At 70.9% G+C, this 230,686-nt stretch carries 192 protein-coding genes, 1 pseudogene and 1 riboswitch (2 of these 194 running past the window's edge); of the genes and pseudogenes, 86 read left to right on the top strand and 107 right to left on the bottom strand.

Annotated elements, in window-relative coordinates; all coding sequences use genetic code 11:
* The 4 genes from msrB to EJC51_RS36135 all read right to left on the bottom strand — a co-directional run.
* Window positions 1-15, bottom strand: the start of a protein-coding gene (msrB, locus tag EJC51_RS36150; RefSeq protein ID WP_126274893.1) for a peptide-methionine (R)-S-oxide reductase MsrB. The gene continues 393 nt to the left of window position 1, outside the view; 15 of the gene's 408 nt are visible here — the first part of the coding sequence; its start codon is at window positions 13-15; the stop codon falls past the left edge of the window.
* Between the two features lie 13 nt (window positions 16-28).
* Window positions 29-1,417, bottom strand: a complete 1,389-nt coding sequence (gene murC / locus EJC51_RS36145; RefSeq protein WP_126274892.1) for a UDP-N-acetylmuramate--L-alanine ligase — start codon at window positions 1,415-1,417, stop codon at window positions 29-31.
* 108 nt (window positions 1,418-1,525) lie between these two features.
* Window positions 1,526-1,981, bottom strand: coding sequence for an indole-3-glycerol phosphate synthase (locus EJC51_RS36140; protein WP_126277265.1), 456 nt, complete (start codon window positions 1,979-1,981; stop codon window positions 1,526-1,528).
* 151 nt (window positions 1,982-2,132) lie between these two features.
* Entirely contained in the window at window positions 2,133-3,002 is an 870-nt protein-coding gene (locus EJC51_RS36135; RefSeq protein WP_126274891.1) for a pyrimidine reductase family protein, read from the bottom strand.
* 37 nt (window positions 3,003-3,039) lie between these two features.
* On the opposite strand from EJC51_RS36135, the gene zapE reads away from it, so the two are divergent.
* The 8 genes from zapE to EJC51_RS36095 all read left to right on the top strand — a co-directional run bounded on the left by zapE (window position 3,040) and on the right by EJC51_RS36095 (window position 11,190).
* Complete coding sequence (zapE, locus tag EJC51_RS36130) at window positions 3,040-4,185, top strand: cell division protein ZapE (RefSeq protein ID WP_126274890.1); 1,146 nt, start codon at window positions 3,040-3,042, stop codon at window positions 4,183-4,185.
* A gap of 491 nt (window positions 4,186-4,676) precedes the next feature.
* Complete coding sequence (locus tag EJC51_RS36125; protein ID WP_059195600.1) at window positions 4,677-5,255, top strand: carbonic anhydrase; 579 nt, start codon at window positions 4,677-4,679, stop codon at window positions 5,253-5,255.
* Window positions 5,256-5,260: 5 nt separating this feature from the next.
* Window positions 5,261-6,718, top strand: a complete 1,458-nt coding sequence (locus EJC51_RS36120; RefSeq protein WP_126274889.1) for a SulP family inorganic anion transporter — start codon at window positions 5,261-5,263, stop codon at window positions 6,716-6,718.
* Window positions 6,719-6,850: 132 nt separating this feature from the next.
* The gene (locus EJC51_RS36115) at window positions 6,851-7,639 is read left to right on the top strand and encodes a slipin family protein (protein ID WP_126274888.1); all 789 of its coding nucleotides are present in this window, start codon (window positions 6,851-6,853) and stop codon (window positions 7,637-7,639) included.
* Window positions 7,640-7,730: 91 nt separating this feature from the next.
* The gene (locus tag EJC51_RS36110) at window positions 7,731-9,098 is read left to right on the top strand and encodes a PhoX family protein (protein ID WP_126274887.1); all 1,368 of its coding nucleotides are present in this window, start codon (window positions 7,731-7,733) and stop codon (window positions 9,096-9,098) included.
* A 110-nt stretch (window positions 9,099-9,208) separates the two neighbouring features.
* On the top strand, window positions 9,209-10,087 hold the full coding sequence (locus tag EJC51_RS36105) for a PPK2 family polyphosphate kinase (RefSeq protein ID WP_126274886.1): 879 nt from the start codon (window positions 9,209-9,211) through the stop codon (window positions 10,085-10,087).
* A gap of 71 nt (window positions 10,088-10,158) precedes the next feature.
* Window positions 10,159-11,001 carry a polysaccharide deacetylase family protein gene (locus EJC51_RS36100; RefSeq protein WP_126274885.1) on the top strand — a complete coding sequence of 281 codons (843 nt, stop codon included), beginning with the start codon at window positions 10,159-10,161 and terminating at the stop codon, window positions 10,999-11,001.
* A 9-nt stretch (window positions 11,002-11,010) separates the two neighbouring features.
* On the top strand, window positions 11,011-11,190 hold the full coding sequence (locus EJC51_RS36095) for a hypothetical protein (protein ID WP_079312584.1): 180 nt from the start codon (window positions 11,011-11,013) through the stop codon (window positions 11,188-11,190).
* Here EJC51_RS36095 and EJC51_RS48930 read toward each other — a convergent pair.
* Both EJC51_RS48930 and EJC51_RS48925 read right to left on the bottom strand, forming a co-directional pair.
* Window positions 11,182-11,853 carry an ABC transporter gene (locus tag EJC51_RS48930; RefSeq protein ID WP_244362985.1) on the bottom strand — a complete coding sequence of 224 codons (672 nt, stop codon included), beginning with the start codon at window positions 11,851-11,853 and terminating at the stop codon, window positions 11,182-11,184. The two genes, EJC51_RS36095 and EJC51_RS48930, sit on opposite strands and share 9 nt — an antisense overlap.
* Window positions 11,850-12,720 (bottom strand): annotated as a pseudogene (locus EJC51_RS48925) (ABC transporter ATP-binding protein). Before EJC51_RS48925 ends, EJC51_RS48930 begins: the two are co-directional and overlap by 4 nt.
* Before the next feature lie 30 nt (window positions 12,721-12,750).
* On the opposite strand from EJC51_RS48925, the gene EJC51_RS36085 reads away from it, so the two are divergent.
* A complete protein-coding gene (locus EJC51_RS36085; protein WP_126274884.1) occupies window positions 12,751-13,455 on the top strand; it encodes a peptidyl-tRNA hydrolase in 705 nt (234 codons plus the stop codon).
* A 7-nt stretch (window positions 13,456-13,462) separates the two neighbouring features.
* On the opposite strand, the gene EJC51_RS36080 is transcribed toward EJC51_RS36085, so the two are convergent.
* The 6 genes from EJC51_RS36080 to EJC51_RS47930 form a co-directional block, all read right to left on the bottom strand.
* Entirely contained in the window at window positions 13,463-14,719 is a 1,257-nt protein-coding gene (locus EJC51_RS36080) for an ABC transporter permease (protein WP_126274883.1), read from the bottom strand.
* Window positions 14,716-15,477 carry an ABC transporter ATP-binding protein gene (locus EJC51_RS36075; protein WP_126274882.1) on the bottom strand — a complete coding sequence of 254 codons (762 nt, stop codon included), beginning with the start codon at window positions 15,475-15,477 and terminating at the stop codon, window positions 14,716-14,718. The genes EJC51_RS36080 and EJC51_RS36075 overlap by 4 nt, the downstream gene beginning before the upstream one ends.
* Window positions 15,474-16,751 carry a peptidoglycan-binding domain-containing protein gene (locus tag EJC51_RS36070; RefSeq protein WP_126274881.1) on the bottom strand — a complete coding sequence of 426 codons (1,278 nt, stop codon included), beginning with the start codon at window positions 16,749-16,751 and terminating at the stop codon, window positions 15,474-15,476. The genes EJC51_RS36075 and EJC51_RS36070 overlap by 4 nt, the downstream gene beginning before the upstream one ends.
* 70 nt (window positions 16,752-16,821) lie before the next feature.
* Complete coding sequence (locus tag EJC51_RS36065) at window positions 16,822-17,766, bottom strand: hypothetical protein (protein ID WP_126274880.1); 945 nt, start codon at window positions 17,764-17,766, stop codon at window positions 16,822-16,824.
* Between the two features lie 44 nt (window positions 17,767-17,810).
* A complete protein-coding gene (locus EJC51_RS36060; RefSeq protein WP_126274879.1) occupies window positions 17,811-18,344 on the bottom strand; it encodes a hypothetical protein in 534 nt (177 codons plus the stop codon).
* Window positions 18,345-18,439: 95 nt separating this feature from the next.
* Window positions 18,440-18,589, bottom strand: coding sequence for a hypothetical protein (locus tag EJC51_RS47930; protein WP_165951268.1), 150 nt, complete (start codon window positions 18,587-18,589; stop codon window positions 18,440-18,442).
* Between the two features lie 165 nt (window positions 18,590-18,754).
* On the opposite strand from EJC51_RS47930, the gene EJC51_RS36055 reads away from it, so the two are divergent.
* The 6 genes from EJC51_RS36055 (at window position 18,755) to EJC51_RS36030 (ending at window position 28,124) form a co-directional block, all read left to right on the top strand.
* Window positions 18,755-22,783, top strand: a complete 4,029-nt coding sequence (locus EJC51_RS36055; RefSeq protein WP_126274878.1) for a golvesin C-terminal-like domain-containing protein — start codon at window positions 18,755-18,757, stop codon at window positions 22,781-22,783.
* 4 nt (window positions 22,784-22,787) lie between these two features.
* Window positions 22,788-23,255 (top strand): hypothetical protein, encoded by a 468-nt coding sequence (locus EJC51_RS36050; RefSeq protein WP_126274877.1) that lies wholly within the window; start codon window positions 22,788-22,790, stop codon window positions 23,253-23,255.
* 116 nt (window positions 23,256-23,371) lie between these two features.
* Window positions 23,372-24,679: an MbnB/TglH/ChrH family RiPP precursor modification enzyme gene (locus EJC51_RS36045; RefSeq protein ID WP_126274876.1), complete on the top strand. Its 1,308-nt coding sequence runs from the start codon at window positions 23,372-23,374 to the stop codon at window positions 24,677-24,679.
* A gap of 93 nt (window positions 24,680-24,772) precedes the next feature.
* Window positions 24,773-25,552: a DUF4142 domain-containing protein gene (locus tag EJC51_RS36040; RefSeq protein ID WP_126274875.1), complete on the top strand. Its 780-nt coding sequence runs from the start codon at window positions 24,773-24,775 to the stop codon at window positions 25,550-25,552.
* Between the two features lie 95 nt (window positions 25,553-25,647).
* Window positions 25,648-26,448, top strand: a complete 801-nt coding sequence (locus tag EJC51_RS36035; protein ID WP_126274874.1) for a TIGR04222 domain-containing membrane protein — start codon at window positions 25,648-25,650, stop codon at window positions 26,446-26,448.
* A gap of 98 nt (window positions 26,449-26,546) precedes the next feature.
* Window positions 26,547-28,124 (top strand): alpha/beta hydrolase, encoded by a 1,578-nt coding sequence (locus tag EJC51_RS36030; RefSeq protein WP_126274873.1) that lies wholly within the window; start codon window positions 26,547-26,549, stop codon window positions 28,122-28,124.
* Here EJC51_RS36030 and hemQ read toward each other — a convergent pair whose 3' ends face one another.
* Both hemQ and hemG read right to left on the bottom strand, forming a co-directional pair.
* A complete protein-coding gene (gene hemQ / locus EJC51_RS36025; RefSeq protein WP_126274872.1) occupies window positions 28,125-28,856 on the bottom strand; it encodes a hydrogen peroxide-dependent heme synthase in 732 nt (243 codons plus the stop codon).
* Window positions 28,857-28,861: 5 nt separating this feature from the next.
* Complete coding sequence (hemG, locus tag EJC51_RS36020) at window positions 28,862-30,313, bottom strand: protoporphyrinogen oxidase (RefSeq protein WP_126274871.1); 1,452 nt, start codon at window positions 30,311-30,313, stop codon at window positions 28,862-28,864.
* A gap of 192 nt (window positions 30,314-30,505) precedes the next feature.
* On the opposite strand from hemG, the gene EJC51_RS36015 reads away from it, so the two are divergent.
* Window positions 30,506-31,492 carry a DUF4349 domain-containing protein gene (locus EJC51_RS36015; RefSeq protein WP_126274870.1) on the top strand — a complete coding sequence of 329 codons (987 nt, stop codon included), beginning with the start codon at window positions 30,506-30,508 and terminating at the stop codon, window positions 31,490-31,492.
* Between the two features lie 27 nt (window positions 31,493-31,519).
* Window positions 31,520-32,905, top strand: a complete 1,386-nt coding sequence (locus EJC51_RS36010; protein ID WP_126274869.1) for an FAD-dependent oxidoreductase — start codon at window positions 31,520-31,522, stop codon at window positions 32,903-32,905.
* A 3-nt stretch (window positions 32,906-32,908) separates the two neighbouring features.
* Here the strand turns inward: EJC51_RS36010 and EJC51_RS36005 are convergent, their stop codons facing one another.
* The gene (locus tag EJC51_RS36005) at window positions 32,909-33,232 is read right to left on the bottom strand and encodes a hypothetical protein (RefSeq protein WP_059195619.1); all 324 of its coding nucleotides are present in this window, start codon (window positions 33,230-33,232) and stop codon (window positions 32,909-32,911) included.
* Between the two features lie 125 nt (window positions 33,233-33,357).
* Here EJC51_RS36005 and EJC51_RS36000 point away from each other — a divergent pair, with 125 nt between their 5' ends.
* Entirely contained in the window at window positions 33,358-34,176 is an 819-nt protein-coding gene (locus EJC51_RS36000) for a rhomboid family intramembrane serine protease (RefSeq protein ID WP_126274868.1), read from the top strand.
* Window position 34,177: 1 nt separating this feature from the next.
* Here EJC51_RS36000 and hemE read toward each other — a convergent pair whose 3' ends face one another.
* Entirely contained in the window at window positions 34,178-35,233 is a 1,056-nt protein-coding gene (hemE, locus tag EJC51_RS35995) for a uroporphyrinogen decarboxylase (RefSeq protein ID WP_126274867.1), read from the bottom strand.
* A gap of 171 nt (window positions 35,234-35,404) precedes the next feature.
* On the opposite strand from hemE, the gene EJC51_RS35990 reads away from it, so the two are divergent.
* The 3 genes from EJC51_RS35990 (at window position 35,405) to EJC51_RS35980 (ending at window position 38,346) form a co-directional block, all read left to right on the top strand.
* Entirely contained in the window at window positions 35,405-36,031 is a 627-nt protein-coding gene (locus tag EJC51_RS35990) for a DUF3000 domain-containing protein (protein ID WP_165951275.1), read from the top strand.
* 237 nt (window positions 36,032-36,268) lie between these two features.
* Complete coding sequence (locus EJC51_RS35985; protein ID WP_059195623.1) at window positions 36,269-36,931, top strand: response regulator transcription factor; 663 nt, start codon at window positions 36,269-36,271, stop codon at window positions 36,929-36,931.
* Between the two features lie 122 nt (window positions 36,932-37,053).
* Window positions 37,054-38,346, top strand: a complete 1,293-nt coding sequence (locus tag EJC51_RS35980; RefSeq protein ID WP_126274865.1) for a ribonuclease D — start codon at window positions 37,054-37,056, stop codon at window positions 38,344-38,346.
* 81 nt (window positions 38,347-38,427) lie between these two features.
* On the opposite strand, the gene EJC51_RS35975 is transcribed toward EJC51_RS35980, so the two are convergent.
* From EJC51_RS35975 to EJC51_RS35965, 3 genes are read right to left on the bottom strand one after another with little or no spacing between them, the layout of a single operon-like run.
* Window positions 38,428-39,258 (bottom strand): carbohydrate ABC transporter permease, encoded by an 831-nt coding sequence (locus EJC51_RS35975; RefSeq protein WP_126274864.1) that lies wholly within the window; start codon window positions 39,256-39,258, stop codon window positions 38,428-38,430.
* Window positions 39,255-40,202 (bottom strand): carbohydrate ABC transporter permease, encoded by a 948-nt coding sequence (locus EJC51_RS35970; protein ID WP_126274863.1) that lies wholly within the window; start codon window positions 40,200-40,202, stop codon window positions 39,255-39,257. The genes EJC51_RS35975 and EJC51_RS35970 overlap by 4 nt, the downstream gene beginning before the upstream one ends.
* Entirely contained in the window at window positions 40,202-41,515 is a 1,314-nt protein-coding gene (locus EJC51_RS35965; RefSeq protein ID WP_126274862.1) for an ABC transporter substrate-binding protein, read from the bottom strand. Before EJC51_RS35965 ends, EJC51_RS35970 begins: the two co-directional genes overlap by 1 nt.
* Window positions 41,516-41,700: 185 nt before the next feature.
* On the opposite strand from EJC51_RS35965, the gene EJC51_RS35960 reads away from it, so the two are divergent.
* The 4 genes from EJC51_RS35960 (at window position 41,701) to EJC51_RS35945 (ending at window position 48,675) form a co-directional block, all read left to right on the top strand.
* Window positions 41,701-44,070 carry a glycoside hydrolase family 2 protein gene (locus EJC51_RS35960; protein WP_126274861.1) on the top strand — a complete coding sequence of 790 codons (2,370 nt, stop codon included), beginning with the start codon at window positions 41,701-41,703 and terminating at the stop codon, window positions 44,068-44,070.
* A complete protein-coding gene (locus EJC51_RS35955; protein ID WP_126274860.1) occupies window positions 44,067-45,104 on the top strand; it encodes a LacI family DNA-binding transcriptional regulator in 1,038 nt (345 codons plus the stop codon). Before EJC51_RS35960 ends, EJC51_RS35955 begins: the two co-directional genes overlap by 4 nt.
* 221 nt (window positions 45,105-45,325) lie before the next feature.
* Window positions 45,326-46,552 (top strand): thiolase family protein, encoded by a 1,227-nt coding sequence (locus tag EJC51_RS35950; RefSeq protein WP_126274859.1) that lies wholly within the window; start codon window positions 45,326-45,328, stop codon window positions 46,550-46,552.
* The gene (locus tag EJC51_RS35945; RefSeq protein WP_126274858.1) at window positions 46,549-48,675 is read left to right on the top strand and encodes a 3-hydroxyacyl-CoA dehydrogenase NAD-binding domain-containing protein; all 2,127 of its coding nucleotides are present in this window, start codon (window positions 46,549-46,551) and stop codon (window positions 48,673-48,675) included. Before EJC51_RS35950 ends, EJC51_RS35945 begins: the two co-directional genes overlap by 4 nt.
* Before the next feature lie 111 nt (window positions 48,676-48,786).
* Here EJC51_RS35945 and EJC51_RS35940 read toward each other — a convergent pair whose 3' ends face one another.
* Together EJC51_RS35940 and EJC51_RS35935 are read right to left on the bottom strand one after the other, a co-directional pair.
* On the bottom strand, window positions 48,787-49,197 hold the full coding sequence (locus tag EJC51_RS35940; protein ID WP_126274857.1) for a hypothetical protein: 411 nt from the start codon (window positions 49,195-49,197) through the stop codon (window positions 48,787-48,789).
* 15 nt (window positions 49,198-49,212) lie between these two features.
* Entirely contained in the window at window positions 49,213-50,232 is a 1,020-nt protein-coding gene (locus EJC51_RS35935; protein ID WP_126274856.1) for a PLL family lectin, read from the bottom strand.
* Window positions 50,233-50,405: 173 nt separating this feature from the next.
* Here EJC51_RS35935 and EJC51_RS35930 point away from each other — a divergent pair, with 173 nt between their 5' ends.
* Genes EJC51_RS35930 through EJC51_RS35920 form a run of 3 tightly spaced genes read left to right on the top strand, consistent with a single transcriptional unit; the run spans window position 50,406 to window position 52,750 of the window.
* A complete protein-coding gene (locus tag EJC51_RS35930; RefSeq protein WP_279631445.1) occupies window positions 50,406-51,416 on the top strand; it encodes an NAD(P)-dependent oxidoreductase in 1,011 nt (336 codons plus the stop codon).
* 12 nt (window positions 51,417-51,428) lie between these two features.
* Window positions 51,429-51,800 carry a PIN domain-containing protein gene (locus tag EJC51_RS35925; protein ID WP_126274854.1) on the top strand — a complete coding sequence of 124 codons (372 nt, stop codon included), beginning with the start codon at window positions 51,429-51,431 and terminating at the stop codon, window positions 51,798-51,800.
* A gap of 53 nt (window positions 51,801-51,853) precedes the next feature.
* Window positions 51,854-52,750: an alpha/beta fold hydrolase gene (locus EJC51_RS35920; RefSeq protein ID WP_126274853.1), complete on the top strand. Its 897-nt coding sequence runs from the start codon at window positions 51,854-51,856 to the stop codon at window positions 52,748-52,750.
* A 12-nt stretch (window positions 52,751-52,762) separates the two neighbouring features.
* On the opposite strand, the gene fxsT is transcribed toward EJC51_RS35920, so the two are convergent.
* The 10 genes from fxsT to ngcE all read right to left on the bottom strand — a co-directional run bounded on the left by fxsT (window position 52,763) and on the right by ngcE (window position 68,974).
* On the bottom strand, window positions 52,763-56,698 hold the full coding sequence (fxsT, locus tag EJC51_RS35915; protein WP_126274852.1) for an FxSxx-COOH system tetratricopeptide repeat protein: 3,936 nt from the start codon (window positions 56,696-56,698) through the stop codon (window positions 52,763-52,765).
* A gap of 161 nt (window positions 56,699-56,859) precedes the next feature.
* Window positions 56,860-58,383, bottom strand: coding sequence for an amino acid permease (locus EJC51_RS35910; RefSeq protein ID WP_126274851.1), 1,524 nt, complete (start codon window positions 58,381-58,383; stop codon window positions 56,860-56,862).
* A gap of 138 nt (window positions 58,384-58,521) precedes the next feature.
* On the bottom strand, window positions 58,522-60,444 hold the full coding sequence (dxs, locus tag EJC51_RS35905; RefSeq protein ID WP_126274850.1) for a 1-deoxy-D-xylulose-5-phosphate synthase: 1,923 nt from the start codon (window positions 60,442-60,444) through the stop codon (window positions 58,522-58,524).
* 180 nt (window positions 60,445-60,624) lie between these two features.
* A complete protein-coding gene (locus EJC51_RS35900; RefSeq protein ID WP_126274849.1) occupies window positions 60,625-61,947 on the bottom strand; it encodes a sugar ABC transporter permease in 1,323 nt (440 codons plus the stop codon).
* Complete coding sequence (locus EJC51_RS35895; protein ID WP_126274848.1) at window positions 61,944-62,735, bottom strand: ATP-binding cassette domain-containing protein; 792 nt, start codon at window positions 62,733-62,735, stop codon at window positions 61,944-61,946. The genes EJC51_RS35900 and EJC51_RS35895 overlap by 4 nt, the downstream gene beginning before the upstream one ends.
* 242 nt (window positions 62,736-62,977) lie before the next feature.
* Complete coding sequence (locus EJC51_RS35890; protein WP_126277264.1) at window positions 62,978-64,069, bottom strand: sugar ABC transporter substrate-binding protein; 1,092 nt, start codon at window positions 64,067-64,069, stop codon at window positions 62,978-62,980.
* Between the two features lie 133 nt (window positions 64,070-64,202).
* The gene (locus tag EJC51_RS35885; RefSeq protein WP_097274654.1) at window positions 64,203-65,402 is read right to left on the bottom strand and encodes an ROK family transcriptional regulator; all 1,200 of its coding nucleotides are present in this window, start codon (window positions 65,400-65,402) and stop codon (window positions 64,203-64,205) included.
* Window positions 65,403-65,585: 183 nt separating this feature from the next.
* The gene (locus EJC51_RS35880) at window positions 65,586-66,509 is read right to left on the bottom strand and encodes a carbohydrate ABC transporter permease (protein ID WP_126274847.1); all 924 of its coding nucleotides are present in this window, start codon (window positions 66,507-66,509) and stop codon (window positions 65,586-65,588) included.
* Window positions 66,510-66,526: 17 nt separating this feature from the next.
* Complete coding sequence (locus tag EJC51_RS35875; protein WP_126274846.1) at window positions 66,527-67,462, bottom strand: carbohydrate ABC transporter permease; 936 nt, start codon at window positions 67,460-67,462, stop codon at window positions 66,527-66,529.
* A gap of 66 nt (window positions 67,463-67,528) precedes the next feature.
* Window positions 67,529-68,974: an N-acetylglucosamine/diacetylchitobiose ABC transporter substrate-binding protein gene (ngcE, locus tag EJC51_RS35870; protein WP_126274845.1), complete on the bottom strand. Its 1,446-nt coding sequence runs from the start codon at window positions 68,972-68,974 to the stop codon at window positions 67,529-67,531.
* A gap of 370 nt (window positions 68,975-69,344) precedes the next feature.
* On the opposite strand from ngcE, the gene EJC51_RS35865 reads away from it, so the two are divergent.
* The 5 genes from EJC51_RS35865 (at window position 69,345) to EJC51_RS35845 (ending at window position 79,179) form a co-directional block, all read left to right on the top strand.
* Window positions 69,345-73,094 carry a GH92 family glycosyl hydrolase gene (locus EJC51_RS35865; RefSeq protein WP_126274844.1) on the top strand — a complete coding sequence of 1,250 codons (3,750 nt, stop codon included), beginning with the start codon at window positions 69,345-69,347 and terminating at the stop codon, window positions 73,092-73,094.
* 20 nt (window positions 73,095-73,114) lie between these two features.
* Window positions 73,115-75,061, top strand: a complete 1,947-nt coding sequence (locus EJC51_RS35860) for an alpha-glucuronidase (RefSeq protein WP_126274843.1) — start codon at window positions 73,115-73,117, stop codon at window positions 75,059-75,061.
* A gap of 89 nt (window positions 75,062-75,150) precedes the next feature.
* A complete protein-coding gene (locus EJC51_RS35855) occupies window positions 75,151-76,557 on the top strand; it encodes a hypothetical protein (RefSeq protein ID WP_126274842.1) in 1,407 nt (468 codons plus the stop codon).
* Window positions 76,558-76,615: 58 nt separating this feature from the next.
* On the top strand, window positions 76,616-77,851 hold the full coding sequence (locus tag EJC51_RS35850) for an AAA family ATPase (RefSeq protein WP_126274841.1): 1,236 nt from the start codon (window positions 76,616-76,618) through the stop codon (window positions 77,849-77,851).
* 122 nt (window positions 77,852-77,973) lie between these two features.
* A complete protein-coding gene (locus EJC51_RS35845) occupies window positions 77,974-79,179 on the top strand; it encodes a vWA domain-containing protein (protein ID WP_126277263.1) in 1,206 nt (401 codons plus the stop codon).
* On the opposite strand, the gene EJC51_RS35840 is transcribed toward EJC51_RS35845, so the two are convergent.
* The 6 genes from EJC51_RS35840 to EJC51_RS35815 are packed head-to-tail and all read right to left on the bottom strand — an operon-like array spanning window position 79,172 to window position 86,923.
* Entirely contained in the window at window positions 79,172-81,175 is a 2,004-nt protein-coding gene (locus EJC51_RS35840; protein WP_126274840.1) for a beta-galactosidase, read from the bottom strand. The two genes, EJC51_RS35845 and EJC51_RS35840, sit on opposite strands and share 8 nt — an antisense overlap.
* A complete protein-coding gene (locus EJC51_RS35835; protein ID WP_126274839.1) occupies window positions 81,172-81,855 on the bottom strand; it encodes a hypothetical protein in 684 nt (227 codons plus the stop codon). The genes EJC51_RS35840 and EJC51_RS35835 overlap by 4 nt, the downstream gene beginning before the upstream one ends.
* Window positions 81,856-81,874: 19 nt before the next feature.
* A complete protein-coding gene (locus EJC51_RS35830) occupies window positions 81,875-83,386 on the bottom strand; it encodes a GH39 family glycosyl hydrolase (protein ID WP_126274838.1) in 1,512 nt (503 codons plus the stop codon).
* Entirely contained in the window at window positions 83,383-85,038 is a 1,656-nt protein-coding gene (locus EJC51_RS35825) for an ABC transporter substrate-binding protein (RefSeq protein ID WP_126274837.1), read from the bottom strand. The genes EJC51_RS35830 and EJC51_RS35825 overlap by 4 nt, the downstream gene beginning before the upstream one ends.
* A 35-nt stretch (window positions 85,039-85,073) precedes the next feature.
* On the bottom strand, window positions 85,074-85,946 hold the full coding sequence (locus EJC51_RS35820) for a carbohydrate ABC transporter permease (protein WP_126274836.1): 873 nt from the start codon (window positions 85,944-85,946) through the stop codon (window positions 85,074-85,076).
* The gene (locus tag EJC51_RS35815) at window positions 85,940-86,923 is read right to left on the bottom strand and encodes an ABC transporter permease (RefSeq protein WP_126274835.1); all 984 of its coding nucleotides are present in this window, start codon (window positions 86,921-86,923) and stop codon (window positions 85,940-85,942) included. Before EJC51_RS35815 ends, EJC51_RS35820 begins: the two co-directional genes overlap by 7 nt.
* Before the next feature lie 227 nt (window positions 86,924-87,150).
* Between EJC51_RS35815 and EJC51_RS35810 the strand changes: the two genes are divergently transcribed.
* Complete coding sequence (locus EJC51_RS35810) at window positions 87,151-88,149, top strand: acetylxylan esterase (RefSeq protein ID WP_126274834.1); 999 nt, start codon at window positions 87,151-87,153, stop codon at window positions 88,147-88,149.
* On the opposite strand, the gene EJC51_RS35805 is transcribed toward EJC51_RS35810, so the two are convergent.
* The 7 genes from EJC51_RS35805 to acnA form a co-directional block, all read right to left on the bottom strand.
* The gene (locus EJC51_RS35805) at window positions 88,130-91,378 is read right to left on the bottom strand and encodes a GH92 family glycosyl hydrolase (protein WP_126274833.1); all 3,249 of its coding nucleotides are present in this window, start codon (window positions 91,376-91,378) and stop codon (window positions 88,130-88,132) included. The two genes, EJC51_RS35810 and EJC51_RS35805, sit on opposite strands and share 20 nt — an antisense overlap.
* Before the next feature lie 385 nt (window positions 91,379-91,763).
* Window positions 91,764-92,312: a TetR/AcrR family transcriptional regulator gene (locus EJC51_RS35800; protein WP_341870690.1), complete on the bottom strand. Its 549-nt coding sequence runs from the start codon at window positions 92,310-92,312 to the stop codon at window positions 91,764-91,766.
* An 824-nt stretch (window positions 92,313-93,136) separates the two neighbouring features.
* Window positions 93,137-93,649 (bottom strand): hypothetical protein, encoded by a 513-nt coding sequence (locus EJC51_RS35795; protein WP_207924825.1) that lies wholly within the window; start codon window positions 93,647-93,649, stop codon window positions 93,137-93,139.
* A gap of 125 nt (window positions 93,650-93,774) precedes the next feature.
* Entirely contained in the window at window positions 93,775-94,863 is a 1,089-nt protein-coding gene (locus EJC51_RS35790) for a lytic polysaccharide monooxygenase auxiliary activity family 9 protein (protein ID WP_126274832.1), read from the bottom strand.
* 248 nt (window positions 94,864-95,111) lie between these two features.
* Window positions 95,112-95,702, bottom strand: a complete 591-nt coding sequence (locus EJC51_RS35785; RefSeq protein WP_126274831.1) for an HD domain-containing protein — start codon at window positions 95,700-95,702, stop codon at window positions 95,112-95,114.
* A gap of 94 nt (window positions 95,703-95,796) precedes the next feature.
* Entirely contained in the window at window positions 95,797-97,293 is a 1,497-nt protein-coding gene (locus EJC51_RS35780; RefSeq protein ID WP_126274830.1) for a sensor histidine kinase, read from the bottom strand.
* A 175-nt stretch (window positions 97,294-97,468) separates the two neighbouring features.
* Window positions 97,469-100,186 carry an aconitate hydratase AcnA gene (gene acnA, locus EJC51_RS35775; RefSeq protein WP_126274829.1) on the bottom strand — a complete coding sequence of 906 codons (2,718 nt, stop codon included), beginning with the start codon at window positions 100,184-100,186 and terminating at the stop codon, window positions 97,469-97,471.
* Between the two features lie 267 nt (window positions 100,187-100,453).
* Between acnA and EJC51_RS35770 the strand changes: the two genes are divergently transcribed.
* The 11 genes from EJC51_RS35770 (at window position 100,454) to EJC51_RS35720 (ending at window position 112,189) form a co-directional block, all read left to right on the top strand.
* Complete coding sequence (locus tag EJC51_RS35770; protein ID WP_126274828.1) at window positions 100,454-101,062, top strand: hypothetical protein; 609 nt, start codon at window positions 100,454-100,456, stop codon at window positions 101,060-101,062.
* 41 nt (window positions 101,063-101,103) lie between these two features.
* Window positions 101,104-101,304 (top strand): DUF4236 domain-containing protein, encoded by a 201-nt coding sequence (locus EJC51_RS35765; protein ID WP_097269922.1) that lies wholly within the window; start codon window positions 101,104-101,106, stop codon window positions 101,302-101,304.
* 64 nt (window positions 101,305-101,368) lie between these two features.
* Window positions 101,369-102,898 (top strand): helix-turn-helix domain-containing protein, encoded by a 1,530-nt coding sequence (locus tag EJC51_RS35760; protein WP_126274827.1) that lies wholly within the window; start codon window positions 101,369-101,371, stop codon window positions 102,896-102,898.
* Window positions 102,899-103,211: 313 nt separating this feature from the next.
* Entirely contained in the window at window positions 103,212-105,665 is a 2,454-nt protein-coding gene (locus tag EJC51_RS35755; RefSeq protein WP_166682935.1) for a cutinase family protein, read from the top strand.
* 145 nt (window positions 105,666-105,810) lie between these two features.
* Window positions 105,811-106,974 carry an NAD(P)/FAD-dependent oxidoreductase gene (locus EJC51_RS35750; RefSeq protein WP_126274825.1) on the top strand — a complete coding sequence of 388 codons (1,164 nt, stop codon included), beginning with the start codon at window positions 105,811-105,813 and terminating at the stop codon, window positions 106,972-106,974.
* Window positions 106,971-107,270, top strand: coding sequence for a (2Fe-2S)-binding protein (locus EJC51_RS35745; RefSeq protein WP_126274824.1), 300 nt, complete (start codon window positions 106,971-106,973; stop codon window positions 107,268-107,270). The genes EJC51_RS35750 and EJC51_RS35745 overlap by 4 nt, the downstream gene beginning before the upstream one ends.
* Complete coding sequence (locus EJC51_RS35740; protein WP_126274823.1) at window positions 107,260-108,681, top strand: NAD(P)/FAD-dependent oxidoreductase; 1,422 nt, start codon at window positions 107,260-107,262, stop codon at window positions 108,679-108,681. Before EJC51_RS35745 ends, EJC51_RS35740 begins: the two co-directional genes overlap by 11 nt.
* A 51-nt stretch (window positions 108,682-108,732) precedes the next feature.
* Window positions 108,733-109,632: a dihydrodipicolinate synthase family protein gene (locus tag EJC51_RS35735; RefSeq protein WP_126274822.1), complete on the top strand. Its 900-nt coding sequence runs from the start codon at window positions 108,733-108,735 to the stop codon at window positions 109,630-109,632.
* 29 nt (window positions 109,633-109,661) lie between these two features.
* Window positions 109,662-110,663 (top strand): proline racemase family protein, encoded by a 1,002-nt coding sequence (locus EJC51_RS35730; RefSeq protein ID WP_126274821.1) that lies wholly within the window; start codon window positions 109,662-109,664, stop codon window positions 110,661-110,663.
* A gap of 96 nt (window positions 110,664-110,759) precedes the next feature.
* The gene (locus EJC51_RS35725; protein WP_126274820.1) at window positions 110,760-111,503 is read left to right on the top strand and encodes a GntR family transcriptional regulator; all 744 of its coding nucleotides are present in this window, start codon (window positions 110,760-110,762) and stop codon (window positions 111,501-111,503) included.
* A 50-nt stretch (window positions 111,504-111,553) separates the two neighbouring features.
* Entirely contained in the window at window positions 111,554-112,189 is a 636-nt protein-coding gene (locus EJC51_RS35720) for a TetR/AcrR family transcriptional regulator (protein ID WP_126274819.1), read from the top strand.
* A gap of 73 nt (window positions 112,190-112,262) precedes the next feature.
* On the opposite strand, the gene EJC51_RS35715 is transcribed toward EJC51_RS35720, so the two are convergent.
* Window positions 112,263-114,476 (bottom strand): MMPL family transporter, encoded by a 2,214-nt coding sequence (locus EJC51_RS35715; protein ID WP_126274818.1) that lies wholly within the window; start codon window positions 114,474-114,476, stop codon window positions 112,263-112,265.
* Between the two features lie 100 nt (window positions 114,477-114,576).
* Between EJC51_RS35715 and EJC51_RS49260 the strand changes: the two genes are divergently transcribed.
* Entirely contained in the window at window positions 114,577-115,158 is a 582-nt protein-coding gene (locus tag EJC51_RS49260) for a TetR/AcrR family transcriptional regulator (RefSeq protein ID WP_126274817.1), read from the top strand.
* Between the two features lie 63 nt (window positions 115,159-115,221).
* Here the strand turns inward: EJC51_RS49260 and EJC51_RS35705 are convergent, their stop codons facing one another.
* Window positions 115,222-115,641: a DUF6299 family protein gene (locus tag EJC51_RS35705; RefSeq protein WP_126274816.1), complete on the bottom strand. Its 420-nt coding sequence runs from the start codon at window positions 115,639-115,641 to the stop codon at window positions 115,222-115,224.
* A 255-nt stretch (window positions 115,642-115,896) separates the two neighbouring features.
* On the opposite strand from EJC51_RS35705, the gene EJC51_RS35700 reads away from it, so the two are divergent.
* Window positions 115,897-116,082 carry a DUF5999 family protein gene (locus tag EJC51_RS35700; protein ID WP_126274815.1) on the top strand — a complete coding sequence of 62 codons (186 nt, stop codon included), beginning with the start codon at window positions 115,897-115,899 and terminating at the stop codon, window positions 116,080-116,082.
* A 4-nt stretch (window positions 116,083-116,086) separates the two neighbouring features.
* Here EJC51_RS35700 and EJC51_RS35695 read toward each other — a convergent pair whose 3' ends face one another.
* Complete coding sequence (locus EJC51_RS35695) at window positions 116,087-116,485, bottom strand: RidA family protein (protein WP_126274814.1); 399 nt, start codon at window positions 116,483-116,485, stop codon at window positions 116,087-116,089.
* Window positions 116,482-117,612 carry an acyl-CoA dehydrogenase family protein gene (locus EJC51_RS35690; protein WP_126274813.1) on the bottom strand — a complete coding sequence of 377 codons (1,131 nt, stop codon included), beginning with the start codon at window positions 117,610-117,612 and terminating at the stop codon, window positions 116,482-116,484. The genes EJC51_RS35695 and EJC51_RS35690 overlap by 4 nt, the downstream gene beginning before the upstream one ends.
* 160 nt (window positions 117,613-117,772) lie before the next feature.
* Here EJC51_RS35690 and EJC51_RS35685 point away from each other — a divergent pair, with 160 nt between their 5' ends.
* Both EJC51_RS35685 and EJC51_RS35680 read left to right on the top strand, forming a co-directional pair.
* A complete protein-coding gene (locus EJC51_RS35685) occupies window positions 117,773-119,365 on the top strand; it encodes an AMP-binding protein (protein ID WP_126277261.1) in 1,593 nt (530 codons plus the stop codon).
* 15 nt (window positions 119,366-119,380) lie between these two features.
* Window positions 119,381-120,193, top strand: a complete 813-nt coding sequence (locus EJC51_RS35680; protein WP_126274812.1) for a PaaX family transcriptional regulator — start codon at window positions 119,381-119,383, stop codon at window positions 120,191-120,193.
* 23 nt (window positions 120,194-120,216) lie between these two features.
* Here the strand turns inward: EJC51_RS35680 and EJC51_RS35675 are convergent, their stop codons facing one another.
* Window positions 120,217-122,574: a bifunctional salicylyl-CoA 5-hydroxylase/oxidoreductase gene (locus EJC51_RS35675; RefSeq protein WP_126274811.1), complete on the bottom strand. Its 2,358-nt coding sequence runs from the start codon at window positions 122,572-122,574 to the stop codon at window positions 120,217-120,219.
* Window positions 122,559-123,386, bottom strand: coding sequence for an enoyl-CoA hydratase family protein (locus EJC51_RS35670; protein WP_126274810.1), 828 nt, complete (start codon window positions 123,384-123,386; stop codon window positions 122,559-122,561). The genes EJC51_RS35675 and EJC51_RS35670 overlap by 16 nt, the downstream gene beginning before the upstream one ends.
* A gap of 306 nt (window positions 123,387-123,692) precedes the next feature.
* On the opposite strand from EJC51_RS35670, the gene EJC51_RS35665 reads away from it, so the two are divergent.
* The gene (locus EJC51_RS35665; RefSeq protein WP_126274809.1) at window positions 123,693-124,145 is read left to right on the top strand and encodes an ATP-binding protein; all 453 of its coding nucleotides are present in this window, start codon (window positions 123,693-123,695) and stop codon (window positions 124,143-124,145) included.
* Here EJC51_RS35665 and EJC51_RS35660 read toward each other — a convergent pair.
* The 3 genes from EJC51_RS35660 to EJC51_RS35650 form a co-directional block, all read right to left on the bottom strand.
* A complete protein-coding gene (locus tag EJC51_RS35660) occupies window positions 124,105-125,541 on the bottom strand; it encodes an amino acid permease (RefSeq protein ID WP_126274808.1) in 1,437 nt (478 codons plus the stop codon). The genes EJC51_RS35665 and EJC51_RS35660 overlap by 41 nt on opposite strands.
* Window positions 125,542-125,669: 128 nt before the next feature.
* On the bottom strand, window positions 125,670-126,677 hold the full coding sequence (argF, locus tag EJC51_RS35655) for an ornithine carbamoyltransferase (protein ID WP_126274807.1): 1,008 nt from the start codon (window positions 126,675-126,677) through the stop codon (window positions 125,670-125,672).
* Window positions 126,678-126,738: 61 nt separating this feature from the next.
* Window positions 126,739-127,962, bottom strand: coding sequence for an arginine deiminase (locus EJC51_RS35650; RefSeq protein ID WP_126274806.1), 1,224 nt, complete (start codon window positions 127,960-127,962; stop codon window positions 126,739-126,741).
* 119 nt (window positions 127,963-128,081) lie between these two features.
* Between EJC51_RS35650 and EJC51_RS35645 the strand changes: the two genes are divergently transcribed.
* On the top strand, window positions 128,082-129,254 hold the full coding sequence (locus EJC51_RS35645; protein ID WP_126274805.1) for an SPFH domain-containing protein: 1,173 nt from the start codon (window positions 128,082-128,084) through the stop codon (window positions 129,252-129,254).
* Window positions 129,251-130,141: an NAD(+)/NADH kinase gene (locus EJC51_RS35640; RefSeq protein WP_126274804.1), complete on the top strand. Its 891-nt coding sequence runs from the start codon at window positions 129,251-129,253 to the stop codon at window positions 130,139-130,141. Before EJC51_RS35645 ends, EJC51_RS35640 begins: the two co-directional genes overlap by 4 nt.
* Window positions 130,142-130,166: 25 nt before the next feature.
* Here EJC51_RS35640 and EJC51_RS35635 read toward each other — a convergent pair whose 3' ends face one another.
* Window positions 130,167-132,713, bottom strand: coding sequence for a polynucleotide kinase-phosphatase (locus tag EJC51_RS35635; RefSeq protein WP_126274803.1), 2,547 nt, complete (start codon window positions 132,711-132,713; stop codon window positions 130,167-130,169).
* The gene (locus EJC51_RS35630; protein WP_126274802.1) at window positions 132,710-134,173 is read right to left on the bottom strand and encodes a 3' terminal RNA ribose 2'-O-methyltransferase Hen1; all 1,464 of its coding nucleotides are present in this window, start codon (window positions 134,171-134,173) and stop codon (window positions 132,710-132,712) included. The genes EJC51_RS35635 and EJC51_RS35630 overlap by 4 nt, the downstream gene beginning before the upstream one ends.
* 95 nt (window positions 134,174-134,268) lie before the next feature.
* On the opposite strand from EJC51_RS35630, the gene EJC51_RS35625 reads away from it, so the two are divergent.
* Window positions 134,269-135,069: an SAM-dependent methyltransferase gene (locus tag EJC51_RS35625; RefSeq protein WP_126274801.1), complete on the top strand. Its 801-nt coding sequence runs from the start codon at window positions 134,269-134,271 to the stop codon at window positions 135,067-135,069.
* 51 nt (window positions 135,070-135,120) lie between these two features.
* On the opposite strand, the gene EJC51_RS35620 is transcribed toward EJC51_RS35625, so the two are convergent.
* On the bottom strand, window positions 135,121-136,044 hold the full coding sequence (locus tag EJC51_RS35620; protein ID WP_126274800.1) for an LLM class F420-dependent oxidoreductase: 924 nt from the start codon (window positions 136,042-136,044) through the stop codon (window positions 135,121-135,123).
* 236 nt (window positions 136,045-136,280) lie between these two features.
* On the opposite strand from EJC51_RS35620, the gene EJC51_RS47925 reads away from it, so the two are divergent.
* Window positions 136,281-136,445 carry a hypothetical protein gene (locus EJC51_RS47925; protein WP_165951269.1) on the top strand — a complete coding sequence of 55 codons (165 nt, stop codon included), beginning with the start codon at window positions 136,281-136,283 and terminating at the stop codon, window positions 136,443-136,445.
* 108 nt (window positions 136,446-136,553) lie between these two features.
* Here EJC51_RS47925 and EJC51_RS35615 read toward each other — a convergent pair whose 3' ends face one another.
* From EJC51_RS35615 to EJC51_RS35600, 4 genes are all read right to left on the bottom strand, one after another.
* Window positions 136,554-137,024 carry a DUF6099 family protein gene (locus EJC51_RS35615; RefSeq protein WP_126274799.1) on the bottom strand — a complete coding sequence of 157 codons (471 nt, stop codon included), beginning with the start codon at window positions 137,022-137,024 and terminating at the stop codon, window positions 136,554-136,556.
* Window positions 137,025-137,243: 219 nt separating this feature from the next.
* Window positions 137,244-137,570 carry a nucleotide pyrophosphohydrolase gene (locus tag EJC51_RS35610; protein ID WP_126274798.1) on the bottom strand — a complete coding sequence of 109 codons (327 nt, stop codon included), beginning with the start codon at window positions 137,568-137,570 and terminating at the stop codon, window positions 137,244-137,246.
* On the bottom strand, window positions 137,567-138,817 hold the full coding sequence (locus EJC51_RS35605; RefSeq protein ID WP_166682934.1) for an AAA family ATPase: 1,251 nt from the start codon (window positions 138,815-138,817) through the stop codon (window positions 137,567-137,569). Before EJC51_RS35605 ends, EJC51_RS35610 begins: the two co-directional genes overlap by 4 nt.
* A gap of 205 nt (window positions 138,818-139,022) precedes the next feature.
* Window positions 139,023-139,412: a cell division protein SepF gene (locus EJC51_RS35600; RefSeq protein ID WP_207924828.1), complete on the bottom strand. Its 390-nt coding sequence runs from the start codon at window positions 139,410-139,412 to the stop codon at window positions 139,023-139,025.
* A gap of 230 nt (window positions 139,413-139,642) precedes the next feature.
* Here EJC51_RS35600 and EJC51_RS35595 point away from each other — a divergent pair, with 230 nt between their 5' ends.
* Window positions 139,643-143,695 (top strand): bifunctional nitrate reductase/sulfite reductase flavoprotein subunit alpha, encoded by a 4,053-nt coding sequence (locus EJC51_RS35595; RefSeq protein ID WP_244362981.1) that lies wholly within the window; start codon window positions 139,643-139,645, stop codon window positions 143,693-143,695.
* A gap of 82 nt (window positions 143,696-143,777) precedes the next feature.
* Window positions 143,778-145,511 (top strand): hypothetical protein, encoded by a 1,734-nt coding sequence (locus EJC51_RS35590; protein WP_425276817.1) that lies wholly within the window; start codon window positions 143,778-143,780, stop codon window positions 145,509-145,511.
* Here the strand turns inward: EJC51_RS35590 and EJC51_RS35585 are convergent.
* Window positions 145,492-146,007 carry a YceI family protein gene (locus EJC51_RS35585; RefSeq protein ID WP_126274795.1) on the bottom strand — a complete coding sequence of 172 codons (516 nt, stop codon included), beginning with the start codon at window positions 146,005-146,007 and terminating at the stop codon, window positions 145,492-145,494. The genes EJC51_RS35590 and EJC51_RS35585 overlap by 20 nt on opposite strands.
* 95 nt (window positions 146,008-146,102) lie before the next feature.
* On the opposite strand from EJC51_RS35585, the gene EJC51_RS35580 reads away from it, so the two are divergent.
* The 6 genes from EJC51_RS35580 to EJC51_RS35555 all read left to right on the top strand — a co-directional run bounded on the left by EJC51_RS35580 (window position 146,103) and on the right by EJC51_RS35555 (window position 154,805).
* The gene (locus EJC51_RS35580; RefSeq protein WP_126274794.1) at window positions 146,103-146,582 is read left to right on the top strand and encodes a MarR family winged helix-turn-helix transcriptional regulator; all 480 of its coding nucleotides are present in this window, start codon (window positions 146,103-146,105) and stop codon (window positions 146,580-146,582) included.
* Window positions 146,583-146,699: 117 nt separating this feature from the next.
* The gene (locus tag EJC51_RS35575; RefSeq protein ID WP_126274793.1) at window positions 146,700-149,771 is read left to right on the top strand and encodes an FAD-binding and (Fe-S)-binding domain-containing protein; all 3,072 of its coding nucleotides are present in this window, start codon (window positions 146,700-146,702) and stop codon (window positions 149,769-149,771) included.
* Between the two features lie 151 nt (window positions 149,772-149,922).
* A complete protein-coding gene (locus EJC51_RS35570) occupies window positions 149,923-150,360 on the top strand; it encodes a Fur family transcriptional regulator (protein ID WP_079309225.1) in 438 nt (145 codons plus the stop codon).
* A gap of 74 nt (window positions 150,361-150,434) precedes the next feature.
* Window positions 150,435-152,627, top strand: coding sequence for a catalase/peroxidase HPI (gene katG, locus EJC51_RS35565; protein ID WP_126274792.1), 2,193 nt, complete (start codon window positions 150,435-150,437; stop codon window positions 152,625-152,627).
* Window positions 152,628-152,741: 114 nt separating this feature from the next.
* Complete coding sequence (locus EJC51_RS35560; protein WP_126274791.1) at window positions 152,742-153,197, top strand: MarR family winged helix-turn-helix transcriptional regulator; 456 nt, start codon at window positions 152,742-152,744, stop codon at window positions 153,195-153,197.
* A gap of 33 nt (window positions 153,198-153,230) precedes the next feature.
* Complete coding sequence (locus EJC51_RS35555) at window positions 153,231-154,805, top strand: MFS transporter (protein ID WP_126274790.1); 1,575 nt, start codon at window positions 153,231-153,233, stop codon at window positions 154,803-154,805.
* 128 nt (window positions 154,806-154,933) lie between these two features.
* Here the strand turns inward: EJC51_RS35555 and EJC51_RS35550 are convergent, their stop codons facing one another.
* The 4 genes from EJC51_RS35550 to EJC51_RS47920 all read right to left on the bottom strand — a co-directional run bounded on the left by EJC51_RS35550 (window position 154,934) and on the right by EJC51_RS47920 (window position 157,655).
* The gene (locus EJC51_RS35550) at window positions 154,934-155,893 is read right to left on the bottom strand and encodes a D-2-hydroxyacid dehydrogenase family protein (protein WP_208870762.1); all 960 of its coding nucleotides are present in this window, start codon (window positions 155,891-155,893) and stop codon (window positions 154,934-154,936) included.
* A gap of 62 nt (window positions 155,894-155,955) precedes the next feature.
* Window positions 155,956-156,525, bottom strand: coding sequence for a TerD family protein (locus EJC51_RS35545; RefSeq protein WP_126274789.1), 570 nt, complete (start codon window positions 156,523-156,525; stop codon window positions 155,956-155,958).
* A gap of 154 nt (window positions 156,526-156,679) precedes the next feature.
* A complete protein-coding gene (locus EJC51_RS35540) occupies window positions 156,680-157,438 on the bottom strand; it encodes a flavodoxin family protein (RefSeq protein WP_126274788.1) in 759 nt (252 codons plus the stop codon).
* 55 nt (window positions 157,439-157,493) lie between these two features.
* Complete coding sequence (locus EJC51_RS47920) at window positions 157,494-157,655, bottom strand: hypothetical protein (RefSeq protein WP_166682933.1); 162 nt, start codon at window positions 157,653-157,655, stop codon at window positions 157,494-157,496.
* A 30-nt stretch (window positions 157,656-157,685) separates the two neighbouring features.
* Between EJC51_RS47920 and EJC51_RS35535 the strand changes: the two genes are divergently transcribed.
* The 4 genes from EJC51_RS35535 to EJC51_RS35520 are packed head-to-tail and all read left to right on the top strand — an operon-like array spanning window position 157,686 to window position 162,375.
* A complete protein-coding gene (locus EJC51_RS35535) occupies window positions 157,686-158,519 on the top strand; it encodes an alpha/beta fold hydrolase (RefSeq protein ID WP_126274787.1) in 834 nt (277 codons plus the stop codon).
* A 39-nt stretch (window positions 158,520-158,558) separates the two neighbouring features.
* Window positions 158,559-159,464 (top strand): alpha/beta fold hydrolase, encoded by a 906-nt coding sequence (locus tag EJC51_RS35530; protein WP_126274786.1) that lies wholly within the window; start codon window positions 158,559-158,561, stop codon window positions 159,462-159,464.
* Window positions 159,461-161,047, top strand: coding sequence for an FAD-dependent oxidoreductase (locus tag EJC51_RS35525; protein WP_126274785.1), 1,587 nt, complete (start codon window positions 159,461-159,463; stop codon window positions 161,045-161,047). Before EJC51_RS35530 ends, EJC51_RS35525 begins: the two co-directional genes overlap by 4 nt.
* Window positions 161,044-162,375, top strand: coding sequence for an amidohydrolase family protein (locus EJC51_RS35520; protein ID WP_126274784.1), 1,332 nt, complete (start codon window positions 161,044-161,046; stop codon window positions 162,373-162,375). The genes EJC51_RS35525 and EJC51_RS35520 overlap by 4 nt, the downstream gene beginning before the upstream one ends.
* A gap of 198 nt (window positions 162,376-162,573) precedes the next feature.
* Here the strand turns inward: EJC51_RS35520 and EJC51_RS35515 are convergent, their stop codons facing one another.
* A complete protein-coding gene (locus tag EJC51_RS35515) occupies window positions 162,574-163,902 on the bottom strand; it encodes a class I SAM-dependent RNA methyltransferase (RefSeq protein WP_126274783.1) in 1,329 nt (442 codons plus the stop codon).
* 62 nt (window positions 163,903-163,964) lie between these two features.
* Complete coding sequence (locus tag EJC51_RS35510; RefSeq protein WP_126274782.1) at window positions 163,965-166,013, bottom strand: APC family permease; 2,049 nt, start codon at window positions 166,011-166,013, stop codon at window positions 163,965-163,967.
* A gap of 391 nt (window positions 166,014-166,404) precedes the next feature.
* On the opposite strand from EJC51_RS35510, the gene EJC51_RS35505 reads away from it, so the two are divergent.
* Together EJC51_RS35505 and EJC51_RS35500 are read left to right on the top strand one after the other, a co-directional pair.
* Entirely contained in the window at window positions 166,405-167,076 is a 672-nt protein-coding gene (locus tag EJC51_RS35505; protein ID WP_059198617.1) for a potassium channel family protein, read from the top strand.
* Window positions 167,076-167,750, top strand: a complete 675-nt coding sequence (locus tag EJC51_RS35500) for a potassium channel family protein (protein WP_059198616.1) — start codon at window positions 167,076-167,078, stop codon at window positions 167,748-167,750. The genes EJC51_RS35505 and EJC51_RS35500 overlap by 1 nt, the downstream gene beginning before the upstream one ends.
* 104 nt (window positions 167,751-167,854) lie before the next feature.
* Here the strand turns inward: EJC51_RS35500 and EJC51_RS35495 are convergent, their stop codons facing one another.
* From EJC51_RS35495 to EJC51_RS35455, 9 genes are all read right to left on the bottom strand, one after another.
* Window positions 167,855-168,613, bottom strand: a complete 759-nt coding sequence (locus EJC51_RS35495) for a DUF3159 domain-containing protein (RefSeq protein WP_059198615.1) — start codon at window positions 168,611-168,613, stop codon at window positions 167,855-167,857.
* 3 nt (window positions 168,614-168,616) lie between these two features.
* The gene (locus EJC51_RS35490; protein ID WP_059198614.1) at window positions 168,617-169,015 is read right to left on the bottom strand and encodes an OB-fold nucleic acid binding domain-containing protein; all 399 of its coding nucleotides are present in this window, start codon (window positions 169,013-169,015) and stop codon (window positions 168,617-168,619) included.
* Between the two features lie 132 nt (window positions 169,016-169,147).
* Window positions 169,148-169,834: a response regulator gene (locus EJC51_RS35485; RefSeq protein WP_126274781.1), complete on the bottom strand. Its 687-nt coding sequence runs from the start codon at window positions 169,832-169,834 to the stop codon at window positions 169,148-169,150.
* A complete protein-coding gene (locus EJC51_RS35480; RefSeq protein WP_126274780.1) occupies window positions 169,831-172,374 on the bottom strand; it encodes a sensor histidine kinase in 2,544 nt (847 codons plus the stop codon). The genes EJC51_RS35485 and EJC51_RS35480 overlap by 4 nt, the downstream gene beginning before the upstream one ends.
* A gap of 131 nt (window positions 172,375-172,505) precedes the next feature.
* Window positions 172,506-173,198 carry an ABC transporter ATP-binding protein gene (locus EJC51_RS35475; protein ID WP_126274779.1) on the bottom strand — a complete coding sequence of 231 codons (693 nt, stop codon included), beginning with the start codon at window positions 173,196-173,198 and terminating at the stop codon, window positions 172,506-172,508.
* An 81-nt stretch (window positions 173,199-173,279) separates the two neighbouring features.
* The gene (locus EJC51_RS35470) at window positions 173,280-174,446 is read right to left on the bottom strand and encodes an alginate lyase family protein (protein WP_126274778.1); all 1,167 of its coding nucleotides are present in this window, start codon (window positions 174,444-174,446) and stop codon (window positions 173,280-173,282) included.
* A gap of 169 nt (window positions 174,447-174,615) precedes the next feature.
* Window positions 174,616-175,377 (bottom strand): DUF3710 domain-containing protein, encoded by a 762-nt coding sequence (locus EJC51_RS35465; protein WP_059198609.1) that lies wholly within the window; start codon window positions 175,375-175,377, stop codon window positions 174,616-174,618.
* Between the two features lies 1 nt (window position 175,378).
* A complete protein-coding gene (gene dut / locus EJC51_RS35460; RefSeq protein WP_097269828.1) occupies window positions 175,379-175,930 on the bottom strand; it encodes a dUTP diphosphatase in 552 nt (183 codons plus the stop codon).
* Window positions 175,927-176,511, bottom strand: coding sequence for a PaaI family thioesterase (locus EJC51_RS35455; RefSeq protein ID WP_126274777.1), 585 nt, complete (start codon window positions 176,509-176,511; stop codon window positions 175,927-175,929). The genes dut and EJC51_RS35455 overlap by 4 nt, the downstream gene beginning before the upstream one ends.
* A gap of 58 nt (window positions 176,512-176,569) precedes the next feature.
* Between EJC51_RS35455 and EJC51_RS35450 the strand changes: the two genes are divergently transcribed.
* Window positions 176,570-177,031, top strand: coding sequence for a DUF3093 domain-containing protein (locus EJC51_RS35450; protein WP_059198606.1), 462 nt, complete (start codon window positions 176,570-176,572; stop codon window positions 177,029-177,031).
* Window positions 177,032-177,087: 56 nt separating this feature from the next.
* Here EJC51_RS35450 and EJC51_RS35445 read toward each other — a convergent pair whose 3' ends face one another.
* The 4 genes from EJC51_RS35445 to EJC51_RS35430 all read right to left on the bottom strand — a co-directional run bounded on the left by EJC51_RS35445 (window position 177,088) and on the right by EJC51_RS35430 (window position 180,702).
* Entirely contained in the window at window positions 177,088-178,044 is a 957-nt protein-coding gene (locus EJC51_RS35445; protein WP_126274776.1) for a hypothetical protein, read from the bottom strand.
* A 13-nt stretch (window positions 178,045-178,057) separates the two neighbouring features.
* A complete protein-coding gene (locus EJC51_RS35440; RefSeq protein ID WP_005481602.1) occupies window positions 178,058-178,354 on the bottom strand; it encodes a DUF4193 domain-containing protein in 297 nt (98 codons plus the stop codon).
* A gap of 393 nt (window positions 178,355-178,747) precedes the next feature.
* Window positions 178,748-180,040, bottom strand: coding sequence for a sensor histidine kinase (locus EJC51_RS35435; protein ID WP_126274775.1), 1,293 nt, complete (start codon window positions 180,038-180,040; stop codon window positions 178,748-178,750).
* An 8-nt stretch (window positions 180,041-180,048) separates the two neighbouring features.
* The gene (locus EJC51_RS35430; RefSeq protein WP_007385219.1) at window positions 180,049-180,702 is read right to left on the bottom strand and encodes a response regulator transcription factor; all 654 of its coding nucleotides are present in this window, start codon (window positions 180,700-180,702) and stop codon (window positions 180,049-180,051) included.
* Window positions 180,703-181,128: 426 nt separating this feature from the next.
* Between EJC51_RS35430 and EJC51_RS47915 the strand changes: the two genes are divergently transcribed.
* Window positions 181,129-181,293, top strand: coding sequence for a hypothetical protein (locus tag EJC51_RS47915; protein ID WP_165951272.1), 165 nt, complete (start codon window positions 181,129-181,131; stop codon window positions 181,291-181,293).
* A 97-nt stretch (window positions 181,294-181,390) separates the two neighbouring features.
* On the opposite strand, the gene EJC51_RS35425 is transcribed toward EJC51_RS47915, so the two are convergent.
* Both EJC51_RS35425 and EJC51_RS35420 read right to left on the bottom strand, forming a co-directional pair.
* Window positions 181,391-182,209 (bottom strand): inositol monophosphatase family protein, encoded by an 819-nt coding sequence (locus EJC51_RS35425; protein ID WP_126274774.1) that lies wholly within the window; start codon window positions 182,207-182,209, stop codon window positions 181,391-181,393.
* 8 nt (window positions 182,210-182,217) lie between these two features.
* A complete protein-coding gene (locus tag EJC51_RS35420; protein WP_126274773.1) occupies window positions 182,218-183,345 on the bottom strand; it encodes a ferrochelatase in 1,128 nt (375 codons plus the stop codon).
* Between the two features lie 199 nt (window positions 183,346-183,544).
* On the opposite strand from EJC51_RS35420, the gene EJC51_RS35415 reads away from it, so the two are divergent.
* A complete protein-coding gene (locus EJC51_RS35415) occupies window positions 183,545-184,789 on the top strand; it encodes an MFS transporter (protein ID WP_126274772.1) in 1,245 nt (414 codons plus the stop codon).
* Complete coding sequence (locus EJC51_RS35410) at window positions 184,749-186,068, top strand: D-arabinono-1,4-lactone oxidase (RefSeq protein ID WP_126274771.1); 1,320 nt, start codon at window positions 184,749-184,751, stop codon at window positions 186,066-186,068. Before EJC51_RS35415 ends, EJC51_RS35410 begins: the two co-directional genes overlap by 41 nt.
* On the opposite strand, the gene EJC51_RS47910 is transcribed toward EJC51_RS35410, so the two are convergent.
* Window positions 185,992-186,786 (bottom strand): RodZ family helix-turn-helix domain-containing protein, encoded by a 795-nt coding sequence (locus EJC51_RS47910; RefSeq protein ID WP_166682932.1) that lies wholly within the window; start codon window positions 186,784-186,786, stop codon window positions 185,992-185,994. The genes EJC51_RS35410 and EJC51_RS47910 overlap by 77 nt on opposite strands.
* A gap of 472 nt (window positions 186,787-187,258) precedes the next feature.
* Between EJC51_RS47910 and sepH the strand changes: the two genes are divergently transcribed.
* A complete protein-coding gene (gene sepH / locus EJC51_RS35395) occupies window positions 187,259-188,305 on the top strand; it encodes a septation protein SepH (protein ID WP_097269810.1) in 1,047 nt (348 codons plus the stop codon).
* 67 nt (window positions 188,306-188,372) lie between these two features.
* Here sepH and EJC51_RS35390 read toward each other — a convergent pair whose 3' ends face one another.
* The gene (locus EJC51_RS35390) at window positions 188,373-189,224 is read right to left on the bottom strand and encodes a sulfurtransferase (RefSeq protein ID WP_126274770.1); all 852 of its coding nucleotides are present in this window, start codon (window positions 189,222-189,224) and stop codon (window positions 188,373-188,375) included.
* A gap of 295 nt (window positions 189,225-189,519) precedes the next feature.
* On the opposite strand from EJC51_RS35390, the gene EJC51_RS35385 reads away from it, so the two are divergent.
* Window positions 189,520-190,296: a VOC family protein gene (locus tag EJC51_RS35385; protein ID WP_126274769.1), complete on the top strand. Its 777-nt coding sequence runs from the start codon at window positions 189,520-189,522 to the stop codon at window positions 190,294-190,296.
* A gap of 47 nt (window positions 190,297-190,343) precedes the next feature.
* Complete coding sequence (locus EJC51_RS35380; RefSeq protein WP_126274768.1) at window positions 190,344-190,841, top strand: DUF4352 domain-containing protein; 498 nt, start codon at window positions 190,344-190,346, stop codon at window positions 190,839-190,841.
* On the opposite strand, the gene EJC51_RS35375 is transcribed toward EJC51_RS35380, so the two are convergent.
* From EJC51_RS35375 to EJC51_RS35360, 4 genes are all read right to left on the bottom strand, one after another.
* Entirely contained in the window at window positions 190,828-191,475 is a 648-nt protein-coding gene (locus EJC51_RS35375; protein ID WP_126274767.1) for a thymidine kinase, read from the bottom strand. The genes EJC51_RS35380 and EJC51_RS35375 overlap by 14 nt on opposite strands.
* A gap of 70 nt (window positions 191,476-191,545) precedes the next feature.
* Window positions 191,546-192,742, bottom strand: a complete 1,197-nt coding sequence (locus EJC51_RS35370) for an alkaline phosphatase family protein (RefSeq protein WP_208870761.1) — start codon at window positions 192,740-192,742, stop codon at window positions 191,546-191,548.
* Window positions 192,742-193,338 (bottom strand): DUF5998 family protein, encoded by a 597-nt coding sequence (locus EJC51_RS35365; protein ID WP_097269799.1) that lies wholly within the window; start codon window positions 193,336-193,338, stop codon window positions 192,742-192,744. The genes EJC51_RS35370 and EJC51_RS35365 overlap by 1 nt, the downstream gene beginning before the upstream one ends.
* Before the next feature lie 43 nt (window positions 193,339-193,381).
* Window positions 193,382-196,192, bottom strand: coding sequence for a bifunctional acetate--CoA ligase family protein/GNAT family N-acetyltransferase (locus tag EJC51_RS35360; protein WP_126274765.1), 2,811 nt, complete (start codon window positions 196,190-196,192; stop codon window positions 193,382-193,384).
* A gap of 199 nt (window positions 196,193-196,391) precedes the next feature.
* On the opposite strand from EJC51_RS35360, the gene EJC51_RS35350 reads away from it, so the two are divergent.
* The gene (locus EJC51_RS35350; protein ID WP_059198592.1) at window positions 196,392-196,673 is read left to right on the top strand and encodes an HPr family phosphocarrier protein; all 282 of its coding nucleotides are present in this window, start codon (window positions 196,392-196,394) and stop codon (window positions 196,671-196,673) included.
* 147 nt (window positions 196,674-196,820) lie between these two features.
* Here the strand turns inward: EJC51_RS35350 and EJC51_RS35345 are convergent, their stop codons facing one another.
* The 4 genes from EJC51_RS35345 to EJC51_RS35330 all read right to left on the bottom strand — a co-directional run bounded on the left by EJC51_RS35345 (window position 196,821) and on the right by EJC51_RS35330 (window position 201,687).
* On the bottom strand, window positions 196,821-197,516 hold the full coding sequence (locus EJC51_RS35345; protein ID WP_126274764.1) for a GntR family transcriptional regulator: 696 nt from the start codon (window positions 197,514-197,516) through the stop codon (window positions 196,821-196,823).
* A gap of 247 nt (window positions 197,517-197,763) precedes the next feature.
* Window positions 197,764-198,528: a M23 family metallopeptidase gene (locus tag EJC51_RS35340; RefSeq protein WP_126274763.1), complete on the bottom strand. Its 765-nt coding sequence runs from the start codon at window positions 198,526-198,528 to the stop codon at window positions 197,764-197,766.
* 12 nt (window positions 198,529-198,540) lie between these two features.
* Window positions 198,541-198,704, bottom strand: a riboswitch (cyclic di-AMP (ydaO/yuaA leader).
* A 203-nt stretch (window positions 198,705-198,907) separates the two neighbouring features.
* Window positions 198,908-200,296 carry a M16 family metallopeptidase gene (locus tag EJC51_RS35335; RefSeq protein ID WP_126274762.1) on the bottom strand — a complete coding sequence of 463 codons (1,389 nt, stop codon included), beginning with the start codon at window positions 200,294-200,296 and terminating at the stop codon, window positions 198,908-198,910.
* Window positions 200,293-201,687 carry a M16 family metallopeptidase gene (locus tag EJC51_RS35330; RefSeq protein WP_126274761.1) on the bottom strand — a complete coding sequence of 465 codons (1,395 nt, stop codon included), beginning with the start codon at window positions 201,685-201,687 and terminating at the stop codon, window positions 200,293-200,295. The genes EJC51_RS35335 and EJC51_RS35330 overlap by 4 nt, the downstream gene beginning before the upstream one ends.
* Window positions 201,688-202,004: 317 nt before the next feature.
* Here EJC51_RS35330 and EJC51_RS35325 point away from each other — a divergent pair, with 317 nt between their 5' ends.
* The gene (locus EJC51_RS35325) at window positions 202,005-204,461 is read left to right on the top strand and encodes a DNA gyrase/topoisomerase IV subunit A (RefSeq protein WP_126274760.1); all 2,457 of its coding nucleotides are present in this window, start codon (window positions 202,005-202,007) and stop codon (window positions 204,459-204,461) included.
* Here the strand turns inward: EJC51_RS35325 and EJC51_RS35320 are convergent.
* Window positions 204,458-205,528 carry a CobW family GTP-binding protein gene (locus EJC51_RS35320; RefSeq protein ID WP_244362979.1) on the bottom strand — a complete coding sequence of 357 codons (1,071 nt, stop codon included), beginning with the start codon at window positions 205,526-205,528 and terminating at the stop codon, window positions 204,458-204,460. The two genes, EJC51_RS35325 and EJC51_RS35320, sit on opposite strands and share 4 nt — an antisense overlap.
* Before the next feature lie 391 nt (window positions 205,529-205,919).
* Here EJC51_RS35320 and EJC51_RS35315 point away from each other — a divergent pair, with 391 nt between their 5' ends.
* From EJC51_RS35315 to EJC51_RS35305, 3 genes are all read left to right on the top strand, one after another.
* On the top strand, window positions 205,920-206,399 hold the full coding sequence (locus EJC51_RS35315) for a DUF6082 family protein (protein WP_341870688.1): 480 nt from the start codon (window positions 205,920-205,922) through the stop codon (window positions 206,397-206,399).
* Window positions 206,400-206,659: 260 nt separating this feature from the next.
* Window positions 206,660-206,899: a hypothetical protein gene (locus EJC51_RS35310; protein WP_179143384.1), complete on the top strand. Its 240-nt coding sequence runs from the start codon at window positions 206,660-206,662 to the stop codon at window positions 206,897-206,899.
* A gap of 118 nt (window positions 206,900-207,017) precedes the next feature.
* Window positions 207,018-207,209, top strand: a complete 192-nt coding sequence (locus EJC51_RS35305) for a hypothetical protein (protein WP_126274757.1) — start codon at window positions 207,018-207,020, stop codon at window positions 207,207-207,209.
* 68 nt (window positions 207,210-207,277) lie between these two features.
* Here EJC51_RS35305 and EJC51_RS35300 read toward each other — a convergent pair whose 3' ends face one another.
* A complete protein-coding gene (locus tag EJC51_RS35300; RefSeq protein WP_126274756.1) occupies window positions 207,278-208,444 on the bottom strand; it encodes a citrate synthase/methylcitrate synthase in 1,167 nt (388 codons plus the stop codon).
* A gap of 98 nt (window positions 208,445-208,542) precedes the next feature.
* On the opposite strand from EJC51_RS35300, the gene EJC51_RS35295 reads away from it, so the two are divergent.
* From EJC51_RS35295 to EJC51_RS35280, 4 genes are all read left to right on the top strand, one after another.
* Window positions 208,543-209,802, top strand: coding sequence for a citrate synthase (locus EJC51_RS35295; protein ID WP_126274755.1), 1,260 nt, complete (start codon window positions 208,543-208,545; stop codon window positions 209,800-209,802).
* Between the two features lie 54 nt (window positions 209,803-209,856).
* A complete protein-coding gene (locus EJC51_RS35290; protein WP_126274754.1) occupies window positions 209,857-210,801 on the top strand; it encodes a sucrase ferredoxin in 945 nt (314 codons plus the stop codon).
* A 110-nt stretch (window positions 210,802-210,911) separates the two neighbouring features.
* The gene (locus EJC51_RS35285; protein WP_425276816.1) at window positions 210,912-212,576 is read left to right on the top strand and encodes an ATP-binding protein; all 1,665 of its coding nucleotides are present in this window, start codon (window positions 210,912-210,914) and stop codon (window positions 212,574-212,576) included.
* Window positions 212,576-213,256: a response regulator gene (locus EJC51_RS35280; protein ID WP_126277257.1), complete on the top strand. Its 681-nt coding sequence runs from the start codon at window positions 212,576-212,578 to the stop codon at window positions 213,254-213,256. The genes EJC51_RS35285 and EJC51_RS35280 overlap by 1 nt, the downstream gene beginning before the upstream one ends.
* A 69-nt stretch (window positions 213,257-213,325) precedes the next feature.
* Here the strand turns inward: EJC51_RS35280 and EJC51_RS35275 are convergent, their stop codons facing one another.
* The 3 genes from EJC51_RS35275 to EJC51_RS35265 are packed head-to-tail and all read right to left on the bottom strand — an operon-like array spanning window position 213,326 to window position 216,111.
* A complete protein-coding gene (locus EJC51_RS35275; protein ID WP_126274752.1) occupies window positions 213,326-214,381 on the bottom strand; it encodes an ABC transporter substrate-binding protein in 1,056 nt (351 codons plus the stop codon).
* A gap of 58 nt (window positions 214,382-214,439) precedes the next feature.
* Complete coding sequence (locus EJC51_RS35270) at window positions 214,440-215,306, bottom strand: ABC transporter permease (protein WP_126274751.1); 867 nt, start codon at window positions 215,304-215,306, stop codon at window positions 214,440-214,442.
* Entirely contained in the window at window positions 215,296-216,111 is an 816-nt protein-coding gene (locus tag EJC51_RS35265) for an ABC transporter ATP-binding protein (protein WP_126274750.1), read from the bottom strand. The genes EJC51_RS35270 and EJC51_RS35265 overlap by 11 nt, the downstream gene beginning before the upstream one ends.
* Before the next feature lie 161 nt (window positions 216,112-216,272).
* Here EJC51_RS35265 and EJC51_RS35260 point away from each other — a divergent pair, with 161 nt between their 5' ends.
* On the top strand, window positions 216,273-216,965 hold the full coding sequence (locus EJC51_RS35260) for a response regulator (RefSeq protein ID WP_126274749.1): 693 nt from the start codon (window positions 216,273-216,275) through the stop codon (window positions 216,963-216,965).
* Between the two features lie 143 nt (window positions 216,966-217,108).
* On the opposite strand, the gene EJC51_RS35255 is transcribed toward EJC51_RS35260, so the two are convergent.
* From EJC51_RS35255 to EJC51_RS35230, 6 genes are all read right to left on the bottom strand, one after another.
* Window positions 217,109-218,701: a solute symporter family protein gene (locus EJC51_RS35255; RefSeq protein ID WP_126274748.1), complete on the bottom strand. Its 1,593-nt coding sequence runs from the start codon at window positions 218,699-218,701 to the stop codon at window positions 217,109-217,111.
* Window positions 218,698-219,261 (bottom strand): DUF485 domain-containing protein, encoded by a 564-nt coding sequence (locus tag EJC51_RS35250; RefSeq protein WP_126274747.1) that lies wholly within the window; start codon window positions 219,259-219,261, stop codon window positions 218,698-218,700. The genes EJC51_RS35255 and EJC51_RS35250 overlap by 4 nt, the downstream gene beginning before the upstream one ends.
* Before the next feature lie 69 nt (window positions 219,262-219,330).
* Window positions 219,331-220,014, bottom strand: a complete 684-nt coding sequence (locus tag EJC51_RS35245; protein ID WP_126274746.1) for a response regulator transcription factor — start codon at window positions 220,012-220,014, stop codon at window positions 219,331-219,333.
* Complete coding sequence (locus EJC51_RS35240) at window positions 220,011-221,162, bottom strand: sensor histidine kinase (protein WP_126274745.1); 1,152 nt, start codon at window positions 221,160-221,162, stop codon at window positions 220,011-220,013. The genes EJC51_RS35245 and EJC51_RS35240 overlap by 4 nt, the downstream gene beginning before the upstream one ends.
* The gene (locus EJC51_RS35235; RefSeq protein ID WP_126274744.1) at window positions 221,159-221,683 is read right to left on the bottom strand and encodes a CcdC protein domain-containing protein; all 525 of its coding nucleotides are present in this window, start codon (window positions 221,681-221,683) and stop codon (window positions 221,159-221,161) included. The genes EJC51_RS35240 and EJC51_RS35235 overlap by 4 nt, the downstream gene beginning before the upstream one ends.
* A gap of 364 nt (window positions 221,684-222,047) precedes the next feature.
* Window positions 222,048-224,171 carry a DNA gyrase/topoisomerase IV subunit B gene (locus EJC51_RS35230; protein WP_126274743.1) on the bottom strand — a complete coding sequence of 708 codons (2,124 nt, stop codon included), beginning with the start codon at window positions 224,169-224,171 and terminating at the stop codon, window positions 222,048-222,050.
* Window positions 224,172-224,611: 440 nt separating this feature from the next.
* Here EJC51_RS35230 and EJC51_RS35225 point away from each other — a divergent pair, with 440 nt between their 5' ends.
* Window positions 224,612-224,842 (top strand): DUF7455 domain-containing protein, encoded by a 231-nt coding sequence (locus EJC51_RS35225; RefSeq protein WP_079309265.1) that lies wholly within the window; start codon window positions 224,612-224,614, stop codon window positions 224,840-224,842.
* Window positions 224,843-224,993: 151 nt separating this feature from the next.
* Here the strand turns inward: EJC51_RS35225 and EJC51_RS35220 are convergent, their stop codons facing one another.
* The 4 genes from EJC51_RS35220 to EJC51_RS35205 form a co-directional block, all read right to left on the bottom strand.
* Window positions 224,994-225,851 (bottom strand): S1 family peptidase, encoded by an 858-nt coding sequence (locus EJC51_RS35220; protein WP_126274742.1) that lies wholly within the window; start codon window positions 225,849-225,851, stop codon window positions 224,994-224,996.
* Between the two features lie 169 nt (window positions 225,852-226,020).
* A complete protein-coding gene (locus EJC51_RS35215) occupies window positions 226,021-227,556 on the bottom strand; it encodes an RNA polymerase sigma factor (RefSeq protein WP_126274741.1) in 1,536 nt (511 codons plus the stop codon).
* Window positions 227,557-227,998: 442 nt separating this feature from the next.
* Window positions 227,999-228,886 carry a FadR/GntR family transcriptional regulator gene (locus EJC51_RS35210; RefSeq protein ID WP_126274740.1) on the bottom strand — a complete coding sequence of 296 codons (888 nt, stop codon included), beginning with the start codon at window positions 228,884-228,886 and terminating at the stop codon, window positions 227,999-228,001.
* 162 nt (window positions 228,887-229,048) lie between these two features.
* A protein-coding gene (locus EJC51_RS35205) for an ABC transporter ATP-binding protein (RefSeq protein WP_126274739.1) crosses the window boundary here: on the bottom strand, window positions 229,049-230,686 show its 3' portion. The gene runs 678 nt beyond the window's last position; the window shows 1,638 of its 2,316 coding nt (coding positions 679-2,316); its start codon lies beyond the right edge, outside the window; the stop codon is at window positions 229,049-229,051.

Here is a 230,686-nt window from a genome sequence, read left to right as displayed (position 1 = left end):
GACGTCGTACGACATGAAGCTCAGCCCCTCACTTCGACAGGCGGTCCAGGATCTGCGGGCCCAGGTCCGTCACGTCACCCGCGCCCATGGTGAGAACCAGATCGCCCGGCTTCGTCATTCCCGCCACGACCGACGGGACCTCCGCCTTGTCGTGGACCGGCGTCACGTCCGCGCCCGCCGCCCGCGCCGCCTCGATGATCAGCTCGCTGGTGATGCCGGGGATCGGGTCCTCGCGGGCCGGGTAGATGTCGAGGACCAGGGAGGCGTCCGCGAGGGACAGGGACTGGCCCATCTCCTTGCCGAGCTCCTGCGTGCGGGAGAAGAGGTGGGGCTGGAACACCACCAGGATGCGCGCGTCCCCGGCCGCCGCCCGCATGGCCTCCAGGTCGGCCGTCATCTCCGTGGGGTGGTGGGCGTAGGAGTCGATGACCTGGACCCCGGCGACCTCGCCCTTGAGTTGCAGGCGCCGCTTCACGCCGGTGTACGACGCCAGCGCCGGCGCCAACTCGCCCGCCGGGATGCCGAGGGCCACGCCGGCCGCGAGGGCCGCGACCGCGTTGTGCGCGTAGTGGCGGCCGGGGACGGAGACCGTGAACACCAGCTCCGTGCCGTCCAGGACGACCGTGACCTCGCTCTTCAAGCCCTGTGCCACGACCGACAGGACCCGTACGTCGGCGTCCTCCGCCTCTCCGTACGTCACCGTCCGCACCGAACCCGCCAGGCGTCGGGTCAGCTCGCGCGCGCCCTCGTGGTCGGCGTTGATCACCAGCGTGCCGCCGGGGACGATCTTTCCGGCGAAGGTCTCGAAGGACTCGTAGATCTCGTCCATCGACGCGTAGTTCGCGTGGTGGTCCAGCTCGACGTTGAGGACGATGGCGACCTCGGGCGCGTACTTGTGGAAGCTGCGGTCCGATTCGTCCGCCTCGGCGACGAAGATCTCGCCCTCGCCGTGCAGCGCGTTGGAGCCGGGGGCGTCGAGGTCCCCGCCGATGGCGTACGACGGGTCCAGGCCGAGCTCGCTCAGCGACACGGCCAGCATCGACGTGGTGGTCGTCTTGCCGTGGGTGCCCGCGACCGCGATCGGGCGCAGGCCCGCCATCAGGGCCGCGAGGGCGTCGGAACGGTGCACCACCGGGATGCCCAGCTCCGCGGCGCGGGCCAGCTCGGGGTTGTCCTGGCGGATCGCCGACGACACGACGACACAGCTCGCGTCGTCGGCGAGGTGCTCCGCCGCGTGTCCGATGTGCACGGTCGCGCCCAGCGCGCGCAGCGCCTCCGCGGTCGCGGACTCCTTGGCGTCGCTGCCCGCGACCTTCGCCCCGCGCTGCGCGAGGATCTTCGCGATCCCCGACATCCCGGCGCCGCCGATGCCGATGAAGTGCGGTCGGTCCATGGCGGTGGGAAGGCCGGGTGCCATGCGTGTCTCCCTGTGCATGTGAAATAAGGCTGGGTGCATATGAAATAAGGCTGGGCCAAGCCTAAGCCGAGCCGCCGACAGCGACGGACACCCGGCCGCCGGCCGGAGCTACGCCTTGCTGTGCGAGAACAGCTTCAGCACCGGCACCCCCACCTTGTGCCGGGCCCGCGAGGCCCAGTCCCGGTGGAAGAACTCCTCCACGTAGTGCGGATCGGTCAGCACGATCACCTCATCCGCGCCGATCTCCTCCACCAGCGACTTCAGCGCGTCCAGCGGGTGGTCCTCGATCAGCCGCCCCTCCGCCTCGTTCCCGGAGCCTCGCAGCGCCTGAAGGGACACCTCCAGCGCCCGCTCCCCGAAGTCCTTCGCGGCCGCGCCCTCGGGGACCTCCCGCTCGCGCGCCGCCTCGTCCAGTTCGCCCAGCGCCACGTCGTCGATGGCCCTGAGCAGCCGGTCGGCCTGGTCGCCGCGCGGCTGGAGGAGCACGTGGAAGGAGACCGGCTCGTCCCCGTGCAACGTCGTGACGAACTCCACGTCGGCGGATGTCAGGGCCTTCTCGATCATCAAAACGCTAGTGAACACCGCGCGCCCCTTCTGCGGAAACCATCCTGCCCCGTGATCTCACGGGGACTGCGAGATTCAGTGTGCCCGTCGGAAGCTAAACGGAACGGTTGATTCCGCCGTTTTCGGGACCGGCGGTACCACTGATCGAATTTCAAGTGCGCTGGTAGCGGCCGAAGAGAAACCCCTCCTCCTCCAAAAGAGACACCAGTGCGAACCGTTGCGGAACCGCGACAAAGGGCCCTCCGGCGATCCGCTGCGCGTCCCCCGCGGTGAGCATCGGGGAGACGGTCAGACAGAGCTCGTCCAGCACCCCGGCGGCGACGAGCTGCCCGAGAAGACGGGGGCCGCCCTCGGTGAGCAGCCGCGTGAAGCCGAGGTCGGCCAGCGCCCGCACGGCCCGCGCGGGCTCCACGCCGACCCCGTCACCGGCGACGACCACCCGGGCGCCGGCCTTCTCCGCCGTGGCGACCCGGTCGGGAGCGGCGGCCGCGCCGGTCAGGATCAGGGTCGGCGTGAGGGGGGAGGTGAAAAGCGGAAGGGAGAAGTCGAGGTCGAGGCTCGCGCTGACGATCGCGATCGCCGGTGCCGGAGCCTGTCCGGCCGCCTCCCGGGCCTCCGCGAACTCCGCACGCGCGCGTGCCGGGCGGTACCCCTCCTGGCGTACCGTTTCCGCACCGACGACGACCACGTCCGCCAGCCCCCGCAGCGTGCCGAAGATCCGCATGTCGGCGGCGGTGGAGATGGGCTGTGACTTCCCGTCGTGCTGGGCGGCCCCGTCGAGCGTGGAGACCATGTTGGCCCGCAGCCAGGGAACGGGGGCACCGCCGGGGTCCGTGACGGACTCGGGATAGGCGTAGGCGGCGGCCAGCTCCGCGAGGCTCCACTCCCGGTCGTTGGGACCGGCCCCCGGAGCCCCAGAGGCCCCCGGGGTCTCACCGACACCCCCCGCCCCCACGTCCCCGCCCCCACCGTCGGAGGCCCTCGTCGCTGTCTGGTCGGTCACAGGGAACAGGCGTCGCATGTCGTGCAGTGTGGCACGACGCCTACCATGGGGAACCGTGTCGTCCTCCTCCGCCGCCTCCGGGATCAGCCCGATAGCAGACGCGGCCCCCGTGTCCCTGTGCGCCCGCGAGCCGCACGTGCCCGCCAACCGCCTGGTCGCCGAGATGGTGCCGCCGCCGCGCTTCGACTCGGTCCGCTTCAGCACGTACATCCCGGACCCGAACCAGCCCAGCCAGTTCGAGGCCGTCAAGGTCCTCGAAGGCTTCGCGGGCGGGCTCGGCGGGGCGCACGCCGTCGCCGGCGGCAAGCGGGGCTTCTTCGGGTTCGGCAAGGGCAAGGACAAGGGCACGGACAAGACGAAGGCCAAGGGGGCCAAGGGGTCCAAGGCCCCCGCCGGCCCGCGCGGCGTCTACCTCGACGGCGGCTACGGCGTCGGCAAGACCCACCTGCTCGCCTCCCTGTGGCACGCCACCCCGGCCGAGCCCTCCCTCAAGGCCTTCGGCACGTTCGTCGAGCTGACCAACCTCGTGGGCGCCCTCGGCTTCCAGCAGACGGTCCAGACGCTCTCGAACCACCGCCTCCTGTGCATCGACGAGTTCGAGCTCGACGACCCGGGCGACACCGTCCTCGTCTCCAGCCTGCTGCGCAAGCTCGTCGACGCGGGCGTCGCGCTCGCCGCCACCTCCAACACCCTCCCCGGCAAGCTCGGCGAGGGCCGCTTCGCGGCGGTCGACTTCCTGCGCGAGATCCAGGGGCTGAGCGCCCACTTCCGCACCCTGCGCATCGACGGCGAGGACTACCGCCACCGCGGCCTGCCCGAGGCGCCGGCGCCGTACTCCGACGAACAGGTGACGAAGACGGCGTACGCCACCGCGGGCGCCTCGCTCGACGACTTCCCGCGGCTGCTGGAGCACCTCGCCCGCGTCCACCCCAGCCGTTACGGAGCGTTGACCGATGACCTGAACGCGGTGTGCCTGACCGATGTGCGGCCGGTTCCGGACCAGTCGACGGCCCTGCGGCTCGTGGTCCTCGCGGACCGGCTCTACGACCGTGAGGTCCCGGTCCTCGCCTCCGGGCTGCCGTTCGACCAGCTGTTCAGCGAGGACATGCTCAACGGCGGGTACCGCAAGAAGTACTTCCGGGCGATCTCCCGGCTCACCGCGCTGGCCCGTGACGGCAAGCGGCTCGTCGAGGCCGCCTAGCCCGGCGAAAGCTCCCAGGTCAAGGGCCAGTTCACGCCACGGCACCCACGCTTTTCAGGCTCTCTTCAGCTCGAAACGCTAAGTTAACCCTGCAAACAACTTTGCAGGGTTAACGTGTTTCTTGACCAGCCGTTGACCAACGCTTGGTCTGTACGTAAGTCGTGGACTGCCGGAAGGGGGGCGCATGTTTCGAGGTACGACGGCACCGACCGTGCTCTCGCCTCGCACCGCCGCCCCGGTCACCCCTCGGCCGTTCACTCCCACGGAACCGTTCGCAACCGCGCACACGATCCGTGATGTTCAACCCAAAGCTCACCGTAGAGCTCTCTCCCAGGCTCGGCCCGTCTCCCAGCGGGCCCGCAGAGCCCAGGCAGCCCGTTCCCGGCGGCCCTTCAGGTCTTCCGCCGCCGTGACACCGGAACCGGCTGCCTGACCCCCCACTGTCATGTACGTCCGACGCGCCGCCGTGGCGCGCCAGGAGGAGTCACCACATGCAGCCCCTCATCGACAACGCCCGCCTGTTCGGACAGCGCCCTGAGGAGTTCGCCAAGCTCGCCGAAGGCCAATCCCCCCAGGTTCTGTTCATCACCTGCTCCGACTCACGGGTCGTCCCGGCCCTGATCACGGGCGCCCGCCCCGGCGAGCTCTTCGAGCTGCGCACCGCGGGCAACATCGTCCCCCCGTACGTCTCCGAGCACCCCACCAGTGAGGCGGCCACCATCGAGTACGCCGTCGAGGTCCTCGGCGTGAGCGACATCGTGGTCTGCGGCCACTCGCACTGCGGCGCCGTCGGCGCCCTGGTGCGCGGCGACGACCTCGACGCCGTACCCGCCGTACGGGACTGGCTCGCCCGCGCCGAGCCGCGCCCGGCCGGAGCGGCCGAGGACCCCGAGGTCGCCGACGGCGTGCAGAGTCACGTCCTGGCCCAGGTCCTGCGCCTGCGCTCCTACCCCTTCATCGACAAGAAGCTGTCGGCCGGTCAACTCACCCTGCGGGCCTGGTACTACGAGGTCCACACCGGCGCCGTGCGCGAACACCGCGCGGACACCGACGCGTTCGAGGCCCTGTGATCGGCATGATGACCAAATACCCTCACCTGCGGCAGGACTTCGCCGCCTCCCTGGTCGTCTTCCTGGTCGCGCTGCCGCTGTGCGTCGGCGTGGCCGTCGCCTCCGGCGTCCCGGCCGAACTGGGCCTGGTCACCGGCATCGTGGGCGGCATCGTCGCGGGGTTCATGCGCGGCAGCAGCCTTCAGGTCTCCGGGCCCGCCGCCGGTCTGACCGTGCTGGTCTTCGAGGCGGTGCAGGAGTTCGGGCTGCCCGTCCTCGGGGTGATCGTGCTGGCCACCGGCCTGCTCCAGATCCTCATGGGCACCCTGAAGCTGGGCCGCTGGTTCCGGGCCATCTCCGTCTCCGTCGTCGAGGGCATGCTGGCCGGGATCGGCCTCGTGCTGATCGCCGGACAGCTGTACGCGATGGCGGACACCAAGGCCCCCGCCTCGGGCCTCGGCAAGATAGCCGGACTGCCCGGCGCGCTCGTCGACGCCGTCGGCGACAGCGGGGCCCTGGCCTCGCTCGGGCTCGGCGCCGGCACCATCGCCGTGCTGGTGCTGTGGAAGCGGACGCCGGCGGCGGTGCGTACCGTGCCCGGTCCGCTCGCCGCGGTCGGCCTGGCCACGCTCGCCGCGCTGGTGTTCTCGATGCCGGTGGCGACGGTGGAGGTGCAGGGGCTGCTGGGTTCCGTCCAGCCGCCGTCCTTCAGCGCCTTCGGTGAGCTCGCGAGCGTCGGCGTACTCGCCACGATCGTCGCGTTCACGCTGATCGCGTCCGCCGAGTCGCTGTTCTGCGCGGCGGCCGTGGACCGGCTGCACGACGGGCCGCGCACCGAGTACGACAAGGAACTGGTCGCGCAGGGCGCGGGCAACGCGCTCTGCGGTGTGCTCGGCGCGCTGCCGATGACCGCGGTGATCGTGCGCAGCGCGGCCAACGTGCAGGCGGGCGCGCGGACCAGGGCGTCCCGGGTCCTGCACGGCGTGTGGCTGCTGCTGTTCGCGGCGCTGCTGCCGGGCGTCCTCGGCTACATCCCGATCCCGGCCCTGGCGGGCATCCTGGTCTACTCCGGCGCCAAGCTGATCCCCGTCCGGGAGGTCGTCTCGCTGTGGCGCGAGCACCGCGGTGAGGCGCTGATCCTCATGGTCACGGCCGTGTCGATCGTCGCGGTCAGCATGTTCGAGGGCGTGCTCATCGGGCTCGCGCTGGCGGTCGCCAAGACCGCCTGGGAGGCCTCGCACCTCAAGCTGGAGGTCGTCGACAAGGGCGCCGGACCCGTCCAGGCGTACCTCTCGGGCAACGCGACCTTCCTGCGGCTGCCGAAGATCCTCGACAGCCTGGAGGCGCTGCCCCAGGACCGCCCGGTGGAGCTGGACCTCTCCGGCCTGCACCACCTCGACCACGCCTGCCGCACGGCCCTGGAGAACTGGGCCGAGCGCCACAGCGCGGTCGGGACGGAGCCGGTGAAGGTGACCGCCGCGTAGCCCCCCCCCGGTGGACGCGTAGTACCCCATCCGGTACCGACCCGGTACCCCACCCGGTGCCTGGCCCCGCGCCAGGCACCGGGCATATCGTTGCAGGAGCGGACAAACAGGCCTCTCACCGAGGGGGTCGTCATGCTCCAGGAGCTGCTCACCGTGGCCGTGGCCGCCGGTTCCGCCGGGGTGATCTACGTCGCCGCCGGGGCCCGGGTCGTCAAGCAGTACGAGCGCGGGGTGGTCTTCCGGCTCGGCCGGCTGCTGCGCGACGTACGGGAGCCGGGGTTCACCATGGTGGTCCCGTTGGTGGACCGCATGCACAAGGTCAACCTGCAGATCGTCACGCTGCCGGTCCCCGCCCAGGAGGGCATCACCCGGGACAACGTCACGGTGCGCGTGGACGCGGTCGTCTACTTCCGGGTGGTCGACGCGGCGAGCGCGCTCGTGAAGGTCGAGGACTACAAGTTCGCGGTCTCCCAGATGGCGCAGACCTCGCTCCGGTCCATCATCGGCAAGAGCGAGCTGGACGATCTGCTGTCCAACCGCGAGAAGCTCAACGAGGGCCTGGAGCTGATGATCGACAGCCCGGCCGTGGGCTGGGGCGTGCAGGTCGACCGCGTCGAGATCAAGGACGTGTCGCTGCCCGAGACCATGAAGCGCTCCATGGCCCGGCAGGCGGAGGCGGACCGTGAGCGCCGCGCCCGCATCATCAACGCCGACGCCGAACTCCAGGCGTCGAAGAAGCTCGCCGAGGCCGCGAAGGAGATGTCCGAGCAGCCCGCCGCGCTCCAGCTGCGGCTGCTCCAGACGGTCGTGGCGGTCGCCGCGGAGAAGAACTCCACGCTCGTGCTGCCCTTCCCGGTGGAGCTGCTGCGCTTCCTGGAGAAGGCCCAGGAGCACCCGGCCGACCGGAGGCTCGACCGGTGACACGTGCTACGCGCGTGGTTCCCGCGGCCCGGCCCAGGTGATAGACACAGCGGCGTCACATCCTGTCCGCCAGCAGGAAGGTTGCTGCTTCATGTCCGCAACGCGACGTCAGGTCCTTGCCCGCTCCGGTGCCTTGGGGGCGGGGATCGTCTTCTCCGGCGCCCTCTCCGAGCTCTTCACGGGCACCGCCGCCGCACAGAACCTGGGTCACACGGGTTACGGCCCGCTCGTCCCCGACCCGGACGGTCTGCTCGACCTGCCGGAAGGTTTCCGCTACCAGGTCCTCTCCCGCGAGGGCGACCAGCTCCGCTCCGGCGAGGGCAAGGTCCCCTCCAACCACGACGGCATGTCGGCCTTCGCGGGCAGACACGGCCGCACCCACCTGGTCCGCAACCACGAGAACCGCGTCACGGGCAAGGTCCCGGTCCCGACGATCGACGGCCTCACCTACGACCCGATGGGCAAGGGCGGCTGTACGGCGCTGACCCTGGACGCCCGCAACAACGTCCTGTCGGAGCGTGTCGCCATCGCCGGCACGGCCGTCAACTGCGCGGGCGGGCCCACCCCTTGGGGTACCTGGCTGACCTGCGAGGAGACCGAGGACAAGGCCGGCACCAACGGCTACACCAAGGACCACGGCTTCATCTTCGAGGTGGACGGGGCGGACCCGCGGCGCTCGGGCGCGGTGCCCCTGACGGCGATGGGCCGCTTCCAGCACGAGGCGATCGCCGTCGACCCGAAGCGCGGCATCGTCTACGAGACCGAGGACGCGTTCCTCAAGCCGTTCGGCCTGTTCTACCGCTTCCTGCCCGAGAAGCCGCTGGGCGGCCTCGGTTCGCTGCGCGCGGGCGGCCGGCTCCAGGCGATGCGCGTCCCCGGCGTACCCGACCTGTCCTCCATCCAGGAGACGGGTGCCTGCTTCGAAGGCATCGAGTGGGTCGACGTACCGGACCCGCTCGCCGCGCAAACCCCCGTCCGGCTCCAGGACTTCGGCCCGAAGGGCATCACGCACGCGCAGAAGCTGGAGGGCTGCTACTGGGGCGGGAGCTGCGTCTACTTCGTCTCCTCCTTCGCCCACAGCGCGGACGGCTCGGCCGCCGACCACTACGGGCAGATCTGGCGGTACGACCCCGCCGCCCGCCGTCTCACCCTGGTGATCGTGTTCGGCCCGGACACCGACGTCCAGCTCCCCGGCGAGTCTCCCGACAACATCTGTCTGGCCCCCAGCGGCGGCCTCATGGTCTGCGAGGACGGCAACGGGGCGCAGCACGTGTTCGGGGTGACCCGGCGGGGCGAGGTCTACGCGATGGCCCGCAACGCGCAGAACATCGGGACGGCAGAGGAACCGGAGTGGGGTGAGTTCGCGGGCGTCACGTTCTCCCCGGACGGCCGGACCATGTTCGTCAACTGCTACACGCCGGGGACCACGTTCGCCGTGACGGGGCCCTGGCGGAGGTAGGGCGGCGAGCCGCGGGGTGTTCCGGGGCGCGTTTCCCCGGGCACCCCGGCTGGCGTCCCCTTCCCGCCGGGCGCACGATCGAGGGACCACCGGACCGGAAGGGGCACGCCGTGGCCAAGAAGAGGTCGAAGAAGGCCGAGAAGGAGCCCGGCCTCAGCGAGCTGCTCCGCGTGCCGGACGGCGGAGAGCGGGTCGACCTCGGCTCCTACGACGCGCGGGCGACCCCCGGCGGCCCCGAGGACAAGAAGGCCGCCCTGGCAGAGATCGAACAGATGGGTGAGCGCCTGGCCGGGCTCCAGGAACGCCTGTGGGCGGCGAGCACGGCGGGCGACCGGCGCCGCGTCCTGCTGATCCTCCAGGGCATGGACACCAGCGGCAAGGGCGGCACGGTCAAGCACGTCATCGGCCTGCTGAACCCGTCCGGCTGCCGCATCAAGGCGTTCAAGACCCCGACCCCCGAGGAGCTGAAGCACCCGTTCCTCTGGCGCATCCGCAAGGCCCTCCCCGCCCCCGGCGAGATCGGCATCTTCGACCGCTCCCACTACGAGGACGTCCTCATCGCCCGCGTCCGCGGCCTCGCCCCCCGCTCCGAGCTGACCCGCCGCTACGCCCGGATCAACCGCTTCGAGCAGTCCCTCACCGGCAACGACGTGACCGTCGTCAAGTGCTTCCTGCACCTGTCCTACGACGAACAGCGCGCCCGCCTCCTCGAACGCCTCGACCGCCCGGACAAGCACTGGAAGTTCAGCCCCGGCGACATCGACGAGCGCGCACTGTGGCCCGCCTACCAGGAGGCGTACGAGCTCGCCCTGCGCCGCTGCGCCACCCCGCGGGCCCCCTGGTACCTCATCCCCGCCGACCGCAAGTGGTACCGCAACTGGGCCGTCAGCCGCCTCCTCCTGGAGCACCTGGAGGCACTGGACCCGCAGTACCCGAAGGCGGACTTCGACGTCGAGGAGTGCCGGAAGAGGCTGCTGAAGGGCGCCTGATCGAGGGCTTTCGCGGGGCATGACGTGCGGCGATCCGAGTCCCGCCCGATTCACCCCTTTATGTTCGTACGGTGATCATTCGAGTACGACAAGTCGCCGCCGTCTGTGCCCTCGGCGCCGCCCTCACCGCCTGCGCCGCCACCCCCCAGGCACCCCGCGCCAAGGCCGCCCACCCGGCCCCCTCCGCCGCCGCCCCCTCGCACCCCCCGACCCTCGCCCCCGGCCCGGCCGGTCTCACCCCCGTCTTCAAGCACGGCCCCCGCACCGCGGACAAGGCCGTCGCCCTCACCTTCGACGCCGACATGACCGCCGACCAGGGGGCACGGGCGGCGGCCGGCGAGCGCTTCGACAACCCGCGGCTCATCGCGACGCTGCGCGCGCTGAAGGTGCAGGCGACCGTGTTCATGACGGGCCGGTGGGCCGAGGAGTACCCGGCCGAGGCCCGGTCGATCGGGCGGGACCCGCTCTTCGAGGTCGCGAACCACTCGTACAGCCACTACGCCTTCACCGGCGACTGCTACGGGCTGCCCACGCTGTCCGAGGACCGGATGCGGTCCGACGTCGAGCGCGCGTACACCGCCTTCCGCGAGGCGGGGGTGCCGGACGCGATGCCGTACTTCCGCTTCCCCGGCGGCTGCTACGACCGTACGGCGCTCAAGGCGCTCACCCCGGCCGGTGTCACGGCCGTGCAGTGGGACGTGGTGAGCGGGGACGCCTTCGCGACGGACGCGGACGCCGTGGCGTCGCAGGTCCTCGAAGGCGTCCGGCCCGGTTCCGTCGTCGTCATGCACTGCACGCGCAGTGCCGCGCCGGCGACCGAGCGGGCGGTGCGGCGGATCGTGCCGGAACTGCGGGCCCGGGGCTACCGGTTCGTGAAGGTCTCCCAGCTGATCGGCGCCAAGGGCCTGTCCTAGGCTGGAGGCATGAGCGAGGACTACTGCACGATCCGCGAGGTCCCGAAGCCGCCGGTCGCCGAAGGGCCGCCGTACGCCGAGTGCGTGCTGTGCCGGAAGCCGACGGAGTACCCGGAGTCGTACAAGGGGATCACGCTGTGCCCGGTCTGCGAGTGGCAGGAGGCACAGCGGACCGCTTGTTCAGGGTGAGCGGCGGGAGGTCAGCGCGCAGGCCGCGGCGAGCGCCCCGGCCGTGACCATCGCGGCCGCCGCGAGGGGCAGCAAGGGCAGCGGGACCGTCCCCCGCTGCGAACCGGTGACCAGGCCGCTGACCGCCGCGTGGGCCGGGGAGCCGGTCACCACCACCGACAGCAGGGCCGCGAGCAGCATCGTGGGCACCGCCCGGCCCGGCGAGCGCAGCAGCGGCCAGGTGGTCAGCGCGCCGACCGCCGTGCCGAGCAATGCGCAGGCCAGCACCGCGAGCAGCCCGGACCCGCCTGCCGGAACCCTCGGCACCCGGATCTGGTGGTCGGAGCTCACCGGGTCGCTGATCAGCGTCACGAGCACGGTCGCGACGGTGCCGAGCATCGCCGCGCCGGTCAGCGCCACCAGCAGCGCGGCGAGATGCGCCCGGGCGGGCCCGACCGCGGCGGAGACACAGGCCCGGGCGGCGGGCGGCTCGCCCGCGACACAGATCCGCACCAGCCAGGCGGCGACCGGCAGCAGCGCGGCGGCGGCGTAGCCGAGGGAGTCCAGGATCGGCTGCCCGCTCTGCACACCGACCCCGAGGAACGCGGCATAGAGGATGACCGGCGGCAGCCAGCGCTGCGAGCGCAGGAGCAGGGCGGCCTGGTAGCGGAGCAGCGCGGTCATCGGCCGCCTTCCGGTGTCTGGTGGCGCACGCTCACGACGTGCCAGGGCGGGCGGGAGGTCAGCAGCGTGCGCAGCAGGACGTCCGAGTGGGACGCGGGGACGGTGAGCCGGTAGCTGCCGGGTTCCGGCTCCTCGGCGGTGGTGGCGGTGCGGTGCACGTCCGCGGGCAGCCGTCCGCCCGCCGGACCCTGCGCCTCGACGAGGACGTGCGGGCCGGTGGCCGCCGGATCGGGGGCCATGGGTGTCGTACGACGTTCGAGGCCGCCCTCGCGTACGGCGTACACGGCGTCGGTCGCTCCCGCGAGGCGCTGCGGGTCGTGGTCGACGAACACCACCGCTCCGCCGGCCGCGGTGCGCTCGGCGACGGCCCGCTCCAGTTCGGCACGCGCGCCGGTGTCGAGGCCGGTCCACGCCTCGTCCAGGACGAGCAGTTCCGGTTCGGCGAGCAGGGCCTGCGCGACGGCGACCTTCTGGCTGCTGCCCTTGGAGAGCTGGGCCATGGGCGTGTGGGCGTAGGAGGAGGCGCCGAACCGTTCCAGGGTGTCGGTGGCGGCGCGCTGGGCGGAGGTGCGGGTGAGGCCGTGGATCGTGGCCAGGTGGGTGAGGTAGCCGGCGGCCGTGAAGGGCAGCGCCGAGGGGAAGCGCTCGGGGACGTAGGCCGTGCGGGGGCGGCCCTTGACCCTGCCCTCGGAGGGGGCGTCGAGGCGGGCGAGGATACGCAGCAGCGTGGATTTGCCGGTGCCGTTCGGGCCCTCTACGCGGGTGAGGGTCCCGGGGGGCGAGGGTGAGGTGGATGCCCCGTAAGACCCAGGGGCCGCGCAGGCCGTAGCGGCGGCCCACGTTGTCCAGCTGCAGATCGCGTTCCATGGCCAAATGATGTCGCCTTAAGGTGGCCGGGTGAACGCCAGCCCCTTTACCCCCGAAGCCGATGTGCGCGACCAGGCCCCTCAGTTCGTCCTGCCTCTGGTCGTCCGCATCGAGCGTGCCGCTCCTCCTGCCCGTACCGACGCCCTGGAGACGGCCGCCCGTGCCGTTCTCCTGATCCTGAGTGACGAGCGGTCCCTCGGTGAGGGCGAGTGGGCTCAGGTCATGCGGGACTGGCAGGACGCCCGGATCCGCAAGGTCGTGCGGCGGGCCCGTGGGGCGGAGTGGCGGAAGGCCGAGGCGCTGCCCGGGATCACGGTGACCGGGAAGGCGGCCGAGGTGCGGGTCTTCCCGCCGGTGCCGCTCGACGGGTGGCCGAAGGAGCTGGCCAAGCTCCAGGTGTCCGGGACCGATCTCGACGACCCGGAGGCCCCCGGGGACGTCGATCCCGGGGTGCCGGTGCTGTGGATGAGCCCGGATCTCGACATGTCGGCCGGCAAGGCGATGGCGCAGGCCGGGCATGGGGCCCAACTCGCCTGGTGGGAACTGTCGGTCGAGGAGCGGGACGCCTGGCGCGAGGCGGGTTTCCCGCTGGCCGTGCGGACCGCGACGCCAGAGCGCTGGCGTGAACTCACCGTCAGCGGGCTGCCGTTGGTCCGGGACGCGGGCTTCACGGAGATCGCTCCCGGCTCCTGCACCGTGGTGGCGGACCACCCGGCGCTGCGCTCGCGGCCCTGAGCCGCGTTCAGCGGCGCAGCGCCGCGAGCGGCTCGACCCGGCCCGCCCGCAGCGCGGGGTAGAGGCCCGCGAGCAGGCCGGTGACGGTGCCGGCGAGGGGGGCCGGGAGCACGGCCGCGGGTTGGAGCACGGCCGTCCAGTCGCGGACCACCGCCGTGCCCAGCACGGTGGCGACCCCCAGGGAGGTGCCGATCAGGCCGCCGAGGGTCCCCAGGGCCGTGGACTCGGTGAGGAACTGGGCGGTGATGTGGCGGGGCCGCGCGCCCAGGGCGCGGCGCAGGCCGATCTCGGACGTCCGCTCGAGGACGGCGACCAGGGTGGTGTTGGCGATGCCGAAGGCCCCGACGACCAGGCAGATGACGGCCAGTGCCAGGAAGAGCCCGGACAGATCGGTGTCGACCTGGTCCCGCAGGCCGTGCGGGTCGGGCGGCGGGGTCGCCTTGAGGAGGTCCGGCCGATCCGGGCGCAGTGCGAGCGGCGCCTGCCGGGCGACCAGTTGGGCCGCCCCGGGGCGGGTTCTGATCAGTGCCTGAGCGGGTGAGTCGAGCGGGGCGCCGTATTCGCGCAGTGCCGTGGTCGTGGGGATGACCATGCCCAGCAGGGTCTGCGGCAGCCGTTCGGTGTCCGCGAGGATGCCCACCACGCTGTACGAGACACCGTCGACGAAGACCGCCGGACTCCCGTCGAGCCGGCTGATGCCCAGCAACCGGGCCGCGGACAGGCCGAGCAGACACACCCGTTCGCCCCGGGTCTGGTGGAAGGTGTTGTAGAGCGTGCCCGTGGCGAGGGTGGGCTGCATGGCGCGCAGGGCCCCCGGTGAGGCCGCGTACACCCCGATGTCGGCGCCCTGGTCCCCCACGGCCGTGACGTCCGGCCGCGCCGAGATGAGCGGGGCGCGCACCGGGACCGGCCACCAAGTACCGCCGGCCACCACCCCGTTGAGCCTGCCGAGGCGGGCGTCGGCGTCGGCGGGGAAGCTGGTGGCCCGCCCGCCGCCCGGGGCCGCGTCGTCCACGGTGACGGTGGTCTCCTCCAGCAGACTGAAGGATGCGCCGATCTGCCCGGTCGCGGTCGACGTCAGACCGAGCACCGCGACGAAGGCCCACACGCCGAGGACGGTGCCGAGCATGGTCAGCACCGACCGGCCGGGGCGCTGGAGCAGCCCGGTGAGCGCCTCGGCGAGCAGGTCGCGCGCGTGCAGCCGGGTCGGGGGAACCGGTGCCGGGGTACGGGGGCGGCGCCGGCCCGGCAGGAGTGTGCTCACGCGGTCCCGGTCCTCTCCGCGCCGAGGGGGCGCACGCCGGATGCGTCGCGGGCCGACAGGCGGCCGTCGAGGATGGTGATCCGGCGGTGGGCGCGGGCGGCCACCGCCGGATCGTGCGTGATGACGATGACGGTGACACCCGCCTCGTTGAGGTCGCCCAGCAGGTCCATCACGGTGGCGGCGGTCACGGAGTCGAGGTTGCCGGTCGGCTCGTCGCACAACAGCAGGTCGGGCTCGTTGACCAGGGCGCGGGCGATGGCGACCCGCTGCCGCTCACCGCCGGACAGAGTGGTGGGCGAGGCGTCCAGGCGATGGCCGAGGCCGACGCGTTCCAGGGCGTCGGTGGCGGCGCGGACGCGATCGGCGGCACGGTCGGTGACGTAGAGCCGCGCGAGTGCCACGTTCTCCAGCGCGCTGCGGTACGGCAGCAGATGGAACTCCTGGAAGACGAAGCCGATACGGCGTCCGCGCAGCGCCGTGCGCGCCCGCTCGGGCAGCCCCGCCACGTCCACCCCGGCGAAGGTGAGGGTGCCCGAGGTGGGGCGGTCCAGCAGTCCGAGCAGATTCAGCAGCGTGGACTTCCCCGAGCCGGACGGCCCGACCACGGTGAGGTAGTCGCCGGCCCGCACGGTCAGGTCGGCCGGGTGCAGGGCCTGCACGGGAGGGGAGCCGGGGTACGTCTTCGAGCAGCCGTCGAGCCGCAGCACCGCGGGAGGTTCCGGGGCGGTGCGGGTCCGCTCCTCGGGGGCTGTGATCATTTCCCGACCACGACCCGGTCGCCGGCTTGCAGGTGGGCGCCGTTTTCCGGGGTGACCTGCACCATGCCGTCCGCGGACGCCCCGGTCGCCACCCGTACGGTCCGCCGTTCTCCGGCGGTGGTGACCACGGTGACCGAGGTGTGGGTGTCGGCACCGGCCGTGATCGCGGCCTCGGGCACCGCCAGCACCGGCTTCGCGGTCGACGCGGCGGTGACCGTGATGCGTACGTCCTGGCCGGCGAAGGCCGTGTTCCACGCCTTGTCCGGCTTGACGGCCAGCGGCCGGTAGGCTCCGCCGCCCGTGGTCGCCACCGTGCCGGAGTCCGACGTACCTGCCTTGCCGTCGCCCGGGGTGACGAGGGCGCCCACCGACTCCACGGTGGCGCGCGCCTGGGCACCGGTGGCCTCCGAGAGCACGGAGACCTTCATCCCCGGGGTGACGAGGCCGGCCTGGGCCGGGTCCAGTTGCCCGGTGAGCGTCAGGCCGCCGCGGGCGAGTGTGATCACCGGACCCTTGACCGGGTCGCCGACCTGGACCGGAACGGACACCACCCGTGCGGGCAGTGACGGTACGAAGATCACCTCCGACGCGGGCACCATGGCGTGCGCGGTGGAGGAGGGCGCCTCCTGGGGTGGGGGCGTCGGGGAGGCCGACGCGTCCGCTCCGGTGGCGGCCTTGCCGTCCGAGGCGGAGGGAGGGCTCGCGTCACGGGTCACGGGGACGGGGTAGCCGAGGTGCCGGTACAGCTCGCGCACCGCATGCTCGGTGCCGGGTCCGAAGACACCCGCGGTGTCGCCGCCGGTGCCGTAGCCCTGCGCGACCAGTGCCTTCTGCAACTGCTCGACATCGCCGCCCTGTTCGCCGTGGACCAGGTCCCGGTACGCCGGAACGGCTCCCGGCAGCGCGAACACCGGCCGCCCCGAGTACTCCACCAGCGCCCGGGCGGCCCGGACGGAGCGGCCCGCCCGGGTGAACACGCCGGTGACCATCAACTGCGCGGGCCTGGACGGAGTTTCGGTCTCGGCCACCGAGGACGGCTGGGCGGACACGGTCCGGCCGTCGGCGAAGGTGCCCCGCAGCACGACGGTGGAGCGCAGGACCTGCCGCGTCACCGGCGCGGTGATCACGCTCGGCGCCGGCGGGCGGGTGTCCGCGGCGGCCTGCGAGGGCGACCGCACCAGTCCTGATCCCGCCAGCCCGCCGACCGACAGCAGCCCGGCCAGTGCGGCCACGCCCACGACGGCGCGCCGCCGCCGGGCCGTACGCGATCCCATGGAGTCTTGCGTCCCTTTCGGTGAAGGTGAGTCGGCGCCGTCGGGCGCGGCTGCGCCGTCGTGTCGCGGGTCAGCGGCCCAGTACGCCGGTCGCCGCCTTGACCTCGGCGGTGATCCTTTGCCTGACCTGGGTCAGGGCCAGCTGGTGCTGTTCGATCTGTCCGCGCTGGATGGCGGACTCCACGGTGAACCAGGTCTTCACCAGGCCCGTCTGCCGCTTGCACTTGATGTCGGTCAGGGCCGTGGTGATGTCCGCCTGCCCGGTCTGCCCGTCGTGGGTGTCGGGGGTGAGGTTCGCGGCGTTCAGCGGGCTGTCCACGGTGTAGCCCTTGGCCTTCATGCACCGCGACCAGGCGCCGATGACGGCCAGCACACGGGGATCGCTCTGCGAGCGGCGCAGACTCTCGTAGTCCAGTTTGCTGGGCAGACTCTCGTCGATGCGCGGCCCGATCCTCCGGGTCGCCTCGCCGAGGCATCCGTCCTGGGGGATGCTCCTGCCGCCGATCCGCGCGGGGGCCTTCTTGGCGCCCCGTGCGATGGCGAGTCGGCCGGTGAGCACGGCCGTCTCCGCGGGGGTGAGTTTCGGCGCCGGCGGCGGGGTCTGGTTGAGATCGCCGAGGAAGTAGCCGAACCTGGCGGCCAGGTCCTCGTCGGTGATGCCGTAGCGGCGCGGCATGTTGGAGTCGTCGCTGCTGGGCGGTGGCGTCATACCGCGGGCCGGAGGGGTGTAGGCGTAGCCGTACCGCTTCATGCACTGGGTGGTGAGCCGGTCGACGGCCCGGTCGATGACCACGGTGTCCGCGTACGGCTCCATGTAGGCCTCCATGGGCAGGACCAGGCCCTTGGCGAGGCCCGACGCGGGCACCGCGGCGGGCCAGGCGGGGGCGCCGGTCCCGGAGGGAGTGGCACCCCCTGCCCGGGGCGTGCCGGTCCCGCCGCCCGGGGAGCATCCGGTCAGGGCGAGCAGCGCCGCCGCGACGGCGACCACGGGGCTCACAGCTCTCCGACGACGCATCAACTCTCCTTGTGGACAACCGAGTCACTGACCATGACGGGTCTTCAGGACCAGTGCTCCGAGGCGTCCTCGTTCTTCAGCGTGGAGTCGAAGTTGAAGTCCCCGTCGCAGTACCGGTCGGAGCCGAAGTACTGGGAGTGGCCGGAGTATCCGGAGTTGTAGTAGATGCGGTAGCTGTTCACACCGCAGGGATCCGCGGAGGCCGCGTTGTTCTTGATCTGCTGTCCGGCACCGGGCCGGCTGCCGGCGGTGCTGAAGACGAAGACGTACTGCCCGTTGCCGTCCAGGCCTGCCGAGAAGTCGTAGATGTCCCCGTACATGTCGGCGATCGCACCGGGCGCCGGCAGGACACCGCTTTGGGGCGACGAGTTGTAGTTGATGAAGAGGTCCGCCTCGCAGTCGGGGTCGAAGCCCCTGGAGTCCCTGGAGATGCAGGGCGAGGAGGAGTAGATGACGGTGACCGCGTGCGCCTGGCTCCCGGTGGCGAACGTGGTGACACCGGCACAGGTGACGACGGCGAGGCCGATGGCCGCCGCCCGTCTGTTGATGTTCCGGAACACGGGAAGAGCATGGACCATGACCCGTCCTTTGCAGTGAGGAAGGCAGGCAAACTCCGCGCGGTGATCGGCGAGTTACAGGATTCTCTCCGGGGCCGAACAGGAACAACCAAGGATCACCAAAGAAACCGCCAAGCAACTTCCCGCACTTGAATCTCCTGGCCACCAAATGCCTTGTGATTCGCGGTCACTTCCCACGCGTTGACCAGCGGCAGGACCGATGGTTTCCGACAGAACCCCACATCGCCGAAGAGTTTCATGGTCATGAGCTCTTCCCTTCCCGGGGCCACGGCACGTACTTTGTGTCGGCTTCACTTGCGGGAATTCCCTTCTCCCGTAACGGGGATGAGGCGGCACGCGTGGCCTGCCTCCCACCCTCACCTCTGCTCCCACCGTCGGTCACACCTGCCCATCGGGACCCTGGAGGACCCTTGAGGCTGAGACACAGAGCACGTGCGTCCATCGCCCTACTCGCCACTTCCCTGGTGGTCACCGGTCTGACCCAGACCGGCCCCGCCTTCGCCTCACCACCCTCCCGGTCACCCTCGTCCGCCGCCGCGTCCTCGGGCACGGGCGACCCCGCTCCCAAGGCGCCCGCCCAGGACAGGTCGCCGAAGGTGCTCTCCCCGGACACGCAGCTGCCCAGCGGCTGGCGGAAGTCCGCCGACCGCGCGGTGACCGTCGCCGGTGACGGTTCCGCCCTGCGGGTGCTGGCCGCCGACAGCGGCAAGGCCTACCAGTGGCGGACCGTCGCCACGCTCTCGGAGCCCGGCTTCGGCACCGACCTGTGGATCGGGAACGCCTGCGTGACCGGGTCCGGCAAGCGGGCCGTGGTCGTCTACGCGCCCCGGGACTTCACCAACAGCCCCGAGCTGATGGAGCGCGGCGGCTTCGCCGCCGTCGTCGACCTGACCAGCGGCAAGGTCACCAAGCTCGCCGACACGGTCACCCTCGGGTACTTCAACCCGGGCTGCGGCACCGGCGAGACGGCCGTGCTCACCCAGCTGGGCGACGAACAGCGCAACCAGACACGGCTGTTGACGGTGAACACCGCCACCGGTGCCGTCGTCCGCAGGCAGACCGAGAACGTCCAGGTCACCTCGGCGGTCCCCACACCCGACGGCATCGTCGGCGCGGCGGCGGGCCGGCTGATCGGCTTCGACCGGAAGAACCACACCACCGAGCTCGCCACCACCACCGGACCCGCCTTCGGGCTGCACGTCGACGCCGAGGGAGGCGTCGACTTCCTGGACCAGAAGGACGGCAAGGCCCGCGCCCGTCGCACCGCGGCCGGCCGGACCACCACCTTCGCCCGGGGCCGGTCGGGCGCGCTGGGCCTGGCGGCCGGCACCTCCGGCCGCGTCTTCCTCACCGGCAAACCCACCTCCGTGACACACCTTCCCTCGCCCGTGCGGCAGTTGAAGGTCGCGGCGGACGCAGAGGTGTCCTCGACCGGCGCGCTCGCCGTGGACCAGGCCGTGTCCGCGAGCCTGCGCAGCCACGTCAGCGACCCGCTCGCGGCGACCGCCTGGAACACCGCGGCGCCACTGAAGATCAAGACCGAGGTGCCCGCGACCGGGAAGAAGATCTCCTTCACCGTGAGTGCGGCCGCCACCGGCGCCAAGGCCGCGGGCGGGCAGGCGTCACCGGCCCTGACCGGCTCCGGCACCCCGTCGAGGTCCGCGGCCACGATGTCGGCCGCGGTGGCCGGCAGCCCCACGAGCACGATCGACGACGACCGCACCTGTTCGCAGCCGCGCAACGACCCGGCGCAGCAGGCGTACCAGCCCACCCCCAACCAGGTCGAGTGGGCCGCCGACATGGCCATCCGGTCCGACCTCACCAGCACCTACGTCCGCCAGGGCGGGTGGCGTACGGCCGACGGACTGGGCACGGTGAACCCGCAGGGCATGTTCCCGCTGCCGGGGCTGACCGGCACCAGCGGCGGACGCATCCCCGCTCAGGTGCTCCTCGGCGTACTGGCCCAGGAGTCCAACCTGTGGCAGGCCGAGGGCGGCGCCCTGCCCGGCCAGACCAGCTCCACCCTGGCCAGCACCAACGGCTTCTACGGCCATCCCAGCGACCCGGCGACCCCTGAGGACCACTGGCAGATCGACTGGTCCAAGACCGACTGCGGCTACGGCATCGGCCAGCAGACCGACGGAATGAAGACCGGTGCCGTGGACGAGCTCCCGGCCGCGCAGCAGCGGGCGATCGCACTGGACTACACGTCCAACATCGCCATCGCCGCGCAGACGCTCGAGAAGAAGTGGAACGAGCTGCACGACACGGCCGTCACTCCGGGCGCGATCAAGCTCAACACCGACGACCCCGCGGCACCGGAGAACTGGTTCGCCGCCCTGTGGGACTACAACTCCGGTCTCAACTACTACATCCCGGCCAACCCGTCCGGCTACTGGGGCCTGGGCTGGCTGAACAACCCCTCCAACCCGCTCTACCCGCCGGACCGGCACGCCTTCCTGGACGGCAACACCTACGCCGACGCCGGGCATCCGCAGGACTGGTCGTACGAGGAGAAGGTGCTCGGCTGGGGCGCCTGGCCGATCGACACCGGGCGCGCCTACGCCGATGACGGCACCGCCAACAACAGCAACACCGCGGGCTACTCGGCCGCCTGGTGGAGCACCGACGCCGACCGCTCCTCGGTCAAGCCGGACCTCGACACCTTCTGCGCCCCGCTCGTCAACGACTGCGACCCGGCCAACCCGCCGCGCTGCGAGGTCGACCACCTCGGCGAGACCTGCGATCCACCGCACTGGTACCACGCCAACCAGACCACCTGGAAGGTCGACTGCCCCAACAGCTGCGGTCACGAGTACCTGACGTACAAGACGCTCCGGACCGAACTGGGCAACGGCAACAACGGCGCCGGCACCATGTGCGACAACTCCGATCTGGGCTTCACGGTCGTGGACGACGTGTCGAGCAGCGTCCCGACGTTCACCGACAACTGCGCCAAGTCGGGCTGGACCAACGCCGGGACCTTCGGCTTCCGTTTCAACGCCGACTCCGCGGGCCACTACGAGGCGAAGGGCGACCTGCACCAGATCGGCGGTGGCTTCGGCGACCACTTCTGGTACGCCCACGCCCGCGACGACGCCCACGGCGCCACGGCCAACGTGTCCGATCCCGACACGGACCCGGGCATCGCGAGCGGCGCGATGGCCGCCACCGGCACCTGGAGACTCAACACCCAGCGCACCTCCTGGACCCGGGTACTGGTGCATCTGCCCAACACCGGCTCCGGCAGCCAGCAGGCCGTCTACACCATCCACCTCGGCGACGGCACCACCCACAACCGGATCATCAACGCCGTCGCCCACGCCAACCAGTGGGTGAGCCTGGGCATCTACCACTTCACCGCCGGCTCCGATTTCCAGGGCGTAACGCTGTCCAACTACACCCCCGAGGGGCAGGCGGACAACGACGTGGCCTGGGACGCCGTCGGCTTCCAGTGGCTCTCGGCCAAGCCGCGGCACATCGTGGCCGCGCTCGGCGACTCCTACTCCTCGGGCGAGGGCGCCGGCTCCTACGACAAGTCGACCGACCAGGACCACGGAACCGTCGACTGGGACGCCTGCCGGCGCAGCGCCAACGCCTGGCCCCGCAAGCTCGTCCTGCCGGGCGAGTCCGCGAGCCTGTCCCTGCTGTCCGACAACTACAGTCCCGACGCGGAACTCGGCTTCGTCGCCTGCTCCGGCGCCCACACCTGGCAGGTCGACGGGTCCGTCGACACCAGTTACTGGCAGAGCGGTGACATCGCGGCCGGCGACGGCGAGTTCCGGGAGATCCCCCAAGTGGACTCGGGCGTCCTCACCAAGGACACGACCCTGGTGACGCTCACCATCGGCGGCAACAACTACGGCGCCTTCGTCAACGCCGTGACGGACTGCGCGGGCCTCGGGGACTGCGCGGGCAGCGACTTCCTCAGCAAGTACGAGAAGTTGATCGACCAGACCAAGGAGGACATCGGCAACACCCTGGCCGCCGTCGCCCAGCAGGCGCCGAACGCCAAGATCCTGCTCGTCGGCTATCCGGAGATCCTCAGCCGCACGGTCAAGTGCACGGGCTCCTGGTACATCGACGGCGACGAGGCCGCCGCACTGGCGACCCTCGCCAACTACATGGACACCGCGCAGAAGGCCAAGGTGGACGAGTTGCACGCCGCCGGATACGACGTCTCGTACGCCAATCCGGTCTCGGCGTTCGTCGGCCACGGCGGCTGCGACAGCGACGAGTGGATCAACAAGATCGTGCTCGGCCCCAACGGCGACGGGGACTTCCACGAAGGGGACCCGCACGCCGTGTGCATCGCCGCCTCGGGCATCGGTCAGACCTGCCTGAGCCGCGAGGCCTTCCATCCGAACAACGCGGGCACCACCGGATACGAGCACGTGGTCGAGAGCGCCTTGACCTCCATCGGCTATACGGGAGCATGACCGCGTGACCTCCCCCACGCGGCATGCGCCGCGCCGCGACAGCGGGCCGGCCGGGTTCCTCGGCCGGTCGGCCGGCTGTCTCGGCGCGGCCGTGCTGGTCGGCGTGCTGGTGGCCGCGGGCGTGCTGGTCTGGTTCTTCCAGGCCGTGCAGGACAGCGGGCGGGACCGGGAGCGCGACGCCCGGGCCGCCGTCACCGCCGCCGCCGAGCGGCTCAGGGCCCGGCTCCAGAAGGCCGATGCCGACGGCACCCTGACCGACCAGGAGATCGCCGCCGTACTACGTCCCCGAAGCCCCCGTTCCGTCGCCCGCACCGCGGCCGGCACCACCGTCGTGGTGCAGGTCGCCGCGTCCGACTGGGCCCAGTGCTACTCGTACACCGCCGGCCACACCGGCACCGTCACCAGCCGGCCGCTGGCCGGCTGCCCAGCGGCCTCAACCTCAAATGTTGCTCTGAAGACGCCCCCCGGGTGATTCGGCTCCGGACGCCAGGGCCATACCCCCGTCACACAGGAACGGCACGGCGTCGAAGGGGACGGCACGGCGGGCACCTGAGCAAGCCACTCGACGGGGAAACGGGGACGGGGACCATGGAGCGACTGGGCACGGGGATCGGCTGGCGGCCGGAGATCGCGGACGCCGTGGAACGCATGCCGGGCATCGACTGGGTCGAGGTCGTGGCCGAGAACACCTGTCCCGGCCATCTGCCGGAGTCGCTGCGGCGGCTGCGCGAGCGCGGGGTGACCGTGGTCCCGCACGGCGTCTCGCTCGGCCTCGGCGGCGCCGACCGCCCGGACGAGAGCCGCCTGACCGCCCTCGCCGAGCGGGCCGAGGCGCTGGGCGCGCCCCTGGTCACCGAGCACATCGCGTTCGTCCGGGCGGGCGGGCTCCTGACGGCCTCCCCGCGCCTGGAGGCCGGCCATCTGCTGCCGGTCCCCCGCACCCGCGACGCCCTCGACGTGCTGTGCGAGAACGTCCGCATCGCCCAGGCCGCCCTGCCGGTGCCGCTCGCCGTCGAGAACATCGCCGCGCTGATCGCCTGGCCGGACGAGGAGATGACGGAGGGGCAGTTCCTGTACGAGCTGGCGGACCGTACGGGCGTACGACTCCTCATCGACGTCGCCAACCTCCACACCAACCACGTCAACCGCGGCGAGGACCCGGCCGAGGCTCTCGCCGACCTCCCCCTGGAGGCCATCGCGTACGTCCACGTGGCGGGCGGCTTCGAGCGGGACGGCGTCTGGCACGACAGCCACGCCCACCCGGTCCCCCGCCCGGTCCTCGACATCCTCACCGACCTCGCGTCCCGGGTGTCGCCGCCGGGGGTCCTCCTGGAACGGGACGAGAACTTCCCGGAACCGGCGGAACTGGAGGGGGAGTTGGCGGCGATCCGGGGGGCGGTGGAGAAGGGGCGGGAGCAGGGGGCCGCGCCGGGCACGCAAGCCGCCCGCACCACCCGACTCGCCTCCATGCCCGACACCGCCCCGGCCCGCCAGCGGCTCGCCCTCGCGCAGGCCGCGCTGCTGTCCGCCCTCGTCGCCGGGACGCCCGTGCCCGAGGGGTTCGACCGGGTGCGGCTCGGGGTGCAGGCGCGGGCGCTGGCCGGGAAGCGGGCGGACGTCGTGGCGAAGGTCGCGCCCGAACTGCCGGTGATTCTGGGCACGGGGTACCGGGCCGCGTTCCTCGGTTACGCCCATGGGCACCCGATGACCGGCGGGTACCGCAGGGACGCGTTGGACTTCGCCGGATACGTGCTGGGAGCGGGGGTGGTCCGGGACGAGCGGGCGCTGGCCGAGCTGCGGGAGTGGTGGCTGGAGCGGTCGGGGTCGCGGCCGCGCTCGCACCGGCCGGGCGTGCGGCTGGCGCGGGCGACGCGGCGGGTGCTGCTGCGCCGCTGAGGCGGACGGTCGTCAGCCGACGTGACCGCGAAGTAACATGCCAACTGCGCACCCGAAACGCACTGGCGTGCGGTGCCGCAAGCAGGAGGCACCATGCGACCCCGACCCCCCGTCAACGGCCGAGGCATCTTCAGTGGCACCGGGCTCATCATCACCGGCCTGGCGGCGACCCTGGCGGCCCTCGTCTTCCCGATCTGGTCGTACGCCGACCGTTCCGGGACCGCGGTCGACGTGCTCAACGCCCAGACGGTGTCGACGAGGTACGGCCCGCTGTCGGCGCTCGACCGGGAGTTCGTCACCAAGGTGCGGCTGGCCGGACTGTGGGAACTGCCGGCCGGGCAGCAGGCCCTGCGGAAGGGCACGACACAGGCGGTGCGCACCGCGGGACAGCACCTCGTCGAGGGGCACACGTTCCTGGACCAGCGGGTGCGTGACGTGGCCTCGCAACTCGGCCTCGCCCTCCCCAACGAGCCGAGCGACCAGCAGAAGCAGTGGCTGGCCACCCTGAGCTCGGCCCAAGGGGTCGAGTACGACCGGCAGTTCGCCAACATCCTGCGGATCGCCCACGGCAGGGTCTTCTCGGTCGTCGCCCAGGTACGGGCCACCACCCGCAACTCCCTGGTCCGCGCCCTCGCCGACGACGCGAACACCACCGTCCTCGACCACATCAAGATCCTGGAGGCCACCGGGTACGTCGACTGGGACGCCCTGGCCCAGGAGATGGCCTCCGGCAGCACTCCCCCGATCACCAACACCCCCGGCCCGCCCGGCCCGACGACCGACCCGACCCCGGCGATCCCGGTCACCCCACCGGCGTCCCCGACGTATTCACTGCCCCCACCCGCCACCAGCCCGCCGCCGAGCGAGCCCTGAGCGGCCCCAAGGGGAACATTACGTACCGGCCACGCTCCGTCCGGATTGTGAACAAGGCATGGCGCCTTCGCGGTCGATTCGCATAGAACAGCGTCATGTTCTGGGTCCTTCTCCTCCTGCTGGCCTGGGCCGCCGCCGGTACCGCGTGCACCCGGTTGTGCCTGGCCGCCGTACGTGCTGCGGCCGTGGACACGGAAGAAGTGGCCGCGGGCCATGGGCACGACCTGACGCTGTACGAGGCGGCGTTCCTGTCCGGCGGCCCCCGGCGGGTCGCCGACCTCACCATGGTCTCGATGGCGCGCCAGCGCCGACTGCTCCTCGCGCACACCGGCTGGGCGACGGTCGTCGACCCGCGCGGCCGGGACGAGATCGAGCGCTCCGTCATAGGGGCGATCGGCCCGGAGGGCCAGTCCCGCATCACCCCGGCGCGGGACGCGGCGGCGACCGCGGCCCCGGTGCGCGGTCTCGCCGACCGGCTGGTGCGCGCGGGCCTCGCCGTGCCGGACGGGGCGCGTACGACGGTGGCGGCGGCCGTGCGCCAGGTGCAGCTCGCCGCGCTCGTCGTCCTCGCGCTGGGCGCGACCGCGCTGCTGACGCCCGCGCCGTCGGAGATGCCGCGGCAGCTGATCGCCCTCTGGTTCGCGCTGCCCCTCGCGCTCACCCTGAGCTGCCTCGCCATCGCCCGCGTCGAGGTCCACCCCTACTCGCGCTGGGCCTCCCCCGCCGGCCAGCGCCTGCTCGGCGCCCTGGCCCGCCGCACCGGGAGCGGCGACGACCGTACGTACCTGACGACCGTCGCCGTACGAGGGGTCCGCGCGGTCGGTGAACCGGATCTGCGCGCGGCCTTCGCCGACCGCGAGCAGCACTGGCGCGCCGGGCACACCAGGGGCGCATAGGGGGCATTGGCGCCGACACCGGCCGGACGGTGCTTGCCTTCCCCAACAACCGAACGAAACATCCCTTTTGTTGCTGCCGTGCACCGAAGGGATACGCGATGAGAGCCCCCGCCCTCTACTCGGCCGCCGGGACCTTGATCCTGACCACACTCGCGGCCGCCCCGGGCGGCGCCCCCGCCGCCGCCCCGGGCACGGCCGAGCTGCGCGGCGCCGCGACCGCCGCCGCGCGGGCCGAGGCGGCCGGGATCACCTTCGGCAGATGCCCGGACGCGGAGGACCTGCCGGCCGCGATGCAGTGCGGCACGGTCACCGTCCCGCTCGACTACGCGCACCCCGGCGGCAAGCAGATCAAGCTCACCGTCAGCCGGGTCCGGGCCACCCACAAGGACCCGCACAACAGCAAGCGCAAGGTCCCCCGGCAGGGCTCCCTGGTCTACAACCCCGGCGGCCCGGGCGGCTCCGGCATGTACTTCCCGCTCATGGGCTACCTGCCCGAGTGGAAGCGGCTCGCGGCGGCCTACGACCTCGTCGGCTACGCCCCGCGCGGCGTCGGCCGCTCCGCCCCGCTGTCCTGCGAGGACCCCAAGCACTTCCTCAAGGCGCCCTCACCGGCGCCGACGCACCCCTCGGAGTCGTACAAGCGGGAGCGCATCGCCGAGGCGAAGGCCTACGCGCGCGGCTGCGCCCGGCGGGCGGGCAGCGCGCTGCGGCACTACACCTCCCTCAACAACGCCCGCGACCTCGACGTCCTGCGGGCCGCGCTGGGCGAGGAGAGGCTGACGTTCATGGGGGCGTCGTACGGCACCTACTTCGGGGCGCTGTACGCGACGCTGTTCCCCTCGCACGTGCGGCGGATGGTGTTCGACGCGGCGGTGAACCCGGACCCGGAGGAGGTCTGGTACCGCAACAACCTCGCCCAGTCGGCCGCGTTCGAGGACCGCTGGGCGGACTTCCGGGAGTGGGCCGCCCGGCACGACAAGGCGTACGGCCTCGGCGACACGGCCGAGAAGGTGCAGCGCAGCTACGACAAGGCGGCGGCCCAGCTGGCGGCGGACCCGGCCGGCGGGAAGGTCGGGCCCGGTCAGTTGCAGGGGGCGTTCCTGACGGCCGGGTACTACGACGACTTCTGGCCGCACCGGGCGCAGGCGCTGTCCGCCTATCTGAAGGGCGACCCCAAGCCGCTGATCGAGCAGGCGGGGCCGCATCCGGAGGCGGCGAAGGAGGCCGAGAACTCCAGCGCGGTGTACACGGCCGTCGAGTGCAACGACGCGTCCTGGCCCACGGACTGGGAGGTGTGGGACCGGGACAACACGCGGCTCGCCCGGGTGGCGCCGTTCGAGACCTGGGACAACGTGTGGATGAACCTGCCCTGCGCCTACTGGCAGGCGCCGCGTCAGGAGCCGCTCGATGTGCGAACCGGGCCGGGTGAGCTGCCGTCGACCCTGATCCTGGCGGCCGAGCGGGATGCGGCCGCGCCCTATGAGGGGGCGCTGGAGCTGCATCGGCGGTTGTCGGGGTCGGTGCTGGTGACCGAGCGGGACGCGGGGACCCACGGGATCGCGGGCGGGCCGAACCGGTGCGTCAACGGGTACCTGGACGCGTACCTGTTGGAGGGCCGGCTCCCGGTGCGGCGCGCGGCCTGCGCACCGCACCCGGAGCCCGAGCCCCGAGGCTGATCAGGCCAGGCCGGCGACCAGATCCCCGATGTCCTTGCGGCGGCCCGTGAAGAACGGGACCTCCTCGCGGACGTGCATGCGGGCCTCCGACGCGCGCAGGTGGCGCATGAGGTCGACGATGCGGTACAGCTCGTCGGCCTCGAAGGCCAGGAGCCACTCGTAGTCGCCGAGGGAGAAGGAGGCGACCGTGTTGGCGCGGACGTCCGGGTAGCCGCGGGCCATCTTGCCGTGGTCGGCGAGCATGCGGCGGCGGTCCTCGTCGGGCAGGAGGTACCAGTCGTAGGACCGCACGAAGGGGTAGACGCTGACGTAGTTGCGCGGCGTCTCGTCGGCGAGGAACGCCGGGATGTGCGAGCGGTTGAACTCGGCGGGGCGGTGCAGCGCCATGTTCGACCAGACCGGCTCCAGGGCGCGGCCCAGCTTGGTGCGGCGGAAGAGGTTGTACGCCTCCTGGAGCTGGTCGGCGGTCTCGGCGTGCCACCAGATCATGAGGTCGGCGTCGGCGCGGAGGCCGGACACGTCGTAGGTGCCGCGGATCGTGACGTCCTTCGCGGCGAGCTGGTCGAACAGCTCCTGGACCTCGTCCGCGTAGCCCGCGCGGTCCTCGGGGAGGACGTCCTTCAGCTTGAAGACGGACCAGAGCGTGTAGCGGATGACCTCGTTCAGGTCCTTGGCCAGCTTGCCCTTGTTCGGGATCCGGCCGGCCTCGGGGGTGGGGGCTTCGTTGCTCATGGTCCTTATTCTCCTGCTCCTCCGTGCAGACTCTGCACCGGGTGGGCGGTGAGCTCCTGCACACCGCGCTCGTCGCCGTGGATCTGGTCGACCGCCGCGTACGCGCTCGCGATGCAGGCGGGGATGCCGACGCCGTCGTACTGCGCTCCGCAGACGGCGATGCCGGGAAGCTTGGCCACGTGGTCGCGGAGGCGGGCCACACGCGCGTGGTGGCCGACCGGGTACTGGGGCAGGCCGTCGGTCCAGCGGGTGACGCGGGTTTCGAGAGGACGGGCGTCGAGGCCGGTGGCCTCGCGCAGGTCGCGGCGGGAGACGTCGACGAGGTCGGCGTCGTCGCGCTCCAGGATCGCCGTCTCGCCGTAGCGGCCGACCGAGGTGCGCAGGACGACGACGTCCGGGTTCTCGTCGGCGATCCAGCCCCACTTCTGGGACGCGAACGTGGACGCCTTGATGGTGCGGCCGTCGACGGGCGGCACCAGGAAGCCGCTGCCCGCCGGGAGGTCGGTGTCGGTGCGGCGGTAGGCGAGGGTGACCAGGGCCATGGACGCGTACTCGACGCCGGCGAGCTCGGCGGCGGCCTCGGAGGACTCGGCGCGCAGCAGGTCGGCGGCGGCCGGGGCGGGGACGGCGACGATCACGGAGTCGGCATGCAGGGTGCGGTCGCCGGTGACGATCCGCCAGCCCTCGGCGCCGGCGCGGCGCAGCTCGGTGACGGGCGCGTCGGTGACGATCTCGCCGCCGCGCGCGCGGACCGAGTCGGCGACGGCGAGCGGGAGGCCGCCGACGCCGCCCTGAAGGCCCATGAACACCGGGCCCGTCTGCTGGTTGGCGGCGGCCCTTGCCTGGATGTCGCGGACGGCCTCGGTGAGCGAGGTGTGGGTCTTCGCCGCCTGGAACAGCTGCGGGACCGCCGAGCGCATCGAGATCCGGTAGGCGTCGCCCGCGTACACCCCGCCGAGCAGCGGCTCGATCAGCCGGTCGACGACCTCGCGGCCGAGCCGTGCGGCCACGTACTCGCCGACCGCCACGTCGTCGCCGACCTCCGTGCGCGGCAGGTCGGCGTCGCGGTCGATACGGGCGAGGCCCTCCTCGGAGAGGACGCCTTCGAGGGCGGCGGCGGTACCGGGGACGCCCATGACATGGCCCTTGGGCATGGGGCGCAGGGCGCCGCGGGTCCAGATCGAGGCGGTGGCGGTGGCGGGGGGCTGGAGGCGGTCGGTGAGGCCGACCTCACGGGCGAGGGCGACGGCCTCGGGTCTGCGCGCCAGCATCGACTCGGCGCCGAGGTCCACGCGCGCGCCGGCGATCTCGCCGGGCAGCAGCTTGCCGCCGACGCGGCCGGACGCCTCCAGCACGGTCACTCGCGCCCCGCGCTGCAGCAGCCGGTGAGCCGCGGCCAGTCCCGCGATCCCGGCTCCGATGACGACGACGTGTCCCGTCGTACCTGATCCGCTCATGGCTCCACCCTCTCAGACGCCACCGACAGTCCGGCCAGGGACCTTTGGCCCGACCAGGTCCCGTGCACGTCCCCGTCGTGTCCCGCCCGCGTCCCGACCGTGACCGCATCGGGACCGTCGCGCTCCAACGTTCCGGCACGGCCGGGCGTCGAAGGAGCGAATGTCCGTCGTCACGACCCGGGGGTACGCCAGATGCGCGCACGACGTTCCGTACGACCTGTCCCGGCCCTGGCCGGCCTCCTGCTGGCCGCCGCGCTGGCCCTGTCCGGCTGCACCGCCTCCGACTCCTCCGACAGCGGTGCCGGCAGTGACAGCGCCGCGCTGTCGGAGGCGAAGGAGGGCGCCCCGGGCGGCGCCGCCGACAGCGACAGCGGCGCGGGCGGCAGGCAGGCGAGCACCGCGCCCAGCCTCCCCACCAGCCACATCATCCGTACCGCCGAACTCACCGTGCAGGTCAAGGACGTGCCGAAGGCGCTGGAAGCGGCCCGGACGACCACCGAGAACGCGGGCGGTTACGTCGGCAAAGAGTCCACCTCCCGTGACGAGCAGGGCGCGGAGGAGACGCGGGTGACGCTGCGGGTGCCCGTCGACAAGTACGAGGAGGTGCTGGCCGAGTTGGAGGGCGCGGGCAAGCTCGTCGAGCGCACCGCGAAGGCGCAGGACGTCACCGATCAGGTCGTCGACGTGGACAGCCGCATCAAGACGCAGCGGGCGAGCGTGGCCCGCATCCGGGAGCTGATGGACCAGGCCACCAAGCTGAGCGACGTGGTCGCCCTGGAGGGCGAACTGAGCAGCCGCCAGGCCGACCTGGAGGCGCTGCTGGCCCGTCAGGCGTCCCTGAAGGACCGCACGAGTCTGGCCACCATCACGCTGTCGCTGTCCGAGAAGCCGGTGGCGAAGGCCGCGGAGGACGACGATCCGGGGGTCATGGACGCGCTGTCGGGCGGCTGGGACGCGTTCGTGTCGATGCTGCGGTGGATCGTGGTGGCACTGGCCGCCGTGCTCCCCTTCGCCTCGGTGCTGGCGCTGCTCCTGCTGGCGTGGCTGCGGCTGATCCGCCCCCGGCTGCCGCGCCGCCCGGCCCCGGTGTCCGCGTCGACGGCCCTCGGCCCGCTCCCGGTCGCCCGCACCGCGCCCAGCCGGGAACAGGGCGGCGAACAGGGCGGCGAACAGGACTGAAATGCCCTGTCCCCGTAGCGTGTTCGCATGAACATGAGCGCTGCGAGCGAACGACTGGTCGTGATCGGCGGAGACGCCGCGGGGATGTCCGCGGCGTCCCAGGCCCGCCGGCTGAAGGGGCCCGAGGCACTGGAGATCGTGGCGTTCGAGCGGGGTCACTTCACGTCCTACTCGGCGTGCGGCATCCCGTACTGGGTGGGCGGCGACGTCGAGGAGCGGGACGAGCTGATCGCCCGCACGCCCGAGGAGCACCGCGCGCGGGGCATCGACCTGCGCATGCGGACGGAGGTCACGGAGATCGACGTGGCCGGGCAGCGGGTACGCGCGCGTGACGTCGATTCCGGGGCCGAGTCCTGGACGTCGTACGACAAACTCGTGATCGCGACCGGCGCCCGCCCGATCCGCCCGGAGATGCCGGGCGCCGACGCCCCCGGTGTCCATGGGGTGCAGACCCTGGACGACGGTCAGGCGCTGCTCGACACGCTGGCACGCACGCGTGGCCGCAGGGCGGTGGTGGTCGGCGCCGGGTACATCGGCGTCGAGATGGCCGAGGCGCTCATCAACCGCGGCTACGAGGTGACCGTCGTCAACCGGGGCAGCGAGCCGATGTCGACGCTCGACGCGGACATGGGCCGCCTGGTGCACGAGGCGATGGAGGGCCTGGGCATCACCATGGTCAACGACGCCACGGTCACCAAGGTCCTCACCGGCGAGGACGGCCGGGTGCGGGCGGTGGCCACGGAGGACGCCGAGTATCCGGCGGACGTGGTGGTGCTGGGCATCGGGGTGCGCCCGGAGACCTCGCTGGCCAAGGCGGCGGGGCTGCCCGTGGGCCGGCACGACGGGCTGCTGACCGACCTCGCCCAGCGGGTGCGCGGGCACGAGAACATCTGGGCCGGCGGCGACTGCGTGGAGGTCCTCGACCTGGTCTCCGGCCAGGAGCGCCACATCGCGCTCGGTACGCACGCCAACAAGCACGGCCAGGTCATCGGCGCGAACGTGGGCGGCGGTTACGCCACCTTCCCGGGCGTGGTCGGCACGGCGGTGAGCAAGGTGTGCGACCTGGAGATCGCCCGTACCGGCCTGCGCGAGAAGGACGCGCGCAGGGCGGGCCTCCAGTACGAGGCGGTGACCATCGAGTCCACGTCCCGGGCGGGCTACTACCCCGGCGCCTCCCTCATGACGGTGAAGATGCTCGCCGAGCGCCGCACGGGGCGGCTGCTCGGTGTGCAGATCGTCGGGAGGGAGGGCGCGGGCAAGCGGGTGGACATCGCGGCGGTGGCGCTCACGGCCGGCATGACGGTGGAGCAGATGACGGCCCTGGACCTGGGCTACGCCCCACCGTTCAGCCCCGTGTGGGACCCGGTGCTGGTGGCGGCCCGCAAGGCCGCTTCGAAACTGCGGGCCGCGTGACGACTACGCCGATCCGTTGATGCGTTCGATGGCCTGACGGGTCTGGTCGGCGGCCGGGCGGGGCGGCAGGGAGGAGACGGAGGCGCTCGGCGCGGCCACCGCGGCCGGCTGCTCCCCCGCCGGTTTCGCGTGGGCCGCGGGCCGGGTGGACCGCAGCCGGTGGCTCACCGCCTCGTCCAGCGTCACCGGCCGCTGCATCTGCGTAGCGAGCCGCCCCGCGTCCTGGCCCAGCCGGGCCACGTCTTCCCAGGGCAGTCTCAGCACCACGGCGACCTCGGCCTCGCCGTCGGGCAGCGCGTGGATCGGAGGAGTAACTCGGTCGTTCATCGCCTGTTCCTCACGTTCACCCCGCGACCTGCCTTCCCCGTGCCGCGGGCAGTTGAGAAGTCATACGCACGCGCGCGTGCGGGTGTTCACCGATTCGGGAACCGCATCGCGGGCACTACTTCCTTGTGGTCATCCCCGTCCATGACGTGAACCCGGTGCGCCGCACCCCTGTGGTGACGTATGCGCTCATCGCCGCGAACGTGCTGGTCTTCCTGTACACGCCCGGCCTGGCCGGCTCCGTGGCGGGCGACAGCAGCCTGTCCCAGCTCTGTCATCTCCAGGCCTTCCTGGACCACTACGCGGCGGTGCCGCAGGAGCTGATCCACCATCAGCTGCCCCGCCTCGTGCCCACGGGCGAGGTCGGTCCGGGCGGCCGGGGGTGCGTGGTCGGGCCGCCGGGCTACGACAAGTCCCCGTTCCTGTCCGTGTTCACCGCGATGTTCCTGCACGGCGGCTGGCTGCACCTGCTGGGCAACATGCTGTTCCTGCTGATCTTCGGCAACAACGTCGAGGACCGCATGGGCCATGTGCGCTTCGCGCTGTTCTACGTCGTCTGCGGCTACGCGGCGTCGTACGGCTTCGCGTTCCTCAACGCCGACTCCGGCGACCCGCTGATCGGCGCGTCCGGCGCCATCGCGGGGGTGCTGGGCGCCTACCTGGTGCTGTATCCGAAGGCCAGGGTGTGGGTGCTGGTCCCGTTCCTGGTCTTCCTGCCGCTGAGGCTGCCGGCCTGGCTGGTGCTGGGCTTCTGGTTCGCGCTCCAGGCCGTCTACTCGTCCGGCGAGGGCGTCTCCGACGCGGGCACGGTGGCGTACGCGGCGCACGTCGTGGGCTTCCTCGTCGGCATGGCGCTGGCCTGGCCGCTGAAGGCGGGCACGACCCCGCCGCCGGAACCACGCGGCCTGCTCTTCGGCAGGAAGGCGCGGCCCCGGCACACCTGGTAGGTCAGCGGGCCGTCCGCGTGTGGACGTACTCCACGAGCCGGGTCAGCGCGTCCGGGTCGGTGGACGGCATGACGCCGTGGCCGAGGTTGAAGACGTGGCCCTCCAGGTCCTTCGCCGTCTCCAGGACCTCGCGGGTCTTGGCCTCGACCGCGTCGGTGCCGGCGAACAGGACGGTCGGGTCGAGGTTGCCCTGGAGCGCCTTGCCGGGGCCGACGCGGCGGGCGGCCTCGTCGAGCGACACCCGGTAGTCGACGCCGACGACGTCCGCGCCGGCCTCGCCCATGAGGCCCAGCAGCTCGCCGGTGCCGACGCCGAAGTGGATGCGCGGGACGCCGTATCCGGCGACGGCGTCGAGCACCTTCGCGGAGGCGGCCATCACCGAGCGGCGGTAGTCGACGGGGGCGAGGGCGCCGGCCCAGGAGTCGAAGAGCTGGACGGCGGAGGCGCCCGCCTCGATCTGCACCTTCAGGAAGGCGGCCGTGATGTCGGCCAGGCGGTCCAGCAGGTCGGCCCAGAGCTCCGGGTCGCCGTACATCATCGCCTTGGCGTTCTCGTACGTGCGCGACGGACCGCCCTCGACGAGGTAACTCGCGAGGGTGAAAGGTGCGCCGGCGAAACCGATGAGCGGGGTGGCGCCGAGCTCGGCGGTCAGCAGGCCGACGGCCTCGGTGACGTAGGAGACGTCCTCGGGGGTGAGGTCGCGCAGCTGGGCCAGGTCGGCGCGGGTGCGGATCGGCTTCTCGACGACCGGGCCGACGCCGGGCTTGATGTCGAGGTCGATGCCGATGGCCTTGAGCGGGACGACGATGTCGCTGAAGTAGATCGCCGCGTCCACGCCGTGCCGGCGCACGGGCTGGAGGGTGATCTCGGTGACCAGCTCGGGCCGCATGCAGGACTCGAGCATCGGGACGCCCTCGCGGACCTTGCGGTACTCCGGCAGTGAGCGCCCGGCCTGCCGCATGAACCACACCGGCGTGTGCGGCACGGGCTCGCGCCGGCAGGCCTTGAGGAAGGCGGATTCGTACGTGGCGGACGGCGGCGTCTGGTTAGCACTCACGTCGGCAAGTTTCGCACGGCGTCCGCAGTGCCCGGTGCCCGGCGTCGGTGCCGGTTCGCCGGTGACCTGGCGCCCGTTGTCCGGGTGTCTAGGCCCGCACCGGGCCCCGCTTCCCTTTAATCTTCCCGCATGGCTGCGGCTCAAGGACGACTGTCGGACGGCACTGGCGGAATGGACGACGCGAAGGAGGGGGACCGGGATACGAGCAGCGACGCTCCGTTGCCCTTCCGGGCCGCCGTCGACGCGCTGAGGGCCGCGCGGCTCAGGCCGCAGATCGAGGTGGAGCCGACGCGCGCCCCGCAGCGGCTCGCGCCGTTCGCGTACGCGCTGGAGGCGACGGTCGTCGACGGCGACCAGGACCTGGCGGACGGCCGGCTGGTGCTGCTGCACGACCCGGACGGGCACGACGCCTGGCGGGGTGCCTTCCGGCTGGTCACGCTGGTGCGCGCGGAGCTGGAGTCGGAGATGGCGGCCGATCCGCTGCTGCCCGAGGTGTGCTGGTCGTGGCTGACCGGCGCGCTCCAGGCGCGCGGCCTCGCGTGCGGGGAGCCGAGCGGCACGGTCACCCGGGCCAGCTCCCACTACTTCGGCGGTCTCGCCGAGCGCCCGTCGGCCTCGCAGATCGAGATCCGCGCCTCCTGGACGCCCCGCGAGGGGCTGGGCGGGGTGCCGGACACCGCGGGTCATCTGGCGGCCTGGTGCGATCTGCTCGCGCAGGTCGCGGGGCTGCCGCCGGCCGGTCCGGGCGACGCGTCGGTGGTGACGCTGCCGCAGCGGCGCGGTCCGCAGTCACGCTGACGACCCCTCGGGTCACCTTTTCGGGCGCAGGGATTTTGTCGTCACTTTGTCGATACGGCCACTTTCAGTCGAGAGCGATCCCTCGAACGAGCCGATTCGTTCACCGAACGATCGACCACACGTCCGAATTGCACCAATTGTTACTCACTAGATCGTGATCATTCTCTAAAGGACTCGTGATCCGGTGCCGAAGACGACTGTGACCTTCCAAGTCGTCCCCGCACTCCAGGAGGCCTGGTGTCCGTTCTTCTCGAGCAGCCCGCAAGCCTGGTCGCCTACCGCCCGAACAAGCCCACCGCGATGGTGGTCGTGGCCGACCCGCGCGTCCGCTCCACCGTCACCCGCCACCTGTGGGCGCTCGGTGTGCGCGATGTCATCGAGGCCTCGTCCGTCGCGGAGGCTCGTCCCCGCATCGGCAACCCCCGCGACATCTGTGTCGCCGACGTCCATCTGCCCGACGGCTCCGGCCTGACCCTCCTGTCGGAGACCCGCGCGGCAGGCTGGCCCAACGGCCTCGCCCTGTCCGCCGCCGACGACATCGGCGCCGTCCGCAACGCCCTCGCGGGCGGAGTGAAGGGCTATGTCGTCACCGGCACCCGCACCAACGTCGGGCTCCCCACCCGACCCGGTGCCGCCCCCATCGGTTCCCGCGCCGCCGGGATGCACCGCCGCCCCCCGGGTGCCCCGAGCCACCCGGGCGGCTACCGCGAGCTGTCCGGCCGTGAGGTCGAGGTACTGCGGCTGGTGGCGGAGGGCCAGTCGAACAAGGCCATCGGCGTCTCGATGGGCCTGTCCGCACTGACCGTCAAGAGCCACCTCGCCCGCATCGCCCGCAAGCTCGGCACGGGCGACCGGGCCGGCATGGTGGCGGTGGCCCTGCGCACCGGCATCATCCACTGAGCAACCTCGTTCACGGACGTGAACCAGAGCTTTCGCCGTACTGACTGGTTTACGACCCTCAGGCGCCCGTCGACGGAACGTTCCGTCGGCGGGCGCCGTCCATGCACAGATACCCTTGACACGTGACCGACGCCCAAGACACCGCAGCAGACAGTTCACTGCGAACCACCGGAGGCGCCCCTCCGGACGACGGCGGATCTTCTGTTACGGGGGCGCCGAACCCTGAGGCCGTTCCGCTACTGGAACCGCGCGAAGGCATCCCGCCGGTGATCGCGGACGAGACCGCGCTCGCCGAGATGATCGCCGCGTTCGCCGCCGGCTCCGGCCCCGTCGCCGTCGACGCCGAGCGCGCCTCCGGCTACCGCTACGGACAGCGTGCCTACCTCGTCCAGCTGCGCCGCGAAGGCGCCGGCAGCGCCCTGATCGACCCCGTGGCCTGCCCCGACCTGTCCGGGCTCGGCGAGGCGCTGTCCGGGGTGGAGTGGGTGCTGCACGCCGCCACCCAGGATCTGCCCTGTCTCCGCGAGATAGGCATGGTTCCGACATCGTTGTTCGACACGGAGCTGGCCGGACGGCTCGCCGGGTTCCCCCGGGTCGGGCTCGGCGCGATGGTCGAGGGCGTGCTGGGCTTCGTCCTCGAAAAGGGCCACTCCGCCGTCGACTGGTCGACCCGGCCGCTGCCCGAGCCGTGGCTGCGCTACGCCGCGCTGGACGTGGAGCTCCTGGTCGATCTGCGGGACGCGCTGGAGAAGGAGCTGGACCGGCAGGGGAAGCTGGAGTGGGCGCGGCAGGAGTTCGCCGCGATCGCGGCCGCGCCGCCCGCCGAGCCGCGCAAGGACCCCTGGCGGCGCACGTCCGGGATGCACAAGGTGCGGCGGCGGCGGCAGCTGGCCGTCGTGCGGGAGCTGTGGCAGACGCGGGACCGGATCGCGCAGCGGCGGGACGTGTCGCCGGGCAAGGTGCTGTCCGACGCGGCGATCGTGGAGGCCGCGCTGTCGCTTCCGGCCAATGTGCAGGTGCTGACCGGGCTGAACGGGTTCGGGCCGCGGATGGGGCGGCGCCAGCTGGAGCAGTGGCAGGCCGCCGTCGACCGGGCCAAGGCGCTGCCCGAGGCGCAGTTGCCTGCGCCTGGGCAGCCGGTGACGGGGCCGCCGCCGCCACGCGCTTGGGCCGACAAGGATCCGGCTGCGGCTGCTCGGTTGTCCGCGGCTCGGGCCGGGGTGTCTGCCCTGGCAGAGCGGCTCAACATGCCTCAGGAGAACCTGATCACTCCGGATACCGTTCGGCGGGTTTGCTGGGAGCCGCCGAAGGTTGTCGACGCAGGGTCTGTTGGGGACGCGCTTGCTGGGCATGGGGCCCGGCCGTGGCAGGTTGAGCTTGTCGCGCCGGTTTTGGTGAGTGCGTTGTCCGCCTAGACGCCGTAGGGGGAACTGTTGTGTTGCGAGTGACGGTTTGTGTGGCTTGTCGCGCAGTTCCCCGCGCCCCTGAAAGGCCCTCTATCGGGTCGCTCCCTTCGTGAACCCGTTGTAGATGTAGCGCTGCAACGCCAGGAAGACGGTCAACGTTGGCAGGATGACGACTATGGCTCCTGCCGAGATCGTTTCCCAGTGGGCGCCGTACGGGCCCTTGAAGCGGAACAGGGACGTCGAGATCACGCCAAGATCCTGGGACGGCATGTAGAGGAACGGGATGTAGAAGTCGTTGTAGACGGTGATCCCCTTCACGATCACGACCGTGGCGATGGCCGGTTTCAGGAGCGGGAAGATGATCTTTCGGTAGATCGTGAAGGCGTTGGCGCCGTCCAGGCGGGCCGACTCGTCCAGGGAGACCGGGATCGAGCGCACGAACTGCAGGAAGATGTAGATCGAAACGATGTCGGTGCCCATGTAGAGGGCGATGGGCGCCCAGAGCGTGTCGAACATGCCGAAGCCGTTGACGATCTGGAAGGTCGCGACCTGGGTCGTGACGCCGGGGACCAGGGCCGCCAGCAGGAACAGGGCCACGATCAGCTTCTTGAAGCGGAACGTGAAGCGGTCGATGGCGTACGCCGTCATCGAACCGATCAGGACCGTGCCGGCGATGGCGAAGACCAGGATGAAGGCCGTGTGGCCGAAGGCCGAGAGCATCCGGCCGTCCTGGAACGCGGTCACGTAGTTGTGGAAGTTCAGCGGGTCGTCGGGGAAGGCCAGGGCCCCGCTGCCGCCCGTCATCTCCCGGTCCGTCTTGAGGGACGTCAGGAAGACCACGCCCAGAGGGAGCAGGACCACGAGGGTCGCGAGGACGAGCGACGCGTACACGAGGGTGCGGGCCACGGCTCGGCGGGTCATACCAGGTCCACCTTGTCGTCGGGGACGAGCCTGCGCTGGAGCCAGGTCACCAGCAGGATGATCAGCAGCAGGACCAGGGCGGCGGCCGAGGCCAGGCCGGTCTTGTTGAACTGGAAGGCCAGCTTCACGGTCTGGATCACGAAGGTCTCCGTGCCGGTCGCGCCGCCCGTCATGATGTACGGGATCTCGAAGGCGGACAGGGAGCCCGAGACCGAGAGGATGACCGTCAGGGTCAGCACGGGCCTGATGCCCGGCGCGATGATGTGGCGGAACTGCTGCCAGCGGTTCGCTCCGTCCAGTTCGGCCGCCTCGTACAACTCCCCCGGGATCGACTGGATCGCGCCGAGGAACAGGACGAAGTTCAGGCCCAGATAGCGCCAGATCGAGACCGCGGCCAGCGAGGAGTTGGCGGAGAACGGGGTGCCCAGCCAGGCGTGGTCGGAGTGGTAGCCGAACAACGCCAGGACCGAGTCGAGGGTGCCGCCGTCCTGGAAGAAGTAGAGGAAGACGAAGCCGATCGCCACCCCGTTGATCAGGTACGGGAAGAACAGCACGCCCTTGAAGAAGTTCCGGAAGCGGACGTCGAAGCTGAGGATCGTCGCGAAGTACAGGGCCGCGACGATCTGGATCGCGGAGGCGACCAGGTAGTAGCCGCTGACGAAGAAGACCTCGAACAGCTCGGAGCGGGTGAAGAGTTCGGTGTAGTTCTCGACGCCCGTGTAGTGCAGCTCGGGGCTCACGCCGTCCCAGTCGGTGAAGCTGTACGCGATCATGTTGACGATCGGCGCGTAGGTGAAGGTGATCAGCAGGGCGAGCGGGGCGATCAGGAAGATCCAGGGGGTCAGGTGCCGCCGGACTCGGGCCCGGCGAGGGGCCGGAGCCGGTGCCGGGGTGTTCCGTACCGGCTCCTTCGTGACGGACAGCCGTGCGGTGGTGTCCGTCATCAGGACCCCATGTTCTTCTGGGTCTCGGTCCACTTCTGGCCCAGGCTCTTCAGATAGTCGTCGAGCGAACCCTTCTTGGCGCCGCGCGCCAGGTCGACCAACTCCTGGCGATAGTCCGGGGTGTTGATGCCGACCTCGGACTCGGTGTCGATCGCCTTGACCTCGGCGCCCTTGCTGTCGTCCAGCTCGATGAGCTTGACGCCCTGCTCCTCGTACGGCTTCAGGACGGTCGGCATCGGCGCGTCCTTGAGCGGGGAGATGGCGAGGTTGTCGTCGGCGTAGCCGGACTTTTCGGTGAACCAGTCGAGCCAGGCGCGGGCGGCTGCCTTGTGCTTCGAGTGGACGTTGACGGCCTGGTTGTAGTCCGGGCCGACCGTGGCGCAGAACGTGCCGCCGGTCTGGGCCGGGAAGGGCATGAAGCCGATGTCGTCCGGGTCCGCTCCGGCCTTCTTCGCGGCGTCCCGGAACTGGATGATCGCCCAGGTGCCGAGCCACTGCGTGGCGATCTGCCCCTTGGCCAACTGTCCCTTGGAGGCCTCCCAGTTGGAGGTGGTCGGGTCCTTCTCGGCGAGGCCCTCGTGGACGATGTCGTACAGGAGCGTGTCGCCCACGCGCAGGTCGGCGCCCGCGGCCCAGGGGTTGCCCTCGGCGATCTTCGTGGTGGCCCTGGGGTCGCAGTGGACCGTGCCGTTGACGAAGGTCCAGGAGGTCAGGGGCCAGCCGGCGGCGAAGTTGGTGTAGTACGGGATCGCGTCGGTCCTGGACTTGATGGCCTTGAGGTCGGCGAGGAACTCGTCCGGGGTGGTGGGCCAGTCGGTGACGCCGGCCTCCTGCCAGACCCGCTTGTTGTAGAGGAAGCCGGGCATCACACCGTCGGCGGTCTGGCCGTAGACCTTGCCGTCGACCGCGGTGTAGTCGGTGAACCGGTACTTCTCGCCGCGTTCCGCGACCGTGCCGAGCGAGGCGAAGAACTTGGGGTAGTCGCTCTTCTTGATGACGCCGGGGATCATCAGGACGTCGCCGTAGTTCTCCGTGTTCATGCGGATCTTGACCTCGGCCTCGTAGTTCGTGAGGGCCTCGAACTTGACCTTGACCTTCGGGTAGATCTTGTTGAACTCGGCGGCGTACTCGTCCATCGTGCCGTCCTGCACGAGGTCGGTGCGCACGGTGAGGACCTTGATGGTGCCGGTGACCTTGGCCGGGTCGTCGGGCGCCTCGGCGGCGGCGCCTTTCGAGGTGCCTCCCGTGCCGGTGCAGCCGACGGCCAGGAGGGCCGATCCCACGGCCAGGGCGAGGATGTGACGGCGGTTCATGTGCATCAGCTCCGTTCTCGGGACGTTCACGGGACGGACGAGCACTTGCGGGTTGCCTTACCGGTGATGGGGGTTGGCTGGTTCGGAACTCTGACAACGTTTTCTTAACCGGTAAAGTCCGTATCTCGCCAACGATGCCAAAAGTGTTCCCCGTACTGGACTTGATCGGTTTAGGGAGTGCGTACATGCTTCAGGCCACACCGCTCACCGAGGGATGGATCCTGCGAACCTCCGACGGCATGGCGGACGCCCTCCCCGCCTCGGTGCCGGGCTGTGTCCACACCGACCTGCTGGCGGCCGGGGTGATCCCGGACCCTTTTCTCGGGCGGAACGAGACCGATGTCGCGTGGGTGGGGCGACGGGACTGGACCTACGAGACCGACCTGCGCACCGGATCGGACCACGAGCGGACCGACCTCGTCTTCGAGGGACTCGACACCGTCGCCGAAGTCCTGCTGGACGGGCGGGTGTTGGGGCGGACGCGGAACATGCACCGCTCGTACCGCTTCGACGTGACCGGGCGGTCGGGGCGGCTGTCGGTGCGGTTCCTGTCGGCGTACGCCGAGGCCGAGGCGGTGCGCGGCGCGCTCGGTGAGCGGCCCGCCGCCTACGACGAGCCCTTCCAGTACGTCCGCAAGATGGCCTGCTCCTTCGGCTGGGACTGGGGGCCGACGCTGGTGACGGCCGGGATGTGGCGGCCGGTGCGGCTGGAGCAGTGGTCGACGGCCCGGATCGCCCGGGTGCGGCCGCTGGTGACGGTCGAACAGGGTGTGGGGGTCGTGGAGTTGGCGGTCGATGTGGAGCGGACCCGGGTGGCGGAGCCGCTGACCGTGGAGGCGACGGTCGCCGGGGAGCGGGTGCGCGCCGCGGTCGACGGCACCCGGGGGGTCGTACGGCTCGAAGTGGCCGCCCCGCGATTGTGGTGGCCGCGCGGTTACGGTGAACAGCCGCTGTACGACGTGGAGTTGACGCTGCTGCACGGCGACTCGGCGTTGGATGTCTGGCGGCGGCGGGTCGGCTTCCGCAGCGTCGAGCTGGACCGGTCGGCGGACGAGCACGGCACCGGGTTCACGTTCGCGGTGAACGGGGAGCGGCTCTTCGCGCGGGGCGTCAACTGGATCCCGGACGACGTCTTCCCGTCCCGGATCACCCGTGAGCGGTACCGGGAACGGCTCACCCAGGCCGCCGACGCGGGCGTGGATCTCGTCAGGGTCTGGGGCGGCGGGATCTACGAGAGCGCCGACTTCTACGACGTGTGCGACGAGTTGGGGCTGCTGGTCTGGCAGGACTTCCCGTTCGCGTGCGCGGCCTATCCGGAGGAGCAGCCGCTGCGGGGCGAGGTGGAGGCCGAGGCGCGGGAGAACGTCGTACGGCTGATGCCGCATCCCTCGCTCGTGCTGTGGAACGGCAACAACGAGAACCTGTGGGGGTTCCGGGACTGGGGATGGGAGGAGCGGCTCGCCGGGGCGTCGTGGGGCGAGGGGTACTACCTCGGCGTACTGCCGCGTGTGGTGGCCGAGTTGGACCCCACGCGGCCCTACACGGCGGGCAGTCCCTGGTCCGGGTCGTGGGATCATCATCCGAACGATCCGGCGCACGGGACGCACCACTCGTGGGAGGTGTGGAACCGGGAGGACTATGCCGCGTACCGGCGTGAAGTGCCGCGGTTCATGGCCGAGTTCGGCTGGCAGGCGCCGCCCGCCCTCGCCACGCTGCGGCGGGCGCTGCCGGGTGAGGAGCTCGCGGCGGACTCCCCCGGCATGCTGCACCACCAGAAGGCCGACGACGGGAACGGGAAGCTGCGGCGGGGGCTGGAGCGCCATTTCGGCTATCCCGACGGGGACTTCGACCGGTGGCACTACCTCACCCAGGTCAACCAGGCGCGGGCCGTGGCCACCGGGATCGAACACTGGCGGGCGAACTGGCCGGTGTGTGCGGGCACGGTCCTCTGGCAGCTCAACGACTGCTGGCCGGTGACGAGTTGGGCCGCCATCGACGGGGACGGACGGGAGAAGCCGCTGTACCACGAGCTGCGGCGGCTCTACGCCGATCGGCTGCTGACGGTACAGGGGCGCGTGCTGGCCGTCGTCAACCAGGGGGCGGAGGCATGGGCGGGGGTGGCGCGGTTGCGGCGGATGACCGTGGCGGGGGCGGTACTCGGCGAGGCGGAGGTGGAGTTCGCCGCCGGGGCGCGGGCGGTGGCGCGTGTCGACGTACCGGAGGCGCTGCTGCCTGCCGGGCCCGCGGAGTTCCTCGTCGCGGACGCGGACGGGGTGCGGGCATCGCACTTCCCCGCGCCCGACCGGGAAATCCCTTATCCGCGGCCCGAGTTCGACGTGACGGTCGCGCCGGACGGCTCGGTGACGGTCGCGGCTCGTGGTCTCGTACGGGATCTGCTGCTGCAAGCCGACCGGCTGCACCCGGACGCGCGGGCCGACCGGGGGCTGGTGACGCTGTTGCCCGGCGAACAGGTGACCATCGGGGTCAGTGGCTGGAAGACTCCCGACACGGACGCCGCCCGCGCCGCCCTGTACTGCATGGAGCCCTCACGATGACAGCCCAGCCGGCCTCCCGCGTCACCATCAAGGACGTCGCCGCGCGCGCCGGAGTGTCGAAGGGGGCCGTGTCCCTCGCCTTCAACCACAAGCCGGGGCTGTCGGAGGCGACCCGGGACCGGATCTTCCGGGCCGCGCGGGAGCTGGGCTGGGCTCCGAACCTCACCGCGCGGACGCTGGCGGGGTCGCGGGTGGACGTCGTCGGGCTGGCGATCTGCCGGCCCGCCCGGCTGCTGGGGCTCGAACCCTTCTACATGGAGTTCATCTCGGGGGTGGAGAGCGTCCTCACCGAGCATGCGTGCTCCCTGCTGCTGCGGCTCGTGCGGAACGTCGAGGAGGAGGTCGGGCTGCACGAGACCTGGTGGCGGGGGCGGCAGATCGGCGGGGCGATCCTCGTCGACTTCCGGCCCGACGACCCTCGGGTGGCGGCGGCCGAGCGGCTGGGGATGCCGGTGATCGCCGTAGGACATCCCTCGCTCACGGGTGGGCTGACGTCCGTGTGGACCGATGACGCGACGGCCGTTGCGGAGGCGGTGCGGTATCTGGCGGCGCTGGGGCATCGGCGGATCGCGCGGGTGGGCGGGGCGGCGGCGCTCGGGCACACGGCGGCGCGCACGGCCGCCTTCGACGAGGCCGCGCGGACGCTGGAGCTGGCCGGCGCGTGGCAGGTGACCACCGACTACTCGGGCGAGGCGGGGGCGCGGGCGACGCGTTCGATGCTGACGGCCGCGGCCGCCGACCGGCCGACGGCGATCGTGTACGACAACGACATCATGGCGGTGGCGGGGCTGTCGGTGGCCGCGGAGATGGGCTTGTCGGTGCCGGGGGACGTCTCGCTGCTGGCGTGGGACGACTCGCAGCTGTGCCGGCTGACGCATCCGACGCTGTCGGCTATGAGTCATGACGTGCATGGGTTTGGTGCGGATGCGGCTCGGACGTTGTTCGGGGTGATCACTGGGGAGGGGCCGGGGTCGCATCCTGTCCCTACTCCGGTGCTGACTCCTCGGGGGTCCACGGCGCCGCCGTCTCGGTGAGCGCCGTACTTGGCTGCGGGTCCGCTGTGGCTGGGCGCGCAGTTCCCCGCGCCCCTTGGGGGCGCGACTGCACCCTCCGTTTCAATGTGACCTTCGCCGCTCCCGCCTCCAGGACTGTGCAGCTACGTTACCCACAAGTAGCATGGGCCTGAGCGCGCGCTCAGCGCTTGCGCCGTGCAGCCGTGCCAGCAGTGCCATCCCGCATCTGGAGGAGAGCCATCGTGCCTCGTACCGTCAGGGACGTCGTCTTCGTCGACGGCGTCCGTACCCCGTTCGGCAAGGCGGGCCCGAAGGGCATCTACCACGAGACCCGCGCCGACGACCTCGTCGTGAAGGCGATCCGGGAGCTGCTGCGCCGGAACCCGACTCTGGAGCCCGCGAAGATCGACGAGGTCGCCATCGCCGCGACCACGCAGATCGGTGACCAGGGCCTGACGATCGGCCGTACCGCCGGCATCCTGGCCGGTCTGCCGCAGTCCGTGCCCGGCTACTCCATCGACCGCATGTGCGCCGGCGCCCTGACCGCCGTCACGACCGTCGCCGGTTCCGTGGCCTTCGGCGCGTACGACGTCGCCATCGCCGGCGGTGTCGAGCACATGGGCCGCCACCCCATGGGCGAGGGCGTGGACCCGAACCCGCGGTTCGTGAGCGAGAAGCTGGTCGACGAGTCCGCCCTGTTCATGGGCATGACCGCCGAGAACCTGCACGACCGCTACCCGACGATCACCAAGCAGCGCGCCGACGAGTACGCCGTGCGCTCCCAGGAGAAGGCCGCCAAGGCGTACGCCAACGGCAAGATCCAGGCCGACCTGGTGCCGATCTCGGTGCGCCGCACCAACCCGGAGGCCGGTGAGACCGGCTGGGGTCTGGTCACCGCCGACGAGCCGATGCGCCCGGGCACCACCCTGGAGAACCTCTCCGGTCTGAAGACGCCGTTCCGTGTCCACGGCCGCGTCACCGCCGGTAACGCCGCCGGTCTGAACGACGGTGCCACCGCCTCGCTCATCGCCTCCGAGGACTTCGCCCGGGAGAACAACCTCCCGGTGAAGATGCGCCTCGTCTCCTACTCCTTCGCGGGTGTGGAGCCGGAGGTCATGGGCTACGGCCCGATCCCGGCCACCGAGAAGGCCCTCGCCCAGGCGGGGCTCACCATCGACGACATCGGCCTGTTCGAGATCAACGAGGCCTTCGCCGTCCAGGTGCTCGCGTTCCTGGAGCACTACGGCATCGCCGACGACGACGCGCGCGTCAACCAGTACGGCGGCGCCATCGCCTTCGGCCACCCGCTCGCCTCCTCCGGCGTCCGCCTGATGACGCAGCTGGCCCGCCAGTTCGAGGAGCAGCCGGAGGTCCGCTACGGCCTGACCACCATGTGCGTCGGCTTCGGCATGGGCGCGACGGTCATCTGGGAGAACCCGAACCACAAGGACGCCGGAGGCGACAAGTGAGCACCACCGAACTCCTGAAGGGCGCGGCCGAGCTGTTCCCCGACGAGGTCGTGACGTCCGCGCACGTACGCCACCTCGACCTGCCGTTCGGTGCCGGGCGCTTCGCGCTCATCACCCTGGACAACGGCTTCGACCACACCAAGCCGACCACCTTCGGCCCGGCCTCGCTGGCGAACCTCAACGCCGCCATCGACCAGGTCGAGAAGGAGGCCTCGGCCGGCGAGATCGTCGGTGTCGGCGTCACCGGCAAGCCGTTCATCTTCGCGGTCGGCGCCGACCTCAAGGGCGTCGAGCTGCTGAAGGAGCACAAGGACGCGCTCGCCATCGGCAAGGGCGGCCACGAGGTCTTCAAGCGCCTCGGCGGCCTCGCGGTCCCCACCTTCGCGTACTACAACGGTGCCGCGATGGGCGGCGGCGTCGAGGTCGGTCTGCACTGCACGTACCGGACGGTCAGCAAGGCGCTCCCGGCCTTCTCCCTCCCCGAGGTCTTCCTCGGCCTGGTACCCGGCTGGGGCGGCTGCACGATCCTGCCGAACCTGATCGGCGCCGACAAGGCCGTCTCGGTGATCATCGAGAACAGCCTCAACCAGAACAAGCAGCTCAAGGGCCAGCAGGTCTTCGACCTCGGCATCGCCGACGCTCTCTTCGAGGGCGCGGACTTCCTGGAGCAGTCGCTGATCTGGACGGCCCAGGTCCTCAAGGGTGACGTCGAGGTCGAGCGTCCGGTCATCGACCGTGGCGAGGCCTGGGACCAGGCCGTCGCGCGCGGCCGGTTCATCGCCGACTCCAAGGTGCACGGGGCCGCTCCGGCCGCCTACCGCGCCCTGGACATCATCGCCGCCGCCAAGAACGGCGACCTCCAGCAGGGCTACGACGCCGAGGACAAGGCACTCGCCGACCTGATCATGGGTGGCGAACTGCGCGCCGGCATCTACGCGTTCAACCTGGTGCAGAAGCGCGGCAAGCGTCCCGCGGGCGCCCCGGACAAGTCGCTGGCCCGCCCGGTCACCAAGGTCGGCGTCGTCGGCGCGGGCCTGATGGCCTCGCAGCTGGCGCTGCTGTTCCTGCGCCGCCTCGAGGTCCCGGTGGTCCTCACGGACATCGACCAGGAGCGCGTCGACAAGGGTGTGGGCTACGTCCACGCCGAGATCGACAAGCTGCTCGGCAAGGGCCGTATCAACCAGGACAAGGCCAACCGCCTCAAGGCCCTGGTCACCGGCGTGCTGGACAAGGCCGAGGGCTTCTCCGACGCGGACTTCGTCATCGAGGCCGTGTTCGAGGAGATCGGCGTCAAGCAGACGGTGTTCGCCGAGGTCGAGGCGGTCGCCCCGGCGCACGCGATCCTCGCCACCAACACCTCGTCCCTCTCGGTCTCCGAGATGGCGTCGAAGCTGAAGAACCCCGAGCGGGTCGTCGGCTTCCACTTCTTCAACCCGGTGGCGGTTCTTCCGCTCCTGGAGATCGTCCGGGGCGAGAAGACCGACGACGCCTCGCTGGCCACGGCCTTCGCCGTCGCCAAGAAGCTGAAGAAGACCGCGGTGCTGACGAAGGACGCCCCGGCGTTCGTCGTGAACCGCATCCTCACCCGCTTCATGGGCGAGATCCAGAACGTCATCGACGAGGGCACGCCGGTCGAGGTCGCGGAGAAGGCGGTCGAGCCGCTGGGTCTGCCGATGTCGCCGCTGGTCCTGCTGGAGCTGGTCGGCCCCGCGATCGGTCTGCACGTCTCCGAGACGCTGAACCGGGCCTTCCCGGACCGCTTCACGGTCTCCCCCAACCTCGCGGCCGTCGTCAAGGCGGGCAAGCGCGGCTTCTACGTCTACGACTCCGGCAAGCCGGAGCTGGACCCCGAGGTCGCCGCGCTGCTGAAGCAGGGCGATACCGTCCTGACCGAGGAGCAGGTGCGCGACCGCGTCCTCGACGCCGTCGCCCAGGAGATCGGGCTCATGCTCGACGAGGGCGTCGTCGCCGAGGCCCAGGACATCGACCTCTGCCTGATCACGGGCGCCGGCTGGCCCTTCCACCTGGGCGGCATCACGCCGTACCTGGACCGCGAGGGAGTCTCGGAGCGCGTGAACGGCAAGAAGTTCCTGGCGCCGGGCGTGGCGAGCGTTCCGGCGTAGCCGCTGCGTCTGCTGTGAACGGCGGTGCCCCGCAGGCCGGTTGGCTTGCGGGGCACCGGTGTTTTGGGGGCCCTGGGGGCCTTGGGGGCCTTGGGGGCCTTGGGGGGCGTTTCAGCGGGCGTCCTCGACATGGACGACCTGGAGGTCGGTGCCGTCGCGGTGGCGCTTGCTGCGGCCGTGGAGGCCCACGGCGAGGTTCGACGGGTCGGCGGGCTCGTCGGAGCCGACGTAGGTGACGACGTCCGGGTGATGGCCGGTGACCAGCCAGCCGGTGCCGTCCTTGAGCGCGCGTGTGCCGAAGTCGCCCGCGGGGCCGCCGGCGCGCACGGGACCGTACTGCCGGAGGATCTCCGTGGCCTGCCCGGCGAGTTCACCGTCGGGCTCCTTGAGCATCACGCACGTGCCGTTCTCGAACAGCACCCAGGACACCCCGGAGGGCGCCAGGATGCGCTGCCAGACCTCGACGAGGTGTTCGGTGTCGTCCACGCGGTCATGGTCGCGCACCCGACCCCGAACGGTCATGTGAATAAGGCCGGTTCAGCCTTCCCGCCACGCCTCCAGCGCCAGCCCCGGTTCGTCCTTGCGCCGGGTGAGCAGGAGTTGGCCGGTCGACGGGGACAACGTTGCCGCCACGACGCGCCCGTCCTCGTCGGTCGCGAGTGACACCCGCGCGTCCGACGGGAGTTGCGGCCCCGACTCCGCCCACCACGCGCCCGCCGCCTCCTGCTCCGTCGGGTACGCGGCGAAGGCGACCCGGCCGCTCGACGAGCGCTGGGCGAGCAACGTGCAGTCGTGGCCGTCGAGTTCACAGCGGACGGCGGAGACCGGGCCGGGACCGGCCGAGGCCAGGAGGGCGACGGGTTTGCCTCCCGGACGCCAGGCGCACAGGTCACCGGAGTCGTCGGTGTAGAAGAGGGTGGTGCGGTCGGCGGAGGTGGCCAGGGCGCGGAGGGTGCCCGGACGTACGGGCGTCTCCACGGCCTCCTCCAGGACCGGCGGCTTGCCTGGCTCGCCCTGCCGCCAGTACAGCAGGCCCCCGGGGACGGCCGCGTACAGCTCCACGCGCCCGGACTCCCCCGTCACCGCGGCCAAGTCCTCTTGTACGTCACTCCCCTTGAGGTCCCGCCACGGCTCCCACCCGCCCTTCTCCTTCTGCGCGACCATGCTCAGCCCGCCGCCCTTGTTGCGGACGAACACATGGGCGCGTCCCTCGCCGTCCACCGCCACGGCGGGCGCGCCGGTACGATCGCCGCTCTTGTCCGGGTGGCCGATCGGCACCCAGTCGAGGGCGGCGAGCCGGGGGCGGAAGTGCGTGGAGTGCACGAGCCCGGCCTCACCGGGTTTGGTGGGCCGCCAGGAGACGAGATGGGCGTAACCGTCGGCACCCTGACCGACGGCCGGGCCGGGGCGGAGCTTCTGGTCGCCGCCCACCTTGCGCGGGGACGCCTCCCAGGGGCCGCCAGGGCCGAGCTCGGCCCGGCACAGGACGGCGTCGCCCGAGGGCAGATAGACACTGAGCCGCCCGTCGCGGCCGCGGAGAAGCCAGTCGCCGTTCACCGGTTCACTCTATGCGGGGGCGTACGGGGGCACGCCTGACCCCCTCCCCAGCACTCTCTGCGGGGGCGTACGGGGACAGGCCTGACCACCTCCCCCGCACTCTCTGCGGAGGTGTCCGGGGATACGCCTGACCACCTCCCCCGCACTCTCGGCCGAGGCCGCCGGGGACACGCCTGACCACCTCCCCCGCACTCTCGGCCGAGGCCGCCGGGGACACGCCTGACCACCTCTCCCGCACTCTCGGCCGAGGCCTCCGGGGGCACGCCTGGCCACCCCCTGCCCACGCGTCTACGTTTGGCCTCATGACCGACAAGCTCACCGTCACCGTTCTCGGCACCGGCATCATGGGCGCGGCCATGGCCCGCAACCTCGCCGCGGCCGGGCACACCGTCCACGCCTGGAACCGCACCCGCGCCAAGGCCGAGCCGCTCACCGCCGACGGAATCCACGTCACCGACTCCCCCGCCGAGGCGGTGGAGGGCGCGGACGTCGTCCTGACCATGCTGTACGACGGTCCCGCCACCCTGGAGGTGATGGAGGCGGCGCTGCCCGCGCTGCGGCCCGGTGTGGTGTGGGCGCAGTCGACGACGGCCGGCCTCGAAGGGCTCGCCGAACTCGCCGCCTTCGCCGCCGCGCACGGCCTGGTCTTCTACGACGCCCCCGTGCTGGGCACCCGGCAGCCCGCGGAGGCCGGTCAGCTCACCGTGCTGGCGGGCGGGCCCGAGGCCCACCGGTACTCCGTGGCCCCCGTCTTCGACGCGGTCGGCGCCCGTACGGTGTGGACCGGCGAGGCGGGCAGCGCGACCCGGCTGAAGCTGGTCGCCAACAGCTGGGTGCTGGCCGCGACCGCGGCGACGGGCGAGGTGCTGGCGCTGTCCCAGGCGCTGGGCGTGGACCCGCGGGACTTCTTCGCGCTGATCGAGGGCGGCCCGCTGGACATGGGCTATCTGCGCGCCAAGGCGGGGCTGGTGCTGAACGAGCAGCTGACCCCGGCCCAGTTCGCGGTGTCCACGGCCGCGAAGGACGCGCGGCTGATCGTCGCGGCGGGCGAGGAGAACGGCGTACGCCTGGACGTGGCGGCGGCGAGCGCCGCGCGGCTGGAACGGGCTGCTGCGCAGGGGCATGGGGACGAGGACATGGCGGCGGCCTACTACGCCAGCTTCGACGAGAAGGACGGCGACTGACACCCTGACCCCATGAACACCGATGCCCCGCTCCTCGTGATCGTCGATGCCGCCAACGTCGTCGGGTCGGTGCCCGACGGCTGGTGGCGGGACCGGCGGGGGGCCGCGGAGCGGCTGCGGGACCGGTTGGCGGCGGACGGGGTGCCGGGGCAGGACGGTCCGGTGGAGATCGTGCTCGTGGTGGAGGGGGCGGCGCGGGGGGTGGAGTCCGTGGCCGGGGTGCGGGTGGAGTCGGCGGCGGGGAGCGGGGACGATCGGGTGGTGGAGCTGGTGGCCGAGACGGCCGGGCACCGGGTTCTAGTCGTCACGGCGGACCGGGAACTACGACGCCGGGTCGGGGAGTTGGGGGCCGAGGTGACGGGACCTCGGAGTGTGCGGGGTTAGGGTTCTGGACGTACCCCTTCATCGCGTCGCACCATGGATGGGGAGGCAGAACCTTGGCGCATGCCGCTCACAGCCGGGACGGACGTGAACTCGTCTTCGAGTCCTGGGGCGACCCGCACGGGCATCCCGTGTTCCTGCTGCACGGAACTCCCGGCAGCCGTCAGGGGCCTCGACCGCGGTCAATGGTGCTCTACCAGCTGGGCATCCATCTGATCGCCTACGACCGTCCCGGCTACGGGTATTCGAGCCGCAGCCGTGGGCGTCGGGTGGTCGATGCCGCCTCGGACGTCGAGGACATCGCCGATGTGCTCGGTTTCGACGAGTTCTCGGTCGTCGGCCGGTCCGGTGGCGGCCCACACGCGCTCGCCTGCGCCGCGAGACTGCCTTACCGCGTCCGGAGCGCGGCCGTACTGGTGAGTCTCGCCCCGTGGGACGCCGAAGGGCTGGACTGGTTCGAGGGGATGACAGCGTCCAACGTCCGCGCGTACCGCAACGCCCGCTACAACCAGCCGGTGCTCTACAGCACTCTCGTGGAGAACGCGGACAACATGCGGGCCGACCCGATGGCCGTGCTGAACGGGCTCGACGACGAAATGCCCGACGTCGACCGGCGGATCGTGGCGGATGCCGGCATCCGCCAGATGCTGCACAAGAACTTCGAAGCCGCGATCGTGAACAGCGCCTACGGCTGGATCGACGACGCCGTCGCCTTCAGCACGAGCTGGGGATTCGACCCGAGCGAGATCACCGTGCCCACCCTGCTGTGGCACGGCGAGAAGGACGTGTTCTCCCCCGTCGAGCACTTCCAGTGGCTGGCCCGAAGGATCGAGCACGCCACCGTCGTTCTTCAGCCGTCCGCTGCGCACTTCGCGGCCGTTCCGGTGCTGCCCCAGGTGCTCGGCTGGCTCCGGGACCAGACGCAGGCCGACACCGCCACCTCGACCGCGTGATCTCTGCCCGAGTCAGATCGGATGCGGGTCGACTTCCAGTCCGACGCGCCGGCCACCGCGCAGTCTGACCACCTTGGAGTGCTTGGTGCCTAGTTGGGCATTGAGCGCGTCGACGACTTCCCGCGCCAGTCGGTCCGCCTCGGTGGTACGGCCGGACTCGCGCAGCAGGATCGCGAGATTGCCCCGGCAGATGAGGGCGGTGGGGTGGTCCGCGCCCAACCGGTCGCACAACTCCTGGTATGCCTGACGGTAGTTGCGCTCCGCCTTCTCGGTCTCGCCGAGGGCCGCCTCCGCATTCGCCAGGTTCATCCCGCAGGTCATGCTGAAGGGATGCTCCGGACCGAGGGTGGCACACAGCGCGGTACGGGCCGTCTCGCACACGTCGCGGGCCTCGGTGAGCCTGCCGGTCGACAGCAGGTTGACGCCGTGATTGGCCGCGCACGCCAGCGTGTTGGGGTGGTTCTCTCCCAGCCCCGCGCGGAACAGATCGAGCAGCTCGGCGGTCTCCCGGCAGGCCTCCTCATGGCTCTCCACGGCTGAGAGATGACCGGCGAGACCGAGCCGCACCATCAGCGTCTCGGGCGAGTCGTCACCCAGCCGCCGTCGGCAGATGTCCAGCACCTGCCGGCTCATGTCGATGGCCTCGTCCAACCGGTCGAGCCGACGCAGCGTGACGGCGAGGGCCTTGGCCGCCTCCAGCGCGGGAGGCTGCTCCGGCCCGAGATCCACGGCCGTCCGGTGGACGCCTCGCAGTGTCTCCGCCGAGGCCTCGTACTCGCCGCAGGAGCGCTGGTCGCGGCCGAGGTTGATCAGGGAGGACAAGGTGTAGGGATGCGTGGAGCCCAGGGTCACCGCGCGCAGCTCGTAGGTGTCCTTGTCAACGCGCTGGGCCTCGTAGCAGTCTCCGGCCATGCGCATCGACACGGCCAGGTTGTTCGCCGCGGACAGGGTCCAGGGGTGGTCGCCGCCGAAGAGGTCCACAGACCGCTTGTAGGTGTCGCGGTCGATCTCGAGCGCCCTGCGGACCTGCCCGACGGCTCGCAGGTCCGCGGCGAGTGCGTTCGCCGTCATCAGGGTGTGGCTGTCGTCGCCACCGAAGGTCTCACGCTGTCGTTCGTAGACGTCCTGGTCGATCTCGAGGGCCCTGTCGTACCAGCCCTGGAGGCGCAGCACGTCGGCGATCTCGTAACGCAGGTGCAGGGTCCAGCGGTCGTCCGGACCCGCTTCCGTATCCCAGGTGTGCAGCAGGTCCTCGGCGAGCGACATGGCCTCTGTGTACTCACCACGGGCGCGCAGGTAGCGCAGCCACTCGGTCATCAGCAACCGGATCCGCTCGTCGAGCGAGTACCTCATCCAGGGAGTGCACAGATGGGGCCAGATGATGTCGTAGCGCGGCCAGTGGGCAGGGCTTTCCACGTCGCCCCCGTACGGGCGGGCGCCGGCCAGCACATGGCGCACGGTACTCAGCGCCCTCGCCTGCTCCTCGGCGGACATCGACGCACGCACCGCGGCCTGCACCAGCCGGTGCACCTGAATGCTCCGGCTCTTGCGGTCGACCTTGGCCAGGGAATAGCGATGCAGTTGCTGGATGGCCCGGGACACCAGTGCCGTGCCGCTATGGCCGGGCTGCGCGTCCTGGAGGGCGTCGCTCATCTCCTTTCCGAGCAGCAGGTCGAAGGAGATCGAGTCCGCACCGAAGTACGCGCACAGCTCCAACAGCCGCCTGGCCACAGGCGAGTTGAGCTGTCTAATGGAGATGTTCCAGGTCGCACCGACCTGGAGCGGGAAGGCCGGGCCGTCCGCAACCGCTTCCAATGTCGCCAGCTGCGGCTCCAGAAGTTCCAGGTACTCGGCCGCGTCCTGGCCCGTCTCGTTCAGCCAGGCGGCGGCCTGGTCGACGGCGAGCGGTAGGTCACCCAAAGCATCCGCGACGCGGTCGGCGTCCTCGGCGCTGATGGCGGAGACACGGCGCAGCAGGTGTTCGACGCTCTCAGCACGGGAGAACACGTCGACCTCGACCCGCTCGCCGACCTTGGCCCAGCCCTCGTTGCGAGTGGTGATCAGGACGTGGCCGGTGGGACTGCCGACGAGCATCTGATCGATGGATTCGGGGGTGGTGACGTTGTCGAAGACCAGCAGCCATCGGTCGTACCGGTCACCACGGCGCAGCGCGTCCCGCACCCCTGCGGCCGTCGCGCTGATGCTGTCCCGCTCCTCGACGCCCAGATGGGAGGCGAGTTCGGAGTACTGGCGCAGCGCGAGGTCACCGAACTCCGCCTCGATCCACCAGACGACGTCGTAGTCGCCCCGGTACCGGTACGCATACTCGGTCGCCACCTGGGTCTTTCCCACCCCGCCCATGCCGTGCAGCACGGTCGCGGTGCCGGTGTCGGCGAGTCGTCGGCGCAGGTGCTCCAGCAGCTCGGCGCGTCCGGTGAAGACCGCGTTGCGCACGGGCACGGACCACACCGGCGGCTCCGCGCCGGGGAAGCGGGGGCCGCCGACGGAAGCGTCCGCGGGGTGCTCAGTGGGGACGGCCGGAGCGTCCAGGGCCCGCAACAGGGCATTTCTGGCCTGGCTCTCGTCCATGCTGCTCAGCTGGATCGGCGTCCGGTCCGAGAACGGGTGGACCAGCCGTGCCTCGCTGACCCGGACCGGCACCAGCGTGCGCCGCGTACCCATGGGATCGGCGGCGGCGACGGCCTCCCACACCGCCCTGGCCTGCGGGGACTTCTGGTAGGCAGGCGAGACCACGGCCACCGTCTTTGAGGCGCCACGCACCTTGCTGTCCGTGTCGTCCCGCAACGGGACCCCTACCGCGGAGCCGTCCTCGGATCCGGCCTCACTCACGGTGAAACCGGCGTCGCCGAGGACCCGCCCGATCCACTCGGCCCACATCCGGTCCTCGGGGACATGGCTGAGGAACACATGGGCCGGATCCGGCGGCCTGCGACGCACGACGGCTTTGAGGTAGTTCTGCCGCTCCTCGTCGGTCATCGGGGCCAGCGAGCTCACCTCGCCCTCGGTGATGACCGACGTCAGGCGTTCACAGGCGGCGAGCAGCGAGGCGGGGCTCCCCGGCTCGTCACGGAAGGTCGCCAGCATCTCCTCGTACGCATACGGGGACTTGAACGGTACTTCCACGCTGCCCCAGTAGCTGCCCAGGTCGACGCCAGCGGTACGGACCAGCAGCTGGTCGAAGGTTGACCTGACCTTCGCGCGCGCCGCCTCCAGCCGGTCCGCCTCGGAGTCCACGACCCGCATGGGCACCGGCAGGACCCGGATGCGCCGCAGGCCCCCGGTGTCCTGCACCCGGCGGGTGACTGCCGCCGCGCCCGCGAGGCTCTGGTCATTGTGGGTGAAACAGTTCACCAGCACGTCGGGAAAATGCAGGGTGCAGATGTCGGAGATGTCGCTGAGGCCGGTGCGGCTGTCGATGAGGACGTAGTCGTAGCCGTGCCGGAACTGGGCGCACAGGGCGTCCAGGAACTGACCGCCGTACTGCTCGTCGTAGAAGCCGTTCCAGTTGAACTGGGAGAAGATCGAGGAGTAGTTGCGGTCCTGGCGGCCCGCGGAGATGTAGTCCAGGCGGCCGGCGTCGGGGAAGTCCCACCCCAGTGGGTTCACCGCCCTGCCGATGTCGGCCTGTTCGACGATCCAATCGGTCCTGATCTCGGCGTCGCGCAGATGGTTGACCTTCAGGACGTAGTCGTTGATGAGTTCCAGCACTCCGGGGTGGTCGCGCAACGCGCTGGGCTCCAGGAACGGGTGGAGGAAGCGGTCGAGGCCCGGCGCCTCCAGATCCCAGTCCACCACCAGCACCCGCCGCCCCTGCGACGCCATGATCCAGGCACAGTTGGCCAGTGCCATGGTGCGCCCGGTACCGCCCGTGTAGGCATAGAAGGTCACGATCTTGCCGTCGCCGGAGCGGGGGAGCACGCCAGTCACAGTGGGGCCTCCTGGTCGCCCTGAACGTCGGGCGAATGTCAACTTCCCTACGACAACAGTCGATTCGCACCAGGATAGGGCAAGACACCCAACGTATCGCGGCCCCGCACAAGGCGTCGGAACGCGTCGTGCGGGGCCGGGCGACAGACTGTGGGAGGCGGTTACTCCGGGCTGCCGTTCGGCGGCTTCACCCCCTGTCCCACCCCCGTCTCCTCCCCCCGAGCCAGCCGGCTGTGCGACCGCCCGTACAGGAAGTACACGAGGAACCCGAGCACCATCCACCCCGCGAACCGCAGCCACGTCTCCGTCGGCAGGTTGAGCATCAGCCACAGTGACGCCAGCACCGACAGGATCGGCAGGACCGGGACCCACGGGGTGCGGAAGGAGCGGGGCAGGTCGGGGCGGGTGCGGCGGAGGATGATGACGCCGATCGCCACGACCACGAACGCGAACAGGGTGCCGATGTTGACCAGTTCGGCGAGTTCGCTCAGCGGGGTGAAGCCGGCGACGATCGCGATGATCACGCCGAGCAGGATGGTCGGACGGTGCGGGGTCTTGAACCGCGGGTGGACGTGGGAGAAGAACCGGGGCAGCAGGCCGTCGCGGCTCATCGCGAAGAAGACGCGGGTCTGGCCCAGCAGGAGGATCATGCAGACCGTCGTCAGGCCCACCGCCGCGCCGAAGCTGATGAAGCCCGCGTACCAGGGGTGTCCGATGGCCTTGAAGGCGTCGGCCAGCGGGGCCGTGACCGACAGGTCGGTGTACTTCTGCATGCCGGTGACGACGATCGACACGGCCACGTAGAGCGTCGTGCAGATGAGCAGGGAGCCGAGGATGCCTCTCGGCATGTCGCGTTGCGGGTTCCTCGTCTCCTCCGCCGCCGTCGCCACCACGTCGAAGCCGATGAAGGCGAAGAAGACGACGGACGCCGCCGTGAAGATGCCCATGACGCCGAAGTTGGACGGCGCCCAGCCGAACATCAGCTGGATGAGCGGGGCTTGCAGGTCGCCGCCCGCCTCCACCGGCTGGGACTTGGGGATGAACGGGTCGTAGTTGTCGCCCTTGATGAAGAAGGCGCCCGCGATGATGACGACGAGGACCACCGTCACCTTGACGGCCACGACGATCGACGTCACGCGCGCGGAGAGCTTCGTGCCGAGCACCAGGATGCCGGTCAACACGAGGACGAGCGCCGCCGCGAGGATGTCGAAGCCGAAGCCGTCGGCGCCGTCCCGGCCGCTGAGCGCCTCCGGCAGATGCCAGCCCGCGTTGTCGAGGAGCGAGGCGATGTAGCCGGACCAGCCGACGGCGACCACCGCCGTGCCGAGCGCGAACTCCAGGACCAGGTCCCAGCCGATGATCCAGGCGGGGAGTTCGCCCAAGGAGGCGTACGAGAACGTGTACGCCGATCCCGCCACCGGGACCGTGGAGGCGAACTCGGCGTAGCAGAGCGCGGCGAGCGCGCAGACGACGCCGGCGACGACGAAGGCCAGGGCGACCGCCGGTCCGGCGTTGTTCTTGGCGACCGTGCCGGTCAGGACGAAGATGCCGGTGCCGATGATGACGCCGACGCCGAAGACGGTCAGATCCAGCGCGGAGAGGGATTTCTTCAGCGCGTGCTCTGGCTCCTCGGTGTCGGCAATGGACTGCTCGACTCTCTTCGTCCGGAAGAGTGTGCTGCTCACGGGCGTACCTCCCACGCTGTGTCGTCCTCGACATGATCGAGAGGGGGCGTACTGCGTATGCCCCGGCGCGTGGGGATTCACGCAAATGGGCCGGTCGTACCACCCTTGACGGTGGTACGACCGGCCCATTCAGGCGTGTCAGTCGCGCGCGGGCTCCGGCTCCTGCGCCGTCGCGCCGCTGTACTTGCCGTCCAGCTTCGAGACCAGGCCGGTGACCTGGCGGGCGATGTCCGGGGCGGTCAGGCCGATCTCCGCCATCACCTCGGCGCGCGAGGCGTGGTCGAGGAAGCGCGGCGGGATGCCGAAGTCACGCAGCGGGACGTCGACGCCGGCGTCGCGCAGCGCCTGGGCGATCGCCGAACCGACGCCGCCGACGCGGGAGTTGTCCTCGACCGTGACGACCACGCGGTGGCGTTCGGCGAGCGGGGCCATGGCCTCGTCCACCGGCTTGACCCAGCGCGGGTCGACGACGGTGGTGGTGATGCCCTGCTTGTCGAGGAGCGAGGCGATCTCCAGGCACATGGGGGCGAGGGCGCCCACGGAGACCAGGAGCACGTCCGGGGTGTCGGTGCCGGGCTCGCGCAGGACGTCCATGCCGCCGACGCGTCCCACGGCGGGTACGGCCGGGCCCACGGCGCCCTTCGAGAAGCGGACCACGGTCGGCGCGTCGTCGACCGCGACGGCCTCCCGCAGCTGCTTGCGGACCTGGTCGGCGTCGCGCGGGGCGGCCAGGCGCAGGCCCGGGACGACCTGGAGGATCGACATGTCCCACATGCCGTTGTGGGAGGCGCCGTCGGTGCCGGTGACGCCCGCGCGGTCCAGGACGAAGGTCACGCCGCACTGGTGCAGGGCGACGTCCATGAGGACCTGGTCGAAGGCGCGGTTGAGGAAGGTGGCGTAGACGGCGAAGACGGGGTGCAGGCCGCCGTGGGCCAGGCCCGCGGCGGACACCGCGCCGTGCTGCTCGGCGATGCCGACGTCGTAGATCCGGTCCGGGAAGGCGTCCGCGAACTTCTTCAGGCCGACCGGCTGGAGCATCGCCGCCGTGATGGCCACGATGTCCTTGCGCTCCTTGCCGAGCTGCACCATCTCGTCGCCGAAGACGGAGGTCCAGTCGGCGCCGGAGGCCTTGACCGGCAGGCCGGTGTCGGGGTGGATGGGGCCGATGCCGTGGAAGCGGTCGGCCTCGTCCTGGAGGGCGGGCTGGTAGCCGCGGCCCTTCTCGGTGAGGACGTGGACGATGACCGGGCCGCCGAAGCGCTTGGCGCGGGCCAGCGCGGACTCCATGGCCTCGATGTCGTGGCCGTCGATGGGGCCGACGTACTTCAGGCCGAGGTCCTCGAACATGCCCTGCGGGGCGATGAAGTCCTTCAGGCCCTTCTTGGCGCCGTGCAGGGTCTCGTAGAGGGGCTTGCCGACGACCGGGGTGCGCTCCAGGAGGTCCTTGCCGCGGGCCAGGAAGCGCTCGTAGCCGTCGGTGGTGCGCAGGGTCGCCAGGTGGTTGGCGAGGCCGCCGATGGTGGGCGCGTAGGAGCGCTCGTTGTCGTTGACGACGATGACCAGCGGGCGGTCCTTGGCGTCGGCGATGTTGTTCAGCGCCTCCCAGGCCATGCCGCCGGTGAGGGCACCGTCACCGATCACGGCGACCACGTGGTCGTCGCGTTGCTGGATCTGGTTGGCCTTCGCGAGGCCGTCGGCCCAGCCGAGGACGGTCGAGGCGTGGCTGTTCTCGATGACGTCGTGCTCGGACTCGGCCTGCGAGGGGTAGCCGGACAGGCCGCCCTTCATCTTCAGCCGGGAGAAGTCCTGCCGGCCGGTGAGCAGCTTGTGGACGTAGGACTGGTGTCCGGTGTCCCAGAGCACCTTGTCCTTCGGGGAGTCGAAGACACGGTGCAGGGCGATGGTGAGCTCGACCACGCCGAGGTTCGGGCCGAGGTGGCCGCCGGTCTTGGAGACGGCGTCGACGAGGAAGGTCCGGATCTCCTCTGCCAGCTGGTCCAGCTGCTCCAGGCTGAGCCGGTCCAGATCGCGCGGTCCCCTGATGCGGGTCAGCAGCGGCACCCGTGCCTCCTTGCAGTAGAGCTGTTGCCGGGCTTGTCGAGTCTAATGTTCCGCCTTTGCGGACGGTGCTCGGGAGGTGCGTCATACGTCACGCGATCGGCTGTACCCACGATCCGTCGTTCGTACGACATGAAAACGGCCCGGCGCTGTGTTTTCAGCGCCGGGCCGTTCTCGGACGTGCTAGCCGCGTCCGGCGGCCTTCTGGGACCGGCGCGACACCGAGTCGATGACGACCGCGCCGAGCAGAACGCCACCGGTGATCATGTACTGGATCGACGTGTTCATGTTCAGCAGGTCGAGGCCGGTCTGGATCGACTGGATGACGAGCATGCCGAGCAGGGCCGACCACACGTTGCCGCGACCGCCGAACAGCGACGTACCACCGATGACGGCCGCCGCGATGGCGAGCATCAGCGTGTTGCCGCCACCGGCGTTCAGCGTCGCCGACGCCGTCTGACCGGCGAAGAACATGCCGCCGATGGCCGCGAAGCCGCCGGAGATCGCGAACACGGTGATGCGGATCATCGGCACGTTGATACCGGCACGACGGGCCGCCTCGATGCCGCCGCCGACCGCGAAGACCTTGCGGCCGTACGTCGTACGACGCAGCACGAAGTCCACGATCACCAGCGAGGCGAGGAAGATCACCAGCGCGTTGGAGACACCGGCGGCGTTGTTCAGCACGACCGCGGTGGCGAAGGCCGCCACGGCGAGCGCACCGACGCGGATCAGGATCTCGCTGGTCGGCCGGAACGGCACCCCCGCGGCCTTGCGGCGGCGCTGGTCCATGAAGGAGCCGATCAGCATGGACGCGACGGCGAGGCCGGCCAGGAGGTAGGCGCCGACGATGGCCTGGTCCATGAAGAACGAGCTCTGGCCGAGCAGCTGGACGGGGCCGCTGTCGGACGGGATGTTGATCGTGCCGCTGTCGCCGAGCAGCCACAGCATCAGACCGTTCCAGCCGAGGAAGCCGGCCAGGGTCACGACGAACGCCGGGACGCCGATCTTGGCGAAGAACCAGCCGTGCAGGGCGCCGATGGCGACACCGGTCACCACGGCGAGGATCAGGGCCAGCCACTGGCCCATGCCGTGGTTGACCACGAACACCGCGAAGACCGTGGACGCCAGACCGCTGACCGAACCGACCGACAGGTCGATCTCGCCGAGCAGCAGCACGAACACCAGGCCGATGGAGAGCATGCCGGTGGCGGCCATGAAGTAGCTGATGTTGGACAGGTTGTCCGCGCTCAGGAACAGGTCGTTCTTCACCTGGAAGATCGTCCAGATGACGATGAGGCCGACGACCACCGGCAGCGAGCCGAGCTCACCGCCCTTCACCTTGCGCTTGAACTCGGTCCAGTAGCCCTTGAGACCCTCTTCACGGATCAGCAGGCGCGGGTCGACGACCGAGACCGGAGCGGCCGTGGGGTCGTCGGCGGGGGCGACCGTGGTCTGTTCCTCGACCACGCCGTCCGTCTTCTCTACCTTCGACGTGTCGCTCACTTTGCCGCCTCCGCGCTGCGACGCCCCGCACGACGGGTCACGGCGTTGTCCGTGGCGCCCGTGATGGCGGCGATGATCTCTTCGTGGGTGGTGTCCTTCACGGAGAAGGAACCGTTGTTCTTACCCAGGCGCAGCACGGCGACGGTGTCGGCGACAGCCTTCACGTCGGCCATGTTGTGGCTGATGAGGATGACACCGAGGTTGCGCTCGCGCAGCCGCTCGACGAGGTCGAGGACCTGCGCGGTCTGCTCGACACCGAGGGCGGCGGTGGGCTCGTCGAGGATGACGACCTTGGGGTCACCGATGAGGGCGCGCGCGATGGCGACGACCTGACGCTGGCCACCGGAGAGGCTCGCGATCGGGATGCGGACGCTCGGGATGCGGATGGAGAGCGTGGAGAGCAGCTCGCGGGCCTTCTGCTCCATCGTGACCTCGTCGATGACGCCGCGGTGCAGCAGCTCGCGTCCGAGGTAGAGGTTGCCGACGACATCGAGGTTGTCGCACAGCGCGAGGTCCTGGTAGACCGTCGCGACGCCGAGTCCCTGGGCGTCGTGCGGCCGGTTGATGCTGACCGGCTTGCCGTCCCACTCGATGACGCCCTCATCGATGGGGTGGACACCGGCGATCGTCTTGACCAGCGTGGACTTTCCTGCGCCGTTGTCGCCCACCAGGGCGACCACTTCTCCGGCGTGGACCTCCAGTTCGACGTCGGTGAGTGCCTGCACCGCACCGAATCGCTTGGAGACTCCGCGCAACGCCAGCACGGGCGTAGCGGACACGTGAACCATCTCCTTCGCCGCCTGACCGGCGGGGATGCCGCGCTTGGGGTAAGGCGCGGAGGATGTGCTCGAAGCACGATTTACTAGATGAACTTGCGCGCAGTCCGGCCGAGTTGGCAACGGGCGCGCACACGATGTTTCCGTCCGGCGCCCGCCCCGCAGCGGGGTATGGAGGCGGGGTGGGCGCCGGAGGGGCTGGTACCTGCCGACGGGGCGTGCCGTGGCTCAGGCACGCCCCCGAAGGCGGTGGGTTACTGCAGGCCGGCCTTCTTGCACGCGGCGGCGTAGGCCGAGGTGCAGATCTGGTCGACGGTGTACAGCTTGTCCTTGACCACCGTGTCGTTGATGTTCTTCACGGTGACGGAGACCGGGGTCAGCAGCTGCGACGGGACCTTGTTGCCGGAGCCGTTGGTCATGGTCGTGGTGGCGAGGTCGTCGATGCTCTTGCCCTCGACCAGGTTGACCGCGAGCTGGGCGGCGGCGTCGGCCTCGGGCTTGAAGGCCTTGTAGACCGTGCTGGACTGGGTGCCGGCGACGATGCGCTGGATACCGGCGAGCTCGGCGTCCTGGCCCGTCAGCGGGATGCCGGAGATGCCGGCGCCCTTGAGGGTGGTGGCGATACCACCGGCCATGCCGTCGTTGGCGGCGTAGACGCCCGCGATGTTCTTGGCGCCCAGCTGGGTGATGGCCGCCTTCATCTTCTGCGCGGCGATCGAGTCCTTCCACAGGCCGGACTGCTCGTAGGCGATGTCGACCTTGCCGTCGAGGACGCTGTGGGCGCCCTTCTTGAACAGCGCGGCGTTCGGGTCGGCGTCGTCACCGTTGATCATGACGACCTTGGCCTTCGGGGTCGCCTTGGAGCCGAGCGAGTCGAGCAGGGCCTGGCCCTGGAGCTGGCCGACCTTCTCGTTGTCGAAGGAGACGTACGCGGAGACCGGGCCCTGGGCCAGACGGTCGTACGCGATGACCTTGACGCCCTTCTTGACCGCGGCGTCGATCGAGGACTTGATGGCGGCCGAGTCCTGGGCGGAGATCGCGATGACCTTGACGCCCTTGGTGACCATGGTGCTGACCTGCTGGGCCTGCTTGGCCGCGTCCGCTCCGGCGTTCGCGTAGGAGACGGAACAGTCGGAGCACAGCTCCTTGACCTTTGCCTCGAACAGCGGCTTGTCGAACTGCTCGTACCGCGTGGTGACGCTGTCGGGCAGGAGCAGGCCGATCGACTTGTTGCCGGAGCCGCTGCTGCTGCCGCTGTCGGAGTCGTTGTCGTCGCCGGCCTTGCCGCAAGCGGCGGCCGTGAGGGCGAGGGCCGAGACCAGAACGGGGACAGCCGCACGACGCATAAGCGTGTTCACTTCAGAAACCTCCCTGACGAGGCCGCGTCGTTGCGGCCGAGGTGGCTGGAAGTCAACTCGGCCACACGTGCGACGTCAAGAAGTAAATACTTAACGGGTTGGCAACGGCGGGTTTCGTTCTCTAAGTGAAGGCAGGAGCCGCTGAGTGCAGCGTGCCGTCCAAAAGGGTCGAATCACCCATCTCGCTGAGCGCGAGGGCGAGTGCTCCGAGCACCTCCGCACGGCCTCCAAGTGCCCCGGGGAGAACGGTGAGTTGACGTGCCGCGCTGGGAATGGCGTAGCGGCTGACGGACTCCCTGATGGGCCCGAGAACCAGCTCGCCCGCCTCGGCGAGATCACCACCGAGGACCACCCTGCTCGGGTTCAGGAGATTGCAGAGATTGGCCACTCCACTGCCGATATGGCGGCCGACGTCGGCGATCACCCGACGGCAGCCAGGGTCTCCGTCCCTGGCCAGCCGCACGACGCCTTCCATCGTCAGGTCCGTGCCGTGACTGGACTGGAGGAGCGGCAGCACATAGCGCGCGGCCGCGAAGGTCTCCAGGCAGCCCCGGTTTCCACAGCGGCAGACCGGTCCGGATTCATCAAGAGTAATATGCCCGATTTCTCCCGCTGTGCCACCCGGGCCCCGGTAGATCTTGCCGTCGATGACCAGACCGGCGCCGACACCGCTCGCGACCTTGATGTACGCCAGGTCTCTGACGCCTCTGCCGCTGCCCCAGACCATCTCGCCGAGGGCACCCAGGTTGGCGTCGTTGTCGACGTGCACGGGGACGCCCAGGCGGCCTCCCAGCTCCTCGGCGGGCTTGGTGCCGATCCAGCCCGGCAGGATCGCGGAGGAGCCCAGCGAGCCGGACTCCAGGTCGATCGGGCCGGGGACGCCGAGGCCCACGCCGGCGATCTTCGAACGGTCCACGCCCGTTGCTGCGATCAGGCGGTTGACCAGCTCTTCGGCCCGGTCGAAGCCCTGCGTGGAGGAGGCGTCCACGTCCAGCGGCTCGGACTCCTCGGCCAGCACCTGGTGGGCCAGATTGCCGACGGCGACCCGTAGGTGCGTATGGCCGAAGTCGACGCCGATGACGATGCCGGCGTCGCCGCTGAGCGAGACGCTGCGGGCCCGCCTGCCACCCGCCGACGTGGGCGTGACCTCGACGGTTCCGCCGTCCTTGAGCTCCCGGACGATGTTGGAGACGGTGGCCGCGGACAGACCCGTGGTCCGTGCGATCTCCGCCTGGGTGAGCGACCCGGCCAGCCGGACGGCCCGGACGACCCGTTCCAGGTTGGCTCGGTGCAGCGACGACTGCGACCCCGGAGTCTCCACGACGACCTCCTGCGCGCGGGACCGCATCGATGAGGCCCCGTCTATGTCCAACTAGTGAACTCTAAGCTGAGCCGTTCGGGTCGCCTCCCGTCAAGAGGTTGAACAGTTTCCGGGCCTGTGGACACGCCTCGGCGCACCGTCACCAGGGGCGGGGACGGTGCGCTCACGGGCGCTCTCGGAGCGCTACTTCAAGGTCGCGGACGTAAGGCCCGCCTGCACCTGGCGCTGGAAGGACAGATAGACGACCAGCATCGGGATCATCGCGATGGTCACACCGGCGAAAAGCACCGGGAGGTCGGAGGCGTACCCCTGTTGCTGCTGGAGCTGGATGAGGCCCTGGGTGAGGACGTAGCGCTCGGGATCGTCACCGCTCTGCGGCTGCATGAGGACCGTCGGCAGGATGAACTGGTTCCACTGGCCGAGGGTGTTGAAGATGCCGACGCTGACCAGACCCGGCTTCGCCATCGGCAGCATCACCTGGAAGAAGGTGCGGCTGTGCGAGGCACCGTCCAGGATCGCCGCCTCGAAGACGGCCGTGGGCAGGGTCCGGAAGAAGGCGTGCATGAAGAAGACCGTGAACGGCATCGAGTAGGCGACGTACACCAGGATCAGCCCCTGGTAGGTGTTCAGCATGTCCAGCCGTTTGACCATGAAGAACAGCGGGACGAGGGCCAGGAACACCGGGAACATCGCGCCGGCCACGAAGAAGTAGTACAGGAACCGGTTGCCCCAGAACTCGTAGCGGGCCAGCACGTAGGCCGCCATCGAGCCGAACAGCATCGTCAGCGGCACCGAGAAGACCAGCACGATGACGGTGTTCAGGAAGTAGTCGCCGATCCCCTTGTCCCAGGCCCGTCCGAAGACGTCCAGCGACCAGTTCTGCGGCCAGCCGAAGGCCGAGCCGCCGATCTGGCCGTCGGTCTTGAAGGAGCTCAGGACGAGCCAGAGCAGGGGCAGGATGATCAGCAGGGCCCACAGGGCGAGGAAGCCGTGCGAGAAGACGTTCAGGACCACGCCCTCGCTGCGTTCGTCGCCGGGGCGGGCCGGGGTCTTGGCCACGGGCCGCCGCACGGGGGCGTCCGCCGTCTCCTTGATGGGTGCGCTCATCGTCGTATCTCTCCCGCTCAGAACTCGACGCGGTCGCGGCGGGTGGCGCGCAGCATGACCACGGACAGGACCAGGGTGAGCAGCAGCATGACGACGCCCATGGCGCAGGCGTATCCGCTCTTGCCGAAGTACTGGAAGTTGCGCATCATCACCGTCGACATCACGTCGCTCTTGTGATCGGGACCGCCGCCGTAGGCGCCCATGTTCTGGGTCATCGAGGAGACGAGGACGAACATGTCCATCGCGACGATGCCCAGGTACACCCAGGCGGTCTGCACGCTCTCCCAGAGCAGCGGCAGGGTGATGCGGAAGAAGGACTGGTTGCGGCCGGCGCCGTCGATCAGGGCGGCCTCGTAGATGTCCTTCGGGATGGACTGCATGGCGGCGGAGAACAGCACCAGGTAGAAGCCGACGCCGTGCCAGACCACGGCGATCATCAGCATCCACAGCACCAGTTTCGGCTCGTTCAGCCATTCCATCGGATTCTGGGCGTCGACCAGTCCGAGTTTGATCAGGACGCCGTTGAGGAGACCGCCGCCGTCACTGCGGTACACGGCGTTGAAAAGCACCGCGACGATCGCCAGTGACAGCACCTGCGGAAAGAAGTAGACGATTTTGTAGAACGACGATCCGGCGACACCCGAGACCCCGCCGGCCCGGCTGCGCCCGCCCGCGTTCAGCATGAACGCGAAGAACAGGGCGAGCAGGATCGTGATCGCCGGGATGAAGATCAGGAACAGGATGTTGTGCCAGATCGCCTGCATGAAGACGTCGTCGTCGAACAGCGCCTTGTAGTTGTCCAGGCCGACGAACTTGAAGGTCTGCGACTGTCCCTTCCAGTCGGTCAGCGAATAGCCGAACGTCTGGATGTACGGCCAGATCACGAAGATCAGATAGAGCGCCACGGGGACGAACAGAAATCCCGCGACGAACCTGTGCTGCCCTTTGCGCATTGGCGTTCCCTGCCCCTGATGTCCTTCCCCGGGCCGGAGTGGTTCCGGCCCGGGGAACGGCGTTGGTCAGTCCCGGTGGTTCTTCTTGGAGGCCGGGTCCTTGGCCTGCTTGTCGACCGCGGCCTGGGCGCGCTTGAGCCACTCCTTGGGCTGGATGCGCTTGGCCATCAGCTCGTTGGAGGCGGCCTCGATCGCCGCTCCCATCTCGCTGTACCAGTCGACGTACAGGTAGCGGAAGGTGTTGTCACCCGCCGCCTTGGACGCCTCGACCGTGGACTGGGTCCCCGGGCGCAGCTGGACGCCGCTGTCCACGCCGTCCTTGAGGATGGTCAGCGAGTTGGCCTCCTTGGCGAACTGCGTCGACCACTCCTTGGAGAGCATGCGCCGCATGAACTCCTTGGCCCCGGCGAGGTTCTTCGCCTTGTTCGGGATGATGAAGGGCTCGCCGGCACCGGCCCGGATCGCCTCGAAGGGCAGCTTGCTGTCGGGCAGCAGCGGCATCGGCAGGAACTTCATGTCGAAGTCCGCCGGGGTCGTCTTGAGCTGCTCGTTCTCCAGCCAGGAGCCGCTGGTGATGAACACGGCCTTGTACTGGTTCCAGCGGGTCTGCGACTCGGTGTGGGTCAGGCCGTTGGTGCCGGGCATCAACAGGCCCTTCTCCACGACCTCGTAGATCGCCTCGACGCCCGCCTGGGCCGCGTCGGAGCCGACGAAGGCCTTGGGGTCGAGGTTGTCGATCGCCTTCATGGCGTCCAGACCACCGGTCTTGGCGATCAGGTCCATGATGGCCACGTTGATGTAGTACGGGTACTTGCCCTGGTGGGCCAGGCCGCCGATGCCCTGCTTCTTGGCGTCGGTGCAGATGGCGAGGAAGTCGTCCCAGGTCTTGGGCTCCTCCCAGCCCTTCTCCTTGAAGAGCTTGCCCGAGTACCACAGGCCCCAGACCGTGTAGATGTAGTTGAGGGCGACGACCTTGCCCTCGAACGTGCCCGGGTCGAGGGTGCCGGGGATCAGGGTGTCGCGGACCTTCTTGGAGGGGTCGTCGACCGACGGGGCGTCCAGCACCTCGGCGAGGTCGAGGAGCTGGCCGTTCTTGTTGAGGACGTCGACCTTGATCTGCTGGGCGCCGGAGTCGTCCACGATGTCCGGCGGGGTGCCCGCGTTGAAGCGGGGCTGGAGCTTGCCGGTGATCTCCTGCGTCCCGGTGTGGGAGGAGGTGATGCCGAGCTTCTTCTGGAAGTCGGCCTCCCACACCTTGGCGTAGTTGTCGCCGTAGCCGCCCTTGAAGATGACGACGTCGAGCTTGCTGCCCTTCTCGGCACCGAAGGGGTTGTCCTTGGTGGTCTTGCCCTTGGGGGTGTCGTTGCCGGAGTCGTCGTCCCCGCCACCGCTGGCACACGCGGACAGGAAACTCATCGTGGGGACGGTGATCAGACCGAGTGCGGCGGACCGCTTGATCAGATCACGGCGGCCGACGGAGCCTTTGTCGTTCTCGGCGGAAGTGGATCCCATGCTCAAGTCCTCGCCTTCTCCAGGACTCAGGCGGTGAACCGGATCCTCGCCGGGCACCGCGATCGGGTCACGCTGGGTCGTGCAGGAAGTGCGAACGTGCGGTTGCACGGATCAGTGAAGTGCCGACAGGTATAGTCCACTTCCCGCCAGCGGAGCAAGATCGAATGCAAGGTTGGCCATGGGTCTTTTCCGAGTTGAGACCTCCCGGAAATATGTGCGGGCTGTGCACCGAGCGATGGAAAAACCACCGATTATGCGCCTGAACGCCACACCCAACACCCTTGACATCGTTCACCACTTGGACCACAACTGATCCTTGCGCATCGAAGTCGACAACGTTGTCCACGACATGCAGGGAGCGTGTGGGTCCATGCGGCACAGACGGTGTTCGACCATGGTCACAGCGGTGGCTCTCGTTCTGGCGGCCGGCCATCAGGCCGCCGCCCTGCCGGAGGCCCCGGCTGCCGCCGACCGGGCATTCGCCTCCTCCTTCGAGGCGGACGACCCCGCACCGGACTGGCTGAGCACCCCGGAGCGTGCCTCCGGTGTCGACGGCGGCTACGGCAGCGGCATCCCGGGCAATGTCACCGACCACGTCACGGACGTCCGCGCGAGCGCCGAGAACACGGGCGGCGGCGAGGTGAAGGAGAACCTCGCCGACGGCGAGGCGGTCACCAAATGGCTGACCTTCGCCCCCACCGGCTGGGCCGAGTTCGACCTCGACAAGCCCTACCGCATCGCCACATACGCCCTCACCTCGGCCAACGACTACGCCGAGCGGGACCCGAGGGACTGGACCCTTCAGGGCTCGACGGACGGCAAGGACTGGAAGACCCTCGACACCCGCGCCGGAGAGACGTTCGACGAACGGTTCGAGACAAAGTCGTACGACCTCCCGGAGCCGGCGGAGTACGCGCACTTCCGCCTGGAGATCACGGCCAACAACGGCGCCGAGGGCATCCTCCAGCTCGCCGACGTGCAGCTGTCCACGGGCGGCGGCGCCGGGCCGGTCCCGCAGGACATGCTCTCGCTGGTCGACCGCGGCCCGAGCGGCTCGCCGACGGCGAAGGCACGCGCCGGGTTCACCGGCCGGCGGGCGCTGCGGTACGCGGGGCGGCACACGGCGGACGGGCGGGCGTACTCGTACAACAAGGTCTACGACGTGAATGTCGCCGTCCGCCCGGACACCCGGCTGTCCTACCGCGTCTTCCCGTCGATGGCGGACGGCGACCGGGACTACGACGCCACGAACGTGGCGGTGGACCTGGCCTTCACCGACGGCACCTATCTGAGCGGGCTCGGGGCGACGGACCAGCACGGGTTCGGGCTGTCGCCGCAGGCCCAGGGGGCCGCGAAGGTGCTGTACGTCAACCAGTGGAACAGCGTGGCCTCGCGGATCGGGTCGGTCGCGGCCGGGAAGACCGTCGACCGGATCCTGGTGGCGTACGACTCCCCGCGCGGGCCGGCGAGGTTCCGTGGCTGGCTGGACGACGTGCGGATCGAGCCGGTCGCGCCGGAGCGGCCGAAGGCCCATCTGTCCGACTACGCGCTGACGACCCGCGGCACCAACTCCAGCGGCGGCTTCTCGCGCGGCAACAACTTCCCGGCGACGGCCGTGCCGCACGGCTTCAACTTCTGGACCCCGGTGACCAACGCGGGCTCGCTGAGCTGGCTGTACGACTACGCGCGGGGCAACAACGACGACAACCTGCCGACGATCCAGGCGTTCAGCGCGAGTCATGAGCCGAGCCCCTGGATGGGTGACCGGCAGACCTTCCAGGTGATGCCGTCGGCGGCGGCCGGCGTCCCGGACACCGGCCGGGAGGCGCGGGAGCTGGCCTTCCGGCACGAGAACGAGACCGCGCGGCCCTACTACTACGGGGTGCGGTTCGAGAACGGCGTGAAGGCGGAGATGGCGCCGACCGACCACGCGGCGGTGCTCCGCTTCAGCTACCCGGGCGACGACGCGAGCGTCCTCTTCGACAACGTCACCGATCAGGCGGGGCTGACGCTCGACAAGGCGGCGGGGGTGATCACCGGCTACTCGGACGTGAAGTCCGGGCTGTCCACGGGCGCGACGCGGCTCTTCGTCTACGGCGTCTTCGACCGGCCGGTGAAGGAGGGTGCCTCGCAGGGGGTGAAGGGATACCTGCGGTTCGACGCCCCGACGGTCACGCTGCGGCTGGCGACCTCGCTCATCAGCCTCGACCAGGCGAAGGACAACCTGCGCCAGGAGATCCCGGACGGTACCGCCTTCGAGACCGTACGGGACCGGGCGCAGCGGCAGTGGGACCGGCTGCTCGGCAGGGTGGAGGTCGAGGGCGCGACGCCGGACCAGCTGACGACCCTGTACTCCAGCCTGTACCGGCTGTATCTGTACCCCAACTCGGGCTTCGAGAAGGTGGGTTCGGAGGACAAGTACGCCTCCCCCTTCTCGCCCATGCCGGGACCCGACACCCCGACGCACACCGGCGCGAAGATCGTCGACGGCAAGGTGTACGTCAACAACGGCTTCTGGGACACGTACCGGACCACCTGGCCGGCGTACTCACTTCTGACGCCCAGTCAGGCGGGTGAGCTGGTCGACGGGTTCGTGCAGCAGTACAAGGACGGCGGCTGGACCTCGCGCTGGTCCTCCCCCGGCTACGCCGACCTGATGACCGGCACCTCCTCGGACGTCGCCTTCGCCGACGCCTACGTCAAGGGCGTCGACTTCGACGCCGAGGCGGCGTACGACGCGGCCGTGAAGAACGCCACGGTCGTGCCGCCGATGTCGGGCGTGGGCCGCAAGGGCATGGAGACCTCGCCCTTCCTCGGCTACACGAGCACCGAGACGCACGAAGGCCTGTCCTGGGCGCTGGAGGGCTACCTCAACGACTACGGCATCGCGCGGATGGGCCGGGCGCTGTACGAGAAGACGGGTGAGCGGCGGTACGCCGAGGAGTCCGCGTACTTCCTCAACCGGGCGCGGGGCTATGTGAACCTCTTCGACCCGAAGGCCGGCTTCTTCCAGGGCCGGGACCGTACCGGGAACTGGCGTGTGGAGTCCTCGGCGTACGACCCGCGGGTCTGGGGGTACGACTACACCGAGACCAACGGATACGGGTACGCCTTCACCGCCCCGCAGGACTCCCGCGGACTCGCCAACCTGTACGGCGGCCGAGCGGGGTTGGCGGACAAGCTCGACACGTACTTCGCCACCCCGGAGACCGCCTCCCCCGACTTCGTCGGCTCCTACGGCGGGGTCATCCACGAGATGACCGAGGCGCGGGACGTGCGGATGGGCATGTACGGGCACTCCAACCAGGTCGCCCACCACGTGACCTACATGTACGACGCGGCCGGTCAGCCGTGGAAGACCCAGCGCGACGTCCGCGAGGTGCTGTCCCGGCTGTACGTCGGCAGCGACATCGGGCAGGGCTACCACGGCGACGAGGACAACGGCGAGCAGTCGGCCTGGTACCTGTTCTCCGCGCTGGGCTTCTACCCGCTGGTGATGGGGAGCGGCGAATACGCCGTCGGGTCACCGCTGTTCACCAAGGCGACCGTCCACCTGGAGAACGGCAGGGACCTGGTGGTGCGGGCGCCGAAGAACAGCGCCCGGAACGTGTACGTCCAGGGCCTGCGGGTCAACGGGCGTTCCTGGTCGTCGACTTCGCTCCCGCACACGCTGCTCGCGAAGGGGGCGGTGCTCGACTTCGACATGGGTCCGCGGCCGTCGACGTGGGGCAAGGACTCGGCGCCCGTGTCGATCACGCGGGACGACGAGGTGCCGAGCCCGCGGAGCGATGTGCTGAAGGGCGAAGGGGCGCTGTTCGACGACACGTCGGCGACCGAGGCCTCCGTGACCTCGGTGGACCTTCCGGTGTCCGGACCGGTCAAGGGCGTGCAGTACACGGTGACTTCGGCCGGGGACCGCACGAAGACGCCGACCGGCTGGACGCTCCAGGGGTCGGACGACGGCACCACGTGGGAGACCCTCGACCGGCGGTCCGGGGAGTCCTTCGCCTGGGACCGGCAGACACGGGCGTTCACCGTGGGGTCTCCGGGTACGTACGGGAAGTACCGCCTGGTTCTCGACGGTGAGGCGGTGGTGTCGGAACTCGAACTGCTCGGCTGAGCAGGATCGTTGGAGGAATCATGCAGGGTGTCGATCCGGCCTGGCTGCCGGACGGGGTGTTCCGGCCGATCGGCACCCGGCGGACGGTGCTCCGCGGCTCGGGTCTCCTGGTGGACACGGTGCACGGCGAGTTGGTGGCCGCGTGCGCGCGGTACGGGGGCGGTGTCTCGCGCGAACCCGGGCCGTATGACCTGCTGTTGGAGCTCGACGACTCCTTCAGCCCCGACGACGCCGAGGGGTTCACCTACGAACGCGGCGACGGACGGGCCACCGTCACCGCGTCCGGCGCGCGCGGGCTGCTGTACGGCTTCTTCCATGCCGTCCGGCTCGGCGAGGAGGCGTTCCTCGGCGAACCGGTGCGGGAGACCCATCGTCCGGCGGTGGGACTGCGCATGCTGGACCACTGGGACAACGTGGCCGTGCACCCGGTCATGGGCCAGGTGGAGCGGGGCTACGCGGGCGGCTCGCTGTTCTGGGAGGACGGGCGGGCGCGCGGCGATCTGGACCGGGTGGCCGCGTACGGCAGGCTGCTGGCGTCCTGCGGGATCAACGCCGTGGCCGTGAACAACGTCAATGTGCACGAGGCCGAGGCGCGGCTGCTGACCGACCGGATCAGTGAAGTCGCCGCACTGGCAGGGGTGTTCAGGGCGTACGGCATCCGGACCCATCTGTCGGTCACCTTCGCGGCGCCGATCGTGCTCGGCGGGCTCGCCACCGCCGATCCGCTCGATCCGGAGGTGCGGAGGTGGTGGGCGGCGGCGACCGCGCGGGTCCACGAGGCGATCCCCGACTTCGGCGGGTACGTGGTGAAGGCCGACTCGGAGGGTCAGCCCGGCCCGTTCGCGTACGGCCGCAGTCACGCCGACGGGGCCAACCTGCTGGCCGCCGCGCTGGAGCCGTACGGCGGCACCGTGCACTGGCGGGCGTTCGTCTACGACCACCACCAGGACTGGCGGGACCGCACGACCGACCGGGCGCGGGCCGCGTACGACCATTTCACGCCGCTGGACGGGGAGTTCGCGGCGAACGCCGTGCTCCAGGTGAAGCACGGGCCGATGGACTTCCAGGTACGGGAACCCGTGTCGCCGCTGATCGGTGCGATGCCGGGGACGCGGCTCGCGGTGGAGTTGCAGGCCACGCAGGAGTACACCGGGCAGCAGCGGCATGTGTGCTGGCTGGGGCCGATGTGGAGCGAGGTGCTGCGGTTCGAGCCGGAAGAGGGGTCGCCCGTCGGGGAGTTGGCGCGCGGCGGACTCGTCGCCGTGTCGAACGTCGGCGACGACCCGTTCTGGACCGGGCATCCGCTGGCGCAGGCCAATCTCTACACCTTCGGGCGGCTGGCCTGGCGGCCGGACGCGGACGCCGGGGGCATCCTCGACGAGTGGATCGGGCTCACCTTCGGGGCGGACGCCACGGCGGGCGTGCGCGCGGTCATGGCGGGTTCGTGGCGGACGTACGAGAAGTACACCGCTCCCCTCGGAGTGGGCTTCATGGTGCAGCCGGGGCATCACTACGGGCCGAGCGTGGACGGCTACGAGTACAGCCCGTGGGGGACCTACCACTTCGCTGACCGGGACGGCGTGGGCGTGGATCGCAGTGTGGCGTCCGGCACCGGGTACGCGGGGCAGTACGGCAAACGGTGGGCCGAGGTGTACGAGACGGTCGCGTCCTGCCCCGACGAGCTGCTGCTGTTCTTCCATCATGTGCCGTACGGGCACGTGCTGAAGAGCGGGAAGACCGTGGTCCAGCACATCTACGACACGCACTTCGAGGGCGTGGACGAGGTGGCGGAGGCCCGGCGGCGGTGGGACGCGCTGGCCGGGGTCGTCGATCCGGTGCGGCATGCGCGGGTGGCCGAGCGGTTCGAGGAGCAGCTGCGCAGTGCGCGGGAGTGGCGGGACCAGATCAACAGCTACTTCTTCCGGAAGTCGGGGGTCCCGGACGAGCACGGGCGGACTATTTACTGACAGATCTTGAGCGGCGTGCCTATGATGCCGCCGATGAAGAACTTCTCCTCGTTCGGATTGGGGGACTCGTTCGCTCAAGGTGAGTGCTGATGGCAGCCCACCTCGCGAACGGGATTCCGACCCGCCTGTTGATGTGGCAGCGCGTACGCGAGTACGCCGTGCCACTGTCCATGATCGAGACCTCGACGGTCCGGCGCACCGCCGGTGACTGGGCGGGCGCCTGCGCCGCCGCCCGGGTCGACGTCGATCTCGATCTGCGCGCCGTGCGTCGTCGTCACGGCACTGAAGTCACCGCCCGACTCCGTGCGGATCTGCGCCGGTTGGCGCCGGATCTGCTGCGCTGGCACATGCCTCGGATCGCCCCCGACGGGCGGCTCCGGCCGGGCCTCACGCTCACCCTGGCCCGCTATCGGGGTGCCGTACCGCTCCAGCTGGTGGTGCGGACGCCACCGGCCTGGGCGGACGCCGGGCAGCGGATGGCGCTCGCGCTGTGGGAGGAGTCCGGGGACAGCGATCCCGGACACCATCCGCATCCGTATCCCGACCGGCGTTTCCGGCTCGATCTGCACCGGCATCTGTGGGATGCGGGGCGAAGCGGCGAGCTGGCGTCGCGCTGCGCCGACGACTCCTCGTGGGCGGGGGTGCCGTGCCTCGCCGGCGACTCCTCGTGGGCCACGGCCCGTTGGGCCGCCGAGGCGGAGGTGCTGTTTCGCGCCGACGGTCTTTCCCGTGGGGCCTTCACCGTGCGGCTCGGTCCGCGCAGTCGTGCCGTGCTGGAGCTCGTCGCGCCCGACGACAGTCATGCGCCGACGGTCCGGCCGCTGCGCAAGGAGCCGCCTCCGCAGGAGGTCGCGGCGCTGCCGGTGCTGCCCGAGGCGGCGGCCCGGGTGCTGCCGGATCTGGAGCTGGTACGGGCCGGACTGGTCCCGGTCGACCGGCTGCATCCGCTCGTCGCCGCCGCGTTGGCGGCGCACGGCCCGGCGGAGGTGGGGCAGGGTGCCCCCGTCGCCGCGGCGCGCGATCCGCATCGCGTGGAGTGCCGGGGCGAGGTCCATCGGATCGCGCTGCGGGACGGCGTGCTGACGGCGGTCGATCACGACCCCGCCCAACTGCGCCGCGAGGAACTGCTGGTGGCGCTCGGCGGACCGCCCCTGCCCTGTCTGCGGGCGATCGACGCCGTGCACCGCAACCCCGAGGAGCTGCCCGCGGTGCGGGAGCGGCTCGGTCACGGCGACGTCGTCGGGGCGCTGGCCGTCGTCGAGGGGCTGCTCGGCCCCGGTGCCGTGCTGCGTGACGGTCCGCTCCGGGAGGAGCTGGAGTCGGCCGCGGCCCGCCGCCTCGACCACGGCCTCTACCGCTCGGGGCTGGTCCCCGAGCACCCCGCCGCCGACGTGGCCGAGGAGGGGCGTCGTCCCCGGCTCGACCGTCGGATGCCTCCCGAGATGCGCCGCAGGCTGAGCCGTCGAACCCGGCCGCGTACCGGTCTCACCGTCTGATCCTCTTCCCTTTCCGAGGTCCCCTTCGGGACCCCTTCACACCCCTCAGGTGATGCCCATGACTTCGCACGCCCTCCTGCCCGCCAACCCTCAACTCGCCCTCGCCGACGACCTCCTGAAGCTGCTCCGGACCACCAGCACCGAGCCCCGCCCCGACGACCAGCTCGAAGCGCTCACCCTCGCCGTCGCGGCCGACCTGCCCGTGCTGCTGTGGGGCGAGCCCGGCATCGGCAAGACCGCGGCGCTGACGCAGCTCGCCGACTCCCTCGGCCTGCCGCTGACGACCGTGATCGCCAGCGTCCACGAACCGACCGACTTCTCCGGGCTGCCCATCGTCGGCGACGACCCCGCGGTGCAGGGGGTGCCGATGGCTCCGCCGCAGTGGGCCGTGGAGCTGGTCCGGGCCGGGCGGGGGCTGCTCTTCCTGGACGAACTGTCCACCGCCACCCCGGCCGTGCAGGCCGCGCTGCTGCGGGTCGTGCTGGAGCGCAGGGTGGGCGCGCTCCAACTGCCGCCGGGGGTGAGGATCGTGGCCGCCGCGAATCCGCGCGCGTCGGCGGCGGACGGCTGGGAGCTGAGCCCGCCGCTGGCCAACCGGTTCGTGCACCTGTACTGGGTGCACGACCGGGAGGTGGTGGTGCGGGGCCTCGGCGGGGTGTGGCCCCGGGCCGAACTGCCCCGGCTGGAGCCGGCGCGGCTGGCGGAGGCGGTGGCGTTCGCGCGGCGCGCGGTCTGCGGCTTCCTGCACGCCCGGCCGACGCTGATCCACCGGCTCCCGAGCACCGAGACGAGGCGCGGTGGAGCCTGGCCCTCGCCGCGCAGCTGGGAGACCGCGCTGACCCTGCTCGCCTTCGGCACGGCGGCCGACGTCTCCCGTGAGGTGCTGGCGCTGCTGGTGCGGGGTGCGGTCGGTGACGGGCCGGGCCTCGAACTGCTCGCCCACCTCGACCGGATGGACCTCCCGGACCCGGAGTCACTGCTGGCCGACCCGCCGGCCGCCGAGCTGCCCGAGCGCGGCGACCTGCGGCAGGCCGCGCTGGAGGCGGTGGTCGCGGCGGTCGGCGCCCGGCCGGAACGGGAGCGCTGGGAGGCGGGCTGGGCGGTGCTGGTCCGGGCCATGGAGACCGGCGCCCCGGATCTGCTGGTCGCCCCGGCCAAGGCGCTGGCCGGGCTGCGGCGCGACGAGTGGGAGGTGCCGGCGGCGGTGGAACGGCTGGCCAAGGTGGTCGGGATCGCCGACCGGGCGGAACGGTCGGTGGAGCGGGTCGAGGCCGGGCTGGGGGCGGGTCGATGACGAGGGCTGCGGGTCGGCCCGTACCGCGCCCCATGCCGCCGCCTCCCCCACCGCGCCCGGTGCGGGCGACGCTGACACAGCCGCCGAGGACCGGCGGCGAGGCCTCACAACTCCCCCTGGACATGGAGAAGTTGCTCGCCGCCCGCCTCCACGCCGTCAAGGTCCGCCCCTACCTCGCCGTCGCCCTCTTCGCGCTCCACGTCGTCGAGGACCGGTCCGTGCCGACGATGGCGGTCGACGCGCACTGGCGCTGCTACGTCTCCCCCGCCTTCGTGGCCCGCATGCCGGTCGAGGAACTGGCCGGCGTCTGGGTGCACGAGGTGTCCCATCTCCTCCGGGACCACCACGGCAGGGGCGAGCGCTACGCACGGGAGAACGAGGAGTACGGCCCCGGCGAGAGGCTGCGCCGCAACATCGCCGCCGACTTCGAGATCAACGACGACATCTACGGCGACGGCCTGCCCCACCCCCTCGGCGCGGTCCTGCCGTCACTGCTGGGCCTGGACAACGGCCTCCTCATGGAGGAATACCTGCGCACGTCGTCGATGTCCGGGCTCGCCGCGGACCTCGCCTGGCTGGACTGCGGCAGTGGTGCCGACGGACAGGCGCGGCCCTGGGAACTGGGCCCCGACGGGGCGAACGGGCTGACCCGGCAGCAGCGCGACGCCGTGCGCTTCCGGGTCGCCGAGGGGATCAAGGGGCGGCCGGGCGAGGCTCCGGAGGGCTGGCGACGCTGGGCCGACGAGGCGTTCCATCCGCCGCAGCCCTGGCGGCAGTTGCTGGGCGCGGCGATCCGCTCGGCGGCGGGTGCGCCGGGGGTGGGCGAGAACCACACGTACCGTCGTCCGTCCCGCCGCTCGGCCGCCGTCCCCGGGGTGGTACTGCCGAGTCTGCGCCGCACCCCGCCCCGGGTGTGCGTGGTGATCGACACCTCCGGTTCGGTGAGCGATGCCGAGCTGGGCAGCGCGCTGCTGGAGGTGGCGGCGATCGCACGGGCCGTGGGCGGCCGGCGCGACCTGGTCTCGGTGATCTCCTGCGACGCGGCGGCCGGACTCGCCGCCCCGCTCTGCCGCGCCGAGGACATCGAACTGATCGGCGGCGGAGGGACGGACCTGCGCTCGGGCTTCACCCGGGCACTGCGCTCCCACCCCCGCCCGGACGTGATCGTCGCGCTGACGGACGGCCAGACCCCCTGGCCGTCCGAGGCCCCGCCCTGCCGGACCGTCGTCGGGCTCTTCCCGCGTCCCGCGCGGGGCGTGAACGAGCACGACCCGGACTACGTCCCGGACACCCCGCCGTCCTGGGCACGTGTCGTCGTCATCAACTGAGCAGCCGCAGCACGGCCACGCCGAGGGGGTCGAGGGCCAGGGGGGCGCCCTTCTCGGCCCGCTTTCCGGTGAGGAGGTCGGTGACCGTGGCGGGGGCGGTCAAGGGGGCCGCTTCCGTCGCGTGGTTGAGGACGAAGAGGATGCGGGTGCCGTCGGGGGCGACGCGGGTCGCGGTCTCCACGGCCGGGTGGTCGGCGTACGGGCCGAGCAGGTCGTGACGGGTGAGGATGCGGCGGATCACCTGGTCGACACCGGGCTGGTCGAGGGCCGTGGCGACGTACCAGGCCTCGCCGTCCCCCCAGGCGTTGCGGGTCACCGCCGGTGTGCCCGCGTAGAAGTCGCCGCCGTACGTGGCGACCGGCTCGGCGCCGCGCGGCTGGACGATCTCGAAGACGAGGCGTGCCTCGGACCCCAACTCCGGTATGGACTGGGCGATTTCAGGCTGCCGTGCATCACATTCGTCCACGCGGACGCCCATGAGGGGGGCGAGCGGGCCGGGGACGTCGGTGAGGAACGCGCGGTCGTGTGCGTCGACGCGGCCGGAGAGGAAGGTCGTCAGGACGCTGCCGCCCCGAGCGGCGACGGCTTCGAGGCGGCCGGCGAGGTCGCCCTTGACCATGTGGAGCACGGGGGCGAGGACCACGTCGTACGCGGTCAGGTCGGCGGTCTGCGGTACGACGTCCACGTCGGCGCCGGCCTCGCGGGCAGCGCGGTAGTAGGTGTGGACGACCTCCTGGTACTTGACCAGCCGGGAGGGGCCGTCGGAGATATCCAGGGCCCACCAGCTGTCCCAGTCGAAGAGCAGAGCGGTGCGGGCGGTGGTGCGGGCGCCCAGGGTCGTGTCACCCAGGAGCCCCAACTCCTTTCCCAGGTCGGCGACTTCTCCGAACACGCGGGTGTCGTCCCGGCCCGCGTGCCCGATGACCGCCCCGTGGTACTTCTCGCAGGCGCCGCGGGAGGCGCGCATCTGGAAGTAGAGGGCGGCGTCGGCACCGTGGGCGATCGCCTGGAAGGTGGCGAGGCGTAACTCGCCGGGTCTGCGCAGGGGGTTCACGTCCCGGGAGGCGGTCGTCGACGGCGTCTGCTCCATGAGCCAGAACGGGGCGCCGTCCTTGAGGCCGCGCATCAGGTCGTGGGCCAGGGCGGGCCAGGTGGGCGGGGCGTCGAGGGGCGGGTAGCTGTCCCAGGACGCGAAGTCGAGGTGGGGTGCCCAGCGGTGGTAGTCGAGGGGGCGAAACATGCCCATGAAGTTGGTGGTGACGGGGGTCTCCGGGTCGTACCGCCGGATCGCCTCCTTCTCGGCGAGGAAGCAGCCGAGCAGTGCGTCGGTGGTGCAGCGGAAGTAGTCGAGGGTGATGCCCTGGAAGGCGGTGTGGTCGGGGCCCCGCCAGTGCTCGGTGAGGGCGCTGGGCGGTTCGATCTCGGCCCAGTCGGTGTAGCGGTGCGACCAGAAGGTGGTCCACCAGGCGTCGTTGAGGGCGTCCAGCGTGGCGTACCGGTCGCGGAGCCAGTCGCGGAAGGCGTCCGCGCACCGCTCGCAGTAACAGGCGCCGCCGTACTCGTTGTTGATGTGCCAGGCGAGCAACGCCGGGTGGTCGGCGTAGCGTTCGGCGAGGCGTCCGGCCATCGCGGTGGACAGTCGGCGGTAGGCGGGTGAGCTGGGGCAGAAGTTGTGGCGTTGGCCGTAGCGGTGCCGGCGGCCCTCGAAGTCGGTGCGGTTGACCTCGGGGTACTTCTTCGCGAGCCAGGGCGGGAGGGCGGCGGTGCCGGTGGCCAGGCAGACCTGGCGGCCCTCGGCGGCGGCGCGGTCGAGGACGCGGTCGAGGACCGTGAAGTCGTAGGTCTCCTCGGCGGGTTGGGTGAGCGACCAGGAGAAGACGCCGACGGTGAGGGTGTCGATGCCGGCCCGGGTGAAGAGGCGGTGGTCCTCGTCCCAGACGTCCCGCGGCCACTGCTCGGGGTTGTAGTCACCGCCGTACGGGATCTTGCCGGTCATGCGGTGAAGTCCCTCTCGGTCTCGGCGATCACCGCGCGGCTGCCGTGCAGCAGGGACAGCAGGAGCGGGGCGGCCAGCAGGGCGGGCAGGGCCTCGGTCAGCAGGGCGGTCCCCGCGGCGGACAGGACGAGCAGCGAGCCGGCGGCGAGGGTGGCACGCCCGTGCCGGAACAGGAAGTACGCGGCGAGGCGGGCGGTGTCGCGGGTGCGGAAGCTGAAGAGGGAGGTCAGGACGAGCGCGTGCGCTCCCCAGAGCAGCGAACCGGCCCCGATCGCGCCGAGCAGGACCGCCCACCAGCCGGGCAGCCCGGACGCGGAGAAGTGGGTGAGTGTGAACGCGATGACCGTGAGCCAGGCCAGCAGCGGCGCCCACAGTCGCAGCGCGGGGAGCGCGTTGAGCCGCCAGCCGCGCCGGTAGGCGCGGGCCGGGTGGAGGTCGGTGAGGTCGCGGTCGCGGTGGTGGACGGCGTAGACGGCGGCGGAGGCGGCCGGGCCGAGCGGGAGCAGGCATACGGCGGCCAGGGGGAGGTTCGACGGGTCGGCGCCCAGCAGGAGGAGGCCCGCGAGACCGGGGCTCGCGGCGGCCAGGAAGAGGGCCTCGACCGTGAGGAGGGTGTGGATGAGGGCGGCGGCGCGGGAGAGGGAGCCGGCACCGAAGGCGGCGGACGACGGTGTGCTCATCGCGGATCCGTTCGGGGGGTCATCGCGGCTCCCCGCCGAGCAGTCGGCGCTCGTCCGCCCACGCGGGGGCCTCGTCCACGACCGCGCTGACCTCGGCCAACGTCACCTCGTGACGGCTCAGCGTCAGGTCCAGCTCCACCCGGCCGTCCGCCACCGGCAGCCGCAGATGACGTCGGCCGGGCTCGGCCGCCTCGTGGAGCACGTCGAGCTGGTGCGGGCGTGGGGAGCGGGGGCTGCCCATCCGCTGCCAGGCCGTGCGGGCGTTGCCGTGCTCCTCGTCCACGCTGGACCGTCGCACGAAGGCCTCCCCCGCGTCCTTCAGCGGTACCGACAGCTTCAGCCGGTGCCGCTCCGGCCCCGGCGTCTCCCCGGTCGCGTCGACCGGTGCCCAGGCGAGGACGGTGACACGGCCGTCCGTGTGCCGGGTGACCAGATGGTCGTCGCCGCGGGCGAGCAGCTGGGGGCCCATGCGTGCCATGAACGCGTACAGGTGGTACGTCGGCTTCTTCACCTGCCGGTGGGTGAGCAGTCCGAAGCCGCCGTGGAAGAGCGCGGTCGGCGGACCGGCCTCCTCGAACATGTCGCTGAACGTCCAGTAGGAGAAGGAGTCGACGTGGTCGCCGCCGTGCGCCAGGACGGGGGCCAGGTAGGCGGCGTGGAAGGCGGTGTCGTGGACGGGGTTGTCGGGGCGGTAGGAGGAGTTGAACTCCGTGATGTGGACGGGCAGTCCGCCGAGCCGGGTGCCCTTCAGCAGGTCCCGGGGCGTGGCGAACTGGTCCAGCAGGTCCTGTGCGGGCGCCAGCGTCTGATGGGTGCCGAAGGGCACATGGTCCGCCGGGCCCGAGGTGTAGGCGTGCTTGGACACGAAGTCGACGGGCACGTCCCGGCGTTCGGCGAACTCGGCGAAGCGGCCGAGCCAGTCGTCCGCCCCGGGCGAGAGCGACGGGCCGCCGACCTGCAACCCGGCGTCGACCTCCTTCACCGCGGCCGCCGTCACCTCGTACAGCCGGTGATACGCCTGTTCGTCCGCGTTCTCCCAGAAGTCGGCCAGGTTGGGTTCGTTCCACACCTCGATGGGCCAGGTGCGCACCTCGTCGAGGCCGTAGCGGTCGACGAGGTGGGCGACGGTCGCGCGGACCAGGTCCGCCCACTCCTCGTGCGACCGGGGTGGGGTGACGTTGCTCTTCCACCAGAAGACCGTCTGCTTGCCCGACGCCAACTCCTCGGGCATGAAGCCCAGTTCGAGGAACGGCCGGATGCCGAGGTCGAGGTAGGCGTCGACGACCTGGTCGACGTAGGTGAACGAGTGGTGGACGTGCCGGGCGCCCTGCCACTCGTAGGGCCGGTGGACCGCCATGCCGTCGCTCAGCAGGCCGTGCCCGCGGATGTACCGGAAGCCGATCTCGTCCTGGAGCAGCCGCAGCGAGTCCTGGTAGTCGCGGCGCAGGGCGAGTTCGATGCGGCCGGTGCCGACGCAGTGGCGCCAGGCGTCGGAGAGTTCACCGGTCGGCTCGGCGGGGACGTGGATCATCCGTTCTCCTTCTTGAACCGGTCGTAGGCCTTGTTGTGCAGGTCGACGAGCTGCTGGAGGTTCTTCGCCTTCAACTCGGTGACGAAGGCGTCCCATTCGGACATCGGCCGCTTGCCGAGGACGAACTTCAGGGTGTTCTGGATGGTGTGGTCCTTGAGCGGGGTGTCCCAGAGGGTGGCCTGTTCCTGCTCCACGGACTGAAGGGGGTGGGCGGGGTCGATGGGCAGTTCCTCGCGCTGGGACATCGCGTCCTGGAACTTCTTCTCGTCCGGGCCGAAGTTGGAGGAGACCAGCTCCCAGCTGCCGCCGTAGGTGAAGACGCCGTTGAAGAAGCCGAAGTCCTTCTGGAGGTCCTTCGGGGCGTCCGGGTCTGAGCCCATGAGGGAGATGCCGGGCTTCAGCTTGTAGCTGCCGCCGGACTCGGTGTAAGTGACGCCCTGGACACCCCACTTGCACAGCTTCTGGCCCTCGTCCGAGTACCAGAGCCAGTCCACGAACTGCATCATCGCGACGAAGCTGTCACTCCTGAGGGCCTTGCTGGAGACCATGATCCCGTTCTCCAGCCGGACCCCGCCGAGGACGACCGGGCCCGCCGGTCCGAGCGGCACCGGGACCATCTCGATCTTCGAGCCCTTGACCTGCTTCTCCAGGTTGTAGCGGTAGTTCTGCACCAGCTCCTGCGGGTTGGCGCTGATGACGTACGACTTCTCGGCCAGCAGCTTCTGCGTCGCCTGGTCGTCCTGCTGGGTGAAGCTCTCGGGGTCGAGCAGCTTCTCCGCGACGATCTTCCTCAAGTACTCGACCATCGCCCGGTAGTTGTCCTGCGTGGCCGTGAAGACGAACTTCTGCGCCTTGGTGTCGAAGCTGAGGTTGTCGTACGCCCAGCCCGCCTTCACCCCGTAGGACTGGCCGAGGTACTGGAACAACGCACCGCAGGGGAAGGGGGTGTTGACGCTCCAGCGGTCGGTCCACGGGTATTTGTCGGGGTACTCCGCCTTGAGCGCCTTCAGGACCGAGTACACCTCGTCCCAGGTGCCGGGCAGGGCGAGGCCGAGCCTGTCGAGGACGTCCGTGCGGAAGGAGAGGGAGTAGCCGGCCTTGGGCTTCTCGTGCAGGCCGGGCAGCAGGTAGTACTTCCCGTCGGACTGGCGGATGGAGTCGAGCTCGGGTTCGAGCTTCCACCTCTTCACCTTGTCCTGGTAGTTGGGCATGAGGTGCACGTACTCGCTGACCGGCAGGATCGCGCCGGAGGAGACGAAGGGGACCTCGCCCGGGTGGTACGTCTTGGGGATCAGGAAGGGGGCGTCGCCCGCGCCGATGAGGACGCTGCGCTTCTTCTCGTAGTCGGCGAGCGGGACGTCGAGCGGCTTCAGGGTGACGCCGGTGCGCTTGGTGACCTCCTTCCAGAACTGCCAGCTGCTCTTGTAGGGGTAGACCGGGTTGTCGTTGTGCAGCATCGAGAAGGACAGCGGCTTGGCGGCCTTGAACCGCTGCCCGGCGCGGTACTCCTTCATCGCGCCGTTCTGCTTCTTCGAGAGGTCCTTGCTGTCGCCGCCGTCGTCGCCGCTGCCGCAGCCGGTGAGGCCGGCGAGACCGATGAAGCCGGCGGCCGCCAGGATCTGACGCCGCGACAGTTCTCCTGCGTTCTTCACGGGAACTCCCTTGTTCCTTGGGTGAGTCGGGGGGATCAGCCCTTGACGGCGCCGAGCATCACGCCCGAGACGAAGTAGCGCTGGACGAACGGGTACACGCAGAGGATCGGCAGCGAGGTGAGCACGATGGTCACCGCCTGGATGTTCGCGCCGACCTGGCTGAGCTGCTCGGTGCCGGCGCCGGCGTTGGAGCCGCCGGTGGCGCCCAGGATCATGTTCCGCAGATAGACGGTGACCGGCATCAGGTCCGAGCTGTCCATGTAGAGGAACGCGCTGAACCAGGAGTTCCAGAAGGACACCGAGTAGAACAGGACCATCGTCGCGACGACCGCCTTGGACAGCGGCAGCACGACCCTGAGCAGGATGCCGTAGGTGCTCAGCCCGTCGATCTGCGCGGCCTCCTCCAGTTCCCCCGGCAGACTCTCGAAGAAGGCCTTCATCACCAGCAGGTTGAAGACGCTGATCGCGTTGGGCAGGGCGATCGCCCACACGCTGTTCTTCAGGCCGAGGGTGGTGATCAGCACGTAGTTGGGGATCAGACCGCCGGTGAAGAACATGGTGAACACGGCGATGCCGACCAGCGCGGTGCGGCCCTTGAGGTGCTTCTTCGACAGGACGTACGCGTAACAGGTCGTCAGGATCATCGCGACGGCGGTGGAGACGACCGTGTAGAACACGGTGTTGCCGTAGTTGCGCCAGAACATCGAGTCCTGGAACACGATCTTGTACGTGGTGAGGTTGAACCCCTTCGGCCACAACGTCACTTCGCCGGCGCGGATCTGCCGCTCCCCGCTGAAGGACCGGGCGACGATGTTGACGAAGGGATACAGGGTCACGACCACGACGAGGCTGAGGATCACCCCGTTGACGCCCTGGAACACCCGGTAGGAGCGGCTCGGCCTCACCACAGGCTGGTCCCCACCGTGCGCCGCGAGAGCTGGTTCGCGGAGGTGATCAGGACCAGGCCGATGACCGCCTCGAACAGGCCGATGGCGGCGGCGTAGCTGAAGCTGTTGGACTCGACGCCGGTCCGGTAGACGTACGTGGAGATCACGTCGGAGGTCTGGTAGGTCAGCGGGTTGTAGAGCAGCAGGACCTTCTCGAAGCCGACCGCCATGAACGTGCCGACGTTGAGGATCAGCAGCGTGATCATGGTGGGGCGGATGCCGGGCAGGGTGACGTGCCAGGTCTGCCGCCAGCGGCCGGCGCCGTCGATGCGGGCGGCCTCGTACAGGTCCTCGTCGATGGTGGTAAGCGCGGCGAGGTAGAGGATCGTGCCCCAGCCGGCGGTCTGCCAGATCTCGGAGCCGACGTAGATCGTGCGGAACCACTCGGGTTCCTGGATGAACCGGATCTCGTCGTGGCCGAGCAGGCCGAGGACGTGGTTGACCGGGCCGTCGGTGGCGAGGATCTGCAAGGTGATGCCGGCGACGATCACGATCGACAGGAAGTGCGGCAGGTACGACACCGACTGCACGAACCGCTTCAGGGCCCGCCTGCGCACCTCGTTGAGCAGCAGGGCCAGCACGATCGGCACCGGGAAGCAGAAGACCAGGGTCAGTCCGCCGAGCCACAGAGTGTTCCGGAAGACCTGCCAGAAGGTCGGGTCGCTGAGGAACATCTCGACATAGCGCAGGCCGACCCACTGCTCGCCGAACATCGAGCCGCCCGGCTCGAAGCGCCGGAAGGCGATCACATTGCCGAGCATCGGCAGATAGCGGAAGACCAGGAAGAACAGCAGCGGCAGCACCGCCAGCGAGTACAGCTGCCAGTCGCGGCGCAGCGCCCGTCGCCAGCTGACGCGTGCGGAGAGCTTGCGCGGTGGAGCGGGTGCGGGCGGGTCCTGAACGCCGGGCGGAGAGGCCGACTTGGTGGACGTGCTCATGGCTCGGTCCTCTCAGGAGAGGGAGTTGAACCGAAACTTTCGAGCTCTTACCGGTAACTTCGCGGCAACCTAAAGGCACATGGAAAGCGCTGTCAATGGGTGTTGCAGTGGTCTTCCGAGGCGGATGTACGGAGTTGAAGTCCTTGGCGCACGGGGTAGAACCCGGAGGCGCAGCGCAGTAATCTCCGCAAGTTTCCATGTGTCGACCGACTCCTGCGAGGTGCCTCGTGCCCGCGTTCGACCTGCCGCTGACGGAACTGGCGCACCATCGCCCGCTCCCCGAAGAGCCCGCCGACTTCGAGGAGTTCTGGCACGGGACCCTCAAGGAGGCCGCCCAGGAGGAGGTGTTGGTGTCGGTGCAGCCGGTGGAGACCGGCCTGCGGCTCACCGAGTGCTGGGACGTGACGTTCCGGGGCTTCGCGGGCGACCCGGTGCGCGCCTGGTTCTCCCGCCCCGCCGGGGTGCCAGGACCCTTGCCCGCGGTCGTCGAGTACGCGGGCTACGGCCGTGGCCGCGGCCTCCCGCACGAGCGCCTGACCTGGGTGAACGCCGGATACGCGGTGCTGCTCATGGACAACCGCGGTCAGGGCGACCAGTACGGCAACGGCGGCGCCACCCCCGACCCGCACGCCCAGGCCCCCGGTGGTCCGGGTCCCATGACCCGCGGTCTGCTGCACCCCCGCGACTATCACTACCGCCGCCTCATCACGGACGCCGTCCGCGCGGTCACCGCGGTCCGCGCCCTGCCCGGCGTGGACGCCTCCCGCACGGTCGCCGTCGGCAACAGCCAGGGCGGCGGCCTGGCCCTCGCCGTCGCCGGGCTCGTCCCCGACCTGGCCGCGGCCCTGATCACCGCCCCGCTGCTGTGCGGCATCCGCCGCGCCCTCGACCTCACGGACGCCCACCCGTACGGCGAGATCAGCAGCTACCTCTCCGTGCACCGGGGCGCGGAGGAGGCCGCGTACCGCACGCTGTCCTACGTCGAGGGCGTCTCCTTCGCCCGTCGCGCCCACGCCCCGGCCCACTTCGGCGTCGGCCTGCGCGACACGGTCTGCCCGCCGAGCGGTGCGTACGCGGCCTTCAACCGCTGGGCCGAACTGTCCGGCGCCGACCCGCGCAAGGAGATCCACGCCTACCCGTACAACGGCCACGAGGGCGGCGACGCGGTCCATGTCCGCCGCCAACTCGACTGGCTGGCCGGGCTTTTCAGCGAGTCGCCAGCGTGAACACGTGCAGGTCCGGCTCACGGGGCAGCCGCACACTCACCACGGCCATCCCCTCGGGCGCCCTGAACGGCTCGGTCGCGAAGACGTACGTGGCGACCGCTTCCCGCCCCGCGCCCGGGACGTTCCGGTACGTGGTCCTCGCGACGACCTCGTTGCCGTACCGCACGCTGCCGCCGCCCCCGCCGAGCGTCCAGTCGCTGAAGGAGAGGTCGACGGTGTCGGAGCTGCCGTCGGTGTAGGTGACGGTGGCACGGCCCCGCTGATCCCCATTGACCGCACTGCCGACGAAGGCCAACTGGCGGACAGGTGCGGCCAATTGCACGGTCTGTCCATTCCCGGCCGCGTTGTCCGGCCGCCCGTTCGGCGAGCCGGGCCAGGTGAAGCCGAGGCCGTCGCCCACCCGCCCCTGACCGCCCGGGCTCAGCCCGGCCGCGGCAAGGGCCTGGCGGGAGTAGCTCCAGCCGCCGCCGTCGAAGTCGGCCTCGTCGTGGTCGCCGGAGTCGTCCGAGATCCCGGTGCCGTCGTAGGCGGCCAGAAGACTGCCGGGGGCGGCGACGGTCAGGAAGACCGGCTGCGCGTACGAGCCGACGGCGATCTCGACGTCGTAGAAGCCCTGAGCGGTGTCCTCGCCGGCACTGAGCGTGATCTCCTGAACCCCGTCAACGGCGGTTCCCTCGACGGGACTTGCCTCGATCCCCGCCGGCGCGTCGACGCTGAAGCGGACCTCCGGCCCGGCACCGCCGCTCAGCGCGAGCGCGCGAACGGCGACCTTCACGCTCCCGCCCGGGGCGAGCGTCGCCGCGGTCGGCCCGATGCCGACCTGGTAGGGCTGCTCGCCCTCGCGGAAGGAGGGCGGGGCGGCATCGGCGCCCGAGCCCCACGCGCGGTCGGCTGTGCGGGAGAGCGTGTAGTCGAGGCGACCGCCGTCCCGTACGAAGGTCGCCGGCAGCCAAGGCCGTTCACTGGTACGTCCGTCGACGCGCAGGGAGTGGATGTACGGCGCGTCGACGGCGGCCGCTTCCGCGCGGACGGAGATGTCGTTGCCGTCGGGGCGGTCGATCTCGATCCGCGGGAACAGCGGTGAGGCCAGGACGAGTTCGGCACGGGAGGGGACCTGCGGATACATGCCGAGGGCGGCGAAGACGTACCAGGCGGACATCGCGCCGAGGTCGTCGTTGCCCGGGATGCCGCCCGGCCGAGCCGACCACAGCTGCCGCACGGCGGCGCGCACGGTCTCCTGCGTCCGGTACGGGGCGCCCGCGTAGTCGTACAGGTAGGGCACGTTGATCGAAGGCTCGTTGTCCAGCTCGGCCTTCTCGCCGCCGCTCCCGGTGAAGGCCCAACTGCCGTCGCCCGCGTGGAAGAAGGAGTCGAGCCGGCCGCGGGCCGCGTCCCGCCCGCCCATCGCGGCGAAGAGCCCCGCCGGATCGTGCGGGACCATCCAGGTGTACTGGGCGGCCGTCCCCTCCACGAACCCGTTGCCGGTGGCCGGGGTGAAGCCCGTGACCCAACTCCCGTCGTCCTTGCGGTTGGCGATGTAGCCGCCGCTCGGGTCGGCACCGATGTTGAAGTTGTTCTGCCACCACTGGGAGCGCCCGGCGAATTCGACGGCGACGCCCTTCTCCCCTGCCGCCGCGGCGAGTTGCGAGAGGGCGAAGTCGGCGCCGGACATCTCCAGCGTCTCGGCGGCACCGCCCCAGGCGTTGGACGCGGACGGCATGTAGTGGTGCTTCACGTACCGGTCGAGAGAAGGCCGTTGCCCCACCGACAGGACCGGTTTCCCGGCGGCGGACAGATCCTGCGGGGTCGGTACGGTCGCCGCGCGGACCAGTGAGTCCAGCGCCCCGGACAGATCGAAGCCGGTGCCTCCGAAGGCGTGGATGCCCGCCAGCGCGACGGCCGACGGATCGCCGTTCATGACATGCGTGCCGCTCGCGCCGTGCAGCCAGCGGTCCCAGATCCCGCCGTTCTGCTCGGCGAGTTCGTACAGCGACTGGGCGATGTCGGAGCCGGTACGCGGCTGGAGGAGCGTGAGCAGCTGCACCTGGTCGCGGTAGACGTCCCAGCCGGAGAAGGTGCCGTACTGCGCCCGGCGCCCGGTCCGGTGCACCTCGCCGTCGGCGCCGCGATACCTGCGGTCGGCGTCACTGATCACGTTCGGGTGCAGGAGCGAGTGGTACAAGGCCGTGTAGAAGATGCTGCGTTCGGCATCCGTGCCGCCGCCGACACGGACGGCGGCGAGGTCGTCGCGCCAGGCCCGGCGGGCCCCTTCCCGTACGGCGTCGAAGGTGCGGTACGGCGGGTTCTCCACCGCCAGGTTCGCCTCGGCGCCCGCCCGACTGACGTACGAGATACCGACCTTGACGTTCACCGGTCCGTCCCCCGGCGCGAACTCGACGTACCCCCCGGCCCCCTTGCCGGCGACCGGCCGGCCGCCGTGGGCGAAACCGCCGGTGCCGCCGCTCGCCGCGAGGGAACCGGGGTCGAGCCGGTCGTCCCGCCAGGTGCCGGTCGCCTTGAAGGCGCGGTCGAAGCGGGCGGTGAAGTGCAGGGTGTAGTAGGCGCGTCGGCCCTCCGGGTCGAGGTGGCCACAGAAGTTGCCGGAGGTGACGGAGCCGGAGAGGGTACGGCTCTGCGGGTCGATCTCGACCGTCGAATCCGTCGATCCCACTTCGGAGTTGGCCGTGCGGACGAGCAGCGAGGCGGGTCGGCCGGCCGGGTAGGTGAAGCGGGCCGAGCCGGTGCGGGCGGTGGCCGTGAGGTCCGCGGTGACGCCGGAGGCGAGGGCGACCTTGTAGTGGCCGGCTTCGGCGGTCTCGTCGGCGTGGTCGAAGTCGGCGGCGTACACCTCGTCCCCGGTGTCGCTCGCGGGCGAAGAGGTGACCTGTCCGGCGTACGGGAAGAACGGGATGTCACCGCTGCCGCCCGCGCACCCGGTGCCGGACATGTGGGTGAGGCTGAAGCCCCGGATGCGGGTGGCGTCGTAGTGGTAACCCCCGGGCGCCGCCGTGCGGGTGGCGTCGCCGCGGGTGTTCTCGGGGCTCCACGAGAGCATGCCGAACGGGGTGACCGCGCCGGGGAAGACGTTGCCACCGTTGCGGGTGCCGATGAGGGGATCGACGTAAGGAGTGGGGTCGTCGACGAGCTCAGGAGGTGCGAGGGGTGTGGCGGGCGCGGCGGGCGCGGCGGCGACACCGGCCAACACCATGGCCAGAGCGGCGGCAAGCATCAGGGGCTTCACGTGCGCCAGCCGTACCATGCGCGGTCGCGAGCACCAGTCCGACAGCACCGCGGAGCCACTCGGACGGGTCACACCCAACTGGCTTGACTTCGCGGTCCATTGACGCGGTAGGGTGAGGTTTAGACCACTCGACAACGTTGTCCGACCCGCCCGCTGTCGCCGTCTTCAGCCACTCCACACCCGGGCAGAGACTCCCCCCTCGCCTGCCCGGCTCGCGGACCCGGTGGGGGTGTCCACCGGGTCCGCCCTTGAGCCTCCAGGGACGACCGAGACCGAACCCTGCACCGCGCGCCTCACTCCCGCCCGGTGGCGACGACCTCCGCGACCACGCGTTCCGCGCGCTCCACCGGCACACCGACGGCGATGAGACTCGTCACCGCGGCCCGCACCCCGTCCCCTCCCAGAGACCGGCCGTGACAGCCTCCAGCAGACCGAGGGTGTACGCCTCCCTCGCGGCGCTGAGCGCGGGCGCGGGGAGCCGGTCGTGGAAGACCCCGGCCCGCCGGCCGCGCTCCAGGATCGCGAGGGCCGCCGCGCGGGCCGGTGCCACCGCCTCGGTCACCCGTTCCTGCCCCAGGTTCTGCGCCGCCAGTGACAGCAGCAGCCGGTAGCGGTCACCCTCGGGCCACACCGCGAGCACGAACCCGGCGAACGCGTGCTCCGGCTCCTCCGTCCCGTCCGGCCACCGCGCGGAAGCCGCCCGCAACGCCTCCGACGCCTCCTGCGCGAGCGCCTCCAGCAGCGCCACGCGGCCCGGGAAGTGCCCGTGCACGGTCCGCCGTACGACACCGGCGGCCTGCACGATCTCCTCCAGCGTGGCGTCCGGGTTCTGCCCCAGCAGCTCACATGCGGCGGCCAGGATCTTCGCCCGGTTGGACCGCGCGTTGCTCCGGATGGGCACACGGGCCTCGGGCTTGGCCATGACGACGACCTCGACTGACGCATCGGAACAGGGACGGTAGGCCGGCCATCGTCACACGGGCGTGGTCGGGGCGCCTGGAAGGGGGCGGGGTGTGGTGGCGTGGGCGGGGCTGGGTGCGGGTGCGTGCGATCGGCGGGCGCGGGGGCATGGCCGGGGTCGGTCGCGGGCGAACGTGGTCGGCAGGCGGGGCGCCGCCGTCAGGCCCGGTCGCGTGTGGCGGTGATCGGTGGGTGCGGCGCCACGAGTTCGCCGCCGGCTGCCCGGCTGCATGGTGCCGTCCGCCCTCGCGCTGCTCGACGCCCTGCCGCTGATCGTCGGGGCGAGGGCCGGTCGCGGGTGCATGGATGTGATCGGCGGCCGCGGCACCATGGCCAGGCCCGGTCGCGGGCGTACGTAGTCGGCAGGCCCCGGGCCACCGCCAGACCCGGTCGCACGTGACGGTGATCGGCAGGCGCGGCCCCATGGCGAAAGCCGGTCGCGCGTGGGCGTGATCGGCGGACGCGGCACCATGGCCAGGCCCGGTCGCGGGCGTACGTGATCCGCAGGCCCGGGGACACCGCCAGACCCGGTCGCACGTGACGGTGATCGGCAGGCGCGGCGCCATGGCGAAAGCCGGTCGCGCGTGGGCGTGATCGGCGGCCGCGGCACCATCGCCGAGGCCGGTCGCGGGCGTACGTGATCCGCAGGCCCGGGGACACCGCGAGGCCCAGTCACCCGTGCACCTGATCGGTGGGCCCGGCGCCACCGCCAAGCCCGGTCGCTGGTGCACGCCGTCCGCGGGTCTGGCGATGGCGCCCCCGCCCCCGCCTGTTCATGGGTGTACGTCATCGGCGGCGTCGGCGAGACCTCGGGGTCCTCGGGTCGGGGAGCGGGTCCTCCCGGCCGCCCGCCAGTCGGCGTCGCCACCACAGGTCGCCCTGCCATCGGCGCTCCGCGGCGAAGGGGTCGGGGAGGGTGCGTCGCAGGTACGTGGCGTCCAAGTCGCCTACGACACGCGCGAGTTCGGCGCGTGGGCGAGGAGGCAGTCGGGTGAGGACCTCGGCCAGTACGTCGCGGGCGTGCCGCACGTCGTCGAAGGAGCAGCCGCGGCAGGAGCACTCCGCGTCCTGCGGGTAGCGGGGCCGCCGGCCTGCCGGTTGCAGGAACTGGCGGTAGCGCCGCAGGGCCCGGTCGGTGGCGCCGGCGTAGACGTAGTAGTCGTCCGGGAGCCCTTCAACACGGGCTATGTCCAGGCTGGTTCGGGTGGAGAGGCCATGGATACGGGCCGGGGGAAGGCCCCATCGCGGGGCACGGGAGGGTCGAGCGGCGCGCAGCGCGCCGGGGCGCCTACGCGGCATCGTCCTTTCGGGACGCGGCCGGCACGGTCATGCGGATCGTGAACGTCATGCCCGCCATCATGTCATCGCCGACGGACCCGGTGAGCGGCGGCTCGTGGCCCACCGGGTCCGCACGCCGGCCGGGGTTACCCGACGCGACAGGGCAACGTGGTCGCCGTATCACCGCCGGAGCCGGTCACGACGTATCCGAACGTCGCGCTCTTCCCTGGACTCAGGGACCCGTTCCAGTCGGCGTTGTGGACCATCACGTCCTGGCCGGTGTAGGTGGCGTTGCCGTTCCAGAGGCTGTCGACCTTCTGACCGCTCGGCAGCGTCCAGTCGACCATCCAGCCCAGCATCGGGACGTCGCCCGAGTTGGTGACGGTCACCTCGGACTGGTAGCCGCCGCTCCAACTGCCGGTCGTCCTGCGGGTCGCGGTGCAGGCGCCGGGGACCGGCTCGGACGGGTTGCCCGGTTCGTGGATGCCGGTCACCTCGCCGTGGCCGCCGTCGAAGACGACGTCGGAGCAGGAGTAGAAGGTCTCCGCGCTGTCCGAGCGCTGCCACACCATGTAGATGATGTGGCGGCCGGACTTGTTGGACGGAAGCTGCCCGGTCCAGGAGTAGTTGGCCTCGACCGTGCCCGGGCTGCCGTGCAGCGGCGGGTGGTCGACGGAGAGGAAGGGCCGGTCCTCGATGTCGTTCCAGGTGAGGGTCTTGGTCGGGTCGAAGCCGTCCTTGGTGACGTAGACGTAGAACCAACCCGGGTGTGCCGCCCAGGCGTTGTAGGAGAAGTCGACGGTCGCGCCCGAGGTGAGGTGGGTCAACGGCCAGTCGTTGCGGGGGGCGTTGAAGCCGGTGAAGTTGGTGTTGCCGCCGCTGCACAGCTGGCCGTCCGGTACGAAGCCGCGGGTGCGGCCGGCGCCGTCCGAGCGGAGCACCGAGAACCAGTTGTAGAACGGCGTGGTGCCGCTGACGGCCTGGGCGTTCTTGCAGGCCGGGTTGACCGGCTTGATCTCACCGGTGTCGGTCAGCGCGTCCTGCCAGCACAGGAAGGTACGGCTGGCGGGCTTCATCGGGGTGCCGTGGGCCTCCGCCTGCCCGCCGGTCGTGACGACCAGGGCGACGGCGGGGATGGCGGCGAGCAGGGAGACCAGGACGAGGAAGAGGGCTCTGGCGCGAGTCGGGAGCACTAATCGGCGACCTGGGGACGCCACTGATTTTGTCAGGATCATGACAGTCCAGTCCGTTCCTTGAGGTACGGGCCGTGCGGATGCGTGTGCGAAGGGGCGGGGTGGGTGGTCCCCCTTCGGATGGGTTCCGGTCCACCCGCATGGGAGCGCTCCCACCCCGCCTGTGGCGGAAGGTAGCGCGAATGGGGGCGGGTGTAAACGGTTGGCGCGGAAGAGAACGGGCGTCAATAGCGTGCCGTCGCAACACCGGTTCGGGTGGCCGTACTTTCGTTCACCGGCTTCTGACCCCGTCACACGGGATACGCCCCCTGGAAGGCGAGCCGCGCCTCCGCCCCCTCCCCCACGGCCGTCAGCAGGTCGTCGAGGTCGAGGAACTCCTCCCACGCCGTCCGCCCGCCCGCCTCGGCCAGCGACCTGACCACCAGGTCCTCCAGCTCCGGGACGCGCTTGTTCTTCCAGGCCTTGTCGGCGAGGCTGACCAGCAGATCCTCGATCGTCACGTCCGGCGCGGTCCAGCTCGCGTGGGTGGCGGCGAAGCGGGCCAGGTGCGGGGCGATGCCGTGGCTCAACAGCAGGTCGCGACCGGCGACTTCGTGCGCCGAGCCGGGGCCGGAGAGTTCCGTGGTGTGCGCCGTCTTGCCTATGTCGTGCGTGGCCGCGCCGAACAGCACGGCGTCGCGGTCGAGCGGGAGTCGAGCGTGCTGCCGCGTCACCCATTCCACGAGGTCGTACGCCACGTCGTGCACCGCCCTCAGATGCGCGGCCAGCCGCGGCGGCGCGTCCAGCTCGCGCAGCAACGCCACCGCCCGGTCCGGCAGGGGGCGGAGGGGTGGGTCGCCGGGGTCGTGCAGGGCGCGGTGGAGGAGGTCGGGGGTGGTCACGCGGAAAGGGTACGGCGCTCGCCCGACACCGGGGTTTCAGAGCTAGGGCATGTTGCCGGGCGCCGCTCGGCAGACGCCACTTTCGCCATCGGGCCTAGGCATCGGCCCACGCCCCGGACCCCTCCCTCGACACCGCCATCGGAGTCTGCGCCGCCAACGGCAGTCGTACCGTGAACTCCGTACGTCCCGACGTGCTTTCGACGTCGGTACGGCCGCCGTGCGCCGTCGTGATCGCCGCGACGATCGCCAGCCCGAGCCCCGAACCGCCCTCCAGCCCACCGGCCCTGGTACGGGACGCGTCGGCTCGGGTGAAGCGTTCGAAGACCGTGGGGAGGAAGGCGGGCGGGATGCCGGGACCGTTGTCGCGGACGCGGACGGCACAGTGGGCGCCCCTGGTGTCCACGACCGCGACGACCCTCGTGCCCGGCGGTGTGTGCACGCGTGCGTTGGCCAGGAGGTTGGCGACCACCTGGTGCAGACGAGCCGCATCACCGGTCACCAACGGCTCGGCGTCCAGGCTGAGTTCGAGCCGCCAGTCGTGGTCGTCCCAGGCGGCCCGCGCGTCCCGCACCGCCTCCGCGACCAGCGCCGCGACATCGACCTCGGCGGACTGCAACGGACGGCCCTCGTCGAGGCGGGCCAGCAGCAACAGGTCCTCCACCAGGCCGGTCATCCGCGCCGACTCGGCCGAGACGCGGCGCCAGGCCGTGCCCGGTTCGATGCGGTCGGTGCCACGGTTCATGAGCTCGGCGTAGCCCGCGATCGAGGCGAGCGGCGTGCGCAGTTCGTGGCTGGCGTCGGACAGGAAGCGGCGCATGCGTTCCTCGGTGCGCCGGCGTTCGGTCAGCGACGACTCGACGTGGTCGATCATGTGGTTGAGGGCGGCGCCGACCTGACCGGCCTCGCTGTCGGGGTCGGTGTCACGTTCGGGGACGCGGGTGAGGTCGCCCGGCCGGCCACCGGCCAGCGGGGCGCGGGAGACCTCGACCGCGGTACCGGCGATGCGACCGAGGGGGCGCAGCTGACGGCGGATGACGACCGCGCACACGCATCCGGCGACGCCGAGCCCGACCGCCGCGATGATGGCCTCCGCGATGACCGTCCCCCGGATCAGCTGCCGCACGTCGTCCATCGGGAGGCCTACGAGGACCCGTATGCCCTCGCGGTCGATCGCGGTGATCCGGTACGTGCCGAGGCCGGGCACGGACCGGGTGTGCATCGACCCGTCGGCCTCGACGCCCGCGAGGGCGGCGCGCTGTTCGGCGGTGAGCCGCCGGGTCGTGTTCTCCCGTGCCACGACCGCCGCGCCGACGATGTCACCGTCGTCGTCGAGCCGCGCGGCCAGCATGCCGGTCGGGTCGCCCTGTTCGGGCGGGAAGCCGAGGTCGGCGGTGAGTCGGGGGTGCGGCGCCGTGCCGCCCAGGGAGCGCTCGACGGCGTTCTCGACGCGGTCGTCCAAGGTGCCGTACAGGTAGGCGCGTTGGACGAAGACGGTGGTGAGCGCCATCGCCGCGCACACGGCGACCAGGGCGAGGGAGATGAACAGCAACAGGCGCGAGCGTATCGAGCGCAGCCGCCGCCGGACGGTCATCTGCCGTCCTCCGTGCGGTACCCAGCGGTGCCAGTCATGTCCCGATCGTGTCCCGGTCCGCTGGGGGACGCCTGTGTTCCACCTGAGGGCAGCGGATGACCTGGGACGTCCCCGCCCGGGAACGCCGAAGGCCCGTGTCCCCGGCGTACCGGGGACACGGGCCTTCCGGGAAGGACTAGCCGCGGATCAGGCTGCGCAGCACGTACTGCATGATGCCGCCGTTGCGGTAGTAGTCGGCCTCACCGGGGGTGTCGATGCGGACGACCGCGTCGAACTCGACGCCCGTGTCGGTGGTGACCTTGACCGTGCTCGGGGTGGTGCCGTTGTTCAGCTCGGTCACGCCGGTGATGGAGAAGGTCTCCTCGCCGGTCAGGCCGAGGGAGTCGGCGTTCTGGCCGGCCGGGAACTGCAGCGGCAGGACGCCCATGCCGATGAGGTTCGAGCGGTGGATGCGCTCGTACGACTCGGTGATGACGGCCTTGACGCCGAGGAGCGCGGTGCCCTTGGCGGCCCAGTCGCGGGACGAGCCGGAGCCGTACTCCTTGCCGCCCAGGATGACCAGCGGGGTGCCGGCGGCCTGGTAGTTCTGCGACGCGTCGTAGATGAAGGAGACCGGACCGCCGTCCTGCGTGAAGTCGCGGGTGTAGCCGCCCTCGGTGCCCGGCGCGATCTGGTTGCGCAGGCGGATGTTGGCGAACGTACCGCGGATCATGACCTCGTGGTTGCCGCGGCGGGAGCCGTAGCTGTTGAAGTCGCGGCGCTCGACGCCGTGCTCCGTGAGGTACTTGCCGGCCGGGGTGTCGGCCTTGATCGCACCGGCCGGGGAGATGTGGTCGGTGGTGACCGAGTCGCCGAGCTTGGCGAGGACGCGGGCGCCCGTGATGTCGGAGACCGGGGTGGTCTCCATCGTCATGCCCTCGAAGTACGGGGGCTTGCGGACGTACGTCGACTCCGGGTCCCACTCGAAGGTGTCGCCGGTCGGGATCGACAGGGCCTGCCACTGGGCGTCGCCCGCGAAGACGTCCTGGTAGGACTTGGAGAACATGTCCTCGCCGATGGCGTTGGCGACGACGTCGTTGACCTCGGCCTCGGAGGGCCAGATGTCGGCCAGGAAGACCGGCTTGCCCTCCTGGTCCACACCCAGCGCGTCGCGCGTGATGTCCACCTTCATGGAGCCCGCGAGGGCGTACGCGACGACCAGCGGCGGGGAGGCCAGGTAGTTCATCTTGACGTCGGGGTTGATCCGGCCCTCGAAGTTGCGGTTGCCGGAGAGGACCGAGGTCACCGCGAGGTCGTGGTCGTTGACGGCCTTGGAGACCTCCTCCGGCAGCGGGCCGGAGTTGCCGATGCAGGTGGTGCAGCCGTAGCCGACGAGGTTGAAGCCGACCTTGTCGAGGTAGGGGGTGAGCCCCGCCTTGTCGAAGTAGTCGGTGACGACCTTGGAGCCCGGGGCGAGGGTGGTCTTGACCCACGGCTTGCGGGTCAGGCCCTTCTCGACCGCCTTCTTGGCCACCAGCGCGGCGGCGACCATGACGTACGGGTTCGAGGTGTTGGTGCAGGAGGTGATGGCCGCGACCGTCACCGCACCGTGGTCGATCTCGTACGTCGAGCCGTCGGGGGCGGTCACGGTGACCGGGTTGGACGGGGCGCCGTTCGGGGCGACGGCCGGGGCGTCGGAGGCCGGGAAGGACTCCTGTCCCGCCTCGTCGACGACGTCGACGTAGTTGCGGACGTCCAGCTTGAACTGCTCGGCGGCGTTGGCGAGGACGATACGGTCCTGCGGACGCTTCGGGCCGGCGATCGACGGGACGACCGTGGAGAGGTCGAGCTCCAGCTTCTCGGAGAAGTCGGGCTCGGCGGCCGGGTCGAGCCAGAGGCCCTGCTCCTTGGCGTACGCCTCGACGAGCGCGAGCTGCTGCTCGGAGCGGCCGGTGAGCTTCAGGTAGTTGATCGTTTCGGCGTCGATCGGGAAGATCGCGGCGGTCGAACCGAACTCCGGCGACATGTTGCCGATGGTGGCGCGGTTGGCCAGCGAGGTGGCGGCGACGCCCTCGCCGTAGAACTCGACGAACTTGCCGACGACGCCGTGCTTGCGCAGCATCTCGGTGATGGTGAGCACGAGGTCGGTGGCGGTGGTGCCCGGGGTGAGCTCACCGGTCAGCTTGAAGCCGACGACGCGCGGGATGAGCATCGAGACCGGCTGGCCGAGCATCGCGGCCTCGGCCTCGATGCCGCCGACGCCCCAGCCGAGCACACCGAGGCCGTTGACCATGGTGGTGTGCGAGTCGGTGCCGACGAGGGTGTCGGGGTAGGCCTGGCCGTTGCGCACCATGACGGTCCGAGCGAGGTGCTCGATGTTGACCTGGTGGACGATGCCGGTGCCCGGGGGGACGACCTTGAAGTCGTCGAAGGCGGTCTGGCCCCAGCGCAGGAACTGGTAGCGCTCCTTGTTGCGGCCGTACTCCAGGTCGACGTTCTGCTTGAAGGCGTCGTTGGTGCCGAACTTGTCGGCGATGACGGAGTGGTCGATGACCATCTCGGCCGGGGAGAGCGGGTTGACCTTGGCCGGGTCGCCGCCGAGGGCCTTGACGGCCTCACGCATGGTGGCGAGGTCGACGACACAGGGCACGCCGGTGAAGTCCTGCATGATCACGCGGGCGGGCGTGAACTGGATCTCCTGGGACGGCTGGGCCTGGGAGTCCCAGCCGCCGAGGGCACGGATGTGGTCGGCGGTGATGTTCGCGCCGTCCTCGGTACGGAGCAGGTTCTCCAGCAGAACCTTGAGGCTGTACGGAAGGCGAGCCGAGCCTTCCACCTTGTCCAGCCGGAAGATCTCGTACGACTCGTCGCCCACCTGCAGCGTGCTGCGGGCGTCGAAGCTGTTCGCCGACACGACAGTCTCCTTCATTGATGTGCGCGTTCCCACCGCATCCTGCCGCCACGACGACTTGGCCGATCCGCTAAGGTAAGGCTAAGTTAGGTAACCCTAACCAGGGTGGCGGCTGCGGTACGCCTCGGCAGATATCTCGATGTCGAGATAACTCTAGTACATGGGGTCGGGATGGTCATGCCCGGCCTCCGTTTGTGACGTCCCACACGAGCCCTAGGCTCACCCGGTGATTATCTGGCGTGAGGGCACCTTCGGCGCGGGCGGCAGCTCGTGAGCCGCGCCGAGTGGACGGTCCGGCATCTGCCCGAGATGGTGGCCGGGCTACGGCACGCGCTGCGCGCCCACCTCATCCACACCCTCCGGCCCGACGGCCTCGCCGCCGCGACCGCCGTCGACGACTCCGGCCGCCCGACCGGCCTGCACCTCCACGACGTCTCCAGGGACGGCATCCCGTACGTCGGCATCGAGTTGGCGGGCGGCCTCGGTGCGCTCATGCACGGCTCGCGGGTCGTCGCGTTCGGCGGCACAGCGGTCGCCTCGCGGCGCCGGCTCGCCGAAGAGGACGCCACCGACACCCGCACCGGCCTGGACGAGGCGCTCATCGGCCACTGGAGCAGCGCCCCGTACGACTACGGCGCCATGGAGGCGTCCGAGGTCGAGCTGCGGGCCGACGGCACCGGGTGGAGCCTGCTGGCCAATCCCGGCGGGGAGTGGGTCGCGCGGCTGACCTGGCGGTGCCCGTCTCCGGGGGTGCTGGAGTTGCGGCCGGAGGACGGTCAGCCGTCACGGCACCGGTACCTCGTCACCACCGCCCCGGTGACATCGGCCACCTTCGAGGAGCCGGTCGAGTTCTGCCATCAGTACGCCAAGTCGGGGTAACCGACAGATACGTTCCCAGACCCCCGGAGGGAGGCGTACGCATGCCCCTGACGTTCCGCAAGAGTTTCCGCATCCTGCCCGGCGTACGGCTGAACATCAACCGGCGCTCCTGGTCCATCACCACCGGCGGCGGAAAGAACGGTCCGCGCCACACCCACAGCAGCACCGGACGTCGTACGACATCGGTTGATTTGCCCGGACCTTTCGGATGGCGGCGCACCCGTACCCATAAGAGGCATTGACGGGCCATCACCCGAATGGCCCCATCGAGATGTGCCATCTCATATCTGAGATAGCCTCAACCTCATGGCAGACGATTACCTCGTACGCATCGGCAAGCTCATCCGTGACGCCCGGCAACACCGTGGCTGGACACAGTCGCAGCTCGCGGAGGCGCTCGGCACAAGTCAGAGCGCCGTCAACCGCATCGAGCGCGGCAACCAGAACATCAGCCTTGAGATGATCGCTCGAATCGGTGAAGCCCTGGAGAGCGAGATCGTCTCTCTGGGCTACGCGGGCCCGATGCATCTGCGAGTCGTCGGCGGGCGCCGGCTGTCCGGCGCCATCGACGTCAAGACCAGCAAGAACGCGTGCGTGGCACTGCTGTGCGCCTCGCTCCTCAACAAGGGGCGCACAGTGCTGCGCCGGGTCGCCCGCATCGAGGAGGTCTACCGCCTCCTGGAGGTGCTCAACTCCATCGGCGTGCGCACCCGCTGGATCAACGAGGGCGTCGACCTGGAGATCGTGCCGCCGGCCGAGCTGGACATGGCCGCGATCGACGCGGACGCGGCCCGCCGCACCCGCTCGATCATCATGTTCCTCGGCCCGCTGCTGCACCGCATGGACGCCTTCAAGCTGCCGTACGCCGGTGGCTGCGACCTCGGGACGCGGACCATCGAGCCGCACATGATCGCGCTGCGCCGCTTCGGCCTGGACATCGCGGCGACCGAGGGGCTGTACCACGCCCAGGTGGACCGCTCGATCTCCCCCGACCGCCCGATCGTGCTGACCGAGCGCGGCGACACCGTGACCGAGAACGCCCTGCTGGCCGCCGCGCGCCACGACGGCGTCACGGTCATCCGCAACGCGTCCTCCAACTACATGGTCCAGGACCTCTGCTTCTTCCTGGAGGCGCTCGGCGTCAAGGTCGAGGGCATCGGCACCACCACCCTGACCGTGCACGGCATGCCGACCATCGACGTGGACGTCGACTACTCCCCCTCCGAGGACCCGGTCGAGGCGATGAGCCTGCTGGCCGCCGCGGTGGTCACGGAGTCGGAGCTGACGGTCCGCCGGGTCCCCATCGAGTTCCTGGAGATCGAGCTCGCGGTCCTGGAGGAGATGGGCCTCGACCACGACCGCACGCCGGAGTACTTCGCCGACAACGGCCGTACCCGCCTGGTCGACCTGACGGTCCGCCCGAGCAAGCTCGAAGCGCCGATCGACAAGATCCACCCGATGCCGTTCCCGGGCCTGAACATCGACAACGTCCCGTTCTTCGCGGCCATCGCGGCCTCCGCGCAGGGCCAGACGCTGATCCATGACTGGGTCTACGACAACCGGGCGATCTACCTGACGGACCTCAACCGCCTCGGCGGCAGGCTCCAGTTGCTGGACCCGCACCGCGTGCTGGTCGAGGGGCCCACCCGCTGGCGCGCCGCCGAGATGATGTGCCCGCCGGCGCTCCGCCCCGCCGTGGTCGTCCTGCTGGCGATGATGGCGGCGGAGGGCACGTCCGTGCTGCGGAACGTGTACGTCATCAACCGGGGCTACGAGGACCTCGCCGAGCGGCTCAACAGCATCGGGGCGCAGATCGAGATCTTCCGCGACATTTGATGTGAAGGTGCCGCCGCATCCCCTCTGACCTGTGCTTGACCGGTCAGGGAGGGGTGGGGCGGCACCTCTGTGTTTTCATGCCGGTTCGCCGGCGTCCGCGGCAAGCCCAACCCGCCGTGGATCTTGGGGATACCCGGCAGGGCAGCACGATCAACGGGCCCTCCGCCGCCGGCCTCACCCTCTCGGCCTCGACTCTCATGCAACTCCGCGCCTCTGTTCCGGGGTTCTAGTCAGCGACCGCGTCAACCGACACCGTTCCCGACCGGACCGACTCGATCGAATGGCTGCCCCTGTGCTGAGAGTGAGACCTGACATGACACGTTCCAGACCCGCCGCCCGCGGCATCCTGGTGACCCTACTGGCCGCCGTGGCGCTGCTGACCGGCCTGCTCAGCCCCCTCGTCCCGGCCGCGCGCGCGGACGACCCGGTGTGTACGAAGGTCACCATCATCGGCGTGCGCGGGTCCGGTGAGGGCTACGAGGGCGCCTACGGGATGGGCAACACCGCGGGGCCCGCCGCACAGGCCGCCGCCGACCTCCTGGTGTCCCATTACGGGCACGCCCGCTCCGACATCTCGACCACCTCTCTGTTCTACCCCGCCGCCGAGGCGACGGACATCCTCAACTGGTGGGACTCGGCCCGCACCGGCGCGGAAGCGCTGGACACCTTGGTGACGGACACCTACCGGCGCTGCCCGTCGACGCGGATCGGCCTGGTCGGCTACTCACAGGGGGCCGGCGTCATCAACATGGCGATGCAGCTGATCTCCGAGCGTCACGGCCACGTTGCCCAGGCCGTCCGCGGTGCCCTGCTCATCGCCGACCCGTTCCGTGACGGACGCCAGTCCTACGCGCAGAACATCACCGCCGCGGGTGGCATGCGGAGTGGCAACGGGCTGCGCGGCATGCTGCGCCGTCAGGCGGTGCCGGCCAGCTTCCAGGGCGTCACCCGCGACATCTGCCGTGACGGCGACGGAGTGTGCGGCACGATCTTCGAGGAGACAGTGCAGTCCGCCATACAGGCCGCGCTCTCCTCGGCCACCCACACCAGCTACATGAACTGCTGTAGCGGTTTCGACGTCCTGCGCGAGTACGGCCAGCAGCTCGGTTGGCGCCTCGCCCAGAACCCTGACGGCGGTGGCACCGCGCCCGTGCCGCCCACTCCCGCCTGGAACCCCGGCAAGGACTGCGGTGTCACCGTCACCGCCCCGACCCAGGCCGCAGGCTACGCAGTGCAGGCCGCGTGCTCGCAGGTCGCGGCCGGCACCTGGTACTCGTGGGGCGGAGGACACGGGCCGACGCCTGGCGCGAGCTACGGCTTCGTCGACGTCTCCGACCCGGAGCGCAGCAAGAACGACCCGTACCGCAAGGGCTTCGACTGCTCGGGGCTGGTGCGCTGGGCCTGGTCCGAGGCGGTCGGCCACGACATGATCGGACAGCGCACCGCCGCCCAGGAGTTCGCCCTGCCCGCCGCGGCGCGCTTCACCACGTCCGACGGCACCGCGCCTCTCCAACCGGGCGACCTTGTGTTCTGGGGGTCCCCCATCCACCATGTGGCGATCTACCTGGGCAACGGCAAGGTCGTCGAGGCTCGCGAATCCGACACCAAGATCATGGTCGCGGACTTCGGCAGCCACCGGAACTACACCGGCGCGATCCGTCTCTCGGGTGACGCGGCGGCACCGGGCGCCGGCGGCCCCAACAGCACCTGGGGCACGGACGTCAACGTCCGTTCCGCTCCCGCGCTGAGCGGTGCGGTCGTCACGACATTCGCCGGCCCGACGGCCATCACGATCAAGTGCCAGAAGCACGGCGAGTCCGTGACCGCCGAGGGCTACACCAACGACGCCTGGTCGTTCCTGCCCGAGTACGGCGGCTGGGTCAACAACATCTTCGTCCAGGGCAAGGCCTGGCTCGATGGAATCCCGGCATGCGACGGCGACCCCGGCGGTGGCTCAGGACGCCACAGCACCTGGGGCACAAGCGTCAACGTCCGCCCGCTGCCGTCCCGCGGCGGGACCCCGGTGGCGACCTTCTCCGCACCGATGTCCATCGCGATCCAGTGCCAGAAGCGGGCCGAGTCCGTGACCGCCGAGGGCTACACCAACGACGTGTGGTCCTACCTGCCGGACTACCGGGGCTGGGTCAGCAACATCTACATCCAGGGCCCGGACTGGCTCGACGGCGTCCCGGCCTGCGACGGCAACACGGGCGGCGGCTCGGGCCAGTTCAGCACCTGGGGCACGGACGTGAACACCCGTCAGCGTCCCAGCGTCTCGGCCCCGCTCGGTCCGGTGTTCTCCGGCCCGACGCGGGTCACCATCTCCTGTCAGAAGCACGCGGAATCGGTGACCGCCGAAGGCATCACCAACGACGCGTGGTCCTACCTGCCGGACCACCAGGCGTGGATCAGCAACATCTTCCTCCAGGGCCCGGCCTGGCTGGACGGGGTCCCCACGTGCGGCAGCAGCACCACACCGGTCGGCAACGGCGGCCACCGGATGTGGGCCTCGGACGTCAAGGTCCGCAAGGACTCCTCCACCGCTACCGATGTGGTGCACACCTTCACCGCTCCGACCGACGTGCGGGTGACATGCCAGGCCCAGGGACAGTCGGTCACAGCCGAGGGCATCACCAACAGCGCCTGGTCCTACCTTCCGGACTACGGCGGCTGGATCAGCAACATCTTCCTCCAGGGACCGGCCTGGCTGGAGGACGTGCCGTCCTGCGGGACCACGCGACCGGGGAACCCGCCGAACATGACGTGACGGCTCTCCCGCACTGAGCCGCACAGCGCGACCAGCGAGGCCCCCGGGCTGTTGACCGAGATGTCTGACGTCTCCACCACGCCGCTCGGGGGCCTCGTCGGTCCTCCGTCTTCCTCGACTCAGCGGCATGTGACATAGTACTGGCGTGACCAAGCGACTGACCTGCGACGTCGTCGTAGTCGGAGCCGGGATGGCGGGCGCGGCCTGTGCCCTGTACGCCTCTCGTGCCGGCCTGGACGTCACCGTGGTGGACCGCGGCCCGGTGGCCGGCGGCACGACCGGTGCGGGTGAGGGCAATCTGCTGGTCTCCGACAAGGAGCCGGGGCCCGAGCTCGCACTCGCCCTGCTGTCCCAGCGGTTGTGGGCCGAGCTGGCCGCCGAGCCGGGGCTGGGGGCCGCTTTCGAGTACGAGCCCAAGGGTGGTGTCGTCGTCGCGTCCACGCCCGAGGGGCTCACCGCCCTGGAGGGGTTCGCCGCCGGGCAACGGGCCGCCGGGGTCGAGGCGCTGAGCGTCGACCCTCACCAACTCCGTGAACTGGAGCCGTACTTGACGCCGGACACGGCAGGCGGCGTGCTCTACCCCCAGGACGCGCAGGTGATGCCGACCCTGGCCGCCGCGCATCTCCTACGGGCTTCGGGCGCACGCCTGTTGACCGGCTGGAACGTGATCGACGTACCGCGCGGCGCCGACGGCGCCGTGCGCGGGGTACGCGCCGACCGGGGCGAGATCCACGCGCCGACGGTCGTGAACGCGGCCGGCACCTGGGGCGGCGAAATCGCCGCGCTCGCCGGCGCGCACCTGCCCGTCCTCCCCCGGCGCGGCTTCGTCCTGGTCACCGAGCCGCTCCCGCGCCGGGTCCGGCACAAGGTGTACGCCGCCGACTATGTGGCCGACGTGGCCAGCGACTCGGCGGCGCTCCAGACCTCGCCGGTGGTGGAGGGCACCGCCGCCGGGCCGGTCCTGATCGGCGCGAGCCGGGAGCGGGTCGGCTTCGACCGCTCCTTCTCGCTGCCCGCCGTACGGGCGCTGGCGGCGGGCGCGACCCGGCTGTTCCCGTTCCTGGAGGACGTCCGGGCGATGCGCGCCTACCTCGGCTTCCGCCCGTACATGCCCGACCACCTCCCCGCGATCGGCCCCGATCCGCGCGTCCCCGGCCTCCTCCACGCCTGTGGGCACGAGGGCGCCGGCATCGGACTCGCCACCGGCACCGGGCAGTTGATCGCCGAGGTGCTCAGCGGCAAGGTGCCCGAGCTGGATCTGACGCCGTTCCGTCCCGACCGTTTCGCCCCCACCGTGGAGGACGCGTGAACCCCTTGGAGCTGGCCCAGGCCCGTCCCGCGCCCGCGTTCACCGTCACTCTCGACGGGCGCGAGATCGAGGCGCTGCCCGGCCAGACCGTCGCCGCCGCGCTCTGGACGGCCGGGATCACCTCCTGGCGGAGCACCCGCGGCGAGGGCCGTCCGCGGGGCGTCTTCTGCGGCATCGGCGTCTGCTACGACTGCCTGGTCACCGTCAACGACCGCCCCAACCAGAGGGCTTGTCTCGTTCCGCTGAAGCCGGGCGACGCGATCCGCACGCAGGAGGGGACAGGCCATGGCGGCTGAACGGCCGCACCTTGCGGTGATCGGCGCCGGTCCCGCGGGACTGGCCGCCACGCTCGCCGCCGCCCGGCACGGCGTACGGGTCACCCTCGTCGACTCGGCGCCAGAGGCGGGCGGCCAGTTCTACCGGCAGCCCGCGCGCGAGCTCGGCGCACGACGGCCGGAGGCCCTGCACCATGAGTGGCGGACATGGGAACGACTGCGGGACGGGCTGCGGACACATCAACGGGCAGGCTCCGCAGCCCACTTGACGGACCATCACGTCTGGCTCGTCGAGCGCCGCCCCGGCGGCTTCACCGTGCACGCGCTGCTCGGCCCGGAGCAGGCCGAACCGGCCGAGGTGCGCGCGGACGCCGTACTGCTGGCCACGGGTGGCTACGAGAAGGTGCTGCCCTTCCCCGGCTGGACCCTGCCGGGTGTCGTCACCGCGGGCGGCGCGCAGGCCATGCTCAAGGGCACCCTCTCGGTGAGCGGACGCACCGCCGTCGTCGCCGGGACCGGGCCGCTGCTCCTGCCCGTCGCCACCGGGCTCGCGGCGGCGGGCGTCCGGGTGGCGGCGCTGGTGGAGTCCGCCGACCCCCGGGACTTCGTACGACGCTCACGCGCCCTGTCCGCCCAACCCGCCAAGCTCGCCGAAGGCGCCCGGTACGCCGCCCAGTTGGCCCGGCACCGGGTACGCACCCTGGTCCACCACACCGTGGTCGAGGCACACGGCACCGACCGGCTGGAGGCCGTGACCGTCGCCGGGCTCGACCGCTCCGGACGCGTCCGGCCCGGCACCGAACGCCGTATCGCCTGCGACACCCTGGCCGTCGGCCACGGCATGCTGCCGCACACCGATCTCGCCCAGGGGCTGGGCTGCCGGATCGACGGGGTCGCGGTGCACGTGGACGACGAGCAGCGCACCGATGTGCCGGGCGTGTGGGCGGCGGGCGAGGCCACCGGCATCGGCGGCGCGGCTCTTTCGCTGGCCGAGGGGCACATCGCCGGGCGGTCGATCGCCGCACGTCTGACGGGAGGTGAGCCGGACCCGCACGACTGGGCCGGTGCGGGGCGGGCCCGTACGGCGCTCCGGAGGTTCTTCGCCACCCTCGACGAGGTCTACGCGCCGCCCGCGCACTGGGCCGAGCAGCTCACCGACGACACCGTGGTGTGCCGCTGCGAGGAGGTGACCGGCGGTGCGATCCGCGAGGCCGTGACCGGGCTGGGCGCCGGGGACCAGCGGACCGTGAAGCTGCTGACGCGGGCCGGGATGGGCTGGTGCCAGGGGCGGATGTGCGGTTCCGCGGTGGCCGGGCTCGTCGGCTGCCCCGAGACGGCCGCGCGCCGGCCGTTCGCCCGCCCGGTACCGCTGGGCGTGCTCGCCCGGGCCGGGGAGGCTCCGGAGGCCGAGGTACCAGAGGCCGACGTCTAGCCCCGCACATCAGTGCCATGTCACACAACACACCATCAAGGAGGGCTCTCGATGACCACCACCCCGCAGACCCGCCCCTGGCGCGGCGTCCTCGTCGCCACCGCGCTCCCGCTGGGCGACGACCTCTCCGTCGACCTCGACAAGTACGCCGAGCACTGCACCTGGCTGGTCGAGAACGGCTGCGACGGGGTCGTGCCGAACGGCTCGCTCGGTGAGTACCAGGTGCTCACCCCCGAGGAGCGCGCCAAGGTCGTCGAGACGGCCGTGGCCGCGATCGGCGGGGAGCGGGTGATGCCGGGGGTCGCCGCCTACGGCTCGGCCGAGTCCCGCCGCTGGGCCGAGCAGGCGCGGGACGCCGGGTGCGCCGCGGTGATGCTGCTGCCGCCCAACGCGTACCGCGCCGACGAGCGGTCGGTGCTGGCGCACTACGCCGAGGTCGCGAAGGCGGGCGTGCCGGTGGTGGCGTACAACAACCCGATCGACACCAAGGTCGACCTCGTGCCGGAGCTGCTGGCGAAGCTGCACGGCGAGGGACACATCCACGCCGTCAAGGAGTTCTCCGGCGATGTCCGGCGCGCTTACCAGCTCGCCGAACTCGCCCCGGAACTGGACCTGTTGATCGGTGCCGACGACGTCCTGCTGGAGCTGGCGGTCGCCGGGGCGGTGGGGTGGGTGGCCGGCTACCCGAACGCGCTGCCGCGTGCGTCCGTCGAGCTGTACCGCGCGGCCGTCGGCGGGGACCTCGGCACCGCCAAGAAGCTCTACGAGCAGCTGCACCCGCTGCTGCGCTGGGACTCCAAGGTCGAGTTCGTGCAGGCCATCAAACTGTCCATGGACGTCGTCGGCCGGCACGGTGGCGCCTGCCGGCCGCCGCGGGTGCCGCTGCTGCCCGAGCAGGAGGCCGTCGTGCGGGCCGCCACGGAGAGGGCCGTCGCCGCCGGACTCGTGTAACCCCCGTAGCTCGCGAAGGAGACCGCACCATGCGCAGCAAACTCGTCCTGCACGCCGTCGACTCGCACACCGAGGGCATGCCGACCCGGGTGATCACCGGCGGCATCGGCACGATCCCCGGCGCCACGATGAACGAGCGGCGGCTGTACTTCCGTGAACACCGCGACGACATCAAGCAGTTGCTGATGAACGAGCCGCGCGGACACTCCGCGATGAGCGGCGCGATCCTCCAGCCGCCGACCCGCCCCGACTGCGACTGGGGCGTGGTCTACATCGAGGTCTCCGGGTACCTGCCGATGTGCGGACACGGCACGATCGGCGTGGCGACCGTGCTGGTGGAGACCGGCATGGTCGAGGTCGTCGAGCCCGTCACCACCATCCGCCTCGACACCCCGGCAGGCCTGGTCGTGGCCGAGGTCGAGGTGGTGGACGGCGCCGCGAAGGCGGTCACCCTCCAGAACGTGCCGTCGTACTCCGTGGCCCTCGACCGCAAGATCACGCTCGCCGACGGGCGGACGGTGACCTACGACATGGCGTACGGCGGCAACTTCTACGCCATTCTGCCGCTGGAGCAGTTCGGCCTGCCCTTCGAGCGTGCCCGCAAGGACGACATCCTCGCCGCCGGGCTGTCGCTCATGGCGGCGATCAACACCGAGGAGGAGCCCGTCCATCCCGAGGACCCGTCCATCCGCGGCTGTCACCACGTCCATCTGCTCGCTCCCGGCGCCACCGCCCGTCACTCCCGGCACGCCATGGCCATCCACCCCGGCTGGTTCGACCGCTCGCCGTGCGGCACCGGCACCAGCGCCCGGATGGCCCAGCTGCACGCGCGCGGTGAACTCCCCCTGCACACCGAGTTCGTGAACGAGTCCTTCATCGGGACCCGGTTCACCGGCCGTCTGCTGGGCACCACGGAGGTCGCCGGACGCCCGGCCGTCCTGCCCAGTTTCACCGGCCGCGCCTGGATCACCGGCACCGCGCAGTACCTGCTCGACCCGTCGGACCCGTTCCCGGCCGGGTTCGTCCTCTAGACCACCGGTCGGACCCGTGGTGTGCCGCGGAGATACTGATGGTGCGTGACATTGCACATCCGTGGTGCGTGACGCCCGCACGAGGAGATCCCGAACATGGCCGCCACCCAGCCCAGCAGCCGGACCGCCGGCGCGCCCGCCGCATCCGCCGCTCCCGCGACACCCGCCCTGCCCACGCTCGGCGGCAAGAAGAGCAGCTACCGCGAGCGGGTCGCCGACGCGCTGCGGGCCGCGCTGATCGCCGGTGAGCTGCTGCCCGGCGCGGTGTACTCCGCGCCGGCCCTCGCCGCCCGCTTCGGCGTCTCGGCGACCCCGGTGCGCGAGGCCATGCTGGACCTGGTCAAGGAGGGCCTGGTCGACACCGTCCCCAACAAGGGGTTCCGGGTCAGCGAGGTCTCCGACCAGCAGCTCGACGAGTACACGCACGTCCGGCGGCTCATCGAGATCCCGACCGTGGTGGGCCTGGCCGGGACCGCCGCCCCGGTCCAGCTGGAGGCGCTGCGTCCGGCGGCCCGCGAGATCGTGCGGGCCGCCGCGGCCGGTGACCTCGTCGCGTATGTCGAGGCCGACACCCGCTTCCACCTCGGCCTGCTCGCCCTCGCGGGCAACGCCCATCTCGTCGAGGTGGTCCGCGATCTGCGCGCCCGCTCCCGGCTGTACGGACTGACCGCCCTCGTCGAGGCGGGCCGTCTACTGGCCTCCGCCGAGGAGCATCTCGAACTCCTCGACGCGCTGATCGCCCGGGACGAGAAGGCGGTGCACGAGGTCATGACCCGCCACCTCGGCCACGTCCGCGGTCTGTGGGCAGCACGGCGGGAGGGCGACCGCAACGGGAGATGACGGATTCATCAGGACTGGGACCGTCCTCGTCGCCTCGTTAGACTCTGCGCATGCCTACGTCAGCCCCGCCCAGCAACCGCTTCGAGCGGCGTCGCGCCGAGACCCGTGGGGCGCTGGTCCGCGCGGCCCGGCAGATTCTCGCCGAGACCGGGGACACCGGCGCCAGCATCCAGGCGATCGCCGAGCGCGCCGACGTCGGTTTCGGCTCCTTCTACAACCACTTCGAGTCGAAGACGGAGTTGTTCGAGGCGGCGGTGGTGGACGCCATGGAGGAGTTCGGCCAGGCCTTCGACGACCGTCTGACCGGCATCGACGACGCGGCGGAACTCGTCGCGGCGGGCTTCCGCCTCAGCGCCCGGATGGCCGACTCGCACCCGGAGCTGATGCAGATCGTGCGCCGCCGCGGTCTCGCCCACATCCACTCGGACAACGGGCTGGCCCGACGCGCCCTGCGCGATCTCCAGGTCGGCATGGACTCGGGCCGCTTCACCGTCCGCGACCCCGCGGTCGCCCTGTCGGCACTGGGCGGCACCCTGCTGTCCCTGGTGGAGCTGCGCTTCGCGCGTCCCGACCTCGACGGCGACGAAGCGGCCGTCAACCTCGCCGAGATGGTGCTGCGCATGCTCGGCGTCCCACCGGACGACGCCCACGAGGTCGCCCGCCGCCCGCTGCCGGAGGCCGACTGACGTCGCGGGGGAATTCGTCAGGGGCGGCCGGCGCCTCCAGCAGCGCGGGCCGCCCCCTCGCGAACCGTCGGACTCAGCGCACGGAGGCCTTGTCCCGCTCCGCCTCTTCCTCCTCCGCCGCCTCGACCGCCGCACGCGCGGGCAGCTTCGCCCCCTCGATGTCGACGTCCGGTGTGACCCGGTCCAGCCAGCCCGGCAGTCCCCAGGCGCGGCGGCCGAGCAGCGCCATGGCCGCGGGCACGAGGGTCATGCGGACGACGAACGCGTCGACGAGCACACCGAACGCCAGGGCGAAACCGATGGACTTGATGATCGGGTCGGTGTTGAAGACGAACCCTCCGAAGACCGCGACCATGATGAGCGCGGCGGCGCTGACGACCCGCCCGCTGCGGGCCATGCCCTGGGTCACGGCCTCGGCGGCGTCGCCCGTGTGCTCGTAGTGCTCGCGCATCCGGCTGACGAGGAACACCTCGTAGTCCATGGCCAGTCCGAACAGGACGCCGATGAGGAGCACCGGCAGGAAGCTGGTGACCGGCCCCGCGGAGGGGATGTCGAGCACGCCGTTCAGATGGCCGTCCTGGAAGACCCAGACCGTGGCACCCAGGGAAGCGGCGACCGACAGCAGGAAGCCGAGGGCCGCCTTCACCGGCACCAGCAGTGACCGGAAGGCGATGGTCAGCAGGATCAGCGCCAGGATCACGATGATGGCGATGAACAGCGGCAGCGCGTCGGACAGTTTGCCCGCCACATCGATCGCGGCGGCCGTCTGCCCGGCGATGTAGAGCGTGCCGCCCGCCTTCTCGACCGTGCTCGCGTTCTCCCGCAGCCGGTGCACCAGGTCCGTGGTGGCCTGGGCGTCGGGCCCGGTCTTCGGGACCACGGCGACGACGGCGAGGGTGGAGTCGGCGTTGGTGACGGGCGGCGCGGCGACCGCCACACCCCGGTCGCCCGCGAGGGCCGTCCGCAGCCCGGTCACGGTCGCCGTACGGTCGCCGGCCGGGACCCCGTCGAGGTCGACGACGGCCGTCAGCGTGGCGTTGAAGCCGGGCCCGAAACCGTCCGTCAGCAGGTCGTAGCTCTTGTGCTGGGTGCTGTCGACGGGCTGCGAGGCGTTGCTCGGCAGTCCGAGCCGCAGATCGCGGGCGGGCGCGGCGAGCGCGAGCAGGCCGATCACCCCGGCGAGCAGGACGAGCAGCGGCTTGCGGGTGACGGCCCGTCCCCAGGCCAGTCCCCAGGCGCCGGGCGCGCGTTCGCGCCCCTCGGTCCGCCGTGCCCGCGGCCTCGGCCGCAGCCGCTCGCCGAGGAAGCCGAGGGCGGCGGGTACGAGGCTGACGGCGACCAGCACCGCGAGCGCGACGGTGGCCGCGGCGGCCAGACCCATCACGGTCAGGAACGGGATGCCGGTGACCGCGAGCGCGGCCAGCGCGATGATGACGGTCGCCCCGGCGAAGACGACCGCGCCACCGGCGGTGGCCACGGCACGCGCGATGGAGTCCTCGACGTCCTGGTCGGGGTCGGCGAGCTGCTCGCGGTGGCGGGAGATGATGAACAGGGCGTAGTCGATGCCGACGGCCAGCCCGATCATCAGGGCGAGGACGGTGGCGGTGGACGTCATCTCGACGTACCGGCTCATGAACTCCACGCCCAGGACGCCGATCGCCACCCCCACCAGGGCGGTCAGCAGCGGCAGCCCGGCCGCGACCAGGGAGCCGAGGGCCAGGGTGAGGACGGCGAAGGCGGCGACCACGCCGACGATCTCGGCCGGTCCGCCGACCTCGGTCTTGTGCTCCATCGCGGAGCCGCCGAACTCGACCTCCAGACCGGCGTCGCGGGCCTGCGCCATCGCGTCCGACAGGGCGTCCTTGGCCTCCTGCGACACGTCGCTGGCCTGCCGGCCGAAGCGGACGTCCGCGTAGCCGATCCGCTGGTCGGCCGAGACCGTCCGGCTCTTGAGCGGGTCGGAGACGTCGGCGACACCGGGGACCCGCGCGGCCTGCTTCAGGCTCGCCTCCATGGCCGCGGAGGTCTTCGGCGCGGTGAGCTTCTCGCCCTCCGGTGCGGCGAAGACGACCCGCGCGACGCCGCCCGCCGCCTCCGGGAACTTCTCCTTCAGCACGTCCTGCGCCTGCTGCGACTCGATGCCGGGTACCGAGAACTCGGTCGTCACCTTGCCGTGCAGGGTGATCCCGAGGCCGCCGACGACGGCGAGCAGCAGCAGCCAGACGGCGACGACCCGGCCGCGGCGGCGTATCGCCCAGCGCGCCCAGGTGTACAGGCGTGACGCCATGATCGTTCTTCCCCTCGCTCGACTGATTACACCGTACGGCATTTTTGCAGTCGACTGTAAAATTGCCGTCAACGGTAGAGAGCGATGGTAGGGTCCGGGCATGATGAGCGAGGGTCTGCGGGAACGATCCAAGGCGCGGCGCAGGGAGGCGATCCTCCGAGCCGCGTACGAGCTGTTCGCCGACCGCGGCTTCGAGGCGACGACGATCGCCGACATCGCGGCGGCGGCGGAGGTCTCGCCGCGAACCGTCACGCTCTACTTCCCGTCGAAGCTGGAGCTGGCGACGTCCCACTTCGACGCGCTGGCGGACCGGCTGGCCACCGCGTTGCGGGAGCGGAAGGAGGGCTGGACGACCCTGGACGCGCTGGAGGCGTGGCTGCGCGCGGACCTCGCCGAGGCGGACGACCTGGACGACCTGCACGAGCGCATGCTCGACCTCAACCCGCAGCTCAGGGCCGTCACCAACGTCCGCCTCACGGAGGTCATCCAGGAGGGCGCCCGCATCCTCGCCGAGGAACGCGGCGACGCGCCGGACGACTTCGGGCCCCGGATGGCGGCGGCCGCGGCGGCGGCGGTCGTCAGCGAGGTGTGCCATCACGGCCAGGAGGCGAACATCGACCGGGCGATCGCCTTCCTGCGCGCGGGACTCGCGACGCTCGACGGCGAGCCGGCCGACTCCTGACGCGGGACCCGCGCTGCTGCGGCGGCGTCCGGAGCCGGCGGCGGCCCATGCGGCCGGAGCGGGTCAGCCCTCGGTCGTCAACGTGACGTCCTGCTGCCGGGCCGCGTGGAAGCGGGGCAGCGGCAGACCGCCCTGCGGGTGCAGTTCCATCACCGTGGCCTCGACGCGCGCCGCGCCGGGCTCCAGCGTCCCGGCGTCGACCTTGCCGGTGTTCTCCCAGCGGTGCTCGGCGCCGTCGCACACGGCACGGGTGCCGCCGATGCCGTGGCGGACGGACGGCGACTTCTGTCCGACGGAGGAACTCACGAAGGCCGGGCCCGTGTTGCCGAGGCAGCGGTAGGTGCCGGACAGCGTGACGGTGCCGTCCTCGGCGAGGGTGCCGGTCGGGTCGACGGTCACGGTCTCGTAGGAGTCGGCGACGGCGACGGGTGCGGCGGCCAGCAGGAGCAGGGTGGCGGCGGCGAGGGCGGGGCGTACGAACACGGGGATCTCCCAGGTCAGTGGAGTACGAGCAGGGGCCTCCACTGGTACCGGTCGGGCGCCTCGACGGGCGTGATCGTCACTCCTTCGGTGGCGAGTCCGCGGCGGTCTTCCGGGATCGGTCCGGGTGTTGTCCGCGTGTTGTCACGGTTGGCGCCAGGCTGTTCCGATGAGTTCGCGACGGGAGCATGGTCTGTCCATAGGGACGCCCCGTACGGAGAAGCCGGACGGACCGTCCACCCGATGTGGAGGTGCGCCATGTGTTCACACCAGCCTTCGTGCCCTGCCTCCGAGGCCACTGGCTCGCACGTCGTGTCCGCCCACCCCGAGCAGGGGTGGAGCCTGCTGTGCGACGGCTCGATCGTGTTCGACGACAGCGGGGAACTGCTGGCGGACGGGCGGGTCGTCGCGCCTCACCGTGTGCCGCTGGCCATGGCGGCCTGAGCCGCTAGGGCAGTACGGCGAAGCCGTCCAGTTCCAGCAGTGCCTGCTCGTCCCAGAGCCGGACCACCCCCACCACCGCCATCGCCGGATAGTCCCGGCCCGCCGACTCCCGCCAGATACGGCCCAGTTCGGCCGCCCTGGCCCGGTACTCGGCGACATCCGTGGCGTACACCGTGACGCGAGCCAGGTCCGCCGGGGTACCGCCCGCCGCCCGCAGGGCCGCCAGCAGATTGGCGAGAGCCCGCTCGAACTGCTCGGGCAGCGTCTCCCCCACCACCTTCCCGTCGGTGTCCAGCGCCGTCTGACCGGCCAGGAACACCACCCGCGACCCCGTCGCCACCACCGCGTGCGAGAACCCCGTCGGCGGGGACAGCTCGGGCGGGTTGACGCGCTCGGTGCTCATCGGTTCCCCTCCCGCTCAGCGTACAACTCCTTCGCGATGATGCCCCGTTGCACCTCGCTCGCCCCCTCGTAGATCCGTGGCGCCCGCACCTCCCGGTACAAGTGCTCCAGCAGATGGCCACGCTCCAACGCCCGTGCGCCGTGCAGCTGGACGGCCTTGTCGACGACGTACTGCGCGGTCTCGGTGGCGAGCAGCTTCGCCATCGCGGCGCGCTTGGGGACGTCCGGGGCGCCCGCGTCGTACGCCGTCGCCGCGGCGTGGACCATGAGGCGGGCCGCGTCCGTGCGCAGGGCCAGCTCGGCGACCTCGTGGGCCACCGACTGGAGGTCCTTCAGCTTGCCGCCGAACGCGTCCCGTCGGGCGGTGTGCGCGAGGGTGGCGTCCAGGGCCGCCTGGGCCATGCCCACCGCGAAGGCGCCGACGCTGGGCCGGAAGAGGTTCAGCGTGCCCATCGCGACCCGGAAGCCGCGGTCCACCTCGCCGAGCACGTCGTCGGCGGTGACGGGTACGGCGTCGAAGGCGAGGGCGCCGATGGGGTGCGGGGAGAGCATGTCGAGGGCGGTGCCGGTGAGGCCGGGGCGGTCGGCGGGGACGAGGAAGGCGGTCACGCCGCGGGCGCCCGCATCGCCCCCCGTCCGCGCGAAGACCGTGGAGAAGTCGGCCTCGGGGGCGTTGGAGATCCAGCACTTCTCGCCGGTCAGCCGCCAGCGGTCGGGGCCGTCCGGGTGCGCGGTCAGGGACAGCGCGGCCGCGTCCGAGCCCGCCCCCGGCTCGCTCAGCGCGAACGCCGCCACCGCGCTGCCCTCGATGACCCGCGGCAGCCAGCGGTCCCGCTGGGCAGGGGTGCCGTGGGCGTGCACCGGGTGGGCGCCCAGCCCCTGGAGCGCGAGGGCCGTCTCCGCCTCGGTGCAGGCGTACGCCAGGGACTCACGCATCAGACACAGGTCGAGGGCGCCGGAGCCGAACAGCCGCTCCAGCAGGCCGAGTCGGCCGAGTTCGGCGACCAGCGGGCGGTTCACCCGCCCGGGCTCGCCCTTCTCGGCGAGCGGGCGCAGCCGGTCCGCGGCCAGCGCGCGCAGCTCCGCACACCAGGCGGTTTGTGCCGGATCGAGCGAGAATGCGGGCATTGCCGGTCCTCTCTCTCCGCTGGCCCCTGCGGCGTTCCCCTGGGCCCTTCGCCGACGATATCGCGTCCCATTGACTGTCGTCACCAAGACGATACGCTCGTTGCGCGAGCCCACCCACGACGCCCACAAGGCAAGGGGGCGAACCAGCATGAACCCGCGCCTGAACCCCTCGGCCCACGTCGACACCTTCGCGCGCGACCATCTCCCGCCCCCGGACCAGTGGCCCGAACTCGTCTTCGATCTCCCGGAGCTGCGGTACCCCGATCGGCTGAACTGTGCCGACGAGCTGCTGACCGGCCCGCCCGACGACCGGCCCGTGTTCCACACCCCGTCCGGCGACTCCTGGACGTACGGCACCCTGCGCGCCCGCGTGGACCGCCTCGCGCATCTCCTCACCGGCGAGCTGGGCGTCGTCCCCGGCCATCGCGTCCTGCTGCGCGGCCCGACCACGCCGTGGCTGGCGGCCTGCTGGCTGGCCGTGCTGAAGGCGGGGGCGGTCGCGGTCACGGTGCTGGCCCAGCAGCGGCCGCACGAGCTGGCCACGATGTGCGAGATCGCGGAGGTCGGGCACGCCCTGTGCGACATCCGGGCCGTGGACGACCTCGCCAAGGCCGAGATACCGGGGCTGCGGATCACGACGTACGGCGGTGACGCCCCCGACGACCTGCTGAACCGGACGGCGCCGGACACCCCGTACCCGGCCGTGCGGACCTCGGCCGACGACGTGGCGCTGATCGCCTTCACCTCCGGCACCACCGGGCGCCCCAAGGGGTGCATGCACTTCCACCGGGACGTCCTCGCGATAGCCGACACCTTCGCCCGGCACGTGCTGCGGCCGCACGCGGACGACGTCTTCGCCGGCAGTCCCCCGCTCGGCTTCACCTTCGGGCTCGGCGGGCTCGTCGTCTTCCCGATGCGGGCGGGCGCGAGCGCGCTGCTGCTCGAACAGGCCGGTCCCCGGCAGCTGTTGCCCGCCCTCGCCGAGCACCGGGTCTCGGTGCTGTTCACCGCCCCGACCGCCTACCGCGCGATGCTCGACGAGCTCGACTCGTACGACGTCTCCGCGCTGCGCCGCTGTGTCTCCGCCGGGGAGAACCTGCCCGCCGCCACCTGGCGGGCCTGGCAGGAGCGGACCGGACTGCGGATCATCAACGGCATCGGCGCGACCGAGCTGCTGCACATCTTCATCTCCGCCGCCGACGAGCACATCCGGCCGGGGACCACCGGGGTGCCCGTACCCGGCTGGCACGCGCGCGTGGTCGACGAGGAGGGCCACGACCGGCCCGACGGGGAACCGGGGCTGCTCGCCGTGCGCGGGCCGGTCGGGTGCCGGTACCTCGCCGATCCGCGGCAGCGCGAGTACGTGCGCTTCGGCTGGAACATCACCGGCGACACCTACGTCCGTGAGGGCGACGGCTACTTCCGGTACGTCGCCCGCGCGGACGACATGATCATCTCGGCCGGGTACAACATCGCGGGCCCGGAGGTCGAGGACGCGCTGCTGCGGCATCCGGACGTGGTGGAGGCCGCGGTGGTGGGGCGTCCCGACGAGGCACGCGGGCAGGTCGTGGTGGCGTACGCGGTCGTCAAGGAGGGCGCCGAACGGGACGCCGAGGCACTGCGCGGGTATCTCAAGTCGGAGCTGGCGCCGTACAAATGTCCGCGCGAGATCGTCTTCCTGGACGCGCTCCCGCGCACCGCGACCGGCAAGCTCCAGCGCTTCCGCCTGCGCACCGAGGGTGACCAGCAGTGATGCCGACGACCTAAGATGATCAACGTGTCCGACCAGCATGCACCACGGTCTCTCATCGTCACGCTCTACGGCGCCTACGGCCGCTTCGTGCCCGGCCCGGTACCGGTCGCCGAGCTGATCCGGCTGCTGGCCGCGGTCGGCGTGGACGCGCCCTCCGTCAGATCCTCCGTGTCCCGGCTCAAACGCCGCGGACTGCTCGTACCCTCGCGCACCGCACAGGGTGCGGCCGGATACGAACTCTCCCCTGACGCCCGCCAGTTGCTGGAGGACGGCGACCGCCGGATCTACGCCGTCGCGCCGCCCGAGGACGAGGGCTGGGTCCTCGCGGTGTTCTCCGTCCCGGAGTCGGAGCGGCAGAAGCGGCACGTGCTGCGCTCCCGGCTGGCCGGCCTCGGCTTCGGGACGGCGGCGCCGGGTGTGTGGCTCGCGCCCGCGCGGCTGTACGAGGAGGCCCGGCACACCCTGGAGCGGCTGCGCCTCGACCCGTACGTCGACTTCTTCCGCGGCGAGCACCTCGGCTTCGCCGCCACCGCCGACGCGGTCGCCCGCTGGTGGGACCTGGCGGCGATCGCCAAGGAGCACGACGCCTTCCTCGACCGGCACGCGCGCGTGCTGCACACCTGGGAGGGCCGCGAGGACACCCCGCCCGAGGAGGCCTACCGCGACTACCTCCTCGCCCTGGACTCCTGGCGCCACCTCCCCTACATCGACCCCGGCCTGCCCGCCCGGCTGCTCCCCGAGGACTGGCCGGGCAGCCGCTCGGCGGCGGTGTTCCGGGGGCTGCACGCGCGACTGCGGGAGGCGGGGGCCGCTTTCGTCGGCGTGTGATCCCATGCCCGCCGCCAGGTGACTCAAGTCCCCAGCGTCAGGCGGGGCTTGGGGGCGTCCGTGCGTCCGGTCTGCGGGCGGCGGCTGCCCGCCCGGTACGGGGCCGGCCAGACGACGCCGGGTCCGCCGTAGCCCTGCTCGGCGGCGGCGTGCAGGGTCCAGTGCGGGTCGTAGAGGTGGGGACGGGCGAGGGCGCACAGGTCCGTGCGCCCGGCCAGGATCAGGGAGTTGACGTCGTCCCAGGAGGAGATCGCGCCAACCGCGATCACCGGGATGCCGGTCTCGTGGCGGATACGGTCGGCGAAGGGGGTCTGGTACGACCGCCCGAACTCCGGCTGCTCCTCGGCCACGACCTGCCCGGTCGACACGTCGATCGCGTCGGCGCCGTGCGCGGCGAAGGCACGGGCGATCTCGACGGCGTCCTCGCCCGTGGTGCCGCCCTCGGCCCAGTCGGTGGCCGAGATGCGGACGGTCATGGGCCGTTCGTCCGGCCATACGCCCCTGATGGCGTCGAAGACTTCGAGGGGGAAGCGCAGGCGCTTGGCGAGCGTGCCGCCGTAGGCGTCGGTGCGGTGGTTGGTGAGCGGGGAGAGGAAGCCGGAGAGCAGGTAGCCGTGGGCGCAGTGGAGTTCGAGGAGGTCGAAGCCCGCGCGGGCGGCCCGCCAGGCGGCTGCCGTGAACTGCTCACGGAGATCGGTGAGTTGGGCACGGGTGAGTTCGCGCGGGATCTGGTTGACGGGCTTGTACGGCAGCGCGGACGCGGCCACGAGGGGCCAGTTGCCGTCGGGCAGCGGCTCGTCCATGCCCTCCCACATCAGCCGGGTCGAGCCCTTGCGGCCGGAGTGGCCGAGCTGCACGCCGATCGCGGTGCCCGGCGCCTGGGTGTGCACGAAGTCGGTGATCCGCCGCCACCCCTCGGCCTGCTTGCCGTTGTAGAGGCCGGTGCAGCCGGGGGTGATGCGCCCCTCCTCGCTCACGCACACCATCTCGGTCATGACCAGGCCCGCGCCGCCGAGGGCCCGCGCTCCGAGGTGGACGAGGTGGAAGTCGCCGGGGAGGCCGTCGGTGGCGGAGTACATGTCCATGGGTGAGACCACGACCCGGTTGCGCAAGGTCAGTCCGCGCAGCCGGAACGGCGTGAACATCGGGGGCGTACCGGGCGGGCAGCCGAACTCGCGCTCCACCGCGCTCGTGAAGCGGGCGTCGCGCAGGCGCAGGTTGTCATGGGTGACGCGGCGGCTGCGGGTGAGGAGGTTGAACGCGAACTGGCGTGGCGGCTGGTCGAGATAGCGGGCCAGGTCCTCGAACCACTCCAGGCTGGCGCGGGCGGCACGCTGCGTGGAGGCCACGACGGGTTTGCGTTCGTCCTCGTAGGCCTGGAGTGCCGTGGGCAGGTCCGGCTGCTCCTCCAGACAGGCGGCGAGGGCGAGGGCGTCCTCGACGGCGAGTTTGGTGCCGGAGCCGATGGAGAAGTGCGCGGTGTGGGCGGCGTCGCCGAGCAGCACGGTGTTGCCGTGGGACCAGTGCGCGTTGACGACCGTGCGGAAGGTGGTCCAGGCCGAGTTGTTGGAGCGCAGCGGCCTGCCGCCCAGGGCGTCCGTGAAGATCTTGGCGCAGCGGTCGAGGGACCCCTGGATGTCGAGTTCCGCGAAACCGGCCGCCTGCCAGACCTCTTCGCGCATCTCGACGATCACGGTGGAGGCGTCGGGCGCGTACGGGTAGCCGTGCAGCTGCATCACGCCGTGTTCGGTCTCGGCGATCTCGAAGCGGAAGGCCTCGAAGGCGAAGTCGGCGGCGAGCCAGATGTAGCGGCAGCGGTGGGTGGTCACCTGGGGGCGGAACACCTGCCGGTGTGCCTCGCGGGTCGTGCTGTTGATGCCGTCGGCGGCGATGACGAGGTCGTGCGTCTCGGCGAGGCCGGGCGGGGCCTCGGTGCGGAAGCGGAGATCTACGCCGAGGTCTCGGCACCTGGAGTGGAGGATTTCCAGCAGTCGTTTGCGACCCAGGGCGGCAAAACCGTGGCCGCCGGATGTGTGCCGTACTCCTCGGCGGACGATGTCGATGTCGTCCCAGCGGATGAAGTCCTGTTGGAGGGCCTCGTAGACCTGTGGGTCGGCGTGTTCTATGCCGCCGAGTGTCTCGTCGGAGAGGACGACGCCGAAGCCGAAGGTGTCGTCGGGGGCGTTGCGTTCCCAGACGGTGACTTCGCGGGCGGGGTCCAGGCGTTTCAGCAACGCCGCCGCGTAGAGGCCGCCGGGGCCGCCGCCGATGATCGCGACGCGCAGGGGGTGGCTGAGCGTGGACGGCGGCTGACGGTCGTCTGTGGCCGGTCGCGCAGTTCCCCGCGCCCCTGGGGTCGGCGCGGTCACCGTCCGCTCCATTGGGGAGCTCGCTTTTCCTTGAACGCCTTGTGGAACTCCGCGTAGTCCTCCCCGTTCATCAGCAGTGCCTGTGTCGACGCGTCCAGTTCCACCGCCGCCGCCAGCGGCATGTCCAGTTCTGCCGTCAGTAGCGCCTTCGTCTGGGCGTACGCCAACGCCGGGCCGTCGGCCAGGCGGCGGGCCAGGGCGCCCGCGGCCTCGTCCGCCCTGCCCTCGTCCGTCAGCTCGCTGATCAGGCCGATGCGTTCCGCCTCCGGTGCGCGGACCGGTTCGCCCAGCATCAGCAGCCGCGTCGCGTGGCCGAGGCCGACCACCCGGGGCAGCAGGTAGGCCGCGCCCATGTCGCCGCCGGACAGACCCACCCGCGTGAACAGGAAGGCGAACCGGGCGGTCGGGTCGGCCACCCGGAAGTCCGCGGCAAGGGCGAGGACCGCCCCCGCGCCGGCCGCGACCCCGTGCAGCGCCGCGATCACCGGGAACGGACACTCCCGTACGGCCCGCACGACCTGCCCCGTCATCCGGTTGAAGTCGAGGAGCTGGGCCGTGTCCATCGACAGGGTCGCGCCGATGATCTCGTCGACGTCGCCGCCGGAGCAGAAGCCCCGTCCCTCACCGGCCAGGACGAGGGCCCGCACCGAGCGCTCCCGGGACAGCTCGGCGAGGAGGTCGCGCAGGTCGGCGTAGGCGCCGAAGGTGAGCGCGTTGAGTTTGTCGGGACGGGCGAGGGTGACGGTGGCGACGCCCGCGGTCAGGTCGACCCGCAGATGCTCCCAGCGGGCGGTTCGGGCGGCGGAGCCGGTGAAGGGACTCATGCGTGCGGCCTCTCCAGGTGAGGTGCGCTCTACCCGCGCTCTACGCGCTCTGCCCTTCGAAGTTATCACTCATCTTTGACTGTCGTCACGAGCCCGCGATAAGGCTGTCCAGATGTGACCCGGCCCCGTCACATCCGTCACGGCTCGTCGACAGGGCGGCAACGACGGGAGCAGCCGTGCGAGGCGGGGCGTTGTCAGGGGTAAGCCGCCCGGTAGCGGGGCCGAAGGTCCCGCGCGGTGCCCGTCGGACGCCTCTGCCGGTCGGCGCCGTACCATTCATAAGGTTGAAAGCAGGACTGCCTGCTCATGAACGGAACCGCCTTGCAAGAACGCCCCTCAGCCTCCGCCTCCTGGCGTATCGCGCTGCCGCACTCCGCCGCGGCGGTGCCCGTGGCGCGTGCGCTGGTGCGGACGGCGCTCGCCGATCTGGAGCACGGGGCCGACTGTGACACCGCTGAGCTGCTGACGGCCGAGCTGGTCGCGAACGCCGTCGAGCACACCGCCGGGGACTCCCCGATAGAGCTGGTCGTGGAGCTGCTGCCCCATGGCTGCCAGGTCGAGGTCCATGACCCGGACCCGGCGCCGCCCGGCGATCTGACCCGTCCGCACGGCGGGGAACCCGACCCCTGGCAGGAGCACGGACGCGGGCTGCTGCTGATCCGCGCCCTCAGCTCGTCCTGCGGGCACCGCCCCACCGAGTCCGGCAAGGCGGTGTGGTTCAGACTGCCAGTGGTTCCGCCGCAGTGGCGTCCGGCGTGAGTGCGGCCTGCCCGCCGAGCCTCGAGTTCCGGCGGCCGTAACCGACGTAGAGCAGGAATCCGACCGCCAGGAACACCGCGAACTGGATCCAGGTCGTCCAGCCGGTCTCGTACATCAGGTACAGGCAGAAGCCGATGCCCAGCAGCGGGACGAAGGGGTAGAGCGGCACCCGGAAGGTGCGGGCGAGGGCCGGTTCCGTGCGGCGCAGGGCGATGACCGCGATGTTGACGACCGCCATGACGGCGAGCGTGCCGATGGTGCACAGGTTGACCACCGCGTCGAGGGACGCGAAGGCCGCCGGGACGGCGAAGACGGCCGCGACGATCAGGGTGCCGGCGACGGGTGTGGCGGTCTTCGGGGAGACCTTCTCGAAGACGCGCGGGATCAGCCCGTCGCGGGACATGGACATCAGGATGCGGGTCTGGCCGTACATCACGGCCAGGACGACCGAGGCGATGGCGACGACCGCGCCGAAGGCGATGACCCCGCCGCCGACCGACGAGCCCGTGACCTCGTTGACGACGTACGACAGGGCGGCCGGGCGGCCGCCGACCTCGTCGCCGCCGATGGCACCGATCGCGGCGAGGGCGACCGCGCAGTACAGCAGGGTGACCAGGCCGATGCAGACGAGGATCGCGACCGGGATGTCCCGGCGGGGGTTCTTCGCCTCCTCGCCGGCCGTGGTGATCGCGTCGAAGCCGATGTACGAGAAGAACGCGGCCGTGGTGCCCGCGCCGATGCCGCCGAGGCCGGCCGGGGAGAAGGGCGTGAGGTTGCCGTCCTTGAAGGCGGTGAACCCGATGGCGCAGAAGGCGACGAGGATCGCGAGCTTCAGCACCGCCATCGCGGCGGTCGCGCGGGCGCTCTCGCGGACGCCGCGCACGAGCAGCACCGAGGCGAGCGCGATCACGATCACGGCGGGCAGATTGATCACGCCGCCGTCGCCGGGGCCGGCGGACAGGTCGGCCGGGAGCTGCCGTCCGAGGAGGCTGTCGAGGAGCTCGTTGACGTACTGGCTCCAGCCGACCGCCACGGCCGACACGGAGACGCCGTACTCCAGGAGCAGACACCAGCCGACCAGGAAGGCGGTGCGCTCGCCGAGACCGGCGTAGGCGAAGGAGTACGACGATCCCGAGACCGGGATCGCGCCGCCCAGCTCGGCGAAGGCGAACGCGGTGAAGACGCAGGTGATCGCGGCGAGGACGAAGGAGACGACGACGGCCGGGCCCGCCTGGGCCACCGAGTCGGACAGTCCGACGAAGATGCCGGTACCGACGATCGCGCCGAGACCGAAGCAGATCAGCTGGAACAGGCCCATCGTGCGACGGAGGCCGTGGCCCTCGCGGTCGGTGCCTGATTCGGCGAGCAGCAGGGCGGGGGACTTTCTGCGGGGCATGCGGGTGGTGCTCGTTTCTGGTGGTGCGGGGTGCGACGGGGTGGTGTCGCGGACGGCGGCCTCGGAAGGGGTGGCTCCGGGCCGCCGGACAGCATAAGGCCTGCGTAAGGCCCTCTTTTCCAGCCTGTTCAGGCCAGCGTCGCCACCAGGACCGCCTTGATCGTGTGCAGCCGGTTCTCCGCCTCGTCGAAGACGACCGAGTGGGCGGACTCGAAGACCTCGTCGGTCACTTCCAGGGAGTCCAGGCCGTGCGCGTCGTAGATCTCCTGGCCCACCTTCGTGCCCAGGTCGTGGAAGGCCGGCAGGCAGTGCATGAACTTCACGTCCGGGTTGCCGGTGGCGCGCAGCACGTCCATCGTCACGGCGTACGGCTTCAGCGCGGCGATCCGCTCGTCCCAGACCGACTTGGGCTCGCCCATGGACACCCAGACGTCCGTGACGACGAAGTCGGCGCCGAGGACACCGTCGTCCAGGGACTCGGTGAGGGTGATGCGGGCCCCGCTGTCCACGGCGAGCTGGCGGGCGCGTTCCACGACGTCCTGGGCGGGCCAGTAGGACTTCGGGGCGACGATCCGGATGTCCATGCCGAGCAGGGCGCCGGTGATCAGGTAGGAGTTGCCCATGTTGAAGCGGGCGTCGCCGAGGTAGGCGAAGGCGATCTCCTTGACCGGCTTGAGGCTGTGCTCGGTCATCGTGAGCACGTCGGCGAGCATCTGGGTGGGGTGCCAGTCGTCGGTGAGGCCGTTGTAGACGGGGACGCCGGCGTACGCGGCGAGCTCCTCGACCTTCTGCTGGCTGTCCCCGCGGTACTCGATGCCGTCGTACATCCGGCCCAGCACGCGCGCGGTGTCCCGTACGGACTCCTTGTGACCGATCTGCGAGCCCGACGGGTCGAGGTACGTCGTCGAGGCGCCCTGGTCGGCGGCGGCGACCTCGAACGCGCAGCGGGTGCGCGTCGAGGTCTTCTCGAAGATCAGCGCGATGTTCCTGCCCTGGAGGTGGCGCGTCTCGGTCCCGGACTTCTTGGCGGCCTTCAGCTCGGCGGCCAGCGTGACGAGACCGAGGAATTCCTCCGCCGTGAAGTCCAGCTCCTTGAGGAAGTGACGCCCGGCGAGGGCAGTGGGGACAGTCGCCATGGGGCGCTCCAGAGGTGATACCGGACAGGGACCTTGGAAGTCTATACGACGATCGGCATTTCTATACAGGCGCCCGCTCCACCGGACAGCTCATACAGCGCGGCCCCCCTCTCCCCCGCCCCAGCTCGCTGCCGGGGATCTCGATGACCTCGATGCCCTGCTTGCGGAGGTGGGTGTTGGTGGTGGCGTTGCGTTCGTAGGCGACGACGACGCCGGGCTCGACGGCGAGGACGTTGCAGCCGTCGTCCCACTGCTCGCGCTCGGCGGCGTGGACGTCCTGGGTGGCGGTCAGCACCCGGATCTCGCTGAGTCCCAGCGCGGCGGCGATCGCGCGGTGCATGTGCTCCGGCGGATGGTCGGTGACCTTCAACTCCTTGTCGCCGACGCCCGGTTCGATGGTGTAGGAGCGGAGCATGCCGAGCCCGGCGTACTGGGTGAAGGTATCGCCGTCGACCATCGTCATCACGGTGTCGAGGTGCATGAAGGCGCGCCGCTTGGGCATGTCGAGCGCCACGATCGTCTGCGCCGAGCCGGCCGCGAACAGCTTGTGCGCGAGCATCTCGACGGCCTGCGGGGTGGTGCGCTCGCTCATGCCGATGAGGACGGCGCCGTTGCCGATGACGAGGACGTCCCCGCCCTCGATGGTGGACGGGTAGTCGGCCTGGCCCTCGCTCCAGATGCGGAACGTCTCGTCACGGAAGAGGGGGTGGTGCCGGTAGATCGCCTCGAAGTGGACCGTCTCGCGCTGCCGGGCGGGCCAGCGCATGGCGTTGACGGAGACGCCGTCGTAGATCCAGGCGGAGGTGTCGCGGGTGAAGAGGTGGTTGGGCAGGGGGGCGAGGAGGAAGTCGTCGAGGTCCATGACATGGAAGCGGACGGAGACCGGCTCCTCGTGCGCGTCGAGGAACTCCCGCTTGGTCATGCCGCCGACCAGCGCCTCGGCGAGCTCGGGGGCGGGCAGCGTCGCGAAGGCGGCACGCAGATGGTCGGTGGCGAGGACGCCGTACTCCTTCTCGTCGAAGACCCGGTCCAGGACGAGGGTGCGGGCCGCCGGGATCGCGAGGGCCTCGGTGAGCAGGTCGCCGAAGAGGTGGACGGTGACCCCGCGGTCGCGGAGCACGTCCGCGAACCCGTCGTGCTCGGCGCGCGCCCGGCGCACCCAGAGCACGTCGTCGAAGAGGAGGGCGTCCTTGTTGCTGGGGGTGAGCCTTTTGAGCTCGAGATCCGGCCGGTGCAGGATGACGCGGCGCAGCCGCCCGGCCTCGGAGTCGACATGGAATCCCATGCCTCCATCCTGACCACCGGCGACCGTATTCACCCCCTCCTTGACCACTTCCCTTTCTCGTCCTCTTGACGATAAACGCGCCCCACGGTTATCGTCTTCTAGACGACAAGGGGGCTCTCGTGGCCGACATCACCCGGCGCCTGGGCTGGCGCCATCTCCGTGGCGCGCCGACCGCGCACATCCGGCACCACCGCGGCGGAAAGCTGCTGCACGACGGGCCCGGGCTGAGCTTCTGGTTCCGTGCGCTGACCGCGGCCCTCTCCGAAGTGCCGGTCGACGACCGGGAGTTGGCGATGACCTTCCATGCCCGTACGTCCGACTTCCAGGACGTGACGGTGCAGTCGACGGTCACCTACCGGATCAGCGACCCGGCCCTCGCCGCCGCCCGCCTCGACTTCTCGGTCGACCCCGACACGGGCGCCTGGCGCGGCACACCGCTGGAACAGCTCGGCACCCTGCTCACCGAGACCGCCCAGCAGCACGCCCTTGACGTCCTCGCCCGTACGTCGTTGTCGGCGGCGCTGGTGGACGGGGTGACGGCGGTACGGGAGCGGGTCGCGGCGGGCCTGGCGGCGGAACCGCGGCTGCCGGCCACGGGCATCGAGGTGGTCGCGGTCCGGGTCGTGGCCCTGCGTCCGGAGCCGGAGGTGGAGCGGGCCCTGCGCACCCCGGCCCGGGAGCAGATCCAGCAGGAGGCCGACCGGGCGACCTACGAACGGCGGGCGGTGGCGGTCGAGCGGGAGCGCACGATCGCCGAGAACGAACTGGCCAGTCAGATCGAACTCGCCCGGCGCGAGGAGCAGTTGGTCGATCAACGCGGCACGAACGCCCGCCGCGAGGCCGAGGAACACGCGGCGGCGGACGCGGTACGGGCCGGGGCGGAAGCGGCCCGGTCGGTGAAGCTGGCGGAGGCCGAGGCGGCACGGTCCGTGAAGCTCGCGGAGGCCGAGGCGGCACGGTCCGTGAAGCTCGCGGAGGCGGAGGCCGCGCGGTCGGTGAAGCTGGGCGAGGCGGAGGCGGCCCGGTCGCTGAAGCTCGCGGAGGCCGAGGCGGCGCGGTCCGTGCAGTTGGCTCGCGCCGAGGCCGAGGGGGTGCGTGAGGTGGGTGCGGCGCGGGCCCAGGCGCAGGAGGCGTGGCTGCGGGTGCACGCCGACGTCGACGTGGCGACCCTGCACGCCCTCACCGGCACCCGGCTCGCGGAGAACCTGCCGCACATCGACAGCGTCACCATCTCGCCGGACGTCCTGACCGGCCTGCTCGCCCGGCTCGGCACCCCGCGGGACCCGGCGTGAGCCTCGCCCCGAGGGTCGTCCTGGTCCACCGCACCACGGAGTACGAGGAGTTGGTGGCCCACCACGGCACCCACGGCCAAGCCGCGTTCTTCCTCTCCTCCCGCGGGCGGGACATCGAGGAACTGGCGGACCGTCACCGCCGTACCCGCGCCGCGCTGGCGGAGGTGACGGCGGCGATCCCGCTGACCTGGCGGCAGAGCCGGGTGGAGCGGCGGGACCTGGACCGCTTCCTGTTCGCGCCGGAGGACGTGGTGGTCGTGGTCGGCCAGGACGGCCTGGTCGCGAACGTTGCCAAGTACCTCGCCGGGCAACCCGTGTTGGGCGTGGACAGCGATCCCGGCCGCAACCCCGGTGTGCTGGTACGGCACCGGCCCTCGGAGGTCGCGCGGCTGCTGGCGGTCGCGGACCGTGAGGTCGACGAGCTGACGATGGTGGAGGCCGTGGCCGATGACACCCAGCGGCTGCTCGCCCTCAACGAGATCTATCTGGGCGCCGCCGGTCACCAGACCGCCCGCTACCGCCTGGGCCTCGACGACGACGGGGGTGCCGTCGAGGCCCAGGCCTCCTCCGGGGTGCTGGTGGGCACGGGGACGGGCGCGACCGGCTGGCTGCGGTCGGTGTGGCGGGAGCGGGGCGCGCAGCTGCGGCTCCCGGGCCCCGCCGAGGAACGTCTGCTGTGGTTCGTGCGCGAGGCATGGCCCTCGCCCGCCACCGGTACGTCCCTGGTGGCGGGCGAGTTGACGGCCGCCGCCCGGCTCCGCCTCACGGTCGAGTCCGAGCGGCTGATCGCGTTCGGGGACGGCATGGAGGGCGACGCGCTGGAACTGACGTGGGGGCAGTCGGTACGGGTGGGGGTGTGCCGGGAGCGGCTGCGGCTGGTGGGGTGACCGGGCCCCGGAGGGCCCGGTCCGGTCACAGCCGCGGGTCCACCGGCTCCGACTCCAGGGCCAGCACCCCGAACACCGCCTCGTGCACCCGCCACAGCGGCTCGCCCTCGGCCAGCCGGTCCAGCGCCTCCAGACCGAGCGCGTACTCGCGGATCGCGAGCGAGCGCTTGTGGTTCAGGAAGCGTCCGCGCAGGCGGGCGAGGTTCTCCGGCCGGGTGTACTCCGGACCGTAGATGATCCGCAGGTACTCCCGGCCCCGGCACTTGATGCCGGGCTGCACCAGCCGCCCCTCGCCGCTGCGCACGACCGCGCCCAGCGGCTTGACGACCATGCCCTCGCCGCCGCGACCGGTCATCTCCAGCCACCAGTCGACGCCCGCCCGGACCGACTCGGGGTCGGCCGTGTCGACGTACAGGCGTCGGGTGGTCTGGAGCAGACCGGTGCCGTCGTGCTCCACCAGCCGGTCGAGGAGGGCCAGTTGCTCGTCGTGCGGGAGGCCGGTGAGGCTGCGGCCCTGGACCGCCAGGATCTGGAACGGTGCCAGGCGGACGCCGTCCAGGCCGTCCGTGGTCCAGCAGTAGCGGCGGTACGCCTCCGTGAACGCGGCCGCGTCCGAGGCCCTCGCGCGCTGCCGGTCCAGCAGCTCACCGACCTCGACGCCGCGCGCCGCGGCGCCTTCAAGAGCGGCGACCACACCCGGGAACACCGCCCCGGACGCGGCGCCGACAGCGGCGTACTGCGAGCGCAGCAACCCCGACGCCTTCAGTGACCACGGCATCAGCTCGGCGTCCAACAGCAGCCAGTCGGTGTCGAGTTCGGCCCACAGCCCGGCCTCGTCGACCGCCGCGCGCACCCGCCCGAGGATCTCCTCGGTCACCGACCCGTCGTCGAAGAACGGTCGGCCGGTGCGGGTGTAGAGCGAACCGGTCGGCCCGTCGACACCGAAGCGCTTGCGCGCCGCCTCCGCGTCCCGGCACACCAGCGCCACCGCCCGCGAACCCATGTGCTTCTCCTCGCACACGACTCGCGGGACCCCGTCCTCGGCGTACTGCCTGAACGCCTCGGCCGGGTGCTCCAGGTAACCGTCGATGTGGCTGGTCGCCGTCGGCGCCATGGTCGGCGGGAGGTACGGCAGCAGCCGCGGGTCCACCGCGAACCGGCTCATGACCTCCAGCGCCGCCGCCGCGTTCTCCTCCCGGATGGCGACGCGGCCCTGGTGCCGGGTCTCGACGACCCGTCGCCCCTGCACGTCCGCGAGGTCCAGCGGCCGCCCGTCCTGACCGCCCGGCGCCTCCGACTTCAGCGGCTTGGTCGGCTCGTACCAGACCCGCTCCGCCGGTACGTCGACCAGCTCGCGCTCCGGCCAGCGCAGCGCCGTGAGCTTGCCGCCGAAGACGGCACCGGTGTCCAGGCAGATGGTGTTGTTGAGCCAACTGGCCTCCGGAACCGGGGTGTGACCGTAAACAACGGCCGCCCGGCCTCGGTAGTCCTCCGCCCACGGGTAGCGCACCGGCAGCCCGAACTCGTCGGTCTCGCCGGTGGTGTCGCCGTACAGCGCATGCGAACGCACCCGCCCCGAGGTACGGCCGTGGTACTTCTCCGGCAGACCGGCGTGACAGACCACAAGCCGGCCGCCGTCGAGGACGTAGTGGCTGACGAGCCCGTCGATGAACTCCCGTACCTCGGCACGGAACTCGTCCGACTCGGTCTCCATCTGCTCGATCGTCTCGGCGAGTCCGTGGGTGTGCTGGACGTTGCGGCCCTTGAGGTAACGGCCGTACTTGTTCTCGTGGTTGCCCGGCACGCACAGGGCGTTGCCCGACTTCACCATCGACATCACGCGGCGCAGCACACCGGGGCTGTCCGGGCCGCGGTCGACGAGGTCGCCGACGAAGACCGCGGTACGGCCCTCCGGGTGGACGCCGTCGGCATAGCCCAACTTGCCGAGCAGAGACTCCAGTTCGCTCGCGCAGCCGTGGATGTCGCCGACGATGTCGAAGGGGCCGGTGAGGTGGGTGAGGTCGTTGAACCGCTTCTCGGTGACGACGGTGGCGTTCTCGACCTCCTCGACGCCCCGCAGGACGTGCACCTTGCGGAAGCCCTCGCGCTCCAAGTGCCGCAGGGAGCGGCGGAGTTCGCGGATGTGCCGCTTGATGACCCGGACCGGCATGTCGGCGCGGTCGGTACGGCCCGTGTTGCGCTCGGCGCAGACCTCCTCCGGCACGTCCAGCACGATCGCGATGGGCAGCACGTCGTGCTTCCTGGCCAGGTCGATCAGCTGCTTGCGGGCGTCCGACTGCACGCTGGTGGCGTCCACGACGGTGCGCCGGCCGGCGGCGAGCCGCTTGCCGGCGATGTAGTGGAGCACGTCGAAGGCGTCCTTCGTCGCGCTCTGGTCGTTCTCGTCGTCGGAGACCAGGCCGCGGCAGAAGTCCGAGGAGAGCACCTCGGTGGGCTTGAAGTGCCTGCGGGCGAAGGTGGACTTGCCGGAGCCGGAGGCGCCGACGAGGACGACGAGGGAGAGGTCGGTGACGGACAGCACGCGCCCCTTGGTCTGGTTCTCGGTGCTCATGCCGCCTTCGCCTCCTTCTCGGTCCTGATCACGAACACTGCCATCTGCGTGGGCGGACCCACCTCGGGGTCGTCCGGTCCGACCGGTACGAACTCCACGTCGTACCCGTGCCGTTCGGCCACCGCCCCCGCCCAGGCGCGGAACTCCTCCCGCGTCCACTCGAAGCGGTGGTCGCCGTGCCGGACGTGGCCGGCCGGGAGGGACTCCCAGCGGACGTTGTACTCGACGTTGGGAGTCGTCACGAGGACGGTCCTCGGGCGCGCGGCGCCGAACACCGCGTACTCCAGGGCGGGCAGCCGCGGCAGGTCGAGGTGCTCGATGACCTCGCTGAGCACGGCGGCGTCGTAGCCCGCCAGACGCTTGTCGGTGTAGGCCAGCGAACCCTGGACGAGCTTGACGCGCGAGGCCTGCCGCTCCCCCATGCGGTCCAGCTTCAGCCGCCGGGAGGCGATGGTGAGCGCGCGCATCGACACGTCGACGCCCACGATCTCGGTGAACCGCACGTCCTTGAGCAGCGCCTGCACCAACTGCCCCTGTCCGCACCCGAGATCGAGCACGCGCGCGGCACCGGACGCCTGGAGCGCGGCGATGATCGCGTCCCGCCGCTGCACGGCGAGCGGTGTCGGCCTCGCCTCCTCCTCGGTCTCGGCCTCGACGGCGTTGTCGATCTCCTCGACCTCGCTGTCGTCGGACTCGGCGAGGCGCACCAGCTCCAGTCGCTCCATGGCCTGCCGGGTCAGCGACCAACGCCGCGAGAGGTAGCGGCTGGTGATGAGCTTCTGCTCCGGGTGCTCGGGCAGCCAGCCCTCACCGGCGCGCAGCAGCTTGTCGACCTCGTCGTCGGAGACCCAGTAGTGCTTGGCGTCGTCGAGGACCGGGAGCAGGACGTACAGGTGCCGCAGCGCCTCGGCGAGGGTCAGCGTGGCGGACTCCAGTTCGAGGCGGACGTAGCGCGAGTCGCCCCACTCGGGGAACTGCGGGTCCAGCGCGACGGGTTCGACGACGACCGTCCACCCCAGCGGCTCGAAGAGCCGTCGTACGAGTGCGGGGCCGCCCCTGGCCGGCAGCGCGGGCACCTCGATGCGCAGCGGCAGCGGCTGCGTGGCCCGCTCGGGGCGGGCGGTGCACACACCGCGCATGGCGCTGGAGAAGACACCGCTGAGGGCCACGGCGAGCAGCGAAGAGGCCGCGTACGGACGGTCGTTGACGTACTGCGCGAGCGCCGCGTCGGGAGCCCCGCCGCGCCCCTTGCCCTTCCCCTTGCGCACCAGCGCCACGGCATCGACCTCCAGCATCAGCGCCGCAGTGCACCGCTCGGGCCGCGCCTCGGGGTAGAGGACGTGCGCCTTGCCGTACGAGGTGGAGAACGCCTGCGCCTTCTCGGGATGCTTGTGGAGCAGGTAGCCGAGGTCGGTGGCGGGGCGGTCCGGGGTGCCGGTGGTGGTGATCGAAAGGAACACGGGCGGGCCTCAAGTAGGGTCTGAACTGCTGATATGCACACCGTACAGACCGGACATCGGCAGCACTCGGGAATTATTCGCCCTGGAGGCCCCACGTGACAGACACCGGATCGGGCGCGGACCGCTTGGACACGAGCAAGCCCCACTCGGCCCGTATGTACGACTACTTCCTCGGCGGCAAGGACAACTACCCCGTCGACGTGGCCGCCGCCGAGCAGGTGACGACCCTCTTCCCCGCGGTGAGCGCGATGGCTCGGACCAACCGCGCCTTCATGCACCGCGCGTCCCGGCTGCTGGCCGAGCGGGGTGTCCGTCAGTTCCTCGACATCGGCACCGGGATCCCGACCCGGCCGAACCTCCACCAGATCGTGCAGGGGATCGCCCCCGAGGCCCGGGTGGTGTACGCGGACAACGACCCGATCGTCCTGCGGCACGCGGAGGCGCTGCTGCACAGCACGCCGGAGGGGCGGACGGCGTACGTCCAGGGCGACGTACGGGAGCCGGGGAAGATCATCGCGGCGGCACGGGAGACGCTGGACTTCACCCAGCCGATCGCGCTGTCGCTGGTGGCGCTGCTGCACCTGGTGGGGGACGAGGACACACCGGGCCTGATCCTGCGCCGGCTGCTGCGGCCGCTGCCGCCCGGCAGTTACGTCACGCTCTCCCACGCGACCGGCGACTTCGATCCGGAGACCTGGGAGCGGGTGGTGGAGGTGTACCGCAAGGGCGGCACCGCGGCCCAGGTGCGCTCCCGCGCCGAGTTCTCCGCATTCTTCACGGGCCTCGAACTCCTCGACCCCGGCGTGGTGTTGGCCGCCGAGTGGCACCCCGAGCTCGGGGAACGGGTGGGCGGTACGGAGATTCCGCTGTACGTGGGGATCGGCCGCAAGCCGTGACGTGGGACCGTCCGGTGGAGGACGTGTTCCACCGGACGGTCACCACGGCGCTCAACCCAGCTGCGACTGCACCTGAGAGGCGATGAGCTCCAGGTGCTCCAGGTCGTCCAGGTCGAGGAGCTGGAGGTACAGACGCCGCGAGCCGATCTCCTGGTACCGGCCGATCTTGTCGACGACCTCGGCCGGGGAGCCCGCCAGGCCGTTGGCCTTCAGCTCCGGCACCTCGCGGCCGATCGCGGCGGCGCGGCGGGCGACCTCCTGGTCGTCCTTGCCGACGCAGACGACGAGGGCGTTGGAACAGACGAGGGCGTCGGCCCCGCGGCCGGCCTCCTCGGCGGCGGCGCGGACCCGGCCGAACTGGCGCTCACTGTCCTCGACGGAGGCGAACGGCATGTTGAACTCGTCGGCGTACTTCGCGGCCAGCCTCGGGGTACGGGTCGGGCCGTGGCCGCCGACGAGGACCGGGATCTTCTCCTGGGCGGGCTTGGGGAGGGCGGGCGAGTCGGTCAGGTCGTAGTACGTGCCGTGGAAGTCGAAGGTGTCGCCGAGCTTGGTCTCCCACAGGCCGGTGACGATGGCCAGCTGCTCCTCCAGGCGGCCGAACTTCTCCTTCGGGAACGGGATGCCGTACGCCTGGTGCTCCTCCTCGAACCAGCCCGCGCCGAGGCCGAGTTCGACGCGGCCACCGGACATCTGGTCGACCTGCGCGACCTGGATGGCGAGCACACCGGGCAGCCGGAAGGTGCCGGCGGTCATCAGGGTGCCGAGGCGGATGCGCTTGGTCTCACGAGCGAGTCCGGCGAGGGTGATCCAGGCGTCGGTGGGGCCGGGGAGGCCGTCGACGGACCCCATCTTCAGATAGTGGTCGCTGCGAAAAAACGCGTCGAAGCCAAGATCCTCGGTGGCCTTGGCGACGGTGAGAAGGGTGTCGTAGGTCGCGCCCTGCTGGGGCTCGGTGAAGATGCGAAGATCCATACCTCCATCCTGCACGCTGCCGTCCAGGTCAACCTCACTGGTACCTCCCACCCCGCCCCGCCCCGGTCGGGTGAAATCCGTCAATGTGGTGCACGGGGGTCGGCCGGGCCAGTGACCCGGTGGAGGTGATGATCGTTGCTCGGGCGGAGCCGGACCGACCGGCGCCCGCGCCGGCCGGTCAGCGCCGGGCGTCAAGGTGTCGGCCTCCCGTGGGGGCCTGGGCCGAGGAGGCCGTCATGTCCGAAGAATCCGTCCCGCAGCAAGGTGGCGAAGCCGGCCGGCCGAAGGGCTTGTTGCAGCAGATGGAGGAGCTGATGGCGGCCCTCAACGCGGACCTCTCCGCCCTGGACGCGGACCTCCAGTCGGCGGGGCGGGGGGCCGAGGAGACCGAGGCCAAGTAGCGCTTCGGCGGGGGCTGAGCGGATCGCCCCGCAGGCGATCGGCGGCGGTGCTCCGGTGCCGTCGGCGAGCGGGGGCGGATCAGCGCCACGGGGCCGCGCCGACTGCCCTCACCCCGCCTCCCGTTCCGGTATCACCTGATCTCCCTCCGCCAGCTTGCGCAGCATGTCGCGGACGCGGTCCCGGGATTCGTCGGCCGCGTCGATCGCCTCCATGCACTGCCAGTACGTGCCCTCGTCGTCCGCCGCGCAGGCGAGGCCCACCAGGGCTATCCCCACCTCGCCGAGGAGGCCGCCGAGGTAGACGAGGGCCTGGCGGGCGTCGCCCAGTTCGGTGAGCTGGGCGGCACGGAGGTCGGCGGTCTCGAGGTCGGGGCGGTCCAGGACCCCGCAGCCCCGGCCCGCCAGCTCCGTCAACCCGAGGGCCTCGCCCCTCAGTCGGGGCGGTCCGAAGACCGCGAGTCTGCTTCCTATCGCCTGCGCCAGAGCCTGCGCCTGCCAGACCTCCGTCAGGATCTGCGGCGCGTCTCCGCTCCCCGCGAGGGCACGCCTGCTCGTCACGATGAGCCGCACCGCGTCCATGCCCTGCCCCCGTCCGTCCCGACACGCCTCGGCGCCCGTCCGCCCGAACTCCCTTGTCCACTACCCAGAGTGAAGGCCATCGAGACGAAAAGCCAGAGGAAGGCGGAAATCTGTGGACAACGAATCGATTTCGGGCCGGAATTTGACTGCGGAGAGTGAAAACGGACCGAGCGGCTCCCGGCGGCGACCGCACACACCGTCGCGCTCGCTCCCACGCCCTCACGGCGCCGGAAACCTCCGCTCGTTCCGGTCGATCTTCGCGTCCAGCGCCGCCAGCGGATCGATCCCCAGCACCTCGCACAGTTGCAGCAGATACGCGAGAACGTCGGCGACCTCGTCCGTGACCCGGTGCGCGGTGCCGGCGTCGTCCATGACCCGCGCGGACTCCTCCGGCGTCAACCACTGGAAGATCTCCACCAGTTCGGAAGCCTCCACGCTGAGCGCGGCGACGAGGTTCTTGGGGGTGTGGTACGGCTGCCAGTTCCGCGCGGCCGCGAACTCGGCCAACCTGCGCTGCAACCCCGCCACATCGAGATGCTCTGTCACGGCTCCAGGTGTACCACCGTGATCCCGTCCGTCCCCGCGGCCCAGCTCGCGTCGGCCGTCGTCCCCAGCAACCGGATGTGACCCCGTTCGCACATCCGGGCCGCCAGCCCCAGCAGTTCGGCCCGTTGCCGCGGGTCCAGTCGCCGGTCGACGTCGTCGGCGAGGACCGTCAGTGCCTGCATCGCCGCGGGCACCTCACCGGCGGGGTCGACCTCCAGCACCCCGGGCCCGGTGAACAGCACCAGGGCGAGGGCGAGATACCTCAACTCCCCGTCGCCCAGTCGCCCGAGCGCCGTACGCACACCGTCGCCGCGGTCGAGCACCCCCCGCACCGTGCCGTCACCGAGCGGCTCGGCCAGCACGTCCGCCACCGGCCCCGCGCAGCCCTCACGTACGGCCGAGACGAACTGCGCATGCCGCCGACCGCACTCCGCGCGGGTGCGTGCCAGCACGTCGGCGAGGTTGTCGCAGCCTCCGAGGAGCCGCCCGGAGCCGATCGGGACGGGCAGCCGCATCCGGTCGGGGCGCGGATCGCAGGCGAACACCGACCGCAGGGCGACCACCATCTGCTCGGCGGCGGCGAGCACCTGCCGCTGCCCGTCGGTCTTGCCCGCGACGCGTAACGGGAGCAGCGCGGTGCCGAGCCGGTCGTCGGGCAGCGGGGCCCGGGTCACCGGCGTGGCACCGGCGGTGTGCCAGGCGGCCTGCACGGCACGGCGTGCGGGGTCGCGCAGCGCGGTCTCCAGCAGGACGAGGCCGCCGGACGTCAGCCGCTCGCCGACGATCCGCAGGTCGGGCTCGGCCTGGACGGCGACGTCGAGTCGTACCGGACCCTCGGGACCGTCCGCCGTACAGCCGATCCGGAAGCCGCGCCGCCGCTGGGCGTCGGGCCGGGCCCGCTCCGGCACCCAGGCCCGCGGGTCGGTGAAGACCTCGCCGAGCTCGGCCCCGGCGCCGAGCCGGGCCAGCGCCTCGTACGCCCGCAGCGCGCTCGTCTTGCCGCTGCCGCTGGGTCCGGCGAGCAGGGTGAACGGCCCCAGCGGGAAGGCCGCGCCGCGGTGCGAGGCGAAGGCGGAGAGCCGCAGCTCGGTGAGATGGGGGCGGAGCAAGCGGTGGTCACTGGACGCCGGGAACTCCGGGAACGCCGAGGAGGTTTCCGCGTGCCGCGCCCGTCCTTGCGACGGCACGACGGGATCGGCGGACACCACCGGCACGGAACACGCTGAGAACGCTGAGGGCACGGCCATATCCGGACCGTAGGACTCCGATCCCGGCCGAACCGTTCCTCCCACCCACGCTTCCTACGATCGAGGGACCGCGCCGCCCCGGAACACCCTGCTCACCCTTCCGCGCCCCGGCCACCTCGGGGCACCTTGCTCGCCCTCTCCGTGACCGGTCGCCGCAGAGCGCTCCGCTCATACCTCCGTGACCGGCCGCCTCAGAACGCCCCGCTCACACCCCCGAAGCCCCAGCCCCCTCCATCAACCCGCTCACCTCGGTGCCGGGCGGGGTCAGCAGGAACACGTTCCGGTCGACCCGGTGCATCCCGCTGGACAGGCCGAACACGACGCCCGTGCTGAAGTCGAGGACCCGCTTGGCGGTCTCGCCCTCCGCGCCGGTCAGGTCCAGCAGCACCGGAATGCCCGCCATGAGCGTCTCGGCGACCTCGCGGGCGTCCCCGAACACATTGACCCGGAGCACGACGAAGCGGCGGCGCGGCTCCGTGGGCGCCTCCGACATGGCCCGGTGGTCCACCGCGGACGGCCAGGCGTCCCGGCCCCGCAACGGAACGACCTGGGCGAGCCCTTCCCACTGTTCATCGGTGACGTCGTGGCTGTTCACCGGCTCCCCCCGAAATCGCTCGCCTTCATTGCCTGCACCAGCCAATTCTTACGCCAAGTCACCCGTTCGGCCCAACAGCGACACGGACCGCCACCGTCACACCCCCTCACATCGGGCCACGGAGCGCTGTGTGGCCGACGTAACCCCTCATGATCAAGCCGTGTGACACCGGCGTAATGGGCGATTCGTACGCTCTCGGGCATGAGCAGTCCGCCGAGGAAGGGCAGCGTGTGACCCCCACCACCCCCACGTCCCAGGTGCGCTCGGTCTGCTCCTACTGCGGGGTGGGCTGCGGGATCGTGCTGGACATCGGGAGGGGGCCGGACGGCCGCCGTACCGTCCTGAAGGCCACCGGCGACAAGGCGCACCCGGCGAACGCGGGGCGGCTGTGCACCAAGGGCGCCACCACGGCCGAGATGCTCGCCGCGCCGGGCCGGCTGACCACCGCGCTGGTCAGGGACGAGCGGGGCGAGGAGCCGGTGCCCGCCCCGATGGCGGACGCGGTCTCCGAGACCGCGCGCAGGCTCCGGCAGATCATCGACACGCACGGTCCGGACGCCGTCGCCTTCTATGTCTCCGGGCAGATGAGCCTGGAGGCCCAGTACCTGGCGAACAAGCTCGCCAAGGGGTTCGTGCGGACGAACCAGATCGAGTCGAACTCCCGGCTGTGCATGGCGAGCGCCGGGGCCGGCTACAAGCTGTCGCTGGGCGCCGACGGGCCGCCGGGGTCGTACGAGGACTTCGACCGGGCCGATGTCTTCTTCGTCATCGGCTCCAACATGGCCGACTGCCACCCGATCCTCTTCCTGCGGATGATGGAGCGGGTCAAGGCGGGCGCCAAGCTGATCGTCGTGGATCCGAGGCGTACCGCGACCGCGGCGAAGGCCGATCTGTTCCTCCAGGTCAAGCCGGGCACCGACCTCGCCCTCCTCAACGGTCTGCTGCACCTGCTGCTCGCGAACGGCCACACCGACCCCGACTTCATCGCCGCGCACACCGAGGGCTGGGACGCGATGCCCGAGTTCCTCGCCGGCTACGCGCCCGCGACCGTCGCGGAGATCACGGGCCTGGCCGAGGACGACCTGCGCACCGCCGCCCGGCTGATCGGCTCGGCCGGTGAGTGGATGAGCCTGTGGACCATGGGCCTCAACCAGTCCACGCACGGCACCTGGAACACCAACGCCCTGGTCAACCTCCATCTCGCGACGGGGGCCATCTGCCGTCCCGGTTCCGGCCCGTTCTCCCTCACCGGGCAGCCCAACGCCATGGGCGGCCGCGAGATGGGCTACATGGGCCCGGGCCTCCCCGGCCAGCGGTCGGTCCTCGTCGACGCCGAGCGTGCGTTCATCGAGGACCTCTGGGAGCTGCCGCCGGGCACCGTCCGCAAGGACGGCGTGGGCAAGGGCACCGTCGAGATGTTCCGGAAGATGGCCGACGGCGAGATCAAGGCCTGCTGGATCATCTGCACCAACCCGGTCGCCTCGGTCGCCAACCGCCGTACCGTCATCGAGGGCCTGGAGGCCGCCGAGTTCGTCGTCGCGCAGGACGTGTTCACCGACACGGAGACCAACGCGTACGCCGACGTCGTCCTGCCGGGCGCGATGTGGACCGAGGGCGAGGGCGTCTTCGTCAACAGCGAGCGCAACCTCACCCTCACCGCCCCCGTCGCCGACCCGCCCGGCGAGGCGATGGCGGACTGGCGGATCATCGCGGCCGTCGCCCGGGAGATGGGGTACGAGAAGGGCTTCTCGTACGACAGCGCCGAGCAGGTCTTCGAGGAGATCCGCCGCGCCTGGAACCCCGTCACGGGCTGGGACCTGCGCGGGGTGACCTACGAGCGGCTGCGCTCCACCCCCGTGCAGTGGCCGGCCGCCGCCGAGGACGGCCCCGCCCGCAACCCGATCCGCTACGTCGAGAACGGCGAGCTCCGCTTCCCGACGCCGACCGGCCGTGCCGTCTTCCACGCCCGCCCGCATCTCCCGCCCGCCGAGATGCCGGACGACGACTACCCGTTCGTGCTCAACACCGGCCGGGTGCAGCACCAGTGGCACACGCTGACCAAGACCGGCAAGGTCGCCAAGCTCAACAAGCTGAACCCCGGGCCGTTCGTGGAGCTGCACCCCGAGGACGCGCGGGCGCTCGGCATCGCCGACGGCGACGGGGTGGAGGTGGCCTCGCGGCGCGGCCGGGCGGTGCTGCCCGCATTGGTCACCGACCGGGTCCGGCCGGGGTGCGTGTTCGCGCCGTTCCACTGGAACGACCTGTTCGGCGAGTATCTGAGCGTCAACGCGGTGACCGGCGACGCCGTCGACCCGATCTCCTTCCAGCCCGAGTTCAAGGTGTGCGCGGTGGCGCTGGCGAAGGTCCACGAGCCCCACGCGCCGGCCCTCGTGGCCCCTTCGGACGTGATCGTCCCCACCTCCGTCACCCCGGGCGCCGCCCCCTTCGGCCTGGCCCCTGCCCCGCCGCCCGTCCTCAGCGCGCGGGAGCGCCTCTACCTCACCGGCTTCCTCGCGGGCATCGGCTCCGGCGCCCCCGGCGTCCCCGTGCTCCCGCCGGACGCGCCCTTCAGCCCGGACCACGCGCTGTGGGTGAACGGCGTCCTCGCCGGCATGTACTCGCGCTCGGCGTCGGCGCCCCAGGAGGCATCCCAGGGGGCTCCCGAGGAGCAGCGTCCCGGCCGGGAGATCGTGGTGCTGTGGGCGTCGCAGACCGGCACCGCGGAGGACTTCGCCGGCGCGGTCGCCGACCGGCTCGCCGCCAGCGGCCACCGGGCCACGCTCGTCGGCATGGCCGACACCGACCCCGGCACCCTGCCGAAGGGCGCCGATCTGCTGCTCGTCACCAGCACCTTCGGCGACGGCGACGCCCCCGACAACGGCTCCGGCTTCTGGGAGTCGCTGGCCGCCGAGCAGGCCCCGCGCCTGGACGGCGTCCGGTACTCGGTGCTGGCGTTCGGCGACTCGTCGTACGACGACTTCTGCGGTCATGGCCGCCGTCTGGACGCCCGCCTGGACGAACTGGGCGCGGTCCGTCTCGCCCCGCGCACGGACTGCGAACCGGACTACGAGCCGACCGCGGGCGCCTGGCTGGACCAGGTGCTGTCCGCGCTGGGCACCACCGAGGCACCGCAACAGGCGCCCCCGCGACCGAGGGCACGCACGGCCAGGCCCGCCCCCACCAGGGCCCGCCTCGTCGGCAACCGGCTGCTGAGCCTGCCCGGCGCGAACAAGGAGGTGCGGCGGTTCACCTTCGACACCACCGGCACACCCCTCACCTACGAGGCAGGCGACGCACTCGGCGTCCGCCCGGTCAACTCCCCCGCCCTGGTGGAGGAATGGCTGGCGGCGACCGGAATCGACGGCTCAACGCCCGTCTCCGTACCCGGAGTCGACGAACTCCCCTTCACCGAAGCCCTGCACCGCCACCTGGACATCACCCGCATCACCCCGGACTTCCTCCGCTTCGTCGCCGAACACACCCGTGACGACCGGGAGTTGCGCCGCCTGCTGCGCCCCGACAACAAGGACGGCCTGGCGCAGTGGAGCTGGGGCCGTCAGATGGTCGACGTCCTGGCCGAGCACCCGGTCCGGGCGGACGCGGCCGACTGGGCGACGGTGCTCAGGACACTGCAACCCCGGCTGTACTCCATATCGTCGAGCCCGCTGGCCGACCCGCAGCTGATCTCGCTGACCGTCTCCGTGGTCCGGTACGAGAACCGGCACGGCACTCCGCGCGGCGGGGTCTGCTCGCCGTTCCTCGCGGACGCGGCCCCCGACACCGAGGTGCCGGTCTTCGTGCAGCCCTCCCCGCACTTCCGCCCGCCCACCGACGCGACCACGCCCATGATCATGGTGGGCCCCGGCACGGGTGTCGCCCCGTTCGTGGGCTTCCTCCAGGAGCGCCGCGCGCTCGGCCACCGCGCCCCGAACTGGCTGTTCTTCGGCGAGCAGCACCGCGCCAGCGACTTCTACTACGAGGACGAGCTGACCGGGTTCCTGGCCGAGGGCACCCTCGCCCGCCTCGACACCGCCTTCTCCCGCGACCAGCGCCAGAAGCTGTACGTCCAGGACCGGATGCGCGAACACGGCCCCGAGCTGTGGCGATGGCTCCAGGACGGCGCCCACTTCTCCGTCTGCGGCGACGCCTCCCGGATGGCGAAGGACGTGGACCGGGCCCTCAGGGACATCGCGGTCACCCACGGCGGCCTGACCGAGGACGAGGCGACGGCGTACGTGAAGCAGCTGGCCGCGGCCAAGCGATATGTACGGGATGTCTACTGACCACACTTTTTTACCGATCTCACACCGGACTCTTCACCTCCACCACCACCCCCCTCACCGGGCCCGATTACGTTCTCGTGCCGTGCACTTGGCAGACACGAAGCCGTTGACACCCGGCCGGCGGACGCAGCCGGCGGTGTCCGCCGCCCCGGAACACCCGGCGTCAGACGCTCCGGCGCAGTGGCACCGCGTCCTCACCCTCCTCGCCGACATCAGCCTGTTCATCGGCACGCGCGCGGTGTGGACGCAGGCGGCCTCGCACCGCCCGGCGGTGGCCGCGGTCATCTCGGTCTGCTACGCCTCGATCCTGATCTGCGGCGTCCTGGCCCTGACCGTGCGCCGCCGCCGCTCCCTGGCCCGTCTGGACCTGCTGATCCTGCTGACGGCGGTGACCCTGACGCTGTGCGCCTGGGTGCTGCTCCACCAGGGCAGCGACGAGGCCCAGTTGACGACCCAGGCGGCCAAGGAACTGGCGGCGGGCCATCCGATGTACGGCAGGCCGTGGCCCTGGCTGTTCGGCCGCACGGTCGCCCTCACCCCCACGGTCACCGGCACCTACGACCTCACGTACGGCTATCCCCCGCTCGCCCCGCTCCTGACCGCGCCCCTCCTGGGGCTGGGCCACGGCGCGGCCCCGGCGACCGCGGTCAGCACAGCGGCCCTGGTCATCGGTGCCGTGCTGCTGTGGCGGATGCTGCCGACGCCCTGGCGCCCGGCGGCGACCATGGCCTTCCTGGGCTTCGGCATCCTCCCCCAGTACGCCCGCCTCGGTTACCCGGCGATCGTGGCCCTGGCCCTGCTGGTCCCCGTGGTGGTGGCCTGGCCGCGCATCGGGAAGGGGGGCCGCCTGGGCACGTCCGGCCTGGCACGGGCCGCCTGTCTCGGCGCGGCCTGCGCGGCACAGCAACTCCCCTGGTTCCTGGCCCCGTTCCTCCTGGCCGGCCTCTACGCCGTACGCCGAGGCGAACTGGGTCCCCGCCGGGCGGCCCTGCTCCTCCTCCGCTTCACCGGCACCGCGGCCCTCGCCTGGCTCCTGCTCAACACGTACTTCCTCGTGAGCGAACCGTCCGCCTGGCTCGACGGCATCGCCCTCCCCCTCACCCAGGGAGCGGTGCTGCACGGCCAGGGCCTGGTGGACGTGTCCCTGTACCTCACGAACGGCAGCGACCGTCTCGACTGGTACTCCCACGCGAGCCTGCTGCTGGCGGCGGGCCTCTTCGCCGTCTTCGTGCTCTTCATCCGCCGACTGGGCCCCACGGCGACGGTCCTGCCCTGGTGCGCCTTCTTCCTGGCGACGCGCTCGCAGGACGGCTACTACCTGATGATGACGCCGCTGTGGCTGGCCTCGGCGATCACGGCCCCGGCAGCGGAGTTCACACAAGCCTGGCAGCCCCGCCTGGGCACCCACCGCACCCGGATCGCCCTCGCCGCCCTGGCCCTCGCCCCGGCCCTGCTGGCCGCCACGCTCGCGGCGACGGGCGAACCGCCCCTCCGCATGCAGGTCACGGCACTGCACCGCTCCCGCCTGGTCACGGCCTCCCGCCTGCACCTGACGGTCACGAACACGTCCGGGACCGCCCTCACCCCGCACTTCATGCTCACCACGGGCCAGGGCATGAGCCGCTACTGGCGGATCGTGCACGGCCCGAAGAGCCTCCCGCCCCACACCACGGCGAGCTACGACCTCGGGCCTCCCACCACCCCGTACGGCGGGCGGTACGTCATCCCCAGGGCCGGCAGGCACCTGCGACTGCGTGCCTTCACGGCCGACCCCCAGACCCTGTCGACCGCCTACGTCAGCCTGCCGTCCTGGTGAACCGAAGGGTCGCGGACACGGTCGTGAGGCCGCGGATCATGCCCAGCTGGTTCCAGCCCATGCCGAAGTGCTCCCGGTCCACCGAGAACTCGGCGTCCAGCGTGAGCGCGTCGGCGTCGGCGCCCACGAGCCGGGCGGTGAAGGACTGGGGGCGGCTGATGCCGCGTACGGTCAGCTGACCGATCACATGAACCTTCTCCCCGTCACGCAGCTCGGCGCTGCGCACCGCGAAGGTGATCTCGGGGTGGTTGTCGCCGTCGAAGAAGTCGGCGCCCTTCAGGTGCGCGTCCCGCTTGGCGTTCTTGGTGTCCAGGGAGGCGACGTCCAGCGTCAGGGTGCCCACGGCGGACCCGTCGGCCCGCACCTCGCCCTGCCCGTTCACGGCGCCGAAGGTGCCCTTCACGGTCACCAGGTTCCACATGGTCTTGTGCTTGATCCCGACGGTCGAGGCGGCGGCGTCGAGCTGCCAGGTCCCGGTCTCCACGGCAACGGTCATGGTTCTCTCACTCCTGCGATGCTGTAGTCCAAATTTGGATGACAAAGCCACCGTAGTCGCTAATCCAAAATTGAACAACAGATACACTGGAACCCATGGCCGCCGACTCCACCCCCTCCGACCACTCCGACTGCCCCTCCTCCACAGGTGACGGACTGCTCCCCGCGGAGCTGCACGCCTGGATGCTGATGCTGGCCGCGACCGGGGCCGTCGAGCAGGAGCTGCGTTCGGTGGTCAAGGAGCGGCTGGACGTCTCGCACGACGAGTTCCTCATCCTGTGCCTGCTGGCCGGACACCCCGGCGAGGCCCTGCGCATGACCCGCATCGCCGAGCTCCTGGGCCGCCCCAAGACCCGCCTCACCTACCAGATCGCCTGCCTCCAGCACGCGGGCCTGGTCACCCGTCAGTCCGTCTGCGGCGACAAACGAGGCGTGGAGGTGGCCCTCACGGAAAAGGCCCGAGCCCTGCTGAAGGACGCCTCCGCAACCTTGGCGACGACGGTGAAGGAGGGCCTGGCCCGCTTCATGGGCCCGGCCCAGTGCGAGGCGATGCGCGCCTTGATGCCGGAGGCGTAGAGAACCTCGACACCGGCTGAGAGCGCCCCGAAGGCGACCGACCCGGATATTCGGCCCGCCAACTACAGAAGGCACCTTCTCAACGCACCGAACTGCGAGAGTGGGTACCCGGCCCCCATGCCCACCCTCGAATCAACCCTCCGCCACCGCATAAACGGCGAGGTCCGCTTCGACGCCGGTTCGCGAGCCGCCTACTCCACCGACGCCTCGAACTTCCGTCAGACCCCGATCGGTGTGGTGGTCCCCCGTACCCCGGAGGCCGCGGCCGAGGCCGTGGCCGTCGCCCGTGAGTTCGACGCCCCCGTGCTCTCCCGGGGTGGCGGTACGAGCCTCGCCGGTCAGTGCACGAACACGGCGATCGTCATCGACTGGTCGAAGTACTGCCATCGCATCGAATCCGTGGACCTCGAGGCCCGTACCTGCGTCGTCCAGCCCGGCATTGTCCTGGACGACCTCAACCGCCGGCTGGCGCCCACCGGCCTCCGTTTCGGCCCGGAGCCCGCCACGCACGCCAACTGCACGATCGGCGGCATGATCGGCAACAACTCGTGCGGTGCCACGGCCCAGGCGTACGGCAAGGTCGTGGACAACATCGTCCGCCTCGAAGTGCTGCTCTACGACGGCACCCGGTTCTGGTGCGGGAAGACGGACGACGACGAGTACGCGGCCATCGAACGCCAGGGCGACCTGCGCGCCACCCTCTACCGCCATCTGCGTACGCTCCGCGACACGCAGGCCGACGAGATCCGCCGCCGCTTCCCGGACATCCCCCGCCGTGTGTCCGGGTACAACCTCGACTCGCTCCTCCCCGAGCACGGCTTCGACGTCGCGGGCCTCCTCGTCGGCAGCGAGTCGACGCTGGTGACCGTCCTGCGCGCCGAACTGAAGCTGGTGCCGGTGGTGAAGGAGCGGACGCTGGTCGTGCTCGGCTTCCCGGACATCGAGGCGGCCGCCGACGCCGTGCCGGAGATCCTGCCGTACGAGCCGCTCGCCCTGGAGGGAGTCGACTCGCGGCTGATCCGGGACGAGCGGATCAAGCACCTCAACCCGAAGGCACGCGCCGAACTCCCGGAGGGCGACGCCTATTTGATGGTGCAGTTCGGCGGGGAGACGGTCGAGGAGTCCGACGAGCACGCGCACCGGATGCTGGACGGGCTGCACGCGTCCGAGCACGATCCCACGGTCGCCTTCTTCGACGACCCTTCCCACGAAGCGGAGTTGTGGCAGGTCCGCGAGGCCGGTCTCGGCGCGACCGCGCACATCCCGGGCCGCCCCGACACCTTCGAGGGCTGGGAGGACTCGGCGGTCCCGCCGGACCGGCTCGGCGACTATCTGCGTCGACTGCGGCACCTGTACGGGGAGTTCGGGTACCTGAGCGACACCGGCCCGAGCCTGTACGGCCACTTCGGGCAGGGCTGCGTGCACACCCGCATCCCCTTCGACCTGTACTCCGCGGACGGGGTGGCCGCGTATCGCAGGTTCATGGAGCGGGCCGCCGATCTGGTGGCCGAGTTCGGCGGTTCGTTCTCCGGCGAGCACGGGGACGGGCAGAGCCGGGGCGAGCTGCTGCCCCGGATGTTCGGGGAGCAACTGGTCGGCGCCTTCAACGAGTTGAAGGGTGCCTTCGACCCGCTCAACCGGATGAACCCGGGGAAGGTCGTGGCCCCGTACCGCCTCGACGAGAACCTCCGTCTCGGCGCCGACTGGGCCCCGTACGCTCCCCGGGACCTGCACTTCGCCTTCCCGGACGACGGCGGTTCGTTCGCCGAGGCGGCCAACCGGTGCGTAGGCGTGGGCAAGTGCCGCCAACTCACCACCGAGGGCTCGGTGATGTGCCCGTCGTACCAGGTCACGCGGGAGGAGGAGCATTCCACGCGCGGCCGGGCGCGGCTGCTGTTCGAGATGCTCGACGGTCATGGCGACAGCGCGATCCGGGACGGCTGGCGTTCACAGGCGGTGCACGACGCACTCGACCTGTGTCTGGCCTGCAAGGGCTGCAAGCGGGACTGCCCGGCCGACGTCGACATGGCGACGTACAAGGCGGAGTTCCTGTCCCACCACTACGAGGGCCGCTGGTGGCGGCGGCCGCGCGCGCATCTGTCGATGGGCTGGCTGCCGCTGCTCGCCCAGGCCGTGGGCCGCTCCCGGCTGGGACCGGCCGTGAACGCCCTCACCCACACACCGCCCCTCGCGCGCGTGGCGGTCGCCGCGGCCGGTGTCGAGAACCGCGAGATACCGCTGTTCGCCACCGAGACGCTCCAGCAGTGGTTCGCGCGGCATGAGCCGTACGGCGACGGCGCGCGCGGGAGCGTCCTGCTGTGGCCGGACACCTTCACCAACCACTTCCATCCGCACGTCGGCCGGGCCGCCGTGGCCCTGCTGGAACACGCGGGCTGGCGGGTGGAGTTGCCCACCGAGCCGCTGTGCTGTGGGCTGACCTGGATCTCCACCGGGCAACTCGGCGTCGCCGAGCGGGTGTTGGGCCGTACCGTACGGCACCTCGCGCCGCATGTGCGGGACGGCGGGCGGGTGGTCGTGCTGGAACCGAGCTGCGCGGCGGTGTTCCGCTCGGACGCGCACGACCTGTTCCCCGGCGACCGGGACGTACGGCGGCTGCGCGACCGGACGGTGACGCTCGCCGAGCTGCTGACCGAGCACTCCCCCGGGTACGAGCCCCCGCAGGTCCCGGAGCGTTCCGCGCACGCCCTGGCGCAGGTGCACTGCCACCAGCACGCGGTCCTCGGCTGGGACGCCGACGCCGAACTGCTGCGCCGCGCCGGCGTCGACGCCGAACGGCTGGACTCCGGATGCTGCGGGCTGGCCGGGAACTTCGGCTTCGAGCCGGGGCATCTCGACGTCAGCGAGGCGTGCGCGGAACGCGTCCTGCTGCCGAGGCTGCGGGACGCGGCACCGGAGACGGTGGTGCTGGCCGACGGCTTCAGCTGCCGCACCCAGGTGGCCGAGTTCGACAGCGGCGGCCACGAGGGCGTCCACCTCGCGGAGCTGCTGGCGGTGGGTCTGCCGGGCGGGGCCGGTGCCGCGTACGGCAGCGCGTACGGCGTGGCCCCGGACACCCGCCCGACCCCTCCGGGCCGCCGGGCCCGGGCACTCGCCCTGGCGGGGAGCGGGGTGGCCGCGGCGGGGGTGGCGGGCGCGGCGCTGGGGGTGCTGCGTTCGCTACGACGGTGAGGGCGCGGCCGAGCAGCACGCAGACAGCCTCGAACACCGCCGCCCGTACCCAGTGGCCCCAAGGGTTCTCCCGCGGTCAAGGTGCCCGACATCAAACTGGGAGGATTCCTTTTCTTGAACTATTCGTGTTTACGGGGGTAGGTTGTCCGGCATGACTGCACCCCAGCCCCCGACTCCCGCCGATGAGCTGCGCGGGGCCGGCCTGCGGGTGACGGCCGCCCGGGTCGCCCTGCTGGAGACCGTCCGCGCCGGGGACCACCTCGGCGTCGAGATGATCGCCGAGGGGGTGCGCGACCGGGTCGGTCACATATCGCTTCAGGCCGTGTACGACGCGCTCCACGCGCTGACCACGGCCGGGCTCGTCCGCCGTATCGAGCCGCCGGGCAGCCCGGCCCGGTTCGAGGGTCGTGTCGGCGACAACCACCACCACCTGGTGTGCCGTTCGTGCGGTGTCGTCGTCGACGTCGACTGCGCGGTCGGTCACGCCCCCTGTCTGACCGCGCAGGACGACCGCGGCTTCACGGTCGACGAGGCCGAGGTCATCTACTGGGGCCTGTGCCCCGCCTGTTCGTCCACCAGCAGTTCCTGACGACCACCAGCAGTTCCCGAAGACCACGCAGTTCCTGTGCTCCAACGATCCGCCCCGTCCGGAAGGATTCCCCCATGTCTGAGAGCAACGCCGCCCCCGAGGGCAAGTGCCCCGTGGCGCACGACCGCGCCCTGCACCCCACCCAGGGCGGCGGCAACCGCCAGTGGTGGCCGGAGCGGCTCAACCTGAAGATCCTGGCCAAGAACCCCGCCGTGGCGAACCCGCTCGGTGAGGAGTTCGACTACGCGGCGGCGTTCGAGTCCCTGGACCTCGCGGCCGTGAAGCAGGACATCGCCGAGGTCCTGACGGACTCCAAGGACTGGTGGCCGGCCGACTTCGGGCACTACGGCCCGTTCATGATCCGTATGGCCTGGCACAGCGCGGGCACCTACCGCATCAGCGACGGCCGCGGCGGCGCCGGCGCGGGCCAGCAGCGCTTCGCCCCGCTGAACAGCTGGCCGGACAACGGCAACCTGGACAAGGCCCGCCGCCTGCTGTGGCCGGTGAAGAAGAAGTACGGCCAGAGCCTGTCCTGGGCCGACCTGATGATCCTCGCCGGCAACGTGGCGCTGGAGTCCATGGGCTTCGAGACCTTCGGCTTCGGCGGCGGCCGCGAGGACGTCTGGGAGTCGGAGGAGGACGTCTACTGGGGTCCCGAGAAGGTCTGGCTCGACGACCAGCGCTACACGGGCGACCGTGAGCTGGAGAGCCCGCTCGGCGCGGTCCAGATGGGTCTCATCTACGTCAACCCCGAGGGCCCCAACGGCAACCCGGACCCGGTCGCCGCGGCCCGCGACATCCGTGAGACCTTCCGCCGGATGGCGATGAACGACGAGGAGACCGTCGCCCTCATCGCCGGTGGCCACACCTTCGGCAAGACCCACGGCGCCGGCCCGGCCGAGAACGTCGGCGCCGACCCCGAGGCCGCCCCGATCGAGGCCCAGGGTCTCGGCTGGAAGAGCACCTACGGCACCGGCAAGGGCGGCGACGCGATCACGTCCGGCCTGGAGGTCACCTGGACCGCCACGCCGACCCAGTGGAGCAACGGGTTCTTCAAGAACCTCTTCGAGTACGAGTACGAGCTGTCGGCGAGCCCGGCCGGCGCCCACCAGTGGGTCGCCAAGAACGCCGAGGCGATCATCCCCGACGCCCACGACGCGTCGAAGAAGAAGCTCCCGACGATGCTCACCACCGACCTGTCGCTGCGCTTCGACCCGGTCTACGAGCAGATCTCGCGTCGCTTCTACGAGAACCCCGACCAGTTCGCGGACGCCTTCGCCCGCGCCTGGTACAAGCTGACCCACCGTGACATGGGCCCGAAGTCGCTGTACCTCGGCCCGGAGGTCCCGGAGGAGACCCTGCTGTGGCAGGACCCGCTGCCGGAGGCCGAGGGCGAGCCCATCGACGCCGCCGACGTCGCGGCGCTCAAGGCCAAGCTGCTCGACTCGGGTCTGTCGGTCGCGCAGCTGGTGTCCACCGCGTGGGCGTCGGCCTCGACGTACCGCAACAGCGACAAGCGCGGCGGCGCCAACGGTGCCCGGATCCGCCTCCAGCCGCAGGCCGGCTGGGAGGTCAACGAGCCCGACGAGCTGGCCCAGGTGCTGCGCGTCCTGGAGGGCATCCAGGCCGGGTTCAACACCGGCGCCAAGAAGGTCTCGATCGCCGACCTGATCGTCCTCGGCGGTGCCGCCGCCGTCGAGAAGGCCGCCAAGGACGCCGGGTTCGACATCGAGGTGCCGTTCGCCCCGGGTCGTGTGGACGCCACGGAGGAGCACACGGACGCGGAGTCCTTCGCCGCCCTGGAGCCCACCGCCGACGGCTTCCGCAACTACCTCGGCAAGGGCAACCGCCTCCCCGCCGAGTACCTGCTGCTCGACAAGGCGAACCTGCTGGGCCTGAGCGCCCCCGAGCTGACCGTCCTCGTCGGCGGTCTGCGCGTCCTGGGCGCCAACTACCAGAACACCGCGCACGGCGTCCTCACGAAGACCCCGGGCAAGCTGACGAACGACTTCTTCGTCAACCTGCTCGACCTGGGCCAGACCTGGACCGCCGTGTCGGAGGACCAGACGGTCTTCGAGTCCCGTGACGACGCCACCGGCGAGGTCAAGTGGACCGGCACCCGTGCCGACCTGGTCTTCGGCTCGAACTCCGAGCTGCGGGCGCTGGCCGAGGTGTACGCGAGCGACGACGCCAAGGAGAAGTTCGTGAAGGACTTCGTGGCCGCGTGGGTCAAGGTCGCCAACGCGGACCGCTTCGACCTGGTCTGAGCCTTCTGACTCCATGAGTCCGGGCGGGGCGATCCTCAGGGGTCGCCCCACCCGCATGTCCGGAGGCGATTACCTCTGTTGACATAGGTATCCGGTCATATCTATTCTCCTCGTATGCGCCAGGACATCGACCACGTGGCCGCAGGCCTCGCGGCGTGCCTGCCCGCCCTCTACCGGGCCCTGGACCGCCAGGTCGACCAGGACTTCCCGCACCCCAAGCCCCCCGAGGCCCAGCTCGCGCTGCTGCGCCATGTCGAGGCGCACGAGGGCGTGACCGTACGCGCGGCCGCGGACGCCCTGCTGATGAAGCCGAACAACGTCAGCGCGCTCGTCACGCAGATGACCGAGCAGGGCATGCTGGAGCGCCGGCCGGACCCCGCCGACAAGCGGGTCGCGCATCTGCATCTCACCCCGACCTCCCGGCAGCGGCTGGCCGAGGTCAACCGGCTGAAGGGCGCCCATCTCGCGCGCGCCCTGCGTGCCCTCACCGACGGCGAACTGGAAGCCCTCGGCTCGGCGTTGGGCGCGCTGGAGTCACTCAGCGGACGTCTCCACTCCCACGCCCGCTGATCACTCCCGCCCTCACGAAGGACAGGCACAGCCATGCCCTCCGACACCCTGGCCACTTCCACGCACGCCCCCACCGCGACGACACCCCGCGGTCCGCGCGCCAATCCCTGGCTGACCCTCATAGCCGTCGCCTTCGGCCTCTTCATGGTCGGCCTCGACGGTTCGGTCGTCTCGATCGCCAACCCGGAGATCGGCAGGGATCTCAACGCTTCCACGGCCGACCTCCAGTGGGTCACCAACTCCTATCTGCTGGCGCTCGCCGCGGCCCTGATCCTCGGCGGCAAGCTCGGCGACCGCTTCGGCCGCCGCACCTTCTACCTGATCGGCGTCGCGGGCTTCACCGCCGCGTCCGTCGCCATCGGCCTGTCCGGCTCGATCACCGGCGTCATCGTCTTCCGCGCGTTCCAGGGCTTCTTCGGCGCGCTGCTGATGCCGAACACCCTGGGCATGCTGCGCGCGGTGTTCCCCCCGAAGAAGTTCGGCATGGCCGTCGGCATCTGGGCGATGGTCTCCTCGGTGTCGACGGCCCTCGGCCCCATCGTCGGCGGACTGCTCGTCCAGCACGTCAACTGGGAGTCGGTCTTCTACATCAACGCTCCCATCGGCGTGGTGGCGATCGTCTTCAGCGCCGCGGTCCTGCCGCAGAGCCGCAACTCCGCCGCCGCGGGCGAGAAGTTCGACGGCGCCGGTGTCGTCCTCCTCGCGCTGGGCCTGCTCGCCGTGGTCTTCGGTGTCGTCAAGGGCGAGACGTGGGGCTGGACTTCGGCCGGCACGCTGGGCGCGATGGCGGCGGGCGTGCTGCTCCTGCTGGTCTTCGGCTGGTACGAGACCCGGGTGGCGTCCCCGCTGCTGCCGATGCGGCTGTTCCGCAACCCGGCGCTGACGATCGGCACGGTCATCACCGCGCTGAACTTCTTCGTGCTGCTCGGTGTGATCTTCTTCGTGATGCTGTACCTGCAGAACGTGCGCGGCTTCTCCCCCGTCGAGGCCGGCGTCCGCACCCTGCCGCTGAGCCTGGCCTCGGTCGTGGCCTCCCCGCTGGGCGCCGCGCTCACCGACCGCTTCGGCCCGCGCCTGACGATGCCGCTCGGCATGGCCCTCCAGGCGGTCGCCTGCTTCACGATGCTGAGTTGGGGCGCGGACTCGTCGTACACCACCATGTGGCCGCCGTTCATCGCCCTCGGCCTGGGCGTCGGCATGGTGATGGCGTCCTCCTCCGACGCGATCGTCGGGAACGCGCCGGTGAAGGACGGTGGCGTGGCGGGCGGTCTGCAGGCGACCGCGCTCCAGATCGGCGGCGCGCTCGGTACGTCCGTGCTGGTCTCCCTCATCACCGGCCGCGTCGGCGCCACGCTGACGGACGAACTGACCTCCGCCGGCGTCCCGGCCGGGGCGGCGAACGGCCTGGCCGAGGCGAAGGACGCGGTGGCGATGGGCGCGGCCCCCGTCTCGGCCGAGATGCCGACGCAACTGAAGTCGGCGGTCGTCGAGGGCAGCCACCAGGCCTTCATGAACGGCGTGCACACGTCGGTGCTGGTCGCGGGCGCGCTGTGCGTGCTGGGGGCGCTGATGGCGGCGACGGGGGTACGACGGGCGCCCGGCCACTAGTTCAGCGCGCGCACGGGTGGACGTACGTGGGCGGCCCGGCCACTAGCTCAGCGCGTGCACGGGTGGACGTACGTGGGCGGCCCGGCCACTAGTTCAGCGCGCGCCGACGTACATCGGCGGCCCTGCCGCTAGTTCAGCGCGCGCACCGGGCTACCGTCCAGGAACGCGGCGATGTCCTCCACCGCTTCCCGGTAGTACGTACGGTAGTTGTGCTCGGTGACGTAGCCGAGGTGGGGCGTGGCCAGTACGTTCGGGAGGGCGCGCAGGGGGTCGTCGGCGGGCAGCGGCTCGGTGTCGAAGACGTCGAGGCCCGCGCCGGCGATCCAGCCCTCGCGCAGCGCCCGCAGGAGGGCGGCCCGGTCGACGATCGCCGCGCGGGAGGTGTTGACCAGGAACGCGTGCGGGCGCATGGCGCGCAGTTCCGGCTCGCCGAGCAGGCCGCGGGTGCGGTCGGACAGCACCAGGTGGACCGAGACGAAGTCGCTGCGCCGCAGCAAGTCCGCCTTGCCGTCGGCCAGTTGGACCCCTTCCTCCGCCGCCCGCTCGGCGGTGAGGTGCCGGCTCCACGCCACCACCTCCATTCCGAAGGCGGTCGCGACCCTGGCGACCCGGCTGCCGATCTTGCCGAGCCCCAGCAGGCCGAGGGTGCGGCCGTGCAGGTCCTGTCCGACGGTGGACTGCCACGGTCCGCCCTCGCGCAGGGCACGGCTCTCGGTGGTGACATGCCGGGCGAGGCCGAGCAGGAGCGCCCAGGTGAGTTCGACGGGCGGGGTCGAACTGCTCGCCGTACCGCAGACGGTGACGCCCTGGGCCGTGGCCGCGGCGAGGTCGATGGAGGCGTTGCGCATCCCGGTGGTCACCAGCAGCCGCAGCCTCGGCAGCCGGCTCAGCAGGTCGGCGTCGAAGGGGGTGCGCTCCCGCATGGCCACGACGATCTCGCAGTCGGCGAGCTCGGCGACCAACTTGTCCCGGTCGGCGATGTGTTCACGGAACGCCCGCACCTCGACCCTGCCGTCGAGGGCACTCCAGTCGGCCAGGGTCAGGGCGGCGCCCTGGTAGTCGTCCAGCACAGCGCAGTAAACGGTCATGCGGCCATTCTGCCGTCCGGTGATCACCGACTCACGGCCGCTCACCGCTCACCGCTCACCGCTCACCGCCGCATGGTGCCCATCTCGGCGGCGAAGAGCACCGGATCGCTGTCGTATCCCCGGACCATGCCGCGGAACCGCCACGCCCCCGACTCGTCCCTGGTGAACTCCACGACCGTCGCGGCCGTGGCGTCGGCGACCGTCGTGAAGTCGTCGGCGAGCAGCGGCCGATAGCCCTCCACGACGACCACCCCGGCGTTGGCGATCTCGCCGAACGTGCGGGGACCGCTGTCCTGATGGATGCCCACCCCGACCACCACCCGCCCGTAGGCGGACGACACCCGGTCGAACTCCAGCACCATCGCCTCGACGAACCCGTACCCCATGCCGGTCTCGCTGTGCCGGGTCATGTTGATCGTGCCGTCCGGGGACCGGCTGTCGTGGTGCACGACATACACCGGCCGCCCGTGAGGATCGTCGACCGAGTAGGTCGCGGCGATGATGTCGAGATGCCGAGGAGGTTCCCCGTACGGGCTCGGATCCCAGCGAAGCTTCACCTCGACCTTGCCCAGCCCGTCCCCCACACCGCTCACCCGGTCACTCCCCCACGTCCTGGCGAGACGTCCCCGCATCGTGAAGTATGCGTCGTGGCCAGCACTTTGACGCCTTGCCGGCGGCCCCGGTTCGGTCAAGTTTTCCGCCGCACCGGCCCCGGCGTGGTGCGCCTCGACGGTGCTCGGGGCAACGGCGCTCGGGGCAACGGTGCTCGGGTCATCAGTGCTCAGGTCACCGGTGCTCCGGATTCTCCGCCCCCGGCCGGCACCCGGCGTCCCACTGGGACCGCTGGTTGCCGTACGCGGGGACGCCCCCGGCCCGCTTCAGCAGCGCGGCGAGGTGCATGAGGTTCCAGGTCATGAACGAGGTGTTGCGGTTGGTGAAGTCGTTCTCCGGGCCGCCCGAACCGGCGTCGAGATACGACGGTCCGGGTCCCGCCGGACCGATCCAGCCGGCGTCGGCCTGCGGCGGGATCGTGTAGCCGAGGTGCTGGAGGCTGTAGAGGACGTTCATCGCGCAGTGCTTGACGCCGTCCTCGTTGCCGGTGATGAGACAGCCGCCGACGCGGCCGTAATAGGCGTACTGCCCTTGCGAGTTGAGCAGGGACGAGCAGGCGTAGAGCCGCTCGATCACCTTCTTCGTCACCGAGCTGTTGTCGCCCAGCCAGATCGGCCCGGCGATGACCAGGATGTCCGCGGCCATCACCCGCTCGTAGAGCGCGGGCCACTCGTCGACGGCGAAGCCGTGCTCGGTCATGTCCGGATAGACGCCGGGCGCGATGTCGTGGTCGACGGCACGGATCTCGGACGTGGTCACCCCGCGCGACATCATGATCTCCGCGCTCTTGTCGATCAGCCCCTGGGTGTGACTGAGCTGCGGGGACGGCTTGAGGGTGCAGTTGACGTACAAGGCGGTCAGGTCGTCGAAGCGGTACGAGGCGTCGGAGGCGTCGGCCGGCGACGTGGCTGGGGACGCGGATTCGGATGTCATGCGGGCAGCGTCTCGCGCAGGACGCGATTTGTCCCGGTCCGGCACGCGACCGACGTCAGGCCGGGATGACGTAGCGAGCCAGCGTCACATACGCACGCGTGGCCAGTGAGGCCTCGAAGCCCGCCTTGAGCAGGACCGCGCCACAGCGCTCCCGCAGCACCATCGCGTGGGGGCCGACCGGAATCCACTCGGCCAGCAACCGGCTTCCTCTTGACACACCCACCTTATCGGTAACAGTGTAGCCATTATGAGTACCTGGTCCGAGCCCCAGCCCGATTCCCGGTTCGTCGAGGTGGACGGCCTGCGGATCCACTACAAGCGTGCTGGTCACGGCCCGGCACTCGTGCTGCTGCACGGCAGTGCCTCATCCCTGCATCACTTCGACCGCGTGGCGGATCTGCTGTGGGATTCGTTCGATGTCATCCGTCCCGACCTGCCGGCGTTCGGGCTGACGGGCCCGCGCAAGGACCGCGACTACCGCGTTCCGGCGTACGCCGCGACGGTGGCGGGCTTCATGGAGGCGCTGGGCGTGCCGCGCTTCACGCTGGCCGGCAATTCCCTGGGCGGCAACATCGCCTGGAACGTGGCGCTGGATCATCCGGAGCGGCTGACCGGCCTGGTGCTGGTCAATGCCACCGGCTACCCGGAGAAGACGGTGCCCGCGGGGATGCGCCTGGCCCGCAACCCGCTGGTGCGGCCCCTGCTGAGGCGAGTGATGCCGCGCGGGGCACTCGAACGCAACCTGCGAGAGGCCGTCGGGCCGCATTCGCAGATCGTGGACGACGCCATGGTGGACCGCGCCCATCAGCTCATGAGCCGCCCCGGCAACCGCTCGGCCTTCGTCGACTTCTGCAACACCGACCAGCCGGACCGCAGCGCGCAGATCCCCCGCATCACGGTGCCCACGCTGGTGCTGCGCAGCGCGAGCATCGACGGCCAGCACTTCACCCGCGACATCCCCGGCGCGCGGGAGCTCGTCCACCCCCACGGCGGACATCTGCTGCCGGAGGAGGAACCGCAGTGGGTCGCGGACGCGATCGCGAAGTTCCTCGGCTCGCGCGCCGAGACCCCCGCGAACTAGCCGACACCCCCGCGCACCAAGGGCAAGGAGGCCCGTTCCATGAAGTACTTCGTCGCCCCGGGCGAGGACCGCAAGCTCACCGCCGACTCGCGCGAGGCGCTGCGCGGCAGTTTCATCGAGCTGTCCGACGGCGTCACCCACTACGAGTTGACGGGGCCCGGGGACGGGGATGTGGTCCTGATGGCGGGCGGTCTGACCATCCCGCTGTCCTACTGGGACGGCCTCGTCAGCGAGCTGCACGCCCGCGGGCTGCGCACGCTGACCTACAGCGCCTACGGCCGCGGCTACTCCGACCGGGTACCGGCGCGATACGACGAGACGCTGTTCACGCGGCAGTTGGCGGAGTTGACGGACCGGCTCGGCCTGACGGACGGGCCCCTGCACCTGGTCGGCACCTCCATGGGCGCGCTGGTCAGCATGACGTACGCCGCCCACCACCGCTCGTCGGTGTCCACGCTCACCATCGTCGGCCCCGCCGGTCTCGCGAAACCGCGGTTGGCCTCCCCCGACCGGCTGCTGCGCAGCGATCTGCTGGCCGGAGTGGTCGCCCGCCGTCGCGGCCTTCAGCTGCTCCAGGGGCACTTGGGGCACAACGTCCGGGACCCCGAGCTCGGCGCGAAGCTGACCGAGATGGTCCTCGACGCGTTCCGCTTCGAGGGCTCGTTGTACGCGGTCTTCGACACCTTGCAGCACCTGCCGCTCGCCGGCCGTGACGACCTTTTCCGGCGGACGGGGGCGCTGGGCATTCCGACGCTGCTGCTGTGGGGCGACGAGGACAACGTCACGCCGCTGGTGCACTTCGACACAGCGCGCGCTCTGCTGAAGCCTCAGAAAGATCACGTAATCAATAAATGCGGGCATATGGCCCCCTTCGAACGGCCTCGCGACGTCGCCGATCAGCTCGTCCCGTTCCTGTCCGCACGCACGCAAAGGCTCGACTCATGAACAGTCCGCAGGCCATCGACGTCCTGATCATCGGTGCCGGCCCGTCCGGCTCCGCCTTGGCGATCGACCTCGTACGCCGCGGACTCGACGTCCGGATCGTCGACAGGTCCCCCCACGCTTTCGACGGCTCGCGCGCCAAGGGCATCCAGCCGCGCAGCCTGGAAGTCCTGGAAGACCTCGGCGCTCTCGACGACGTGCTGGCCGGCGGCGACATCTATCCCAAGCTCGGGATCCACGCGGGACCCATCGGGGTGCCGTGGAAGATGTTCCCCCACAGAGAGGCGACCCCGGACGTCCCGTACCCGAACACCTGGCTGATCCCGCAGTTCCGCACGGACCGCGCCCTGCACGCCCGGCTCGGTGAGCTCGGCCGCGAGGTCGAGTTCGGCAAGGAACTGACCGAGCTGACGCAGGACGAGGACACGGTGACCGCCAAGGTGGTGGGCGCGGACGGGGTCGAGGAGATCGTCGCCCGCTATGCCGTGGGGGCCGACGGCGGCTCCAGCGCGGTGCGCAAGCAACTCGACATCGGTTTCGTAGGGACGACGGACGAGGCCGACCGCGTGCTGATCGTGGACGCCTCCGTGAGTGGCCTGGCCCGCAACCGGTGGCACATGTGGCCCGGCCTCGGCGGCAAGCTCATCGGCGCCTGCCCGCTCCCCGACAGCGACATGTTCCAGTGGATGATCCGGCTCACGCCCGACGAGAAGCCGCCCCAGGAGATCGGCGCCATCATCGACCGGATCCACTCCCACACCCGCAACCGGCACATCCAGCTGCACGAGATCCACTGGACGTCCGTGTTCCGGCCCAACATCCGCCTGGCGAAGCGCTACGGCCGCGGACGTGTCTTCCTCGTCGGCGACGCCGCGCACGTCCACACCCCGGCCGGTGCCCAGGGCCTGAACACCGGTATGCAGGACGGCTACAACCTCGGCTGGAAGCTCGGCCAGGTCCTCGCCGGAGCCGACCCGGCCCTGCTGGACACCTACGAGGCCGAGCGGCAGCCGATCGCCGCCGGGGTCCTGGGACTGTCCACGGAGAAGTGGGGCGGCCTCGCCAAGCTGGACCCCTCCAGCATGAAGCGTGGCAAGGACGAACAGCAGCTCGCCCTGACCTACTACGGCGGCCCGCTCGCCCCCGCCGACGGCGACAGCGGCGACACCGGCACGCTGCACGTGGGCGACCGTGCCCCGGACGCCCGGCTGCTCGGCGCCGACGGCTCCGAGACCCGCCTGTTCACCCTCTTCCAGGGACCGCACTTCACCGCCCTCGCCTACGGCCCCGGCGCCGCCCGGGACCTCGAACTCCTCGACTGGCCGCCGACGGGCGCCCGGCTGAAGCGGATCGCCGTCGGACCGTCCGCGGACTTCTCCGACCCCGAGGACACACTGCGCAGTGCCTACGGCCTGACCGGCGACACCCTGCTGCTGATCCGTCCCGACGGCTACATCGGGCACATCGCCACTCGGGATCTCCTCACCACCACACAAGCCGCCGTGCGGGCAGTGACGCCCGAGGCAAGGAGCCGCACCATGTCCCAGCAGAGCCGCACCTCCCCCGGTTCGGGGGCCACTGAATGAGCCGCATACTGCTGCGCGGGGCGCAGGTCATCACGATGGCGCCGGACCGGCCCGACGCCGAGCATGCCGACATCCTCGTCGACGGCGAGACCATCGCCGCCGTCGGCGAAACCATCGAGGCGCCCGACGCCGAGGTCGTCGACTTCTCCGGCCGCGTCCTCGTCCCCGGCCTGGTCAACGCCCATCTGCACACCTGGCAGACCGCGCTGCGCTCCGCGGGCGCCGACTGGACGCTGATGCAGTACCTCACCCACCTCCACGGCGCGTGCGCCGGGCACTACACCCCAGCCGACCTGCACATCAGCAATCTCGCCGGCGCCCTGAACCAGCTCAACTGCGGTACGACCACGGTGGGCGACTGGTGCCACAACGCCCTTTCCCTCGAACACGCCGACGCGGCCGTCGAGGGACTGGTCCAGGCCGGGATCCGGGCCGTCTTCCTGCACGGCACGCCCTACCGCTCGCCGGACACACCCCACCCGCTCGCCGAGATCGACCGGCTGCTCGACGGCCCCGTCCGCGACCACGACCTCCTCACCCTGGGCATGGCACTCCAGGGCCCGCAGTACTCCTCGCCGGAGACCGCGGTGGCCGACTTCCGAGCCGGCGCCGAACGCGGCCTCGTCGTCTCGATGCACCAGAGCGGCGGCGACCCCGCACCCGGCTGGGATGCGGTACGTGCTGCCGGGCTGTTCAGCCCCCTCACCAACATCGTGCACGGAGCCGACCTGCCCGAGGACTGGATCAAGACCCTCGTCGCAGCGGGCGTCACCTTCACCACCACCCCGGAGAACGAACTGGGCCAGGGGCACGGCACACCCATCACCGGATCCCTGCTGAGCCTGGGCGCGGCACCCTCGCTGGGCACCGACATCGACACCGCCGTACCCGGCACGGTCCTCACCGCCGCCCGGATCGCCCTGGCCCACCAGCGCAGCCTGGACCACGCCCACCACCGGCAGACGACCGGCACGTACGCCAACACACCGTCCGTCACCGGCAAACAGGCGCTCGCCTGGGCCACGGTCGAAGGAGCGAAGGCGCTGGGCCTGGCAGACAAGGTCGGCCGGATCGAGCCGGGCATGCAGGCCGACGTGGTCGCCGTCGACGCCCGGGCGCTCAACCTGTGGCCGGCGCACGACCCGATCGCCACGGTCCTGCACGCCGACATCGCCAACATCGAAGCCGTGATGGTCGCCGGCACCTGGCGCAAACGCGATCACGCCCTGCTCGCATCCGGCCTCGACGAGACCAAGGACCGGCTACGCGAGTCCGGAGAACGGCTGCTACGCAGCATCGGCCCCGCGGGCTCTCCCGGCAACACCTGACCTACGGCAACGGCCCTTACGCATGAACCGCGAGCCGACGCGCACCTGCTCGCGGCCTGCGAGGCGTTCTCGACAGCGTCGAAGCCAGACTTGCGTCCTGGATCCGCTCCTTCGAGCCGAAGCGCTTCAGCACAGCCGCCTTGGAGTAGCCGGCACCGTCGGCGATCCCCTACCCGGGCTCCTGAGCAAAACACCAGGTCAAGAGCCCTTTGCAGCCGGTTCAAGGATCGCGACGCACTCAACGTGATGCGTCATCGGAAACAGATCGAACACCCGAAGCGTCCGCACCCGATACCCCCCGTCCCGGAAGTACCCCAGATCCCGGGCCAACGCCGCCGGATCGCACGCCACGTACGCGATCCGCCGCGCCCCCAGCCCCGCCAGGTGCTCCACCGTCTTGCGGCCCGCGCCCGCGCGGGGCGGGTCCAGGACGATGAGGTCGACCTCGGTGATCCCGGTGCGCGGCAGGACCGACTCCACCTTGCCCTGCTCGATGCGGACGCGGTCGAAGTCGGCGAGGTTGTGCCGGGCGTCCTCGACGGCCCGCTTGCCGGACTCGATGCCGAGGACCGCGCCCTGGTCGCCGAGGCGGTCGGCGAGCGCGCCCGCGAACAGGCCCACCCCGCAGTACAGGTCCAGCGCCATCTCGCCCTTGCGCGGCAGCAGCCCCTGCATGACCGCCGTGACCAGGGTGTCGGCCGCCATCGGGTGGACCTGCCAGAAGCCGCCGCTGCCCACCCGGTGCGTCCGCCCGTCGGCCCGCTCGCGCACGAACGCGCGGCCGTGGACGCGGTGGATGCCGCCGTCCTTCTCGTCGACGCGCATGACGGACACGGGCTTGTCGAGTTCGACGAGGGGGAGGCGGGCGCCCGGGCGGGGCTCCAGGATGACCATGCGGTCCTGCGAACCCGTCGCCGCGATCGCGTCCACCGACGCCATCCCGGACCAGTCCCGCGCCTCGATACCCAGCTCGCTGACGCCCGGCGCCGCGATCATGCAGTGGTCGATCGGCTCGACCTCGTGCGAGCGGTGCCGGCGCAGTCCCGCACGGCCGTCCGGCGTCACCGCGTACTGCACACGCGTCCGCCACGCGGGCACCTCACCCGCCGGCAGCTTGTCGCCCTCGGCCGGCATCACGGTGCCGTCCCAGCCGGCCTCCTCGGGCGTGAGCCCGGCGAGCCGCTGCAACTGCTCGGCCACGACCTCGCCCTTCAGCCTGCGCTGCGCACCCGGTTTGGCGTGCTGCCAGTCGCAGCCACCGCAGCGGCCGGGACCGGCGAAGGGACAGGGTGCCTCGATGCGGTCCTTGGACGCGCCGAGGATCTCCACGGCGTCCGCACGCAGGAACCGCGCCCCCTCCTCGCCCTCGGTCACCCGCGCCACGACCCGCTCACCGGGCAGCGCGTGCCGGACGAACAGGACCTGGCCGTCGGCGGTGCGGGCGATGCAGTGCCCGCCGTGGGCCACCGGGCCGACCTCGACCTCGAAGTCCACCCCCACCAGCGATTTCTTCGGTTCTGCCTGCATGGCGGGGTGACTCCACAACGTCGTCAAGGGGAAAAGGGGAAGGAAGGGAAAGAGGAGCCAGTCTACGGCTGCGAGGACGTCTCCTTCGCCCGCTCGTGCGCCGGACCACGCCGCACCGCACCCGGCGCGTTCCACTCCTGCCGCTTGCGGGCCCGGTTCTTCGCCGCCTCGGAGGACTGCAACTGGTAGGGCACCGAGGTCACCATGACGCCCGGCGTGAACAGCAGCCGGCCCTTCAGCCGCAGCGCGCTCTGGTTGTGCAGCAGGTGCTCGTACCAGTGGCCGACGACGTACTCGGGGATGATCACGGACACCGCGTCCCGCGGCGACTCCTTGCGCAGGCTCTTCACGTACTCGATGACGGGCCGGGTGATCTCGCGGTAGGGCGAGTCGAGGACCTTCAGCGGTACGTCGATCCCGCGCCGCTCCCACTCCTCGCGCAGCGCCTTGGTCTCGACCGGGTCGACGTTGACGCTGAGCGCCTCCAGGGTGTCCGAGCGCAGCAGCTTGGCGTACGCCAGTGCCCTGAGCGTCGGCCGGTGGATCTTGGAGATCAGCACCACCGAATGCACCCGGGACGGGCGGACGCTGTCGTCGCTCGGTCCCTCGGGGGCCGCGATCTCGTCGGCGACGCGGTCGTAGTGCTTACGGATGGCCGACATCGTCGCGTAGAAGATCACCATGCCGAGCAGCGCGACCCAGGCGCCGTGCGTGAACTTGGTGACGAGGACGACGACCAGCACCAGGCCGGTGAAGAAGGCGCCGAAGGCGTTGATCGCCCGGGAGCGGATCATGTGGCTGCGGGTCGCCGCGTCCTTCTCGGTGGCCAGGTGGCGGTTCCAGTGCCGGACCATGCCGGTCTGGCTGAGCGTGAAGGACACGAACACGCCGACGATGTAGAGCTGGATGAGGCGCGTGGAGTCGGCGCCGTAGATCCAGACCAGCAGGCCCGCCGCGCTCGCGAGGAGCACGATGCCGTTGGAGAACGCGAGACGGTCGCCGCGGGTGTGCAGCTGGCGCGGCAGGTAGCGGTCCTGGGCGAGGATCGAGCCCAGCAGCGGGAAGCCGTTGTAGGCCGTGTTGGCGGCCAGGAACAGCACCAGCGCCGTCGCCGCCGCCAGCACGATGAACAGGAAGCTGCCCTTGCCGAAGACGGCCTCGGCGACCTGCGAGATGACCGGGTTCTGGACGTAGTCGGCGCCGATCGCGACCCCGTCCTTCAGCAGGTCCTCGGCCGGGTTCTCGGCCATGCGGACCTTGGTCGTCATGGCGAGCGCGATGATGCCGCAGAACATCGTCACGGCCAGCAGGCCCATCGCCGCGAGCGTGGTCGCCGCGTTCTTGGACTTCGGCTTGCGGAACGCCGGAACACCGTTGGAGATCGCCTCGACACCGGTCAGCGCCGCACAGCCGGAGGAGAAGGCCCGCAGGAGGAGGAAGACGAGGGCGAAACCGGCCAGCCCCTGGTGCTCGGCCTTGATCTCGTAACCGGCCGTCGGCGCCCGCATGGTCTCGTCGAGGACCAGCCCGCGGAACGCGCCCCACGCGATCATGATGAAGACGCCCGCGACGAACACGTACGTCGGGATCGCGAACAGCGAGCCGGACTCCTTCACGCCACGCAGGTTCATCAGCGTGAGCAGCACGATCACCGCGAGCGCGCAGAGCACCTTGTGCTCGACGACGAACGGCACGGCGGAGCCGAGGTTCTCGATGCCGGAGGCGATGGACACGGCGACGGTGAGGACGTAGTCGACGAGCAGGGCGCTGGCGACCGTGAGCCCGGCCTTCGGGCCGAGGTTGGTGTTGGCCACCTCGTAGTCGCCGCCGCCGCTCGGGTACGCGTGCACGTTCTGCCGGTAGGAGGCGACCACCGTGAACATCAGCACGACGACCGCGACCGCGATCCAGGGGCTGAAGTGGTACGCCGACACGCCCGCGATGGACAGGACCAGCAGCACCTCGCCGGGCGCGTAGGCCACGGAGGACAGCGGGTCGGAGGCGAACACGGGAAGGGCGATGCGCTTCGGCAGGAGCGTTTCCCCGAGCCGGTCACTGCGCAGTGCGCGCCCGATCAGGATCCGTTTGGGCACGTCGGTCAGTTTGGACACAACAGAGAAGCCTAAGCGTTCGAACGGGTGCTCAACCACCCGCCACCCCACATCCGTCCCCGATCTGCCCTCCGAGTGAAATCGGCCAACGGCCCGGCAACGGATTCCGCACCCCTCCCCGTCCCCATGCCTATATGACAAGACCCCCGCCCGCACCGCCCCCGGAGGTCCCGTGCACACCACCGCAGAGCTGATCGGCGCCGCCGCCACTCTCCTCGGCCTCGGAATCCTGACTCTTGTGAGCCTGCGCAGCATCAGCCGCCGCTGATCGCGCCGAGCCCTGCACAGGGGTGCCCGGCACGGACCGCGCGTGTGTAGCTTGGTGGCCGGTCTGAGACCCTGTTAAGGCCAAGTCAACGACTCTTGACATTCGTCATTCGGAAGGACGGTCGTGCACATCGTCATCATGGGCTGCGGGCGAGTGGGTTCCGCTCTCGCCCAGACCCTGGAGCAACAGGGGCACACGGTCGCCGTGATCGACCAGGACCCCACCGCCTTCCGTCGACTGGGCTCCGGGTTCGGCGGCCGCCGGGTCACCGGCGTCGGCTTCGACCAGGACACCCTGCGCGAGGCCGGCATCGAGGAGGCGGGCGCGTTCGCCGCCGTCTCCAGCGGTGACAACTCGAACATCATCGCCGCGCGCGTCGCCCGCGAGATGTTCGGCATCGAGAACGTCGCGGCCCGCATCTACGACCCGCGCCGCGCCGAGGTCTACCAGCGTCTGGGCATCCCGACGGTCGCCACGGTCCGCTGGACCGCCGACCAGATGCTCCGCCGCCTCCTCCCCTCGGGCGCCGAGCCGCTGTGGCGCGACCCCACCGGCGGTGTCCAGCTCGCCGAGGTGCACACCTCCGCCGCCTGGGTGGGCCACAAGATCAGCCGCCTCCAGGAGGAGACGGGCGTCCGCGTGGCGTTCCTGACCCGGCTGGGCGAGGCGATCCTGCCCACCTCGCAGACGGTGTTGCAGGAGGGCGACCTGGTGCACGTGATGATGCGCACCGACGAGGTCGACAAGGTCGAGGCGTCCTTCGCCAAGGGTCCCGAAGAGGAGGGCGGTCACTGATGAGGGTCGCCATTGCCGGTGCCGGTGCGGTCGGCCGCTCGATCGCGGGCGAACTGCTGGAGAACGGCCACGAGGTCCTTCTCATCGACAAGGCTCCGACCGCCATCTCGGTCGAGCGGGTCCCCCAGGCGGAGTGGCTGCTGGCCGACGCCTGCGAGATCACGTCCCTGGACGAGGCGGCGCTCCAGCGCTGCAACGTCGTGATCGCCGCGACGGGCGACGACAAGGTGAACCTGGTCGTCTCGCTCCTCGCCAAGACGGAGTACGGCGTCCCGCGCGTCGTCGCCCGGGTGAACAACCCGAAGAACGAGTGGCTCTTCAACGAGTCCTGGGGCGTGGACGTCGCCGTCTCGACGCCCCGCCTGATGTCGGCCCTGGTCGAGGAGGCGGTGAGCGTCGGCGACCTGGTCCGCCTGCTCCGCTTCAGCCACGGCGACGCGAACCTGGTCGAGCTGACCCTGCCGGAGGAGTCGGCCCTGGCCGGCACGCAGGTCGGCGACGTGGAATGGCCGCAGGACACGTCCCTGGTGACGATCATCCGCGGCACCCGCGTCCTGACCCCGTCCCGCGAGGACTCCCTGGAGGCGGGCGACGAACTCCTCTTCGTGGCGGCCCAGGCCCGCGAGGAGCAGCTGGAGGACCTGCTGTCGGTGCGTCGCGAGGACGCGTCCTAGGCGGTACGACGACGGAGGGCGCCCCGGATCACCCGGGGCGCCCTCCGTCGTCGTAAGGGAAACGTCGTGAGCGAAACGTCGTGAGCGAAACGTCGTGAGGGAAACTACGCCTCGCGCCGGTGCCGAGCCCCCGTGGTCTCGCCGCGCTCCTCGGCCAGGGCCGCCTTGCGCTCTTCCTCCGCCTTCTCGGCCGCTTCCATCTCGGCGAACACGTCGATCGGCGCCGGTGCCTTCGCCAGGAAGACCCACGTCAGCCAGACGGCGAGCAGGAACGGCGGGATCTTGAGGGCGACCAGGACCCAGCCGAGCTGCGCGGTGTTGGCCCACCAGTACAGCGGGAAGAGGATCGCGCACTTGGCCAGCAGGATCGCGCCCCAGGCGTAACTCGCCTTCGCGTACGCCTTCTTGCGGCCCGGGTTGCGGGTGCGCCAGGAGAGGTTCTCCTTGAACACCGGCCCGAGGATGAGGCCGATCAGCGGCACCCCGCACAGCGTCGTGATGATGTACGCGAGGCCCAGTCCGAGCGTGTACAGCATGCCCGGCAGATAGAAGTCCTTCGCGTTGCCGGTCATCATCGCGAAGACCACGCCGAAGGCCACGCCGAAGACACCGCTGAAGGCGTGCTTGACGGTGTCCCGCATCACCAGCCGGACCACGACCAGGACCAGCGACACCGCGAGCGCGGCGATCGCGGACATGTGCAGGTCCTTGTTGATCGTGTAGATCGTGACGAAGAGCAGGCCGGGCAGCACCGTCTCGACCATGCCCCGCAGGCCTCCGAAGGCCTCGAACAGCGCGGCCTCGGTCACCGCCCGGGCGTCGTGCTGATCGGTCTCTTCGGTCGGCTTGTCGAGCGACGTCACCGGCTACTCCCTACCGAGGGGTCTCAGTTCGTACTTCGGGTTGAACAGCACCCGGCGGCCCCGGCTCATCGAGATCCGGCCCGATGCGATCAGCTTGCGCCCCGGCTCGATCCCCACGATGGAGCGCCGGCCGAGCCACACCACGTCCAGCGCGGCGGAGCCGTCGAACAGCTCGGCCTCCAGCGCCGGGACACCGGCTCTGGGACGCAGCGTGACCGTGCGCAAGGTACCAGTAACCGTCACGATCTGTCGGTCGTGACAGTCGCCGATCTTGATGCAGCCGGCGGTCTCGGCATCCTCCCGCAGCTCCTCCGACTCCAGGTCCTCCTGGGACGTGGAGAGCCGGTCGAGCATGCGCCGGAACCGGCCCACCGGCTTCTCGGAACGCGGAACAGCACTCATATGTGAAGCCTACCGGGGTGCACTGCCCCCTTCGTACCCGCGGTACTAACCCTCGAACCGATAGCCCATCCCCGGCTCCGTGATGCTGCATCCCCCGGGGGACAACCCCCGGACCCCCGGCCGCCCCGCAGCTCACCCCTCGAACCGGTAACCCATCCCCGGCTCCGTGATGAAGTGCTTCGGATGCGACGGGTCCGCCTCCAGCTTGCGCCGCAGTTGCGCCATGTACACGCGCAGATAGTTGGTCTCCGTCCCGTACGACGGCCCCCACACCTCCTGGAGCAGCTGCTTCTGGCTGACCAGTCGGCCGCCGTTGCGCACCAGCACCTCCAGCAGATGCCACTCCGTGGGGGTCAGGCGTACGTCCTTGCCGCCCCGGTTGACCTTCTTCGCGGCGAGGTCGACGGTGAACTCCGCGGTCTCCACCGTGGTCACGTCGTCGTCGCCCGGGCCGACCGGCTCGGCCCGGCGGACGGCGGCCCGCAGCCTGGCCAGCAGCTCGTCCATGCCGAACGGCTTGGTGACGTAGTCGTCGGCGCCCGCGTCGAGGGCCTCGACCTTCTCGTCGGAGGAGTGCCGGGCGGACAGCACGAGGATCGGCACCCGGGTCCAGCCGCGCAGTCCCCTGATCACCTCGACGCCGTCCATGTCGGGCAGGCCGAGGTCGAGGACGACCACGTCGGGGTGGCGGGCGGCGGCCAGCTGGAGGGCGGTGGCGCCGTCGTGGGCCGCGTCGACCTCGTACTTGCGGGCCTTGAGGTTGATCACGAGGGCGCGCACGATCTGCGGCTCGTCTTCGATCACGAGCACCCGGGTCATGTGGCCTGCCTTTCGGGTTGTACGAGCGGTCGTGGCCCGGGGGCCGTTTCCGCCGCTCTGAGGGTCAGCACCATGGTGAGGCCGCCGCCGGGCGTGTCCTCGGCGTGGAGGGTGCCTGCCATGGCCTCGGCGAAGCCGCGGGCGACGGCGAGGCCGAGTCCGACTCCGGCGCCGCGCGGGGCGTCGCCGTAGCGCTGGAAGGGCGCGAAGATGCGTTCCTTGGCCTCGTCCGGGACGCCGGGGCCGCGGTCGACCACCCGGACCTCGACCCGGTCGGCGATGGCGCTGGCGGAGACGAGGACGGGGCTGCCGGGCGGGCTGTACTTGACCGCGTTCTCCACCAGGTTGGCCACCGACCGCTCCAGCAGCCCGGCGTCGACGGCGACCATGGGCAGCGTCTCCGGGACGTCCAGCTCCACGCTGTCCTCCGGCACCCCGCCGAGCGCCATCGGCACCACCTCGTCGAGGTCGATCTCCCGGATGAGCGGGGTGACGGTGCCGGTCTGGAGGCGGGACATGTCCAGGAGGTTGCCCACGAGGTGGTCGAGCCGGTCGGCGCCCTCCTCGATGCCCTCCAGCAGCTCGGCCTGGTCCTCCTCGGACCACGCCACGTCGTCGGAGCGCAGCGAGGACACCGCGGCCTTGATCCCGGCGAGCGGGGTCCGCAGGTCGTGGCTCACGGCCGCCAGCAGGGCGGTGCGGATGCGGTTGCCCTCGGCCAGCGTGCGGGCCTGGTCGGCCTCTTCCTGGAGGCGCCGCCGGTCCAGGGCGACCGCGGCCTGCGCGGCGAACGCGGCGAGCACCCGGCGGTCCTCGGCGGGCAGCACCCGCCCGGTCAGGGCGAGGGCCATGTGGTCGCCGACCGGCATGTCGACGTCGGCGTCCTCGGGCCGCTGCACGGGACGGCCGAGCCCGGCGCGGCCCGCGCAGGTCCAGGGCTCGACGTCGCTCGCCCGTTCCAGCAGGGCCGCCGACTCCATGCCGAAGGTCTCCCGGACCCGCTCCAGGAGCTCCTCCAGGCTGGTCTCGCCGCGCAGCACGTTGCCCGCCAGGAAGGAGAGGATCTCCGACTCGGCCCGCAGCCGGGCCGCCTGATGCGTGCGCCGGGCGGCCAGGTCGACGACCGAGGCCACCGAGACCCCGACGCCGACGAAGATCACGATGGCGACGATGTTCTTCGGGTCGGCGATGGTCCAGTGGTGCAGGGGCGGTGTGTAGAAGTAGTTCAGGAGCAGCGAGCCGACCGCGGCCGAGGCCAGCGCGGGCAGCAGTCCGCCGAGCAGCGCGGCCGCCACCGTCAGCGTCAGGAACAGCAGCATGTCGTTGGCGAGGCCGAGGTGGACGGTGTTGAGCAGCACCGCCAGGACGGCGGGGCCGGCCACGCCGACCGCCCAGCCCCAGATGATCCGCGCCCGCCCGAGCCGCGCGCCGCGGGCGACGGGGAGTCCGCGGCCCTTGGCGACCTCGTCGTGGGTGACGATGTGGACGTCGAGGTCGGGCCCGGACTCCCGGGCGACCGTGGCGCCCACGCCGGGCCCGAAGACGTACTGCCAGGTCTTGCGGCGCGAGGAGCCGAGCACGATCTGGGTGGCGTTGACGCCGCGCGCGAAGTCCAGCAGCGCGGCCGGTATGTCGTCGCCGATCACATGGTGGAAGGTGCCGCCGAGGTCCTCGACGAGGGTGCGCTGCACCGCGAGTTCCTTGGGCGAGGCGGATGTCAGCCCGTCGCTGCGGGCGATGTAGACGGCGAGCACCTCGCCGCCGGCGCCCTTCTCGGCGAGCCGCGCGGCCCGGCGGATCAGCGTGCGCCCCTCGGGGCCGCCGGTCAGACCGACGACGATCCGCTCGCGCGAGCCCCAGATCTTCGAGACCCGGTGGTCGCTGCGGTACTGCTTCAGGTACTCGTCGACCCGGTCGGCCACCCACAGCAGCGCCAGCTCGCGCAGCGCGGTGAGGTTGCCGGGGCGGAAGTAGTTCGACAGGGCGGCGTCGACCTTGTCCGGCTGGTAGATGTTGCCGTGCGCCATCCGCCGCCGCAGCGCCTCCGGCGACATGTCGACCAGCTCGACCTGGTCGGCACGTCGTACGACCTCGTCGGGGACCGTCTCCTGCTGCCGTACGCCGGTGATCGACTCGACGACGTCGCCGAGGGACTCCAGGTGCTGGATGTTGACCGTCGACACGACGTCGATCCCGGCCGCGAGCAGCTCCTCCACGTCCTGCCAGCGCTTGGCGTTGCGGGAGCCGGGGATGTTGGTGTGGGCGAGTTCGTCCACCAGGGCGACCGCGGGAGCGCGGCGCAGCACCGCGTCGACGTCCATCTCCTGGAAGACGGTCCCCCGGTACTCCAGTTCCCGGTGGGCGACCTGCTCCAGGCCGTGCAGCATCACCTCGGTGCGCGGCCGGCCGTGGTGCTCGACATGGGCCACGACGCAGTCGGTACCGCGCTCGATGCGCCGGTGCGCCTCGGAGAGCATCGCGTACGTCTTGCCGACGCCCGGTGCCGCACCGAGGTAGATCCGAAGCTTGCCGCGTCCCATGGGTCCCATTGTCTTCCGGTCACTGCTGCCTGCGCAGCGTCGACCTTACGGCCACCACGTGCGGCAAAAGGGGTCGAAGGGCCCTCGGCGGACCGTCTTTGACGCAACCCTGACGGCGCCCCCGGCGCGTCTCAGACCTCGACGATCTCCCCGTCGCTCAGCTCCAGCACCCGGTCGGCCAGGTCCAGCAGGGTCGCGTCGTGCGTGGCGACGAGGGCGGTCACGTGCTCACTGCGGACGACGGCCCGCAGCAGCTCCATGACGGCGTGCCCGGTCTCCGCGTCGAGCTGGCCGGTGGGCTCGTCGGCGACGAGCAGCGAGGGGCTGTTGGCGAGGGCGCGGGCGATGGCGACGCGCTGCTGCTGGCCGCCGGAGAGCTCGGTGGGCCGCTGGCCGGCGTGGTCGGCGAGGCCCACCAGGGACAGCAGCAGCTCGACGCGCTCCTCACGCGCGCGTGCGTCGGCCCGGCGCAGTCTCATGGGGACGCCGACGTTCTCGGCGGCGGTGAGGATCGGGATGAGTCCGAAGGACTGGAAGACGAACCCGATGTGGTCCCGGCGCAGCGCCAGCAGTCCGTCCTCGTCCAGGCCTGCGAGGTCGCGTCCGCCGACCTCGACGCGCCCCTGGTCGGGTGTGTCGAGCCCGCCGACGATGTTGAGGAGCGTGGTCTTCCCGGACCCCGACCGCCCCTTGAGGGCGACGAGTTCCCCGCGCGGCACCTCCAGCGAGACCCCGCGCAGCGCGTGGACGACGCCGGCGCCGCGACCGTAGGACTTGTGGACGTTCTCGATCCGGACCATGGTCTCGGTGACCACCTGGCTCATGTGTCCCTCCCCCGTGAAGCCGGCGAAGCCGGCGACCGGGCGCCAGTATCACGAAGGGCGCCCGGCATGTTCAACGGTCGGTCAGCTCGGATTGTCCCCGTGGGTGAGCGTTTCCCAGGCCACGAAGAGGTTGTTGGAGCCGGCCGGGCGGTTCCGCTCGGTCAGGGTCTGGGTGTTGGTCATGGCGATGCCGAGGCGGTTGTGGAGGGCGTTGTAGCCGACCTCGGTGACCGGTCCGAGCCCGAGCTTCAGCGACCCCCCGCACAGCCAGCCGGGAACGGCGGTCCCCAGCTCGTACTTCGCCTGGAAGCCGAGCGCCTGCCGCAGCCGCTCGCCCACGTCGGTGCCGTAGAGGTCCTGTCCCTGGATGCGGCTGGTCTCGGCGATGTGCGAGATGGCGGAGATGCCGTAGCCGGTGTGCGTGAAGTCGCGGCAGGTCTCCTGGGTGAGGCCGGTGACGAAGGTGGACTGGCCCTGCCAGTAGGCGACGATCTTCGCGGTGGTGTCGAGGTTCTGGCTCGGCACGGTCTTGGGCACGGACCCGTCGGAGGCGAGGTAGACGTAGGCGGCGGTGCGCGTGCGGAACTTCGCCATGGCCTTGTCGTACGACGTCCTGTCCTCCAGGAAGACGGAGATGCCGACGGCGGCCTCCATCATCGACAGCTCCCAATTGCCGTTGGAGTTGGAGCCGTTGATGATCTCGGGGAGGTAGACGTTGCGGAGCATGGTCGCGAAGCGGCCGGAGTTCGCCCAGCCGCCGGTGTACGTGTACTTGATGATCTCGGCGGCCTTGGGCCAGGAGGAGCCGGCCCAGCCGGTCTGGAGCGGGGCGTTGCTGTTGGTGTGGTCCGTGAGGGTCGCGGACCAGGCGTCCATCAGCTGGATGGCCTTCTTGGCGTACCGGTCGTCGCGGGTGATGTACCAGGCGAGGGCGTCGGTGTACGCGGCTATGGCGTCCTCGCGCTCGTCGGTGCAGCCGTAGTTGGGGTTGGAGTAGGAGCCGCATTCGACGACCGCGCGGGGCTTGGGGGTGCGGTTCAGATCGGCGTACTTGCTCGCCAGCAGCTGGTCGAAGGCGCCCTTCCAGGGCTGGGCGCCGGCGTTGACCTTGGTGCGGGCGAAGTCCAACTGGCCCTGGGAGACGGTGACTCCGGGGTGGGCGAAGGTGGTGGGCGCGGCGTCGGCGGGCCAGGCGAGGGCGCCGGCGACGAGGGCGGCCGCGGCCGTGAGGAGAGCGGTTCTGCGCATACGTGGGGGCATGGGTGGGGGCCTTCCGTTCTCGTATGTGAACGTGAAGCGCCTTTATGAACAGACGCGTTGGGCCGAGACGGTAGGTACAGACCAATGCGCCGTCAAGAGTCCGCGCATACGAGAGGGCCGCACCCCGTGACGGGGTGCGGCCCTCTCGTACGTCTGGCTAGCGGACCTCGGTGATCTCCGGGCCGCGCTGCAACTGGCCCATGCCGCCGGAGAAGCGGGAGCCCTCCTCCTGCTGCTGGACGCCCTCGGGGACCATCTGGGCGTCGTTCGGCAGCTTCAGGACGATCGGGTCGCGGGGCGCCATCGGGCCCTCGCCGCGGACCACGACCGTGTCCCGGAAGATCTGCTCCAGCAGACCGGCCGCCTGCGGCTGCACCGCGCCCTGACCCGAGATCACACCGCGCAGGAACCAGCGCGGACCGTCCACACCGACGAACCGCACGACCTGGAAACCGCCCGTGCCGTCCGGCAGCTGCACCGGCACCTGCGCGCGCAGCTCCCAGCCCAGCGGACCCTCGACCTCGTCGACGATGCCGCCCTGCTGGGTGATGCCGGTGGCGATCTCCTCGCGCACCTCGCCCCAGATGCCCTCGCGCTTGGGCGCGGCGAAGGCCTGCAACTGGATGGCGCTGTCGCGCAGCACGACGGTCGCCGCGACGATCGCGTCGCCCGCGACCTCGACCCGCAGCTCCATGCCGTCCACACCGGGCACGAACAGACCGCCGAGGTCCACGCGGCCCTCGCCGGGCTCACGCACCTCGGAGTCGTCCCAGGGCCCGTCGGGCCGCGGCTCGGGCTCGAGCCTCACGCGCTCGCGCTCGCCCTCGTCGTCCGCCTCAGTGTCGACACTGTCGACGACCTGCTCGGCCTCGCCGGCCGCGCCCTCGGCGGCATCCTTCTTCTTGCGACGTCCGAACACGTCACTGTCCTTCCCGGTCGGATACGACCGAAGCGTATCGATTCCCACCCGTTGCGCCGCCGACGGCGGCCTGACCGCTTGTGCTGTTCGTACCGGCCACCGCGGCATGGCCTCCGGTGGACCCGAAGCCCCCTTCGGCCCGCACCGAGTCGGGCAGCTCCGCGACCTCCTGGAAGCTGACCCGCTCGACCTGCTGGACGACCAGTTGGGCGATCCGGTCGAAGCGCTCGAACCGCACCGCCTCGCGCGGGTCGAGATTCACCACGATCACCTTGATCTCCCCACGGTACCCGGCATCCACCGTCCCCGGGGCATTCACGAGAGCGACACCGCAGCGGGCGGCGAGACCGGATCGGGGGTGCACGAAGGCCGCGTACCCCTCCGGCAGCGCGACAGACACCCCGGTGGGCAGCACGGCCCGCTCGCCGGGCTTCAGTTCACAGCTCTCGGTGGTGCGCAGATCGGCTCCCGCGTCGCCGGGGTGCGCGTACGACGGAAGCGGTACGTCGGGGTCGACGCGCCGGATCAGCACGTTCACGGGTTCACGGCTCACGGGTTCACCTCGAAGGCACGGGCACGCCGGACCTGGTCCGGGTCGTTCATGGCGGCCCGGATCTCCTCCGGGCGGCCGTTGTCGATGAAGTGGTCGACCTTCACCTCGACGAAGAGCGCGTCCGCGCGGACGGCGACGGGGCCCTCGGGGCCGCCGATCCGTCCGGTCGCGGTCGAGTAGATCTTGCGCCCGGCGACGGCGGTGACACGGGCCTCCAGGTACAGCACCGTGCCCACGGGGACGGGCCGCGCGAAGTCGGTCTCCAGGCGTCCGGTCACCGCGATCGTGCGCAGCAGCCAGTTCAGCGAACCGAGCGTCTCGTCGAGGGCGGTCGCCAGCACCCCGCCGTGCGCGAGACCGGGGGCGCCCTGGTGGGCGGGGCGGACGGTGAACTCGGCGGTGACCGAGACCCCCTCGCCCGCGCGGGCCGCCAGATGCAGCCCGTGGGGCTGTGCGCCACCGCAGCCGAAGCACTCGCCGTAGTGCGCGCCGAGCAGCTCACCGGGCGCGGGCGCGTCGGGATGACGCACCGGCGGCGCGGCGTCGGCCGGAGGCTGAAGAGCTGCGGAAGTACCACTCACAGCCGCAGACCTTACCCGCGCGTCGGCGTCTTACTAACACCGTGCCAAGCTTGGATTCATGCAGCTCTCCGCGACCCCGTACGAAGAACGCCTCACCGCGCCCCGCTCGTGGTGGCTGATCTCGTTCCTGGTGGGGGTCTCCTTCGCCCTCATCCTGCTGCCGTTCGGCACCCTGCCGCTGCTCGGCGGCCTGGTCGGCGGCACCGCGGCGGCGGCGGTCCTCGCCAGCTCCTACGGCTCGCAGCGCATCCGGATCGTGGGCGACTCGCTGATCGCCGGAGAGGCGAAGATCCCGGTCACGGCCCTCGGTGAGACGGAGATCCTGGACGCGGAGGAGGCGCGCGCCTGGCGCACGTACAAGGCCGACACCCGCGCCTTCCTGCTGCTGCGCGCCTACATCCCGACGGCGCTGCGTGTGATCGTCACCGATCCCGAGGACCCGACGCCGTACCTGTACCTGTCGACGCGTGAGCCGGAGCGGCTGGCGGAGGCGATCAGGCAGGCGCGGGAAGCCGCGTAGAACATTCGCGCCAGTCGTCACCCGACGGGCGCGGCCGCTCGAATCTCACGCAACTCTTACCGGCCGCGGCGGCCGTCGCCGTGCCCGCGGCCGAGCTCCTTCGCGACGTCCCCGACCGTCAGGGGGTCCGCGGGCGGCTCCAGCGGCGGGAGCTCGGGAAGCGCGTCCCAGGGCACCTGGATCTTGCGCAGGTCCGCGCGGATGCGTCCGGCCAGCTTTCTGGTGTCCCTGCGGTTCATGACCGCGCCCACGGCCGCGCCGACCATGAACGGCATCAGGTTCGGCAGGTCCCGGACCATGCGCTTCATGATCTGCTGCCGCAGCTGGTTCTTCATCGGGCCGCTGAGGGCGGAGTTGATCGTCGACGGCTTGGTCACGTCGATGCCGCGCTCGCCCGACCAGGAGTTCAGGTAGGCGGTGCTGCGGTCCTTGAGGGTGCCGGGCGGCCGCACGCCGTAGACCTCGTGGAGCTCGGCGATCAGTTTGAGCTCGATCGCCGCGACTCCGGTGATCTCCGCGGCCAGTTCCGTCGGCATCGCGGGCGGTACGGGCAGCATCGCCGCCGCGCCGACACCGGCACCGACCGTCGCGGTGGCCGTCGCCGCGCCCGCCACGAGCTTGTCGGCGAGTTGCTCGGGCGTCAGACCCGGGAACTGCCTGCGCAGCGCCTGAAGGTCGCGTACGGGGATTCTGGGGGCGATGTCGATGATCCGGTCGGCGAGGTACGCCAGGCCCGCCCTGGCGCGGCTGCCGCCCTTGCGGACGCCTTCCCCGACCTTTTCCCGGATGACCGCGGCCCGCCGCTTGGCGACGGGCGCGGGGTACTGCTCCGCGGAGGCCGGGAGGTCACTCCGGCCGGCCGCGGGTTCGAGCGAGGCCGATCCCGTACCGGAAGGTCCCGTACGGGATGAGCCACGCTCGTCGTCACGCGCGCCGAGAGGGCCGTCGGACGGCCCTTGGTCCGCTCCCACCTGGCGGGAGCGGCGCTTCCAGGGAGGGGTCGAGCCAGTCACGGCCGACCCGTCCTCAGTCGCAGTCGCGGCAGATCGGCTGACCGTTCTTCTCGCGGGCCAGCTGGCTGCGGTGGTGCACCAGGAAGCAGCTCATGCAGGTGAACTCGTCCTGCTGCTTGGGCAGCACCCGGACGGCCAACTCCTCGTTCGAGAGGTCCGCGCCGGGCAGCTCCAGGCCTTCCGCGGCCTCGAACTCGTCGACGTCCACGGCGGAGGTCGACTTGTCGTTCCTCCTGGCCTTCAGCTCTTCAAGGCTGTCCGAGTCGACGTCGTCGTCGGTCTTGCGTGGGGTGTCGTAATCCGTTGCCATGTCGCTCTCCCCCTCTGGGTGTCTGCGGTGTCTCCAGCGCACGTAACGCGTGAGAGGCCGGACTTGTGCCCGACCCGAGGCGGAGATTTTGCCTCACATCAAGGTCTGTTACTCAATCGACACCCAACCGGACTCCTCATGAGTGATCGGCTGGGATGGCGATGGGGACCGTACACGGTCCGAATGCCGCACTTCAAAGGCGTCTCACCGTGTACTTCCCGTGATCAAGGCCCCCGAAAACCCGGACTTTCCCGGCTTTCCGGCCGCATTCTTGATCACTGTCGGTAGATGGCCGGAAATTCGCCCTTGTGATCGATCACACACGGGTCAGCTCGACGAGTGCCCAGAAAATTCCGCGCAAAGCGAACATCCCCGTGTGTCGGCGACATGGTCTCAGATCGGGAGGGTGACCCGCATCACGAGTCCTCCTCCCTCTCGCGGCTGTGCGTAGATGTGCCCGCCGTGCGCCCGCGCGACCGACCGCACGATCGACAGACCGAGCCCGACACCCTTGTCGCTGCCGGTCCGGTCGGCCCCCCGCAGCCGCTTGAACGGCTCGAAGAGGTTGTCGATCTCGTACGCCGGCACGACCGGCCCGGTGTTCGACACGACCAGCACCGCCTGCCCGTGCTGGACCTCGGTGGTGACCTCGACCCAGCCGCCCTCCCGTCGCCCGCCACCGCCCTTGTTCGGAAGCGCTTCGCGCTGCGCCTCCTCATTCGGCACGTTGTACCGCACGGCGTTCTGGACGAGGTTCAGCGCGATCCGCTCCAGCAGGACGCCGTTGCCCTGGACGACCGCGGACAGCCGCTCGCCGCGGATCTCGACGCCCTTGGCCTCGGCCTCGGCGTGGACCTGGTCGACGGCCTGCTCGGCGACCTCGGCGAGGTCCACCGGCTTGCGCTCGACGATCTGGTTGTCGCTGCGGGCGAGCAGCAGCAGGCCCTCCACGAGCTGCTCGCTGCGTTCGTTGGTGGCCAGCAGCGTCTTGCCGAGCTGCTGGAGCTCCACGGGCGCGCCCGGGTCGGACAGGTGCACCTCCAGCAGCGTGCGGTTGATGGCGAGGGGGGTGCGGAGTTCGTGGGAGGCGTTGCCGACGAAGCGCTGCTGGGCCGTGAAGGCCCGCTGGAGACGCTCCAGCATGTCGTCGAAGGTGTCGGCCAGCTCCTTCAGCTCGTCGTCCGGTCCGTCCAGCTCGATCCGCCGCGACAGGTCCGAGCCCGCCACCGCGCGGGCGGTCCGGGTGATCCGGCCCAGCGGGGACAGGACGCGGCCGGCCATCGCGTAGCCGAAGGCGAAGGCGATGATCGCGAGACCGAGCAGGGCGAGGAGGGAGCGGCTGAGGAGGTTGTCGAGGGCGTGCTGACGCTGTTCGTTGACGCACTCGTTGAGGGCGTGGTTGAGGTCGGGCGCCGGCAGCTGGGTGGAGGTGATGTTGCAGCTCTCGCTGGACACCGTGCCGGTGACGACCTTGAAGGGGAGGTCGCTGCCGACGTTCAGCGCGTTCGCCGCCAGCAGGTAGATGATCGACAGCAGCAGGATGCCCGCGATCAGGAACATCCCGCCGTACAGCAGGGTCAGCCTTATGCGGATGGTGGGACGCAGCCAGGGGAACGGGGGCTCCGGCCTGCGGGGGTCCCAGGTGGGCTTGGGGGGCGCCTGGGGAGGCGCGGGGGTCGTGGCCACGGTGCGGCTCAGATCCGGTAGCCCGAGCCGGGGACGGTGACGATGACAGGCGGCTCGCCCAGCTTGCGGCGCAGGGTCATGACGGTCACCCGGACGACGTTGGTGAACGGGTCGGTGTTCTCGTCCCAGGCCTTCTCCAGGAGCTGCTCCGCGGAGACGACGGCGCCCTCGGAGCGCATCAGCACCTCCAGGACGGCGAACTCCTTCGGCGCGAGCTGGACTTCCTTGCCGTCGCGGAAGACCTCGCGGCGGTTCGGGTCGAGCTTGATGCCGGCGCGCTCCAGGACGGGCGGCAGCGGCACGCTGGTCCGGCGGCCGAGGGCACGCACGCGTGCCGTCAGCTCGCTGAACGCGAAGGGCTTGGGCAGATAGTCGTCGGCGCCGATCTCCAGGCCCTCGACCCGGTCGCTGACGTCGCCGGACGCGGTGAGCATCAGCACGCGCGTGGGCATGCCGAGCTCGACGATCTTGCGGCAGACGTCGTCGCCGTGGACGAGGGGGAGGTCGCGGTCGAGGACGACCACGTCGTAGTCGTTGACGCCGATGCGCTCCAGGGCGGCCGCACCGTCGTACACGACGTCGACGGCCATGGCCTCCCGGCGCAGTCCGGTGGCCACCGCATCGGCGAGCAGCTGCTCGTCCTCGACGACGAGTACGCGCACGTCGCTTGTCCTTCCTGTGTCCACCCGTGTCCACTCGCGTAGCGCTTCTCGGGCACACGGGCAGGGGTGTCGATGAGTGTGTTGGCCTCCATCCTGCCCTTTTCGGCCATAAGTCGGCTGTAAGGCGGGTGAGCACCGTCTGAACGACAGGTATGAAGCCCGGGAATGCGAGATTTTCTCGTGCGGTTGAGGTTTCCGTGGAAGGGAGCGGGGGGAGGACGGCTTTACACCCCGCGATCACGCTCTGCATGTGCCGCAGCACCATGCGGTACAGCGCAATCCGCTTTCCGCAGAGTGGGCGTGGGTGTCCGGCGCCGTCGCCGCCCAGCAGGGCAGCGCTGGGCATCTGCATCGAGGCGTGATCGTCCCTTCCGAACGGCACACCCCCGTGCCACCGACCCACGACCCAGGACGAGGGGGCGCAGCATGGACGCATTCACCGCAGGACTTCTGCAGCGCATAAGGACGACCGAGTCCGACCTGACGCGGGCTCGCGACGAGGGCGACGACTTCCTCGTCGAGGTGGAACAGGCCGAGCTCGACGACCTGCGCCGCCTGGCTTACGAGCATGGTGTGGAGGTCGGCGCGTAGCGTCTGACCAGCACCTCGGCACGACAGCACGGCAGCACGGCGACAACCCCCGGTGAATCCAGCACCGGGGGTTGTGTTGCGTTGTCGGTCGAGGGCGTCAGTCGTGCCAGGCGCCGAAGTCCTCCAGGAGCTGCTGGAGGGGCTCGAAGACGCCCGGGGTGGCGGCGATCGCCAGATGGTGTGCGGGGCGTTCTCCGGGGCGGCCACCGGTCAGGGCGCCCGCCTCTCGGGCGATCAGGTCGCCCGCGGCGAGGTCCCAGGGGTGCAGGCCGCGTTCGTAGTAGCCGTCCAGGCGGCCCGCCGCCACGTCGCAGAGGTCGACGGCGGCCGAGCCGCTGCGCCGGATGTCGCGGAGGAGGGGGATCAGGCGCTGGGCCACCTCGGCCTGGTGGGTGCGGACCTCCAGGACGTAGTTGAAGCCCGTCGAGACCAGTGCCTGGTCGAGAGGCGGTGCGGGGCGGCAGGCCAGCGCGCGGTCGCCGGACCACGTGGGGCCCGTCGCCCAGGCGCCCTCGCCGCGGACGGCGTGGTACGTCTCGCCCCGCATCGGTGCCGCGACCACGCCGACGGCCGTCTCGCCGTTCACCTCGGCGGCGATGGAGACCGCCCAAGTGGGCAGGCCATAGAGGTAGTTGACCGTGCCGTCGAGCGGGTCGATCACCCAGCGGACGCCGCTCGTGCCCTCACTGGAGGCGCCCTCCTCGCCCAGGAAGCCGTCGTCCGGGCGGTGCGCGGAGATCAGGTCCGTGATCAGTTTCTCCGCCGCGATGTCCATCTCCGTGACCACGTCGATGGGGCTCGACTTGGTCCTCGCCACCTCCAGGTCGGCCGGGCGGCCGTCCCGGAGGAGGTCGCCGGCGCGGCGGGCCGCCTCCTGGGCGAGCTTGAGCAGTTCGGTGTGGAGGGGGTCGGTCACGGGGGTCCTCACGCGTAGGGGCTGTCGGCGCCGGCGGCGGCCGGGCGGGGGGCTCGGGCGGGGCAGCAGCCGACCGGGCAGAGGTTGTGGCTCGGGCCCAGCGCGCCGAGGGCGCAGGGGGTGACCTCCTGGCCGCGTTCGGTCGCCGCCCGCTCCAGGATCAGGTCGCGGACGGCCGCCGCGAAGCGCGGGTCGGCCCCGACCGTGGCCGAGCGGCGCATCGGCAGGCCCAGCTCCTCCGCCTTGGCCTTGGCCTCCGTGTCGAGGTCGTAGAGGACCTCCATGTGGTCGGAGACGAAGCCGATGGGGGCGATCACGACGGCGGGGACGCCGGCCTCGTGGCGCTCCTCCAGGTGGTCGCAGATGTCCGGCTCCAGCCACGGGATGTGCGGGGCTCCGGAGCGGGACTGGTAGACGAGCTGCCAGGGGTGGTCGATGCCCGTGCGGTCCCGGACCGCCTCGGCGATCAGGCGCGCGACCTCCAGGTGCTGCCGCACGTACGCGCCGCCCTCGCCGTGGTCCTCGACCGGACCCGAGGTGTCCGCCGAGGCGTTCGGGATGGAGTGGGTCGAGAAGGCGAGGTGGGCGCCGTCCCGGACCTCGTCGGGGAGGTCGGCCAGGGACTGCAGGACGCCCTCGATCATGGGCTCCAGGAAACCCTCGTGGTTGTAGTAGTGGCGGAGCTTGTCGACCTTCGGCAGTTCCAGGCCCTCGGCCTCCAGGGCCGCGAGGGAGTCCGCGAGGTTCTCGCGGTACTGGCGGCAGCCCGAGTACGAGGCGTACGCGCTGGTGGCGAGGACGAGGATGCGGCGGCGGCCGTCGGCGATCATCTCGCGCAGCGTGTCCGTGAGGTACGGGGCCCAGTTGCGGTTGCCCCAGTAGATCGGCAGATCCAGGCCGTGGTCGGCGAAGTCCTTGCGCAGGGCGTCGAGCAGGGCGCGGTTCTGGTCGTTGATGGGGCTCACGCCGCCGAACAGGAAGTAGTGCTGCCCGACTTCCTTCAGGCGTTCCTTGGGGATGCCTCGCCCGCGCGTCACGTTCTCCAGGAACGGGACCACGTCGTCCGGGCCCTCGGGGCCGCCGAACGAGAGCAGGAGCAGGGCGTCGTAGGGGGTGGCATCGCGCGCGTCTGGCATGGGTCGATCCTGTCATCCGGTACTGACAGGCGGGAAACGGCGGGGTGACGGACGGGGTTCCCCAGGACAGGCCCCAGCCGTCCGAGCGGGTGCGTTAGGGTCGCCTTACTCGTAAGCTGTATCGGCCGAGTTCGCGCCTTACTGAGCCGCCGACGCGGACGACGCCGAGCCGCTTCACTTCCCTTGACCGGAGACCCCCGTGCCGAGCCCCTACCGCGCCCTGTTCGCCGCCCCCGGCTCCAAGGGCTTCTCCGCCGCGGGGTTCCTCGGCCGGATGCCGCTGTCGATGATGGGCATCGGCGTGGTGACCATGGTGTCCCAGCTGACGGGGCGGTACGGCCTCGCCGGGGCGCTGTCGGCCACCATGGCGCTGGCCGCGGCGGTGGCGGGGCCGCAGGTGTCGCGGCTGGTCGACCAGTACGGGCAGCGGCGGGTGCTGCGGCCGGCGACGCTCGTCGCGCTCGCCTCGGCCGCCGGGCTGCTGTGCGCCGCGCACTTCGGGTGGCCCGACTGGTCGCTGTACGTCTTCAGCGCGGGCATCGGGTGCGTGCCGAGCGTCGGCGCGATGATCCGCGCGCGGTGGGCCGCCCTGTACCGGGACACCCCGCAGCTGCACACGGCGTACTCGTTCGAGTCGGTCGTCGACGAGGTGTGCTTCATCTTCGGGCCGATCATCTCCATCGGTCTGTCGACCGCGTGGTTCCCGGAGGCGGGGCCGCTGCTGGCCGCCTGCTTCCTCGCGGTCGGTGTCTTCTGGCTGACCTCGCAGCGGGCCACCGAGCCCGCCCCGCACCCGCGTGAGCGCCACGGCGAGGGGGGCGGCAGCGCCCTGCGCTCCCCCGGCCTCCAGGTCCTGGTGGCCACCTTCGTGGCGACCGGGGCGATCTTCGGAGCCGTCGACGTGGTCACCGTCGCGTTCGCCGACGAGCAGGGGCACAAGGGGGCCGCGAGCGTCGTGCTCGCCCTCTACGCGGCGGGGTCGTGCGTGGCGGGGCTCGTGTTCGGGCTGTTGCGCTTCAAGGGAGCCCCGGAACCTCGCTGGCTGCTGGGCATATGCGCGATGGCCGTGAGTATGATCCCCCTCCTACTGGTCGGAAACTTGCCGTTTCTGGCCGCGGCGCTGTTCGTGGCGGGACTGTCCATCGCTCCGACGATGATCACGACGATGTCCCTGATCGAGCAGCACGTACCACGCGCGCAACTGACCGAGGGCATGACCTGGATCAGCACCGGGCTCGCGGTCGGGGTCGCGCTCGGCTCCTCCGTGGCCGGCTGGGTCATCGACGCGGCCGGGGCGCAGGCCGGGTACGGGGTTCCGGCGGTGTCCGGGGCCGTCGCGGTCGCGGTCGGTTTCCTGGGGTACCGCCGGCTCAAGCGGCCGGTTCCGCGTCGGGGAGGCACGGTTGAGCACCACAGTGAGCGGCAAGAACGGCACGTGGCGTAACTGGGGCGGCAATGTCGCCGCGCGTCCCGCGCGGGAGGTCACTCCGGCCTCCGTGGAGGAGCTGGCGGACGCCGTCCGGCGGGCCGCCGAGGACGGACTCAAGGTCAAGCCCGTCGGCACCGGGCACTCCTTCACGTCCATCGCGGCGACCGACGGTGTGTTGATCCGCCCTCAACTGTTGAGCGGTATCCGCAACATCGACCGGGACGCCATGACCGTCACGGTCGGGGCCGGCACCCAGCTCAAGAGGCTCAACATGGCGCTCGCGCGCGAGGGGCTCTCGCTGCGGAACATGGGCGACATCATGGAGCAGACGGTCTCCGGAGCCACGAGTACCGGCACGCACGGCACCGGACGCGAGTCGGGATCGATCGCCGCCCAGATCAAGGGACTTGAGCTGGTCACCGCCGACGGCTCGGTGCTCACCTGCTCCGAGAAGGAGAACCCCGAGGTCTTCGCCGCGGCCCGGATCGGCCTGGGCGCGCTCGGCATCGTCACCGCGATCACGTTCGCGGTGGAGCCGGTCTTCCTGCTCACCGCGCGCGAGGAGCCGATGCCGTTCGACAAGGTGCTGGCCGACTTCGACGAGCTGTGGGCCGAGAACGAGCACTTCGAGTTCTACTGGTTCCCGCACACCGGCAGCACCAACACCAAGCGCAACAACCGCAGCGCGGGCCCGGAGAAGCCGGTGCCGCAGCTCCAGGGCTGGATCGAGGACGAGTTCCTCTCCAACGGCGTCTTCCAGGTCGCCCAGTGGGTCGGCCGCGCGGTGCCCGGCACCATCCCGGCGATCGCCCAGATCTCCAGCAAGGCGCTGTCCGCGCGGACGTACACCGACATCCCCTACAAGGTCTTCACATCGCCGCGCCGGGTGCGGTTCGTGGAGATGGAGTACGCCGTCCCGCGCGCGGCGGCGGTCGAGGTGCTGCGTGAACTGCGGACCATGGTCGACCGTTCCGGGCTGAGGATCAGCTTCCCCGTCGAGGTGCGCACCGCGCCCGCCGACGACATCACGCTGTCCACGGCGTCGGGGCGCGACAGCGCGTACATCGCCGTCCACATGGTCAAGGGCACGCCGTACCAGGCGTACTTCACCGCCGCCGAGCGCATCTTCACCGCGCACGAGGGGCGGCCGCACTGGGGCAAGGTGCACACGCGCGACGCCGAGTACTTCTCCGAGGTCTATCCGCGCTTCGGCGAGTTCACCGCCCTGCGGGATCGGCTTGATCCTGATCGGCGGTTCCAGAACGACTACTTGCGGCGGGTGCTGGGGGCGTAGCCGTCAACGGCTCGGACGCGCTCGGCGTGGACGTCGGCGTTCCGCCGCTGCGTGTGGGATCGGGTGTCGGCGTCGGGCCGGACGTCGTACCGCCACCGGACGTGGCGCCGCTCGACGGCGAGGTGTCGTCGGACGGGGCCGGTGAGGGCGTGGAAGTGGTGGCGTCCTCACCGGAGTTGCCGGACCCGGAGGACCCGGAGGACCCGGAGGACCCGGAGGACCCCTCGGACCCCGAGGATTCGGGGGACCCGTCGGAGCCTGCGGACGACGTGTCCTTGCCGGTGACGGCGTCGGCGACCGTGGTGCCCTTGCCGCCGCTGAGGCTGTTGCCCGACGCCAGTTCATAGGTGGTGACGCCGGCCATGGCGACGCCGAAGACGAGGGCCGCGGCGACCAGGGGCCGCTTCCAGCTCCTGACCCGCGCGCGGTGGGCGGTGCCCTCGGTGAACTCCCCGGGGCGCGGCGGCTGTTCCGGTGCCGATGCCTTGGTGGGGCCCGTGACGTCCCTGAGTTGTTCGCCCGTACGTCTGAACAGGTGCTGGAAGACGGAGCCCCCGCAGGTGGCGACCACGCTGACGAGGCCGGCGCCGAGGATCGTGCCGTACACCCCGAAATAGGAGGCGAGTTTGGCCGCGACCACGGCGGCCAGCGCGGCGCCCGCCACCTGGGGGAGGTTCAGATCGATCCGCTTTTCCCTGACATCGGGCCTTTCACCCATCCCGGAACCTTGCCTGCCTTTCCCGTACTTGATCAACCAACTGCACGACAAAGGGACGTACGAACGAAAACGTTTAGTTCCGTTTCTGGCGATTCCGTGAAGTACGCCACGTTCAAGATCCGCAAATCCTTGCCGGGGACGGCCAAGTCCCACCCCTTGCGGGAAGTTGGGCGGCGCGCCAATCCACGCACGTGGTCCAAATGGAGTACTGTTGCGAGCCCTGGGTCCGGTCTCCCGCCTGGGCGTCCGTGGCCTTCAAGGACCGCCGGGAGGGGGCTAGTTGCACAGGGTGACGGAGTTGGTCACTTAGCGTTGCGAATAGATAACCGTGCCATAACGGCGATCCAGGGCCCCGGCCCGACACGCCGGGCAACTCGGCAAGGTTGTGGCAGGCTGCACCCGGGCAGGCCACACTCGACTAGCGGAAGCAGCGACGCACGTGACGTCGGCAGGCACCACCCGGGAGGTCCCCATGCCCGAACTGCGTGTCGTGGCCGTCTCGAATGACGGCACACGGCTGGTGCTGAAGGCTGCGGACAGCACGGAGTACACGCTTCCGATTGACGAGCGTCTGCGCGCCGCCGTACGCGGCGACCGTCCCCGCCTCGGCCAGATCGAGATCGAGGTGGAGAGCCATCTCCGCCCCCGCGACATTCAGGCACGTATACGCGCCGGTGCGACGGCCGAGGAGGTCGCGCAGATGGCCGGCATCCCCGTCGACCGGGTGCGCCGTTTCGAGGGCCCCGTGCTCGCGGAGCGCGCCTTCATGGCCGAGCGGGCCCGCAAGACCCCTGTCCGCCGGCCCGGCGAGAACGCCGGACCACAGCTCGGCGAGGCCGTCCAGGAGCGACTGCTGCTGCGCGGCGCCGACAAGGACACCGTCCAGTGGGACTCCTGGCGCCGCGACGACGGCACTTGGGAGGTGCTGCTCGTCTACCTGGTCGCGGGCGAACCGCACTCGGCGAGCTGGACCTACGACCCGCCCCGCCGGCTCGTCCAGGCCGTCGACGACGAGGCGCGCTCGCTCATCGGTGAGTCCGACGACCTCGCGGCCTCGCCGGAGCCCAGCTTTCCCTTCGTACCGCGCATCGCCCGGCTGCCGCGCGACCGGCCGCTGGACCGTTCCCTCGACCGGGAACGCCTGGGGCTGCCCGGACCGGCTCCCGAGCCGGCCGAGGAGGAGAGCGCGAGCGAACGCGACTCGCTGACGAGCCTCCTGGAGGCGGTGCCGAGCTTCCGGGGCGACCTGGTCGTCCCGGAGCGCCCCTCGGAGACCCCCGCCCCGGTGGAGGAACCCGCCGACGAACCCGCGGCGGAGGAGCCTCCGGCGCCGGCGGCCTCGGCCGGTTCCGCCTACGCGGACGTCCTCATGCCCCGCTCCGTGGGCGCCCACCGCGACCGCCTCGTCGGCGCCACCGACCGCCAGGCCGAGGCGGACGGCGTCCGCCCGGGCCGCCGGGCGGCGGTCCCGAGCTGGGACGAGATCGTGTTCGGGACACGGCGCAAGAAGCAGGAGTAGCAGGTCGTACGACGTCCATGAGGGCCCGCGTCGCTGGACGCGGGCCCTCATGCGGACCGTACGGCGGCTACTGCGGGTCCGGGCCCACGGCGACCGGCCGCGACGGGTCCGACGACCACTCCGACCAGGAGCCCACGTACAGCGCGGCCGGGATGCCCGCGACCGCCAGCGCCAGCACCTCGTGCGCCCCGGAGACGCCGGAACCGCAGTACACGCCCACGGGGGCGTCGTCGGAGACGCCGAGGGCCTTGAAGCGGGCGTGCAGTTCCTCGGCGGGCAGGAAGCGGCCGTCCGCGGCGACGTTCTCGTTCGTGGGCGCGGACACGGCGCCCGGGATGTGCCCGCCGACCCGGTCGATCGGCTCCACCTCACCCCGGTACCGCTCCCCCGCGCGGGCGTCGAACAGGACCCCGGAACGGGCCAGGGCCGCGGCCCCGTCGGCGTCGAGGAGGTCCACCGCGCCCGGCCGCGGCACGAAGTCGCCCTCCGCCGGAGTCGGCTCGGCCGTCTCCAACGGCCCCTCCCAGGACGGCAACCCGCCGTCGAGGACCCGCACGTCCGGGTGACCTGTCCAGCGCAGCATCCACCACGCGCGGGCGGCCGCCCAGCCCTGTCCGCCGTCGTACACGATCACCGGCGTCCCGGCCGAGACACCCGCCCGGCGCATCGCGGCGCCGAAGTCGGCGACCTCGGGAAGCGGATGCCGGCCGCGCGCGCCGGGGGCCGCGGCGAGCTCCCGGTCCAGGTCAACGAAGACCGCGCCCGGAATGTGCCCGGCCGCGTACGCGGCACGGCCGTCGAAGGGCGGCTCTCCGGCCGCCTTGGCCACGCTCAGCTGCCAGCGGACGTCGAGGACCACCGGCGGGTTCGAGCCGGTCAAGTCGCTCGCGAGTTCGGATGCGGAGATGATGGCGTTCATGGCCACCATCCTCGCGCACGGGGTGGCCGCATCGTCCATGTCCGGCTACTCTGCTCCGCCGGGCAGGCTCGATCACGAGGCGTACGGGATCGGGCACATGCTGTACAGCCGATCGACATCCGTCAGCAATCGCGCAGAAAAGGTCGGGTCACCGCACACCGGGCATTCTGCGGGAAGGGGCGGAGAGCAGCGGCGCGCCCGGAGCGCGCGGCACCACGGGTGGTGCGAGCATCGGCACGGGGTCCGGAGCACGGCGGCGACACGGCTACCGCGAGGGGTCGAGGAGAGAGTGACGATGACCGAGGCACGGGGGTCGGCCGGCCCGAACGGCACACCCTGCTGGGTGAGTCTGATGGTGCACGGGCTGACCACGACCCAGGAGTTCTACGGCGAGCTGTTCGGCTGGGAGTTCCAACCGGGCCCGCAGCAGCTGGGCCCGTATGTGCGCGCCCTGCTGGACGGCCACGAAGTGGCAGGAATCGGCCAACTTCCGCCCGACCGCCATCTGCCCATCGCCTGGACGCCGTACCTCGCCTCGGACGACGTGGACCTGACGGCGGAGACGGTGCGGCTGTGCGGCGGCACGATCGGCGTGGGCCCGCTGGACGCGGGGGACGCCGGGCGCCTCGCGATCGGCTCCGACCCCTCGGGCGCGGTCTTCGGCGTGTGGCAGGCGGGCGTGCACCGCGGCACCGGCATCTCCGGCGTCCCCGGCACCCCGGCCTGGCACGAACTGCTCACCTTCGAGACGGCGAGCGTCGCCAAGTTCTACGAAACGGTCTTCGGCTACGACGAGGAGCCGGTCGTCTCCGCCGACCTCGACCACGTCACCCTCCAACTCGCCGGCCGGCCGGTCGCCGGCATCCACGGCGTCGGCAGCTCCCTCCCCCGCGACCGGGGCCCGCACTGGATGACGTACTTCCAGGTGTCCGACACGGACGACACCCTGGCCCTGCTCACCGCCCTGGGCGGCCACATCCTCGAACACCCCCACGACACACCACACGGCCGCGTCGCCACGGTGTCCGATCCGGAGGGGGCGAGGTTCTCGGTGGTGCGGGCGACGCCCTGAGGGCAGACGATGGTGACATCAGCCGCTCCGCAGCACATGGAGGAGCGATGCGCCGTCGTACCGCACCGTTGTTGACTTGCCTGCTGGCAGCTCCTGCACTAGCACTGGCACCTGTTGCCGACCCGCACGTCGGGGACACCGTGAGCCTGACGGGAAGCGAGCCGGGCGAGAGGCTCGACGTCACCGTCACCAAGGTTGTCGATCCGGCTCCGACGAACCCCGACGACTTCCAGCCGGACGCGGGGAACCACTACGTGGCCGTTCAGTTCCGTCTGAAGAACACCGGAACAGCCGTCTACCACGACTCCCCGTCCAATGGGGCAACCGTGATCGACAAGGCCGGGCAGCGCTTCGACTCGACCCTCGGCGATTCGGCTGCCGGTCCCGCGTTTCCCGCCAGTGTCAATGTGGGGCCCGGCAAGACAGCCCTGGGCTTCATCACCTTCGAGGTCTCGGACGGCTCGCGGATCGTCACCGTTCAGTTCGCCATGAACAGCGGCTTCGCCGACGACGTAGGCGAATGGACCGTCCCTAAACCGAGTTGACCGGCAGTACGTCCGGTGACAGGGCCGCCGCTCTCGCCGTTGCCGATGTCATGCGGCGGCGGTGGTGGCGGCGGCACAGGACCTCGTAGCCGATGGCTTCCGACTGGTTGACGTCGCCGACCACCACCTGGGCGCCTTCCACGACCATGGCGCCGCCTATCGTGCGGGCGTTGTGCGTGGCCCGGGCGCCGCACCAGCACAGGGCCTCCACCTGGAGGACCTCGACGCGGTCGGCCAGTTCGACGAGGCGCTGGGAGCCGGGGAAGAGCTTGGAGCGGAAGTCCGTGGTGATGCCGAAGGCGTAGACGTCCAGGCCCAGGTCGTCCACCACACGGGCGAGTTGGTCGATCTGCTCCGGCGCCAGGAACTGGGCCTCGTCGGCGATGACGTAGTCCGCGCGACCGCCCTGGGAGAGGTGGTCGACGAGGTAGGCGTACAGGTCCTGACCGTCCTCGACCTCGACCGCGTCCGTCACCAGGCCCAGCCGGGAGGAGAGCTTGCCCTCACCCGCGCGGTCGTCACGCGTGAAGATCATGCCCTGGAGGCCGCGCGCGGAACGGTTGTGCTCGATCTGGAGAGCCAGCGTCGACTTCCCGCAGTCCATCGTTCCGGAGAAGAACACCAGCTCGGGCATGGGGGGTTGAGGACCTTTCAGCGTTTTCGACAGGTTCGACAGGTTCGACAGGAGAGGGATCTGAACGGCTTCAGGGGCGTACTTCGAGCAGCGGGACCAGCTGCTCGGCAGGGGTCATCGAACCGTGGTTGCCGACCATCGCCGACTCCTTCGGCTCCCGCTCGGACGCGATGATCAGAACGTCGTCCCGCGCGGCCGCCACCACGTCGCCGAGGCGGTCGTACACCCGGTCGTCGATGTGCGGGCCGAACCAGCCCGCCGCGATCGCCTCGTCCCGTGAGGCCACCCAGAACTGCTCGCCGAGCACCTCGCGCCAGCAGGTCAGGACGTCGTTCGCGGCCCCGGGCACGGCGTAGACATGGCGGGCCCGGCCCTCGCCGCCGAGCAGGGCGACCCCTGCCCGCAGCTCCCAGTCCTCGTCGAAGTCGATGCGGTGCTGCTCGTCGAAGGGGATGTCGACCATGCCGTGGTCGGCGGTGACGTACAGCGCGCTGCGCGGAGGGAGTTGTTCCGCGAGGCGCTGGACCAGCCGGTCCACGTGCATGAGCTGGCCGCGCCAGGTGTCGGAGTCGACGCCGAAGCGGTGGCCGGCGCCGTCGAGTTCGGCGTAGTACGTGTAGACCAGCGCGCGGTCGGCGGCGCCCAGTTGCTCGGCGGCCAGGTCCATGCGGTCCTCGCCGGACAGCCGGCCGAGGAACTTGCCGCCGCTGAGGGCGACCTTGGTCAACGGCGTGTTCTCGAAGGTGGGCGACGACACCTGGGCCGCGTGCACCCCGGCGTCGTGGGCCAGCTGGAAGACCGTGGGGTACGGCTGCCACACGCGCGGCGAGGTCCACGGCTGCCAGCGCAGCTGGTTCATCAGCTCGCCGGTGTCCGGGTTGCGCACGGTGTAGCCGGGCAGTCCGTGGGCGCCCGGCGGGAGACCGGTGCCGACCGAGGCCAGGGACGTCGCGGTGGTCGCGGGGTAGCCGGCGGTCAGCGGGCGGCCGGTGCCGCCGCGGGAGCTGCCGAGGAGCGAGGCCATGAAGGGCGCGTCCTCGGGGTGCGCCCGCAGCTGCTCCCAACCGAGGCCGTCGATCAGGAACACGCAGTTCCGGTCGGCGGGGGCCAGCTCGGTGATCGTGGCGGTCGTCCCGGGCACGCCCATGCCCGCGGCCAGCGTGGGCAGGAGGTCGGCGAGCGAGCCGCTGCCGTATTGGGGAAGGGGCGCGGAGTCCACGGCAAGCGGTTCCGGGTGCGGGTCCCAGGCGGTGGAAAGGTGGGACATCAGCGGGTGATGTCCGCGGTCGCCTCGGAGAGGGCCTGCGCGAAGGCGAGGGCCTGGCGCACCGTCTCCGGGCCGTCCCCGGCCTCGCTGACGCGGAGGCTGAGGTCGTCGGCCGTCGAGCTGCCCGTGTAGCCGTGGTCCGCCTCGCAGTTGGGGTCGCCGCAGGCGGCGGGCTCCAGGTCGATGCGGGAGACGGCGCCCCAGCCGATGGTCAGGACGACCTCGCGGGGCAGGGTGCCCGGCTGGTACTGCTCCGGGTTGGCGACGACGCGGCTGAGCACGACCGACGAGATCCGGCCGAGCTTGACCGACTCGGTGGAGGTGGTGGCGTACGGCGTCGGGGACGTGTTGTCGGCGGCCTGCTCGTCGGTGTGGCTGACGATGAAGCGGTGCTCGGTGAGAACGAGCACGGTCACATGCCGCCGGACCTCGTTCTGGTCGAACGTCGTCTCCTGGTGGACCAGGAACGACCGCATGGGCTCGCCGCCCACGGCGGCCTCCACCGCCTCGGCCACGAGGGCCGGGTAGTAGCCGCTGCGCTCGATCGCCGCGCGCAGCCCCTGGGTCGTCGTACTGGTCTTGGCCATGACGTCCATCCTACGGGGGTGCACTGACTGCGAGGCACCGCTCAGGAAGGTCTCAGTACGCCGGGAGCGTCCGCGGGCCCAGGTCGTCGCGGGCGGGAGGGGGCGCCAGCCGGACGGACGCGCCGAGGACGCTCAGGCCGTGCGGGGCGACGACGACCGGCTCCAGGGTGACCGCGACGACCTCGGGGTGGTCGTCGACGAGGCGGGACACCCTGAGCAGCAGTTCTTCGAGGGCGGCGGTGTCGACGGGCGCCGAGCCGCGCCAGCCGAACAGGAGCGGCGCCGTCCGGATGGACCGCACCAGGGTGGCCGCCTCCCGGTCGGTGACCGGGATCAGCCGGTGCGCGGTGTCGCCGAGCAGCTGGGAGGCGGCTCCGGCGAGCCCGAAGGAGAGCACCGCGCCGGCCGCCGGGTCGATGACGGCCCGTACGACGGTGTCCACGCCGCGCGGGGCCATCCCCTGCACGACCGGACGCAGCTCGTCCGGCGAGCCGAACAGCTCGGTCAACTCGGCGTACGAGCGGCGCAGTTGTTCCTCGTCGGCGAGGTCGAGCCGGACGCCGCCCAGGTCGGCGCGGTGGCGCAGGTGCGGGGCGGTGGCCTTGAGGGCGACGGGGTAGCCGAGGGTGCGCGCGGCGGCGGCCGCGTCGTCGGGGGTGGGTGCGGGGAGGGCGCGGTGGACGGGGATGCCGTACGTGCCGAGGAGGTCGCAGGTGGCGTCGGCGCCGAGGGTGAGGCCCTGTCCGCGCGTGAGGAGGCCGTCGATGAGCTGGGCTGCGCCCTTCTCGTCGATGTTCTCGAACTCGGGCACCTTGCCGGGTGCGGCGGCCTCGCGCTGCCACTGGGCGTACTTCACGGCTTCGCCGAGGGCGCGGACCGCGCGTTCGGCGGCGGGGTAGGCGGGGATGAGGCGGGGGCCGGTGGCGGGTGTTTCCTCGGGGTCCTTGGCGGCGAGGCGGTCCAGGGCGCGGAAGGGGTGGGTGGCGCTCGGTGTCGCGGCCTGCGGTGCCGTGCTGGTGGCGGCCGACAGGGCCTCGGCCAGTCCGCCCAGCTCGACGTGGACGACGAGGACGGGCTTGCCGGGCACCCGCTCGGCCGCCGACCGCAGCGCCTCGGCCAGGGCGGCGTCGCCGGCGGCGCCCTCGCCCACCGACGGGATCGCGGTGACGACGACGGCGTCGCAGGTGTCGTCCGCCAGCGCACGCGCGAGCGCGGCGTGGAAGTCCCGCGCCGAGGCGGCCGTCGTCAGGTCGAGCGGGGGCAGCGGCCTGAGCCCCTCGGACAGGCAGGCGTCGTAGGTGAGCAGGCCCAGCGACTCGGAGTTGCCGAGGATCGCCACGCGCGGGCCGCGCGGCAGGGGCTGGCGGGCGAGCAGCAGGCCGGTGTCGACCAGTTCGGTGATGGTGTTCACACGGATCACGCCGGCCTGTCTCAGCAGCGCGGACACGGTCGTGCGCGGCAGCCGGGTGGCCCGCACGGCGTGCCCCTGCGGGGCGGAGCCGGCGCCCTGGACGACGACGAGCGGCTTGGCGGCGGCCGTTCGGCGGGCGAGGCGGGTGAACTTGCGGGGGTTGCCGATGGACTCCAGGTACATGAGGACGACGTCGGTGTCCGGGTCGTCGTACCAGTACTGGAGGACGTCGTTGCCGGAGACGTCCGCGCGGTTGCCGGAGGAGACGAAGGTGGACACTCCGGTGACCCCTGTGACGCCGCCGCCGCGCCGGTGCAGGCGGGAGAGCAGGGCGATGCCGATGGCGCCGGACTGGGCGAAGAGGCCGATGCGGCCGGGGCGGGGCGTCTCGTTGGCCAGGGAGGCGTTCAGCCGTACGTCCGGGTTGGTGTTGATGACACCGAAGGCGTTGGGGCCGATGATCCGCATGCCGTACGCGCGCGCGTGCCGGACGAGTTCGCGCTGGCGCTCGCGTCCGTCGGGGCCGCTCTCGGCGTACCCGGCGGAGATCACGACGAGGCCCTGCACGCCGTGTTCGCCGCACTCGGCGACGACCTCGGGGACGTGCTCGGCGGGCACGGCGACGACCGCGAGGTCGACGGGGCCCTCGATGTCGCGCACCGAGCGGTGCGCCGGGACGCCGTCGATCTCCTTGTCGGTGAAGGCCTTGTTCACGGCGTACAGGCGGCCGGTGAAACCGGCCTCACGGATGTTGTCGAGGATGCTGCGGCCCACGCCGCCGGGGGTGCGGCCGACGCCGACGACGGCGACCGAGCCGGGCTTGAGGAGCCGCTCCACGGACCGCCCCTCCGCGCGCTGTTCGCGCGCGTACTGCACGGCCATCGAGCGGTCGGTGGGCTCCAGGTCGAACTCCAGGCGTACGACGCCGTCCTCGAAGCTGCGCTTCTGGGTGTACCCGGCGTCCGTGAACACCTTGATCATCTTGTTGTTGGCGGGCAGTACCTCGGCGGCGAAACGGCGGATGCCGCGCTCGCGGGCGACGGCACCGATGTGTTCGAGGAGGGCGGAGGCAACACCGCGGCCCTGGTGGGCGTCCTGGACGAGGAAGGCGACCTCGGCCTCGTCGGACGGGGCGGACGCGGGCATTCCGTCGGCGCCGATGCGGTCGTAGCGTACGGTGGCGATGAACTCGCCGCCGACCGTGGCGGCGAGACCCACCCGGTCCACAAAGTCGTGGTGCGTGAAGCGGTGGACGTCCTTGGCGGACAGACGAGGGTAGGGCGCGAAGAAGCGGTAGTACTTCGACTCGTCCGAGACCTGCTCGTAGAAGCTGACCAGGCGATCGGCGTCATCAACGGTGATGGGGCGGATGCGCGCGGTGCCGCCGTCGCGCAGCACCACGTCGGCTTCCCAGTGGGCGGGGTACTCGTGCCGGTCCGACGAGGTCTGCATGGGCCCCAGAGTACGGCTCGCGTACGACAACGGCGCGAGGCAGTCTGTGGAGAGCGCAACAGGATCGCAAGAGGACGGAAGCCGGACCGAGGCCGCGGTCCGACGACTCACCCCGGACGGGACGTACGACCCGATCCGGAGACACTTCACGTGTGGGAAACTGGTCTAGACAACCCTGAACACCGAAGGGCAGCATCACATGGCTGAGCGCCGCGTCAACGTCGGCTGGGCCGAGGGCCTCCACGCCCGCCCCGCTTCCATCTTCGTCCGGGCCACCACGGCCTCCGGTATCCCCGTGACGATCGCCAAGGCCGACGGCAACCCCGTCAACGCGGCCTCCATGCTGGCGGTCCTGGGCCTCGGCGCCCAGGGCGGCGAGGAGATCGTCCTCGCGTCGGACGCCGAGGGTGCGGACGCCGCCCTCGACCGTCTGGCGAAGCTGGTCTCCGAGGGGCTCGAGGAGCTTCCCGAGACCGTCTGATTTATCGGGCCGTATCGGGTCCGGCTGAATCACGGCACCGCTGAAGGGCTCGTCCGAGTTTATCGGGCGGGCCCTTTCGAATTCCCTCTCGCGGGCAGCAGAAATACTTCCCCGCGAATTACTGCTTCTTTGTATACGGCCCTCGTGTTAATGCCGCAGGCTCGGCATGTTTACGGGATGTTGCGAGTTCCTCACACGTTCGGGCCGATCTCCCGCGGCGCGGAATCGAAGGCGGTGCGCCGCGGTCGAGCGCTCGGTGTGCAGCGCGGTGACCGCACGCGCGCGTTCCGCGTCCCCGCGTGCCACGGCGTCGACGATCGCGCCGTGCTCCGCCCAGGACTCCACGGGGTTGGCGGGCGCCTCCACGGTGTACATCCAGGAGATCTTGTGGCGCAGCTGGGTCAGCATCGAGGTCAGGGCGGGGCTGCCGGAGGCCTGGGCGAGCGTCTCGTGGAACCAGCCGCCCAGGGAGCGCAGATCCTCGCTGTTGCCGCGCCTGGCCCGCTCCTGGCCCAGCCTGACCAGGCCACGCAGGACCTTCAGGTGCGCCTCGGTGCGCCGCTGGGCGGCCCGGGAGGCGCCGAGCGGCTCCAGGAGCATCCGCATCTCCAGCAGGTCGGCGGCCTCCTGCTCGGTCGGTTCGGCCACGCACGCGCCCGCGTGCCGCCGCGTCACCACGAAGCCCTCGGCCTCCAGCGTGCGCAGGGCCTCCCGGACGGGGACGCGGGAGACGCCGTAGCGGCGGGCGAGGAGTTCCTCGGTGAGGCGGCTGCCGCGCTCGTGGACACCGGAGACGATGTCGTCCCTGATCGCGGTGCATACCGAGTGCGCCGGAATACGCATGACCGACCTCCGCTTTAATCCCCGTGAAACGTCGACGATTGACGTGTGTTCAGTGACTCTATTGCAAGGAACGGGAATTTCCGATGGCGGACCGGAATCCATGGATATTTTTTGGACAGCGGGGTGCCGAAAACGGCGAAACCCCGGCTCGGTGAGCCGGGGTTCCGGGAGATCTTGCGGTCCGCCGTCGGACGGTCACACCGCGCTTCAGACGTTCACGCCGAGCCTCGGACGTTCACGCCGCGCTTCAGACGTTCACGCCGTGCGAGCGCAGGTAGGCGACGGGGTCGATGTCCGAGCCGTACTCCGGAGTCGTCCGGGCCTCGAAGTGCAGGTGCGGGCCGGTGACGTTGCCGGTCGCGCCGGACAGGCCGATCTGCTGGCCCGGGGTGACCGTCTGGCCGACCGAGACACCGATGGACGACAGGTGACCGTACTGGGTGTACGTGCCGTCGTTCATCTTGATCACGATGTTGTTGCCGTACGACCCGCCCCAACCGGCCTCGACGACCGTGCCGGAGCCGACCGCGTGGACGGAGGTGCCGCTGGCGGCGTGGAAGTCAACGCCGGTGTGGCTGCCGGAGGACCAGACGGCGCCGCCGGCCTTGTAGCCGGTGGAGATGTACGAGCCCGAGATCGGGGCGACATAGGTGTTGAGGCGCTTGCGCTCGGCGGCGGCGCGGGCGGCGCGCTCCTTGGCCTCGCGCTCCTTCTTGGCCTGGGCGGCGGCCTTCTTGCGGGCCAGCTCCTCGGCCTTCTTCTGAGCGGCCTCCTCGGCGGCCTGCTCCTGGGCGGCGGCCTGGGCGTCGATCTGGTCGGCGACCGAGTCGCCGATGGTGACGACCGGGATGAGTCCGGTCTGCTCGACCGCGGGCTCCGCGGCGAGGGCCGGGGCGGCGAGGGTGCCGATGACGCCGGTGGTGGTGAGGGCCGCGACCCCCGCCGCGCGGGCGGTGCTGCGCTTCATCCGGCTCGGGGCACGATGCTTCCCGGTGGGGCGCGTGAACGCCATGTGGAGGCTGATCCTTTCCTTCCCTCTCGCCTACCGGGTTAGCTGACGGGTTCGGAGCAGGAAGGTCTCCTACGGACCCCCTCGCTTCACGCGCGGGCGTCCGATTCACCCCAGGGACTGCATGGGTCCCCGGCTCCCCTGGCTCGCGCCGTACGGGGACTCGGCGATGACTGTCCGGTGCCGCGGGCGCGGCGCACTGCCTGACGGACAGCCCGGACGACGCTAAGCGGGGCGACTTTCAATCCCCAAACGGATCAGGCAATTTGTAGCGCATCCCACAGGGCAAACAGCCAACCAGCCTTCAATTCATTCCTTATTCGGACATTAAGGGGCCCTGGTGACGCTTCAGTCACCAGGGCCCCTTCACGCGCGCGTGCCTCTACTCGGCCGTCACCACGGTCACTTCACCGATACCGAGGGCCTCCACGGGCTCCTTGATGGCGGCCGCGTCGCCGACCAGGATCGTCACCAGGCGGTCCACCGGGAAGGCGTTGACGGCCGCCGCGGTGGCCTCGACGGTGCCGGTCGCGGCGAGCTGCCGGTACAGCGTGGCCTGGTAGTCGTCGGGCAGGTACTGCTCGACCTGGTCGGCCAGCGTGCTCGCCACGGCCGCCGCGGTCTCGTACTTGAGCGGGGCGACGCCGACGAGGTTCTGCACGGCGACGTCGCGCTCGGCGTCGGTGAGCCCCTCCGCGGCGAGGGTGCGCAGCACCGTCCACAGGTCGTCCAGCGCCGGACCGGTGTTGGGGGTGTCCACGGAGCCGCTGATGGCGAGCATCGCGGCACCGGTGCCGTCCGGGGCGGACCGGAGGACCTGCCCGAACGCCCGTACGCCGTAGGTGTAGCCCTTCTCCTCGCGCAGGACGCGGTCCAGACGGGAGGTGAGGGTGCCGCCGAGGCAGTACGTGCCGAGCACCTGCGCGGGCCACACGCGGTCGTGCCGGTCGGCGCCGATACGGCCGATCAGCAGCTGCGTCTGGACGGCGCCGGGGCGGTCCACGATGACGACCCGGCCGGTGTCGTCGGCGGTGATGGCGGGCACCGGGCGCGGCTCGGCCGCGGAGCCGGTCCAGGAGCCGAGGGTGTCGCCGAGCAGCCCGTCCAGGTCGACGTCGGTGAGGTCGCCGACGACCACGACGGTGCCGGTGGCCGGGCGGACGTGCTTCTCGTAGAAGGTGCGTACGGCGGCCGAGTCGATGTTCCGCACGGTCTCCTCGGTGCCCTGGCGGGGGCGCGACATGCGCAGGTCCGCCGGGAACAGCGTCCGGGAGAGCTCCTTGGCGGCCCGGCGCGAGGGGTTGGCCAGCTCGTGCGGGATCTCGTCGAGGCGGTTGGTGACGAGGCGCTCGACCTCGTCGTCCGCGAACGCGGGCGCCCTGAGGGCGTCGGCGAGCAGCCCGAGCGCCTTGGGCAGCCGGGAGACGGGGACTTCGAGGCTCAGACGGACGCCGGGGTGGTCGGCGTGCGCGTCGAGGGTGGCGCCGCAGCGCTCCAGCTCGGCGGCGAACTCCTCGGCGGAGTGCTTGTCGGTGCCCTCGGAGAACGCGCGCGCCATGATCGTGGCGACGCCGTCCAGGCCCGCCGGTTCGGCGTCCAGGGGGGCGTCGAGGAGGACCTCGACGGCGACGACCTGCTGGCCGGGGCGGTGGCAGCGCAGCACGGTGAGGCCGTTGTGCAGCGTCCCGCGCGTGGGGGCCGGGAACGCCCAGGGCTTGGCCTCGCCCGCCTGGGGCTGGGGGTGGAATTCCATCGTGGCGAGCTCGGTCACTTGGCCGCCTCCTCGTTCTTGTCGCCGGCTTCGACGGTGGCTTCGGCCTCGGGGTCCTCGGGCGGGTCCGCGTCCTCGGCGGCCTCCCCCGCGACGGGTTCGTAGACGAGCACCGCGCGGTTGTCCGGGCGCAGACGGGCCTTGGCGACCGCCTGGACCTCCTCGGCGGAGACCTCCAGGACGCGGTTGACGGCGGTGAGGGCGAGCTGCGGGTCGCCGAACAGGACCGCGTAGCGGCACAGTTCGTCGGCGCGGCCCGCGACGGTGCCGAGCCGGTCCAGCCACTCGCGCTCCAACTGGGCCTGGGCGCGCTCCATTTCCTCGTCCGTGGGGCCCTCCGCGGCGAACCGGGCGAGCTCCTCGTCGATGGCGGCCTCGATGACCGGCACCTCGACGTCACCGGACGTCTTCACGTCCAGCCAGCCCAGGGAGGGCGCTCCGGCCAGCCGCAGCAGCCCGAAGCCGGCGGCGACGGCCGTACGGTCGCGGCGCACGAGCCGGTTGTAGAGGCGGGAGGACTCGCCGCCACCGAGGACGGTCAGCGCCAGGTCGGCGGCGTCGGCCTCGCGCGTGCCGTCGTGCGGCAGCCGGTAGGCGGCCATCAACGCGCGCGCGGGGACCTCTTCCTCGACGACCTCGCGCAGCTGCTCGCCGATGATCTCGGGCAGCGAGCCGTCGCGCGGGGCGGGCTTGCCGTCGTGGGAGGCGATGGAGCCGAAGTACTTCTCCACCCAGGCGAGCGTCTGCTCGGGGTCGATGTCACCGACGACCGACAGCACCGCGTTGTTGGGCGCGTAGTACGTCCGGAAGAACGCACGCGCGTCCTCCAGGGTGGCCGCGTCCAGGTCGGCCATCGAGCCGATCGGGGTGTGGTGGTAGGGGTGGCCCTCCGGGTAGGCGAGGGCGGTGAGCTTCTCGAACGCCGTGCCGTAGGGGACGTTGTCGTAGCGCTGGCGGCGCTCGTTCTTCACCACGTCCCGCTGGTTCTCCATCGACTCGTCGTCGAGGGCGGCCAGCAGGGAGCCCATGCGGTCGGCCTCCAGCCAGAGGGCGAGCTCCAGCTGGTGGGCGGGCATGGTCTCGAAGTAGTTGGTCCGCTCGAAGCTGGTGGTGCCGTTGAGCGAGCCGCCCGCGCCCTGCACCAGCTCGAAGTGGCCGTTGCCCTTGACCTGGCCCGACCCCTGGAACATCAGGTGCTCGAAGAGGTGAGCGAGACCGGTACGCCCCTTGACCTCGTGGCGCGAGCCGACGTCGTACCAGAGGCACACCGCCGCGACCGGGGTCAGGTGGTCCTCGGAGAGCACCACGCGCAGCCCATTGGCCAGGCGGTGCTCCGTTGCTGTCAGGCCCCCGGTGCCTGCCTGGTCTGTGGCCGTGTGACCCATGGGCATGTACGTCCCTTCGATCGCGGTGCGGTTGCCGTAACCGCGTTTTTCTGCCGGTCCTGCCACTGTATGCAAGCGTGTGGGGCACCGGTGGAGTTCCCGGTGGTCGTACGCCGACAGCGAGATCCCGTAGCCTGCGCACGGGCCGCCGTGCGGCGCGGGTGAACCACCGGCAAGAGAGCTGACGTCGGGTCGTCGTCCGCGTTGTCAGTGCCGGGGTCCACAATGGTCCGCGTCAGATCCCGTTCACGCTTGAGCAAGAGTGAGCCGAAGGGACGCGAGCGACCCGTAGGCGAGCGACCAGAAAAGAGGAGCCGGCAGCGATGGCCCGCCGCACCACGAAGACCCCGCCGCCCGACGACTCGTACGAGGAGAAGATCCTCGACATCGACGTCGTCGACGAGATGCAGGGCTCCTTCCTCGAGTACGCGTACTCGGTCATCTACTCCCGAGCCCTGCCGGACGCCCGCGACGGTCTCAAGCCGGTGCACCGTCGCATCGTCTACCAGATGAACGAGATGGGGCTGCGTCCCGACCGCGGCTATGTGAAGTGCGCCCGCGTCGTCGGCGAGGTCATGGGTAAGTTGCACCCGCACGGCGACTCGTCGATCTACGACGCCCTGGTGCGCATGGCCCAGCCCTTCTCCATGCGTGTCCCCCTGGTCGACGGCCACGGCAACTTCGGCTCGCTGGGCAACGACGACCCGCCGGCCGCCATGCGCTACACCGAGTGCCGCCAGGCGCAGGCGACGAGCCTGATGACCGAGTCGATCGACGAGGACACGGTCGACTTCGCGCCCAACTACGACGGCCAGGAGCAGGAGCCGGTGGCCCTGCCCGCCGCCTTCCCGAACCTGCTGGTCAACGGCTCCTCGGGCATCGCGGTCGGTATGGCCACGAACATGCCGCCGCACAACCTCTCCGAGGTCATCGCGGCCGCCCGCCACCTGATCCGCTACCCGAACGCGGATCTGGACACCCTGATGAAGCACGTCCCCGGCCCCGACCTGCCCACGGGCGGCCGGATCGTCGGCCTCTCCGGCATCCGGGACGCGTACGAGACGGGCCGCGGCACCTTCAAGATCCGGGCGACGGTCTCGGTGGAGACGGTGACGGCCCGCCGCAAGGGTCTGGTCATCACCGAGCTGCCCTTCACGGTCGGCCCGGAGAAGGTCATCGCCAAGATCAAGGACCTGGTCGGCTCGAAGAAGATCCAGGGCATCGCCGACGTCAAGGACCTCACCGACCGTGCGCACGGCCTGCGTCTGGTCATCGAGATCAAGAACGGCTTCGTGCCGGAGGCGGTCCTGGAGCAGCTCTACAAGCTGACGCCCATGGAGGAGTCCTTCGGCATCAACAACGTCGCGCTGGTCGACGGCCAGCCGCTGACGCTGGGGCTGAAGGAGCTCCTGGAGGTCTACCTCGACCACCGCTTCGAGGTCGTCCGCCGCCGCAGCGAGTTCCGCCGCACCAAGCGCCGCGACCGCCTGCACCTGGTCGAGGGCCTGCTGACGGCGCTGGTCGACATCGACGAGGTCATCCGCCTCATCCGGCAGAGCGAGAACTCCGCGCAGGCCAAGGAACGCCTGATCGAGCGCTTCTCCCTGTCGGAGATCCAGACCCAGTACATCCTGGACACGCCGCTGCGCCGTCTCACCAAGTACGACCGCATCGAGCTGGAGTCCGAGAAGGACCGGCTCAACACGGAGATCGAGGAGCTGACCGCGATCCTCGACTCGGACGCGGAGCTGCGCAAGCTGGTCTCCGCCGAACTGGCCGCGGTGGCCAAGAAGTTCGGCACCGACCGGCGTACGGTCCTCCTGGAGTCGGCGGGCGCCCCCGCGGCCGCGGTGCCGCTTCAGGTGGCGGACGACCCGTGCCGGGTGCTGCTGTCCTCGACGGGTCTGCTGGCGCGGACGGCCAACGGCGAGCCGTTCCCGGAGGACGCCGACGGCAAGCGCGTCAAGCACGACGTGATCATCTCGGCGGTCCCGGCGACCGCGCGCGGCGAGATCGGCGCGGTGACGTCGGAGGGCCGCCTGCTGCGGATCAACGTCGTCGACCTGCCGCAACTGCCGGACACCGCATCCGCCCCGAACCTCTCCGGCGGAGCTCCCCTGTCGGAGTTCGTCTCCCTGGCCGACGGCGAGACGGTGGTCTGCCTGATCACCCTCGACGAGTCGTCCCCGGGCCTGGCGCTCGGCACGGAACAGGGCGTCGTGAAGCGTGTCGTCCCCGACTACCCCTCGAACAAGGAGGAGTTGGAGGTCATCACGCTCAAGGACGGCGACCGGATCGTCGGCGCGGTGGAACTCCGTACGGGCGACGAGGACCTGGTCTTCATCACGGACGACGCGCAACTGCTCCGCTACCAGGCCGCGCAGGTCCGCCCGCAGGGCCGTCCGGCCGGCGGCATGGCGGGCATCAAGCTCGCGGACGGCGCGAAGGTCATCTCCTTCACTGCGGTGGACCCGGCGGCGGACGCGGTGGTGTTCACGGTCGCGGGCTCGCGCGGCACCCTGGACGACTCGGTCCAGACGACGGCCAAGCTGACCCCGTTCGACCAGTACCCGCGCAAGGGCCGCGCGACCGGTGGCGTCCGCTGCCAGCGCTTCCTGAAGGGCGAGGACTGCCTGTCCTTCGCCTGGGCGGGCCCCGTCCCCGCGAAGGCGGCCCAGAAGAACGGCACCCCGGCCGACCTCCCGGAGATCGACCCGCGCCGGGACGGTTCGGGTGTGTCGCTGGCGAAGACGGTGTCGGTGGTGGCAGGACCGGTCTAGAGCCCGGGGTCCTCAGGGTCCTGCTCGTCGGGATTCTGTACGTACCGCAGGACGCCCCACATACCGTGCTCGTCGGCGGTGTGCGGGGCGTCGCTCCTGCACGCCTCCAGTTCCTTGCCGAGGGCGGGGGCGTCGATGCCGGAGCCGATGAGGACGAGCTGGGTGAGCCGGGGATCGCCCGCCCACGGCTCGGGATAGAACCGCAGGAACCGGCCGACGGCGTGCACGGCATACCGGTTGCGGACGTCGTGCGCCCCGAAGTCGACGTACCCCTTGATCCGGTACAGCCCCTCGGGCCGGCTGTCGAGGAACTGCATCAACCGGCGCGGGTCGAGCGGCACTTCGGAGACGAAGGAGAGGCTGTCGTAGGCGGTGTGCAGATGACCGGCGTGGCCCTCCGTGTCATCTCCGTCATGAAGGTCGTCGAAGGACAACTGCCCGACGCGCTCCTCGCTCGGCTTGCAGTCGAACAGGAACTCCGGGTCGATGCGCCCGTAGACGGCGGGTACGACGACGGCGGCGCGGTCGGCGAGGCCGTGGACCAGCCCGAGAACCCGGTCACGGTCGTCGGCGCGGTCGAGTTTGTTGACGACGACGAGGTCGGCGAGGGCGAGATGCCGGTCGAGCTCCGGGTGCTTCACGCGGGTGTCGTCGAACTCGGCGGCGTCGACGACCTCGACGAGCCCGCCGTAGACGATGCCGGGATGCTCGCTGGCGAGCAGCATGCGCACGAGTTCCTGCGGCTCGGCGAGCCCGCTGGCCTCGATGACGATGACGTCGATGCCGGCGTCGGGCCGGGCGAGTCGCTCCAGGTAGCTGTCGAGCTCGCTGGCGTCGACGGCACAGCACAGGCAGCCGTTGCCGAGGGAGACGGTCGAGTCCCCGAGGGCACCGGCCACCGCCATGGCATCGATCTCGATGGCGCCGAAGTCGTTGACGATCGCGCCGATGCGGCTGCCGCCGCTGCGGTGGAGGAGGTGGTTGAGGAGGGTGGTCTTGCCGGAACCCAGGAATCCGGCGAGGACGACGACCGGGATCTGCCGCTGACCGGGGCTCGGCTGACGCAACGTGCGACCTCCTTCGCGCTGGTACGCGCGCCGGATCGCGGTTCCGGCGCGCGTACGAGGTTTGAATGCCGGACCAGGATACGAGCCGGAAGAATCACCGCGAAGTGAACGATTGTTAGCAGCACTTGCGGGGCAGACGTTGGGCATGGCGCCGGTTCGTGCGACCCTCGCTTCCTTCCGTGCGCCTCCTCTCCGCCTCCCCCGCCGATCAGAGCCGCTCGGCACCCTGGGAGACGGCAAGCGCCGCCCACCGCTCGCCGGTCCCCAACAGTCGACCCGCACCCCGACGACCGGCGGACGGCCGCCTGATTCGGGGGTTGACATGGCCACACGGAAATCTGGGATACGCGGGCTGGTGGTGGCTGGGCTCGGTGCGGCTGCCGGTGTCCTCGTGACGACGGCGGCGCAGCACAACACCATCCAGGGGTTACGCATCCGCCTCGAGCACTTGGAGCAGGCAACGCAGTCGCGGCGCCAGACCAACTTCGCTCATCAGCAACGCCTTCACTGGGAGTTGCTGAGCAAGGCCATGGACGACCCCGATCTGGCCGAGGTGCTGGACGCCTACAACGGAACCGTCCCGCCCCGGAAGCAGCGGCAGTTCCTCTTCGCCAACGCCCTCTACACCAATGCGCTCTGCTACTACCGGATGGGCAACCTGACCCGCGAGGAGTTCTTCGGACATGCGCGGAGCATGCTCCAGATCCCCGTCTTCCGTGAGTACTGGTACGCGACGCGACCGCACAGGGCGACGCTGATCGACTCGTCCGACGAGGCCAAGATCGGGCGCATGGTCGATGACCTTCTGGTGCAGTTGGAGGAGGCAGACGCGGACGAGTGGTGGGTCGTCGGGTACCCGCCGAGCGAGTAGGACTTCTCCCCGGCGCAAAACCCGGCCCGGGCGCCACCCTCCCGGGCACTTCACACGGTTGGGCGGTAACAAAGCAATAAACGGTGACGTTTCCCCAGGTGCCAACAAGGTTGACTACTGCGCATCTCTCGGAATGGGCCTACCCCGCCGTACCACCGTCCACGCTGCTGGTTGTCGAGGCTGTGACCCCACCCGGGCCGCATCACAACGCACAGCATTCAATGCGCACCTGACTCGACACCAGAAGGAACACCAGAACAGTGAGCCGGATCATCCGTCGGATCGGTACCCCACCCATCGCCAGGGGGAGCACTACCGGTGCCAATTGCCCCGACATCTTCGAACTCTCCGACGGAAGGTTCGCGGTCATCGGCACGGACATCACGGACGAACTCGACGCAGAGCTTCCTGCCGACGCGTCCAGAGCCGACTACGAACGCATCGTCGTGGTCACCCGCGAGACCCTCATCCACGCCAAGGCTGACATTCCCGACGCATAGTCGCTGGGGGCAGTCCCCTCCCCCAGCGCGCTCACTTGCTCCGTCAGCCTGTGTTCGTTTGCCCTCGACGATCCCAGTGCCCTGCGGCTCCCTCCGCAGGGCACTTCGGGGCGGCAGCATGTCAGGACAGTGCTGCCCCGACATCTTCGACCTCAGTGACGGCAGCTTCGCCGTCGTGGGCAGAGAGGAGGCCATGGCGGAACTCGACTCCGAGCTGCCGCCGGACGCCTCGCGGGCGGACCACGAGCGCATCGTCGTCATCACCCGCGAAACCCTGATCGCGGCCAAGAAGGACGTCCCCGACGCGTGACCTCGCGCTCAGGCCGACAACGGGCTCGGCATCGTGCGGTGTCTAGCCCCCGCAGGCGCACGCGACCGTCACACCGTCGTCGGCACCGCCACCGGCGCCCCCGGCCCCACATACCGCGCCACCGGCCGGATGATCTTCGAGTCCTCCGCCTGTTCCAGGACGTTGGCGCTCCACCCCACCACCCGCCCCGCCGCGAACGTCGGCGTGAACATCTCGCGCGGCAGCCCGCACAGCTCCATGACCACGCCCGCGTAGAACTCGACGTTGGTGTGGAGTTCGCGGCCGGGCTTCAGTTCGGCCAGGATCGCCTCGACCTGCCGCTCCACCTCCACCGCGAAAGCGACGCGCGGCCCGCCGAACCCCTGGGCGATGTCGCGCAGCATCCGGGAGCGGGGGTCCTCGGTGCGGTAGATCGCGTGACCGAAGCCCATGATCCGCTCGCCGGCGAGGACGCGTTCACGGATCCAGGGATCGATGCGGTCGGGGGTTCCGATCGCGTCCAGCGTGTCCAGCGCACGACTGGGCGCCCCGCCGTGCAGCGGCCCGGACAGTGCCCCGACGGCGCCCACCAGACAGGCCGCCACATCCGCACCTGTTGACGTGATGACGCGCGCCGTGAAGGTTGATGCATTGAAGCCGTGGTCAATGGTTGAGATCAAGTATTGCTCGATCGCCCGGGCCTGCCGTGGTTCCGGTTCCGAACCGGTCAACATGTACAGGTAGTTGGCCGCGTACGACAGATCCTCGCGCGGCTCGACCGGCTCCAGTCCCTCCCCCAGCCGGTGCAGTGCGGTCAGCAAGGTGGGCACCGCGGCGGCCGCCACGATCGTGTCCCTGCGGCGCTCGTCCGCGTCGATGTCGTACACCGGCCGAAAGCCCTTCGCCGCCCCCAGCAGCGACAGCGCCGTGCGCATCCCGGCGAGCGGCCCGGAGCTCACCCCCGCGGCGGCGATGGCGGGCAGCGCCGTTCGGACGCCCTCCGGCAGCCGGCGCAGCGCCGCGGTCTCGGCGGCGAAAGCCGCGCTCCGCACGGTGTCCGGCAGTTCGCCGTGGACCAGGAGATGCCAGACGTCCTCGAAGCTGCGGGTCTGCGCGAGCTCGACGGCCGAGTACTGGCGGTAGTGATAGAAGCCCTCGATCCCTCGGACGTCACCGATCTCGGTGTCGGTGACGACGACGCCCGCGAGTCCTCGCGGTACGTCGACGAGGGTGGCTGCGGCCCTGTTGACGGACATGTTTCCTCCCTGGACTTGATTCGACTGTCGATGATTGACTGGCTAGCTGTCAATATTGATTGAATCAATATATAGTCCATACGGATACGGTGTGCCCCATGCGCGATCACGAACCCGCCCCCTCCCTCCACGGGGACCGGCGACTGAGCACCAAAGAGGCCGCAGAGCTGCTGGGCGTGAAGCCCGAGACCGTGTACGCCTATGTCAGCCGCGGTCAGCTCAGCAGCCGACGCGTGCCCGGTGGCCGCGGCAGCACCTTCGACGCCAAGGAGGTCGAGACCCTCGCCCGGCGCAACAAGCGTGAGAGCGGCGGCAGTTCGGGCTCCGGCGGCGAGCTGTCGGTACGGACCCGCATCACGCTCATCGACGCGGACCGGTACTACTTCCGGGGCGTGGACGCGACGGAGCTGGCCGCACGCCACTCCTACGAGGAGATCGCCGAGTGGCTCTGGACCGGGCGGATGCGGCCCGGTACGACGTTCAGCGCCCCCGACACCTCCGTCGCCGCCGCCCGCCGCGCCGTGGACGCCCTGCCCGAACACGCCTCGCCCACCGACCGGTTGCGGGTCGCGGCCATCGCCGCCGCGGCCGCGGACCCGCTGCGTTTCGACCTCTCCGAGGACGCCGTGCTCGGTACCGCGCGCATCCTCATCCCCACCCTGGTCGCCGCCCTGCCGCCGGTACGGATCGGTTACCGCGACGAGGGTTCGCTGGCCGAGCGGCTGTGGGCACGGCTCAGCCCCCGCGCCGCCGACGAGGCCTCCCTGCGCGTCCTGGACACGGCCCTGGGCCTGCTCGTCGACCACGACCTCGCCGCCTCCACGCTCGCGGTGCGCGTCGCGGCCTCCGCCCGCGCGCACGCCTACGCGGCCGTCTCCGCCGGGCTCGGCGTGCTCGAAGGTCCGCTGCACGGCGCGGCCAGCGGGCTCGCCCACCGGCTCCTCAACGACGTGCTCGAACAAGGCGACGCGGGTCCCGTCATCGCCGACGAACTGCGGGCCGGGCGCCGTATCCCCGGACTCGGTCACCGGCTCTACCGCGGCGAAGACCCACGCGCGCGTGCCCTGTTCGCCCTGCTGGAGGAGATCCCCCGGGCCGAACCCGCCCTCCTCGCGGCCCGCGACGTCGTCGCCACCACGGCCCGCCACACCCCGCTGCACGCCAACGTCGACCTGGCGCTCGCGGTGCTCACCGCCTCCTCGGGGATGCCCGCCACGGCCGGCGAGACGATCTTCGCCGTCGCCCGGACGGCGGGCTGGATCGCGCACGCCCTGGAGGAGTACGACGAGCGCCCGCTGCGCATGCGGCCGAGCGGGCTCTACGTCGGCGCCAAGCCCCCTCAGCCGCTCCCCGAGTAGCGCACCAGCGCGCCCGGAAGTCACTGTCGAGCAAGTCAGGTTAGGCTCACCTCTGTGAGTACGTGCTCAACCGTCTCCCGGGACCTCGACGAGCCCATCGCGGGCACCGCGGCCACCGCCAGGACCTGGCTGCTCCTGGAACAGCCCGGCCCCTGGGGCGCGCACGCGCTCACGTCGAGCCATCTGGACCCCGTGCTGGGCCGCGCTCTGGAGAAGGCGGCGAAGGGCACGGGCGTCCGGGTCGCCCTCATCCGCCGCCCCGGGCGGCACGCCGACTGCGGTACGCCGTCCGCCCGCCAGGTGTACGTGTCCCACACCGCCCCCGGAAGCGCCTGGCTGCGCAGCGCCACGATCCGCGATCCGGAGCGCCTGCTCGACCTGGACTTCGCCGCGCTCGGCGCCGGCGACCACCGCGCCTTCGACGCGGCGCTGGACGGACAGGCCCATACCGGCGCCCCGCTCGCCCTCGTCTGCACCAACGGCAAGCGCGACCGCTGCTGCGCCCTCCTGGGGCGGCCGCTCGCGGCCGAGCTGTCCAACTCCGGGGTCGAGGGCGTCTGGGAGGTCACCCATCTGGGTGGACATCGCTTCTCGCCGACGCTGCTCGTCCTTCCGTACGGCTACGCGTACGGCCGCGTCGGGGCCCACGCCGTCAAGGAGATCCTGCACAGCGCCCAGGACGGCCGGATCGTCGTGGCGGGGTGCCGCGGGAGCTCGGCCTGGGAGCGGCCGGGACAGGCCGCCGAGCTGGCCGTGCGTGCGGAGGCGGACGAACACGCCGCGGATGCGCTGGTGGTCGTACGGACGGAGGGCGCGGCACCGCGCTGGGAGGTGACCGTCGCCCACGTGGACGGGCGCCACTGGCGGGTCGTCGTGGCCCAGGGCGCGTCCCTGCCGCCCCGCGCGGAGAGCTGCGGGACGTCGGTGCTCGGCTCGCCCGCGCGGATGGACGTGATGGCGGTGCGGGAGTTGACTCGCCCCTCGGCCCTGGCGAGCTGAAGCAGCCGAACAACGTGGTCAAGGCCTCGTCCACCGATCAAGTGGGTTGATCAAGAGATCCACGCCACACCCCTACGGCAGCCCGCACCCCTCCGCGTACCGTCATGGGTATGAGCCGCCCCACTCCCCCCGCTCGACGCCTCCGCCTCGGGCTGCCGCGGCGGATGTTCTCGCAGGTGCTGCTGATGCAGCTCGCGATCGCCGCGGGAGTCACGGTGCTGGCGACCGGGCTGTTCCTCGCACCGCTCAGCAATCAGCTGGACGACCAGGCCATGCGCCGGGCCCTGGCCATCGCGCAGACGACCGCCGAGCAGCCGCAGATCGCGAAGGACCTGCAGACCACGCCCTACTCGGCGGACGGACCGGTGCAGAAGGAGGCCGAGCGGATCCGCAAAGCCACCAAGGCCGAGTACGTCGTGATCATGAACAAGGAAGGCGTCCGCTGGTCCCACACCGACCCGGAGGAGATCGGCGGGAAGGTGTCGACCGACCCCGCGCGGGCGCTCGCGGGCGAGGAGGTCATGGAGATCGACGAGGGCACCCTCGGCCGCTCGGCCCGCGGCAAGGTGCCCCTGCGCGACAGCGACGGGAACATCATCGGGGCCGTCTCGGTCGGCATCGCGTACGACAGCGTCCGGGCCCGCCTGATCCATGCCATCCCGGGCCTGCTCGCCTACGCCGGCGGCGCCCTGGCCGTCGGCGCGCTGGCCGCCTGGCTGATCTCCCGGCGGGTCCAGCGCCAGACCCGTGACCTGGCCTTCTCCGACATCTCGGCGCTGCTCGCGGAGCGCGAGGCGATGCTGCACGGCATCAGGGAGGGCGTCGTCGCCCTGGACCGCACCGGCCGCGTCCGGCTCCTCAACGACGAGGCACAGCGGCTGCTGGGCATCGGCGACGAGGCCGTGGGCCGCTCCCCCGACGAGGCGCTCGGCGCGGGCCGTACGGCCGACGTGCTGGCCGGCCGGGTGACGGGCACCGACCTGCTCACCGTCCGCGGCCAGCGGGTCCTGATCGCCAACCGCATGCCCACCGACGACGGCGGCGCCGTCGCGACCCTGCGCGACCGTACGGAACTGGAGCAGCTCGGCCGCGAACTCGACTCCACGCGCGGGCTGATCGACGCCCTGCGCGCCCAGGACCACGAGCACGCCAACCGCATGCACACGCTGCTCGGACTGCTCGAACTGGAGATGTACGACGACGCCGTGGAGTTCGTCGGAGAGGTGGTCGGCGACCACCGCGCCACCGCGGAGCAGGTCACCGAGAAGATCAAGGATCCGCTGCTCGCCGCGCTGCTGGTGGGCAAGGCGACCGTCGCCGCGGAGCGCGGGGTCGCCCTGTGGATCTCGGACCGCACACGGCTCCCGGACCGGCTGATCGACCCCAGGGGCATCGTCACGGTGGTCGGCAACCTGGTCGACAACGCGCTGGACGCCGTAGGAGGCAAGCCGCACGCGCGCGTGGAGGTGGAGTTGCGCGCCGAGGGCCGTACCGCCGTGCTCAGGGTGCGCGACACGGGGCCCGGCATTCCGGCGGAGCAGCGCGAACTGGTCTTCACCGAAGGGTGGTCCACGAAGGAGCCGCCCGCGCACGGCAAGCGCGGCATCGGGCTCTCCCTGGTGCGGCGGCTGGCCGAACGGCAGGGTGGCAGCGCCGCCGTGACCGAGGCGGACGGCGGGGGCGCGGAGTTCGTCGTCGTCCTGCCCGAGGCCCTGGCGGGGGACGATCTGGAGCCCGCGCTGACCGTTCCGGCCGCCCCCGAGGAGGAGTCGTGATGATCGAGGTCCTGGTCGTGGACGACGACACGCGGGTCGCGCGGGTCAACGCCGCCTACGTCGAGAAGGTCCCGGGCTTCCATGTGGCGGGCGAGGCGCACAGCGCGGCGGAGGCGCTGCGCCAGGTGGAGCTGCTGCCCCGTGTCGACCTGGTCCTCATGGACCACTACCTGCCCGACGAGACGGGTCTGTCGGTCGTCCAGGAGATGCGCCGCCGCGGCCACCAGACCGACGTGATCATGGTGACGGCGGCCCGGGACATCACGACCGTGCAGGCCGCGATGCGCCACGGCGCGCTCCAGTACCTGGTCAAGCCGTTCGCGTTCGCGGGGTTGCGCGCCAAGCTGGAGGCATACGCCGAGCTGCGCCGCACGCTCGACGGCGGGGGCGAGGCGGAGCAGGCGGAGGTGGACCGCATCTTCGGGGCACTGTCCACGCCGTCCGAGCCCGACCTGCCCAAGGGTCACTCCCCCACGACCGCGGAGCTCGTCCGGCAGTCCCTGATGAACGCGGAAGGGCCGTTGTCGGCCCAGGAGATCGCCGAGCGGACGGGGGTGAGCCGGCAGACCGCCCAGCGCTATCTGAAGCTCCTGGAGCGCACCGGACGGGCCCGGCTCACGCTCAAGTACGGCGACGCGGGCCGCCCGGAACACCGTTACGTGTGGGCGACCCGCGCCTGAGGGCACGGCCCGTGGGGGCGGGGGAAGGAACCGTGCCCTCCCTCTATACGGATGCCGGCGTCCCGGACTTCAGTCGGTGACCTTGTCCACGAACTCGGTCGTGTACGTCTTGTCGAGGTCGACGTCGGCCTTCTGGATGGCGGGGTTGAACGCCTTGAGCACCTTCTCGACGGTCTCGGGGCCGTTCTTGGGCATCACCCCGTCGTCCGTGAACATCGGCAAGGTGCTGTCGATGGCCGCGGCGTAGAGGACCTTGTTGCCCTGGGAGTAGTCGGCGGGCATCTTGTCGGCGATCTCGCTCGCGCTGTGCGTCGACATCCACTTGAGTGTCTTGACGAATGCATTGACCATCTTCTGGACGGTGTCCTTGTGTGCATTCACCCAGTCCGTCTGCATGTACAGACTTGACGACGGATACGGACCACCGAGCGCCGCCTGCGATCCCTCGGGCGTGCGCATGTCGAGGAGGACCTTGCCCGCCTTCTTGTCCAGGATCGTCGCGACGGTCGGGTCGGTCGTCATGCCGCCGTCGATCGCGCCCTGCTGGAGCGCCGAGATGAAGGTCGGTCCGGCGCCGACGGCGACCGGGGTGAACTCGCTGACCTTCACACCGTTCTTGACGGCGAGGTACTTGGTGAGGAAGTCGGTCGACGAGCCGAGGCCGGTGACGCCGAGCTTCTTCCCCTTGAAGTCCTTGGGCGAGGTGATGTCGTCCGCCTTCTTGGTGGAGACGATCTCCACCTCGCCGGGCGCGTGCGAGAACTGCACGACGGACTCCACGTGCTTGCCCTTCACCTGGAGATCGAGCGTGTGGTCGTAGAAGCCGACCGCGCCCTGGACCTGGCCGGAGACGAGCGCGGTCTCGGCCTGGACACCGGCGGGTTCGCTCAGCAGCTCCACGTCGAGGCCCTCGGCGTCGAAGTAGCCGAGCCGCTGGGTGAGCATCGCGGGCAGGTAGATGACCTTGTCCAGGCCGCCAACCATGATCTTGACCTTCGTCCCCTTGCCGTCGCCCTTGCTGCCGGAGGAGGCGGTACTGGCCGCGTCATTGGCGCAGGCGGTGAGCGAGGAGAGGGCGAGCAGGCCGGCGGCGGCCAGGGCGGAGTATCTGGCGGTCTTGCGCATGAGGGTTCACGTCCTTGTGAAGGGGAGGAGGCGAAGGGAGGAGCGGGGACGGCTCGGGTCAGCTGTCCGAACCCGTCGGCTTCCAGCGGAAGATGCGGCGCTCGGCGAAGGTGAGCAGCCCTTCGGCGACGAGCGCGACGACGGCGAGGATCACCATCGCGGCGTACACACCAGCCGCGTTGAACGTGCCCTGCGACTGCGCGACGAGCAGGCCGATGCCTTTCGTGGCGCCGATGTACTCGCCGACGATGGCGCCGATGAGGGCGAAGCCGAAGCTGACGTGGAGGCTGGTGAAGATCCACGAGGTCGCGGACGGGATGACCACCTGAAGCGTCACCCGCCGGTCGCTCGCGCCGAGGATGCGCGCGTTGGCGACGAGGTTGCGGTCGACCTCACGGGCGCCCTGGAAGGCGTTGAAGAACACCGGGAAGAAGACGAGCACGACCGCGGACGCGACCTTGGAGGCGGGACCGAGGCCGAACCAGATCACGAAGATGGGTGCGAGGACGATCCTCGGGATCGAGTTGAGCACCTTGATGTATGGACCAAGGACATCGGCGAGAAAGGTGATCCGCCCCAGAGCAATACCGAACACCACGCCGGCGGCCACCCCGAAGACCCAGCCGAGCAGCGCCTCGTGGAGCGTGTACCAGATCTGTTCGCCCAACGACCCGAGCGCGGTCCCGTGTGTCACCCAGGTCCAGATCTGGTCCCAGATCTTCGAGGGCATCGAGAAGTTGAACGGATCGATGACGTCGGCCCGCGCGAGCACCTCCCACAGCCCGAGGACCGTGACCAGGAGCAGCGTCCGCGAGGCCGCGACGACGATCTTGCGTCTGCGGGCGGCACGCGCGCGTGAATGGGCGCGGTCCGGTGGCGTCTTGGCCGTGTCGACGACCGGCGTGCTGAGAACCTCAGGCGACATGAGCGGCACCCCTCTCGCGCGTGATGCGGACCTCTTCGCCGAGGGACTCCCAGATCTCGCGGTAGATCTCGATGAACCGCGGCTCCAGGCGCACCGACTCGACCTTGCGCGGACGCGGCAGGTCGATGTCGAACACGTGCTTGACGGTGGCCGGCCCGGCTGTCATCACGACGACCCGGTCGGCCAGCGCGATGGACTCCTCCAGGTCGTGGGTGACGAACACGACGGAGGCGCCGGTGCCCTCCCACAGCTCCAGCAGTTCGTCCGACATCAGGGCCCGGGTCTGCACGTCGAGCGCCGAGAACGGCTCGTCCATCAGCAGGATCTCGGGGTCGTTGACGAAGGTCGCGGCGAGTGCGACGCGCTTGCGCTGCCCGCCGGACAGCTGATGTGGATAGCGGTCCTCGAAGGCCGACAGCCCGACCCGGGCCAGCCACTCACGCGCCTTCCGCTTCGCCTCCGCCTTCGGCACACCGCGAAACCGCGGGCCCGCCATCACATTGGACAGGACCGTGCGCCAGGGAAAAGTGGCGTCCTGCTGGAAGACGAACCCGACCTTGTCCCCCACGCCGCGGACCGGTTCCCCGGCGACCACGACCTCGCCGTCGGTGGGTTCTTCAAGGCCGCTGACCAGGGTCAACGTGGTCGACTTGCCGCAGCCGGTGGGGCCGACGACGGCCACGAACTCGCCACGCCGGACCGTGAGATCTAGTCCCCGGACCGCCGTGTGCAGGCCCCCCGAGGGGGTCCTGAACGTCTTGCTCGCGCCCCGCAGCTCGATGGCGGGGCTGGTGTCTGCGCTCATGGCCGGGGACGGTAGGTGCGACCCGGGTCACAGCATCAGCCTTCTGAGCGCATGCCGTTCTTTTGCTTGCAGCAGCCTGTTGTGCTCGTTTTGCGCGCGCTACAACAGCGGAGCCGAAACACGGGCTTAACGCCCGCCTGGCCTTGACAGAAAGAGGCCCGATGATTGACGTCCTGGTCGTGGACGACGACTTCCGCGTTGCCGAGATCAACGCCAAGTACGTGGGAAAGGTTCCCGGTTTCCGGGTCGCCGCCCGCGCCCACACCGCCGCGCAGGCCCTGGCGACCGTCCAGCGCGGCACCATCGACCTGGTCCTGCTCGACCACTACCTGCCCGACCAGACGGGCCTCGAACTCGTGCACCGCATGCGGGAACAGGGCCACGGCACCGACGTCATCATGATCACCGCCGCGGGCGATGTCACGACCGTCCAGACCGCGATGCGCCTGGGCGCCCTGCACTACCTGGTCAAACCGTTCACCTTCGCCGCGCTGCGCTCCCGCCTCGACTCCTACGCCGCCCTGCGCCGCACCGTCGACCGCGTCGGCGGCCGCGGCATCGCCGGCCAGGAACAGGTCGACCGGATCTTCGGCGCCCTGCGCACCATGCCCGCCCCGCCCTCACCGGGCCTGCCGAGCGGCCACTCGGAACCGACGACCGACCTCATCTGCCACGTCCTCCACCACGCCGACCATCCCCTGTCCGCCCACGAGGTCGCCGCCGAGACGGGCCTGAGCCGGTCCACCGCCCAGCGCTACCTCCGCCACCTCGAACAGGCCGGCCGCCTCCGCCTCTCCCTCAAGTACGGCGACACGGGCCGCCCGGAACACCGGTACGCGTGGGTGGCACCGTAGGCGTACGACTGCGGGTTCGACGGTCGTACGAGGATGAGGACGCCGTACGAGGATGACGGCGCCGTACGAGGATGACGGCGTGGTACGCCGATGAGGGCGCCGTACGCCGATGGAGACCCGGTACGCCGATGGCGGCGCCGCCTCTACGCCGCCCCTGCCCCCGTCAGCGACCGCACCTCGGTCTCCGCGTGCTTGGCCTCGTCCGCCACCTCAGTCGAGGTGACCGTGCCGAGCCAGCCGGCGACGAAGCCCAGCGGGATCGAGACGAGGCCGGGGTTCTGCAGCGGGAAGTACTGGAAGTCGACCCCCGGGAACAGCGATTCCGGGCTGCCCGACACCACCGGTGACAGCAGCACGAGCACCATGGCCGGGATCAGCCCGCCGTACACCGCCCAGACCGCGCCACGGGTGGTGAAGCCGCGCCAGAAGAGCGAGTACAGCAGCACCGGCAGGTTGGCCGACGCCGCGACCGCGAAGGCGAGGCCCACCAGGAAGGCGACGTTGAGATCCCGGGCCAGCAGACCGAGGGCGATCGCGACCACGCCGATACCCACGGCGGCGACCCGTGCCACGGCGACCTCGCTGCGGGGCTTGGCGTCCCTGCGCCGCAGGGAGGCGTACAGGTCGTGGGCCACGGACGCCGAGGAGGCCAGGGTGATGCCGGCGACCACGGCCAGGATCGTGGCGAAGGCGACGGCGGCGACGATCGCGAACAGAACCGTTCCACCTGTGGAGTCCGCGCCGCCGCCCAGGTCGAGGGCCAGCAACGGCACGGCCGTGTTCCCGGCCGCGTTGGACCCGCGCACCGCTTCCGGTCCCACGATCGCGGCCGCTCCGAAGCCGAGGACGATCGTCATCAGGTAGAAGCCGCCGATGAGCCCGATCGACCACACCACCGAACGACGCGCCGCCCGCGCGGTCGGAACGGTGTAGAAGCGCGACAGGATGTGCGGCAGCCCCGCCGTGCCGAGAACGAGGGCGAGCCCCAGGCTGATGAAGTCGAAGCGCGCCGTCCAGTCCCCGCCGTACTTCAGGCCGGGCGCCAGGAACTTCTCGCCATGCCCGCTGCGTTCGGCCGCGCTGAGCAGCAGTTGGTCGAAGTCGCCATGGAAGCGCACCAGGACGAGCACGGTCAGTGCGATGGTGCCGCCGAGGAGCATGACCGCCTTCACGATCTGGATCCAGGTGGTGGCCCGCATCCCTCCCAACGACACATAGATCACCATGAGCGCGCCGACGCCGATGACGGTCCACGTCTGTGCCGCCTCGCCGGTGCCACCGAGCAGCAGAGCCACCAGGCTCCCCGCACCCACCATCTGCGCCACCAGATACAGAACGGACACGGTGACCGAGGAGGTTCCCGCCGCGATACGCACCGGCCGCTCGTTCATCCGCGCGGCCACCACGTCGGCCAGCGTGAACCGCCCGCAGTTGCGCACCAGCTCCGCGACGAGGAAGAGCACCACCAGCCACGCCACCAGGAAGCCCACCGAGTACAGCATCCCGTCGTACCCGAAGAGCGCGATCAGCCCGGAGATGCCCAGGAACGACGCCGCCGACATGTAGTCGCCCGCGATGGCAAAACCATTCTCCATCGGTGAGAACAACCGCCCGCCCGCGTAGAACTCCTCCGCCGAGCCATGCCGGTTACGGCTCACCCATGTCGTGATCGCCAGCGTGACCGCGACGAACACGCTGAACAGCAGCAGCGCCAGCGTCTGATGATCGCCGGTCACGACGCACCACCCCGGATCCCGCGCGTCAGCTCCTGGGTGTCCCAGCGCAGCTCCAACGCGGCCCGGTCCCTGCGCAGCCGGGCATGCCGGGCGTACGCCCAGGTCAGCAGGAACGTGGTGAGGAACTGGCCGAGCCCCGCGACCATCGCCACGTTCACCGCGCCCGCCACCGGCCGGGCCATCAGACCGGGCGCGGTCGTCGCGGTCACGACGTACCCCACGTACCAGCCGAAGAACCCGATGAACGCCGGCACCACGAAACGCCGATACCGACTGCGCACCTCCTGGAACGCCGCACTGCGCTGCACCTGGAGATACACATCCGCAGCCGCGTCCACCCGCTCCGTACGCCCTGCCTCGACGGCCGACAACGGGATGGCCGCACCACCCCCGACGCCGGTCGATTCGCCCCAGCCGGAGGCGAGGGCGTCGTACCAGGGATCGTCGTACCTCACGGCCGCGGGCGCGTCGAGGTGGGCCGGGTCGAACCCGTCGTGGTTTTCGGCCGCGCTTTCGGGACCACCCCTGCCGCCGCGGGGCCGACCATTGCTTGACTGCATGCCCAAGGATGGACAGAACGGGAAGATCCCCGACTCTTCTTCCCTTCGCGCTTCACCCCATCAGGTGATTCAACCCGTGGGAGGCCGCACAAGCCCCTTGGCGTAGGCGTAACGCACTGCCTGCGCCCGGTCCTTGAGCCCGGTCTTGGCGAACATGTTGTTGATGTGGGTCTTCACGGTCGCCGTGGAGACGTGCAAGGTGCGGGCGATCTCCTGGTTGCTGAGCCCATCAGCGATCAGGAGCAGCACCTCGGTCTCTCGCGCGGTGAGCCCGTCCGGGGGCTCCGCGGGCTCGGCCGGCCGGGGCTCGGGCTCCGACAGCCGCTCCAGCAGCCGCCGTTGGACGCTCGGCGAGAGCCCGGCGTCCCCGGACAGCACGCTGTGCACCGCCCGCACGATCTCGTCACCTCCCGCGTCCTTGGTGAGATAGCCTCGCGCTCCCGCCTTCAGCGCCGGGAAGAGCGACGCGTCGTCCCCGAACGTCGTGAGCACCACCACCTGGGTCCCCGGATGTTCGGTACGGATCCGCCGGGTCGCCGCCACGCCGTCGCAGCGGGGCATGCGCAGGTCCATCAGCACCACGTCCGGAGCGAGTTCGGCGACCAGCCGCACCGCCTCGTCCCCGTCTGCGGCGGCTCCCACGACCTCGACCCCCGGCAGCAGTCCGAGCAACATCACGATGCCCTCGCGGACGACGGTCTGGTCGTCCGCGACCACCACCCGCGCGACCTTGCCGTCGAACTCGTCCGTCATACGGGCACCTTCAGCGTCACCGTGAATCCCTCCTCGTCCGGCCCGGCGTCCAGCGAGCCGCCGAGCAGTTCGGCACGCTCGCGCATGCCCAGCAGACCGTATCCGCCCCCCGTGGCGGTGAGTTCGCCCGACGATCCCCCCGAGTCCCGTACGTCCAAGGTCACTTGATGCTCGCCGTAGGCCAGCCGAAGCTGCACCTTGGCGCCCGGCGCATGCTTGCGCACGTTGGTCAACGCTTCCTGGGCGACCCTCCGCACAGCCTGCGAGGCCTCGGCCGGCAGGGCTCTGCGCTCACCCGTAATGGTGACCTCGGCTCCCGCGCTCGTCTCCACGAGCTGGGCGAGGAAGTCCTCCAACGGGGTCATGTCCCCGCGCAGAGCCGACAACGCCTGTCGGGTCTCAGTGAGGCCGTCCCGCGCCATGCCCCGTGCCGCCACGACCCGCTCGAGGATCTGGTCCCGGTCCGCCCCCCGCTCGATCAGCAGCCGCGCGGCCTCCAGATGCACGAGCTGCGCCGAGAGGCTGTGGGCCAGCACGTCGTGGATCTCCCGGGCGATACGAGCCCGCTCCGCCAGGGCGGCCGATTCCGCCTCGGCCTTCCGCGCGGCGCGCTCCTGGGCGAGCAGTCGCTGGGCGCTGCCCCGGGCCTCGGCGTCAAGGCGCAGCGTGTACCCGGCGAGGGCCAGTCCCAGGCAGGTGACCACGGTCGTCAGCACATCGTCGTCGTTGAGGGCTCCGTAGGCGCCGAGCGCCATCGCCGTGACCGGCGCGGCAACGGCCAGGGGCAGTCGCTCCAGCGCGGCGACGGCGGACGCGCACCAGATCACGAGGGCCGGTACCAGCAGCCCGGAAACCTGGGCGAGGACGGCGACTCCCTGGAGCAGCCCCCATGTCAGCAGCGCGGGCCAGAGCCGGTGCTGAAGCGTGGCCCGGTAGAACGCCCACGCCAGCAGGGCTGCGACGACGAATCCGCCGGCACCCGCGGCGATTCGCCAGCCATGAGCCGAGCTACTCGTCAGGGCACCCCACAGCAGCAGGGAGAGGAGCAGCAGCCTCACTCCCCAGGCCAGCAGGCGCCGAGGCCGCGAGAACCCCTCGCGCCCGAGCGCCTCCCGGGATGGCCAGCGTGTCCACAGGTTCTCTGTCACACACGCTCCTTCCAGGCGGACCGAGGCACGGCGTCACCGTACGCCGAACCCCGTACGGAAGCCGGGCGCGGAGACTGGGCACGCCAGGCGAGGATGCCCGCGCGCACGAGCAGCGTGGCGGCCAGGGCGAGGAGCAGGGCGGACGACTCCTGGTGGATGCCGAGTGCGGCGCCGAGGGCGTAGAGGCCGACGCGGAGGGCTATGCCGACGAGCCAGACCAATCCGCTCGCTTTGGTGCTCTTGCTCCACACGGCGCCGTCGGGCTCGGTCCACACGCGGGAGGTCCAGGCCCAGGCCGCGCCGGTGGCGAGACCGATGAGCAGCTCTGCCGTGAGGAGAGCGGCCGAGGAAGTGTGGTGGTGGGCGTCTATGAGGCCGGGTTCGCGCAGGGCGACGGCGGCCAGCACGACCGGCAGCAGCCACCAGCGCCGCTCGGTGTCGATCCGCTGCGCGCGGAACTGGCGCGCGATCACCACGACGACAACGGCCGCGATCAGGAATCCGTCGACAAGCCCGGACATCGGTGCCTCCGTGAGCGAAAGGGACGCTGCCGACAGCGAGCGCTGCCGACGCCTTCGACGCTACGGAAATTCGCAGGTCAGCGGATCGGCGCTGGGGTGGATCGAAGGTGGAGGCAGGGAGACGGGGGCATCCACCCACGGGTGGAGAACCCGAAGGACGGTCGGGACTGGGCCGGCCTCAGGCCGAATCCGGTCGGGGCCGAACCAGCCCCAAAAGCCGAACCCGGCCCGAAACCAAACCCGGCCCGAAACCGAACCGACCCCAGCCAGATGAACCCAGCCCAGTCACCCCAGCCCAGCCCCAGCCCAGCCCCGCCCAAGCCAAGCGCAGCCCCGCCCAAGCCAAGCGCAGCGCCCGGCCGCACTACGCGTCGATACGCGACCGGTCCAGCGTCGCCGCCGAGCTGGAGATGAACTCCTTGCGCGGCGCCACATCGTTGCCCATCAGCAGATCGAAGACCTGCTCGGCGGCCTCCAGGTCGGAGAGGTTCACCCGGCGCAGGGTGCGGTGTCGTGGGTCCATGGTCGTCTCCGCCAGCTGGTCGGCATCCATCTCACCGAGACCCTTGTAGCGCTGGATGGAGTCCTTGTACCGGACGCCCTTGCTCTGGAACTCCATGAGCTTGTCGCGCAGTTCGCGGTCCGAGTACGTGTAGACGTACTTGTCCTGCCCCTTCTTGGGCTGGATGAGCTCGATGCGGTGCAGCGGCGGCACCGCGGCGAAGACCCGTCCCGCCTCGATCATCGGCCGCATATAGCGCTGGAACAGCGTGAGCAACAGGGTCCGGATGTGGGAGCCGTCCACGTCGGCGTCGGTCATCATGATGATCTTGCCGTAGCGGGCCGCGTCGATGTCGAAGGTCCGGCCCGACCCTGCTCCTATGACCTGGATGATCGCGCCGCATTCGGCGTTCTTGAGCATATCGGTCACGGACGACTTCTGGACGTTGAGGATCTTGCCGCGGATCGGCAGCAGCGCCTGGAACTCGGAGTTCCGGGCCAGCTTCGCCGTACCCAGCGCGGAGTCTCCCTCGACGATGAACAGCTCGCTGCGGTCGACGTCGTCGCTGCGGCAGTCGGCGAGCTTGGCGGGCAGCGACGAGGACTCCAGGGCCGTCTTCCGGCGCTGCGCGTCCTTGTGCTGGCGGGCCGCGATGCGCGTCCGCGCGGCGGCGACGACCTTCTCCATGACGACCCGGGCCTGGGCCGCGGCGTCGCGCTTGGTGGAGGTCAGGAACGCCTTGAGCTCCTTGGAGATCACGGTGTTCACGATGCGGCGGGCCGCCGAGGTGCCGAGGACCTCCTTGGTCTGGCCCTCGAACTGCGGCTCGGCGAGACGGACCGTCACGACCGCCGTGAGGCCTTCCAGGGCGTCGTCCTTGACGATGTCGTCCTCGGCGACGCGCAGCAGCTTCTTGGCGCGCAGCACCTCGAGCATGGTGCTCGTCACCGCGGTCTCGAAGCCCGCCACATGGGTGCCGCCCTTGGGGGTGGCGATGATGTTCACGAACGACTTCAGGGTCGTGTCGTATCCCGTGCCCCAGCGCAGCGCGACGTCGACGTCGAGCTCGCGGGTGACCTGGGTGGGCGTCATCTGGCCGTGCTCGTCGAGGACGGGGACGGTCTCCCTGAAGGTGCCCTGGCCGGAGAAGCGGAGGACGTCGCAGACCGGCTTGTCGGTCGCCAGGTACTCGCAGAACTCGCTGATGCCCCCGTCGAAGCGGAAAGACTCCTCGCCCTTGCTGCCGCCCTCGCCGAGCCCGAACTCGTCGCGTACGACGATGGTGAGGCCGGGGACGAGGAACGCGGTCTGGCGGGCCCGCTGGTGGAGGTGCTCCAGGGAGAGCTTGGCGTCCTTGAGGAAGATCTGCCGGTCGGCCCAGTAGCGGACGCGCGTGCCGGTGCGGGTCTTGGGGATCTTCTTGGCCTTGCGCAGCCCACTGGTGGCGTCGAACTTCGCGTCGGGCCCGGCGCCGGCGAAGGCGCCGGGAACGCCGCGCCGGAAGCTGACCGCGTGGGTGTGCCCGCTGCGGTCCACCTCGACGTCCAGCCGCGCGGACAGGGCGTTCACCACGGAGGCGCCCACGCCGTGCAGACCGCCGGAGGCCGCGTAGGAGCCGCCTCCGAACTTGCCGCCGGCGTGCAGCTTGGTCATGACGACCTCGACGCCGGACAGACCGGTCTTGGGTTCGACGTCGACCGGGATGCCTCGGCCGTTGTCGCGGACCTCCACCGACCCGTCGTCGTGGAGGATGACCTCGATGTGGTCGCAGTAGCCCCCGAGGGCCTCGTCCACGGAGTTGTCGATGATTTCCCACAGGCAGTGCATCAGGCCACGACTGTCGGTCGAGCCGATGTACATGCCCGGGCGTTTGCGCACGGCCTCGAGCCCCTCGAGGACGAGGAGGTGCCGCGCGGTGTAGTTGGAACCGTCCCGGTCTGCTCCTGCCAGCAGCGCTGTGGACGGCACGGACGTCTCGGCGGTCACGCGGTTCGCTCCTCGCTGAATTTCAGGTGTGGCCCTTGTGGGTAAGGGCGCGGCTTCGGCCGCCGCCAAGAGGGTACCGAGGCCTGGTAGAGCCGTTGTAACGCCACCCTCGTCAAAACTCACACTAGTCCAGAGTCGCATGCATGTTCGATCCCTCGATGGAGTGAAGTACATATCACGTTCCCTTCGGGGCATGAACCATTTAGGCTCCGGGCACGTCCTCATGAACAACCGGCAACCCAGCCGGGAGGACCGACATCGACAGACAGCGCGAACCCGTAAGACACATAGACACGCAATACGGCACATTCGCCGCCAACCGGCAGCAGACGGCCGGCCTCGAAAGATTTTTTTGAGGAAAAGCCCCGAGCGGGAACGTTTTCGGGCTGGTTGGATGTTGACCCTGGTACGACAGCTCGTCGAGCTAGAGAAGAGGCGACGTGACTACTGTTCTGACCCCCGCGAGCCCGTTGACGGCCGCCGATCGCTGCGACCGCTGCGGCGCCCAGGCATACCTGCGCGTCGTCCTGCTCAGCGGCGGTGAACTGCTCTTCTGCGCCCACCACGGTCGCAAGTTCGAGCCGGAACTCAAGAAGATCGCCGCTGAGATACAGGACGAGACGGAGCGGCTGACGACCGTTCCCGCATCCGCCTCCGAAGAAGAGCGCTGACACCTCGCACCCACGACGAGCCAGCACCGGCACAGGCCGACATGCGGACGGCCGCCCCTGATTTCAGGGGCGGCCGTCCGCGCTCTTACCGAGCATCACCTCGCGCGGCCAGCGAGGCCGCCGACAAGCGCTCATGGCCCCGCCACGCCCCTCAGGGCCGGTGCGAGCCTTCTCCCGTCCTGTCGCCCCACCCGAGCGTCCGTACGACGTCGGACACGCGCGTGTAGACGCCAGGGCTGCCCGGCAGCGCACAGCCACTCCCCCAGGACACCAGCCCGATCAGCCGCCCCTGGGCGACCAACGGCCCACCGCTGTCCCCCTGACAGGCGTCACGACCGCCCTGTTCCTCCCCGGCGCAGAGCATCGAGTCGGCGCGATAGGCGCCGTCCGCGGTGCCCGGATAGGCCTGCTCGCACAGGCTGTCGGACAGCACATGAATGCGGGCGGCCCGCAGACTGTGCGCGTAGTCGCCGCCCCCTGTGACATCACCCCACCCGTAGACCGTCGCGTCCGTACCCGGTGCGTACGCCGGGTCACCGCCGGCCGCCATGGTGATGACCGAGTCCTGCGACAGCGGTTCGGCGAGCCCGAGCACCGCGAAGTCGCCGGCGTTGGTGGCGGGGTCGTATCCCGGGTTCACCCAGGTGTCCCGTACGCGGATCTCCTGGCCCTCGTCCGAGAGCAGGTCCGTGCGGCCCGTGATGACCTTGAGATCACGCACCCGGTTGGGCGGTGCTCCCAGGACGTCCTCGCCCACGCAATGGGCCGCGGTGAGCACTGCGGTCCGGCCGATGGCCACGCCGCCGCAGAACTGCCCCGCGCGCGTACCCCCGAACCGGTCACGGCTGGACAGCGCCACGGTCCATGGGCCGTCCGAGATGTCGACGGGAAATCCGCCTACGACGATGCTGTCGGCGGCCACGGGGGCGGCGGACGCCAGCGGTATGGCGCCCGCCACGGCCGCCAGGACCAGCGACCGGTTCAGCGCCCGGGCAAAAGGACGACGCATGCACATTCCTCACTCTGGGTCGGACTGGGGAAACCCAGAGTGATCCACGCCGCCGCGCCCCGCACCCGCTGGACCGAGCCCACGGCCCGCACCCCGGCCACGCCCGCCCAGCACGAAGGCCCCGCTCCCTGGGCGGGGAACCGGGCCTTCGACGTCGTACGACCGCGTCCTAGTCGAGGTAGTCGCGCAGCACCTGCGAACGCGACGGGTGGCGCAGCTTCGACATCGTCTTGGACTCGATCTGGCGGATGCGCTCACGCGTCACGCCGTACACCTTGCCGATCTCGTCGAGGGTCTTCGGCTGACCGTCGGTGAGACCGAAGCGCATCGAGACGACGCCCGCCTCGCGCTCGGACAGGGTGTCGAGGACGGAGTGCAGCTGCTCCTGGAGGAGCGTGAAGCTGACCGCGTCGGCCGGGACGACCGCCTCGGAGTCCTCGATGAGGTCACCGAACTCGCTGTCGCCGTCCTCGCCCAGCGGGGTGTGCAAGGAGATGGGCTCGCGGCCGTACTTCTGGACCTCGATGACCTTCTCGGGGGTCATGTCGAGTTCCTTGGCCAGCTCCTCCGGGGTGGGCTCGCGGCCCAGGTCCTGGAGCATCTGGCGCTGCACGCGCGCGAGCTTGTTGATGACCTCGACCATGTGCACCGGGATACGGATGGTGCGGGCCTGGTCGGCCATCGCGCGGGTGATCGCCTGACGGATCCACCAGGTGGCGTACGTGGAGAACTTGTAGCCCTTGGTGTAGTCGAACTTCTCGACCGCGCGGATCAGACCGAGGTTGCCCTCCTGGATGAGGTCCAGGAAGAGCATGCCGCGGCCGGTGTAGCGCTTGGCCAGGGAGACCACCAGACGGAGGTTGGCCTCCAGGAGGTGGTTCTTGGCGCGGCGGCCGTCCTCGGCGATGATCTCCAGCTCGCGCTTGAGCTTCGGGGCGAGCTTGTCGGCGTTGGACAGCTTGTCCTCGGCGAACAGACCCGCCTCGATGCGCTTGGCGAGCTCGACCTCCTGCTCGGCGTTGAGGAGCGGGACCTTACCGATCTGCTTGAGGTAGTCCTTGACGGGGTCGGCGGTGGCGCCGGCGACGGCGACCTGCTGGGCCGGCGCGTCGTCCTCGTCGTCGTCGGAGAGGACGAAGCCCTTGCTCTCGCCGCCCTCCTCTTCCTCTTCGCCGGGCTTGATGTCCTCGAGAACCTCGTCCTCGAGAACCTCCGCGTCGTCCTTGCCGGCGGTCGTCTTCTTGGCCGTCGCCTTCTTGGCGACGGTCTTCTTCGCGACGGCCTTCTTGGCGGGCGTCGCCTTCTTGGCAGCGGCCTTCTTCACGGGAGCCTCGCCCTCGGCGGAGGCCTCGACGGCGGGCGCCGCCGGGGTGGCGGTGGCAGTGGCCTTCTTCGTGGTCACCGTCTTCGCCGCGACCGTCTTGGTGGCGGTGCGCTTGGCCGGACTCTTCGCTGCGACGCTCTTTCGGGTGCGCTTGGGCTCCGCGGCACTGACCATCAGCGTCACACCCTCTTCCTCGAGGATCTGGTTGAGGCTGCGCAGTACGTTCTTCCACTGAGTGGCCGGAATCTGGTCAGCTTCGAAGGCCCGACGCACATCGTCGCCGGCGATCTGCCCCTCAGCCTTTCCCCGCTCAATCAGAGCCATGACAGAGACGGACTCGGCGATCTCCGGCGGGAGCGTACGGGATGTGCTGGCCGACACGAACAACCTCTCGGAACGTTGGAAAACGGCTTCCGGCCCCGTCCGGGATGGACAGGAACCGACCACCGGCCGTGGGGATGGGCCGACGGTGCGGGCGGGGGCCGGGAAGATGCACAGCGCCATTCATGGCGTCCGTATTCCCTCCGCGGCTGTCACCTCTTAGGTCATCGCGTTGTTTCCAGGAGTGTTACGCCCAATCTGCGTGGCCCGAGTCACACCCCGTAAGCGCTCAAAAACGGTCAGACACGGACAGAGGGAGTCACCTGCGGGCACCGGGAGGAAGAAAACGTCTTGCGAACCACCTTGCGAACCCCTTCGCCCGCACCGTCGGACCCCGCAGGATTCCGAAGGATCCTGCGGGGTCCGACGGGAGGCGGCCCTTCGGCCGGACGATGCCCAGGAGGGGGAGGCACCCTCCGGCCGCGCCGCCCGCGGTGCGCGGTCAGTGTTCGCGCGGCGCCGGCACCACGCGCTCCACCTCAGGGTGGACGGTCAGCAGCTGGCGCATGGCGGACTCGGCGGCCATGCCGTCGCCGGCGGCGAGGGCGTCGACGATCCTGCCGTGCTGCGCCAGGGAGGCCTCGTTCGGCCGGTCGCAGCCGGTGACCGGTCCGCCGGACACCTGGAGCGCGGCCGACACGATCCCGGAAAGGTGCTCCAGCATGCGGTTGCTCGCGACCTGGATGAGCAGGGAATGGAACTCGGCGTCCGCGCGCGAGAACGTCAGCGCGTCACCCTGGGCCATGGCGTGGCCCATGATCTCCACCATGTCGGCGAGCCGCTGCTGCACCTCCTCACGCCCATGACCGGCGGCGAGACGCGCGGCGAGCGGCTCGATGGTCCAGCGCAGCTCGCTCAGCTCGCGGCGCTGGTCGTCGCGCTGCGGCCCGAAGGCCCGCCACTCGATGATGTCCGGGTCGAGGAGGTTCCAGTCGCTGACCGGGCGCACGCGCGTACCGACGTTCGGGCGGGCACTGACCAGGCCCTTGGCCTCGAGGACGCGGAGAGACTCGCGGACGACGGTGCGGGAGACCTCGAAACGCTGGCCGATCTCCTCGGGCACCAGCGGGCGGTCGGCGCCCAGATCGCCCGAGACGATCATCTGGCCCAGCTGCTGGACGAGTTGGCCGTGCAGTCCGCGTCCACGGCTGCCCGCGGCGCGTCGGCCCACGCGGCCCAGCTCGGGTTCCGCGGCGTCCCAGGCGGAGGCGCCGAGGCGGTCTGCGGCGGGCGCATCCGCGTAGGGGTAGCGGTCGAGTTCGCCCGGGCCGGCGAGGCCGGAGTCTGCGGAGCGGGCGGCGGTCATCATGGTGTGCGCAAGGGTACTCACGGATCCTTTGTCGGCGCCGTCCCCAACTCCCTTGAGGTCTTTGGTGAAAAGCACACGAAAGGGTGATCGCTCACCCCGTCGCAATTGACGCCTTATCGGAAAGAAATGGGCTTTCCCTGGGGAGTTGTGCACAGAGCGGGATCGGAAGGTCACGGACGGTCGTCATCGGACCCTGCTGCGCAGGGTCATGAGCAGATATGCGCAGAGCAGGGCCGTCAACGACAACGTCAGTGCCCCGCCTACGGGTTGGCCGATCACCCGAGCCACGCCGGACAGATAGCGCTCTCCACCGAAGGGCCATTGGAGCAGAAACGTCTCACGCAGCCGCATCGGGAACCCTGCGGCCGTCCGCACAGCCGGTCCCTCCAAGACCTTTTGTACGAGGGGTACGACGACGACGGGTACGGCGACCACGGCGGCCAGCCCGGCCGTGGTGGACCGGAAAATGCCCGCGGCCAGCACCCCCGCCCAGGCACAGCCCACGACGAGCCCCGTCCAACTCGCGCCCAGCGAGAGCCAGTCGGCGGGAACTCGCGCGAGCTCCCGTCCGTACACGAGATAGAGCACTTCGGCGTCGCAGCCCACCGTGAGGAAGGCCAGCAGCAGCGCGGTGGCTGCGGAGACGACGAGTTTGGCCACGAGCAGCCCCAGCCGACGCGGCACGCTGCCGCGGTCCGCCGCCAGCGCGGGGTGGCGGAACTCGTCCCCGAAGGCGAACGCCCCGAGCAGCCCGGCCCCGAGCGCCGCAGGCGGCAGCGGCAGCTCCCGCGGCCACGCGGCGAGCAGCCGGTGCTGCGGGGTGTGACCGATGCGGGCGAGCAGTACGGCGGTCAGGGCGGACACGACCAGCACGGCGGCCCCCGTGAGGAACCCGGTCCCGACCCCGGCCGCGCGCCGCACCTCGTACCGGAGCGGGCGGAGGGGGCTGGGGGCGGGGCGGACGGAGATGGGGGGTGGAAGTTCGGACAGGGCGACGGGCTTGGCGATCACTGGGGGGTGGGCGATCCGGGCGGGGGTTGACGTGGGCTTGGGATCGACGGCGGGCGAGGGTCGTACGGGAGTTCGCGTCGACCCGGGTTCGACGGGAGGCGAGGGCCGTCCGACGGCTCCCGCCGACTCGGGAGGCAAGGGCCGTGCCGGGGTTCGCGTCGACTCGGGAGCCGCGGCTGGCGAGGGCCGTCCGACGGTTTCCGCCGACTCGGGAGGCGAGGGCCGTGCCAGGGTGCGCGTCGACTCGGGATCAGTCGGCGGTGGGGCTTGCTCGGGAGGGCCCGCCGTCTCGGGATCGCCAGGGGGCGAGGTCCGTCCCGAGTGGGGCTTGCCGTCTGGGGCGAGGTCTGATGGTGGTGAGTCCCTCAGGGATTGCGGTTGCGGTACGGCGCTGAGGGCCGTCGGTTCCGGCGAAGGGGCGCCGGTCCCCTGAGCGATGTCCGCTTGTCCGGGTCGGTCGGTGTCGGCCGGGCGCGTGGAAGGCGTGCCGGACTTCTCCGGGGCATCGTCTTCTGCGGGTACGGCGGTCGCGACCGATTCCGCCGGAAGGGCCTCGGAAGCCCGCGCGGTGTCCGTGGTGGGCCCTTCGCCCCATGGAGTGGCTTCCGCGCCCGGCCCCATGTCGCCGATCTCGTCCGCGAGTTGGTGGACGAGCACGCCGTGGCGGAACGCGATCTCACCGACGTCGGCACAGGTGCTGCCGTACACGGAGAGGCGGTTGCCGCCCTCGCGGACCACCTCGACGGAGCGGTGTGCCGTGCGGGCTTCCTTGGCGAGGAGGGCGGCGAGGCGGGCGGCGTGCGGGGTGCG

This window comes from Streptomyces aquilus, assembly GCF_003955715.1.
Lineage (GTDB): Bacteria > Actinomycetota > Actinomycetes > Streptomycetales > Streptomycetaceae > Streptomyces > Streptomyces aquilus.
The sequence above is the reverse complement of the archived record's forward strand: the minus strand, read 5'-3'. Positions and strand labels throughout refer to the sequence as shown.

Excerpts from the sequence above, each read along its gene's own strand:
- murC (WP_126274892.1), bottom strand. The coding sequence starts at position 1,417 with ATGGCACCCGGCCTTCCCACCGCCATGGACCGACCGCACTTCATCGGC.
- EJC51_RS36140 (WP_126277265.1), bottom strand. The coding sequence starts at position 1,981 with ATGATCGAGAAGGCCCTGACATCCGCCGACGTGGAGTTCGTCACGACG.
- EJC51_RS36135 (WP_126274891.1), bottom strand. The coding sequence starts at position 3,002 with ATGCGACGCCTGTTCCCTGTGACCGACCAGACAGCGACGAGGGCCTCC.
- EJC51_RS36125 (WP_059195600.1), top strand. The coding sequence starts at position 4,677 with ATGCAGCCCCTCATCGACAACGCCCGCCTGTTCGGACAGCGCCCTGAG.
- EJC51_RS36120 (WP_126274889.1), top strand. The coding sequence starts at position 5,261 with ATGATGACCAAATACCCTCACCTGCGGCAGGACTTCGCCGCCTCCCTG.
- EJC51_RS36115 (WP_126274888.1), top strand. The coding sequence starts at position 6,851 with ATGCTCCAGGAGCTGCTCACCGTGGCCGTGGCCGCCGGTTCCGCCGGG.
- EJC51_RS36110 (WP_126274887.1), top strand. The coding sequence starts at position 7,731 with ATGTCCGCAACGCGACGTCAGGTCCTTGCCCGCTCCGGTGCCTTGGGG.
- EJC51_RS36095 (WP_079312584.1), top strand. The coding sequence starts at position 11,011 with ATGAGCGAGGACTACTGCACGATCCGCGAGGTCCCGAAGCCGCCGGTC.
- EJC51_RS48930 (WP_244362985.1), bottom strand. The coding sequence starts at position 11,853 with ATGACCGCGCTGCTCCGCTACCAGGCCGCCCTGCTCCTGCGCTCGCAG.
- EJC51_RS36075 (WP_126274882.1), bottom strand. The coding sequence starts at position 15,477 with ATGATCACAGCCCCCGAGGAGCGGACCCGCACCGCCCCGGAACCTCCC.
- EJC51_RS36070 (WP_126274881.1), bottom strand. The coding sequence starts at position 16,751 with ATGGGATCGCGTACGGCCCGGCGGCGGCGCGCCGTCGTGGGCGTGGCC.
- EJC51_RS36065 (WP_126274880.1), bottom strand. The coding sequence starts at position 17,766 with ATGCGTCGTCGGAGAGCTGTGAGCCCCGTGGTCGCCGTCGCGGCGGCG.
- EJC51_RS36060 (WP_126274879.1), bottom strand. The coding sequence starts at position 18,344 with ATGGTCCATGCTCTTCCCGTGTTCCGGAACATCAACAGACGGGCGGCG.
- EJC51_RS47930 (WP_165951268.1), bottom strand. The coding sequence starts at position 18,589 with ATGACCATGAAACTCTTCGGCGATGTGGGGTTCTGTCGGAAACCATCG.
- EJC51_RS36045 (WP_126274876.1), top strand. The coding sequence starts at position 23,372 with ATGGAGCGACTGGGCACGGGGATCGGCTGGCGGCCGGAGATCGCGGAC.
- EJC51_RS36040 (WP_126274875.1), top strand. The coding sequence starts at position 24,773 with ATGCGACCCCGACCCCCCGTCAACGGCCGAGGCATCTTCAGTGGCACC.
- EJC51_RS36035 (WP_126274874.1), top strand. The coding sequence starts at position 25,648 with ATGTTCTGGGTCCTTCTCCTCCTGCTGGCCTGGGCCGCCGCCGGTACC.
- EJC51_RS36030 (WP_126274873.1), top strand. The coding sequence starts at position 26,547 with ATGAGAGCCCCCGCCCTCTACTCGGCCGCCGGGACCTTGATCCTGACC.
- hemQ (WP_126274872.1), bottom strand. The coding sequence starts at position 28,856 with ATGAGCAACGAAGCCCCCACCCCCGAGGCCGGCCGGATCCCGAACAAG.
- hemG (WP_126274871.1), bottom strand. The coding sequence starts at position 30,313 with ATGAGCGGATCAGGTACGACGGGACACGTCGTCGTCATCGGAGCCGGG.
- EJC51_RS36015 (WP_126274870.1), top strand. The coding sequence starts at position 30,506 with ATGCGCGCACGACGTTCCGTACGACCTGTCCCGGCCCTGGCCGGCCTC.
- EJC51_RS36010 (WP_126274869.1), top strand. The coding sequence starts at position 31,520 with ATGAACATGAGCGCTGCGAGCGAACGACTGGTCGTGATCGGCGGAGAC.
- EJC51_RS36005 (WP_059195619.1), bottom strand. The coding sequence starts at position 33,232 with ATGAACGACCGAGTTACTCCTCCGATCCACGCGCTGCCCGACGGCGAG.
- EJC51_RS35990 (WP_165951275.1), top strand. The coding sequence starts at position 35,405 with ATGGACGACGCGAAGGAGGGGGACCGGGATACGAGCAGCGACGCTCCG.
- EJC51_RS35975 (WP_126274864.1), bottom strand. The coding sequence starts at position 39,258 with ATGACCCGCCGAGCCGTGGCCCGCACCCTCGTGTACGCGTCGCTCGTC.
- EJC51_RS35970 (WP_126274863.1), bottom strand. The coding sequence starts at position 40,202 with ATGACGGACACCACCGCACGGCTGTCCGTCACGAAGGAGCCGGTACGG.
- EJC51_RS35965 (WP_126274862.1), bottom strand. The coding sequence starts at position 41,515 with ATGAACCGCCGTCACATCCTCGCCCTGGCCGTGGGATCGGCCCTCCTG.
- EJC51_RS35960 (WP_126274861.1), top strand. The coding sequence starts at position 41,701 with ATGCTTCAGGCCACACCGCTCACCGAGGGATGGATCCTGCGAACCTCC.
- EJC51_RS35955 (WP_126274860.1), top strand. The coding sequence starts at position 44,067 with ATGACAGCCCAGCCGGCCTCCCGCGTCACCATCAAGGACGTCGCCGCG.
- EJC51_RS35940 (WP_126274857.1), bottom strand. The coding sequence starts at position 49,197 with ATGACCGTTCGGGGTCGGGTGCGCGACCATGACCGCGTGGACGACACC.
- EJC51_RS35925 (WP_126274854.1), top strand. The coding sequence starts at position 51,429 with ATGAACACCGATGCCCCGCTCCTCGTGATCGTCGATGCCGCCAACGTC.
- EJC51_RS35895 (WP_126274848.1), bottom strand. The coding sequence starts at position 62,735 with ATGGTTCACGTGTCCGCTACGCCCGTGCTGGCGTTGCGCGGAGTCTCC.
- EJC51_RS35890 (WP_126277264.1), bottom strand. The coding sequence starts at position 64,069 with ATGCGTCGTGCGGCTGTCCCCGTTCTGGTCTCGGCCCTCGCCCTCACG.
- EJC51_RS35880 (WP_126274847.1), bottom strand. The coding sequence starts at position 66,509 with ATGAGCGCACCCATCAAGGAGACGGCGGACGCCCCCGTGCGGCGGCCC.
- EJC51_RS35875 (WP_126274846.1), bottom strand. The coding sequence starts at position 67,462 with ATGCGCAAAGGGCAGCACAGGTTCGTCGCGGGATTTCTGTTCGTCCCC.
- ngcE (WP_126274845.1), bottom strand. The coding sequence starts at position 68,974 with ATGGGATCCACTTCCGCCGAGAACGACAAAGGCTCCGTCGGCCGCCGT.
- EJC51_RS35865 (WP_126274844.1), top strand. The coding sequence starts at position 69,345 with ATGCGGCACAGACGGTGTTCGACCATGGTCACAGCGGTGGCTCTCGTT.
- EJC51_RS35860 (WP_126274843.1), top strand. The coding sequence starts at position 73,115 with ATGCAGGGTGTCGATCCGGCCTGGCTGCCGGACGGGGTGTTCCGGCCG.
- EJC51_RS35855 (WP_126274842.1), top strand. The coding sequence starts at position 75,151 with ATGGCAGCCCACCTCGCGAACGGGATTCCGACCCGCCTGTTGATGTGG.
- EJC51_RS35850 (WP_126274841.1), top strand. The coding sequence starts at position 76,616 with ATGACTTCGCACGCCCTCCTGCCCGCCAACCCTCAACTCGCCCTCGCC.
- EJC51_RS35845 (WP_126277263.1), top strand. The coding sequence starts at position 77,974 with ATGGAGAAGTTGCTCGCCGCCCGCCTCCACGCCGTCAAGGTCCGCCCC.
- EJC51_RS35840 (WP_126274840.1), bottom strand. The coding sequence starts at position 81,175 with ATGACCGGCAAGATCCCGTACGGCGGTGACTACAACCCCGAGCAGTGG.
- EJC51_RS35835 (WP_126274839.1), bottom strand. The coding sequence starts at position 81,855 with ATGAGCACACCGTCGTCCGCCGCCTTCGGTGCCGGCTCCCTCTCCCGC.
- EJC51_RS35830 (WP_126274838.1), bottom strand. The coding sequence starts at position 83,386 with ATGATCCACGTCCCCGCCGAGCCGACCGGTGAACTCTCCGACGCCTGG.
- EJC51_RS35815 (WP_126274835.1), bottom strand. The coding sequence starts at position 86,923 with ATGAGCACGTCCACCAAGTCGGCCTCTCCGCCCGGCGTTCAGGACCCG.
- EJC51_RS35805 (WP_126274833.1), bottom strand. The coding sequence starts at position 91,378 with ATGCTTGCCGCCGCTCTGGCCATGGTGTTGGCCGGTGTCGCCGCCGCG.
- EJC51_RS35800 (WP_341870690.1), bottom strand. The coding sequence starts at position 92,312 with ATGGCCAAGCCCGAGGCCCGTGTGCCCATCCGGAGCAACGCGCGGTCC.
- EJC51_RS35795 (WP_207924825.1), bottom strand. The coding sequence starts at position 93,649 with ATGCCGCGTAGGCGCCCCGGCGCGCTGCGCGCCGCTCGACCCTCCCGT.
- EJC51_RS35790 (WP_126274832.1), bottom strand. The coding sequence starts at position 94,863 with ATGATCCTGACAAAATCAGTGGCGTCCCCAGGTCGCCGATTAGTGCTC.
- EJC51_RS35780 (WP_126274830.1), bottom strand. The coding sequence starts at position 97,293 with ATGACCGTCCGGCGGCGGCTGCGCTCGATACGCTCGCGCCTGTTGCTG.
- EJC51_RS35765 (WP_097269922.1), top strand. The coding sequence starts at position 101,104 with ATGCCCCTGACGTTCCGCAAGAGTTTCCGCATCCTGCCCGGCGTACGG.
- EJC51_RS35760 (WP_126274827.1), top strand. The coding sequence starts at position 101,369 with ATGGCAGACGATTACCTCGTACGCATCGGCAAGCTCATCCGTGACGCC.
- EJC51_RS35755 (WP_166682935.1), top strand. The coding sequence starts at position 103,212 with ATGACACGTTCCAGACCCGCCGCCCGCGGCATCCTGGTGACCCTACTG.
- EJC51_RS35740 (WP_126274823.1), top strand. The coding sequence starts at position 107,260 with ATGGCGGCTGAACGGCCGCACCTTGCGGTGATCGGCGCCGGTCCCGCG.
- EJC51_RS35735 (WP_126274822.1), top strand. The coding sequence starts at position 108,733 with ATGACCACCACCCCGCAGACCCGCCCCTGGCGCGGCGTCCTCGTCGCC.
- EJC51_RS35730 (WP_126274821.1), top strand. The coding sequence starts at position 109,662 with ATGCGCAGCAAACTCGTCCTGCACGCCGTCGACTCGCACACCGAGGGC.
- EJC51_RS35725 (WP_126274820.1), top strand. The coding sequence starts at position 110,760 with ATGGCCGCCACCCAGCCCAGCAGCCGGACCGCCGGCGCGCCCGCCGCA.
- EJC51_RS35720 (WP_126274819.1), top strand. The coding sequence starts at position 111,554 with ATGCCTACGTCAGCCCCGCCCAGCAACCGCTTCGAGCGGCGTCGCGCC.
- EJC51_RS35715 (WP_126274818.1), bottom strand. The coding sequence starts at position 114,476 with ATGGCGTCACGCCTGTACACCTGGGCGCGCTGGGCGATACGCCGCCGC.
- EJC51_RS49260 (WP_126274817.1), top strand. The coding sequence starts at position 114,577 with ATGATGAGCGAGGGTCTGCGGGAACGATCCAAGGCGCGGCGCAGGGAG.
- EJC51_RS35700 (WP_126274815.1), top strand. The coding sequence starts at position 115,897 with ATGTGTTCACACCAGCCTTCGTGCCCTGCCTCCGAGGCCACTGGCTCG.
- EJC51_RS35695 (WP_126274814.1), bottom strand. The coding sequence starts at position 116,485 with ATGAGCACCGAGCGCGTCAACCCGCCCGAGCTGTCCCCGCCGACGGGG.
- EJC51_RS35690 (WP_126274813.1), bottom strand. The coding sequence starts at position 117,612 with ATGCCCGCATTCTCGCTCGATCCGGCACAAACCGCCTGGTGTGCGGAG.
- EJC51_RS35680 (WP_126274812.1), top strand. The coding sequence starts at position 119,381 with ATGATCAACGTGTCCGACCAGCATGCACCACGGTCTCTCATCGTCACG.
- EJC51_RS35675 (WP_126274811.1), bottom strand. The coding sequence starts at position 122,574 with ATGGAGCGGACGGTGACCGCGCCGACCCCAGGGGCGCGGGGAACTGCG.
- EJC51_RS35670 (WP_126274810.1), bottom strand. The coding sequence starts at position 123,386 with ATGAGTCCCTTCACCGGCTCCGCCGCCCGAACCGCCCGCTGGGAGCAT.
- EJC51_RS35665 (WP_126274809.1), top strand. The coding sequence starts at position 123,693 with ATGAACGGAACCGCCTTGCAAGAACGCCCCTCAGCCTCCGCCTCCTGG.
- EJC51_RS35660 (WP_126274808.1), bottom strand. The coding sequence starts at position 125,541 with ATGCCCCGCAGAAAGTCCCCCGCCCTGCTGCTCGCCGAATCAGGCACC.
- argF (WP_126274807.1), bottom strand. The coding sequence starts at position 126,677 with ATGGCGACTGTCCCCACTGCCCTCGCCGGGCGTCACTTCCTCAAGGAG.
- EJC51_RS35650 (WP_126274806.1), bottom strand. The coding sequence starts at position 127,962 with ATGGGATTCCATGTCGACTCCGAGGCCGGGCGGCTGCGCCGCGTCATC.
- EJC51_RS35635 (WP_126274803.1), bottom strand. The coding sequence starts at position 132,713 with ATGAGCACCGAGAACCAGACCAAGGGGCGCGTGCTGTCCGTCACCGAC.
- EJC51_RS35620 (WP_126274800.1), bottom strand. The coding sequence starts at position 136,044 with ATGGATCTTCGCATCTTCACCGAGCCCCAGCAGGGCGCGACCTACGAC.
- EJC51_RS47925 (WP_165951269.1), top strand. The coding sequence starts at position 136,281 with ATGTCCGAAGAATCCGTCCCGCAGCAAGGTGGCGAAGCCGGCCGGCCG.
- EJC51_RS35615 (WP_126274799.1), bottom strand. The coding sequence starts at position 137,024 with ATGGACGCGGTGCGGCTCATCGTGACGAGCAGGCGTGCCCTCGCGGGG.
- EJC51_RS35605 (WP_166682934.1), bottom strand. The coding sequence starts at position 138,817 with ATGGCCGTGCCCTCAGCGTTCTCAGCGTGTTCCGTGCCGGTGGTGTCC.
- EJC51_RS35585 (WP_126274795.1), bottom strand. The coding sequence starts at position 146,007 with ATGACCGTTGCCGTGGAGACCGGGACCTGGCAGCTCGACGCCGCCGCC.
- EJC51_RS35580 (WP_126274794.1), top strand. The coding sequence starts at position 146,103 with ATGGCCGCCGACTCCACCCCCTCCGACCACTCCGACTGCCCCTCCTCC.
- EJC51_RS35575 (WP_126274793.1), top strand. The coding sequence starts at position 146,700 with ATGCCCACCCTCGAATCAACCCTCCGCCACCGCATAAACGGCGAGGTC.
- EJC51_RS35570 (WP_079309225.1), top strand. The coding sequence starts at position 149,923 with ATGACTGCACCCCAGCCCCCGACTCCCGCCGATGAGCTGCGCGGGGCC.
- katG (WP_126274792.1), top strand. The coding sequence starts at position 150,435 with ATGTCTGAGAGCAACGCCGCCCCCGAGGGCAAGTGCCCCGTGGCGCAC.
- EJC51_RS35560 (WP_126274791.1), top strand. The coding sequence starts at position 152,742 with ATGCGCCAGGACATCGACCACGTGGCCGCAGGCCTCGCGGCGTGCCTG.
- EJC51_RS35555 (WP_126274790.1), top strand. The coding sequence starts at position 153,231 with ATGCCCTCCGACACCCTGGCCACTTCCACGCACGCCCCCACCGCGACG.
- EJC51_RS35550 (WP_208870762.1), bottom strand. The coding sequence starts at position 155,893 with ATGACCGTTTACTGCGCTGTGCTGGACGACTACCAGGGCGCCGCCCTG.
- EJC51_RS35545 (WP_126274789.1), bottom strand. The coding sequence starts at position 156,525 with ATGCGGGGACGTCTCGCCAGGACGTGGGGGAGTGACCGGGTGAGCGGT.
- EJC51_RS35540 (WP_126274788.1), bottom strand. The coding sequence starts at position 157,438 with ATGACATCCGAATCCGCGTCCCCAGCCACGTCGCCGGCCGACGCCTCC.
- EJC51_RS35535 (WP_126274787.1), top strand. The coding sequence starts at position 157,686 with ATGAGTACCTGGTCCGAGCCCCAGCCCGATTCCCGGTTCGTCGAGGTG.
- EJC51_RS35530 (WP_126274786.1), top strand. The coding sequence starts at position 158,559 with ATGAAGTACTTCGTCGCCCCGGGCGAGGACCGCAAGCTCACCGCCGAC.
- EJC51_RS35525 (WP_126274785.1), top strand. The coding sequence starts at position 159,461 with ATGAACAGTCCGCAGGCCATCGACGTCCTGATCATCGGTGCCGGCCCG.
- EJC51_RS35520 (WP_126274784.1), top strand. The coding sequence starts at position 161,044 with ATGAGCCGCATACTGCTGCGCGGGGCGCAGGTCATCACGATGGCGCCG.
- EJC51_RS35515 (WP_126274783.1), bottom strand. The coding sequence starts at position 163,902 with ATGCAGGCAGAACCGAAGAAATCGCTGGTGGGGGTGGACTTCGAGGTC.
- EJC51_RS35500 (WP_059198616.1), top strand. The coding sequence starts at position 167,076 with ATGAGGGTCGCCATTGCCGGTGCCGGTGCGGTCGGCCGCTCGATCGCG.
- EJC51_RS35490 (WP_059198614.1), bottom strand. The coding sequence starts at position 169,015 with ATGAGTGCTGTTCCGCGTTCCGAGAAGCCGGTGGGCCGGTTCCGGCGC.
- EJC51_RS35485 (WP_126274781.1), bottom strand. The coding sequence starts at position 169,834 with ATGACCCGGGTGCTCGTGATCGAAGACGAGCCGCAGATCGTGCGCGCC.
- EJC51_RS35480 (WP_126274780.1), bottom strand. The coding sequence starts at position 172,374 with ATGGGACGCGGCAAGCTTCGGATCTACCTCGGTGCGGCACCGGGCGTC.
- EJC51_RS35475 (WP_126274779.1), bottom strand. The coding sequence starts at position 173,198 with ATGAGCCAGGTGGTCACCGAGACCATGGTCCGGATCGAGAACGTCCAC.
- EJC51_RS35470 (WP_126274778.1), bottom strand. The coding sequence starts at position 174,446 with ATGCGCAGAACCGCTCTCCTCACGGCCGCGGCCGCCCTCGTCGCCGGC.
- EJC51_RS35450 (WP_059198606.1), top strand. The coding sequence starts at position 176,570 with ATGCAGCTCTCCGCGACCCCGTACGAAGAACGCCTCACCGCGCCCCGC.
- EJC51_RS35440 (WP_005481602.1), bottom strand. The coding sequence starts at position 178,354 with ATGGCAACGGATTACGACACCCCACGCAAGACCGACGACGACGTCGAC.
- EJC51_RS47915 (WP_165951272.1), top strand. The coding sequence starts at position 181,129 with ATGGACGCATTCACCGCAGGACTTCTGCAGCGCATAAGGACGACCGAG.
- EJC51_RS35420 (WP_126274773.1), bottom strand. The coding sequence starts at position 183,345 with ATGCCAGACGCGCGCGATGCCACCCCCTACGACGCCCTGCTCCTGCTC.
- EJC51_RS47910 (WP_166682932.1), bottom strand. The coding sequence starts at position 186,786 with ATGGGTGAAAGGCCCGATGTCAGGGAAAAGCGGATCGATCTGAACCTC.
- sepH (WP_097269810.1), top strand. The coding sequence starts at position 187,259 with ATGCCCGAACTGCGTGTCGTGGCCGTCTCGAATGACGGCACACGGCTG.
- EJC51_RS35390 (WP_126274770.1), bottom strand. The coding sequence starts at position 189,224 with ATGAACGCCATCATCTCCGCATCCGAACTCGCGAGCGACTTGACCGGC.
- EJC51_RS35385 (WP_126274769.1), top strand. The coding sequence starts at position 189,520 with ATGACCGAGGCACGGGGGTCGGCCGGCCCGAACGGCACACCCTGCTGG.
- EJC51_RS35380 (WP_126274768.1), top strand. The coding sequence starts at position 190,344 with ATGCGCCGTCGTACCGCACCGTTGTTGACTTGCCTGCTGGCAGCTCCT.
- EJC51_RS35375 (WP_126274767.1), bottom strand. The coding sequence starts at position 191,475 with ATGCCCGAGCTGGTGTTCTTCTCCGGAACGATGGACTGCGGGAAGTCG.
- EJC51_RS35370 (WP_208870761.1), bottom strand. The coding sequence starts at position 192,742 with ATGTCCCACCTTTCCACCGCCTGGGACCCGCACCCGGAACCGCTTGCC.
- EJC51_RS35365 (WP_097269799.1), bottom strand. The coding sequence starts at position 193,338 with ATGGACGTCATGGCCAAGACCAGTACGACGACCCAGGGGCTGCGCGCG.
- EJC51_RS35360 (WP_126274765.1), bottom strand. The coding sequence starts at position 196,192 with ATGCAGACCTCGTCGGACCGGCACGAGTACCCCGCCCACTGGGAAGCC.
- EJC51_RS35350 (WP_059198592.1), top strand. The coding sequence starts at position 196,392 with ATGGCTGAGCGCCGCGTCAACGTCGGCTGGGCCGAGGGCCTCCACGCC.
- EJC51_RS35345 (WP_126274764.1), bottom strand. The coding sequence starts at position 197,516 with ATGCGTATTCCGGCGCACTCGGTATGCACCGCGATCAGGGACGACATC.
- EJC51_RS35340 (WP_126274763.1), bottom strand. The coding sequence starts at position 198,528 with ATGGCGTTCACGCGCCCCACCGGGAAGCATCGTGCCCCGAGCCGGATG.
- EJC51_RS35330 (WP_126274761.1), bottom strand. The coding sequence starts at position 201,687 with ATGCCCATGGGTCACACGGCCACAGACCAGGCAGGCACCGGGGGCCTG.
- EJC51_RS35325 (WP_126274760.1), top strand. The coding sequence starts at position 202,005 with ATGGCCCGCCGCACCACGAAGACCCCGCCGCCCGACGACTCGTACGAG.
- EJC51_RS35305 (WP_126274757.1), top strand. The coding sequence starts at position 207,018 with ATGTCAGGACAGTGCTGCCCCGACATCTTCGACCTCAGTGACGGCAGC.
- EJC51_RS35300 (WP_126274756.1), bottom strand. The coding sequence starts at position 208,444 with ATGTCCGTCAACAGGGCCGCAGCCACCCTCGTCGACGTACCGCGAGGA.
- EJC51_RS35295 (WP_126274755.1), top strand. The coding sequence starts at position 208,543 with ATGCGCGATCACGAACCCGCCCCCTCCCTCCACGGGGACCGGCGACTG.
- EJC51_RS35285 (WP_425276816.1), top strand. The coding sequence starts at position 210,912 with ATGAGCCGCCCCACTCCCCCCGCTCGACGCCTCCGCCTCGGGCTGCCG.
- EJC51_RS35280 (WP_126277257.1), top strand. The coding sequence starts at position 212,576 with ATGATCGAGGTCCTGGTCGTGGACGACGACACGCGGGTCGCGCGGGTC.
- EJC51_RS35275 (WP_126274752.1), bottom strand. The coding sequence starts at position 214,381 with ATGCGCAAGACCGCCAGATACTCCGCCCTGGCCGCCGCCGGCCTGCTC.
- EJC51_RS35270 (WP_126274751.1), bottom strand. The coding sequence starts at position 215,306 with ATGTCGCCTGAGGTTCTCAGCACGCCGGTCGTCGACACGGCCAAGACG.
- EJC51_RS35265 (WP_126274750.1), bottom strand. The coding sequence starts at position 216,111 with ATGAGCGCAGACACCAGCCCCGCCATCGAGCTGCGGGGCGCGAGCAAG.
- EJC51_RS35260 (WP_126274749.1), top strand. The coding sequence starts at position 216,273 with ATGATTGACGTCCTGGTCGTGGACGACGACTTCCGCGTTGCCGAGATC.
- EJC51_RS35250 (WP_126274747.1), bottom strand. The coding sequence starts at position 219,261 with ATGCAGTCAAGCAATGGTCGGCCCCGCGGCGGCAGGGGTGGTCCCGAA.
- EJC51_RS35245 (WP_126274746.1), bottom strand. The coding sequence starts at position 220,014 with ATGACGGACGAGTTCGACGGCAAGGTCGCGCGGGTGGTGGTCGCGGAC.
- EJC51_RS35235 (WP_126274744.1), bottom strand. The coding sequence starts at position 221,683 with ATGTCCGGGCTTGTCGACGGATTCCTGATCGCGGCCGTTGTCGTCGTG.
- EJC51_RS35220 (WP_126274742.1), bottom strand. The coding sequence starts at position 225,851 with ATGCGTCGTCCTTTTGCCCGGGCGCTGAACCGGTCGCTGGTCCTGGCG.